The organism is Aeromonas sp. S13(2024), from assembly GCF_041402405.1.
GTDB lineage: Bacteria > Pseudomonadota > Gammaproteobacteria > Enterobacterales > Aeromonadaceae > Aeromonas > Aeromonas veronii.
Genome location: NZ_JBGLRA010000006.1, coordinates 1 through 178479, shown reverse-complemented (window position 1 = coordinate 178479; position 178479 = coordinate 1). Strand labels below are relative to the sequence as shown.

Below are 178479 nucleotides of genomic sequence, written 5' to 3'. Positions count from 1 at the left end.
GATTGCCACCCACCGCCTCGGTCCCCGCCGGCAGGTTGTCGAAGGTGTATACCAGGCTGGTCCAGGTCTCTGACCCGTCGCCATCGCTGATACTCACTGTGTTGGTCAGCAGCACCTGTACCGTGCCATCCGTTTCGGTCGCACCCGCATTCAGCGCCTCGACGTTGAAGTCGATGTCATTGCCGGCATTGATAGTTACGGTGAAGGGCTTGTTGTCTGCCCCGCCCTCGTCCGTGGTCCCCTCCACGTTGCCATTCACGACCCCGCTCCAGTCCGCCGGCAAGCTAAAGCCCGGCACTCCCGCTGTGCTCGCACCGCTCCAGCTGTAGCTGCCCGCCACCGCGCCAGCCACCCAGCCTGCCCCCATCAACGCACCTGCCGGCACACCGCTCAGGGTCACCGTCACGCCGGTCACCTGCTCCGAACCATCCGCGTCGGTCGCATTGACACCCAGCTGCGCCGCCAGCGATACCGCCACCGGTGCATCCGTTTCTGCCAGCACCAGGTTGGTGGCGCTGACACTGATATCCCCTTCCACTCCGATAGTGACCGTGCCACTGCTGTTGGCCGTGCCTTCGTTGGTGGTCGCCACAACTGTGTAGCTGATAGGCGCGCCACTATTGCTGGTACTGCCCGCCACGCCTGCGGTCGAATAGTCTGCAGGGAACACCAGCCCGAACGCCGGCAATACCCCGTTGACGGCCGTTACTGTCAGCACGTTACCCACCAGATTGCCACCCACCGCCTCGGTCCCCGCCGGCAGGTTGTCGAAGGTGTATACCAGGCTGGTCCAGGTCTCTGACCCGTCGCCATCGCTGATACTCACTGTGTTGGTCAGCAACACCTCCAACAGTGCATCGGTCTCGCTGGTCACCACGCTCAGTGCCTCAGCGTTGAAATCGATGTCACCTTGTGGAGTCACTATCAGCGTCAAGGTTGACGTGACGATATCAGTGCCATCGGTAACCACATAACTCACGGTAGGTACGGCTCCGGAATAATCAGGAGCCGGGGTAAAGGTGAAAGAACCATCACTATTGATGATCAGCGTGCCAATTCCTGTCAGAGTCGACGACACGCCGGCAGGTACGTCTATGTTGCTCCCCCAGCTGTAACTGATGATAGAGGCAGCCTGCGGACCATCGGGGTTGGAACTGTTTGCCAGTAGATTACCGCTTGTAGAGCTATCTTCATCAAGCGAAATGACCTCGCTTTCATCTAGCAGGATATTCTCCAGCGGCTCTGGCTCCAGCAGCGGTTCAGCTGCTTGTTCAGTGTTGATAAACGGCTCGGACTGATAGGTGGTATCAAACCCTGCAGCCGCTATCGTGGCATCACCAGTTCGATCAATTGTGACGAAACCACCATTACCACTGGTCCCCGCAACCCCACCAATACCGCCACCACCACCGGCCGCTGGAGCCCCACCAGCAGCAGAAGCCTCAAAGTTTTGAGTCGGGTCAACCCCCTGCAGAATCGATTCTTGCAATGCAGCAATATCTGAAGGTGCGCCTTCCTGGCTGGCCGCCACTTGCGGTTGAGCAGGTCCATCGGACTCGGAACCTGCCGGAACATCCGATGCTGGAGTATCGTCATAAGGGGAAAGAGCCAGCTTGGCGTCATCAGCTATGGCCAATTTTGCTCCGGGTTGGAGAATTTCCCCTTTTTGCAGAGGGCGGCTGCTTCCATCAGCCAGCACAATCTCCACATTGCCTTCTATAGCTGAGACAACCACGGACTTGTCGATGATTTGGGTACGCATATCCATTGCTCCAAGGTGACAGATCTTAATGGATAGAACATAGAGCTCATCGGAGAGAACAACTGTTGCAAAAATGTATCTGCTGGAAGGTGAATACCCGACACTATTGAATTAAATCGAAAGGAACTTCTTTAAAATTAAATATCAACAACTTAAAGGCACACCAATTGAGGCCATATAAGATATTCATTCAATAGATATGGTTTAAAAACAACGGAAGTTATAAAAAAGCAATCCACCGACATCACGACATCAATGTCGCTCAACTGAAACTCAAGCTATGACAACCAAATAGATGTTTCACTAAATAACTGATCCTAATAGTGCTACACCTTCGCTGTGCCATAGCTACTCCCCGGGAAAGGAGACACGGTATCCATGAAGTGTTTCACTCGGGCCAGCAGGCTGGCCATTCCTCTGCATTGATGATTGCGCGTGATGGTTTCATGTAACTTGTGCCACAGCCGTTCTATGTGATTAACCCAAGGGCTGTAAACTGGCTGGAATACCAGGCATAACTTGGGGTTCTTCTTCAACCATCGCTTGGTCTGCTTGCTTTTGTGAATGATGTAGTTATCGAGGATCAGCGTGATGGTTTTGGCTCGTCGGTAGTGGCGACGCAGCTTTTCCAGCATGGCGATAAACAGGGATGAGTTTTTCTTTATCCCACTGACGTAAAGCACTCTTCCGTTGCCTGCATGGAGAACGCCTGCCAGGTAATGTTTCGCGTTCTGTCCCGGTGTGACAACCCGCTTTTGCTGCGCTCTGAACATCCAGTCGGCCCCTAATTTGGGATTGAGGTCTATATCGACTTCATCCTCATAAAACACCGGATTAGCGGCATCACAGCGGGCCAGCGCAGCGTCGATATTCGCCATTTTCTCCTGATAAGCTGGGTCTTTTATCCGCAAGGTCGGCACGGGCCTGCGCCAGACAATGCCCATACGAGGTAGCCATCGACGAAGTGTGGAGGCTGCCACATTGAGCCCTGTTAACCGATTGATTTTGATAGCCAATAGCTCGGTACACCAACGACTGCGTTGATAACCAAAATCTTGCGGAGAAAACTGCATGAGCAGCACCAGTAAGGTGACAATCTTGGCGACAGGTAGGACCGGGGCACGGCCAGCCGGTAAGGCTTCTAGAGCATCTATGCCTTCATCTCGATACCACCGAAGCCAACGGCCGATGGTCGAGCGAGCCGCGCCGGTAATGTGATGAACATCCGTGATCGTGCATCCTTCATGTAACAGCAAGATGGCCATCAAGCGACGAGCATGCCCTTTATCACGGGTGGCATGGATGATTTTGTGAATACGGCGCCGTTGTGGTCGTGGCAGGGGTGGTAGGATAAGCATCAACTCAGTCCTTTGGGTGTGGCTTGTTTTGTTTGGCGACTAATGAGATCGCACAAACTGGACTGAGTTCCCTTCCTCCTGTGATCTACTATTCGGAACAGTTATTTAGGTACAGAAAATGGCTAAAAACAATACCAGTCAGATAGACCTGACTGGCATTGTTGCATCATGATATTAAAGCCGTAACTGCTGTTCTAATTAACGACTGTGCAAACTAGCGGCCGCGTTTCACTACTTTAATTTACCGTCATACTGCTCCGCCAGATAGAGCCAGGTATCGACCACGGTATCGGGGTTGAGAGACACCGAGTCGATCCCCTGCGCCACCAGCCAGGCGGCGAAGTCCGGATGATCAGATGGGCCCTGACCGCAGATCCCCACGTACTTGCCCGCCTTGCGCGCGGCCTGAATCGCCATCGCCAGCAGCGCCTTGACCGCCTCGTTACGCTCGTCGAACAGATGGGCGATTAGCCCCGAGTCCCGATCCAACCCAAGGGTGAGCTGGGTCATGTCATTGGAGCCGATGGAGAAGCCGTCCACGTGCTCGAGGAACTTGTCTGCCAAGAGGGCATTGCTCGGGATCTCGCACATCATGATCACCTTGAGCCCCCGCTCGCCGCGGCGCAGACCGTTCTCGGCCAGGATGTCGATCACCTGCTCCGCCTCGCCCACGGTGCGCACGAAGGGGATCATCACCTCGACGTTGGTCAACCCCATCACATCGCGCACCCGCTTGATCGCCTCGCACTCGAGGGCAAAGCAGGGGCGGAAGCTATCGGCGATGTAGCGGGATGCGCCACGAAAACCGATCATCGGGTTCTCCTCGTGGGGCTCGTAGCCACGACCGCCCACCAGATTGGCGTACTCGTTGGACTTGAAGTCCGACATCCGCACGATCACCCGCTCCGGCCAGAACGCAGCGCCCAGAGTGGCGATCCCCTCGGTCAACTTGGCCACGTAGAACTCACGCGGGCTGTCGTAACCGGCGATCATCTTGCCGATGGTGGCCTTGAGCTCTGGGGTTTGCTGGTCAAACTCCAGCAGTGCCTTGGGGTGCACCCCGATCATCCGGTTGATGATGAATTCAAGGCGTGCCAGCCCCACCCCGGCGTTGGGCAACTGGGCAAAGTCGAAAGCGCGGTCCGGGTTGCCGACGTTCATCATGATCTTGATGGGCAGGCGCGGCATATTGCCCACCTCGGTCACCGCCACATCGAAGTCCAGCTCGCCGTCATAGATAAAACCGGTATCCCCTTCCGCGCAGGAGACGGTGATAAGCTGGCCAGCCTCGATGCTATCGGTGGCATTGCCACAGCCCACTACCGCCGGAATGCCCAGCTCGCGGGCGATGATGGCGGCGTGACAGGTACGGCCGCCCCGGTTGGTGACGATGGCGGAGGCCCGCTTCATGATGGGCTCCCAGTCCGGGTCGGTCATGTCGGTGACCAGCACATCGCCGGGCTGTACTTCGTCCATCTGACTGATGGAGGAGATGACCCGCGCCGGGCCCGCGCCAATCTTGTGACCGATGGCCCGCCCCTCGATCAGCACCTTGCCCGCTTGCTTGAGGGCAAAACGCTCGAGGGTGTTGGCCTCCTGGCGGCTGCGCACGGTTTCCGGGCGTGCCTGCACGATGTAGAGCTGGCCATCCTGCCCATCCTTGGCCCACTCGATGTCCATTGGGCGGCCATAGTGCTGCTCAATGATGAGGGCCTGTTTCGCCAGCGCCATCACCTCCTCATCGGTGATGCAGAAGCGGCTACGCTCGGCTTCGTTGGTGTCGACAATCTTCACCTGACGGCCGTGACCAGCATCGCCCGAGTAGGTCATCTTGATAAGCTTGGAGCCGAGGGTCTTGCGCACCACCGCCGGGCGCCCCCCCTTGAGGGTAGGCTTGTGCACATAGAACTCGTCCGGGTTGACCGCGCCCTGCACCACCATCTCGCCAAGACCATGGGCGCCGGTGATAAAGACCACGTCGTTGAAACCGGACTCGGTATCCAGGGTAAACATGACGCCGGAGGCGGCGAGATCCGAGCGCACCATCCGCTGCACCCCGGCCGAGAGGGCAACCCCCTTGTGGTCGTAGCCCTGATGCACCCGATAGGAGATGGCGCGATCGTTGAACAGAGAAGCAAACACATGCTTAACCGCCGTCATGACGGCATCGATGCCACGTACGTTGAGGAAGGTCTCCTGCTGACCGGCAAAGGAGGCGTCCGGCATATCCTCGGCGGTGGCGGAGGAGCGCACCGCAAACGAGGCCTCGACACCGGCACTCAACTTTTCATAGGCAACCCGGATAGCCTGCTCCAGCTCGGGCTGGAACGGGGCTTCGATCACCCAGTCGCGGATCTGCTGACCGGCCCGGTTGAGGGCGGCGATATCGTCCACGTCCAGATTGTCGAGCAGATGGTGGATCTTGCCGTTGAGGCCGCTTGACTCCAGAAACTCGTTAAACGCAAAGGCGGTGGTGGCAAAGCCCCCCGGCACGGATACGCCGGCGCCAGAGAGGTTGCTGATCATCTCGCCAAGGGATGCGTTCTTGCCGCCAACTCGTTCTACGTCCTGCATTCCGAGTTGTTCGTACCAGAGCACGTACTGTTGCACTTGGATGTCTCCAGGTTGGTGGGCACCGATGCCATAGCACCTCGTGCGCCCGATTTAATCGATGAGGTTATGGGTAAGTCAGGTGCGTTATTGTCTGTTTCTTTTGTTGCCAACGACCATGAAAACGTTTTCCATTGGTTTTCAAAAAAATCCCCGAGCAAGCGTTGGGGATGGTCGAATGACCGGAACATTCTACAATGGCGACACAAAAAGATAACGATTCAGGTTTGCAAGCCACTTCACAACTTGGGCACAGCAGACCGGTTGACAAAACTGGTATGGTTTCGGGAGATACTTCTCACCCCTTACCCCATGCGACCCCACCCGCGGTATCACAGGAGCCCTACGTGCACACCGTATTTTATGTTTCAGACGGCACCGCCATCACCGCCGAAGTGTTCGGTCACGCGGTACTGAGCCAGTTTCCGCTGGCCTTCGAGCAGATCACTATCCCCTTTGTGGAGACACTGGAGAAAGCCCGTCAGGTACGGATGCGGATCGACGAGCAGTTTCGCCAGACCGGGGTACGCCCCATTCTGTTTCACACCATCGTCGACCCGCTGGTACGGGAAGAGGTACTGAAATCGGAGGCGTGCGGCCACGACTTTCTCAACACCTTCGTCAGCCCGCTGGAGCAGGAGCTGGGGGTAAAAGCCGAGCCCCGCCTCCACCGCACCCACGGTATGGAGAATCGCAAGCTCTATGACGATCGCATCGAGGCGGTCAACTTTGCGCTGGCCAACGACGATGGCATCACCACCAAGGAGTACGATGAGGCGGACATCATCCTGATCGGGGTCTCCCGCTGCGGCAAGACCCCCACCAGCCTCTATCTGGCGCTGCAGTTCGGCATTCGTGCCGCCAACTACCCCTTTATCGAGCAGGACATGGGCATGCTGGAGCTGCCCGCCCCCCTCAAGGCCAACCGTCACAAGCTGTTTGGCCTCACCATAGCGCCGCAGCGGCTGCACGAGATCCGCAACCAGCGCCGTGCCAACAGCCGCTACTCCTCCATCGAACAGTGCGAGCAGGAGCTGGCCTGCGTGGAGAGGCTGTTTCGCCAGGAGGCGATCCGCTTCCTGGATACCAGCTCCCACTCGGTGGAGGAGATCAGCGCCAAGGTCCTCGAGGCAACCGGTCTGCGCCGCCAGCTCTGTTAAGCCAGCTTGACAGCTATCGGCATCAACAAAAGATAAAAATTACAGTGTCGCGGCGAAAGTCAGCTGTGGCGAACTGCAATTCACATAGATGACAGTGAAAAGCGTGGATAAAAAAGGGATAAGCACCACAAATGCTTATCCCTCTTCTTGTCGACCTTGGCGTTGTGCCCTTGTCACCTGCTGCCAGTTAGCCGCTATTCGATTCCGTTCTGCTGCGCTCGGCAAACAGCCAGCGTTAACTAACGATTGAGCTCAGGGTTGTTCATCAACCGGGCATAGAAGGCCAGCAAACCGTGGCGCAGGCGAACCCGCTCCGCCAGCCAGCCGCCAACGAGCGCCCCCGTTACCCCACCAACCAGCAACAGCGGCTGCCAGTAGTGCAGCAACCCCTGATCACCGAGCGAGAGCCAGCCCAGCAACATGGTGGCCGCCACCAGCAACAACAGCGGACTGGTGGCAATCCCTAACCAGAGCGCTACCAACACTCCCCAGCCAACCCCTTGTTGCAACACGCCTTCGCGTTCCCTGTGCTCCCACTCCCTGCACTCTTCCCTGTACTCTTGCTTGTTTGGCATCATTTGCATCCATCTATGACTCAGCACCACAAAAGCCCACCGATAGCGTTAAATGTCAACAAAACAGAATTCGATTGCGCAAACATCAACCAAAAACTACCAATAAGCCTCTTCAGATCATGAAAAAGCTGCCATCGGTACAAAATACGGCCATTAGAGATGGAAAACAGGTGCATTCATGGCGGATTATCACTATTCTGCTTCGGTTGCCAGCCAACACTAAAAATTGAAAACGGCATGGCGTAACGAAATAAATACAGCTTTCGTCAGGTTTTGGCTACGCACTGCGGCCTGCTCAGGATGAGCCTAACACCGACCAGAGACAACAGAGACGTAAGGACAGACCCATGGATTTGAAACAAGACGGTGAGGAGCTGAAGCGCGGCCTTAAAAACCGCCACATTCAGTTGATTGCTTTGGGCGGCGCCATCGGCACCGGCCTCTTTCTGGGCATTGCCCAAACCATCAAGATGGCAGGCCCCTCAGTCCTGCTGGGTTATGCCATCGGCGGCTTTATCGCCTTCCTGATCATGCGCCAGCTCGGTGAAATGGTGGTGGAAGAGCCGGTAGCCGGCTCCTTCAGCCACTTTGCCTACAAATACTGGGGTGAGTTTGCCGGTTTTGCGTCCGGCTGGAACTACTGGGTGCTCTACGTGCTGGTGAGCATGGCCGAGCTGACCGCGGTGGGCATCTATGTCCAGTACTGGTGGCCCGAGATCCCGACCTGGATGTCGGCCGCCTTCTTCTTCGTGCTGATCAACGCCATCAACCTCTCCAACGTCAAAGCGTTTGGCGAAATGGAGTTCTGGTTCGCCATCATCAAGGTGGTCGCCATCATCGGCATGATTGGCTTTGGCGGCTATCTGCTCATCTCCGGTGCCGGCGGACCCGAGGCAAGCGTCACCAACCTGTGGGCCCAGGGCGGTTTCTTCCCCAACGGCATCAGCGGTCTGGTGATGGCAATGGCGGTGATCATGTTCTCCTTTGGCGGTCTGGAGCTGGTGGGCATTACCGCCGCGGAAGCGGACAACCCCGAGAAGAGCATTCCCAAGGCCACCAATCAGGTGATCTACCGCATCCTCATCTTCTACATCGGTGCTCTGGCTATCCTGATGTCCCTCTACCCCTGGGGTAAAGTGGTGGAAGGCGGCAGCCCGTTCGTGATGATCTTCCATGCACTGGACAGCAATCTGGTCGCCACCGTACTCAACATCGTGGTGCTGACGGCGGCACTGTCGGTCTACAACAGCTGCGTCTACTGCAACAGCCGGATGCTGTTCGGGCTGGCCAAGCAGGGCAACGGCCCGAAAGCCCTGCTCAAGACCAACAAGAGCGGCGTGCCGCTGGTTGCCCTCTCGGTCTCGGCCATCGCCACCCTGCTCTGCGTGCTGATCAACTACCTGATGCCGGGCAAGGCGTTCGGTCTGCTGATGGCGCTGGTGGTCTCCGCACTGGTGATCAACTGGGCGATGATCAGCCTCGCGCACCTCAAGTTCCGCAAGGCCAAGGTCGCAGAGGGTGTCCAGCCCAAGTTCAAGGCGTTCTGGTATCCCTTCGGCAACTATCTCTGCCTCGCCTTTATGGCTGGCATTCTGGTGATCATGTATATGACCCCGGATTTTCGCATCTCGGTCGAACTGATCCCCGCCTGGCTGGTGGTACTGGGTATTGGCTTTGTCATCAAGCGCAAAGGACAAGCCCAAAACAAGGTCGCTGCCAATCTGGGTTAATGCCCGCAGCTGAGAAAAACAATGCAAAACGCCGATCGGATGATCGGCGTTTTTTTATTGCGCGCAGCACTACTAGCAGCCGTAGCCCTCAGGAAGGCAGCTCTTGCCTTTGATCTTGCCGATGCTCCGGGCTGTTGACGCAACACTCATCGCGGAAAAAGGCGATGATCTCCTCCAACACCGCGTATTGAGAGACGCAAAGCAGGGTGCGACTCTCCCGGTTTTGCTTCACCAGCCCCACCGAGACCAGCGCCGCAATATGGTGGCTGAGGGTGGAAGCGGGGATCGCCAGCTGCTTTTGCAGCTCCCCTACCGGCAGCCCCTGCTCTCCCGCCTTGACCAGATGCTTGAAGATAAACAGCCGGGTCGGATGACCCAGCTCTTTCAATGCCTTGGCGACCTCTTCCAGTTGCATCTCTGCGCCCTCCACAAATTTGATATTTCGATAATACCAGAAATATCTTGACCGGCCATTCATTTCGATTATTTTGGAAATATAGAAACCAAGTGAGGGTACGACAATGAATGAGTGGTTAACCATGCTGACCGATGCAGCCCAGATGTTCCTGTTTCTGGCTGTCGAGCTGTCGGTGCTGTTTCTGGTCATTAGCGCCGGGGTCAGCCTGATCCGTCAGAAGATCCCCGACGAGAAGATCCAGCGGATGCTGGGGGCGCGCCATGGCAAGGGCTATCTGCTCTCGGCCCTGCTCGGTGCCGTCACCCCCTTTTGCAGCTGCTCCACCATCCCCATGCTGAGAGGGCTGCTCTCGGCCAAGGCTGGCTTTGGCCCCACCCTCACCTTCCTGTTTATTTCGCCACTGCTGAACCCCATCATCGTCGGCTTGATGTGGGCCACCTTTGGCTGGAAAGTGACCCTGCTCTACGCCGTGATCGCCGCCAGCGTCTCCGTCATGGCGAGCATGCTGCTCGACAGATTGGGGTTCGAGCGCCATGTCATCGACCCCAAAGAGGCCACCCCCTCTTGCGGTAGCGGCTGTGGCCCGTCGACCCGCGCCACCACTCAAGCACATTGCAGTGACAACCAACGCGGCGCCATTCGCGCAATCAAAACCCTCAACGGGTCAGCGTGTTGCCCGGCACCGCAACCAGAGATGGCAGAACAGGCCACCCTCTCCTGCTGCGGCGATGGCACGGCAACCCTGACCAGAGCACCACAGCTCCCCACCGCCTGGGTCAAAGCTCGCATCGATGCCTGGCAGCAGTTCAAAGCGGTATTGCCCTTCCTGCTGCTGGGGGTGCTCATCGGCTCGTTTATTTACGGTTTTATTCCGGCCGAGTGGATCGCCGCCCATGCTGGCGCCGACAACCCGCTGGCCATCCCCTTCAGCGCCATCGTCGGGATCCCGCTCTATATTCGTGCCGAGGCCGTGATCCCGCTGGCGTCGGTACTGCTGGGCAAAGGGATGGGAATGGGCGCCGTCATGGCGCTGATCATCGGCAGTGCCGGTGCCAGCCTGACCGAGGTGATCCTGCTCAAATCCATGTTCAGAACCCCGATGATTGCGGCCTTCCTTACCGTGATCCTCGGCATGGCGATCCTGATGGGCTACCTGACGCAACTGCTGTTTTAAGTCGCCCATCTTTAAACAGGCAAAATGCCAAAGCAGCCGAGTGTGAAACCATCAGGCTCCCATAGACAAAACGCCGATCAACTGATCGGCGTTTGTCTATTCCGTACGGCAATCAATTTGAGACAGCCAAAGGATGAGGGGTTTGCTGCTCTCCGGGCCATGTGACTTGGCCTGCCTCCCCTCACCGAACTGTGCTGTAAAAATGTGAGACCCATCCCGTCCCCACGCAGTAGCACAAGAGTTAATATGCAACAACACAATAAATGAACATCCTCTGCCATACTCAAACGAAGTATTCCGTTACGCCGAAACCGGAGCCTGATCATGGTAACCAGCTCGCTTCACACCACAGATACCGAGGTTGAATTTGCCGACGATATCCAGTTGGTATCGACGACCGACCTCAAAGGGGACATCACCTACGCCAATCCGGCGTTTTGTCAGGTGGCAGGCTATCGCTTGGAAGAGATGCTGGGGCAGCATCACAATCTGGTGCGCCACCCCGACATGCCCAAGGCAGCGTTTGCCGATCTCTGGGCCCACCTGCAGGCAGGCAAACCATGGCGAGGCATGGTAAAAAACCGCTGCAAGGATGGTCGCTATTATTGGGTTGATGCCTATGTCACCCCGATTTATGAAGATGGCAAGATGGTGGGTTACCAATCCGTCCGCTGCCGTCCCGCAGCAGAGCACAAAGCGCGTGCCAGCAAGATGTACAAAACCCTTAAAGCCCGTGAAACCGGCTCTGCCATTCACATGGGCCTGCGTCAACTCACACCGGCCATGATGACCATCCCCCTGCTGCTCGTCAGCGTGATCAGCGCGGTCTGGCTGCTCTCACCGCTGCAGGCGCTCTGGGTCATCATTCCCCTCTTGGCAGCCATCTGGTTCAATCGCCACCCTCTCTTCCTCACACCGCGATTCTTGCAGCAGCTCGAGCAGGATTACGACAGCATCAGCCGCCTTATCTTCTCGGGGGATGCCCCCCACAGCATCGCCGATTTCCATATCAAACTCGGGCAAGCGAAGATCCGTACCGTACTCGGCCGGGTGGATGACACCACCGCGTCGCTCAATGCCATGGCCAATGACCTGCGCGGCTCCGCCTCGCTGGCCAGCCAGGATATCTCTTCGCAAGACACGCAGATCCAGCAGATTGCCACCGCCGTCACCCAGATGGCTTCGGCCGCCGAGGAGATCAACCGCAATATTCAAGACAGCAACAGCCAGATTGAAGAGGCCCGCAGCCACTGCATCACCACCAGCACCCAGCTTTCGGAAGCGGGAGAAGAGATGTCGGCGCTGGCCACCCAAGCGGAGCAAGCCTTTCAGTCAGCCGTCGAACTGGCGAGCGAATCCGAGCGGATCGGCACCATCATGAGCGAAATTCGCGGCATTGCGGATCAAACCAACCTGCTTGCGCTCAATGCCTCCATCGAAGCCGCACGGGCAGGCGATCAGGGGCGAGGCTTTGCAGTGGTGGCGGACGAAGTTCGCAGCCTGTCGACCAGAACCCATAAGGCGACAGAGCAGATCCAGAACAGCATTGGCCATATCCAGCAAACCCTGGGGGGATGGAAAGAGATGATGCATCTCAATGTGACCAGAACCAACGCCTGCCTCGCCACCACCCGGGCAAGCACCGGCAACCTGAATCAGGTTGTGGTCGAGATAGACAAGGTCTCTGATTTTTCCAACCAGATCACCGCCGCAGCCACCGAGCAACAAGCGGTCATCGAGGAGATCAGTCGCAATATCAACCAGATATCCTCGCTCTCTCACGATAACAGTCTCAAAATCGATCAGGTGAGTGAAACCAGTGCCAACTTGCAGAGCAAAGCGAGCCAACTCAAGGACTTAAGCCGGACATTTGGATAGCAGCATGCAGATAAAGTCCATGTAAACGAAGGGCCACCCGTCTGGGTGGCCCTGTTGTTTATAAGGCTTAACTGTAGCTCCTAAACGCCACTTACTTGGCGTAATCCTCAGTCGGGATACAGGCACAGAACAGGTTGCGATCGCCGTAGACGTCGTCGATGCGGTTCACAGAGGGCCACAACTTGGCGGCGCGCACGGCGTCGGACGGGAAGACCGCCTCGGCGCGGCTGTAGCCACGGGACCACTCTGCATCCATCACATCGTCCTGCGTGTGCGGCGCATGGACCAGCGGGTTGTCGGTCAGGCTCCACTGCCCCTCCTGCACCTTGGCAATCTCGGCGCGGATGGACGTCATCGCCTCGACGAAGCGATCCAGTTCGCGCTTGGATTCCGACTCGGTCGGCTCGACCATCAGGGTACCCGCAACCGGGAAGCTCATGGTCGGCGCGTGGAAGCCGTAATCCATCAGCCGCTTGGCCACGTCCATCTCGCTGATGCCGGAAGCCTCCTTGAGCGGACGGATATCCAGGATGCACTCGTGGGCCACCCGACCGTTGCGGCCAGAGTAGAGCACCGGGAAGGAGTCACCCAGCTTCTTGGCCAGATAGTTGGCGTTGAGGATGGCGACCTGGGTGGATCTCTTCAGTCCCTCGTCACCCAGCATGGCGATATACATCCAGCTGATGGGCAGGATGCTGGCCGAGCCGAACGGTGCCGCCGACACGGCGCCATTGTCACGGCTCTCCTTGTCGGTCTTGACCACGGCGTGGCCAGCCACGAACGGTGCCAGATGCTTCTTCACGCCGATGGGGCCCATGCCCGGGCCGCCACCGCCGTGAGGAATGGCGAAGGTCTTGTGCAAGTTGAGGTGAGAGACGTCTGCCCCGATAAAGCCCGGTGCCGTCAATCCAACTTGCGCGTTCATATTGGCGCCGTCCAGATAGACCTGACCACCGTGCTGGTGAACGATGTCGCACACCTCCTTGATGGTCTCCTCATACACCCCGTGGGTGGAGGGGTAGGTCACCATCAGACAGGAGAGTTGATCCCCCGCCTCGGCCGCCTTGACGCGCAGGTCGTCGAGATCCACGTTGCCGGACTTGTCACAGGCGGTGACGATCACCTTGAGCCCCGCCATCTGGGCAGAGGCCGGGTTGGTGCCATGGGCAGAAGCCGGGATCAGGCAGATGTCGCGATGCCCCTCGCCGCGGGATTCGTGGTACTTCTTGATGGCGAGCAGACCTGCGTATTCGCCCTGGGCACCTGAGTTGGGCTGCATGCAGACCGCATCGTAACCGGTCACCTTCACCAGCCAGTTTTCGAGGTCGGCCAGCAGCAGCTGATAGCCCTTGGCCTGCGCCAGCGGCGCGAACGGGTGCAACTTGCCGAACTCGGGCCAGGTCACCGGGATCATCTCGGCGGTAGCGTTGAGCTTCATGGTGCAGGAGCCCAAGGAGATCATGGCGTAGTTGAGCGCCAGATCCTTGGCTTCGAGACGGTGGATATAACGCAGCATCTCGGTTTCGGAGTGGTACTTGTTGAACACCTCGTGGGTCAGCACCGCGTCGGTGCGCAGCAGATCCTGCGGGATGGCGTGATGGGCCTGAGCCGCCTTGTCGAGAGCCTCGATATCAAGCCCGTGACCTTGACCGAGGAAGAGATCGAACAGCTCGGCCACATCGCCGCGGGTGGTGGTTTCAGAGAGGGAGACCCCTACCGCACCGTCGAGATCGGCGCGCAGGTTGATGCCGAGCCCCTCGGCCTTGGCAATGAGTGCTGCTTTATCTACCGTCTGCACGGTCAGGGTATCGAACCAGCTGGCATGCTTGAGGGCTACCCCCTTGGCCTGGAGGCCAAGCGCCAGAATGGTAGTGAGACGGTGCACGCGGGAGGCGATGGTTTTCAGTCCCACCGGGCCGTGATAGACGGCGTAGAAGCTCGCCATGTTGGCCAGCAGCACCTGAGCGGTACAGATGTTGGAGTTGGCCTTCTCGCGGCGGATATGCTGCTCGCGGGTCTGCATCGCCATACGCAGGGCACTCTTGCCACGGGCATCCTTGGAGACACCAATGATACGGCCCGGCATGGAGCGCTTGTAGGCATCACGGGTGGCGAAGAAGGCGGCGTGGGGGCCACCGTAACCCATGGGCACACCAAAGCGCTGGGCGGAGCCCAACACCACATCGGCGCCCAGCTCGCCCGGGGATTTGAGCAGCAGCAGGGAGAGCAGGTCGGCGCTGACGCAGGTCAGCCCTTTCTGGGCCTGTACCCCGGCAATCAGGGCGCGCAGATCTTTCACCTCACCTGTGGTGGTGGGGTACTGGAACAGGGCACCGAACACCTCTTCGCTCACCGCGTCGCTCGCGGCGCCAACCGCCACGTCGAAACCAAAGTGAACCGCGCGCTCCTTGACCACGTCGATCACCTGCGGGTGCACGTCATCGGCCACGAAGAAGAGGTTGGATTTGGACTTGGCCATCCGTTTGGCCAGCGCCATCGCCTCGGCGGCGGCGGTCGCTTCATCCAGCAGGGAGGCGCTTGCCAGATCCATGCCTGTGAGATCCAGCGTCAGCTGCTGGAAGTTGAGCAGGGCTTCGAGACGGCCCTGCGCCAGCTCGGGCTGGTACGGGGTGTAAGCGGTATACCAGCCCGGGTTTTCCAGCACGTTGCGCAAAATGACGTGGGGCACATGGGTATCGTGATAACCCATGCCGATATAGCTCTTGGCAATCTTGTTCTGAGCGGCATAGCCCTTGAGCTTGGCCAGCGCCTCCACTTCGGTCATGCCGGCACCGATCCCCAGCGGACCCGGCAGGCGAATGGCGGCGGGCACGGTCTGTTCAATCAAATCGTCCAGGCTTTCGGCCCCAACGGTCGCCAGCAGCTGGCGCAGCTCTTCCTCGCCCGGGCCGATATGGCGGCGGACAAAATCGGTTTTTTGCTCAAGTTCAAACAGTGACTGGGTCATTTCCCTATTTCCTGATAAATAAGTCCTGGCATGACATCCTGATAACCAAGACCTGATGTTCCTGATCGTCGGCTGATACCGACTCCACTCATGTTCTGGGTCCCGCAGACAGGGTGCGGCACCGGATGCTGCGGCAGCATCAAGAGGGGATCGCCTTGTTGCGAATCGGCCTGTTTGCCCCCTAGGCACCTAGACTGGCAAACGGCAAGCGCGGACGACTTCACCCTTCCACCGGCCGGCGCTTGCCCGGCTGGCTGTCATACAAAGGGGCCCTGCTGTGTTGGCAGGGCCCGGGGGCATTACTCTTCGTCCACCACGTTCTGGTAGCCTTCGGCATCCAGCAGGTTGGCCAGCTCGCTCTCGTCATCGAGCTTGATGCGGAACAGCCAGCCAGCGCTGTAGGGGTCGGAGTTGACCAGCTCGGGGCTCCCTTCCAGCTCTTCGTTAACGGCAATGATCTCGCCGCCCACCGGGCTGTAGATGTCGGAGGCCGCCTTGACCGACTCGGCCACGGCGCAGTCGTCACCGGCACTGACCTGCTTGCCCACTTCCGGCAGCTCGACAAACACCATGTCACCCAGCAGCTCCTGGGCGTGCTCGGTGATACCGACCACGGCCTCGCCGTTGGCTTCAACACGGATCCACTCGTGGGAAGTGGCATATTTCAGTTCGCTCGGGATATGGCTCATTTGTGCTTCCTTTGATCTTTGAGTCGCGTTTAAAAACGAATATGAAAAGGGATGGGGGAGGCACTGCCCTCCCCCAAGACGGTATTAAACCAGCTTCTGGCCGTTACGGACGAAAGCGGGCTTGGTGACCTTCACGGTGACCAGCTTCTTGCGGATCTCCACCTCGGCCAGCTCACCGATATCGCGGGGCACCCGCGCCAGGGCAATACTGTAGCCCAGGGTGGGGGAGAAAGAGCCGGAGGTGATCACACCTTCCCGCTTCTCACCGTTTGCCGCGGTGAAGGTAACGGGCATACCGGCACGCAGCACCCCTTTCTCTTCCATCACCAGCCCCACCAGCTTGGGCTGGTTGCCCGCCGCTTTCTGCGCTTCCAGCACATCACGGCCGATGAAATTGCGATCGCTCGGCTCCCAGGCGATGGTCCAGGCCATGTTGGCGGCGAGTGGAGAGATTGACTCGTCCATATCCTGACCGTAGAGGTTCATCCCCGCCTCGAGGCGCAGGGTATCGCGAGCACCGAGACCACACGGGGCCACGCCGTTATCCAGCAGCGCTTGCCACAGCTCGCAGGCTTTCTCTTGCGGCACTACGATTTCATAACCATCTTCGCCGGTGTAGCCGGTAGTGGCGATAAAGAGATCGCCAGCCTGCACGCCGAAGAAGGGTTTCATCCCCACCACGGCGGTACGCTGGGCGGCACTCAGCACAGCAGCAGCCTTGACCTTGGCGTTGGGGCCCTGCACCGCAATCATCGCAAGCTCGGGACGCTCGGTCACTGTGATGTCGAAATCGATGGCGTGATGGCGGATCCAGGCCAGATCCTTCTCGCGGGTAGCGGAGTTGACCACCAGCCGGTAGAAGGTATCGGTCAGGAAATAGGTGATGAGGTCATCGATCACGCCGCCTTCCGGATTGAGCATGCCGCTGTAGAGGGCCTTACCGGGGACAGTGAGTTTGGCCACGTCGTTGGCCAGCAGGTGTTGCAGAAAGGCTTTGACCCGTTCGCCGGTCAAATCGACGATGGTCATGTGGGAGACATCGAACATACCGGCATCGCTGCGCACCGCGTGGTGCTCTTCCAGCTGGGAGCCGTAGTTGATGGGCATTTCCCAACCGTGGAAGTCCACCATCTTGGCGCCGGCTTCCAGGTGTTTGGGATGCAGTACAGTAGTCTGGATCATCGCATTCTTTCCTTAGCAAAAAGCCTTTTCGCTTTGGCGACCACCCTTGCGACCCGCGCCACCGCTCTGACTGCACTGCGTGCAACAAAAAGCGACCGGATCCAAAAGTGTGTGCTCGCTCCTGCCCTTGCCAGGCAAGAGGGATTCCTTGAACGGAGCGGATTATATGACAAGCAGGCGAGCGTGCCGCTCAAAAAAAACTAATCCCCTCCCGTAAAACTGACTCCAGACACTAAGATAAATGCAGTGATAAAAACAGCCATAAGCCGACTCAGGCGAGATTAAATTTTGATTTTTACCGTTTCGTCACAATTTGCAGAAAAACGTTTCGCTCCAGAGCAAAATTAAAGGCTGACACCCAAAACGGGTCGTCAGCCTTGTCGGATTACTTTTGTTGTCAAAAACGGCGAGTAATATTAGTTTTTTTCACCCTTGGCCTGCATGGCACTGCCCTTGGTCGCAGCAACGACCCAGTCAGGACGGGCCAATGCGGGCAACTCTCCCTCCAGCCCCATGGCGGCGCGGATCACCCCCTCCTTGAAGGGCGTCAGCAGATTGGCCGCGCGCAATCCCACGCCCCGCACCAGCTTCTTGAACGGGTTGGCCCCGCTGAACAGCCGCTTGAGCCCCTCCATCGCAGCCAGCATGCGAGCCGCTTCGCTCTTGCGCCAGCGCTCGTAGCTGCGCAGGTTGGCGAGCAGGCCGATATCCTCACCCGCGGCATGATTTTGCAAAATCTGCTCCGCCAGCGCGGCAGCATCCAGCAGGCCAAGGTTGACCCCCTGCCCCGCCAGCGGGTGGATGGTGTGGGCGGCATCTCCCACCAGCACCAGCCGCTCGCAGGCAAAGTCGCGGGCATAGCGGGCGGTAAGAGGAATCGCGCTGCGCGGCCCCTCCACCTTGCACAGACCGAGCCGTGCATCGAAGGCGGCGGTAAGCTGGCGATTGAACTGCTCATCATCGCAGGCGCAGAGCGCCTCGGCGCGGGCCGCAGGCAGCGACCAGACGATGGAGCAGAGGTTCTCTTGCCACAGCGGCAAAAAGGCGAGCGGGCCATCCGGGGTGAAGATCTGGCGAGCAACAGCTTCATGGGGTTCGGCGCAGCGCACCGTCGCCACCAGGGCGTGGTGACCGTAATCCCAGCTGGTAAGCGGGATATCGGCCTGACGGCGCACCCAGGAGTGGGCGCCATCGGCAGCCACCGCCAACTTGGCCGAAATGGCCTGACCATCTTCAAGGAGCAACAAGGCACCCGCCGGGCCACTCTGCAGGCTCTTGGCTCTGGCGGGGGTCAGCAACTGGATATTGCTGGCCCCCTCAATCGCCTCAAGCAGCGCCAGCTGGATCACCCGGTTCTCGACGATATGACCAAGAGATGGCTGGCGCAGGCTGGCGGCATCGAAGTCGATATGGCCGAAGCTGTCCTGCTCCCACACCGCCATCTTGTCGTAGGCCTGCAGGCGACGCGCTTCAATGCCGTCCCAGGCGCCAACATGGCGCAGGATCTGCTGGCTGGCCAGACTCAGGGCGCTGACCCGGTTATCGGCCACCTCCCCCAGCTGCGGGTCGGGCAGTTGTCCCTCCACCACCAGCACCTTGAGGGCGCTATGTTTCAGGGCCGCAGCGAGCCCCAACCCCACCATGCCGCCACCGACAATCACCACATCCACATTTTGCATCTGCATCATCTCATCCTTTCTGGGCTGACCGGCTGGCCAGCGAGGGGACGCCCGCAGGCATCACCTCTTTATTCAATAGGTTTTGATCAACGAATGGCGGTCACCATCTTCCGGTCAACAGGCTCCACTCAACAAGTGCTGGCTAGTTGCCGCACACATCAGCGACAAAGCCCAGGGTGCGCGAGGCAAGCGGCGCCTTGAGGCACGGGAATCGCCCCATCAGGGTGAGCGCCAGATTGCGCCCCGCCACCAGCGGATCGTGACCATTGGAGAAGAGCTGGGCCAGCGAAGAGGTGAGCCAGACGGTCTGTGCCTGATCGCGCTGACGCTGCTGCCAGTAGCCACTCAGTACCTTGAAGCTGCCGATATCCTCCCCCTCTGCCAACGCCTTGACCACCGCCCCGGTAAGCAGGTCGAGATCCCGCATCCCGAGGTTGAAGCCCTGTCCGGCTATCGGGTGCAGGGCGTGGGCGGCATTACCGACAAGCACGGTGCGCTGGGCCAGCGGGTAATCGCAGGCGGTCAGAATGAGCGGATAGACGTGACGCACGCCGCATCGCTCGAAGCGACCGAGCCGCCAGCCAAAGGCCTGCTGCAGACGGGCAAGAAACGCCGCCTCATCGAGGGCCGTCAGCTCATCCACCTCATGCTGCCCGACGCTCCACACCAGCGAGGAGAGCCCCTCCTGCATCGGCAGCAGGGCCAGCGGCCCCCCTTCGGTAAAACGCTCGAAGGCGCGTCCCTCAGGGGCTTGCGCCGTTTTGACCGTGGCGATGATGGCGTGCTGCTCAAAGTCGTGGCGGGTCACCGGCAACTTGAAGTGCTGACGCACAAAGGAGTTGCCGCCGTCTGCCGCCACCAGCAGGCGGGTCTCAATCTGTTCACCACTCTCGAGGGTGAGGGTCACCTTCTCCTCATCGGGCACAATCTCGCTCACCCGTGCCGGACAACAGACCCGGATATTGGGAGAAGCCGCCATCGCCCGTTGCATCTCATGACCGGCAGCTGCAAGCTCGATCACCTGGCCCAGCGCGGGCAGACCGTATTCAGCGGCCGACAGGCGAGCCTGCCCGAAGTGGCCCCGATCCGAAACATGAATCTGGGTGATGGGGGCGCAATGGGGGGCAAACAGCGGCCAGAGTCCGCGTCGCAACAGCGCATCACAGGTACCGGCCGAAAGCGCAATGGCGCGGGCGTCGAACCCTGAATGGGTGTGCTGTTCGGGGACGCTTGCCTCCAGCAGCAGGATCTCGAGGGGGGAGCCATCGGATCGAAGCAGGGCTGCCAGCGAGAGGGCCAGCACGGCGCCGCTCATTCCACCGCCGACCAGGGTGACATCGACCTGTCGCACATCAGATTGAGACATAAGCAGAGAGGAAGAAGTGAAAAAGGTGGCCTCATGCTATCACAAAGCCGCTGGCCGAATGCGAGGTCAGCGGCAAAAAACCGGTTGCGCCTCACAGGGTTAGCCACCACAAGGGAATAAAAAAGAGCGCCATCAGGCGCTCTTGCAGATTCAGTAAAGGTCTCGTTGACCCGCACCTCAATGAAGGGTCGGCGGTGCACTCGGGGTATCGGGGCGCTTGCCAAACTCTTCGAAGGCCATCATGACACCCAGTTTGACGTGTTCGTAAAGCACCAGGAAGGAGGCTTCGTTCTCGTCATCTTCCTGATCGAACTCGGCAGAGACCTGAGTGATGCTGGCGATATCCTGGATCATCTCCTGCAGCTCTTCCGACGCGCGGGAGAGCTCCTGCTGCACCACGCCGAAACCGGCCAGAAATGCCTGTGACCAGTCCACCAGCGAATCGATGCGCTCGTCGAGGGGAGCATCATCACTTGGCAGCAGCAGCTCGACGCCCTTCTGGGCCATCAGGCTCTCGACCACATTGTGATAAAGATCGGTCATCACCTGGCGCACCGGGGCCGGCAGGCCGAAACCGTCGTTCACCAGATCGTTGAAATGGGGCAGCCAACTCTTGTCGTCCAGTGCCACACCGCCGCACACCAGACCGCAGATCACACCATGGGCCTCTACTGCGCTGGCCATCAGCTCATGTTGTTCCATGATGTCGGCCACTGCCGCATATTTAAGGGGGTTCGTTTTGCTCATCGAGGATCCGCTCAAAGTTCAGTCAAATTTGCAGAATTAATGGTCAGGATCCTAGCATTCTCCCTCTTCCAGAGCCAGCAAGGCCTTGAAACTTATGCATCTGCGCTATATAGTCCCGCCCAGTTGTCCACGTGGATAAAGGCGGAAATCAGCTCCGCCGTATTGAGGAAGGCATGAGCACAGAGGCCGTAGAAATCGTCATTTTGGGACGTCCCTACAAGGTATCCTGTCCCTTGGGACAGCAGGATGCCCTGCGCCAGGCCGCCGAGCAGCTGACCGACAAGTTGATCGACCTGCGTCAACGCTCCAAAGTCTCCAGCAACGAGCAATTGGCTATCATGGCGGCGCTCAATTTCTGTCATGAGCTCTGCCTTGAAAAAGAGAAGAACCACCAATACTCTGAGACCATGGACAAGCGGATCAAGATGCTGCAGCGCACCATCGAAGCGGCCCTGATCGAGCATGGACAATATGGTGATTCCAGCGAAGAGGGGCAACAGCCCTAATCGCAAACCGTTTTAAAATTCCCTGGGATGTTTGTCAGCCGGTTCAAGTCCCCGAGCCGATATTCATACCAAACAGGGGATCTGCCTTCTGGCTATTGCGCATGCTCGGCACGACCGAGAAGCCTGCGGTCAGATCCGATCCCCGCCTTGAACCGACGGTTCAAGGGCCCAAACCGGCAACGGCATCTCGGGGTACCAACAGCAAAAGCCCGTCACCAGCGTGACGGGCTTTTTCTTTTCCGGAAGTTAATCTCACAACATCGATCACTACATCAAGCTAATGCGATCTCCTAGCCCGCTCTCCGGATAAAACAAAGCCCACCGCTGAGGGTGGGCTTGCTCCAGATGCAAAGAGTGCGGCAGATCAAATTGCCATCTGCTCGTGGGGGGAGCCGTGGTGGCGCAACCAGACAAAGCTCAGCACCACGATCAGCACCATCAGGGTCATGATGGCCCCCAGGGTCACCTGTCCAGTCATCGGGAAACCGGCGGCCAGCAGGGTCACCACGCCCGCCCCCAGATTCTGCATCCCGCCGAGAATGGCCCCCGCGGTGCCGGCCTGACCCGGGAAGGGCTCGATGGCACAGGAAGTGGCGGTCGGGTAGAGAATACCGCTACCGATGAAGTAGACAGCCGCACCACCAACCAGCGAGGCGGCACTCACCACCCCGAACAGCCCCGGCACCAGAATGATAAGCGACCCCAGAGCCAGAAAGGCGATGCCAAGACGCATCAGCTTGCCCTGAGTCAAACGGAAGCTCAGCTTGGCAGAGAGCCAGGCCCCGAACAAATAGCCGGGCAGCGGCAGCACGAACAGCACGCTCACGGTACGGGCGCTCAGTTTCAGCACATCGCCCAGCAGCACACCGGCCGCAGCCTCGAACACTGCCAAACCGGCAAAGGTCGCCATCAGGCAGAGCAGGTTGCCCTGAAACTTGGGGTTGCCCAGCACATGACGATAGGCAGCACCGACGCGCAGTGGCTGACGGGCAGCAGCAGGCAGGGTCTCGCCAAACCAGGCCATGATCGCCAGGGTTGCTACGGCACCAAAACCGAACAGGAACCAGTAACCGGCGCGCCAGTTGAACAGCTCGGTCAGCCATCCCCCCAGCACCGGTGCCAGCAGCGGGGAGAAGATCACCCCCATGCTCACCAGACTGTTGGCGCGGTTGAGCTCGGCGCCGTTGTAGCGATCGCGCATCACGGTACGGCTCATGGCACCACCGGCACCGGTACCGAGCCCCTGAATAAAGCTACCCACCAGCAGGGCGGCAAAATGGGGGATGACCTGAATGATCAGGGTGCCCACCAGAAACACCATCATGCCGACGATCAGCACCGGGCGACGGCCGATGCGATCCGAAAGCGGCCCGTAGACAAACTGGGAGAGGCCATAGGGGATCAGGTAACAGGCCATCACCGCCTGCAACTGGCCCGAGGCCACATTGAAGTCCCCCGCCATCATGGGAATGGAGGGAACATAAAGGGTCTGGGTCATCTGGCCCACAGCGACCATCAGAATGGTCAGTAAAAACAACGGATAAAAACTGTGCCGATCCATATCAGTCCCAAAAAATCGAAAAAATGCTGCCGCCCCTCTGGCACAAAATGCCCAGAGGAATCTGATCACAAAGGCTGTGATGCAATCAAAAACAGAGTTGGAAACAGTAGGCGGGGAGCCCGCCAAGCCACCGCACAGGACGCTTGGTGGTATGGGGGCATCATAGTGATTCAGCTCACAAAAAACGAACGAATCTTTATAATCGGCTTGCCTTAGTTTTTCTAATATTACGGGGCATTTCGCCCCGTCCGCAGTTAAAAATCAACGTGTTACCATCTGCTGCGCCTGCTTGATCAGCTCATCGGGCTGCTCCTTGCGCGGCGGTATGGTGATCCCCTTCTGGCAGGCAGGTTTCTCTGCCATGCGATCCATCCATGCTTGCAGATGAGGCAATCCCTCGATGGAGATGCCGCTCCAGTCATAAATACGCACCCAGGGCCAGGTGGCAATGTCGGCGATGCTGTACTCGTCCGCCAGATATTCATGATGGGCCAGATGGCTATCGAGCACCTCGAACAGGCGGCGCCCCTCCTTCTGGTAGCGTTCGATGGCGGCGGGGATCTTCTCGGGGAAGTAGCGGTAGAAGACATTGGCCTGCCCCATCATGGGTCCAACCCCGCCCATCTGGAACATCAACCACTGGATGGCCTGAGAGCGGCGTTTGGGATCAGCGGGCAGCAACTTGCCTGCTTTCTCCGCCAGATAAATGAGGATGGCCCCCGACTCGAATACGGCGAAATCGTCGTTATCCCGATCGACGATAGCCGGAATACGGCCATTTGGGTTGATGGCGAGAAACTCGGGCTTCTTCTGATCCAGTGCAGACAAATCGAGAGGAATGACCCGATAGGGCAAACCCAACTCTTCGAGAGCGATCGCCACTTTGAAACCATTGGGGGTCGCGGCGGTGTAAAAATCGATCATGATTCACTCCTTGTTGGTCATAGCCAGATTGCACGGTTGGAACAGGGTGCAACACCATAGCCGCCTCATCTTGCAACAAGTGAACGGCTCCAGACCATTAAAAAGCGGCGCACCGTAGGCCAAACAAGGCCACGGTGCGCCGCTGGTGCGCTCTGGCAATGGTAGATATTAGTTGATCACGGCGACCGGCTTGCGCTGGCGCAGCATGATCAGGCGGGAAAGCAGCGGGAAGTAGGACTCCAGCTTGCGCAACAGCACCCGGCTGCAGGCAGGCTCGGCCAGCTCCGACTCATCCAGCACGATGCCGTTTGAGACAAAATAGAAGCGGGGGTCACGCACATCCGGCCCGCAGACCGTCAGCTCCTTGTCCCCCTTGCGGATCAGCAGCGGCAAGACCGGCAAACCGATCGTCTCATCCTCTCCCCGGGCAAATCCGGCATCCTGCCAGGGCGCATCGCCGTCGATCAGCAGGATCGCCGCCTCCGTCTTGGCCGGTTGCCACTGGGCCAGGGGGGTCACGGTGATGTGGGCAAAATGATCACCATACTCGGGTGATGACCGCAAGATGGCCAACAGTCCCTCGCTGGCCGCTGACACGTTCTGACTCACTAATGACAAATTCATGGTTCACATCCCTATGCTCATGACAGCCTGTATCCGGCTGCTGGGATAAGACTAGCGCAGATCTGGTCTATATTGGAGCCGTCAAATCTGGCAGTGGTAATCAATTGGTCGTAGGGGGATAACAGTTGCCATCGCACAAAATACTGGTATCATACCGCGTCCTTTTATCCCCCGTTCTTTAACATCCAGTGGTGAACCTATGCATCCGATGCTGAATATCGCCGTGCGCGCTGCGCGCAACGCCGGTCAAGTTGTAGTAAAAGCCTTCTCCCAGCCCGAGAACATTGAGGCTATTCAAAAAGGCAGCAATGACTTCGTGACCAACGTTGACCGTGAAGCCGAAGCGGCCATCATTCACACCATCAAAAAATCTTACCCGGAGCACAGCATTGTTGCTGAAGAGTCTGGTGAGATTGCCGGTACCAATCCGGACTACCAATGGATCATTGACCCACTGGATGGCACGACCAACCTTGTCAAAGGTATTCCGCACTTTGCCGTCTCCATTGCCCTGCGCGTGAAAGGCAAAACCGAACAAGCCGTTGTTTACGATCCCATCCGTGACGAACTGTTTACTGCTACCCGTGGTAGCGGCGCCCAGCTAAACGGCTACCGTATCCGTGTCGGGAAAGCCAAAGAGCTGGCTGGCACCGTACTGGCCACAGGTTTCCCCTATAAGCAAAAGCACCACATCGAGTCCTACCTGAAGATGTTCCAGAGCATGTTCATCGAATGTGCCGACATCCGTCGCTCTGGCTCTGCCGCACTGGATCTGGCCTACGTGGCTGCCGGTCGCGTCGACGGTTTCTGGGAAATCGGCCTGAAACCCTGGGACACCGCTGCCGGTGAACTGCTGGCCAAAGAAGCTGGCGCCATCGTCACCGACTTCGTAGGTGGTCACAACTACGAAAACTCCGGCAACATCGTGGTTGCCAACCCGCGCGTCCTGAAAGAGATGCTGGGCAAGATCCGTGAAGAGCTGCCGGAGTCTCTGGCCAAATAAGCCAGCTCCCCAGCATTCACTAAGACAAAAAAACCGGCGCAAGCCGGTTTTTTTATTGCTGCGATATGCCCTGTTCGGGCATTCCAACCAACTGCTTATGCTCTTCTTCCCCGTAGCGCACACCCCAACCGCTCGCCCCGTTCCCCATCCCCAAAACCGTTCGTCGCCCTTCTCTCGTTAGCAAATACGCCTTAACCAACCTTCTTGAATATCACCGCGCACAGGCCGGGATAATCATCTGCCCCCTGTTTGTTGCCCTGACCTTCATCCCCTTGCGAAGAACCCCGACCATCTGGCCTCGTACCCATCGCCAGATAAAAAACACCCGGCACATGGCCGGGTGTCGTGGGGGCAGGCAAAGCCCCCGAGTTTTCTGAATGAAGAGGCCGGTGTACGCCACCAGCCCCCTTATCAGGCGAGACGGAAGCGCCCGATGGTCTGTTTCAGACCCACCGCCAGCTGGCTCAGCTCCAAACACGCGCGGGCAGTATGATCGGCGCCCAGAGCAACCTCATTGGCGGACTCGTTGATCCGCTCAACATTGCGACCCAGCTCATCAGACACCGCATCCTGCTCACCACAGGCGCTGGCAATCTGGATCGCCATATCGGCAATCTGGGCGACAGCCTCTTCGATCTGCTGGATACCGGTACCGGTCTGCTCGCTTTGGGCTACGCACTGGCGGATCATGTCGCAGCTCAGCCCTGTCACCTCTTTCGCCTGATTGGCGCGAGACTGCAGGGTTTCGATGATGGCGACGATCTCGCCGGTAGAGGCCTGGGTGCGGCCCGCCAGAGTACGCACCTCATCAGCAACCACCGCAAAGCCTCGGCCCTGTTCACCGGCACGGGCTGCCTCAATGGCGGCATTGAGAGCCAGCAGATTGGTCTGATCGGCAATGCTGCGAATAACATCGACCACGACGTTGATCTGGGCGGATTCACGCTCCAGTTCGGCCACCAGCGTGCCAGCCTGCTCAATCTCTTCAGCCACACGGGTGATGGCCACCAGCGAACGCTGCACATCCTGGTTGCCTTTGCGGGCCAAAGTATTAGCTGCACTGGCAGACTCAGAGGTGTGCTCTGTATTGCCCGCCACATCAGCAACGGTCGCCTTCATCTGGGTCATGGCCGTCGCCACCAGCGAAATCTCTTGCTGCTGGCTCTGAATACCCTTGGCAGACTGTTCGGAAACCGCACTCACTTCGTCAATCGCCGCCCCCAACTGGGTAACCGCAGCCACCACCTCTTCAATCAGACCACGCAGGTTGTCCTGCATCTTGAGGGAAGCTTTGGCCAGCATGCCCAGCTCGTCGCGGCCGATATGCTGACGCTCCAGCTGATGAGTCAGATCGCCGGCGGCAATGGCGTTGGCCTGAGCCACTACCGCTTGCAGCGGCAGGCAGATCTGGCGGGTCAGGAACCAGGTCATCACCACCATGAACACCAGCAGAGCACCAATGCTCACCATGGCGAAAGTGGTCACCATGCTGACGCTGCCAAGCAAGCTGCTGCGGTTTTCCTTCACAAAACCGAGGTTCACATCGATCAGAGCATTAACTGCCCGCTCCAGAGATCCAAAAGCCGCATTCGAGGCAAATAACTGTACCTTGGCCTGCTCTTGTTGCCCTTGTACCAGCAGTTGATCAAACTCGTTCACTGCACCTTGGTAATTGAGCCACTGTTGTTTAGCCTGATTAAACACCTGACGCTCATGATCAGCACCGACGGTCGCCTCATAGGCGTGAAATGCGTTGTCTACTTTCTGGATATTCTGCTGGATCCGGCTGCGGCGAGCTTGCAGATCAGCGGCATCGTTCACCATCAGCAAGGCGAACTGGGCACGACGGACATAGGAGACGTCATAGAGCAGGGTTTCAACCGACAGGACACTCGGCAGCGTAGAGTCGGTAAAGTTCAGCACCCGATCACGCACACCGCGCAATTCGCTGGAGAGAAAAACACCGAAGACAACGTTGACTGCGGCAATGACCGCAAAAACCACGGCAATCTTTTTGCCGATGGAGAGATTCTTGTAAAACATAGTGGCGGGTGATCCTCTACTGCTGACAGGCGAATGGAGTGTGGCGATCACGTCCCTATGAGCAAATCCCCGGACCTTCCTGACGGGAAAGAATGCAGAACACCGGGAAGACAGGGTTCCGCAAAGGCGCGCACTCTAGCACAAAGCGACCACACCCTCACTTTTCTTTAAAAATTAAAAGCAACTTAACAAAACCAACAATCGGAGCTGGATCACAAAAAACTTCATATTCACCTGACGCCATTTTCTCGATAGTGGCAATCGCCTTGCAGGCATGGACAAGGGGCTGCCAAGTGGATGTAATGCCACCATCCACTTTGCACACTCGAGGTCATGCCATGGACCATCTCTCAGCTCTTCCTCCGTTATCTTGGTCACAGCAACTGCGTAGCCAGATGCAAAGCCGCCCGCTCACTGCCCTCGGTCTCTTTATCGCGCTGGCTGCCGTCTTGTTGCTGCTGTTGCAGAGTCTCATCATGCTCGCTACCGGCGAGGTGACCAGCGGCGTGCGCTACGGCCTGATCGGTGGTGCCGCCGGGTTTGCCGCCACCGCCATCGGCGCCCTGCCCGCCCTGTTTCTGCGCTCGGTACCGCAAAAGGTTGAGGACACCATGCTGGGCTTTGCCGCCGGCATGATGCTGGCGGCCAGCGCCTTCTCCCTGCTGCTGCCTGGGCTGGAGGCCGCCGAGGGGATTACCGGCAACGGCTTTAGCGCCGCCGCCGTGGTGGTGGTCGGCATGACCCTCGGGGTGCTGTTGATGCTGGGGCTGGATCAGTTCACCCCGCACGAGCATGACAAAACCGGCCCCTGCGGCCCCGGCCATGAGAGCTGCTCCCGGGTCTGGCTGTTCGTCTTTGCCATCGCCCTGCACAACCTGCCGGAGGGGATGGCCATCGGGGTCAGCTTCTCGCAGGGGGATATGTCGGTGGGGCTGCCGCTCACCACCGCCATCGCGCTGCAGGATATTCCGGAGGGATTGGCGGTGGCGCTGGCCATGTGCGCCGCCGGTTTTCGCCCCTCTGTCGCCGTGCTGGTTGCCATCGCCAGCGGCCTGCTCGAACCGGTTGGCGCCCTGCTCGGGGTCGGGCTCTCCAGCGGCCTTGCCATCGCCTACCCCATCGGACTTGGGCTCGCCGCCGGCGCCATGCTGTTTGTGGTCTCGCACGAGGTGATCCCGGAGACTCACCGCAACGGTCACCAGACCTATGCCACCCTAGGCCTGATGGCAGGCTTTGCCCTAATGATGACCCTCGATACCGCGCTCGGCTAAAGGCCCTCGCCCCGCCTCATCAATGCTTTTTGTCACCTGCGGCGCTCCCATATGGAGCGCCGCGCTTCATCTCTCCTTTCGCTTGTGCCTCTCGGCGCCGACGCCATCTTTTGTTATGATCTACCGCAACTTAAATTCAGCCACACGGCTATCAAGACGAGGTCAGCAATGAAAGTAGGTATTATCGGCGCCATGGAGCAAGAAGTGGCCCTGCTGCGCAGCCAGATGAGCAACCCCACCACCCTGCAACTGGGCGGCTGCGAGTTCTATCAAGGGATGCTGGCAGGCAAAGAGGTGATCCTGACCCGCTCCGGTATCGGTAAGGTCGCCGCCAGCGTGGCCACCAGCCTGCTGCTGGAAAAATTCGCCCCCGACTGCGTCATCAATACCGGCTCTGCGGGCGGCTTTGCCCAGGATCTGCACATCGGTGATGTGGTGATCGCCAGCGAGATGCGTTTCCACGATGTGGATGTAACCGCCTTTGGTTACGAGATGGGCCAGATGGCGCAGCAACCTGCCGCCTTCCCCTGCGACGAGAAACTCATCGCGGTCGCTCAGGATTGCATCGCCGAGCAGGGCAAGCACCAGACCAAGGTCGGCCTTATCTGTACCGGCGATCAGTTCATGTGCAAACCGGACGCCATCGCCAAGGCTCGCGCCGACTTCCCGCAGATGCTGGCGGTCGAGATGGAAGGTGCCGCGATCGGTCAGGTGTGCCACATGTTCAAGGTGCCCTATCTGGTGGTGCGTGCCATGTCCGATATCGCCGGCAAGGAACAGGTTGAATCCTTCGATGCCTTCATCGAAGTGGCCGGCAAGCACTCCGCCGAAGTCATCATCAAGATGCTCGGCAAGCTGTGATCGAAACCGGTTCGCTTGATTTGATGGCCGACGCCCTCCTCTCGACGACGGCGGCCATTCTGGTGGGGGCGGCCCTGCTGGAGACGGTGATCCCGTGGCCATCCCATCTGCGTCTTTCGGCCGTCACGCCCTTGCTGACCCGGCTGGGGCACAAGGTGCACAGACCCGATGGTTCACCCGGCCAGCAAATGCAGGCCGGCCTGCTGGCAATGCTGGTAGTCTGGCTCCCCTGCGCCGCCGGGCTCTGGTCGCTGCGCAATCTGGCCCTGAGCGAGCCGCTGTTTGACCTGCTGTTTCTGCTGTTGATGATCGAATCTCGTCCACTACGGGAACTCGCCCATGCCACCCGCTCGCTCGCTACGCAGGAGACGCTGCCGCTGGCGAGATTGCAGTCCGCCCCCTGGCTCAAACGGGAAACCGGCAAACTCTCGGCCATGGGGCTCGCCAAAGCGGTGACGGAGAGCTGCGCCCTGCGTCTGATCGGGCAATGGGCTGGCCCGCTGCTGGGATTTGCCCTGGCTGGCGTACAGGGCGCCCTGCTCTGGCGACTGGTGCAGCTGATGAATCAGAGTTGGAGCCGCAAAGATCCCGCCTTCGACCACTTTGGTCGCGCCGCCAGCGCCCTCTATCAGGGGCTCAATGTCTCCGTCATTTTGCTGCTGGGGCTGCCACTGCTGGCAAGCCGTCTCAAACAGGCCGTACAGCTGCTGCGCAGTGGCGCGCTCTGGCCCTATCCCGCCATGGGGATGCTGCTCACTCTGCTGGTAGACAAGTGCCGGATCCGCCTTGGTGGCCCTCGCTACTATCAGGGCGCTCTCCAGCGCTGGCCCGTCATCGGCACGGGTGCTGAGCCAGATAGCGAGACACCGCGCAAGGTGCTCAACATTCTGCAAGGGTGCGGCTGGGGCTGGTTGATACTGGCGCTGGTTGTCACGGTAGCGGGGTTATTTCATGGGTAGAGTATTGTGCTTGCCGATCTGGCTGCCCTGCGCGCTGCTTGCCTGGTTGCCCGGTGCACTGCAGGCCGCCACGCCAACCCGGGTGGTGAGCGTGGTACCCCACCTGACCGAACTGCTTTATGACATCGGCGCCGGCGACAAACTGGTGGCCATTGACGATGCTTCCGACTACCCAGCCGAGGTCAAAACCAAGCCGAAGGTAGCGAATTATCGCAGCATCAACGTCGAGGCAGTGCTGGCGCAAAAGCCGGATCTCATTCTCGGCTGGCACTCGGCTCAATCACGGATGCTGGCCCCGCTGGCACAGCTCGGGATACCGGTTTTCTACTCTGAGCCCACCGATTTTGCCTCGCTGGCGACCGAGATGCGGGCGCTGGGCAAATTACTGGGGGTGGAAAAGAGCGCCAACGAAGCCGCCGATCGCTATCTGGCACGCCTGCATTCCCTGCAACAGCGCTATGGCCAACCAACCGGCGTCAAAGTGTTCTACCAGCTCTGGTACCCGCCGCTCACCAGCGTGAGCGGTAACGCCTGGCCTGCGCAGGCCATCGAACTCTGCGGCGGGATCAACATCATGGCGAATGCCAAGACCCCCTATCCTCAAGTTGACATAGAACAGGTGATCAGGGCCAACCCATCGCTGATCCTGGCCGGGAGTCAAGATCCTGACGCTCTGCGTCACTGGCAGAAGTGGCCCAATCTCAATGCGGTGCAGCATCAACGACTCGATTTAATCAACTCGGATGAACTGCACCGCTTCACCCCGAGAGCCCTCAAGGGGGTTGAAGAGGTTTGCCAAGCTATTCAGCTAAGCACGCAGAGCTCCAGCACATCTTGATAAAGCTCTACTGATGCGAGCCAATCCGAGGTGGTCTGGTGCGCCCAAATCTTTAAAACTGTTTTTGTGAATGGATCACACTCTTTGCCAAAAAAGCTGGTACTTTATTTGCTAGCATATGATTCATCTACTGTTTTTATGACGAGATGCCCACAATGTTCAATGATAAAACGCTACTGATCACCGGTGGCACCGGCTCGTTTGGCCAACGATTGGTCAAGACAGTACTGGAACGTTATAAGCCGAAACGGCTCATCATCTATTCTCGTGACGAACTGAAACAGTTCGAGATGCAGCAGGAGTTTAACGACCCCTGCATGCGCTATTTTATCGGTGATGTCCGAGACGCCAACCGGCTCACCATGGCAATGCGTGGCGTCGATTACGTGGTGCATGCAGCAGCACTGAAACAGGTTCCAGCCGCTGAATACAACCCCATGGAGTGTATTAAAACCAATATCCATGGTGCTGAGAACGTCATCCAGGCCGCTTTGCTCAATCAAGTCAAAAAAGTTATTGCCCTCTCCACTGACAAAGCTGCCAATCCAATCAATCTCTACGGTGCCACCAAACTGGCATCAGACAAGCTCTTCGTGGCAGCAAACAATATCGCGGGGCAGGATCCCACCCGTTTTGCAGTGGTTCGTTACGGTAACGTGGTGGGTTCTCGCGGCTCTGTCGTCCCCTTCTTCCAGAAGCTGATTGACCAGGGTGCAGATGCGTTACCCATCACCCATGAGGAGATGACGCGTTTCTGGATCACCTTGCAGCAAGGGGTGGATTTTGTCCTAGACAATTTTGGGCGGATGAAGGGAGGGGAAATATTCGTTCCCAAATTGCCATCTGTTCGCATCACAGATTTGGCCAGCGCCATGGCACCAAACCTGCCACACAAGATCATCGGCATTCGCCCGGGAGAGAAGCTCCATGAAGTGATGTGCCCTGCCGATGATTCTTATCACACCTTTGAGTTTGATGACTTCTTCGTGATTGGCCCAACCATCAACTTCAATAATCGCAACAACGATTTCTCCAAAACAGCGGCGGGCGAAAAAGGAAAAATGGTAGAACAGGGCTTCGAATATAACTCTCGCAGCAACCCTCATTTTTTCAGCATCGAACAGCTACAGAAGATGAACCAGAGTAAGGTAGCAGAATGATCCCCTACGGCCGCCAATCCATCAGCCAGGCAGATATCGATGCTGTTATAGAGGTTCTCAAGTCCGACTTCCTGACCCAGGGGCCCGTTGTCCCCCGCTTTGAGCAAGCAGTAGCCGATTACTGTGGAGCCAAATTTGGGGTGGCAGTCAATTCAGGCACAGCAGCACTCCATATCGCCTGTCTGGCACTGGGCGTTGGTCCCGGCGACTGGGTCTGGACATCCCCCATCAGCTTCGTGGCATCAGCCAACTGTGCTCTCTACTGCGGTGCACAAGTCGATTTTGTCGATATTGAGCCAGATACCGGCAACATGTGCGCCTTGGAGCTGGAAAAGAAACTAATTGTTGCTAAAGCGGCGGGCAAGTTGCCCAAAGTCGTTATCCCGGTGCACTTTGCCGGCCTCCCCTGCGACATGCAGGAGATCCGCCGCCTGGGACAAGAGTATGGCTTTCGGATCATCGAGGATGCCTGTCACGCCCTAGGTGCCCGTTATCATGGTGAGCCTACCGGCAATGGCCGCTATAGCGACATCACAGTATTCAGCTTCCACCCGGTGAAGATCATCACCACCGGTGAAGGGGGGATGGCCATGACCAACGACCCTGCGCTCGCCAAGACGATGCGCATGCTCCGCAGCCATGGCATCACCCGCGAACCGGAAGACTTCATCAATGAACCGGATGGCCCCTGGTACTACGAGCAGCAGATGCTCGGCTTCAACTACCGCATGACCGACATTCAGGCTGCACTGGGGGTGAGCCAGATGGTACGCTTGGAGGAATTTCTGACCAAGCGCCACACCATTGCCGCACGTTATCAGGCCAAACTGCCTAGCCTGGGGCTTGAGATCCTAGCCAACCGAGAGGGGCGTCTCTCGGCATGGCATCTGTTTGTAATAAAGATACCCGCAGATGATCGAAAGGTTTTTTTTGAACAACTTCGTTCTGCAGGACTCGGAGTTAATGTGCACTACATGCCAATCTATTCTCAACCATTTCACCATATGATAATCAAAAAACACCCAACATCCGAAATATTCTATCAACAAAGTATATCAATCCCTCTCTATCCAGATTTGACCAAGCAACAGGAGAAGGTCATATACCATTTGGAAAATATCATATCCAAATAAGTCGAATGCCATCCGAATATGAGAACTATATGTTGATTTCGAATTTTATAATCGGGTTAGTTATTTTAAATTCACGACGAAGCATATGATATATCTCATCGATTGACTTGGATGACAATGAAGCTATTAATATTTTTTGACTTGGATTGTGTTTTAGCACATCAATACTTTCAACTTTATGACCTCTAAAAAATATATTTTTTTCTACAGACTGCCCATGAATTACACCGTTCACATTAAACAATTTATTATTCAAGAATGAGCCAAATAAAGCATCGGCAGTTTCACCCGTCCCATACACACATATATCACCCCCCATCTGTTTCTCGTTGCTATCGTAATCAACAATGCTGAACAACTCGCCATACAGCCTGAGGAAATCAACAATGCCAATCGCATTATGGCCTATATAATCAATAGCAAGGGATGTACATTCATCACAAATGGTCATCTCTCTCTTTCGTTCTTGGATGTCGTTGAAATCCATCTTAAATAAATCACCAACGAGTCCCCTATCGCCACATGTTTTTTCCATCCCGCAACACATAAGTACATTGCAGCTTTCATCGATCGAAAGTCGTTCGAATTGTGGGCAAATATAATCGGTAGGTCTTTGTCGCTGCATCTTCCCCAGATGTTCTGTGAAAACTTCCGTCGAAATCACCTCAATTTGGTTAGGTTTCATAGCCTTTGTCAGAAAGTGGCGAAACATGTTGTAACCATTTAAATATGCAAGTGACGGAACGAAATTTATGCAAACTTCCTTTGCAAAATTTGCTGCCAAGCTTATTTCATGCAGATTAAACTTGTATATATGATAAGCAAGATTTATGGGGCCTGTATAGCAACTAGAACGAAGAGATAAAACCATATCAGAGATATTGTTTTTGATCCTGTCAAATTTGAAACCATGAATCCTATCGTATGAGTCCTGACTAAAGCCAGGCATTGAAAAGGTTATATTTTTTAGACGAGATATCAGTTCCTCATTAAATGATATACATATAGATGCATTAGTACTGAGGCTATAAAATAGCTCATTGCGATTTAATATATCTATTATCATTTTTAGATCTTTGTGTAAGAATGGCTCCCCCCAGCTATATAGAATAACCTCACAGTCAGGAGCAATTATTTTTTTGCTCAGCATATGAGTGATAGCCCCAGAAAAGGTCTCAATATCGATAAACTTTCCCTGTTTACGATGTTCAGAGCCAGATATTGAATCTTTACCACTTACACAGTATCGACAGTGTGCATTACAAACCCCAGAAATGTCGAAATAAATTCTTTTATACATATAGCTCCTGTATTTTATATCTGATGTTGTAGTGTCACTGATTATTTTAGTCGCTTCAAAAATCCACTTGGAGCTACAGTTATAAGCAGCTTATGGGCAATATTCTCGTCGATACAAAAATCAGAGCAGTTTTTCATAAACTCGAAAACAGCTGTTTTAGGATTATTACCTTTCCCCCACGGTCGGTCTGGAAACAGACTATCTGGCATATCTTCAATGATGGTATCAAATACAACACAGTAACTACCGACGCTGACCAATGATGCATACGCGTTTAACTCGGCAAGAACATGGTCATGCGTATGGTTGCTATCTAGACAAACGAGTACTCTGTTATATTTCCGAGCAAGCTCTCTGACTTCAGAAATCACCTTTTCATCCGTACTTGATCCTTGAATCATGTGAATCCTTGATGACATTGGATGTTTTTCAATCGCTTCTCGATTATGACTCCGAATATCAATATCAATTCCAATGACTTTCCGTTCTGATCGTTTAGCATCAAATTTTTCATCACGTTCAATGGCTTCGCACAAATCTAGTTGTGCCAGCATCGAAGCACTAAATATCAGTGATCCACCATGAGCAATGCCGGTCTCAATAATAAGATCTGGACGTATTTCCCAAATCAACTCCTGCATTGCCCATGCGTCATTCGGAAACTGTATAGCAGGCCTTCCCATCCATCGAAAGTTATATGACCATTTATGGGGGGCTATCTCCCTAATCCAGATCCTTGATAAAGCTTGTAGATCCATATCTGACGCGAGAGAGCGAATATTTGTCTCAACTTCTTCTTTGAATAAATCATTATGATTCATCAGCAAACTCCTGCCAAGGTATAGTTCCAGAATGGATAAATTTTTTCCCATGAGCCCCACAATTTGCAATCAGATCAAGAGCTGACACGTAAGGAGTAAAGTTTCCGAATAATTGAGGGTATGCTGCTTTCTGATAGTTCATATATTCAACAGAAATACCAGATGTTAAAAATTGCTCATGGTTTAAGTAATTTTTAGCACCGTGTCCAGTGACATATATATTCCCACCAAGTCTTTTAACAATTCCAAGTAATCTGTCAGTGCTATTGCCGGACACATTTAATTGGCTAGATTCATAAAAAATAGTGGATGGAACGAGTTCAAAGTACTCGGCCAATGCGACAGTCGAACGTCTTGATAGGTCATTTAATGTATTACAGGGTAAAGAGAAAACTCCATCTACAATATCCATAACATCTTGGCAATAGGGAGCAAATGAAAATGCCTCCTTGAGAAGGATTTTGTGTTGTCTTTGCCAATCTATTGAGTTGTCAATTTCTATTTCATTTATTTTGTCTTTCTGATGATGTTTTTTTAGAGGAACAGTCATCCAGACAATGCCTCTTGACGTTTTAATTTGTACACGGTTGAAAAAACCACGAGAAAACTGAACATCATCATAGTGTACAAAAATATCAGCTAGACGGATTTGCTCAAGCAATCCAATCCATGGGAAGTACATGGATTGTGATATGACAACTCGTTTGTTATCGACCATTACCGTATCCAATATATTTTCTCACTTTTCAAAAAGTCTTCGAAGGCATCTGCTAATTTTTTACTCCTGAGAGACTGGCTGTTCCATGAATGCGCGGGGTATGTGTTTAAGTTGTCTTTAGACTTGTATAAATAACTAACGCCATCCAGAAATACAGACTCACACAAAACAAGAAATATATATAGCTTTTGTGCAAAAGAGAGACGCTCTAATTGCTGTATATCATGCATATTGACTACAGAGCCAACCACTTGAGCCACGAGCTCGCCACCATCCGTGCTTCCATCAACAAAGTGAGCTGTTGCGCCAACAAATCGGACCTTTTTTTCAAAGGCCCGCTGCAGAGAGTTAAATCCAGGAAACGCAGGCAACAAAGAAGGATGTATATTTATGCACGGTTTAAATGAGTATATCGACGAACTGATCAGCCTAGTAAAAAAAAGACAAACCCAGTCGACATTTTTTTCAAAATATAACCACTGACTGGCTTTACAAGAAAAGCTAACATTATCATTATCAATTATTCTAGTGTAAGAAACACCTAACTCGTCACAGGCATTTTCTATCCCACATTCACGATCTGTAACCACATATGCAGATACTTCATAGCCACAGGACTTTAGCAAGTTAATGCCTGTGGCGAATACAGAACCACCGCTTGAAGCAATAATACCAAGCCGCATCATACTGAGCTTATCGCCAAATTATATTTCATATCACAATCCTTATCTTTATTATCCAGCTCCCGATATAAATAAATAGTGTATTCGAATAAAGGATAAGAATGGTCAACTCTAACTTTCGATGATAACTCACTCATACACCAGGCGAGCAATTCCGCCGGGTTTCGGTAATACAAATTATCAACTTGAAAGTTAACATGGGTTGTCATGACATTGAAGGCAATCCCAACACGACACAAGCTAAACATTTTTTTTATTAGTTCATGAGCATAACGATCCATTAGTTTATGACTGACATTCAGTTTTTGCGTCAAAATACCATTGCAAACGACATAATCATATTGCCCAGAACACGAATCATTCAATATATCAATACACCTCCATTCATCGTTAGGATGGAGGCTCTTTGCTGAATTAATCATGGGCAAACTGATATCGATTCCAGTGTATTTTACGGGCATTTTTTTTTGTCTGATCAACTCAAGCAAACTTCCATATCCGCAGCCGACATCCAAGATTGAGCTGGCGGTTGAAACACTAGTCACATCTATGACATTCAGCATTTTCTCAAGGCGCAATAAATGACCTGTTTTATTATCACCCCAATCAACCCCTTTGGAGTTTCGGCCATGCTTAATGAATGTATTTGAATAGTGTTCACATAACAACTGACTAATTTTTTGATTATTCATCTCTCTAATTACTCTTCAGCACGGAACGAATGATTTTGATGATTTTCTCTAGAGACTCATCGCTCATATCATGATAGCTTGGAAGATTTAGCGCACTTTTAGATATAAATTTCGCGAGAGCATTACAGTTATTTTGCATGAACATGGGCAGAGATGACAATGGATGAAAAAATACTCGCGCATCTATATTTTCAGTGCTGAATTTAAATTTCAGCTGTTCAACTGCCTCCGAACCTGATTTTTCAATCAGAATAGTTGGCATCCAGGCACCGTTAATCGTACCGCTCGGTTCTGGATTCATTTTGACTCCATCGACACACAATAATTCACGCCGATAGCAATCTAAAATATATCTCTTCCGCGAAACTAACTCTTCGATTCGTTCCATCTGGCCACAGCCAATCGCAGCCTGAATGTTCGACATCTTGTATTTATAACCCACAACGTCAGGCCAGAACTGACGAGTCTGTCCACGAGCCCGGCCGTGGTTGCTGAGCGTTAACACACGTTCATAGAGGTCAGCATCGTTGGTAACAAACATGCCGCCCTCCCCAGTAGTCAGGGTTTTGGTTCCATGGAATGAGAAAGCACCAAAACAGCCCATGGAGCCAGCTCGCCGTCCGTGATACACAGAGCCAATCGCCTCAGCGGCATCTTCAATCACCGGAATGCCATATCTCTCACCAATAGCCAACAACTGATCCATATGGCAGAGATTACCATACAGATGTACTGCTAGGATGGCCTTGGTACGTGGCGTAATTGCCGCCTCAACCAATTCAGGATCAAGGCACCAAGAGTCCGGCAAGATATCGACAAAAACAGGCGTCGCCCCCAGGTGGACGACGGGTGCAACACTGGCAATCCAGTTGCTATCAGCCAATATTACTTCATCGCCAGCACCTATTCCTAACGCAGCCATCCCCATATGCAAGGCGCCGGTACAACTTGACGTGGCAATCGCATATTTCACCCCCAAATAGTCACGAAAAAGCAGTTCAAAGCGGTCAATATATTCGTAACAGCGCTCACCCCATCCGTTAGTCGCCGCATCTGTGGCGTAGCCAATTTCTAGCTCGGTGATAGATGGTTTGGTATATAAGATACGCTCACTCATAGGAACTCCAGATGAGGAACCGCAACGACAAAACGAGTTCCTGCTGCCCTCAGGTGCGCCAATTGATGGCTGATTTCATCAGCCAAATTCCAAGGTAAAATCAGGACAAAATCTGGTGGATTAGCCATCAGTACTTCTGGCGACAAGATTGGAATATGGCTGCCAGGCATAAATCGCCCCTGTTTCGAGCCGGCTGCATCGCAAACATAGGGCAGCAGATCTGGACGAATACCGGCATAGTTCAACAATGTATTGCCTTTAGCAGCAGCACCATAGGCTGCCACCGTCTTCCCCGCTTGATACTGTGTTAATAAGAAAGAAAGTAGTGAATTTTTTACTCTGTCCACATGCGCTTGAAATTCCAGATAGAGGTTCAACTGATGTAATCCAGCTACAGCCTCCTGATACAAACAATCTGCGACAGCCAGAGTATCCGGTCGTTGTTCATCGGCATGACAGGCAAATACCCGTAAACTTCCACCATGGGTCGCTAATGACTCGACATGAAACACTCTCAGGCCAACCGAAGCCAACATCCGCTGCACCGTCTGCAGCGACAGATACGAAAAATGCTCGTGATAAACCGTATCAAACTGAACCTGCAGCAGTAATTGCAGCAGATGAGGAAACTCCAGCGTCAGCGTTCCACCAGGATTAAGCAGATACTTCAAGCCACGACAAAAATCATTGATATCCGGCACATGAGCTAGAACATTATTACCGATCAGTAGATCCGCACCTTGTCCTTTTCCTCTCATTTGTTGAGCTAACTCGGAACCAAAAAACTCCCGGATAATCGGAATATCCAGCGATTCAGCCGCAGCGGCAGTACCAGCGGTAGGTTCCACTCCTAGGCAAGGAATCTCTGCGGCGACAAAGTTCTTCAGCAAATACCCATCGTTGGCTGCAATCTCAACCACATGACTCTTGGACGTAAGAGACAATTCGTCAATCATACGCGCACAATAACGGGCTGCATGAGCTAACCAGCTGGTCGATGTACTTGAAAAATATGCATAATCTGCACAAAAAAGCTGATCTGCCGAAGCAAAATCCTCCGTTTGTACCAGCCAGCACCGGTCACACACGCACAAGCGTAATGGGTAGGTTACTTCTGGTCGGGAGAGATCGCTGGCAGACAGATAGGCATTCGATGGCGGAGCAAAGCCCAGATCGAGAAAACGATGGACCAGCAGGGTACCGCAGTGTCGGCATCTCATCGAACTATCACTCCCTGAAAACTGTCGTTTAATGCAGAATGCTGGCGATCTCGTGCGGAGATTTCTGTTATCGGCATCGGCCATGAAATCTGAAGATACGGATCCAACGGATCGAGTCCTCCTTCTGCTGCTGCAACATAGGCTGCCGAATGACAATAAAGCATTTCGACATCATCACTCAGAGCCTGAAAACCGTGCGCAAATCCTTCTGGAATCAGCAAAGAACGCTGGTTATCACCCGAAAGCTCCTCCGCATGCCACATCAGAAAAGTCGGTGAACCAGCCCGAATGTCGACAATTACGTCCCAAACCCGACCTCGAGTACAAGTCACCAACTTTTTCTCGGCATGCGGTGGATATTGGAAGTGAAGACCACGGACAGTGCCGCAACGGGACGTACATGTCAGATTGACCTGTGCCACGCATGCCCCCCACCCCAGCACAAACAACTCTTCGACACAGAAGAGTCTGCTCAAAGCACCGCGTGAGTCACCATGCACTTCACGCTGCAACAATCTGGCACCAAGCGGCTCTGACAATAGGGTAAAACGATTCATGGCTGAGCCTCGTAGGCTTTAATTTGTTGCTCACACAAGTCTCGGGCCCTCCCCCCCTGATACCAGTCGCGATACCAAGACATGGTCTTCTCAACGGCCTGTGGCAATGACCACCGAGGTGAAATGTTCAGAGTATGTCGCGCCTTGGCTGTCTCCAGCGCCAGCCAACTGGTCTCATGAGGGCCTGGTTCACCCACCAAACGCCAAGCCTTATGACTGAGCCCATAACTTAAAGCCGCCAAATCCACCACCTGCGCCACACTCGCAGCATCCCGGCTATCTGGACCAAAGTTATAAGCCCCCGCCAACCGAGGCTCTTGATACAGACGTTGTGCCAACACCATATAGGCAGCAACAGGCTCCAAGACATGCTGCCACGGCCGAACAGCCTCAGGGCGCCGAATGGATAAAGTCTGACCGCCTTGCCAGGCCCGTATTGCGTCAGGAATCAAACGATCGACGGACCAGTCCCCTCCACCGATAACATTGCCTGCTCGCGCGGTTGCAATCGCAACGCCTCGTGCTGCCAGAAAAGCATCACGATAACTGGTAATAACCAGTTCGCTGGCCGCCTTACTCGCACTATAGGGATCATGTCCTCCCAATAGGTCGGTTTCGCGATACGGCCAGATGGACTCCTGGTTGTAATAGACTTTATCCGTGGTCACCATGACAACGCTCTTAACCGAATCCAACGTACGGAGCGCTTCTAATAGATAAACAGACCCCATCAAATTGGTTTCAAATGTCCGCGCAGGCTCACGATACCCCTCGCGCACTAATGACTGCGCCGCCAGATGGAATACCACTTCAGGTTGCGATTCCTGAACCAGTGGCACGAAATGTTCCGGTGCACAGACATCACAAATATGGTGTCGACATATCTTCGCAACCTCTGCAGCCTCGAACAGATTTGGCGTTGAATGGGGCAGCAAGCTAATTCCCGTCACATCCGCCCCGAGGCGATGCAACCATATAGTCAGCCAACTCCCCTTAAACCCTGTATGCCCGGTAACGAGCACTCTCTTTCCTGACCAAAAGGATGCATCGAGACTTCGTCTCATTCCCAAACCCTCCAGGGAGCCTTGTGACTGGCCCATAGCTCCTCCAGTTGATTTTTCTCGCGCAACGTATCCATCGGCTGCCAAAAACCTTGATGCTCAAATGACATCAACTGCGACATATCGGCCAACTCAACCAAAGGTTCTCCTTCCCAGCTACAGTGGTCGCTATCCAACAACTTGAACACGTCAGGAGAAAGCACAAAAAAACCGCCATTAATCAGGCCCCCATCACCTCGCGGTTTTTCAGAAAAACCTGTCACCAAATTTCCGTCTCGAGTCAAAGCCCCATAACGACCTGGCGGTGAAACAGCGGTAACAGTCGCCAGCTTGCCGTGGCTATGGTGAAACTCTATCAGTTTTCCAATATCAACATTGCTGAGACCATCACCATAGGTAAAGCAAAAAGCCGATTCACCTTTCACATACTCTTCGACACGCCGCAATCGTCCACCTGTAAGCGTATCTTCACCGGTGTCGACTAATGTCACTCGCCAGGGTTCTACATGGTTATGATGGACCTCCATTCGATTATTCGGCATATCAAACGTGACATCAGACATATGTAAAAAATAATTTGCGAAGTATTCTTTTATCACATAGCCTTTATAACCAAGACATATTATAAAATCATTAACACCATAGTGAGAATATATTTTCATAATATGCCAAAGGATCGGTTTACCACCAATTTCAATCATGGGTTTAGGTCGAAGATGAGACTCTTCGCTGATCCGGGTGCCTAAACCACCCGCTAGAATAATTGCTTTCATTATTTTCACCGATCATCGTTAATCATCAGGCTATGTATACCTCGGTATTGCTGCAAGGCATGGATGATTTCATATTCTAGATATTGCTTTATTCGCGGGTCTCCATCATATAAATTAGCTAATGAATCTAACTGGTAAATGATGAAATCATAATTACTCAAATATATATCTTTTTGACCAGTAACTCGCTCATCCGAGGTTTCCGACGTTGCAGAAAAAAAGCGAGCATAATATTTATACCCTTCAACAAATTTAATATTTCCATACCAAAGCAAGTGACAAATCATTACGAAATCCGCACCAAGCTTCATTCTGAAATCAAAGTTTTGCAAAAGTTCTCGTCGAAATAAAGCCTGACACATAGCACACAGAGTTATGTTTTTTGTCGCTTGAAGAAAACGAGCAATTCGTCTTTTTGAAAACGTATGGATAGCCTTTTCCATTCGACCATAATCGATGCCATCCAGGATCTTATGTGGTATACCAAATGCCATTGACAGTGATTCATCATTATCGAGGGTTTCTTTCATCGCAGACAGGTAACCATCCGAAATATAGTCATGCCCCCCAAGCCACATAAAATATTGTGAGTCAGAAATATCATATAACTGTTTGAAGTTTTCAAATGCACCTACATTTTTCTCTTGCCTAGTCAGGATAAATCGTTTATCGCGAGCACAGATATCATTGATAATGTTCCATGTATTGTCGGTTGAACAATTATCAGACACGTGAAAGCAAACATTGTCTTCATCTTGCCTAATTAAAGAAAGTAGAGTCTGCTCTATATATTTTTCTTCGTTGAAAACAGGAACACCAACATAGCATTTGAATTTTGGCATCTTTCAACCACCCTCTAACTTTAATAAGATTTAAATCTGTGCAAATGGAAAACAAACTCATCTACGTTGGTAGATGTAAAAGTCCGAGAACGAACCAGTTAAATGGTCTCCTGTATATGGATATATATTATTTATTTTATTAGTCTGCAACCAATTCGGGAAATGCCTGGAAATATATTTTTCAATGTTTCGATGCTTAATATGCTTAGGAGATAACTCGTTATCATCCGTATTGCTAGAATATATAACAACATATTTATCCGCTACACTAAAAAGCTGTTTCATGTAATTAAAGAACACAGCATCCTCAACTAAATGAAATATTACATCAAGCGATATAGCCAAATCTGCCCGATGTTCTTTCAGCTCATCAGAGATTAAAAAAATTTTTCTTACATCATTTATGAATTTTTGTTTACAGATGTTTATAGCTGACGGACTGACGTCAACACCTATATAGAAATTATAATCTGCATACGACAATTGATTCCCATCGCCACACCCAAGTTCGATAACGCTATCAATATTATTAACCTTTACGAATTCGTTCAATACTGCAGATTTGAACTCGGCAAATTTTTCATATGAACCAGCGCCAGAATTCCCACCAGTTGCATATCTTTTTTCCCAATATAGTTTTGAATTAAACTCCTCCATATCACCCCCGATTAAACTCACTAACAACGTCATCATAAAATGACTCTAGAATTTCGGTCTGCCTGACGATGTCAAAGTTATTCTTTACAAAAGCATACCCTTTTTTCCCCATGGCATGGGCTAGCTCATCATCCATCAGAAGCCGATATAAATATTCTGCTAACGATTTATCATCTCTTTCATCAAACGCATATCCAGTCTCCCCATGAATCAGTCCCTCCCCCTTCCCCCCTCTGGATGATGTGATGACAGGCACCCCTAAACTCTGAGCCTCCAACAAAACCAACCCGAATGCCTCCGATTCCCCATTACCGATAGTGATACTGGGCAAGCATAAAACCTTTGACTCTGATATTTCTCTCATCACATTAGCACTAGGTAGCACGCCTAAAAACGAAACATTTAGATTGTATATTTTGGCAAATTCTTCCAATCCATTACGCAGAGGACCATCACCGATGATTCGCAGATGCACACCATCAATCCTTTTTTGCAAGATGCGCATGGCCCTTAACAAAAAAATACAGCCTTTATTTTCTGTCAGTCTACCAACAAATATAACTTCCTTGTTGTGCTGTTTGAACTTCAGATTAAATTTTTCAGCATACGAAACATCCACCCCTATCGGGATATGGGTCACTTTGGATGGAGATATACCAAACTCTATGGCTCGCTGATGGATAGCCTTTGAAACGGCAATAAACCTTACTTTAGGGTCTGTGGACATTTTCACCAGTTCTTCGGGATAAGTAATCATGCTCCGACCACCGAGCCCATTCTGCCACCAATCATGATTTCTATTAATATCATAACCATGTAGTGTTACAACCAATGGAACATCCATTTCCTTAGCTAATGGATAAACACGCAGTGCATCGACAGCAAAATGCGCATGAATTAGCTTATAACCGGCATTCTTAAATGAATTAGCCTTTGACAACAGGGACGAACGAACAAATTCATTTACAGCCCGCTTCATTGATAAATTTTTATAATGCTCCTCGTTTTTCAGCAACGTATCAACCTCCAGCCCCTGAAGCGACAAGCCGTTATCTAATCTGACCTCTCCCAAGATGGCTGCATGCCAACGTTTCAAATGACAAGCCTGAGCCAAGACAAATGTTTCAGAATATGGCAGAAGATGAGTTCTAAAAACCAGAAGCTTGTTCATTATCAATTAACCACCATAATTAAAATTCCGCCGCAATGGCTTAATCATGCAAGGGCATAAAAGTGACAATAAAATTCATCAAAAAGCAATAATAGGTATATTTTCTGCATATACCTTTATATCACCACTCATGCTTTCATGATGTTTATCAGTCATAGTTACCACGCAATCTAAACTTTCCCATAATACTGGAGCGAGATCTTTCACGGAAAATACACTCCAACCATAAAAAGACTCTCCATGCTTATTTTTATCAATCAGTCTTTGAATTGATAAATACGAAGCATAGTTTTTGATAAAAAAGCATGTGTAATCATTGCATCCCATTAACGCAATATTCTTTTTGTTGTGCCAGCGACACCACAAAACCAACCGTATACAGCGCCAATGTAGATGCAGCTGTTTTATTTTCCAGTTTCCGATCAAAATTGGGTAAAACAGCATAGCCAGCCATTCATAGCGATTAAATGCGTGAACATTAGCTGTCATTTTTTTAGGTAACAAGATATGGGCCGCATACCCGGCCTGAGCTTGCCATGAAAAATAGTGTTGGTTCTCACGTAGAAAGGCCAACGAGTATGCGTAATCAAGAGAACGGGATACCATACCAGTCGCTGCGTCAGCGACATGACGCAGCGTCAACACCTGATCGATAAACAAGAAGCGATCCGTTTCTGCGCCAAGCCGCAATGCAAAATCCCAGTCCTGATGCCCTCGCAACTTGTCATTGAAACGTACCCTCTGCGCGAGTTCACGCTTGACGATGAGACAGCTCGATTGAATACCCCCGACACGATTAGTACAGAACGAGTATTCAGCAACGCTCTCATCGGTGCGGCGGGCCTCCCGAGGAAAGGGTGCACTACGCTCACCATGGCTCACGTTCTGATACGGATGATGAATCACCTGCCAATGTGGCTCAATCGCTAATATCTGGTCGATGCGCTCCAGTTTCTCCGGTAACCACTCATCATCCGAATCCAAAAAACATAGATACTCGCCTCGAGCAACCTCGATGCCACGATTACGCGCATAAGCGCCATTTCGGTTAGGCTGGTAGCAGATCAGCGAAAAGCGAGAATCAGATAAAGTGGTCACTAAAGCTTGTATTCGCTCACCAAACTCGGGAGTTGAACCATCATCGATTATGATGACCTCAAAGTTTCCGAATGTTTGCCGAGAAAGCGAATCCAGCGCCCGCTGTAACGGCTCATCCCGGTTATAGACCGGAATAATAATACTAAACCGCACAAATGCTGCGCTCATCCCGACCTCACACCTTTTCCGCGATAACGATCATGAAACAGCCATCGCTGCCAGGAACAATCTCTGGATTCTGGAGGTTTTGCTGCTTGCTGACTTGCTGGAGGCGGAAACCACAGCGCGTCAGCATCGACTCCAATTCGGCATAGGTATAGTGCTTCACGTGATAGGGAAATTGTGCGGCACTAAAAGGCATGACACTCTCGTTCGGCGTCGACATCACTAGCTTGCCCCCAGCACGTAGCCATTCATGAAACTGACCCAGTAGGGCTTCATCAAACGTCACATGCTCAATGGTTTCAAAACAGACAACCGCGTCAAAGGAAGCTGAATCCAGCTGCAGAGTTCTAGCATCGGCACACAGATGAGTAATCTTCGGCGAACTATAGTGTTTTCGCGCATAAGCAAGCGCTTCGGGTTCAATATCGACGGAGGTGACCTGACAATTAAGCTGGTTAGCCAGCAGTTGGCTGCCGTAGCCGATCCCGCATGCCAAATCGAGCACTCGTTGCGGCATAGCTGCGCGTAGGCACTCTGCCGCGAACCGATAACGATTCAGGTGGTCCTGGCGGATATTACGCAAATCCGGTGCCACTTGTCGCTCACCACGCACCATCGACTGCCGAGCCGAAGCCTGTAATAGGTGGGTATCATCAGTCACGATGTTGATGTCAACCAACCCCTGGCGGGCAAGCAAAAAAGCCAGTCGTTTACTGTTATAACCAGACTTGTTGCAGCCCGAATAATGCGTCGAATAGCCCGGTAGCATGGGATTACCATCGTGCTGGGGGCCAAAGAGCCCGGCGAAGCTCTGACGAGCGACTGAGGTCACATCGCGTAAAGTCCCTTCATCCCACTCAGCCTGTAGCCATTGGCCCACGACATAATCCAGATCGGGGACCGTAACCTGTAAGTGACCATTAACTGCAAGTTTATCGACTAGACGTGTTAACAGTGTATCTGCTTCCATACTGGTCAAAAATTGCAAATCCAGTACTTGGATCAACTCAAACTCGCTATCCAACTGATGTGCAATTTCAGGGATCGGACAACTCACCTCGGACTGTCCCTCGACCCGCAGAGTGACCTGCCCACAGGTTGCACGGGTTACCACCAGCGTTCTCATTTTATACATCCTTTAACTGTCCGATATTGAATAAACATCGTTATATTTCAATTCCAAACTGCTGCATGTAAGGCCCTATTTTTCGTACTAAATCGCTCCCATCAACCCGGAACTGGTTTTGAACCATTTGCAGCATCACCTCTTGCTCATCGGGACACTCGCTTAACAATGAACGACCGTAAAAGTGCACAGGAATTCCAACCAGACGAGCCTCAAACAGAGTGCTAGAGTTGATACCGCAAATAAACTTGCTCGATAGCGCCAGCGTCATGAAATCGCCACTAACAATTTCACGGCCATGAAAATCATATGTGTCTCCCAGAGGATCCAACGGGTGGGGCTTAAAGAGCAGTCGTTCGTTTCCGTAATCGCGGATCACATCGTCAATAAACTGCTGCATTTTGTCTCCATAGTTGGAATAGAGACGCACATTGGTGTCGGTAGCAATCTGTAAAGGCACAAGAACGGCATCCCCAGGAACCCATAGGCGCCCGCCCAGAAGCCGTTCCCTCACTCTCACCAACTCCTGCTCAGCGTCATCTTTCTGGCATGGCATTAGCCCCATGCATCGCCCCAGGTTGACGCCTTGTCTATCGAGATAAACATGCTCCCTTTGCGGGAAAAAACCCAGTTCGGCATAGAGATATTGCTTCCCCATATCCTGAAGATACTGTTTTACGCTGTCATAGTAGGCCGGTGTACCATTCCAGATGATGGCGCCAAGTAGGCGTGAAGGGGGAATAGCCATAATCGCATGCGCATCATAAGAGCGGACTACTCTGCACAAAATCTGCCGCTGATGTAGCCAAATCATAAGACTAGCCAACTGCTGAACATGGTGATCCAACATGCAGACAAGTAACAACACCGGCCAACTCTCTGTATCGGCCAACGAATCGGCCAAAGGATCAAGTAAGGGTGGCAGGATCTCTTCTGGCTCAAGAGCCACCAGCCTATGGCAGCCATGTTGCCGCAATTTGGCCATCACCTCCTGCTCATAGTCATAGGGAGAAGAACCAATGATGATGCTCAGATCATGCTGGCTCGCCTGCGTCATATCGATCACCGGAAGACCGAACTTTTCCGAACAATCGCTCGTCATGGTATCGATCAGGGCAACAGGCAATGGACGCTGCATCTCTTGTAACCGTTGCAGGATCAGTTGACTGTAATTTCCCATACCAGCCAACAGGTACCCTGATGAAGGCAGCTCAGCAATAGATAATGAGCAGACCCCTTGCCGACCGACGATCTCAAATCTCACGGCAACCCCCAACCATAGCTATCTCTGATCCTGGGGGGATGTTTTTAACGACCATGTCCATCTTCCCTTCATTACGCAGACATCGGTGGAAGCCAGCAAATATCGAACTCTGCGTGATAGCGCTTATAAATATCTAGGCGGGCTCGGTTCTTTTGACATAGTTGATGCCAGCGCTCGGCCAATACACCATACTCATCTGGCAGCGCACTATGCTTGAGTACCGCAATATGGTTCAGCCAATTGGCCAAGCGATATAGCTGCGAATCCGACAAGTTAGTCGGTTGATCCACCAGCCATTCATGAGCCTCCATATCTTGCTCAGTAGCTGAAACACCTAGCGAATCCAGATACTTGCTGACAATACGCCGGTAAAGCTCTCGTTGTCTGACTTTGCGCAATATGGACGATTGGGCGCCATGAATACGATACAGCACCAACACCTCACGCAAGTTGGCGAAACGAACTTCGGGCTTGCTGATAGCCATTCTGGTCCACAACTCGGTATCTTCAACATCCGTATATTCGGGGTCATATCGAAAACGCTTGTAAACATCAGCACGCACCAGAATCGCGTTGTGTCCAACTCCATTACTAAATAGCAGAATCGCATTTTTGATAAAGTTATCATAAGGTCGGTAATGCCATACCTCATCACGGGCACCGAACAGTTTGAGCCAACACCCCACCAGATCTATATGCGGATGTTCGTGTAAAAATGCCATCTGTTTCTCTATCCGCTCTGGTAACGAAATATCATCCCCATCCATCCTGGCTATAAATTCTCCCCGAGCTAGCAATAGCGCTTCGTTCAGACAATTGGCTATTCCCTGCTGCCGCCGGTGATAATGAAGGATGCGACTGTCCTTTGCTGCCATCCTACCAATGACGGTTCCAGTTTCATCAGTTGATCCGTCATCAAATATTATTATTTCCAGATTCTTATAGGTCTGCCTCAATATGCTATCTAGCGCATCTTCGATATAGTTAGCACAGTTATGAACAGACATAATGACCGAAACCAAGGGTTTACTTGGTATTTTCTCAATATTTTTACCAAAAATATTTAATGCATTACTCACCGCATCATCCATATCGAAATAGCGATACTCGGCAAGGCGGCCCAAAGCAAGCAGTTGTGGGAACCGTGCCAATTCATCGCGGCAAGCCTGATAGTTCTGTTTGGCTGCGTCGGTAAACAACGGGTAGTAAGGCTCCAGCCCCTGCCCGGCCACATAGGTGCAGGGGTATTCATAAACGATGCTGGTGCCCGGATGTTGCTGCCCCGTCAGATGCTTGAATTCGGTGATGCGGGTATAGGCCTCTTCATTCGGATAATTGACCGTGGTCACCGGCTGAAATTGAGCTTGCGGCAGATGACAGTGCTCAAAGCGCAGTGAACGGTACGGCAAGCCGTCGTGCCCCGCCGGCATCAGCTGATCCAGCATCCCCGTATAGACCAAGGGCCCGGCAAAGGGCACGCCATCCAGCAGTATCCGTTTCTGTTGCCAATCCAGACTGACGCGGGACCCCATGGGAATGGATAGCCTCACCTCAATCAAGGGGTTCGCCAAGATGCGCTCGAACATGGCGGTATAACCCTGCGCGGGCACCGCCTGCCAAGGATCAATAAAGTAACGGTCATCACGATTGACGACAACCGGCACGCGCGCAGTGACCTCGGGCGAGACCTGCTCTGGCGATACACCCCACTGCTTGCTGGTGTAGTTGACGAAGGCTCGCTCATAGATGAACTGGGCCAGCTCAGCCAGCAGAGGCTCAGCTTCCTGCCGCAGTGCCATGATGGGCACTCTGGCCCCCTCACCAAATCTGGCCTGAAGGGCCTCAATCATGGCCGCTGCCTTCTCCGCCGGAAAGCAGCGTTCAATGCTGGTCAGGTTGAACGGGATCGGCACCAGCTGCCCGTCGATGCGTGACAACACACGATGCTCATAAGGCAGCCACTCGGTAAACTGCGACAAGTAATCCCAGACTTCCTTGTTATCGGTATGGAAGAGGTGTGGACCATAGCGATGGACCAACACACCATGCTCGTCATACTCGTCAAAGCAGTTGCCACCGATATGGTCGCGCTGTTCCAGCACCAGCACCTTCCAACCAAGCTGGCTGGCCATTCGCTCAGCCATGACGGCACCGGAAAGCCCGGCGCCAATGACGATCGCCTGATAACTCATGCCGCCTCTCCAAACAATTGTTGCATAACCCGTGCTGGATGAGCTCGCTGCGCCCACGCCAGTTGATGTCTCTCATCGAAGAACCAGCCTGGCGCCAGCTTCGCTACCTCGGTAACTGACTGTTCGATAAGTTGCGTGAAGCGGGCAACGTCATCCTGCCGCAGAAAGTAGAGCGCGGCAGAGTAATAGTGATGGGAACGTCCTTGCGCAATTATCACCGGATCCTCGCCGAACGCAGCGGCATTGTCACAGGCTCGCAGCAGATCTCGCAGCGACTGTTCACGACGATCTGCCGATTTGCGGGTCTGTCCGCCAAAGCTCTGGGTATGGAAGCGATAACGCCCCAGCAGCTCGGGGATAAAATCCAGCGTCCCCGGATTACGTGAGAGGTTCAAAATGTGCCAGGGATAATCGAGGATGATCTTGCACCCCTCATCGATGGCATTTTCCATCCCTTCATAACGGCGAAACATTATGGAACTTGCATTGACGAACACCCCGAAGCGGATCAATGCCTCCCGTGTCATCATGGGTTCGAGATGGCGAGCATTGTAATAATCGCGGGTGAATAGCTTGATCCGTGCGCCAGTTTCATCATCAAACATCTCCGCTTCGTGGTAGCAAAGCGTGCAACCAGTGTGCGTATCAAGATAATCGGCCTGGCTCTGCAGCTTGCCCGGCAGAGCAAGATCATCCCCGTCGACATAGGCGATGTATTCACCGATAGCCTCTCTCAGCAAGCGTTTCTGGGTCTTGGCCAACCCCATATTCTGCGCATTCTGTAGTGCCTTGAGTTGAGGCCACTGCTGCGCCAGCCGCTGCATAATGGCCCAGGAGTCATCGCTCGAGCCGTCATCAATGGCAATGACCTCAAAATAGAAATTGGTTTGCTGTTCCAGCAGACTTAGCAGACAGGGCTCGATAAAGCGCCCGAGGTTATACACCGGCACCAGTACGCTGACTTTCATAGAGGATCCAGAAGTAGAGTAAAAAAGAAGCGAATTGGAGAAAATGGACAAGGCTACCGCACGGTCTCTGTCAACCCTTCCTGCCCTTCATGGCAATATTTACTGCAAGAGCCGTGCCTAACCAAGCTAATTCATTGATATGACTTGATTTATGTGACCTAGCATCCACTATTCAATACGGGCAAGCTGACGGCTGCAGGCCACCAGCATGTCGATGCCGTCCCAGAGCCATTCGAACACCAGCGCTTGTCCCGGACTTGCCACCCTATCGATACGGCAGCAGGGCGACAGCTGTAGAGCACACTCAAGCCGCATTTTATCTGGCCCAACCCAGACACAGGTCTGCATATCCCAAGGTTGTAACAGCAACTCATCCAGGGTATCGGCAACAAATTCGGCAACTGTACCTCCTCCGATGTGTGCAAGCCGCAAAGAGGCGGTGGGAGTCAATAAGGTGACGCCAGCAAAGGTCTCCTGCTGCACTAGGCCATCATGGGCGGCATTTCGTTGACTGTTGATGAAACGCTCCATCATCAGTGCGTGATCAGCTGCGAAGGGAGCGAAGATCCCTTCGAGCAGACGGCGTCGCAACGTACTATCGGGAGTCCCCAACCAGCAAATGGTGGTGGGCGAGGCGCAGGCTTGCTGATTGAAGCGAGTAAAGTCTTGTTGCAAAGCCGCAACCAATTGCCGCCACGCGGCAGCATCCAGGCTGGCGAGCCATTGGCTATCAAATACCGCCATGGAACGGCGATCCGGAAACACAATTTCCTGAGCGCGGGGTGAAAGCGGAATTGCACGTACCCGGCCGATGGTTTCATCACCGCCCCAAATGATGCGAAGGCGGCACCGGGCCGATAACCAGGCGGTGACGCGCTCATCATGGTCATAGCGGATGAAACGGGTACGGGAGGCAATCTCTTGCCACTCGGGCAGAGAGAATAGTTCGTTCAGGATGGTCAACATGGCCTCTTGTACCGGGTCGATACGCGATGAGAGACGAACCACGGACCCATTGCCCATCAGCAGCGCCATGATCCAGGAGTAGAACGCGACGGTCGGCACGTTGGAGGGAACCAGATGAAAAACCATCCCCAAGGGTGCACGCCCTGCCATACGTTTGCGCTGCACCTCAATCTGGCGCGGCCGCAACCAAAAACCAAAGGCGGCCAGATCCGGGTTCTCTCGCCCCTCCTGCTGCAGACGTGCAGAGAGCGCAGCCACAAAGTCACCTATGACGGGCGCAAAGCTTGGCTGCGGGCGAGTAACAAAACCTTGCCAGCCAATGACGGGAGCCACGAAAGCGACCTCGGGCCCAGCTTGCCACATGGCATCTTCTGCATCTGACCGGATCACTGGAAAGTGTCGCTGCATCCCCTCACCTCGGCGCCTTGCTGACGCCCTGATACATGAAAATAACGGCCGAGACGTCCGCAGGGGCAATCATCCTCACCCAGCAGCACACCGAGATCCTCGCTGAGCAAACTGTGGCCTGGATAACTTTGGGGAATTGCAGAGATCACCTGCAACAAGCCTGGCTTGCCGATCCCGAGCGGTCGATGGGTCAGCGGATCCCGCACCAGCAGATCGGCAAAGAGGGGAGCATGCAGATGGCCCTGCTCGCACTCAACAAATACCGACCCCACCTGCTCCACCATGCCATAGAAGTTGTACACCCGACTCAGCCCCAGCTGTTCATGGCAGCGCTGCTTGAAGGCAGGATTGTCCACCGCTAGGTGTTGCAGCTTCTTCCAGCCACCGCTGTGAAAAAGCGTGCCCTGCGTCAGCGGCAGTGGCAGACCTCGCTCACGCAGCGGTTCCAGCAGACATTGCCAGACCATGAAGGTGAAACCGAACAACAGGACCGGCTGGCCCGCATATTTGTCACAAAAGGCCTCGATGACAGGCCAGTTGGGCCGCATCTGCTCATCGAGGGCATAAGTATGGTCACGGCCAAGGAAGGAGAGCCCCAGCGCACCGGCTCCTCGGGCTGAAAAGCCGCTGCGGTTTTGAATAAGGGCAGGTTGCTCCACCAGCAGCATGGGCAACCGTTGTTTGCCGACAAACTCTTGCAGGATCTTCACCAGCACCTTGCTCTGCAGGGCGGCGGTCTCCCTGTCCAGCACAATTCGTGACGGCGTTCCGGTAGTGCCAGAGGAGGTCAGCACCTTGAACACCTCGTCTTGCGGCACGCTCTGCCATTGGTCCAATTTGAACAGGCGGGCGGCCAGATAGGGAAGCTCTTGATAGGTCGAAGCCTGACCCCAGCCAAACGCCGACAGAATATTGGCAAAAGCTGGACACCCCTGCCCGTGCCGCTGCGTCAATTCATTCAGGCGAGCAAGGAGCAGCCCACTTTTTTCCTGTTGGGGCAGCCCGAAAACCGGCGCATCAAACAGCCTGTTCATAGCTGCTCCAGCGCTGTTAATAGGGCCGGATAATCAATCTTCATATTGCTGCGTCGTGGCAAATGGTGTTGGTAGATACGCACGCTTGATGGTGGCACCATCAGCCAGCGGGCCAGCTCCAGCTGTAGTGCATCACTGGGGCACGCGTCTGCCTCGATGGCTACCAACAGGCGATCATCGCGGCCGGTAGCGGCGCTGGAATAGCCCCTCCCCTGCAACCAGGCTTCCACTTCAGCCAAGCTTACCCGTTTGCCAAACAGCTTCAGGAAACGGTTGAGTCGCCCGGTCAGATAGAAGCGGCCCGCCTCATCACAACGAGCCAGATCGCCGGTAAAGAGCGCATCCATATCACGTCCCCGAACCAGATCTTCAGGGCGCTCGGCATAGCCAAGCATCACATTTGGCCCTTGGTAGACTAACTCCCCTTCCCCGTCGGGAAAGCCGGGCTCATGACGCAGAGAGAGACTCCCGCCCGGTACGGCACGGCCGATGGCATCCGGGGCAATCATCACTTCATCGTGCGCCAGCCAGGCAATGCGCGGCGCCGCTTCGGTCTGGCCATACATCACGAAAAAACGGCGTCCCAGCGCAGCTGCCTGCTCGGCAAATTGCTTTGCCAGTGCCGGCTCAAGTCGTCCTCCGGCCTGGGTCAGGGTCATCAGGCTGGGATAGCGGGCCCACTCAAAACGCAAGCGGTTTAGCATCTGAAAGGTAAACGGGACCCCCGCCACGCTGGTGACCTGATGGCGATTGACCTCATCCCAGAAGTGGCGCTCAAGGGGACTGGCAGTACATAAAACCAGCGAGGCGCCAACCAAAAGATGGCTGTTAAGTACCGACATCCCGAAGGAGTAAAAAAGTGGCAACGAGGTGATGGCTCGCTCACCCCCGTTCAGCGCCAGATATTCGGCGATGGCCGCGGCATTGGCATCAAGATTGGTTCGCGACAATCGCACCCATTTGCAGGAGCCGGTACTGCCCGATGTCGGCAGCAGCATGGCCAGCTCAGGGTGAAGCGAGGGCGCATCGCCAAGATGCGCAACTGCCCCATCCTCCAATACCCGCAGACTGACACCAAAGCGCTGGCACTGCTCATGGTGCAACCGGGCATCCTGTGCAGGATCGGCCAGCATGATGGCGTGGCCATCACGCAGGGCCAGCAAGTAGTGAAGCAGATGCAGGGTGGACGTCACAAATGGCAGGTAGACCAAATGACGACCAACGGGATAGGTGGTGGCCAACTGCGCCACACGCCGAGCCAGCTCCCCATAACTGAGCCACCCCTCTTGCGGGTCTCGCCAGGCTGGCTCGTCATTACTTTCAACCAGATGTGTCAACAAATCAGGCTGGCTCAAATCACCATCCCCCCATCGACCCCAATCACCTGCCCGGTCACATAACTCGACAAGTCGGACGCGAGAAACAGGGCCACTTTGGCCACTTCATCTGGCGTGCCAATCCGCCCCATGGCGATGCCGGCCACCCGCTCGGCAAACTTCTCTTGCGGGATGGCGTGGGCCATATCGGTATCAATAAAACCGGGAGCAATCGCATTGACACGGATCTGGCTGGCAGCCAGCTCCTTGGCCAGTGACTGGGTAATGCCGATCACCGCCGCCTTGCTGCCGGCATAGCAGCTGAGCCCGGCAGCCCCCACCTGCCCCATCAGGGAAGCGAGATTGATGATGCTACCGCCACCACTGCGCTGCATCATGCGGGCGGCATACTGGCTGCAGTAGATCACGCTAAAGGTATTGTTGCTGAATGTCTTTTGCAGATGGGTCTGGTTCGCCATCCCCAATAACGCCTCTTCCAGCATGCCGGCATTGTTGACCAACACGTCCAGCTGACGAGTCTGAGCAAACAGCTGCTGAAAAGCCTGCTTGACCGCCGACGGATCAGCCACATCAAAACAGAGAGGCTGGCAAGGCACGCCAAACTCGGTACCAATCGCGGTCACCAGCTGGCTCATGGTCACCTCATCACGGCCTCCCAGCCACAGTTCAGCCCCCTGAGAGGCAAACTGGCGGGCGATGGCAAGACCGATGCCACGCCCGGCACCGGTGATCAACACCCGCTTGCCCTGCAACAGCCCCAGCATCAGAAAGCGACCCCGTACTTGGCCAGGATCTCCCTCGCCTTGCCGACCGAACTCATGTCGATAATGTCATCGGTGTCGAGCAGCACGCCGTAGTTATCCTCCAACTGGGCAATCAGCCCCATGTGGGCGACAGAATCCCACTGCGGGATGCTGTTGTAGGCCAGCCCATCGCTGACGCTGCCGATATCGAGACCCAGCGCCTCGGCAAAAACCTGTTCCAATGCGATTGTCATCTGAAAAATCTCCGTAGCCGCTCACGGGCGGCATAATAATTCGCCGGCAGCAGTTCCAATGCAAAAAATCCATTCTCTTGCCCAACTTGGCGGTAACCCAGTTGTTCATTCAAGCGCAGGGCAGAGCGATTGTTCTCCCGAACCAGGGTGCGGATACAACCGATGTGCAACTCATCAAAACCCTGATCAAGCTGAGATAAGGCAGCAGCGACAGCCAGCATGGGATGCCGCACGGTTGAGTTGCCCAGATAGAGCCCCGCATCGGCGATCGCCTGACCCAGCAGCTCGCCCTGAGACTCACCTTTAAGATTGACGTAGCCCGCTCGCACGTCTTTGCACCAGAGCACCCAGTGCTGCTGATCCCGCCGCTCACGTGTAGCGGTGAACCATTGGCGCTGTTGCTGCGGCGAAATATACGTCTGAGATACCATCTGCATTCGCACCTCATCCTGATTGCGCCAACGTCGCAAGGCAGGAAGATCCCACGGCTCTATCGGGCGTAACTCAACGCCATAGCTCATCTTAAACGCCATACAGTTCCCATGACTTCCATGACCTGTCTCTCTTATCGACCACACTGCTGCCATTCCGTAGCAAAAATCGATAATACAAGCAGAAAAACCAGTATAATATCAAAAATAATCAAAGAGTTGTCATCGATTATCCTGGCTTTGGCCAGTCATTAATCCAGCAGAGAGAACCCATCATGGCCATCGCCATTATCCCGGCCCGGGGTGGCAGCAAACGCATTCCACGCAAGAATATCCGCCCCTTTTGTGGCCAGCCCATGCTCGCCTATGCCATCCAGGCGGCGCAACAATCTGGCTGTTTCAGCAAGGTGGTGGTCTCTACCGATGATAAGGAGATTGCTGAAGTTGCTCGTCAACTGGGCGCGGAAGTACCATTTCTGCGGCCAGCCAACCTCGCCGATGATCACACAGGTACCACCCCTGTGGTGATCGACACCATCCAGCGGCTCGACCAGCTCGGCATCCAGGCAGAGCACTACTGCTGCATCTATGCCACCGTGCCGCTGATCCAGGCGGCAGACCTGCGCGCCGCCCACGATCGCCTGCTCGCCAGCAAGGCCCCCTTCGTCTACACGGTGGCTGAATTCGGCTTCCCTATCCAGCGCGCCGTGCGCATGGATGAGCAGGGCCGGGTCACCCCCTTCTGGCCGGAGCAGATGGCGACACGCTCTCAGGATCTGGAGCCTGCCTATCAGGATACAGGCCAGTTCTATTGGGGGACGCGGGCTGCCTGGTTGGGCGGGATCAGCCCCGTCGGCGGAGAGGGGATCGGCCATATTCTGCCAAGACACAGGGTGGTCGATATCGATACGCCGGAAGATTGGCATCTGGCCGAACTGCTCTATCAAGTGCTGGCCCAAGATGGCGTTTAAGGTTGCCTTCCGGCTCGATGCCGGAGCCGAAATCGGCCTCGGTCATCTGATGCGCTGTCTGGCCATTGCCGATCGGCTGAAAACGGCTGGTGCCGAGAGCCACTTTCTCTGCCATCAGCTACCGGCCCACCTGTTGCCACTGCTGCAATCACACCAGCATCATCCCCTTTGCGGTCTGGACGATGAAGGCCCCTTGCCCACCTTGCGTCCGGAGTGGCTGGTGTGTGATCACTACCAGATTGATCGACAGATCGAGCAGACACTGGCGATGCACTGTGGTCAGTTGCTGGTGATCGACGATCTGGCCGATCGCCCTCATCATGGTCAGTTGCTGCTGGATCAGGGGCCACTGCGCAGCGCAGCCGATTACAGGTCACTCGTCCCTGCCGACTGTCGGCTGCTGCTGGGCACCGACTATGCCCTGTTGCGCCCTGCCTATCGCCAGCTTGCACGCCAAAAGGTCAGCCGGTGGCAACGTGGCCTCATCTGCTTTGGCGGTGCCGATCCGGCTGGAGCCTGCCTCGTCACCCTCAACAGCCTGGCCAGGCTGCCTTGGGCCCGCACTATCCGCTGGACCCTGGTGGCAGGCGGGGTCAATCCCTTCTGGCACGAGCTGGAACAGAGAGTGGCCGAGCTGGCCGACCTCGACCTGGCGCTGCTGCGCCAGAACGACCAGATGGCCTACCTAATGAGCCAGCACGACTTCGCCATCGGCGCTGCGGGGGGCATGACCTGGGAGCGGGCCTGTCTCGGCCTGCCGACCCTGGCAGTCCCCATCGTCGACAACCAGCAGTTCAACGACCAGGTGATCGCCCGCTTCCAGTTGGCAGAACGACTGACGCTGAGCGAGCTGGCTGAGCCTGAGCAGCTGATGCAGGCCCTGCAACGCCTTGAATGGCAGGCCGATAACTATCGCAGGCGTGGTCAAGGGCTGGTGGATGGAGTGGGGCTGGATCGCCTCACCGCCTGGCTCCTGCCACAACCGGATTATCAACTGATACCAGACGGCCAGCAGTGGCAGTTACGCCATGATGACAAGCCACTGCTCACCTTGACCCTCAGCGGCCAACAATTGATATGGCAAGCCCGGCAATTCGTTGCCCCCGAGGCTTGGCAAGCGCTGGCACATAGTTTGCTTGACGTATTCTCCCAATTTCCCCTCTATCTTGCCGAGCCACCGCAGATAGCGCCCCCTGCCCCCTGGCAGCCGGCGCCGCAAGGCTGGCAACTTGGCACAGGAATCTGAACACAGATGCAGATCTATCATCGCCCCATCAACCAGGAACAGGCCCCCTATGTGATTGCCGAACTGTCGGCCAACCACAATGGCAATCTGGACCGCGCCCTGGCCATTATGACCGCCGCCAAAGCAGCGGGTGCCAGCGCCGTCAAACTGCAAACCTACCGCCCGGATACCATCACCCTCAAAAGTGATCGACCGGAATTTCAGATCCACGGCGGTTTGTGGGATGGCCACAGCCTCTACGATCTTTATGAGTGGGCGCACACCCCCTGGGAGTGGCACCAGGCGCTGTTTGCAAAGGGGCGCGAGCTGGGGCTGACGGTCTTTAGCAGTCCGTTCGACTTCAGCGCGGTGGACTTGCTTGAATCACTCGACTGCCCGGCCTACAAGATCGCCTCCTTCGAGCTGGTGGACTTGCCCCTCATCCGCTACGCCGCCCAGACCGGTAAGCCGCTTATCATGTCCACCGGCATGGCGAACGAGGCCGAGATCGCCGCCGCGGTCGAGATGGCACTCAAGCACGGCAACGGCCAGCTGGCGCTGCTGCACTGCGTCAGCGGCTATCCGGCGCCGGCGGCCGAGTACAACCTGCGTACCATCCCCATGTTGCGCCAGCGCTTCGGGGTCGAGGTGGGGCTCTCCGATCACACCCTGGGGTCGGCCACAGCCATCGCCGCTACCGCGCTCGGGGCCACCCTTATCGAGAAACACTTCACCCTGGCCCGCGCCGACGGCGGGCCGGATTGCGCCTTCTCCATGGAGCCGGCGGAACTTACCGAACTGGTAACCTCGGTCAATACCGCCCATGCCGCCCTCGGAGTGGCCGATTACACGCTCACAGCCAGTGAACAGGGTAACCGCGCTTTTCGCCGCTCCCTCTATCTGGTCAAGGAGATGGCAGCTGGCGAGGTGCTCACCGCAGAGCATATCAAGTCGGTGCGCCCCGCCCTCGGCCTGCCCCCGGCCGATTACGATCGGCTTATCGGCAAGCGGGTCAACCGCAGCCTCAGCGCCAACCAACCGCTGAGCGGGGAGTGGATAGATAACGATGAGTGATGATCTCTTCAACCAGCACGGCAGACTCATCAGCCAGCGCTGGCCCGCCCTCTGGCCCCGCCTGTTGGCACAGGATGTAGAAAGCCTGCCTGCCGAGCTGACCGAGGGGCTCGGCTCCACCCTCAGCCTCCACGGCATCCAGCTCACCAGCCGGCACGATCGGGTGAAGGAGGCCGAGCTGCAGGCCGCCAGCCTGCCCGAGCAACCGGTGCTGCACCTCTACGGCACAGGGCTCGGCGATCTGCCGCGCGCCCTGCTGGGGCGCAGTAGCCTCAAGCGGCTGGAAGTGAAGATCATGAATGGCGCCCTGTTTGCCCTAGTGCTGCGGCTGCTGGATCAGCAAGACTGGCTGACGGACCCCAGGGTCGAGCTGATGATGGCCGGCGACGAGGGAGAGGTGCGCCTGCCCTTCTTCGCCCTGCCGCCCGAGCTGCTGCTGGTGGAAGATGCCGCCGCCCGCATACGCGACCGGCTGGTGAGTGAAATAGACTTGCCGTTCGCCCGGGCCAGGTTCGACGCCGAACACCCCGACGTCACCCGGCGGCTGGCGGAAAACCGCGATCTGCTGGCCGGCGACGGCGATGTGGCATCCCTGTTCGGTCTAGCTCAGGGCAAGCAGGCGCTGATCGTGGCAAGTGGCCCGACCCTGCAGCACAACCTGGCCACCCTGCAGGCCCAGTTGCAGCGCCGTCGCCAGGACTACCTACTGCTCAGCGTCGATACCGCACTGGCGTTTTTGCTCAGCCACGGCATCCGGCCCGACATCGTCGTCACCATAGATGACGCCATCCACGGCAACCGGCTGCCCGCCGCCCAGTCGGCCCAGACTACCCTGGTCTATTACCCCACGGTTCCCACGGCAGCCCTGCTGGCCTGGCAGGGGCCGCGCAAGACCGCCTACTCACGCAGCCCCATGTATCAGCAGCTGCGGCAGACGCACCCCAAGGGCGTGCTGCACTCAGGCGGCAGCGTCATTCATCCCGCGGTGGATCTCGCCGTACAGATGGGTTGCCACCAGGTCATCCTGCTGGGCACCGACTTCGCCTTTCCCGGCGAACTCACCCACTCGGGCTGGGCTGACGGTGCCCTCGGCCCCAGCGCCGCGCAGGCACTCAGCTGGGCCCTCAACGGTCATGGCCGGCGGGTCAAGACCAATCCGAACTTTTCTGCCTACCGCACCGAACTCGAGCGCTACATAGCGCGCCACCCCGAGGTGCAATTCTGGAACTGCAGCCGGGAAGGGGCGGAGATCGCCGGCTGCCGCTATCACCCGGAGTACGTGCAATGAAAAACGGTCAGCTCACCCGTCTCACCGCCCTGGCGAACCAATTTCGGCTGGGGCAGTCGGTCGCTGCGAGTCAGGCATTGCCGGAACTGCTGCAAGAGGTGCTCACCGAACAGGGCAACCTGCCACCCGGACTGGTAGCCGCTCTGCTGCAGTGCCAGGAGCGCCAGGACTGGCTGGGGCTGGCCGACTACCTCGAATATGAAGTGGTGCACTGCCTGTCGACCCCGGCCGGCGACACCAACACAGGAGACTATTGATGATCAAGGCCATTTCCAACGCCTCCGAGCAGGAGCTGTCACGTCGCCAGACCTTCAGCGAGTTGCTGCACGCCAGCCCGCTTCCCGCGGCCGAGCTGCAGAACAACCTGGGCCTCTACCTCAAGCGTCAGTCGCTCTCCCGCATCCTGTTCATGCACGAGCTGTATCAGAAGATCATGCCGGTCCACGGCGTCATCATGGATTTCGGTACCCGCTGGGGTCAGAACTTGGCGCTTTTCTCCTCGTTTCGCGGCATGTATGAGCCCTACAACTACAACCGCAAGTTGGTGGGATTCGATACCTTCAGTGGCTTCCCTTCCCACGCTCCGCAGGATGGTAGCGACGCCGCCATCCAGCCCGGTGCCTACGGGGTGACGCCGGGCTATGAGCAGCATCTGGCCCAACTGCTCGCCGCCCATGAGGTGGAAAGCCCGCTGGATCATATCGTCAAGCATGAGCTGGTGAAGGGGGATGTGACCGAGACGCTGCCGGCCTATCTGGCTCGTCAGCCGGAGACCATGGTTGCGCTGGCCTATTTTGACTTTGATCTCTACGAGCCGACCCGCCGCTGCCTCGAGCTCATCAAGCCACACCTGACCAAAGGATCAGTGCTGGCATTCGATGAGCTCAACTGGCCCGCCTTTCCGGGGGAGACCCTGGCCCTAAAGGAGGTGCTGGGGCTGGATCGCTACGCCATCCGTCGCACCCCGCACAACCCGGGACCAGCCTATCTGGTGATCGAGTAGTCTGGTTGCGGGCTGAGGCGACGCAGCAGCCCGGCATCCAGCAACATCCGCGCCAGCGGCTCCACCCGCCAGAACGGCGCCCCTATGGTCTCGGCAATCTCGAACAGGGTCAGCTTGCCGTCGCTGTAGGCCAGCAGATTCATCATCTCTCTCACCTGCCAGCCCGAATAGCGGGTCGACAAGTCCGGATAGAGCCCCCGTTTGCCGAGCTGGGGCTCGCCCAGCACGGTGACCTCGCAGCGCTCGTCCAGCTCCAGGCACTCGATGGCGCGGCGCAGCGCCATGAAGCCGCCAGCCAGACCGGCCGGCGTCACCAGTGAGAGGTCATCGAGCGAGGTGTGGTACTCGGCATAACAGCCGTATCGGCTGCGCATCACCGAGGTGACCGGCAGATCGATGCCGGGCGCGCACAGCTGCCGCTCGTTAGAGCCCCGCTCCAGGAAGCTGTAAGCCTTGTAGCCCGGCGCCAGATGACCCAGCACATGGCGACCAATGCGATCCGCCAGCGTGTTGTCTTGGCGTGAGGGCAGGAAGGAGTAACTGCGATCATCGCCAAGACAGGTCAGGTTGAAGCCGGCCAGGGTGCGCTGCTTGAGCAGGTCCAGATGGCGGGAGAGATAGACGATGGCCCCCAGGGTTTCCGGCACCAGCATCAGCCGGTAGCTGTAACGGCGTGTGGGCAGTGACGCCAGCCAGGCCATCAGGAAGACGCCGACACAGGGGCCGGAGAGCTCGTTGTTGGCCATGGAGGGGTGACAGGTGTAGCTCGACAGCAAGATCTCCTGCTCGCTCTCCCCCGGCAGCACCCAGTCACCGTAGGTGAGCGACCCCGGGGCCAGGGTGGCATCGATTACTACCTGATACTCTCCCTCCGGCAGCGCCTCTCGCAGCCGATGGGGCAGACAGAAGCCCCAGCGGCGCTTGTAGTAGGAGGTCACATAGGGAATGGCGTCCGGCTGCTCGGGTAGAGAGTGAAGATGGGGCTGCAGCTCGGCCAGCGAGAGGGTGCAGCGCACCGGCTCCGAGTAACCGACCAGATGCAGGTTGTGATCCTGGAAGTCCACCACCCTGCGTCCATCCGGCCCCACTATGTAAGCCTCCCGCACGTTCCACTCGTCAGGCACGGTCCAGTCGAAACACTCGGTGCCGCTGGCCACTTCATGGATCTGCAGCTCGGGCAGGCAGTGCTCGCGCCACAGGGCCAACGACTGTCGAACCCCGTCCCCGGTCAGGCTGCGGTTGAGCGGAAACAGCAGGGTAAGCAGCCGATGCAGCTGTTCACCGATCTGTGCCTGGTCATCCCAGTCGGTGGGCAGATAACCGCTCTTGGGTGAAAAACTCATGGGGTAGGTGCCTCGATCAATTCGACAATGTGGCCAAGGGGGCTCAGGAAAAACTGGACATGGGCGCCGCCAAAGGCGATGGCTGGCTGGTAGGGCCCGAGGGGAAGATGACGCTGGGCCCGCAGTTTTTCGGCAGCCATTGCCAGGTCTGCCACCTCATAAGCCAGATGATTGAGCAGGTTATGACGGGTACGTAGCGCCTGACTGACGGGGCTATCATCACTGGCCGGTGCTATCAGTTCATAGCAAATCCCCGCATCATCATAAGCAAAACAGATATGCACCCGCTGCAACGGATCGAGCACCGGCTCGCTAAAGCGGGAAAGCCCGAGGGTCTCGCAGCAATAACGTACGCCAAGATCCAGTTCGGCCACCACCAGTCCAATATGGTGCAGTTTCATCTCCCCTCCCTGATAAGCGCATGGGGATGGACAGCGATCAGCTCTTTTGCCACCGCGGCAAAGTCGGCGCAGCGAACTGCCCAGACAGGTAACCGGCCAAATAACCCCTGGTGCCATTTGTCCTGATTTTTAAGGGCTTCAACCAGACGGGAAAGATCTATCTCGCTGGCCAGATCGAGTCTTCGCACAAAGTAGTCACAATACCAGGGGCGCACCATTCCCTGCTCGCGGACATCCCCCTCAAAACGTTTCATAAAGCGATAATCGACACCTAGTTGCTGCTCGACATAGTGGGTGAAGGTAATGCGATCGGGATGACAGGCAAAACCGGCAATCCAGCCATCGTGAGCCGCCAACCAGGCGAAGGGGCTCTCTTCACCAAAGCAGTCATGACCCCCTGCTGCAACCACCTGGTCACGCCCCGCTCCCCATACCGCAACGCTGAAGATAGGATCGCGGGTCCGCGCAACCCCTGGCAGAGTGCGAAACTGCTCCGTCATCAACCCGACTTCACTGGGGGATGTCGCCCTGTCAAAACAGCTCTGGCGAGTCAGGCTATACGTGAATGTTGGCACCAGCAGAGTGCCCTCGTTTCCAAGCCACTCCTGCATCCCCAACCAAAAAGCATGCATGCCGGCTTCATTGCCCCGTCCAGGAAACTGGGCCACAGCCATGGCGTCAGTGTGAACCATGATAGCGCTCCCTCGTGCGATCCCAAGGGAGCCAAGAACATGAGAGAGAGCTTCAATCACAGCACAAGACCACGCCGCAACAGCGCATCACGAATGTCCTGAAGTTGCTTCATCGTCGCCAGCTCTTCAGGCTCGAAGCGTACCGAGAACGTCTGCTCAACCAGCAGCAGAAAATTGAAATGACCGAGCGAATCCCATTCCGGAAAGGCCCCAAGTCCCAACTGATAGTCGCCTCGCGTGACGGTTGCAGAAGGAAACTGCTGTTCCAACAAAGTGAAGAGATCAGTCATGGTGATAAAACTCCAAAAAAGGCAAATTCAGCTGTTCGAGCGCCAGACTATGGTAATGCTCATGGGAAAAACGGGCGGGATCCGGATTATCACAGGGGGTCAACGGCAGGGATGCCAACCATGTCAGCGCAGGTTCATTACGTGCACAACGATTCGAGCCAATAACCAGACGCTCGATCCCCGCCTCGCGCAATGCAGCCGAGACTCTATCCAGTAACCAATATTCGAGTCCTCTGGACAACACTCTGCAACTCAGAGCCAGCGTATCGAGCAATGCCAGTTTGGGCGTGAGGTTTATGATCAGCACCAAGCCAACCAAGCCATGATCGGCAAAGCGATCCTGCAACGACACTAGCCAGCACCAGCCAGACTGCGCCAGCCGTTTGAGCTCGCTCGCCTCATATCGCTGACAGGAGAGATTAAACTGGTTGGTTTTATGGATGATCTGCTCGGCACGAGCAAGGTTATCCACCGCCAACGGCTGTATCGCCGCAAGCAACGACAAGGAGGCGAGAAAATGTTGTTCACTGCCAACCTCGCTACGTAACCGGGCGGCGTCTGCCAATGCCAGATAGGAGGCCTGACGAAGAGCGTCATCACCACTGAAGATGCGCGAGAACCCCCCATAAGTGAGCAAGGTTGTAGGCCATGCCCAAATATCTGCTGGTGGTTCAATGACATCGACTTGTGGCAGGGCATGGCGAACTTCGGCCCTTTCCAGGGGGGAATCATCCCAGAAGACCAAAGCCTCAAGCCCCAGATTGAGGCTGGCAGCAATGTGTCGCAAACCTTGAGATTTAGAGCTCCAACTAATGGCAGACGCTGCAATATTTCGCCTTTTGAGTCTCATGGCTCCATGCTGCTCAAACACCAGCCAAACATCTGCAGGCTCGTTTTTAGAGCACAATGCCAATAACACGCCGCGCTGATACCAGTAGAGCACCGCATCCTGAAACGACTGATAGAGTTTGCCGAGACCGTCCTGACCAAGGTAAAGGCCAGTCAACCCCTCTTCACCCACTACCCCCCCCCACAGGGTATTGTCACAATCGAGCACCAGCACCTTGCGTATTGGCGCCTGATCAAGCATCCAACGCGCGGCAATCCAGTCGGCAAGGCTGGTCAAGCCGTGCATCGAGAGAGGGCAAGAAAGAAGGTAACGATTACGCTCGTCCACACAATGTGCTCGCCCCTGCTCAAAGAGCCAGCGACCCAGCCCCAAATCCCTAATATGGTGACGTGCAAGTGCTCGGGTAAAACAGATATCCAGCTGCATCATCCAGGGATGAAGAGCTCCACTCACACCACCCCCTTGCAGTGAACAGGCACCGAGATAAAGATAAGGGAGCCCCTGCAGTGGCGAGAGCAATGCTTCCAACCAGGTGTCGATGGCCTCGGACAAGGCAGGTTCATCCAAGGTGTGCCAATAGTGGCATTCGCTGTCGGTCAGCAGTTGCTCCCAAAACCAGAACACCAGATGTCCGTCACAATCGGCCATCGGCTGCCATTGACCTTGAGGACAAAATTGCAACTGTGCATGTCGGGCCAAAGGAGCCCATGCAACATTACCGGGCATGAGAAATGCGGTGGATGCCAGGGAAAGGGTGGCCATATATGCACCTGAAAGGATTAAATACTTCTATATCATACTGTTAGGGAATGGAGATGAACAGTGTCATCCCCATACGATTCAAGTACTAGCGCTTGAACACATCCAGGCCGGTAAAGTAGGTGGTATCATGGCCATCGAACGCATCGGCATACATCACTTTGCTATCCTCGAAGAATAACTCCAGAATTGCCTGCGCCTCTTTTATCTTGCCCGCCAGCACCTCGGGTTTTGCTGTCACCTGTGCCATCATCAGGCTGATGATATTGGCGTAGAAATAGTTAATTGAACCAATCAACACACGATAGAGATGTGATTCGCGGCTCATCAGCAGATAGAGCAGATAGTCGTGATGGCGTTGCATCATGGCCAATACCGCATTGTGTTCACAAGCTACCTGGCGCCAGTCATCGCACAACTTGTCTACCAGCTCAACGAACATCTGCACCTGCAATGCAGCAGCGAAATCAACGCTGCTCATGTCAAAGGACTGGAAACAAGTGGCCATCACTTCATCCATGAGCGGGATTTTGTCGAGTACCGGCCATTCAGGTTGCAACGATTCAACACGACGAGGGATTGCCCCTTCTATATAAGCGCCGTCACTACTGTTGACGCACTGCATCTCGGGATAATCACGCAATACACTGGCCATATTGTGAATGGCTAGCCCAAACAGATGATTGATACGCACTTCGTCGCCAAAGTTACCCGGTGCCGGGAAAGTATCCTTTAAATTTTCCTGGTATTTCGCCTCTTGCTTGTCGTTGTAATAGAGACTCAGGCTGGAGTGATGCTGTCCGGCTGTTTTATAGCCATTGTCGATACCAAACAAATACACCTGCTTGAAACCAAGCAAGGCCGCATAATTGAGGCCGGTATTGCCGACGAACGGGTTGGAAAATTCTATAGTATCGTACTCGAATGCCTGACCAAACGCGCTAATCAGCATGGAGAACATCGGCTCGTTGGGCTTGAACGCCAACCCTGTTTTACGAAAGAAGCGCTTGCATTCAGGGTGAATGACATCAACGCTCAGAAACACGGTGTCCTTGATAAAGTCATCGGCATTGAGAATGCTCAGAAAATCGGCTGAGCTCTTGGTGCGCTCCACTGCAACGTAGATATCCGGTTTTACGCCAGCTTTGTAGAGTGCACTGACCGCAGTACCGCAGGCGATAATGATTGCCTGCTGCTGATGCTGCCGGATGAACTCGATGCTCTGATCCAGCGAGGGGCCATTGCCAACCACAAAGACAGGGATCTGCTCGAAAGCACGGCTATCGCGCCACCGTTTCAGAAAGGGGGTGCCGTCTTGCAGATGGGTGTGGCTATGGGCAAGTGCATAGATGTTGTCATCAAAGAACCCCCACCCCGTTTTGAGCAGATAGAACTCCCTTTCCACCTGTGTTATCAAGGCGTGCAGCTTGGGGGAATGGTAATGACAGAACGAGAAATAGCTTGCCGACCAGAATGCACCCTTGCGATGCAGCGCCTCCATCATGTCAGCGACCAGCAATCGCTCGTCAACACCGATAAAGAGGTGCAGACTGATCGACTCCTCCTCCATGTAGGCGAGCAGCTGATGCCAATCAAAACAGAAGAGCGAGGCGTAAAACATGTCAAGATCAGGCTCGAAAGCAAACAGATTCTTGATCTTGCACTGTTCATACAAGCAACCGAGCTGGTAGCCCAAACCAATGCCATACATCAGTGCCAGAGGAATATCGGTATGTAATGCTGCCTTTAGACGCAACTCTTCCAGAGCTGACTTCTCTTTTAATTTGGAGATTTCATTGTTGTATTTGATATGGATTTGGCCATCGATATACCACTGGGGCACAAAATCGATGCACTGCAAGACACTGTGTTCAATGACCTCGGCAATCTGCGACTGAACCTCGCTAAATGGATCATCCCCATAAAGCGAGATACCCTCGTCGAGCCACAGAATATTGGGAACGCCGTTTTCATTACAGAAGAAGCGAAAAGGCTTGGCAGGCTGGTACTCCTTGAAAAAGTCATGAATGGCGGGCACGTATTTGGCAAACGCAGCCATATTGAGTTCATAACGAACGGGGAGTACTTCTAGCATGGCGGCCTCCTGCTGCTTTTGCAGAGCCAAGCGTGCCAGTTCACTTTCTACATCATGAATTTTATGATGGATATCCATTTCAGACTAACCTGCATTCAGCTTGTACAGGCCGGAAGCACGTCCGGCCTGGGAGAATTGTCGTAACTGTGCTTCAGCCTGCTGCTTTTCCTGACCCACCCAATCATGAATAAGCTGGAACTGCAGCAGTGCCTGCCGCTTTTCCACATTGATTGCCTCTCCCCGAGGCTGTGACCCGAATACCTCCTCCAAAGCATGCAGATAGCGCTCAGCCACCTGCTCAGCAGCGACCAGCTCACCATGTACAAGTAAAGACTGCAACTGCTCGCCCTGTCTCATCAAGGCAGACACAGAAGTGCTGTTGACCTCATTCATACCGATCTGCCTAGCTTTTGCTGTGCCAACGCCTTTTCGCGTTCATCGACAGGGATGGCATCCCAACCACTCTTGACCGTCAGCATCAGGTTCATAACTTCATCAATGGCGCCCACGTCCATGTCACGACTGGCATCCATCATGCGCACTTTCATATAGTCATAAAGTGCGAACAGATCTTCAGGTACCTTGCCATAGGACAGATCAAGTGAATCTTGCAGACCATTGATAATGGCCAGCGTCTTGGAGATAGATTGGGACTTACCCTCGAAATCGCGACGCTCAACTGCACCGCGGGCCTGAGCGAGACGCTCGAGACACCCTTGCATCAACAACTGGATCACGCGATAGGGATCCGCCACAGCCAGCTCAGACTGCAAACTCTGGGTTGTATAGGCTTTGATCGTTTTTCGATACATACGAGACTCAGCTCCTGACTACAAATTAACTGGTTTTGTTATTGGTATTGAGCAGGTTGAGATAGGAGGCAGATTTGTTCATCTTGGCCAGCAAGGTATCCAGACTGCCGTAGCGGGCTCTCAACGTCTCTTCATACTTGGTGAGCTGCGCCGCAACATCAGCTTGTTTGCGGTTGACATCACGCAGATCCGAATTGAGTGTATCTTCCCGCTTGGCCAGCAATCCTCCCGTCTTGGAGTAGGTCTCAAGCTGGTTGGCCAGCTTGCCAGCCACTCCGTCCTTGCCGCCAAATACCGCTACTACCTGGTCGAAGTTCTTCTCGACCGCTTCGTCAAACTTCGTCGAATCAAGGGAGAGCACACCCTTGTTATCCATCTTGACCCCCAACTGAAAGATGGTAGAGAAGGTCGAAGAGTTGTTAGAAGGCTCGGTGACGGTGCCACTCATCAGGTTGGTCACAGCCTTGGTCGTCGCATCCCCCGCCAGGGCTCCACCATCATTCTGGCTGACACCAGCCACGATAGAGCTGCGTTTGCCCAGATCGGTGCTCTTCTTCACCAGAGCGTTATAGCCATCGATGAAGCTCTGCACCATGGTCTTGATGCCAGCCTTGTCTGTCGTCACATCCACTCTGTTTGGCTTGTAAGTGGTCGTCACGGTACCATCACTCGGGTTCGTGGTAGTGGTGCTCTCCGACTCTTTCAACACCGTAATCTTGAGACCCACAATAGTGCCATCAAAGGTGTTGGTCGCACTGGTCAATTTATTGCCATCCACGCTTATCTCGGCATCACGGGCTTGTTGCTTCTGGGTCAGCTTGGAGATGAAATTGTCAGCCAGTTCAGGTGTAGTGCCGGTTATCTGCAGATCCTTACCTGTTCCACTGACACCGGAGTCAATCACAAGGGCCGCCTTACCATCGGAGGTATTCATGATATTGACGCTAAGACCAAAGTTGTCACTATCATTGTTGATCCGCTTGCGAATGGACTGGAGTGAATCCCCAGCTTTAACATCCACATCAAAGGTCTTGTCACCTGCTTTGAATGTCAGGGTGCCATCTTGAGTGATCATGGGCGTGGTCGAAGAGGCGAAACTACCTTCAAATTTGCTGGTCTTCGCCAATTTTTCGACGCTGATGTCGTACTGGCCATTGGAAGCACCCGCCTTGCTCTCTACCTTGAACACGGGATTATCCTTGTCCTGCGTAATCGAAATGGCACGTTTGTTGAATGCATCATCCTTGGACATCGCCTTGAGGGTCGTCACAAAGGAAGCGATAGCTGACTTGAGCTGACCTACACCAGAGAGAGTGATCTGGGCATTGGTCTTTTTGGTGGTGATGGGCTGCATAAGTTGCGCCTTCTTGGCATTCACGCTTGCAGCAATGACAGACTCCAAATCCAGTCCTGATCCCGCACCAGCAGACGTAATAGTGGCCATTCTCACTCTCCTCGTAAAACTTGCGTATTAAATCTCTTTATCAAGCAATAATCCGACTCTTGAGCCACCACCTGTCACATCACCTTCACGCAGATCCTTGAGACGCTTGCTGATAGCCAGCAACTCTTCACTTGGGATCTGACGGATCATTGACTTGGTATTGGCGTCCATCACCTTGATAACAACTTGCTCGAGATCCTTTTCGACGCTGAAGTTGACGGTCCATCCCTGTAACTTGCTGAACTCCTGCAAGTTTTGTACCTCTTTTTCGATGTCCTTATCAGATACATCAGACTTGCGAACCTTCTCTTTGGTTCGCTCCTCTTGCTGTTTTTCCACATCCTGTGCCATCACCCGCTGCTCTTCCGCCATGCCAGATAGCACTTGAGCGGCCGACTGGCCGCTCTTGCTACTTGACTGAAGAGAAGAAGGAGTGACCGATGAGGAAATTCCAATGTCATTGGCCATATCGTCGCTCCTTTTCTATCTCATCACTACCCATTAACCCAACAGGGACAGCGCAGATTGCGGTCTTTGGTTGGCTTGCGCTAGGATACTTGAAGCAGCCTGCTGCAAGATGTTCTGCTTGGTCAGGTTGGCGGTTTCTGTCGCAAAGTCCGCATCACGGATGCGCGAACGTGCTGCACTCAAGTTCTCGGACACGTTGGACTGGTTGCGAATGGTCGAGTCGAAACGGTTTTGAACCGCACCAAGCTCTGCACGTTTGCTGTCCACAGCCTTGATCATGAAGTCAAGGTTAGCCATGGCCAATTGTGCTGCACTGGCAGTGCTAATGCTGCTCACACTGGTAGAGGTCACAGCTGTGGTGCTCTTGGCCACAGTATATGGTTCACCCGTGGCGTTGGTTGTCACTGTCGCACTACCCTTGGTAGATGCCGCAATACCACTGATGGTGAAAGCAGAGGTCATCTTAAAGGTGATAGTCTGACCAGCATCGGCACCGACCTGGAACGACCCCTTGTAAGAGCCATCCAGCAGCTTCTGGCCACCGAAGGTGGTATCAGAGGAGATACGGTTGATTTCAGTGGTCAGCTGATCAAACTCTTGCTGCAGTGCAGTTCGGTCGTCGGTGTTGTTGGAACCGTTAGCCGATTGCTGGGCCAGGGTACGCATGCGCTGCAACATGGAGGTGACTTCATCCATGGCGCCTTCAGCAGTTTGAGCAACCGAGATGCCGTCATTGGCGTTGCGGTTACCCTGATCCAACCCATTGACTTGCGAAGTCAAACGGTTGGAGATCTGCAGACCCGCAGCATCATCCTTGGCAGTGTTGATACGAAGACCGGATGCCAACCTAGTATAGGATGTATCCAGAGACTTGTTGGTATTCATCAAGTTACGCTGGGCGTTCAGTGATGAAATATTGGTGTTGATATACATAGCCATAAAATATTCTCCCGAAGAACATGCGACTGCAGGTTGCGTCGTCAAAACAGCACGACGTCCCACCGTTTGAAGAGCAGGTTGAACATGCCTGTCTCTTCAGGCGGGTGTCTGTTTGAACGAACAGGTCACCCGCAGTAGTGCAAACGTTGGATTCCGAACACCCCTCGATTGCTTCACTTTGGTTAACGGCGGCGCAGTGACAAGCTTTAGGAAAATTGTTGCCTAATGCGGCAAGTTTTCTCCGGCAAGCGGCAACAGAACATGAATTGAGCACCATCGCGATACAACTCGCAACTGATGATGACTCATTTCGCGGGATGAGATGGATTGGCACGGTTCATGCTTTAAACTGATAGAGTGACGTCAATTTGGCGGCACAATAAAAAGAGGCCGGTAAACCGGCCTAAAGATGAGCATATGCTCAGGAGAATATGACCAAGCGTGACAGAACTGAACAGCTGGGCAACACTTGGCATTACTAGTAGAGATTATATCTCTCCCGATAGAACAGAGTGCGACCCGAACACCCCTTTGTTCCATCTCTTGATCAGGGCGGCCTGAACAACCGCCCTGTTTTCTTTTGTTAGCCTTGCAACAGTGACAGTGCAGACTGCGGACGCTGGTTAGCTTGTGACAGAATGGTCGATGCCGCCTGTTGCAGAATATTCTGCTTGGTCAGATTGGCTGTCTCAGTTGCAAAGTCAGCGTCACGGATCCGTGAGCGGGCTGCACTGACATTTTCGGAAACGTTTGCCTGGTTACGAATGGTCGAGTCAAACCGGTTCTGCACCGCACCCAGCTCAGCACGCTTGCTATCGACGACTTTGATCATAAAGTCCAGGTTCGCCATGGCTGACTGAGCCGAGCTTGCCATCTCTATGGAGGACATAGCGCTAGAAGTCACCGGAGTACCTGTCGTCTTGGTGATAGTGTAAGGCTCACCCGACGTTGTTGTTGTCACGGTAGCACTACCGCTGGTCGCAGAGGCCATACCAGAGATGGTAAAGGCGGTAGTCATCCGGAATGTAATGGTCTGACCAGCGTCGGCCCCCACCTGGAAAGAACCTACGTAGCCACCATTAAGCAAGGTTTGCCCACCGAACGTGGTATCTTTAGCCACACGGTCAATTTCAGTCATCAGTTGAGTGTACTCTTGCTGCAACGCGACGCGGTCATCCGTATTGTTGGAACCGTTGGCTGATTGCTGAGCCAGGGTACGCATGCGCTGCAGCATCGAGGTGACTTCCTCCATCGCACCTTCTGCTGTTTGCGCTACCGAAATACCGTCGTTGGCGTTGCGGTTACCCTGATCCAAACCGTTAATTTGAGAGGTCAAACGGTTGGCGATTTGCAGACCAGCGGCATCATCTTTGGCGCTGTTGATACGCAAGCCGGATGCCAGTCGAGTGTAGGAAGTATCCAGTGATTTGGTCGTATTCATCAGATTACGCTGGGCGTTGAGTGATGAAACGTTAGTGTTGATATAAAGGCCCATGACTATTCTCCTAAGCTATTAAATTTACTCTTCTATTTGCTCAGGCTTTATTATTTTTTGTGCCCGATGCGTCTTATTTAACGGCTCGTTTTTGGATGTCTTTAGCATTTTTTTCAACGCTTCATCGCATTAACGCCGCTTACCTTATATATCGGCGAGTCGAGGGGAAACTTAAGGAAAAAATCGGGTCTAAACCAATGACTGACTCAACCTTCTAAAGCCCGCCAACGGCAGGAGACAAACGAGACACGCCCGGTTCATGCCGCGAGAAAAAATCCGTCCCGACTCTCAATTTTGTCGAGCACTGTTGGCGATTGGGCTCACCAGCCCCTAAAATCGCGGCCCCATCAACAATTTGGCGTGAGTTGTTCTCCATGCAGACACTGGTTGAGCAGATTGTTTACATCAGCGACATGTTTGGTACTGCGGTATTCGCGTTTTCAGGGGTATTGGTGGCTGGCCGACTCAGAATGGACGGGTTTGGCGTCATGGTTTTGGCGGCGGTCACTGCCATCGGCGGCGGCACCATCCGTGACATGATCCTGGGAGCCACCCCCGTATTCTGGGTGCGCGATCCCCTCTATATCTGGGTCGTCATTGCCACGGCGCTGATCGGTATGTGGATGGTCAAGCTGCCCCGCAGAATGCCCTGGTATGTGCTGCCGGTGGCGGATGCCTTCGGACTGGCCCTCTTTACCGTGATCGGTGCCCAGAAGGCCCTCAACTTCGGCACCCCGGGGCTGATTGCCGTGATCATGGGTACCATGACCGGGGTAGCCGGTGGCATGATCCGCGATGTACTGGCGCGGGAGGTGCCCATGGTGCTGCAAAAAGAGATCTATGCCACCGCCTGTATCCTCGGCGGCATTCTCTATACCCTGGCGCTGGAGGCGAACATGGACAGGGTAACGGCCATGCTCATCTGCATGACGGCCGTGTTTGGCCTGCGAGTAGCTGCTATCTACTGGCATCTGTCGCTGCCCACCTTCTCGCTGCAACGCAATTGAGAGCAGGCCCACAGCGTCATCATGTCGCTGTGGGCCGCGCGTTGAACCAAATAGGCTTTTCTGTTGTCATAGAAGCAGTCGTTGTTAGCCGGAACTTCTCATGCGCAAAATCGGTATGCTTACCACCCTCCTCCTGGCGAACGTGACGGCAGCCCACGCCGAAGCACAAGTGGTATTTGGACGACTGGCCTCGGCACCGGTGCAGCAGTTCAACCAGCAGATACGCCAGGCAAGCCATCAACAGCAAAACTGGGTTAATGACTACCGTGAGGTAGCTCTGCGATTCGTCGGTCATGGTGACACACCCAGCCGCATCCATGCCCAGCAGCTGGACAATGATCTGGTGCTCTCGGTCGCCCTCGACGGCAGCAAGAGCGACATGATCTACATCCTGACCCTCTATCGCAGCAACAACCTGTGGCAGATGCGGGAGGCAGAAATGGGCTGGCGTTGTCAGGGGCAAGACTCTTTTACTCCGGTTCCCTGTCCCTGATAGTCATTACTCACTCTGTGAAATAAAAAAATCCGGCACATTGGCCTAATGCCAGTCAGTTCAACATGACTTAAACTGTCTTGATTGGCTTTTTTTCACACTATATTTTTGTGACCTTACGTTCACGCAGCGTTAACTCCGCCCCCTTCGTTTCGGCAGCACAAACTGCCCCACCAGCTTATCCAGCTCAGTTACCGGCTTCGGGATAGTCCCCGGTGACATGTGCGACATGCAGCTCAGTTCATGGATGAGAGACACAACGCGATGTAAAAACGCAGTTGGCTCTCAGCCATCTTCACCATCAGGAGTAGTTAACCAACTTTCTGGTATTCGGGGTCTAGTATGAGGTGTAATGATGTGGTTTTTCAGCTGGCAAACTATGGGGACAGACCCACTATTTGCCCTGCGCCAGAACGTGTTATTTACAGGATTGTTCGGCCTGTTCATGGCATCTTGGCTGCGGCGCAAGCAGCTTAAACTTACCCCGTGGGAACAACTTGCTTAGCCCAGCAGCAATGAGTTTGCAGTCTGGTCAGAACCTTCCCACACCTGATGATACAGGGCGGTACGTCCGCCCTTTTTCTCTTTGATTTCATGCCACCATGGCACTTGCGCCATGTATTTCTGGCTACAGGATTGCTGCTCTCCCCTCAATACTGTTTTGCGACCAGCGCCCTGTTTCCTGCAAGTCACGGCAGGCATACTGACCCTTCGTTTTTGCCAAGGAGGTTCAGATGTCATCACCCGTGATTGTGATTGCCCAGCTTGAAGCCAAACCCGAATTCGCCGCCCAGTTTCGCGCCGCCCTTGAACCACTGATTGCGGCCACCTTGCAAGAGGCGGGCTGCCAGCGCTATCAGCTGCATCAGGACTTGGACAATCCACACAGCTGGATGCTCTACGAGGTATGGGAGAGCGAAGCGGCCCTCACCGCTCATCAGGGTCAGCCCCACTTTACCGAATTTGTCGCCAAGGCCGAGCCCTGGTTTGCCAGCTGCACCATTCGCCGCTATCAGCCGCTGGGCGCCTGACTGGCCCCTGTGCCGCTTACCATTCAGCCCATCGAGGGCCAACCACCACCCCATTGAGGAACGAGATGATCAATATGCCACCCATGGGTCTGGGCACCTTCCGCCTGAAGGGCGAGCCGCTGCTTGCCACCCTGACCAACGGTCTGGAGCTGGGCTATCGCCATATCGATACCGCCCAGATCTATGACAATGAAGCCGAGGTCGGCGCCGTGCTGACCCGCAGCACTGTTGCCCGTCACGAGATCTACCTGACCACCAAGGTGTGGACCAGCGAGTTTGGCCCAGGCAAGCTGATCCCGAGCCTGGAGGTAAGCCTGGAAAAACTGGGCACTGACTATCTGGATCTGGCGCTGATCCACTGGCCCTCCCCCAAGGATGAGGTGCCGATGGCGGTCTATCTGGAGCAGTTGGCCGAGGCCAAAACACAAGGCCTGACCCGGGAGATCGGGGTCTCCAACTTCACCGTGGCCCAGCTCAAACAGGCTATCGAGATTTTGGGGCCTGGGGCCATCGCTCACCAGCAGATCGAAGTTCATCCCCTGCTGCAAAACCGCAAGGTGGTCGAGTTCTGCAAAGCCCAGGGTATCGCCGTCACCGCTTATATGCCGCTCGCCTATGGCAAGGTGCTGAGCGAGCCGCTGCTGATGGAGATTGGCCAGCGCCACGGGGTATCGGCGGCGCAGGTGTCGCTAGCCTGGCTGCTGGCGCAGGACATGACAGTGATCCCGAGCTCCACCAAACGGGAGAATCAGGCTGCCAATCTGGCCGCTCTCGATATCACCTTGAGCAGCGAGGAGATGGCCGCCATCGCCACGCTGGATCGGGGCGAGCGCTGCGCCAATCCCGATTTTGCCCCCGCATGGGACTGACGCGAAAGGCGTGAGGCTAACGCGAAAAAAAGGCTGGCTCTGCCAGCAGGCCAGATAAAACAGGGAGTGCATCATGCTCTCCCTGTCTCTTTTCTTGCCTCACGCTTTGCAGCGCTTGCTGAACGTCCAGTCGCCATATTGATGCCAGATGCAGCGCCGCAATCAGGGCGCGTTCTGGCAAAGGGCGGGATCGAACACTTGCTTCCAGTCTGATTTCATATCGACCACCACCCAGCCCCGCGCTTTTGCCTGTGCCAGCCCATCGATCAGCTTGCCGCTGGCAGGCGGATGGCTGTCGTAGGCGTATTCGCGCGTGGCATCGGTGTGGTGCACCAACAGACCAAAAGTGTGGTAATCCGGGTTGGTCGAGGTGTATTGCAGCATGGGCACGTCGCCATCGCTGTTACCAAAAGCGCCGACCGGACGCTGCCCCATAAAGAGGTGAATGGCGGCCGGTTTCGCCTTGCTGTCATCGAAATAAGCGCCGTTCATGGTCTTGCGGATCTCGCTGCCCTCCCCGGTCAGGGCAAACTCGCCGAGGGTAAAGGAGCCAATCACCTGCTGGGGCGGGATACCATACATCTGCTCGGAAATCACCCGCATAAAATCGACGCCGCCGCCGGAGACAATCCAGGTCTGGAAGCCATTATCCCGCAGGTACCCCAGCAGCTGCTTCATCGGCAGATACCCGAGCTGATCGTAGTGGCAGCCAAAACGGGGATCCTTGCTGCTGTTGACCCAACGGCTAACCCGCTCGGTAAACTCGGTGGTGGTCATGCCGCTGTGGGTCAGTCCCACCAACTTGGCGAGCCCCTTCTCCCCCGATTTGGCCACGGCTTTGAGGTCGTTGTTCAGCACTGCCGCGACGATGGGGTCAGCCTTCCACTCCGGGTGTTCCGGCGCCAGGCGCTTGATCTCGTCCATCGCAAACTGCAGCTGATAGGTCATGGGCGCTTCAGGCCAGAGGGTGCCGTCATTGTCAAACACCACATGGCGCTTCTCTGGCGGAATAAAAGTGGCCTGCTGCTGATCGGTGGCATTGGTCACCCAGCGGGTGATCGCCTGCTTGGCCGCCGTGTCATTCCAGGCAGAGAGGGGATCGCTCTGGCCAGCCTGTACCGCAAAGGCGCCGCACAGCAGCAAAAGAGAGGAGAGTCGATTCAATGTCATCATGTTACCTGTCAGCTGGGTATTGCCTGTAGATGAAAGCGCACGGCCATCACAATACCGGCGCGCATGGGTTCAACACACACGGGTTTCACAGGGAAAATCCTATGGCGGCCAGCTTGTACTGGAGCTTAAGCAAGCTCAGAAAAGGAGCAGCGTTCATCCCGTTCTGCGAGGCAGATCACTGCGTTGCGCTCACGCCGCGGGCAGCACAATCCCCTCCCACTCAGCTTTATTGCTGCTTATTTGGCAAAAGTAATTTGCTGTCACCGTCATTTTTGCCAACAAAACCCATCGGCATACTGGCGCCATTCTCCCGTCGGGAGTCCCTAACCAAGGAGTTGTTATGCCACTGGCGTTATTTGCCCTTACCCTGAGTGCCTTTGCGATCGGCACCACCGAATTTGTGATCGTGGGGCTTATCCCCACCATAGCCCAGCAGCTCAATGTCTCGCTCCCCTCGGCGGGCCTTCTGGTCAGCCTCTATGCCCTTGGGGTTGCCATCGGCGCCCCTGTGCTCACGGCGCTCACCGGCAAGGTGCCGCGCAAGTGGCTGCTGGTAGGGCTGATGGCGCTCTTTACCGCCGGCAACCTGCTGGCCTGGCAGGCCCCCGGTTACGAGAGCCTGATTGTGGCCCGCATCCTCACCGGATTGGCGCACGGGGTCTTCTTTTCGGTAGGCAGCACCATCGCCACAAGTCTTGTGGCCAAAGAGAAGGCAGCGAGCGCCATCGCCATCATGTTCAGCGGCCTTACCGTGGCGCTGGTAACCGGCGTACCGCTCGGCACCTGGATTGGTCAGGTCTTTGGCTGGCGTGAAACCTTTCTGGTGGTAAGCCTGCTGGGTTTGGTCGCCATGGTGGGTAGCCTGCTGCTGATCCCGGGCAACCTGCCCAAGGGGGCGGCCTCGACCATCCGCGAGCAACTCTCGGTACTGACCAAAAAGCCGCTGCTGCTGGTCTACGCCAAGACCGCCCTCGGTTATGGCGGCGCCTTCACGGCGTTTACCTTCCTCGCCCCCATCCTGCAGCAGGTGAGTGGCTTTAGCGCCGGTGCGGTGAGCCTGATCCTGCTGGTGTACGGGGTATCGGTCGCCGTCGGCAATATCTGGGGTGGCAAGCTGGCCGACAAGATGGGCCCATTGCCGGCGCTGAAGTTGCTGTTTGCCGGTCTGGCGCTGGTGCTGCTGGCCCTCACCTTCACCGCACCCCATCCGGTGCTGGCGGTGCTCACCGTGCTGGTGTGGGGCGCCTTTGCCTTCGGCAACGTGCCGGGTCTGCAGGTACTGGTGGTGAAGCAGGCCGAACTGCACACCCCCAAGGCGGTGGATGTGGCATCGGGCCTCAATATTGCCGCCTTCAACGTCGGCATTGCGCTGGGATCTGTGGTCGGTGGTTTTGTGGTGGAACACCTCGGCCTGATGCACACCCCATGGATCGGTGCCCTTATCGTGCTGCTGGCCTACGGGTTGACCCATGTCAGCGAGCGCCGCGAAGCCCTCCGGCTCGCCGCCTGTCAGGCATAAGTTGCGCCAGCAGGCGTCACGCAAGGGCGTGGCGCCTGCTGCAATCGCCGCGACAGGCTTCTATGCTGTGACACAGCCTCAACCCGGCAACTGTTTCAGTAACTTTTTCAGCAACCAAGCCTGTCACCCTCGCATCATTTGCCACGGAGTCTGTTATGAAGGTGCTTATCGTCTATGCCCATCCCGAACCTAAAAGCTTCAACGGAGCCCTCTTCTGTCACGCCATCAGGGCGCTGGAGCAGGCGGGCCACACGGTGATGACCAGCGATCTCTATGCCATGGGCTTTGATCCCGTCTCGGATCGGCGCAACTTCACCGCCCCCAGCGATCCCGATTTTCTCAAGCTGCAACTCGAAGAGCTGGCTGCCACCGAGCAGGGCAGCTTTGCCCCGCAGCTGGAGCAGGAGATGCAAAAGCTGGAGGCGGCCGATCTGCTGATCTTCCAGTTTCCGCTCTGGTGGTTTGGCCTGCCCGCCATCCTCAAGGGGTGGGTGGATCGGGTCTTTGCCATGGGGCGGGTCTATGGTCAGGGCCATATCTACGAGAGCGGCAAGTTTCGCGGCAAGCGGGCGTTGCTGAGCCTCACCACCGGCGGCCCTGCCGAGACCTATCTGCCCGACGGCTTCAACGGCGATATCGACGGGGTGCTGCGCCCCATCCAGCGCGGGATCCTGCAATTTGTCGGCTTCGATGTGCTGCGCCCCCATATCTGTTATGCCCCGGTGCGGGTCTCGCAAGAAGAGCGGGAAGCCTGGCTCGCCCAGTGGGCCGAGCGCCTTGACCAGATTGAGCAGGAGTCCCCCATCGCGGTCGGCCGCTACCAGTAACAGCTGACGCAGCTGACACTCCCCCCCACACAGCACAAAAACAGCGAGCGGCCCCCGGCCGTTCGCTGTTTTTCACGCTCTGTCGTTATGGTTTTTGTTATCCGTTGGCGGGTCTTATGCCGCCTGTTGCACGCCTGCTTTGCCGGTCACCGCCCGCTTGAGCCAGTAGTCGAGGCTGACGTAGCGGCCCCCACCGTAAACCAGCAGCACCAGCAGCATCACGAAGTAGGTGGCGGCAAACTCCATCCCGTTGTTGAGCATCACGGGATCCCCCAGCTCAGTGATGTAGTTGTAGCGACCGGGGAAGTTGGCGGCCAGCCACTCGATAAAACCGTTGAGGCGCACAGTGGCCTCCATACTGCCGGTGGCGATGGCATCCCAGCCGTGCTTCCAGTGCACCATGGCGCTCGCCACGCTCATCAGGAAGATGGTGGGAATGGCCATGATACGGGTAAAGAGGCCAAGGGCGATGCAGATGCAGCCCAGTACCTCGGTGCCCGCCGCCAGAAAGGCGAGCAGGGTCGGGAATGGCAGGTTGAGCCCTCCTTCCGAGACCGGCGCACCAAACCAGGCGACCGTGCCGGCAAAGCCCATCACCTTGGAGTGGGCCCCCACATAGATGACCGGAATGAGATAGAGGCGAATGGCCAGCAGGGCCAGAAAATCGAGCCGCTTGCACTGGGCCACCGCCCGCTCATACCACTGGATCAGGGTGTTGTTCATGGGAATTCTCCTTGGTGTTTGCTAAATGGGGGCAAGGGGGTGCCGGGCTGGCGCTCGCCAACGGGCAGGGTAAGCAGACCCAACCGGTGAAAATGGCGCGCCCACTCGATCAGATCAAAATCACTGCGAACCTGTTGAACCTGTTGCTGGAATGCGGCTTGGGTGATCCCAGGCTGCTGTTGCAGCAGCTGGATCAGCGCCACATCCCATTCCCGCAAACGCTGGGTCACCACCTGATGCTCCGGGCTGCGAAACAGGCCATAGAAGTGGCTGCCCTGCCGGGTCGGCAGCACGCCGCTGCGACGAATGGCAAAGGGGAGCTCCAGCAGTTGCAGGGTAGGATTGAGCAAAAGCGAACTCTCCGCCGTCACCTCAACCCCCGATATAACTTGCGGCACTACCCCTTCATCAATCTCGACACAGAGGCAGGCCCACTCGTACTCCAGCAGCGCCAGCCGCTGCCTGGGCCAGTTGAGAGAGCCTTCACTGTGGCGATGCTGCACATAGCGGACAAACTCGGTGGCGATATGGTGAAACTCGGGGGCCTCGGCGCCGTGCTGGATAACAAAGCCCTCCACCAGCTGCCACCTGTCCACCGGTGCCCAGTGAGCGTGGGTGAGCGGAAAAGCGCTCTCCAGCACCGACTCCACATTGGCTCGCACGCTGCGGGCATAGTGGCTGGCAATGCCATCCTGCGGCAGCCGCACCCGGCTCGCCAGCCAAGCGGTCTGCTGCTGCATCCGCTGCGGCGCCGTTTTGGACGCAGTGATCAGAGATAACCGTCTATCCATAACGCACCTCCTGCACCTGACGGTCGAGCGCCTCACAACAGGCGCCGTGCACCCGCGCCAGCTCGGCCTCCAGCTCTGCCAGCGGTGGCAGATGGTGATCCCGCTCCAGCAGCAGGGGGCGCAGGCCGTGGGTCTGCACCGTATAACGGGCCAGCGCCACCACCTCCTCGCACACCGGTTTGCCATGGGTATCCAATAAAGTGCCGTCCGCCTCTTCCAGATGACCGGCGATATGGAAATAGCGAATCGCAGTGCTCGGCAGCCCGGCGATCATCCGTTTGGGGCAGTAACCGTGGTTGCGGCTGTTCACAAAGACGTTGTTGATATCGAGCAGCAGCTCGCAGCCGCTGCGCGCCACCAGCTCGGCGAGAAAATCCTCCTCCGGCATCTCGTGGTCATAGCCGTGGTAGTAGGAGATATTTTCCAGCACCAGCGGGCGGGCCAGCGCCTCCTGCACCTGCGCGATGCGCTCTGCCAGATAGGGGATGTTCTCCCACTGGCGCGGCACCGGTAGCAGTTCGTAGAGATAACCCTGTTGGTCGCGGGAAAAGCTCAAATGCTCGCTGTAGATCCCGATACCGAACTCATCCAGAAAGGTGCGGATCTTGCTGATCAGGGTGCGATTGAGGGGCTGGCAATCGCCGAGAGAGAGGCTGAGGCCGTGGGCCACCAGCGGGTAACGCTCGGCCAGCTGATGCAGCTGCGCCCGCTTGGCTCCGCCTATAACCATCCAGTTCTCCGGCGCCAGCTCGAGAAAGTCGATGCCGGGGCGGATGGGGCCGGAGCAGAGCGCATCCAGATGCTCCTGACGCAGCCCAATCCCCCGACTGCGGGAGCTTATTGGCCGCATACCCCCTCCGTCATCTTGCTGCCCTTGCTGGATCTGTCGCCATCAATCCCCTCGCCCGCCACGCCACACTTGCCATCGCGGGCGCGCACCAGCCGCCCCTGCGGATCACTGTCGAGGGCTTGCTTCTCGAAGCGCTTCTCGGTGCCGCACTTGCCCGCCGCACACTTGCCGCCGTGCTGTTCGCTGGGGGCGGCCTTGACCGGCGCATCGCTCGGGGTGGCCGCCAGCGCCAGCCCCGGAGTCAGGGCAATCAGGCTGGTCATGGCGATGGAGAGGGTCAGTTTGCCGGTGGTTTTGTTGCTGCTTGAGTTACTCATGGGTGGACTCCTTGACGGATGAAACGGGGTAGCTGGAGAGATCGCGGGCGGCCACGATCTGGCCGTGGAATTGCTGTTTGACGATGGCCATCGCCTCTTTCTTGTGATTGAGGCCAACCCCCATCCAGTGGTTGAGCACCAGCAGCTTGGGGTTCACCTCGGCGGCAATCTTGGCCACCACAGATGGCTTGGCATGGAGTGAGGCGGAGATCGGGTCGGCCCCTTCGTGGATGGCGAGCGGCATCACCAGAATGTCGGCCCCCTTGGCAAACGGCACAAAGGCCGAGTTGCTGCCGTTCTGATCCGCCGAGATGACGATGCTCCCCTCGGCGCTCTCGATGCGATAGGCCAGACAGGGCACGTCACCGTGAGGGATGCCGAGGGCGGTGATGGTCAGCCCATCCTGCTGATAGACGGTGTGGGGCTGCGGGCTCTGGTAGGGCACATCGTGCAAAGTGATGGGGAAGAGGCCATCGGTGCCATCCTTGAAGCCGCTCAGGTAGGCATAAGCGCCCTTGTCCTTGTTGAAGAGGGCATCGAAGTAGCCGCTCATGCTGGGAAAGGCCGAACCCGCCTCGGGCCCCGCCAGATCCAGCGGATCGCTGCGCTCGAAGAAATAGGCCCCCTTGAGCAGGGCGGGCAGGTCGGTCACATGGTCGGTGTGGAAGTGGGTGATGCCGATAAAATCGACCTCTTCGAGCTTGGCCCCCGCCTGACCGAAGCGCAGGTAGACGCCGCCACCGGCATCGATCAGGATGCGGGATTTCCCCTTCCACCAGATCACCTCGCTGGAGGAGGCGCGCTGATCGTCGGAGATGGGGCCGCCGCTACCGAGCACCTGCAGGGTGAAGTTCTTGTCCAGTGGCGTCAGTTGTACGCCCTGGCTGGCGGCACCCGCCGGCGCGGCGGCAAGGGCACAGCTGATGGCCAGCGCCACCGCTTTCAATGTCTGTTTCATATTGATTACCTGTCGGTTGAGTGACAGTTCGCGACTGTCAGTGAAGTGGCAGGGTGGGTGATCGGGCTGCGCCACTGGCAGCCCGACCGGGCATGCGGGCCAACCCCGCAGCTCAAATCTGGTCGCGGTCAGCCGCTTCCCAGCGCGCTTCCAGCCAGAGCAGGTTGCACAGGCCCAGCAGCAGGGCGAATCCGAGGCCCAAAATCCAGGTGAAGTACCACATAGCAGATCCCTTGAGGTCAGTAGAGTTGATGGCTGTCGCGCTTGATGCGGGCACGGTCGAGCTTGCCGCGCACCACCCGATAGACCCAGCCGGTGTAGCCCAGGTTGACCGGCATCAGCACCAGCACGAGGCCGAACATGATGGCCAGGGTTTTGTAGCTGGAGGTGCTGTCCCACAGGGTCAGGCTGCTGACCGCATCGAGGGATGAGGGCAGCACGAAGGGGAACAGGGCGATGGCCACCGAGCAGAGCATGGCGGCGCAGGCGATGGCGCTGGCCAGCAGCGCAATCCGGCCCCGCTCCAGCCAGGAGGCAATCCCGCTCACCAGCGGCGCCAGCGCCCCGATGATCGGCACCAGCCACAACAGCGGATAGTCAAAATAGTTGCGCAGCCAGCCACCGGCGTGGGGGATCACCCCCTTCATCAGCGGGCTGATGGCGGCATTCGGGTCAAAGGGTTGTGTGCCGACACCGGTCAGCTGAAACCCTTGCAGATCCACCAGATGCCAACCAGCCAGCAGATAGCAGAGGGTCACCAACGGGGCCAGCAGGATGGCGATGCCCCGTGCGCGCAGCGCAGGGGTGCCGGTCACCTTGGCTTGCAGAAAACCGGCGCCGTGCAGTAGCAACAGGCTGATGGCGGTGGCCAGCACCGAGAGCAGCCAGCCCCAGTGGAAGTCGAACGCGCCGTAGTGCAGGCGCAGCGCCGTGTCGAAGCGAAACGGCAGCCCCTCCATCACCAGACCGATAGCAGCACCGAGGATGAGCGCCGGTATCAGGCCACCGGCCACCAGCGCCCGATCCCACCAGCGGCGCCACACCGGATCGGCCAGCTTGCTGCGATAGTCAAAACCTACCGGCCGCAGAAAGAGCCCGAGCAGCAGCACCACCATGGGGATGTAAAGCCCCGAGAAGGCGGCGGCATAGACCAGCGGCCAGGCGGCGAACAGGGCACCGGCACCGGCAATCAGCCACACCTGATTGCCCTCCCACACCGGCCCCACGCTGTTGATCACCAGACGGCGGTCGTCGTCATCTTTCGACACCACCGGCAGCAGCATGGCGATGCCGAGATCGAAGCCATCCATAACGATAAAACCGACCATCATAAAGAGCACCAGCGCCCACCAGATGAGTTTCAGGGTTGCGTAATCCATCAGGCGATCCTCGCAAGTTCGGGTTGTTCACCGCTGTAGCGGCCGGTATGGAGAATGGCTGGCCCCTTGCGGATCACATGGCGCAACAGGAACAGCTCCACCACCAGCAACAGGGTATAGATGGAACAGATAGCAATCAGGCTGAACCAGAGTTGGCCCGGCTGAAGCAAAGAGACCGAGGCCGAGACCGGCAGCACGTCGCTGATGGTCCAGGGTTGACGGCCGAGTTCGGCCACCAGCCAGCCCGCCTCGATGGCAATCCAGGGCAGCGGAATGCTCCAGAGCAGGGTCTTGAGCAGCCGTGGCGAGTCTTGCAGCCGGTTGCGGCAGAGCTGAACAAAGCTCATCACCATCAGCCCCAGCATGGTGACACCAAGCCCCACCATCACCCGAAAGCCCCAGAACAGCGGCGCCACCGGCGGGATGGAGTCATCGACCGCTTTGGCGATCTCCGCCTCACCGGCCTTGGCGATATTGCTGGCATAGGGGGTCAGCAGCATGCCGTAGCCGAGATCCTTGCCGTGCTGCTCGAAGCGGGCGCGGTTGGCCGGGGTGTCATCGCCCTGCCGGATCTGGTCGAGGGCCTCGGCCGCCACCATGCCGCTACGAATGCGCGCCTCGTTCTGCACCTTGATATCCTTGAGGCCGGTCACCGCCTCGTCGATGGAGCGGGTAGCGATGATCCCCATCAGATACGGGATCTTGATGGCTGCGTGGGTGGTCTCGGCAGTCTGATCCGGGAAGCCGAACAGGGTAAAGGAAGCTGGCGCTGGCTCGGTCTCCCACTCCGCCTCGATGGCGGCGAGCTTGACCTTCTGCACCTCGCCGGTGCGATAGCCAGACTCATCCCCGAGCACAATGACCGAGAGAATGGCTGCCAGCCCAAAGCCGGAGGCAATAGCGAATGAGCGCAGGGCAAACTGCACCTCGGTCTTGCGCAGCAGATACCAGCTGCTCACCCCCATCACGAACATGGAGGCCGCCACATAGCCCGCCGCAACGGTGTGAACGAACTTCACCTGCGCCACCGGGTTAAAGAGCACGGCGGCGATATCCACCAGCTCCATGCGCTGGGTCAGCAGGTTGAACTCGGCCCCCACCGGGTTTTGCATCCAGCCGTTGCCGATCAGGATCCAGAGTGCCGAGAGATTGGAGCCGAGCGCCACCAGCATAGTCACCAGCAGGTGCTTGCCACGGGAGAGCTTGTCCCAGCCGAAGAAGAAGAGCCCCACCAGGGTCGATTCGAGGAAGAAGGCCATCAGCCCCTCGATGGCCAGCGGAGTACCGAAGATGTCCCCCACATAGTGGGAGTAGTAAGCCCAGTTGGTGCCGAACTGAAACTCCATGGTGATCCCCGTGGTGACCCCCATGACGAAGTTGATGCCAAACAGTTTGCCCCAGAAGCGGGTGATGTCCTGATAGATCACCTTGCCGGTCATCACATAAGCCGACTCGGCAATCACCAGGATCCAGGACAGCCCCAGCGTGAGGGGCACAAACAGGAAGTGGAACAGGGCCGTAGCGCCAAATTGCAGGCGAGACAGGCTGACCACGTCATCCGGATTGATCATGCGTCACTCTCTTTTGTTGTATTTGCCTTGCACGTTTCGTGCGTGACAAGTACATCACGGAGCATGACACCTATAACAGATGCAGTTATATTGAATTACACCTATAACAGTTGATCCAGATCATGTCCCTTTACCAGCAGTTGGCCGACCGCCTGCAAAGCCAGATCGACGATGGCATCTGGCAACCGGGGGAGCGCATCCCCTCCATTCGCCAGAGCTGCAAGACCCACGGGCTCAGCCCCATGACGGTGTTGCAGGCCTATCAACTGCTCGAAAGTCAGGGGCGGATCCTCGCCCGCCCCCAGTCCGGCTACTACGTCAAAGCCGCCTCACCACAGGTCGTGCAGCACACGCCGAGCCAGACCCACTACAGCGGCTCGGTGGATATCAACGATCTGGTGTTTGAGGTGTTGCAGGCGAGCAAATCGCGGGATCTGGTGCCCCTTGGCATGTCGGTAGCCGACCCGACCCTGTTCCCACATCCCCAGCTCGGGCGGGCGCTGGCCAGCTGCATGCGCAAGCTCGATCCCTTCAGCACGGTGGCCGACCTGCCCCCCGGCAACGAAGCGCTGCGCCGCGCCATCGCCCAGCGTTACGCCAGCGACGGGGTGGCGGTCAATCCGCAGGAGATCATCATCACCACAGGCGCCATGGAGGCGCTCTCCCTCAGCCTGCAGGTGCTGACCGAGCCCGGTGACTGGGTGGTGGTGGAGTCCCCCACCTTCTATGGCGCCCTGCAGGCCATCGAGCGGCTGAAACTCAAGGCGGTGGAGATCCCGGTCATTCCGGGGGTGGGCATCGATCTCGACCTGCTGGCCGACGCCCTCACCCGCATCCCGGTCAAGGCGTGCTGGCTGATGGGCAATGTGCAGCACCCGCTGGGCCACACCATGCCGGATAGTCACAAAGCGCAACTGATGGCACTGCTCAACAGCCATGGGGTGCCGCTGGTGGAGGATGACGTCTATGCGGAGGTCTACTTCGGCCGCGAGCGCCCCAAGCCGATCCGCCACTGGGATCAGCGTGGCGACAGCCTGCTCTGCAGCTCATTTTCCAAGTGTCTGGCGCCGGGCTTTCGGGTCGGCTGGGTGGTGGCGGGACCCCATGCAGAGCGGGTGCAGCGGCTGCAACTGATGTCCACACTCTCTACCAATGTACCGAGCCAGCTGGCGCTGGCCGAGATGCTGCGCCAGGGCGGGGTCGATGCCCACTTTCGCCGCCTGCGCCACACCCTGGCCCAGCGCCAGCAGCAGATGCGGGCGGCCCTGCAGCGCTTGCTTCCGGACGAGGTGCGGATCTCCTCCCCCGATGGCGGCTACTTTCTCTGGCTGGCGCTGCCTGCCCATTTCGACAGCCGCGCCCTGCACGCCAAGGCTCTGGGCAGCGGTTTTTCAGTGGCCCCCGGCGCCCTCTTTTCCAGTCAGGGGCAACACAACCACTGCCTGCGCCTCAACAGCTCCCATCCCTGGAGTGAACAGCTGGAGCAGGCCCTCACCCGACTGGCCGCGCTGATTGCCGCACAGCTCAGTGAAAAGTAACAAGGCAAAGAGCCGCTGACGAAACGAACAAAGGCCCGTAACGGGCCTTTGTGGTTGGGGAGTGACGCGGCGTTACTCGCCATAACAAACAGCTCATCTGGCCATGATCTGCGACTGCACCTTGAACCCCAGCGCCTCGTAGAGCGCTTTGGCGCGCTCGTTGAAGGCCATCACCTCCAGCCGGATTTGCTGAGCATCATGGGCCTTGGCCCACTCATCGCAATGGGCGATCAGCGCCTTGCCAATCCCGCGGGAGCGGTGCTGCTCATCCACCACCACCGAGCCGATGCGGCAAATCGGCGCACGGGTGAGAAATGGCACGCTCTCATTGATGTCGATCCGCGCCGTCAAAAAGCCCACCACCCTGCCATCCTGCTCGGCAACGCAGAACAGACGCCCTTCTGCACCGATGGCGCTCAGCAAAAATGCCCGCTCCTCTGGCGAAGGGGGGCAGAACACCTCGGGATAGTGCTGATGGTGGATCTCTCCAATCTGCCGGTTCAGCTCGACAATCGCGTCTATATCCAGTTCGGTTGCCTTGCGTATCTCCAACGGTTGCTCCTTGCGAAAAGGTGATGGTCCTGCGCCATCTTAGGGGCTGTGCTCAGCAATCCAAATAGGCTCATCCGCATCTTTTGACGGGCAGCAGAAACAACAACGCCCCTTGAGCGGGGCGTTATCGGCAATCCATGGCGATGAGGGGTATCAGGCAGGGGCGTTAAGTTGGGCTACCTGACGCTCGATGCTCCCTTTGAGGTTGTCATCGAGTTTGAGGGCGCGCGCCAGTTCGTCGAGATAGCCTCGCTCCATAAAGTGATCCACCTCGATGGCGAGCAGGGAGGCGAGATAGACCTCGGTGGCCAGCTCCATGTCGGTCACTTCCCGCGCCAGCGCGTGGGGATCGAGGGGGCGGGCCAGCTCGGCGTCAATCCAGCGGGCCACATCGCTCTGGCCCTGTTCGGTCAGGTACTCCTGAATTTTCTGACGCTCGGCGCCGTCGATATGGCCATCGGCCCGGGCTGCTGCCACCATGGCGCGCACCAAGAGGGCCGCGCGGGCATCCAGCGCATTGCCTTCCAGCCCGCTGATGGGATGAGTGGGCTGGGCGGGCGCCGCCTGCTGGGCCTGCCAATCCTGATAGAGCTTGTAGGCCAGCCCGCCAAGGGCTGCGGCGCCGCCCACGGCAGCGGCCTTGCCGCCATATTTGCGCACTTTTTTATTGCCCAGCAGCAGACCGAGCGCACCGCCGGCCAGCGCCCCCTGCATCTGCCCCTTGCGCTTGTCTCCGCCTTCGTTGAGCCAGCCTTTGCCAGCCCCCAGCAACTGTTCCAGCATCTGTTTCATGATGTCACTCCTGCGGCTATGTTCCCGTCGATAGAGCAAGATAGTGGCCCCGCCCCCCTGAATCGGGGATGAACCCTTGACCGGGCAGGCCGATGGGGCAAAGCTCAGGGAAACCCTTCAGGCAATAAGGATGTAACTGTGCCAAATCGCGAACTGACCCTGCAATTTCTGGCCGAACCCTCTGACGTCAATTTCGGCGGCAAGGTGCATGGCGGCATGGTGATGAAGTGGATCGATCAGGCGGGCTATGCCTGCGCCGCGGGCTGGTGCGGCGGCTATGCGGTGACCGTCTATGTGGGGGGGATCCGCTTTTTGCGCCCCATCCAGATTGGCCAGCTGGTGGAGGTGCACGCTCAGGTGATCCACACCGGCACCACCAGCATGCATCTGGCGGTGGATGTCTACAGCCGCCACCCCACCGAGACCGAGCGCCACAAGACCACCCACTGCATCATCATCTTTGTGGCGATGGATGAGCAGGGCAAACCGACCCCGGTGCCCCAGTGGCAACCACTGAGCGAAAGCGATCTGCAGTTGCAGCAGTACGCCAAAAAGCTGATTGCCCTGCGCGAGGAGATCGACAAGGAGATGCGCCAGCACCTCTGACCTTGGTGATTCCCCTGCCCGATATAGCGGGCGCTTTCGGCCAACGGCGGCTCCCCTGTATAATCCCCCCTCTTCCCGCAACCGGAACCCTGCCCATGTCACTGGAAACTGCCCCGCCCGAGGTGAAACTCGCGGTGGATCTGATTGAACTGCTGGAGACCAACCAGCTGGCCCCCGAGCTGGTACTGGCGGCACTGGCCATCGTCAAACAGGATTACGAGCGCAAGCTGGCTGAGGGGAAGGATCACTGATCCCCCCGTTTTATCTTTCCGATTTCAGTTTTTCACCACATAGCCACTCATTGCGGCCCCATCACCTCGTCACAGAGGGCGATCAGGGCCGCGCTCAAACGGGTGAGCGGCTCGCTCCCGCTTCCTCCGGCATGCAGCGCCAGCTCCACCGGCGCCACCTTGGGCCACTGGGTCAGGGCCAGCTGATCGGCGGGCATCAGCCGTTTGGGTAGCAAGCTCACCCCGATCCCCGCGCTCACCGCCCCCTGCAAACTGGCGAGGCTGGCGCTGACATAGGCGATACGCCAACGACGACCGAGGCCATCGAGCGCCTCGGTCATCTGCCGCCGATAGAGCCCTTCGCTCGGGAATACCACCAGCGGCAGCGGATCCCGTTCCCGTGCGGGCCAGTCGCGACTGTCGACCCACACCAGCGGCTCACGCCAGCTGGCAAGGGGCGAACCCTGCCCCCGCGTCTGCTTGACCAGCGCCAGATCCAATTCCCCCGCCGCAAAACGCTGCCAGATGTGGTGGCTCAGGCCACTTTGCACCTCCAGCCGCACCTCGGGGTAGTCACGGGCAAAGGCGGCCAGCACCGGGGTAATGGCGCCTGCGGCGAAATCCTCCGGCACCCCGAGGCTGAGCGATATGCTCCCCTCGCTCACCTGCTCCTCGGCCTGCGCCAGCAGCGCCAGAATGCGGCGGGCCAGCCCCAGCAATTTTTCCCCCTCCGCCGTTGCGACCACCTGACGGCCAGCACGATCGAGCAGCGGGCAGCCAAGCTGCTGCTCAAGGCGGCGGATCTGCTGGCTAATGGTGGATTGGGTCAGATGGACCCGCTCACCGGCGCGGGTAAAGCTGCCGGTGTCGATAATGGCGACAAAACTGCGCAGTAACAGGGGATCCAGCATGGGGCACTCCATTTACAAAACCACTGAACCCCATTCTATCATTTAATTTCCAAATGACTTTCGCCCCCGCTAGGCTGGCGTTTTTGCCTCCTTTGACGGTGATCTGCCATGTTCAGCCCCGATGACTCCGCGTCCCGAATACCCCCTGTTTCTCCCAGAACCGGAAACTGCACCCGATGAATCAACGAAATACGGATAAACCCGCAGGCCAGACTGCCCTGCTGGTGCTGGTGATCCTGATTGGCCTGAATCTGCGCCCCTTTCTTACCGCCATCGGCCCGCTGAGCGGCGAGATTGGCCGCACCCTGTCGCTCGGGATGGATACCCTCGCCTGGCTTACCCTGTTGCCGCTGTGGCTCATCGGGATTGGCGTGCTGCTCACCCCCAGCCTGCGTCGGCGCGCCAGTGCGTGCCAACTATTGGGGGCGGCCCTGCTGCTGCTCGCGGCGGGCAGTGCCCTGCGTTTTGATGCCCAGAGCGGCGCCCTGCTGATCACCACAGCCGCGCTCTGCGGCCTGGGTTCGGCGCTGGTGCAGGGGGTGCTGCCCGCCCTTATCAAACAGCACTTTGCCCGCAAGGTGCCGCAAGTGATGGGGATCTTCTCTGCCTGCATGATGGGGGGCGGGGCATTGGGGGCCAGTCTCACGCCACGGCTGGCAGTCAGCCTCGACTGGTCGCGGGCGCTGGCGCTCTGGAGCCTGCCGGTGCTGCTGGCCCTCGTCTGGCTTGGGTGGAAAGTGCGTCTGCCTCGGGCCGCGGCAATCGCCATTCCCCACGGCGAACAGCGACTGATCACCCTGCCCCGCAGCTGGTTGCTGATCGTCTGCTTTGGCATCATCAACAGTGGCTACGGCATCGTCGTGGCCTGGCTGGCCCCCGCCTATATGGCGCAAGGGTGGAGCGCCGCGCAGGCGGGCGAGCTGGTCGCCTGGCTGGCACTGGCGCAGACCGCCAGCGGCCTCGGCCTGCCGCTGCTGGCGGCACGCAGTCTGGATCGGCGGCCGTGGATGGGCCTTGCCATCGCCATGCAGCTGGCGGGATTCGGCGGCCTCTGGCTGGCGCCAGCCAGTGCCCCCATTCTCTGGTGCATGCTGTGCGGCGCCGGTCTTGGCGGCAGTTTTTCGCTGATCATGGTGATTGCGCTCGATCACCTGCCCGACCCGCGCCGCGCGGGCACCCTGAGCGCCCTGATGCAGGGCTTCGGCTTTATGCTGGCGGCCACCGGCCCTTGGGTGGCGGCACGGCTCTATCACTATGTGGGCGACTTTGCGGCCGCCTGGCAGTGGCAACTGGGAGGATTGCTGCTGATGAGCCTGCTGGTAGTGCGCCTCGACCCGCGCCACTACCCCCGCGTCATGGGGTTACCGACAGCCAGCGAGCCGACCCTTTCGGCACCTCTCCCGGCCAGCGCTGCGGCCCAAAGCAACACACCGGCCTGAGGCCGGTGTGTTGGGGATAATAGTGTTGGGGATAACCGTATTGGAGATGACTGGCGGCTGATGCCACTCAGAGGGGCAACTCAGCGCCCCTTCTTCTGCCTTCCGGTGTTAGCGGTGCGCGGCTTGCCGGGAGCCCCTTTGCCTGCACTACCCTTGCCAGCGCCGCCCTTGTTGGCAGCACCTTTTCCCGCGCCCCCCTTGCCCACCGGCAGCTTCTTCTCGAAGGCTTCCGGGCCCGGCACATTGGGGCGACCACCAATCTCGTGATCGTCATCGCGGCGCGGCTTCTTGCCCTGCCCCGGCTTGGCGCCTTGCGCCGCAGGAGCCTTGGCCGCCTTCGGTTTGTCGCCTTTGGCCGGTTTCACCTCGGAGGAGGAGTCCTCAATCAGCTTGAACAGATCGATCAGCTCGTCGTCGGTCAGATCACGCCACTCACCCACCGGCAGCCCCTTGAGGCTGACGTTCATGATGCGGATGCGCTCCAGCTTGGTCACTTCAAAACCGAAGTGCTCGCACATGCGGCGGATCTGGCGGTTAAGCCCCTGCACTAGCGTGATGCGAAAGACGAACGGCGCCTCTTTCTTCACCTTGCACTTCTTGGTCACAGTACCGAGGATCGGCACCCCGGCCGCCATGCCGCGCACAAACTCGTCGGTGACCGGCTTGTCGACGGTCACCAGATACTCTTTCTCGTGATCGTTGCCCGCCCGCAGGATCTTGTTGACCAGATCGCCGTGGTTGGTCAGGAAAATCAGCCCCTGCGAATCCTTGTCGAGACGCCCGATGGGGAAGACCCGGGTGCTGTGGTTGACGAAATCGACGATGTTGTCTTTCTCGCCCGCCTCTGTGGTACTGACGATGCCCACCGGCTTGTTGAGGGCGATCAGCACCAGACTGTCCGCCTCGCGCGGCTCGATTACCTGACCGTTCACCTTGACCAGATCGCCAACCTGCACCTGATCGCCAATCCCGGCCCGCTTGCCGTTGATAAAGACGTGGCCCTGCTCGATAAAGCGGTCGGCCTCGCGGCGCGAGCAGATGCCGCTCTCGCTGATGTATTTGTTCAGGCGCATGGATTCGTTAGCCAGCATGGGTCACCTGCCACAGGGTCTGGGCCGCGCCCGGTTGTGCCATCGCCTGTTCCGGCTGCGCCGGGGAGGCTGTCTGCTGCATCAGCCAATTCACTACGTCAAAGTTCTGCATACCATTCCATCTTCAAAAAAGGCCAATGCCAGCTTATCCATCAAAAAACGCCGCTACAGTAGCATAATTGCCCCCTCTCAGGGGCAGATAGTTGCAAGATAGCAGCGCCCACACGGGCATCCGCGGATAAGGTCACGCCGCCAGATGGCCCGCGATGCAGCCTTCGAACGGCCAGCCTGATGCCAACAGCGGGGATCAGGCGCCCACAGCCAGCGCGGACGAATGCCATCAACTATACATATCACCTTGTTTCCATTAGGCTTTAAGCCGGTTGGCTGCGCCCAATGTGCTGCGCCAAACTCGCCCGCCCAAAGGCGGCTCCACCTCTATCGCCAAGGATTGCACCATGCTGGCTCACACTCGCCGCCTTGTTCGCCGTGCTCTGCTGACCCTGTTGCTGCTGTTGCTGACCGCATGGGCGGTGATCGCCTACTTCGCCTGGCAGGCAGCGCCGCTGCAGCTGTGGCACACAGTGGTGCCCCCCGAACTCAGTGCCGATGAGCTCGATCGCAGCGACTGGCAAGCCTATCTGGCCCGCGAAGCAGAGCTGTTCGAGCTGGTGGCCACCGAGGTAGTCGCCAAAACGCCGCCGGAGCAGCAACTGGCCAGCAATCGCTACTATCAGGACGCCCCCATCAATCCCGCCCGCTTTCAGCAGAACTGGAACCGCTCCTACCTGCTGCGCCCCGAGGGGGACGTCAAAGGGGTGGCAGTGCTGCTGCACGGCCTGACCGACTCGCCCTACAGCCTGCGCCATCTGGCCAGACGCTATCAGCAACAGGGCTTTATCGCGCTGGGGCTGCGGATCCCCGGCCACGGCACTGTGCCCGCTGGCCTCGTGGATGTGGATTGGGAGACCTGGCTGGCCGCCACCCGACTGGCGGTGCGGGAGGCCAGATTGCTGGCACCGGGCAAGCGGCCGCTGCATCTGGTGGGCTTTTCCAACGGCGGCGCGCTGGCGGTGAAATATGCGCTCGATGCGCTGGCTGACCCGAGCGGCACGCTGGCAAAACCGGATCGGCTGGTGCTGATCTCCCCGATGATCGGGGTGACCCGCTTTGCCCGCTTCGCCGGGCTCAAGGCCGTGCCTGCCCTGCTGCCCGCCTTTGCCAACGCCGCCTGGCTCGACACCATGCCGGAGTTCAACCCGTTCAAGTACAACTCGTTTCCGGTCAACGGCGCGCGCCAGTCCTATCGCCTGACCCACGCCATCCAGCAGCAGGTGCGCCAGCTGGCCGCCAGTGGCGAGCTGGCGGCGTTTCCCCCCGCCCTCACCTTCCAGTCGGTGATGGACTACACCGTCAGCACCCGCTCCATCATTGCCGATCTCTACCACTACCTGCCAGCCAACGGCAGCGAACTGGTGCTGTTTGATATCAACCGCAGCACCCTGTTTGGCCCGCTGATGAGCTCGGCCTCCGAGCTGGCGCTGCACCGCTTGCTGCCAAACGCCCCCGGGCACTATCGCCTCACCGTGGTGGGCAATGTGGAACCCTCCTCCCCCGCAACCCAGGCCAGAACGCTGGCCACCGCCGATCAGCCTGAGCAGGTCCGCCCGCTGGATGTCGATTATCCCAAGGAGATCTACTCCCTCTCCCACGTGGCGCTCCCCTTCCCGATGGACGACCCCCTCTATGGCATGGCAGCGCGCCCGCAGCAGCGGGAGCAATATGGCATCAATCTCGGCGGTCTGGCCCTGCGTGGCGAGCGCGGCGTGCTGATCGTCAACCCCGGCGCCCTCACCCGCACCTCCTCCAACCCCTTCTACCCCTATCTGCAGCAGCGGGTAATGGAGACCCTCACCGCCCCTCCCGTCGCCCCGTCTGCTGCCGTAACCCCTGCCAGCAGCGGTCAACCTGATGCGGCCTATCAGGCAGAAGTGGAGCAGTTTTTACAGGAGAGCGACGAGAGCAGCGCGCCTTTCTAGGCTATATACTTACTGTGATGAAGATATAATCTCAAATTTTCTCAACAGTTTAAGACCAGTGCAGTGTCCCGTCGTTACCAGTTGACCGATGCACAATGGGGGCTTATCGAGCCCCTTTTTCTATCCCACCGCATAAGAGGACGCCCTACTCGTGAGCCACGCCAAGTGCTTGATGGCATTCTCTGGATACTTCACACCGACGCACCTTGGCGAGATCTGTCATACAACACCTTTCGACGTTGGCTGAGTACAGGTCGTATCGATACCATCCTTGCTGCGCTGCAACTGCATCTCAATGAAGAAGAGCTTATCGACTTCGACCTGTGGTGCATTGACGGCTCCAATGTCAGAGCATCCAAAGATGCTGCCGGAGCGCGTAAAAAAACACTCCGGTGAATCAAGCTCTTGGTAGCTCTCGTGGTGGTTTTGGCAGCAAAGTTCACTTGGTCACTGATAGTAATGATTTGCCGTTTGGGTTCTGCTTTTCAGCGGCAATCAGATATGCGACAAGTGCGTTGGCTATGACAAGGATTCCGACCTCATCAGGCCGTTATCGCACGCGGCCAGCAGCGATACCATAAGGAACTTCCGCTGGTATTAGACAAAGCTCGTTATCGTAGGCGAAATGTGGTCGAGCGGTGCTTCTGATGGCTGAAGAAGTTTCGTGGATCCTCAATGAGATATGAAAAGCTGGCTTTCTGCCTTTGTAACTCACGGGAACTATTGGTGGACAGACAACCAGCATTTGGAGAACACCGCCTAGCAAGGAGGTGATGAGCGCAGCAAGAAGAAGTTGGAGAGTTGAACAAACTGGGTGGCACTTCTGGCGTGGAAAAAATCGAGAGCCTGCACGATACACATTAAAAATCCGAAACCAATTAACAGGTTTCGGATTTTTTATTGAAGGTAAAAAACACGCTTACGGGCGGTACACCTTGACGTTGTCAAAGCCCTTCTCTTTCAGATACAGCGCCTGCAGCTTGCTCATCACGCCGCGATCGCAGTAGAGCAGGTAGGTCTTCTCTTTGGGCAGATCGCCAAAGGCGGTGGCCAGCTTGAAGAAGGGGATATGCAGTACTTCACGACCTTCCACCACCAGCGGCTTCTCGTCGTGTTCATCGGCAGAGCGGATATCCAGGATCACCTCGTCAGCGCCCAGCACCTGGGTGGTTTCCACCTCTTGCACTTCAGCGGCAGTCTCTTCACCGATACGGCGGATATCGAGGTAACGGGCCTCGGAGACCACCTTGTCCAGAATGGAGAAGTCAAAATTGGCCTCTTCCTCTTCAATGCGGGAGAGCTCGGCCTTCACGGTCGGCTTTTTGGAGATGACGCCACAATACTCCGGCATGGTCTCGGCAAATTCCAGGGTGCCGATACGGCGGGCTTCGTTGATGATATCCGGCTTGTCCCAGGTGATAAGCGGGCGCAGGATCACCTTGTCGGTGACCCGGTCGATCACGTTCAGGTTGGTGAGAGTCTGGCTGGAGACCTGACCCACACACTCACCGGTCACCAGCGCCGGGATCTGGAACTCGTCGGCCACCTTGGCGGCAGCACGCATCATCATCCGCTTGAGCACCACGCCCATCTGACCGTTGTCGATCTTCTCGAGGATCTCGGCAACCACCGGCTCGAAGTCCACAGCGGTGAAACGTACCCGGTGGGATGAACCGAAGCGGTTCCACAGGTGATAGGCCACCTGCTTGACGCCGATCTCGTGGGCAGCACCGCCCAGATTGAAGAAGCAGTAGTGCACACGGCAGCCGCGCTTGATGAACTGGAACGACGCCACACCGGAGTCAAAACCGCCGGAGAGCAGACTCAGCACATCTTCCTGGGTCGCGATGGGCATGCCGCTCAGGCCCTGATGGATGGCGCTGACGATGAAGAGCTCCTCGCCGTCGATCTCGAGGTTGATCTTCACGTCCGGGTTCTTGAGGCGCACACCATTGCTTTCGCAGTGCTGGTTCAGACCGCCCCCCACATAGCGCTCAACCTCGAGGGAGGAGAACTCATGCTTGCCGTGGCGCTTGGCGCGCACGCAGAAGGTTTTGCCCTTGAGCTGGTCGCCCCAAACGGCTTTCACCTGCTCGAAGATGTCGTGCAGATCGGTAAACTTGCTGGCTTGTACCTCGAGGAAAGCCTGAATGCCGGGAATACAGGCCAGGGCTTCGATAGCCTGCTCGCGGAACTGGTCATTGCGGGAGCTCACAATCAGCTTGTCCCAATCCATCCGTACGCGGGCATCGTCGTCGAAGCGGCGCAGGACATTGCGGATATTGCCCTGCAGGATCTTGATAAAGCGCTGGCGAACCGACTTGCTCTTGATGGTGATTTCCGGGAACAGCTTGATAATGAACTTCATGGTAATGACTCGGGTGACCTTGATTTAAGGGCGCGAATTATATCAGAACTTTGTGGCCAGCGCCTACTGGATGAGCGTTTGCTCACATTACCCCACGCAGTGTTTGCCGCGCGACCGCAATCTTGCGTATATTCCCGACCCTGCGCCTCGCCAGATTTTTGACAACAGACTGATCCGATGAAGACCTACATCTACTACCCCGGCATGGAGGTACGCGACGAGCTCTGGCTCAAATTTGCCTTGCTCTATCTGGAGCGGCTTGCCTTTGTCTTCACCGTCAGCGAAAAGAGCGGCCTCACCGCCCTGCTCGATACCCTTCAACAGCAGACCGATCTGCTGGCCAAGCGGCCCGATGCCGCCTTCTTTGCCGCCATTACCCCGCAACTGGAGAGCCAGATAAGCGGCCTGGTGGCCCCCGATTTCGTCCGCCACAAGGTGTTTGGCAACAAGGAGCTGATTGGTCGCTGGCGTCAGGAGGCCAACCACGACTGCTTCTGCCCGGATCAGGTGGGGCTGGAGCGGCTGCACGGCTTTTGCCTTACTCACGGCTTTGCGACCCGGGATGAGGGGGGGCTCAGAATGGCGCGACGCTTTGCCAACCTGATCTCCATGCGCCTTGCCCGTGAGTGGGCACTCGCCAATGACGGGGCGCTTATTACCGATCACGACTATCTCGACCGCCTGCTCCATCTGCTCGAATCCCGCTACCACAATCGCGGCGGTCAGGATTGCTTCCACCTCGAGCTCCCGTTGCAAGTGCCCACTCACCTGGCCGACATTCCGTTTGCAGAGCTGATTGCCCTGCGCGGGCGCAGCGGCTTTCGCCAACAGCTGGCCGAATTTCATCTGGCCATCGACAACCTGCTCGCCATGCTGGGTAGCGGCTATGCCGACCCGGCGGCCCTGACCCGCTTTGACCAGGCTCAGCAAGGGCTCAATCAACTACTGGGGCCCGAGACCCTCAGCATGCCACTCACCACCCTGGTCAGCACCAGCCTGCCCGCCGTAGCCATGCTCCACCAGTTAAAAGCGAGCCATCCCGAAAGCAACCTCATCTTCCATCCCATCAAGAAGAGCCACTTTCACCAACGCAAGAGCCAGCACTTCTTCACCCGGCTCGGTCATCTGCGCCAACCGGGCTGAATTGGCGGAATGAAAAAGGGGTTGGCATCTGCCAACCCCTCTCGTTATCTGCGGCCTACCAATCATCACCCCGGTGATTGGCCCGCTCTTGCGCCTGCCTGCGCGCCTCCATCGCCCTGTCACGGCGGATATTGGCAGGGGTACAGGCAAACTGTTTCTGATAGCAACGCGCAAAACTCTCGGAAGCAGGTTCGAAAGGTGAATAGAACCCGGTACGTTCAGGAGAAACATGGTGATCACCATGATTGGTTGTGGCACAACCCGAACTCATCAGCACCAGCAAGGGACACAGAACACGCAGCAAAAGAGAACTCCCGATTGGATTTGAATGAATTCGTAATTATTCACAAATTAATTCATCCAATCAAATATTGATGCATTTCAAATAGTTAATTACATTCACCTCAATGGCTGTCGGCAAAACGATCAACGGGTGATGGTGCTGGCATCACTGTCAGGATGCACCACACGAAACTCGATACGATCGCTGTTGCCCGCTTCATCGACCACCACCAGCTGATAACGACCCGCCATACTCAGCACCTGATCCCCGTCCCAGCGCAGTCGCTGGCCGTTGAGAAACCAGGCCGACTTGCCGACACCGCCCAGCACCTTGGGCTGCAACCGATAGCGCTGGCTGCGGATAAGGTTGCCCTCCCCCAGCGCCACGATGCGAATGGGAGCCTGCAGCTCGGCACTCTGCCCCTCCCCTGCACAACCGCTGGCCAGCAGCGCCTGCCGTCGCTCGCCGGGGGACCGCCACGGCTCCAGCGACAATGGCCAGAGGGCCCGAAAACCGGATTGCGCCGCATCGGGGCAACGGGTCAGCGTCGGCTTGCCCCCGGCGGTCAGTGCGACCTGGCGCAGCGGCGAGGGCCAGTCCATGGGATCCGGCAAGGTGGGAGGATCACGCCCTTCCAGCAACCAGGCGCTCTGATGCTGCAAACAGGCTTCAGGCAGGGTCGCGCTGGCCTTGCGCCCCAGCGGCCAGCAGATCTCTGCTTCGCTCACCGTGTTGGGTTGTGCCGGCAAGGGGCTGTTGTCCGAGAGCCGCGAATAGACAGAGAGCAGCAGCGGCACCGCCGCGCTCTGCCCGTAAAAACCGGGCATGGGGGTACCGTCGGGGCGACCAAGCCATACGCCTATGGTCCAGCGACCGGAAACCCCCATCGCCCAGCTGTCGCGATAGCCATAGCTGGTGCCGGTCTTCCAGGCCAGTCGATTGACCCGGCCGGTCGCCTCACTGGCAAAGGGCTGATCAGCCCGCCCCTGCGCGCTCAGGATCTGCCAGATGATCCAGGCCGCTCCCGGGCTCAACAAGGGGCGCGACACCGCCTGCTGCCCCGCCAGCCAGACCGGCATGGCCACCTGCCCCTGTCGAGTGAGCGAGCTGTAGAGCGCGACAAGCTGCTCGAGCCGAATACCCGCCGCCCCCAGCGCGATGGCCGGATTGGGTTTGTCGGAGAGCGCCAGCCGCACCCCGGCATTGTCGAGGCGGCTGACCAGCTTGTCGGGCCCGAGCGCCTCCAGCACCTGCACCGCCGGCACGTTGAGGGATTGCTGCAGCGCCTGAGCGAGGGTCACCGGCCCCTGAAAGGCGCCGGAAAAGTTGGCGGGGCGATAATCCGAGCCCAGCCTTGGCGCATCGGAGAGCAGGGAGGCCGAGTGCACCAGCCCCTCATCCATCGCCAGACCGTAGATAAAGGGCTTGAGGGTGGAGCCGGGAGAGCGGATTGCCTGCACCATGTCGAGGTAACCGTGGCGACGCAAATTGCCATACTCGGCGCTGCCCACATAGGCGCGTACCGCCATGGTTTTGTTATCTACCAGCAGCAAGGCGGCAGAAGTCTGCTCGGGGAAGCGGCGAATGTAGCTCGCCACCCGTCCCTCCAGCCAGCGCTGTAGATCCCCGTCGATGGTGGTGTGCACCAGCGCCCCGGTCTGATTATCAGCGGCGAGGCGGGCAAAGAGCGGCGCCTCCATCGGCGTGAAGTGACCGCGGGCCAGCACCGGCTCGATACGTCCCTCCAACCACACCGGCTCGGGCCAGACACCCTGAGCCACCAGTCGCTGCATCACCTTGTCGCGGGCGGCGCGGGCCCGCTCGGGATGGCGATCTGGTCGGTTGCGGCTGGGGGCCTGTGGCAGCACCGCCAACAGCGCCGCCTCGGCATAGGTCAGCTTGGCCGCACTCTTGCCGAGATAGGCAAAACTTGCCGCCTGCACCCCCTCCAGGTTACCGCCAAACGGCGCCCGGTTGAGGTAGACGGTGAGCAGGGTGCGCTTGTCGTAGTGCCACTCAAGCTGCAGTGCGCGCGCCATCTGGCGCAACTTGCCGGGCACGCTCCGGTGGTAGGGTTCGATAAGACGCGCCACCTGCATGGTGAGGGTCGAGCCGCCCGACACAGCCCGCCCATAGCGCAGCCACTGCCAGACCCCGCGCACCATGGCCACCGGATTAACCCCGGGATGGCGCCAGAAATGGCGATCCTCGTAACCCAGCAACGCCTCGATATAGCGGGGGGAGACCTGCTCCAGGGTCACGGGGTAGCGCCACACGCCGCTGGTATCGGCAAAGGCGCGCAGCGGTCGCCCTTTCATGTCAAGCACCACCCGTGCGTAGGCGGGGTCTAGTGGCGGCGGCGGGAAAATGCGATCCAGCGCCAGCAATGACAGCAGCAGTGCTACAACTCCCAGCACCGAAAAGTGCAGCAAGCGCGGCAGACCGCCAAGCCAGCGCCAGCCTGCGCGGCCACTGCGACCCAGGCTCAGCCAACCACGCTGCCAAAAAGTGAGCGGGCGAACCCGCTCAAGGGAGGGTTTGTTACTCAGAGATACGCACCTCGTGGATATCCTCACCCACAGCCCGCAGTTCAGGCCGGTACATATCCTCCACCTGGGTCGGTGGCACCTGATAGCGGCCCGGCGTCACCGCCCGCATCAGGTAGACCAGTTGCTGGTTGCTCCCCTCGCTCAGCTCCAGCGCTGCCGTGTAGCGGTCATCGCGAAACTCCTGATGCTTGAGATAGTCGTTCCACTCACTCTGCCACGCCGGTTTCCCCTCGATGGAGAGCTCTTCGAGCTTGATGCTGTTGCCAAGGGCCGGGTTCTCCAGCTCGAAGCCTGCGGGCACCATCTCCACCAGCAGGGCATCGGGCACCGCCGATTCGCTGCTGACATTGAGCCGTACCACCACCAGATCGCCCACCTTCACCTTGGCGGGATCAAACGGCTGACCATCGCTGTTGAACCAGCTGCGGGTCACGCTTATCCCCTGACTCAAACGGGCAGGAGCCTGTTCGGGGTAACCGATCAGGGTGCGCTGCACATAGAGGGATCCCTTGCCCTCGTTGGTGACGGTGCTCGCCGCCAGTGCCTCGGGGGCACCCTGCTGCAGCGGAGCCGAACCGCTCAGGGATCCACTGCCAAGAGAGGAAGTTACCTTGGCCTGCCAGTCGACGGCAGGATCGAAACGGGCCAGTCGCAACAGAGCGAGCCGCTCCTGAGTGCTGAGCCACTGACGATGGGCCAGGGTATCGGCCACCTTGGCGCTGAGATCAGGCCAGCGCTCCGCAGCCAACTTGTGCTGGCGCAGCAAGGAGAGCTCAAGGGCTCCATCGCGTAACTGCGAACCGTAATCCCCGAGATAGTCGTCACCGCGCTCGGTCGCCAATGCCCGGCTGAGGGCCTTGGCGGCGTTCTGCTCATCCCCCATGGCCGAGAGCGCCAGCGAGAGGTGGAGCAGCGGCAAACCGGAGCGAGCGTGATCAGCCTGCTGCTCCCAGATAAGTCGCAGGGTAGCGAGCGGTGCCTTGCCCACCCTGGCCAGCACATAGGCGCTGTAGGCCTGATAGGCCAACTGACTGTGCTCGGGGGCACTGCTCCAGCGCTCACCATACTGACTGTCGGTGAGATAGCTTTGCAGCCGGTTCAGCGCCTGATTGAGCATTGCCTCCGGCACTGCGTCGCCCGCCTCCTTGCGCGCTAGCAGGTAGTCGGCGGCATAGGCGGTGAGCCACTGCTCCTCGTCGGAGCGACCATCCCACAGACCAAAACCGCCGCTGGGCAGTTGCAACCGCTGCAGCCGTTGCTGCAGGGCACGTTGCACGTCCGCCTCGCTCGCCGCTTTCTTGCCCTCTGCGGGTTTGCTCCAGGCGGCCCGCTCATCGGCCGTGGTCAGCAAGTAAGGCCAGGCCCGCGACAAGGTCTGCTCCAGACAGGCGTAGGGGTAGTCAGCCAGCGCCTGCCACTGGGCTGCCGGATCCCAGGGGGGAGTGCCGGAGAGGCTGAGCAGCCCCTGGAGGTTGGCGCGATCCAGCCCGACCAGCTCAGCTGGCGCAAAGCTCATCTGCTGGCCGGGGGCCAGCATCTGGTAGCGCTGGCGAGTCTCGGCCGGCCAGGGGGAGCGCAGCGGCAAAGTCCAGTCGCGGCTGATGGCAAAATCCTTGCCGCTGGCCGCCAACTGCAGGCTCGCCACGCCGCTCGCCCCGGTCACGGTGAGCGGCAGGGTCAACCACTGCTCCTCGCCGTTTTTAAGGATAAGAGTGCCGGGCAGCTCGTCATTTGCCTTGAGTCCGCCATTGAGGGTCCAGGCAAGGGAGAGGGTCTGATCCTCGCCGCTCATGTTGCGCAGCTGCACCAGCGCCCGGGTCTCATCCCCTCTCGCGCCAAAGCGCGGCCAGCCAATCTCGGCCACCAAGGGCGCCACCACCTTGACGGCGCGCTCGGCCTCCCCGACTTGCTGTTCGTTCCAGGCCAGCGCCATCAGCGCCAGTTCGCCGTTGAAGTTGGGCAAATCGAGCGGGATCACCGCCTTGCCCTGTTGGTCAAAACTCACCTCACCGCTCCACAGTGCGGCGATCTCGACCCGACTCTCCAGCGCGCCACCCTTTTTCAGCGGCGCCCGGTCACCCCCATAATTGAGGCGGGCCAGCTTGCCATCCTGCGGCGGGATCACCTGGCCGTAGTTGTCGAACAAATCTTGGGCGAAGCGCTTGCGACCAAAGAAGATCTCGAACGGGTCGAGAGGTTGGTAGTCGCTGATATTGAGCACGCCTCGATCCACCGCAGCCAGCACCACCCGTCCCTGACTGTTGGGGGTGGAGGTGGCGGTCACTTCCAGCCGGGTAAGCGGCACCGCTTTATCAGGCGCGCTCAGGGTGAACGGCAGACGGCGCGCTTCCCGGTCCAGGGTGAGCGGCACCAGCCCGACCGAGCGCAGGCTCTGCCCCTGCTGGCCGCTGACCGGTTTGGAGGCGCTGTCTGGCGCGGCGATCTGGGCCGAGATATGCAAGTCATGACGCTGCCACTCGGGGCTGACCGGGATCTCGAACTCGCCGCGGGCATCCTTGGCATCGCCACCGGCCCCCTTGAGCTCGATGCTCTGCCACCAGCGCAGGCCGTCGCCATCTTCCACCAGCAGCAAGCCCTTACCGGGGCGCGGGGCCACCAGCGTCACTTTTGCCTTGTCACCCGCCTGATAGGCGCGTTTGTCGAGGGTGATGGCAATCTTGTCAGGCCGCGCCTGCTCGCCACCGCCACCCCAGGCGTAACTGCCTATTTCCACCCGCAGGCTGGATTGATGGCCCTGACTGTTCTCCACCTCCAATCGATACCAGCCCGCCGCCAGTTGCAGCGTGAGCGGGGTCGGCCCCTTGCCATCCAGCTGCAGGGTCTGCTCCTGTTCCAGATAGGGCTGGCTGTTGAACTCGTACTTCCACCCCTCCCCATCGGCGTAATGCCAGTAGTAGTCGCGGTACTCGTTGATAAGGCGCACCTTCACCGCCCCCGCCACCGGCTGGCCTTGCTCATCAAGGTTGAGGATCTGGAAGGGGAGCGGCTTACCCCCCTCTACCCGATCCGCCACGAAGTCGGCCTTGAGCGCCGGCCACTGGCTGCCCGCGGGCCAGCCATACTGGGTGCGGCTGCGATTGACGGCGCGGCCACCGGGCTCGGCGAGCGACACCCGATAGGCCACCTCCAGCGGCCCGAGGGCGCGCACCCCATCGAGTTCATCAGCAAGCGAAAAAGTCCCCTGCCCCTGCGCATCGAGGGTGAGACTCCGCGGCTCGAGATCCTTGGCCTGCTCGGCAAGCAGCACGTCACCCAGAGTGAACTCCTGCCACTGGGTAAAAGGCATGGTGGCGCGGCTGATCTTTACCTCCGCCTTGGCCTTGGTGGCACTGGCCGGCGCGCCGTAGAGATAGTCCCCCTGCAGTGGCAGGCTGAGGGCGGCGTCCAGACTCGTGACTTCCCCATCCGGCCCCTTGCCAAGCTGCAGTTTCAACCGTTCAGGCAGAAATTCCTCCACCAAAAAGGGCCACTCGAAGCGACTGCCGGCGGCGGTCTTGAGGCTGATGGTCCAGCGCCCGAGCGGCGCATCATCCGGCAGACGCAGGCCGTAATGGGCGGCGCCCAAATTGTCCGGCAGCAGCCGCTTTTGTTCGAGCAGCTGGCCGTCCGGCTGCTTCACCTCCAGCTCCACCGCCATGCCCGGCAGCAGCTGGCCATCCTGCCCCTTGAGCAAAATCTCGCTGTCGAGCCGCTCGCCGGGGCGATAGAGATCGCGCCCACTGAACAGATACAACTGCTGGGCCTGCCAGGGCTGGGTGCCGAGATCGAAGGTGGAGAGATCGAGCGCCGCCCCATCGAGGCGCAGCACCGCCAGATGGTTGCCCTGTTCGGCCAGCAGCAAGCGGGCCCCCTGCACCTGATCGAAGCGACGATGGCCCTGCGGATCGGTGGTTTGCACCTGCAGCCGGTTACCCTTCTCGTCGAGCAGGGAGAGCTGCACATCCTTGAGCGGGTCGGCACTGGCCAGGGAGCTGACGAACACCTCCAGCTGATCGCGGTAACGGCGGGCACTGAGCCCCATGTCGCTCACCGCAAAATAGGTGGTCTCCTTGCGCCAGTCGTAGTTGCCAAGGGGCGACATCACCGCAAAGTAGACGCCAGCCTCAGCCAGCTGCGGCTCCTTCACATTGATGAGGCGGGTCTCGCGCCGGTTGGCATCGAGCTCCAGCGCATAGCGGCCGCTGAATACCCGCTTGGCCCGCTGGGTGATCTGCTCAAGCTCCCAGTTCCCCATGCCGGCACCGGGGCGATATTCCGCCAGAAAACGGGGCAGATATTCCGCATCGACCCGAAAGAAGTCGATATTGACCTCATCCACGTTGACAGCGCTGATGGGCAAGCGAAGTTCCTGACGCAGCGGCAATACCATGCCACTGGCGGTAAACGAAGCCCCCGCCTCCAGCGGCCGGGTTTTGAGGGTCCAGCTTCGGGGGGATGGGCCCAGCCCTGCCTTGAGGCTCACCTCATAGCTTTTATCGGGCTGCACGTTCGGGAAATAGAGGGTGCGACCATCGTCGGCGAGGATCCACTCCCCCTGCACCTGCTTGCCCCCCTCACTGACCCCGAGCCAGCTCTGCCAGTTTGCCTTCGGCGCCAGGGGGCCGGAGAAGACCAGCGCCAGTGCCGGCGCATCGCGATATTGGCGGGCATTGGCCTGTACTACAGAAGTTGGCGCCCCGGCCTCCTGCTGCGCAGTGGATTCTGTGGTCGGTACTTGGCTGGTGGGCTTGTCAGGGCCGCAGCCAGACAGCAAACCGACCACCCCGCAAAGCAGCAGGGTTGACCAGCGGCGGCGCAGAGCGCCGGTTTCAGCGGTAGAGCGGTGAGAAGCAGAGGGAGAGTCGAAGAGGCGCATAGGTTCCATCCCGAGTTGGAGCGCTGCAAACGCAGCGTGGCTGGAAACAGGATAAGGCATCCTGCTCACCCGACACAAAGCTCATTACCCGAATGGGCACAATTCCGCGCCCCTGCAGCACGAGAATCCCCTTGCCCACTGATCCAGTGCGGCAAGGGTTGTCATCTAGTCGTGGCTGGTCTCGTTTTTTGCTCCGCCTTTGAACCAGCGAAACAGGATGGCCATGACGGCCGCCAGAAACAGCACCAGTGAGGTAATCAGCAGGGCCCGGGTCAACAGTTCGCTGTGGTGGAGGAAGAAGGGGGTATTCATCGCCAGCTTGCCCACCAAACTGAGGCAGAGCGCCCACATAAAGGCACTGGCAAAGCTGGCCACGCACATGCGCAGCACGCTCAGGCGGCCAATCCCCATCAGCATGGGGGTCAGCACCCGCACGAACGGGATAAAACGGGAGGAGAACATCGCCAGAAAACCGTACTTTTTCAACAGCCGGGTCGCCTTGGGCAGGCTGTCGGGAGGCAACATCCGTTCGATATGATCCATAAAGCGGGTGCGCTGCAGTGCCCGTCCCTGCCAGTAGGCGAGCACGGAACCTATGCCAGCAGCCAACGGCAGATAGACAAGAGTCACTTCGGGGCCAAACACCCCCATGCCAACCAACCCACCGGCCAGCAGTACCAAGCTGTCCCCCGGCAGGGGCAGGAAGACGAATGCGGACTCCAGCAGCAGTACCAGCATCAGGCAACTGATCAGCAGGGGTACCGCCTGCATCTGAACCAGGGCGTCAAAATCCTGATGCCAAATGGCCATCAGCATATCCAGCATGTCACTCTCCCTACTACACGGTTCATCATGAACGAGGCAGGGGTTATAGCACCCATCCCCTGAACAAAACGTTAATTTTGTCCGGCACAGGAAATAAAGTGTGTCGAAATATTGCTGCAATTAGGGAATGCAAGGAGAGCGAAAAGCAGAAACAAAAAGCCCCTCATCTTGCACGCACAAGGGAGAGGGGCAAACAGGCACAGAAATAAAACGGTTACTCGGCGGTGGCCATCTGCCAGGTTTTGAAGCCGCCGGAGATATTCTTCACTTTAAAGCCGTGCTGGCTCAGCAAGCGGCAGGCGACATGGCCGCGCAGCCCGACCTGACAGCTGATAAGCAGCTCTTTCTCTTTGGGCAGCTCATGGAGGCGACCACGCAACTCGTCGAGGGGGATATGCAGCGCCCCCGGAATGCGGCCCAGCTTGTCGAGCTCCGGGCCATTACGCACATCCACCACCAACTGATGGGGGTTACGAGCCTGCACCTCGGCCACGTGGCAGAGCAGGGTGTCCCCCTTCAGGTGGTTGCTTGCCACAAAGCCCGCCATGTTGATCACATCCTTGGCCGACCCAAACGGCGGCGCATAGGTGAGCTCCAGATCCTGCAGGTCAAACACGGTGAGGCCGGCGCGCTGGGCCACCGCCAGCACATCGATGCGCTTGTCGATGCCATCCTTGCCCACCGCCTGGGCGCCGTAAATCTTGCCATCGGGGGCAAACAGCAGCTTGAGGCTGACCGGATGGGCACCTGGGTAGTAACCGGCGTGGCTGCCCGGATGGACATAAACCTTCTCGAACGGCAATCCCAGTTGCACCAATCGCTTCTCGTTGAGGCCGGTGCTGGCCACCGCCAGATCGAACAGCTTGCAGATGGCGGTCCCTTGGGTCTTCTTGTAGGTTTCGCTTCGGCCCAGCATATTGTCGGCGGCGATGCGCCCCTGCCGGTTGGCCGGGCCCGCCAGCGGGATCAGCACAGATTCACCGGTGACGAAATCTATCTCTTCCACCGCATCCCCCACCGCGTAGATGAAGGGATCCGAGGTACGCATCCCGGCATCAACCTTGATGCCGCCCCGTGGGCCCAGCTCCAGCCCTGCTTTGGCGGCGAGCAGGGTTTCCGGCTTGACGCCGATGGCGAGGATCAAGAGACCGGTATCAAGATGGGAACCGTCATTGAGGGTCAGGCGCAGGCCACCGCTTTTGGCTGTCGGCACGACGGAGGTCTTCTCGGCAGGCAGATCCAGACTCTCGATGGCGGTGAGGCCGGTGCGCAGGCGCAGATCGATCCCCTCTTCCCGGATGCGGGCATGGAGCATGTTGGCCATCTCCTTGTCCACCGGCGCCATCACCTGATCGGCCAGCTCCAGCAGGGTGACATCCAGCTTGCGCTGATGCAGCGCCTCCATCATCTCCAGCCCGATAAAACCGCCACCCACCACGGTAACGTGGCGCGGCTGATCGTGGTGCAGGGCCGCCAGAATGCGATCCATGTCCGGGATGTTGCGCAGGGTATAGACATGGGGGCTGTCGATACCGGGGAAGGGAGGACGGATCGGCGCCGCCCCCGGGCTCAGCAGCAGCACATCGTAATGCTCGCGCTGCTCTTCACCGGTTTGCAGGTTGCGCACCAGCAAGGTCTTGCCCGCCTTGTCGATCTCAATCACATCGTGGAAGACCCGCACATCGACGTTGAAACGGCGCTTGAAACTCTGGGGAGTCTGCAGCAGCAAGGCATCCCGGTCGGGGATATCGCCCCCGATGTGATAGGGCAGACCGCAGTTGGCGAAGCTGACAAACTCGCCCCGCTCGAACATCACGATCTCTGCCTCTTCACTCAAACGACGAGCACGAGCCGCCGCCGATGCGCCCCCCGCGACACCACCGATAATCAGGATCCGTTTCATCTGCAAGACTCCTCATACATGATAATGGGCAATAAATTAGACTTTTCTAATTTAGAATTCAATGAAATTTTGTTTCACACCATTTTGCAGTATTCTTGCAACCCCGACGGTTGCTTAACAGGATGTTGTTTGTTCATGTCGTCTACCGCACTCAGTCATCTTCCTCCTGCCCTCCAGACGCCACTCTTTTTCCGTCTGGACCTGCGCAGTCAACGGCTGGTCGCCCTGACCGACGTGATGCAAACCCCGCTCTACTGGCTCGACGAACCGCGCGCCCCCTGGCCTGCCCAGCTGCCCGATGCCCTGCGCCTGCCCATCGAACAACTGCTGGCCAACGGCCATGGCGGCAAGATCACCGTGCGCTTTGCCAGCCAGCTCTGGCATATCGCCCTCGCTCACGAGCAGGATGGCTTCTGGCTCATCTGTCTGCAGAACCTTCGTCAGGAGCCCATCGCCGATCTGGCATTGCAACTGCCGCGCCTCAGCCAGATGGCGAGCCAGCAACAGTATGCCCCCCTGCTCGAGGCCCTTAAAGAGAGTTTGGGGGCCGATCGGCTCATCCTCTGGCACTATCAGGCCAACGGCGATCTCGGCAGCGAGCAACTCACCCCGGTGTTCACCCTGGGGGTCGAGGCGCTCTACCCCATTCGTGGTGACAGCCGCTATATCCGCGCCCTGCGTACCCGCAAAGCGTTGAGTTTCTCGGAGGCCGCCCACCAGCCGATGCTGAGCAATCACCTCTATCTGACCAGTGCCGGTGTGCGCTCACGCCTCGATGGTGCCCTGCTGGAGCAGGACAAGCTGTTCGGGGTGCTGAGTCTGGAGTATCTCGATCCCACCCCGCTTAGCGAGGAGATGTTGCAACTAGTGCGCAGCAGCGCCCAGCTGCTCGGCCACTGGCAACCGCAACCGGAAGAGCACCGCGCCGAGCTGGCCCTCCCGCCCGAGCTGCACCAGCAGACCGGCATCGACTACTGCAAGACGTTGGTAAGCTGGGCCATGAGCGCCAGCGGTGCCCGGGTGGGCTGGATCGGCGAGTTCCAGCCCCGCGGTCAGGATCTCTGGATCATCCCCCGCTGCGTCATCAACGAGGAGATCTGCTCCACCCTCAAGCCCATCCAGCTCGACCCCGGCCCCGCTCAGGAGCTGTTCCAGCATGGTCAGGCCATCTATGTGGAAGATCTGCCAGTGCGCTATCCCAAGGCGACCCGGCTGCTGGCCCTCAATGCCAGCGCCTACATCGGCATTCCGCTCCATGGCCAGAGCGGCGCCCCCATTGGCCAGATCACCCTGCTGCTCGATACCCCCCTTGAGGAGCCCGAACAGCTGCTGGATCTATTGAGCAGCCAGCACGAGCGGGCCGCCATCGAACTCAAGCGCCTCGCCACCGACGATGCCCTGCGGCTGGCCGAGGTAGCCTTTAATACCCACGATGGGCTGATTGTGATGGATCACAACGGCATCATCCTCAAGGTCAACCACTCCTTCAGCCGGATCACCGGATTTGGCGAGGTAGAGGTGATCGGTCACTCCATTCGCAAGCTGCGCCCCACCTACTACGGGGATCATCTCAAGGAAGATGTCAGCCGCACCGTCAACGAGCAGGAGTTCTGGCTCGGGGAAGAGCGCTGCCTGCACAAGGATGGTCACCTCTTTCCGGTGCGCTTGATGGTGAACGGTGTCAAGGATGAGCAGGGGGAGCTCAGCCACTTTATCTGCAGCTTCTACGACATCACCCAGGAAAAAGAGGCGGCCAGACACATCGAGCAGCTCGCCTATTACGACGATCTCTGCGGTCTGCACAACCGCCGCAGCCTCAACCATATTTTGCAGCAGACCCTGAGCGCCACCAACGGCCAGTGGGGCGCCCTGCTGCTGGTGGATCTCGACAATTTCAAGTCGATCAACGACTCCCTCGGTCACGCCTGCGGCGATCTGTTGCTGCAGTCCGTGGTGCAGCGTTTCAGGGAGCTGCCCCAGGACAATCTAGTGCAGGCGCGTATCTCGGGGGATGAGTTTGCCCTGCTCTTTACCCAGCTGGGACAAGGGGAAGTCACCGCCAAAATTCTGGCAGAGCACTTCGCCCGCGAGCTGATGGGACTGTTTCGCACCCCGTTCGACATCGGCGATCACAAACTGCACTGCAGCGCCTCGGTGGGGATCAGCCTCTTCTCCGGCAACGAGACGGATCATCTGGTCCTGATGCAACAGGCCGACACCGCAACCCACATGGCCAAGCGCGCCGGTCAGGGCCACTACGTCTTCTTTACCGAGGCGATGGCCCAGCATGAGAAGAACCGGCTGACCCTTACCAATGAGCTGCGCGATGCCCTGCGTCATCACGAGCTGCAACTCCACTATCAACCGCAATACCGGGTCGACAATGGCTCACTGTCGGGTATCGAGGCGCTGCTGCGCTGGCAGCGCAGCGACGGCACCATGGTGCCACCCGGGGAGTTTATCCCCATCGCCGAAGAGACCAGCCTGATCCTCGAAATCGGCTACTGGGTGATGAAGACCGCCTGTGCCCAATACAGCTTCTGGCTCAACCGTGGCCTGCAGATCCCCCATCTGTCGGTCAACGTCAGCGCTCGCCAGTTCCACACCCAAGGCTTCGTACAACAGGTGGAGTACATCTTGCGCGACACCGGTGTGCCCCCCTCCCGCCTGCTGCTGGAGGTGACCGAATCGGTAGTATTGGAGAATCGGCAGGAGAGTATTGCCAGAATGCGCCAGCTCAAGGAGCTCGGCATCCTCATCTCCATCGACGACTTCGGCACCGGCTACTCGTCGCTGGCCTATCTGCGGGATCTGCCCGCCGACGAGGTGAAGCTGGACAGAAGCTTCATTCAGACCCTGGTACACAGCGAACAGGACAGAGCCATCGTCAAAGCGATACTCGATCTGGCCCAGGTCTTCCGTTTTACCGTCACCGCCGAAGGGGTCGAAGAGGAGGCGCAGCTGGCCATCCTCAAAGCGCTGGGATGCCAGCATTATCAAGGGTTTCTCACCAGTCGACCGCTCACCGTCAAGGGGCTGGAACAGCTGCTTGGCAGCCGGGCGCCGGACTAAAGGTGTAGGATCAATAGGGGTTTATGTAATAAAATAACGGCCTGCTCGAATCGTTGGAGTTGTTTATGTCTGTCATTAATCGGATCCCTGCCGTTGAAATCAGCCAGCCAGCCGGAGCTCACGGCACCGTTGGCCGGATCCATTCCGTCGAAACCTGCGGCACTGTCGATGGCCCGGGAATACGCTTTATCGTATTCATGCAAGGCTGCCTGATGCGCTGCAAGTACTGCCACAACCGCGATACCTGGGATACCGAAGGTGGCCGCGAAGTGACCGTACCGGAGTTGATGAGTGACATCACCAGCTATCGCCACTTCATGAATGCCTCAGGCGGTGGCGTGACAGCGTCCGGCGGTGAAGCCATGCTGCAACCCGCTTTCATTACCGAACTCTTTACCGCCTGCAAAGAGAAAGGGATCCACACCTGTCTCGACACCAACGGCTTCGTCCGCCATCTCGACGAACAGGTGGATAAGCTGCTCGACCAGACCGATCTGGTGCTGCTCGACATCAAACAGATCAATGACCAGAAACACATTCCGCTGACCCACGTCAGCAACAGATACACCCTGGAGTTTGCCCGCTATCTGGCAGCCAAAGGCAAGACCATGTGGATCCGCTACGTGGTGGTGCCGACCTGGAGCGACGACGACGAGAGCGCCGAAGGGCTGGGCCAGTTTATCGCCGAGCTGGGCGATAGCGTGGAGAAGGTGGAGCTGCTCCCCTACCATGAGCTCGGCAAACACAAGTGGGACGTACTGGGCGACCCGTACGAGCTGAGCGGGATCAAGCCCCCCAGCAAGGAGACCATGGAACGGGTCAAGGGCATCCTCGGCAAGTACCACAACAACGTCAAATATTGATGGTAAAAGCAGGCTGATTCGTCAGCCTGCTCTGCTATGGGGCGGTCGGGAAGGCCGCCCGGACTCTACTGCATGAATGGACGACAAGATGAGTGAAGGACAACTCGCCGCCCTCCTGATCTGGCTGGTACTGCTGGCCTTCAGCCTGCGCCGCTCTCTGTGGCAAACCCTCCATGACAACCCCCTCTATCAGCACCTGTTGCTGGGTAGTGCCATCGCGCTGGTGCCGCTCTGGTATATAAGGGCCGGTCTGCATGAGGGGCTGGAGGTCCATTTTCTCGGGCTCACCTCCCTCACCCTGCTGCTCGGCTGGCGGCTGGCGTTGCTCGCCCCCTGCCTGACCCTGCTGGTGCTCGGTTACTTCGGCGTCACCAATCTGGCCGATTTTGGCTGGCAAGCGCTGGTTGGCATCGCCCTGCCGGTGGCCACCAGCTGGCTGCTGTTTCTGGCCAGCTGGGCCTGGCTGCCGCGCCATCTCTTTGTCTATATCTTCGTTGCCGCCTTTCTCGGCGGCGCCATCACCATCTCGGTCAAGGTGGCCGCCAGTGCGTTGCTGATGGGGCTAAGTCACAGCTACCCCTGGCACACCATCACGGCGGATTACCTCTCCATCTGGCCACTGCTGCTGTTCCCCGAAGCCCTGCTCAACGGCATGGCGATGACGGTGCTGGCCATCTACCGCCCTCACTGGGTCAATACCTTCTTCGACCGCACCTATCTGGGCAAGTAGCTCTCTCTTTCCTGATCTGCGCCCATAAAAAAAAGGAGAGGCCATCGCCTCTCCTTTTGGTATTCCCAATTCTGTCAAACCTTGGCTTAGTGCAGCTTCAGGGTCGGGCGCAGTACCCGGTTGATGCGACCCACCAGCATGATGAGGCCGGTCTTGACATAGCCGTGCAGGGCGATCTGGTGCATCCGGTAGAGGGAGATGTAGACCAGACGGGCAATGTAACCCTCCACCATCATGGAACCGCGCATCAGGTTGCCCATCAGGCTGCCCACGGTGGAGAAGCGGCTGAGGGAGACCAGCGAACCGTGGTCGTGGTAGAGGTAGGGCTTCATCTCGCCGCCGTTCATCTTGGCCAGAATGTTCTTGAATGCCTGGCTGGCCATCTGGTGGGCAGACTGGGCGCGCGGCGGCACGAACTTGCCATCCGGCTGCGGGCAGGCGGCGCAGTCACCGATAACGAAGATGTTCTCATCACGGGTAGTCTGCAGGGTCTCTTTCACCACCAGCTGGTTGATGCGGTTGGTCTCAAGGCCCGCGATATCCTTCATGAAGTCAGGTGCCTTGATACCGGCCGCCCACACCATCAGGTCAGCTTCAATCAGCTCGCCATCCTTGGTGTGCAGACCGTCGCTGGTCGCTTCGGTGATCATGGTGGCGGTACGCACGTCCACACCCAGCTTGACCAGCTCCTGATGGGCGGCGCCGCTGATGCGCTCCGGCAGAGCCGGCAGAATGCGCGGGCCCGCTTCCACCAGGGTCACCTTCAGGCTGTCGGTGGTGAGGTTCTTGAAGCCGTAGGCGTAGAGCTGCTCGACCGCGTTGTAGAGCTCGGCAGAGAGCTCGACGCCGGTGGCGCCGCCGCCAACGATGGCAATCTTCACCTTGTCGCCCGGCTGGTATTCGGTGGCGAACTGCAGGAAGCGGTTCATCATGCTGTTGTGGAAACGGTGCGCCTGGGAGGGGCTATCGAGGAAAATACAGTTATCCTTGATGCCCTTGGTGTTGAAGTCGTTGGAGACAGAACCGATGGCCATCACCAGATAGTCGTAGGGCAGCTCGCGCTCGTTGACCACGATGTCGCCATTGTCGTCGTGGATCGGGGCCAGCACGATGCGTTTATCGTCACGCTTGATGTCGGTCAGGGTGCCGAGCTGGAAGTCGAAACCGTGGTTCTTGGCGTGAGACTGGTAGCTCAGAGCATCGATGCCCGCGTCCATGGAACCGGTGGCCACTTCGTGCAGCAGGGGTTTCCACAGGTGGGTGCGGTTGCGATCGACCAGAGTGATCTTGGCCTTGTTCTTCTTGCCAAGCTTGCGACCCAGACTGGTGGCCAGCTCCAGGCCACCGGCGCCGCCGCCTACAACGACAATATTCATCATGATGATTTTCCTCGGTTCCTCAAAACGAAAGGGAGCCATTGGCTCCCTAAAACGAAATCGGTCGACGTGATGGATCAGGCTTCTTTGAAGGCCTTCATCCGCTGCAGATGATGCGAGATATTTTTGAACTTATGAGTCTCGCGCTCATCCCACACGATGTCGTAATAGTTCTTCAATTCACGTTCAGTGTCCCGATTATCGCGCACTTCATCCTGAACGGAAAGGATACACAGGCAGTTTCCTGAATTTTTCTTACGAAATTCAGTTACACACTTGGTACCGATATCGTCATATTCTTCCGGCCGGTCGATCTTGCCCTGCATGTTCTCTTCCGGATGGAGGTTGGGGTTGAAGATCACTTGGCGAATGCCGCACAGAAAGCCGATCCGCTCGCTCCAGTAGCCACCAAGACCCACGCCGCAGATCAGCGGTTTGGGATCGGTACTCATATCGAGCTGTTTTTTCACTTCCTTGAGCAGATGGCTCATATCATGACGGGGGTGAACCGTGCTGTAGTGCACGAAACGCACATCATCATCAATAAACTGCAACTGCAGCACTTTCTCGTGATTGCCGGGGCTGGTGGCATCGAAGCCATGCAGATAGATGATCATGGATAAGACCTCAGGATCTGTGTCGGTTTTATCGAAACTACCCCAGCGGCGGCCCCGTGCGCCACCAAAACATCCAACTTTCTTGCTTTGGATCACGCCCCCGCCCCCGATTGCGCCCTGCGGCCCGCGAGCGCCGTCACATGCAGAGGGGCGCATTGCGAGCAACGTTATGGTGCCCGGCTATCAAAGTGAGATCGCCAGACCAATAATGATAAACCCCTTACCAATCTGAGATGCCCTCACCTCCTTCCCCTGCCAGCAGCCGGACACTTATCTGGCCGGTATGTGACTCATCCCGCAAAAACAAGGCGTTATCGCCAAACGTTTTCTCTCGTGAGCAGCGTTGTGCATGTTTTGTGCACTGACCCGTGCTGCCCCGGATCCCTCTCACTACTGCCGAGGGATCTGGCTCCTCTGTCAATACACGAGATCAATGACCGGGAAAGCTGCGGCTTTCACTATCTTGCCTGTAGCAGTTGCGCGGGCTTCAAGGAGTGATCTGTTCATGAACGAGACCAATCCCCCCTCCCCCCAACCAGGTGCGCGCAAGCGCCCGGTGGATGAAGTGGAGCGCATGCTCCCCATGGGCCAACTCTTTACCCTGGGCCTGCAACATGTGCTGGTGATGTACGCCGGCGCCGTGGCGGTGCCATTGGTGATTGGCGGCAGTCTGGGGCTGCCCAAGGAGCAGATCTCCTACCTTATCAGTTCGGATCTCTTCTGCTGCGGCATCGTCACCCTGCTGCAATGTGTCGGGATTGGCCGCTTTGCCGGGATCCGGCTGCCGGTCATCATGTCGGTCACCTTTGCCGCCGTGATGCCGATGCTGGCCATCGGAGCCAACCCGGATCTGGGGCTGACGGGCATCTTCGGCGCCACCATTGCCGCCGGTATCATCTCGACCCTGCTGGTGCCGCTGATAGGTCGGCTGATGCCGCTCTTCCCCACCGTAGTGACCGGGGTGGTTATCACCTCCATCGGGATCAGCATTATGCAGGTGGGGATCGACTGGATGGCGGGGGGCAAGGGTAATCCGGAATATGGCAGCCTGCGCTATATCGGCACCAGCTTTCTGGTGCTCGTCTTTATCCTGCTGGTGACCCGCTTCACCAAGGGCTTTTTCAGCAATATCTCAGTGCTGCTCGGAATCATCTTCGGTTTCGTGGTGGCCATCGCCATGGGCGAAGTGAGTCTCGATGGCCTCGGCGAGGCAGCCTGGTTTGCCCCCATAGTGCCCTTCGCCTTCGGCTGGCCCACCTTCGATCCCATCTCCATCGCCACTCTGACGGTGATCATGCTCATCACCTTTATCGAGTCGATGGGGATGTTTCTGGCCCTTGGCGACATCGTCGGCCATCCGGCCAGGCGCGGTGATATCGTGCGCGGGCTGCGGGTGGATGGCATCGGCACCATTATTGGTGGGATATTCAACAGCTTCCCCCACACATCGTTCTCCCAGAATATCGGTCTGGTGAGCGTGACCGGGGTATCGAGTCGCTGGGTCTGCGTGATGTCGGGGGGGATCCTGCTCGCCTTTGGCCTCATCCCCAAGATGTCGGTGCTGGTCGCCTCCATCCCGCCCTTCGTGCTGGGGGGCGCCGGTATCGTGATGTTCGGTATGGTACTGGCCACCGGCATTCGCATCCTGGCGCGCACCGATTACAACAGCAACCGCCACAACCTCTATATCGTCGCCATCAGTCTCGGAATTGGCATGATCCCGACGGTCTCCGGGAATTTTTTCCAACAGCTTCCGGCGCAGCTACAACCGCTTTTTCATAGCGGTATCCTGCTGGCCACCATCAGTTCGGTGCTGCTCAACCTCTTCTTCAACGGCTATCAGCCGGACCTGACTCACCAGACCCGTCCTCTGTTCGTTGGTCCCATCAAACCGCAGCAAGAACAGGCATAACAAACAGGCCCCCGGACAGAGAGACTGTCCGGGGGCCTGTTGTTCATATCACCGCTGACCCAATCAGGCAGGCAACTGCGTGAAGCGCTCTACCGCCTGCTCTACTTGTGCCAGACTCCCCTGCCAGAAGGCGGCCTCACGGATATCCTGCCCCAGATGCTTGGCTACCAGATCTTCGGCGCTCATCCGGCCGGTATCGCGCAACAAGGCGCGATACGCCTCGGCCACGCCCTCTTCCCCCGCCGCCTTGCGGCTCATCAACTGCTGATAGACCCCGAGGCTGAACAGATAACCGAACAGATAGGGGTAGTTGTAAAAGCCAAACCCGGCGATGGAGAAGTGCGCCTTGGCCGCCCAGAACATCGGGTGATAGCGGGTCAGGCTCCCCTCATACCAGCGTCCCCACGCATCGTCGGTCAACGCCTTGAGCCGCTCTGCCGACACATAACCCTGCGCCCGCTCGGCCACCAAGGCCTGCTCGAAATCGAAGCGGGCCGGGATATTGACCAGGAAGGTGGCAGCGCCATCGGCTTCGGCCCAAGCGATGACCAGCTGCTCTTCCGTGCTTTGCGCCTGCTCGAACAGTGCGCTGCGCACCAGGGTTTCGGCGAAGATGGAGGCGGTCTCCGCCAGCGTCATGGGGTAGCTGCGCTGACTCATCGGCAGATCGCGGATCACCCAGTTGTGCCATGCATGACCCAGCTCATGGGCCAGCGTAATGACGTTGTCCATGGTACCGGCATAGGTAACGAAGACCCGCGGTTCGACCGGTTCGGCAAACTTGGTGCAGTAGGCGCCGGTGCGGCGATTTGGCGTGGGCGCCGCATCAATCCACCCCTTCTCGGCCATCATGCGGGCAAACGCCCCCATCTCGGGATCGAAACGGCTAAAGGCATCGGCAATCAACTCGATCGCCTCATCAAAAGGAATGTCACGGCTGCTGGAAGCTGGCGGCGGCGCAAAGAGATCCTCCGGCCCCAGATCGTCGAGACCAAGGCGCTCAGCCATCAGCCCCAGGGCGCGCTGACCCAACCCACGGGCTCGCCAGGTTTCGCTCATCAGGGCATCGAGGGTGGCACGCTCGATATGGCTCTGGTGGCAGGAGAGATCCAGCGCATCGAGCAACCGGGTGTTGCCACGCTGACGGGCCAGCTCCAGCCGCCAGCCGTTGAGGGCATTGAGGATAGCGGCAACCGTCTCCTGCTCCCCTTCCCAACCGGCGCTGATGGCATCAAAGGCTTCTAAACGCAGCGCACGTATCGGGCTGGAGAGCAGATTGCTCGCCTCGGCCAGCCCCATCTCGCGGCCATCAATGGTTAACCGGATCTTGCCCACCAGATCGTTGTAGAGGTTGCCCCAGGCGTGCAGACCATCGGTGCCCAGACCAATCACCAGCTGCTCCGCCGCCACCGGCAGGCGCTGATCCTGCAAACGACGCTCATGGCGCAGGCGGTACGCCTCCTCGCCGAGCAGCGGATCACTCATCAGCGCGGCGAATTCCTCCTCCGGCAACGCCAGCATCAGATCTTCCACCGGCGCCAGGGTCTTGAACAGATCGGCATTAAGGGCGCGGGCACGGGACGCCAGCTGTTTGGCCTGCGGATCCCGCGCATCCTGACTGCCGCGGCACGCGGCCAGAATGGCGACGTTCCAGCCGATATGGCGAATATCACGGGCGCGCAGCCGCACTTCCCGCAAGAAATCCAGCAGCGCTGCGTCATCGCCGCGCACCCCGTCCAGACCTGCCATATAACTGGCCAGATCTTCCAGCGCGTGGCGGGCGGCGCGCATGTCCGCTTCCAGCTCGGAGCTGTCGAGGCCCGGGTAGATATGGTCGTTATTCCACTGTTGTTGATACATAACTTCTCGCAAAGGCCTTTATCGGGAGGCGCAACAGACCTGCGGGCAGCAAGTCCGAAACCGGGCAACCCGAGGGCCAAAAAATGAAGAGAGGAAAAAGAGAAAATGGCCCGCAAGCTCGCTTATCCCTTGGCCGGGGCAAGACGGCTCACCAGCGTCATCACGGCAACCAGCAGCAGACCCGCCACCACACCGGCCACGGCGTTAAGCAAAGTGGGGGTCACCACTGCCAGTACGGCCCCCACAGTGGGCAGAGTGGCGACAACAGCGGCGGCGCCTTCAATCAGGTGATGGGCAAAAGGCCAGCCATGCACCAGAATGCCACCGCCCACCATAAACATGGCGATGGTTCCGACCAGTGCCAGCAGGTGCATCAGGCGGGGCGCTGTCACCAGCAGTCCCTGCCCCACCGCGCGGCGCAGGGCGCTGCCATCGGGCTTTTGCAGCAGATGCAGACCGATGTCATCGAGCTTGACGATCAGCCCCACCAACCCGTAGACCCCAATGGTCATCAGCAGGGCGATGCCTGCCACTACCGAGAGCTGCAGCGCGAGGCTTGCTCCCTGTACCGTGCCAAGGGCGATGACGATGATCTCGGCAGAGAGAATAAAATCGGTGCGAATCGCCCCTTTTACCTTCTGCTGCTCGAAGGCTACCAGATCATCGGGAATGGGGGCTGTATGTGCCTCCCCCTCGCTCACTTCATGAGGCAGGAACTTGTGGGCCAGCTTCTCGGCCCCCTCAAAGCAGAGGTAGGCACCTCCCAGCATCAAGAGCGGCGTGATAAGCCAGGGCACCAGGGCACTGATGGCGATGGCGGCGGGCACCAGAATCAGCTTGTTGCGAAATGACCCCTTGGCCACCGCCCACACCACCGGCAACTCCCACTCGGCGCGCACCCCGGAGACCTGCTCCGCGTTGAGGGCCAGATCATCACCCAACACCCCGGCGGTCTTCTTGGCCGCCATCTTGGTCATCAGCGCCACGTCATCAAGCACGCTGGCGATATCGTCGAGCAGGGCCAACAAACTGGTTCCGGCCATATCAAAGCTTCCTTATATCAGTGAGAACAACACCGCGAGAGAGGTGTACGTCCCGATAACCACCAGGGTCAACAAGACCACCTCATGGCGATCGCAGGCCATCATCGGCCGAGCCAAAAATCCGGCGCTCGCCATCGGGGGGTTACGTCTTTCGGGCAAAAGATGGCACAGTGTAACGAGAAGCCGCCGTTTCGGCAGCACCCCTGAGCCATTTGTTCCTGGTTCCCTCTGAATCACCTCAAGGAGTTCCCATGCAACCCTGGCAACCTCTGCTCGCTCTCTGGTTTGGCGACGAAGCCGATGATGTCCTGCGGGCCACACGGCAAGCCCCCCTCTGGTGGGGGAAAAGCAGCGAAACGGATACCCTGCTGGCCAGCCGCTTTGGCGAGCTGGCAGAGGCGGCAGCCAAGGGCAGTCTCGCCCACTGGGCCGATCTCCCCAGCGGTCGGCTGGCGCTGATCCTGCTGCTCGACCAGCTGCCCCGCAATATCCATCGCGGCACGCCTGCGGCCTTTGCACAAGATCCGCTGGCACGGGATCTCTGCCTGAAAGGGCTATCCATCGGGGCGGACAAATCCCTCTCGCCACTGGAGCGGGTCTTCTTCTATCTGCCGCTGGAGCATGCCGAATCCCGCGAACAACAGGCCAGAAGTGTGGCGCTGTTCGAGGCACTCGCTGCCGAGCAGGCTGGCACACCGGCGCAGGCGACCTTCGCAGGATTTGCCGACTTTGCCCGTCGTCATCAGGTGATCATCGAACGCTTTGGCCGCTTCCCCCACCGCAACGACATTCTGGGTCGCCCCAGCACACCGGAAGAGGCGGCATTTTTGCAACAACCGGGCTCAGGCTTCTAAGCAGGCCATATAAAAAATCCCCGCCAGCTGGCGGGGATAGCAGGTGGATAACAACCGTCAGCATTACTGAATGCGGTAACGGGATATCTGCTGGTGGATGCTCTCGGTGGTGACATTGAGCTCCTCGGCGGCGGCAGAGGTCTCTTCTGCTGTGCTGCTGGTTTGCTGCACGACCTGAGCAATCTGCTCAACCTGATGGGCAATCGACTCGGCGGCCGAGCTCTGCTCGCGGATGGCATTGGTGATCTCGCCCACCTGCTCCATCACCCGGTGCGACGCACTGCGGATCTCGGCAATAATGGCGCCACTCTCGGTCGCCATGGTGACCCCCTGGCTCACCTTCTCCTCCACCAGATGCATGCGGGAGACTGTATTGTTCGACTCCTGCTGGATCGCCTCTACGGTGGCGGAGATCTCCTGGGTGGATTGCGCCGTCCGCTCAGCCAGTTTGCGCACCTCATCCGCCACCACCGCAAAGCCACGGCCGGACTCCCCGGCCCTCGCCGCTTCAATGGCCGCGTTCAAGGCCAGCAAGTTGGTCTGCCCCGCCACATCACGGATCACGTTGACCACACCGCCAATGCGCGAAATGCCCTCACCCAGCGCAATGACCTCGGCCGAGGCCTGCCGAATGGAGTCGGCTATCTCGTTGATGGCATGGACGGTGCGCTCGATGGTCCGGCCCCCCTCGGTCGCCAGCTGCCCCGACTCATTGGTGATGCGGCTAGTCTCCTGAGTACGCTGGGAGATATCGGTGATGCTGACCGTCATCTCTTCCACACCGGCGGCTATCAGGCTGGTGGCATCATTGGCCTGATTAGCCGAGCTGGCCAGGTGCTGCGCTGCCTGAGAGAGGGATTCGGCGGTGCTCTTGATCTGCAAGCTGCCGACGGAAAATTCGGTAAATGTCTGTTGCAGCGTATCGAGCAGCCGGTTGACCGCATTGAGGGTCAGGCCAATCTCATCCTGCTGTTTCACGTCTGCTCTCAGGGTAAAGTTGAGGTCACGCTGGATCCGGGTCAGGGTATCCATGGAGGTGCGAAGGGGATTGGCCACCTGATTGAACAACCAGACAAACAGCCCCATCGTCAGTACGGTGGCACCACCGGCGATAAACAACAGGGTTTGCAGGCTGCTGTCATAATTCTCCTGGCCCTGCTTCTTGAGCGCCAGTCCCAAATCCATATTGAAGTTGACATGAAGCTCGATTGCCTTGGCAAACTGCTGGAACACTCTGGTGGCCTCTCCTGCCAACATGTCTCGCGCTTCATCGTTCTTGTTTTGTCTGGAGAGCTGTAGAACCTTGTCTATCTCCTGATAATATTGCGCGATAATGCGCTGATCATCGTCGGTCAGGCGTCGGTCTTCGTCATTGGAGAGCATCTCTGCTTTATATTTCTCCAGTTGCGAATTGATCTGTTTGCGATGCTCGGCAATATCCGCTTCTATCTGCTGCATCTTGCCATCATCGGTATTGAGAATGTGACTTTGCACTCGGGAGTGCAGCTCATAGAACGCAGCCTGCACCTCCTTGATCAGCGCAATACTGGGCACCGTATTGTCCGTCACATAGCTCAAGTCTCGATTGCCAGCCCCAAGGCGGTTGATACTGAACCAGCTGAGGAAAACAAGCGCCAGCATAACCAGCAGCGCTATCAGTTGAAGCCGACGAGCAATGTTCATAACCGTACACTCCAGATGAAAACTATCTAGCAGTGTAGACGAGCCATAAACAACAACGGCCCGCATTGGCGGGCCGTTGTTGTTTATTTTTCATGGCGTTGTGATCAGGCTTTGGCTGGCTCACTCTCGCCCAGCGCGACGGTTTCACCCAGACTGTCTTCGGTCTTGGCCACCACACTGGCGGCGATGGCGTTGCCCAGCACGTTGGTGGCTGAGCGGCCCATGTCGAGGAAGTGATCGATCCCCAGCAGCAGCAGAATGCCAGCTTCCGGAATATGGAACTGGTTCAGGGTGGCGGCAATCACCACCAGAGAGGCGCGCGGTACCCCGGCCATCCCCTTGGAGGTGACCATCAGCAGCAGCAGCATGGTGATCTGCTGGGCCATGGAGAGCTCGATGCCATACGCCTGGGCAATGAACATCACCGCGAAGGTGCAGTACATCATGGAGCCGTCGAGGTTGAAGGAGTAACCCATCGGCAGCACGAAGCTGGCGATGCGCTTGTCACAGCCGAACTTCTCCAGACGATCCAGGGTCTTCGGATAGGCCGCTTCGGAGCTGGCGGTCGAGAAGGCCAGCAGGATGGGTTCGCGGATCATCGCCAGCAGCTTGATGACACGGCCACGCAGGAAGACGCTGCCCATGGCGATCAGCAGCAGCCAGAGGCAGGCCAGCGCGATATAGAACTGGGCCATAAAGCTGCCGTAAGTGACCAGAATACCCAGCCCCTCTTTGGCCACCATGGCGGCGATGGCGCCAAACACCGCGAACGGCGCAAAGTTCATCACGTAGCCGGTCACTTTCAGCATGATCTCGGCGGCACTGGCCATCAGCACCACCACCGGCTTGGCCAGATCGCCGAGCGCAGCGGCAGCCAGACCGAAGAAGAGGGAGAAAACCACGATCTGCAGGATCTCGTTGGTGGCCATCGCCTCTACCACGCTTTTGGGAATGGCGTGGGTCACGAAATCTTTCAGGGTAATGGCACCGGCAGCAATGCCCGAGCTGGCGGTGTCATTGGGCAGGGAGAGCGAGAGACCCACACCCGGCTGCATCAGGGTCACCATCACCAGACCCAGGCTCAGGGACATCAGGGAGGCAAGCATGAACCAGCCGAGGGTCTTGGCACCGATACGCCCCACGGTGCGGGTGTCGCCCATCTTGGCGATACCGACCACCAGGGTGGTGAAGACCAGGGGAGCGATGATCATCTTGATCAGGCGCAGGAAGATATCGGTCAGGATAGTGATGTTATTGGCGAAATCCGCAGCCTGATCTGCGGCAAACATCCGATAGCCCTGGCCGGTGAGGATGCCAAACATCATGGAGATGAGGATGGCGACCGTCAGTTTATTCATTTTCATGGGGGAGTCCCGGTTTTGATTGGTGCAAGCCGTAAACAGTGGCGTGGGAGCCACTACAGTCCGTTTTTGTGATCCGAGCCGTTGATTCCTGGCGGCTGGTATGCTGGGAGAATGCCTAAAAGCAGGGGGTAAATCTAGAGGCTTTCTCCAGAATTTTATCCTGCCATTAGGTGTATGTGATATAGATCTTGCAAACCACCAATATTAATCACTGTTTATTTTGATTTTGGCGAGATATTTCGCATCCAGAGTTCGCTCATCGAGTGCCCGTGGCAACAGGCGAAAAGTGAGCAGCGCCGAGATGGAATGCTGCACCTGCATCTGGGCCATAAAGAGATCCGGCTCATCCTCGTCAAAGCCGAAGATCGGCCGTGATGGGGTCACCCTGACGGCATCGCGGTTAATAGTCAGCTCATCGACCTTGAGCCAGGAGTAACCCTCTGCCAGTGCCAGCTCCCCTGCCCGCTTGAGCACATATTTGCGGGCGGTCTCCCTGTCCACCAGATCGTTGCCGACAAACTCCAGTTGCCACTTGTCCGGGCCAAGCCGGGTCTGGGAAAAACCGGTCTGGCCGTTCCAGAATGACTTTTCACTCTCGTAAGGGGTGGCGCAGCCCACCAGCAGCAGGGTGAGCATCAGCAGACAACAGGGTTTAGATACGGATGCAGACACGAGAGGCCTCGCCAGGCAAATGAGCAACAGAGTTGTTACTACACCATAAAGCGCGGTGGCTGCACAATCGACTCACGCCAACAGCGACCGGCACGCATCACCACAGGCTTCGCGCCTGTGCGGCAAATCGCAGGCAAAAGAAAAGGCCTTGTCGTTTGACAAGGCCTTTACCGGGGAATTTGGTCGGTGTGAGAGGATTCGAACCTCCGACCCTCTACACCCCATGCAGATGCGCTACCTGGCTGCGCTACACACCGACGGAGTCAGCTCGGCTGACGGGGGCAGAGTTTATGGAGATGACCCTGCCCTGTCAACAGGGAAACGCCGCCGATTCCTCGACCACGGTGCGTTCGCCTGCTTTGCGAACAATCAGCGGTTAAAGGTCAGCCGCTTGCCCAGGATCTGGTCAGTCACCTGCCCGTTTTGCCAGGCGATCTGGCCGTTCACCAGCGTCATTTCCACCGTGCTGTGGAAGCGGTAGCCGTTGAAGGGCGACCAGCCACAGTGGTAGAGGATGTTGTCATCGTTGACCACATAGGGCTTGCCCAGATCCAGCAGCACCAAATCGGCGAAATACCCCTCGCGGATATAACCGCGCTCCTGCACCTGGAAGCGCTCGGCCACCGCATGGGAGGTCTTCTTGACGATAGTCTCCAGGGTAAACACGCCGTTGTGGTAGAGCTCCAGCAGCGCCTGCAAAGAGTGCTGCACCAGCGGTACGCCGGACGGCGCCTTGAAGTAGCTGTTCTGCTTCTCTTCCCAGGTGTGGGGCGCGTGGTCGGTGGCGATGATATCGAGCACGTCGTTGCGTACCGCATCCAGCAGTGCCTGCTGGTCGGCGGCACTCTTCACCGCAGGGTTGCACTTGATCAGGCTGCCCTGGGTCTCGTAATCGGCTTCATTGAAGAAGAGGTGGTGAACACACACCTCGGCGGTGATGTTCTTGTCCTTCAGCTCGCTCAGGTCGTGGCTGGCGGTAAACAGCGACAGCTCCTTGGCCGAGGTCAGATGCAGCACATGCAGCTTGGCACCGTATTTTTTCGCCAGCGCCACCGCCATGCTGGAGGATTTGTAGCACGCCTCGTCACTGCGAATGCGGCCGTGCTCGCCCATCGGCACATTCTCGCCCCACTTGGCCCGCGCCGCCTCTTCCGCCTTGGCGATGGTCGGGGTGTCTTCGCAGTGGGTGACGATCATCACCGGACTTTCGCGGAAGATGGCCGCCAGGGTCTCCTGATTGTCCACCAGCATGTTGCCGGTCGAGGAGCCCATAAACACCTTGACCCCGCAGGACTGCTTGGGGTCGAGACGCTTGATCTCTTCAAGGTTGTCGTTGGTGGCGCCGAGATAGAAGCTGTAGTTGGCAACGGAGGAGTTGGCGGCGATCTGGTATTTGGCTTCGAGGGCGTCGAGAGTGGTGGTCTGGGGATTGACGTTGGGCATTTCCATGAAACTGGTGGTGCCACCGGCGACGGCGGCGCGGGATTCGCTGGCGATAGTCCCCTTGTGGGTCAATCCCGGCTCCCGGAAGTGGACCTGATCATCGATCATTCCGGGGATGAGATGGCGACCTGCGGCATCGATCACCAGCGCATCGGGCGCCTCGATATCCGGGGCGATGCGGGCAATCCGTTCCCCCTCGATCAACACATCGGAGGCATAGATGCGGCCTTCGTTGACCAGGGTGGCATTCTTGATAAGCAGTTTGTTCATGGGGGGTTCCAGTTCCTTTGCCGATAATCGCGGGTCATAATAGCGCAAAACTGCCCTTTCTCTGTAGCAAGGCCTGACTGATGAAGTTATTTGTAAGAGATTTGACCGTGATCGACTCCAGCTACCTGTGCGAACGCCGCGGCATGGTGGGCGAGAGCTGGCTGGTAGATATCGAAATGAGCGGTGAGCTCAACGAAATGAGCATGCTGCTGGACTTTGGCCGGATAAAGAAGCTGATCAAGTCGATCATCGATGAAGAGGTGGACCACAAGCTGCTGGTGCCGACCGAGTGCCCGCTGATCCACGTTGAGGCTCTGGATGGTGACGAAAGCACAGTGGATCTGCTGCGCCCGGGGCGCTCCATCCATCTGCGCTGCCCATCCCAGGGCTTTGCCTTTATCCCGGCCCCGCAAGTTGATAAAGAGTCGGTGACCCGCTACCTGCTGGCGGTTCTGGCCAAACGGCTGCCGGGCAATATCAAGGATCTCTCCCTGACCCTGCGTCAGGAGGCGATCACCGGCGCCTTCTACCACTACAGCCACGGCCTGAAAAAGCACGATGGCAACTGCCAGCGCATCGCCCACGGCCACCGCTCTCCCATCGAGATCCACGTCGATGGCGAGCGCGACCAGGAGCTTGAGCTCAACTGGGCCGAACGCTGGGGCGATATCTATCTCGGCACCGAGGAGGACAAGGTGGCGCTGACCGAACTCGCTTTGAGCCCCCGTGCCAATGCCCAGCTTGGTGCGCATCACTGCGGCTTCAAATATGTGGCGCCGCAAGGGCTGTTCCAGCTGGCCATCCCCAGCGCCGAGGTGGAGATGATCGACACTGACACCACGGTTGAGCTGCTGGCCTGCTACATCGCCCGCGAAGTGAAGAAGATGGTGGGCGACAAGTTCGTCAAGATTGTCGCCTATGAAGGGGTCGGCAAGGGCGCGATTGCCTACGCCTGATCCCCTTGACGCAGCCGCAATAAAGAGAAGGCCCCGCATCTGCGGGGCCTTGTTGTTTCAACTCTCGAGCATCAGGCACTGAGGCGGAAACGCTTGACCAGGCTCTCTTGCTGCTCGGCAAGGGAGTCCAGCTGCTGGCTGGTCTCGGCTACCCGCTCAATCCCCTGATAGTTGAGATCCGAGATATCGGAGATGCGGTTGAGGTTGGTGGCGATATCGGCGCTGGTGGCCTGCTGCTGCTCGGCGGCAGAGGCGATCTGGCTCGACATGTCGCTGATCAGCACCACAATCCCCTGCACCTCCTCCATGGCGTTGTTGGCGTGAGAGCTCTGATCCACGCAGCTGTCCATCTCGCGGGAGCACTCCTGCATCACGGTCACCGCCTTGGCAACTCCCTGCTGCAGGTTTTCGATCATGGTCTGGATTTCGCTGGTGGACTGGGCGGTGCGGCCCGCCAGACTGCGCACCTCATCCGCCACAACCGCAAATCCGCGCCCCTGCTCGCCGGCCCGCGCCGCTTCGATGGCGGCGTTGAGGGCCAGCAGGTTGGTCTGCTCGGCAATGCCGCGAATGACATCGAGGATATTGCCGATCTGGCTGCTCATGGCGCTCACATCACCAATCACCTTGCCGGTCTGTTGCAGCTTGCCCGCCAGTTGATGAGTGGTGGTGATATTGCCTGCCATCACCTTGCGCCCCATCTCGGAGGCCTTCTCCACATCCTGCACCCGCTCCAGAGTCTGGTTGGCAGCCTGCGCCACCTCGCGCACCGAGGCCTCCATCTGGGTCATGGCGGCGGCGACCGAGGCGGTCTCCTGCCGCTGTTTCTCCAGATCCGCCCGCACCGATTCGGTGGTGTGGCGGTTGCCGTGGGCGGCATCGTTAAGCTGGGCCGACGCTTGTGAAAGCTGCGCCAGCACCTCCCCCATCTGGGCAATCAGCAGGTTGATCTGGCTGCCCAGCTGACCAAATTCGTTCTTGCTCTGAAAACCGATGCGCTGGGTCATATCGCCCTGGGTTACTTCGGTCAGCACCCGCAGCAACTCCCTGAGCGGACGGCGAATGGCCTTGCCCAGGGTATAAGCCACCAGCATGGCGATCAGGATGGCGACGACGATGCTGGTTCCCTGTGTCAGGGTGCTCTGGCTCTGTGTGGCTTTGGCGTGCTGAATGCTTTGACTCATCAGCTGCTGACTCTGGCCGGTGATCCGCTCAAGCCGGTTCTGGATCTCGACGATGAGCGCGCTCGCCTGCTTGCTCTTCTCCCGCATCTGTTCCTGCTGCTTCATCAGCGCCAGATACTGGGAGAGCACGCCTTCGCTTGCGGTGGTATCGCGCACAAAGCCGTGAACATAGTGGCCCATGTCGTTCTCGAAGTTTTTCAGCTCCCCCTGCAGATCCTTGATGGTGCTGTTGAACCCCTCGATCTGCATCTTGTTGCGCTTGAGCGCCCCTTCGATGGGAGCTGGAATGGTCTGGTTGAGGGCGTCCATGGTGGAGAGTTCGATGGCGGAGAGCTTGGTGGTCAGGGTCTCGGAGAGCATCTTGATAAAGCTGTCGTCGATGGTGACCATCATGTCACCCAGACTCTTCTTGAACTGGGGCAGACTGACCTGAAACTGCCCCTTGGCCAGATTGACCTTGTGCAGTCGGGTGAGCAGCGCCTCGTGTTCGCCGGGCAGGGTATCGGTCAGTTGCAGGTAGCTGTCGACCTGCTGGCTGAGGCTGCTCATCTCCCCTTGCAGTTCGGGATGGTGGGCCACCTGCTGGCGCAAGACATCAAGGCTCTTGCCCACCGCAGCCTTGGCCTGTTTCAGTTCGGCCACTTCGGCTGGCAGCTGTTTGGGGTCCTGCTCGGTGAGCACATCCCCCAGCCACTTGTTGGCGCTGAGCAGGGTGATCTGGGTCTGGCTGCTGGCAATCACCAGCGGCATAGACTGCTGGGTCACCTGCTCCAGTGCGTTCCCCAGGGTCTCCTGACTACGAAATGTGAGCAGTGAACTGGCCACCATCACGGCCACCAAGATCGCGAAGCCAAGGTAGACTCGCTGCAAGATGGAGAGATCCGACATTGTTTGTTTCATTATTGTCCCGCTGTATATGCAAAAGTCCCTTGCCTGAGTACCCCGTCCTTTTGATACCCTGCAGACCACCCTGAACAGGCGCTGCAGATGACGTCCCTCTGGCTATCGGTATTTTTAACAATAACTGAAGGGAATGGGACATCAGCTGTGTCAAATGTCGGCTTGTGTCACACTTGGCGTGCTGCTCGCCCCCCTTTCGGGAGCCGCTTGGGGTTCTAGTTCAATTTTCTGTTTCATATAAGGGAGTTAGCCATGGCGCAAGAAACCATTTTCAGCAAAATCATCCGTAAAGAGATCCCCGCCGACATCCTTTATCAAGACGATCTGGTCACCGCATTCCGGGATATCCAGCCCAAGGCCAAGACCCATATTCTGATCATCCCCAATGTACTGATCCCCACCGTCAATGACGTGGAAGCCGAACATGAACTGGCCCTTGGCCGGATGTTCACCGTGGCCCGCAAACTGGCCGCCGAGGCTGGCATCGCCGAAGATGGCTACCGCCTCATCATGAACTGCAACCGCCACGGCGGGCAGGAGGTTTACCACATCCACATGCATCTGGTCGGTGGCCAGCCGCTGGGACCGCTGCTCAGCCTGTAATGACTCGCTACATCGCTACCTGCCGCAGCGCCCTGCTGCTCTGCGGCGCCCTGCTGTTGCTGGGGGGCTGCGCCTCCCGCTGGCAAGACATGTTCGTCTCCTACTCCGATCAGATGGTGCCGCTGCGCAACCAGCTGCTGCTGGGCCATGCCGCCGAGGCGCTGCCCGAGGTGCGCGACTCCACCCTCGGCGATGACACCTTTGTCCTCGATCGCCTTGAAGAGGGGCGCATCGCCTGGCTCGCCGGTCAGGATGCGGGCAGCAAGCAGGCGTTTTCTGCCGCCGACAGCCGCCTTCAGTGGGAAGACAATCAGGCCGAATACCGGCTGAGCCACGGTCTGGATCAGGTGGGCAGCCTGCTCACCAACGACCAGTCGATGGCCTACCTCACCCCCGATTACGAACGCACCATGCTGCACCACTATCTGGCCCTCAACTACCTGCAACGGGGTGATGCCGATGGCGCCCTGGTGGAGGTGCGCCGGGCCAATCAGGTTCAGGAGCAGGCCCAGAAACGGCGAGCTGACGAGGTGCGCAAAGCGAAGGATGAGAGCGAAGAGGCCGAGACCGAGGGGGAGATGCGCCAGCTGATGTCGCGCGGCGCACCCGAGCTCGACCGGTTGATCGGCAAGGTCAAAAACGGTTTTCAGAACGCCTACACCTTCTATTTTTCCGCCGTGCTCTATGAGGCAGCCGGGGATCTCAACGATGCCTGGGTCGACTATCAGCGCGGCTACCAGATAGCGCCGGACAACCGCAGCCTGCAAGATGCCTTGCTGCGTCTGGCGCGGCTGCGTGGCTCACCGGACGAGATCCGCGAGACAGAGAAAAAGATAGGCCGCAAAGCACCGCCGCTTGCAAAAGATCAAGGCCAATTGGTGGTGCTGTTTGAAGATGGTTTGATCCCGGCACGGCGCGAACTGTTCCTGCCGCTCCCCATCTCCACCTCCCGCGGCGATTTTCGCACCTTTACCGTCGCCATCCCCTATTACGATAATCGGGCCAGCGACACCGGCCCGCTGACGGTGGAAGTCGGCAAACGGGCCTGGCAGACCAGCGAGCTGGTCAGGCTGGAAGCGCTGGCCGCCAAAGATCTGCAGGAGCGGCTGCCCGGCATGCTGACCCGCCAGGCGCTGCGGCTGGTGGCCAAGGAGCAGATGCGCCGCACCGCCGCCAAAGAGGGAGGCGATGTGGGCAATATTCTGGTGGGGATCTTCAACACCCTCTCGGAGCGGGCTGATACCCGCAGCTGGCTGACGCTGCCAGCTCAGGCATCGAGCTGGCAGGGGATGGTGCCGGCAGGTGACATCAATCTCACCCTGGGCGCAGGGACGGCGCAGCGGCAATTGCCGCTCACCATCCACAAGGGACGCACCACCCTGGTCTGGGTACAGCGCCTCGGCGCCGGTCTGACCACTCGGGTGATGCCGCTCTGAGCAGATGGCGAAGAGAGATGAGCAAGACAATTAACCGGGCAGGCTCACACGCGGCCCCACTCACCCCGATTAAGGAGAGCAAGATGAAAGCATACGGGTTGGCCCTCGGGCTCGCGCTGCTGCTGACCGGCTGCGCCACCAACACCTCCGGCGTGGCGCTCTATGGCCCGGCGGGCGGTGCTCCCACGCTGGAGCAGCATCAAAACGTCAACGTCACCCTGACCGAGCTGAGCCGCCGCCAGCAAAATGGCCTGCTGCAGGTCAATGTGGCCGCCGCCAGCACCCAGCGCGGCGATAACAAGCTGCAATATATCTTCTATTGGTATGATGAGGCCGGTCAGGAGGTCGCCAGCGATGGCCGCGGCTGGACCCCCATCAAGCTGCATGGCTATCAGACCCGCACCCTCTCGGCCCTGGCGCCCAGCCCGGCGGCGCAGGGTTACCGGATTTACGTACGCGAAGTGATTGAGGAATCCTACTGATGAAAATGAATCATGCCCTGCTGATATTGACCTCTGCATTGCTCTTGGGCGGCTGCTCCAGCACCACCGTCAGCTATGGCGATCCCACTGAAACCGAAACCGTCACCGTCGATTACGGCTCAAGCGACCTGCAGGCCATCGCCGACAAGATGGCGGACTCCATGCTCGCCTCCCCCGCCACCAGCGAGATCACCGCTGGCGGTCGTCCGGTGATGTTTATGGACTCTATCCGCAACAAGACCTCCGAGCACATCGATACCGAAGCCATCACCGACACCATCCGCACCAAGTTGCTGCGGGCCGGCAAATTCCGCTTCGTTGACATGAGCAAGGTGGCCGCCGTCAAGCAGCAGCTCGAATACCAGCAGAGCAGCGGCATGGTAGACCCGGCCTCCATGGTACGTCTGGGCAAGCAGACCGGTGCCCGCTACATGGTCTATGGCAACCTCAGCAGCATCGTCAAGGACAATGGCAAGGTGAAGGATGTCTACTACCAGATGACCATGAACCTGATGGATCTGCAAAACGGCGAACTGCTGTGGGCCGATCAGAAAGAGATCCGCAAACAGGCGAAGAAATCCACCTTTGGCTGGTAACAGGCTCCTGGTGACAGGCAACTGTGATCCGCTGCTGGCCAGCCTGCCAGCCCCCTGGCGGGAGGGGCAGCTGGAACCACTCGGGTTAGGCCTGACCAACTGCAACTATCGACTGCGCCTCCCCTCGGGGCGCAGTTACTTTTTGCGTCAGGGCCACTCCGACCCGATGCGCCTTGGCATCGACCGTCCCACCGAGTGGCAGCTTTATCAGGGGGCGATGGCAGAAGGGTTGGCGCTGCCCTGCCACTATGGCGATCCCGCCAGCGGCCTGATGTTGCTGGAGTGGTGCGATGAGCCAAACTGGGTGCACGCGGCGCCACCGGCAGCCGATCAGCCCCGTCTGCTGGCTGAGGTGCTGCGCAAGCTCCATCGCCTGCCGCTGCCTGCGGTGATGATGGCGGTGCGAGCTCACGCCGCAGGCTATCGCGCCCGGCTGGCACGCATTCCCTCCTGGCTGCCCGCACTGGAGCGGGGCTTGCTCGCCAGCAGTGAGCCAAATGATTGCTGGCGCCCTTGCCACCATGATCTCAATCCGGCTAACTTGTTGGGAAGCAAACCCTGGGTCATCGACTGGGAGTATGGCGCGGCAGGTCACCCCGGCTTTGAGCTCGCCAGCATCCAGCGTACCCATGAGTGGCCCGCCGAGCGACGCGACGAGCTGGAAGCGCACTATCTGCAGGCCCTGCCGCGCCACCAGTGGCCCGATTTTCAGAGCGAGGCATTTTTACCCTGGGTCGACTATATCGGCCTGCTCTGGGCCCTGCTGATGGCAGAGCAACAGCCCTCACTCGACTATGACACCCTGATCGCCATCAACCGGCAACGACTGGAGTAACAGATGATAAACAAGGTGCGCTGGCACAAGCCGAAAACCTGGGGTCTGCTGCTGATCGGCCTGCTGCTGACCGGCTGCTCCACCCGGGTGATCTACTACTGGCTCGATACCGCCATCATCTGGCAGCTGGATGACTACTTTGCCCTCTCCTATTCGCAGAAGGATCTGCTCAGCCGCGAAGTGAAGGGGCTGATGGCCTGGCATCGCCAGCACGAGCTGCCGCGCTACGCCAAGGATCTCGACGCGCTGGCCAAGGCAGTGGCCAGCCCCATGACGCCGGAGCAGATCTCGACCAATCTCGATGCGGTGCAGCAGAGCCTGACCCGCACACTGGAAAACACCATCCCCCGTGCGGTCAGGCTGGCGCGCACCCTGACCGATGAACAGGTGGCCCGCTTTATGACCGATCGGGTCAAGCGGCAACAGGAGCGGCAAAAGGACTTTGCCACTGAGCCCAAAGAGCAGATGCTGGCAGAGTTTCGCGACAAGATGAACAAGCGGCTCGAGTTCTGGATTGGCGAGGTGAAACCGGCACAGGCGCCACTGGTAGCCCAGTGGGCCGAATGGCAATACGAGCTGATGCCTCCCTGGCTCGAGTTTCAGGAGTCCTGGACCCAGGAGCTGGACAGGCTGATGAAGCAGCGCCAGAGTCCCGACTTTACCCGCGAGCTGACTGACCTGCTGGCCGAGGGGGATGGGCTGATGGATGGCCGCTTTACCGGCTATACCGAGCAGTCACGCCAGCGTACCGTCAACTGGCTGAGCGCCATGAGCCAGTCGCTGGATATCTCCCAGCGGGCCCATCTCTACTCCCTGCTCAAGGGTTATGCCCGTGACTTCAAACAGATGAGCGGCAGCTGACGAGCGGCATCGAATGGTGCCATGCGCCCGGGGCAACCTTGTTCAAACCGGGCGCGTGTGGTAGTTTGCCCTTTCTATTTATCGGGAATTAACTTTTTGCGCCTTATCGACAAAGTAAAACTGGTGCTGGTAACTCTGGTTATCGCCCTCACCCTGCTTTGTTCCATCGCCCGAATGGAAGGCCCGCTGCTACCCGCATCTCCCCAGAGTGAACAGCAGACTCAGGTGTTCAATCAGCTTAGCGACAGCGATGATGGCATCATCAAGTTTGTCGGCAGCCATCAGAATCACCTGCTGCGTCTCGAACAATCCCTGCGTAGTGACAACCAGCCCAAGAGTGTGGTCTATGAGCTGATCCAGAGCTGGTCTGCCCAAGCAATCCTGCTGCTGCTGCTCGGCTGGCTGATGCTGGCACCCGAGCTCTATCACAAACAGAGTTTTCGCGATCGCTTCGGCGCGATCCACCGGCGCCATCTACAGCGCCAACATCTGCAATATCGCTTCACCCAGAGCTATCTGAGCGCCTGACCCCGGAGGGGCTGGCACATCCACTGTTTGCTCATCTCCTCTTCCTGACGGATCCGGCAACTGCCTGATCCGCATCTGATGCATCCCATTTTTTGCGCCTTGCCGAGCCTTGTTGCTATCGGCCCGGGCACCATTCTCCTGACAGAGGCTTGTTTGCCATGAGAAAGAGCAATCGAACAGTTCTCAACCGCATGAGCAAGTGGCAGTACGCACTGCTGCTGTTGATGCTGTTGACCTTTACCTTTTACTCCCTGCCCACCTTTTTCGGTGAGCAGCCCTCCCTCGGCCTGCACGGACAGCAGCGCCTGACCACCCAGCAGCAGATGCTGCTGAGCGACAAACACCTGACCCCGCTCAAGGTCATTGAGCAACCTGAGCGAGTCGAGCTGGTCTTTGCCAGCCAGGGTGAACAGCAGCGCGCCAAGCAGTTGCTGGAGCAGCAAGGGGTCGACAGTGCCGCCCTGACCCTGGAGTTTCACTCCAACGCACCGGCCTGGATCACCCGCCTTGGCGCCGACCCCATCAAGCTGGGGCTCGATCTGCGTGGCGGCTCCCAGCTGCTGATCGGGGTGGACGTGGACTTTGTCATCGACAATCAGACCAAGAATCTGGTGGATACCCTGCGCACCCGTTTCCGTGAAGCCAACCTGCGCGGCGCCAGCGTCACGCGCAGCGCACAGGGCGCCGTAGCCGTCACCCTGCCGGAGGTGGCCGAACAGGAGAGCTGGCTCGCCATCATCAAGGAGAGTGCCGGTACCCGTCAGGATCAGTGGAAGCTGACCCGCTCCGGCAATGATCTGAAACTGGTGCTGAGCGAGGCGGAGCGTACCCTGCTGGTCAACAACGCCGTGACCCAGAACCTGTCGATCCTGAAAAAACGGATCAACGAGCTCGGCATCGTCGAGGCATCGGTGGTGCGTCAGGGGCAGGATGGCATCCGTATCGAACTGCCCGGGGTACACAACCCCAAGCAGGCGAAAGAGGTGATCGGCGCCACCGCCTCGCTGGCCTTCTACGAGGCCAAAGCCGACAGCCACTTCTATATCGCCGATCGCAACGGCCAGGCCGTCGGCATGGCGCGCAAGCCGGTACTCACCGGCGAGCACATCGTCGATGCCCGCGCCAACATGGGCGAGATGGGTCAACCCCAGGTCAATATCGTGCTCGACACCCTGGGCGGCAGCAAGATGAACCAGTTCAGCCGCCAGCATGTGGGCAAGCCGATGGCGACCGTCTTCACCGAGTACAAAACCAACGCCCAAGGCAAACTGCGCGCCCAAAGCGAAGTGATCAACGTCGCCACCATCCAGACCGCCCTTGGCAACCAGTTCCGCATCACCGGTATTGGCAGTCTGCCGGAGGCGCAAGAGCTGGCCATGCTGCTGCGTGCCGGCGCCCTCACCGCCCCTCTCAAGATCCTGGAAGAACGCAGTATTGGCCCGACGCTGGGGATGCAGAATATCGAGGCGGGCTTCACCGCACTGGCCTTCGGTATGGCGGGCATGATGCTGTTTATGATGGCCTGGTATCGCAAGTTCGGCTGGGTTGCCATCACCGCGCTGGTCGCCAACCTGTTGATGCAGGTCGGCATGCTGGCGGTGCTACCGGGCGCCGTGCTGACCCTGCCGGGGATCGCCGGTCTGGTGCTGACGGTGGGCATGGCGGTGGATACCCATGTGCTGATCTTCGAGCGGATCAGGGACCGTCTGCGAGAGGGTGGCTCACTGGCCAACGCCATCGATTTTGGCTATCGCTCAGCCTTCCACACCATTTTCGATGCCAACATCACTACGCTCATCTGTGCTGTGGTGCTCTACTCCATCGGCTCCGGGCCGCTGCAGGGCTTCTCCATCACCCTTATTCTGGGTCTGCTCTCCAGCATGATCACCGGGATCTGGGGGACGCGCGCCATCATCAATCCCCTGTGGGGACGCAGCAGCGAGCGCACGCTGAAGGTGTAACGGGACAGCAGTCCCTCTGATGAGCGGCTTTGGCTGCGCCATCGGCCATGGATATGGCCGGAGCGGCCAAAGCAGAACACTATTTTCCCGGCGTGTCGCGACACGTCGTGATGGGCCAACAGCCTGATGCTGGCTGGCCAAGGAGAGAATTATGTTGAGAATGATCGTTGCCATGGGGCTGACCCGTTGGCGCTATATCGGCCTGTGGGCTTCCATCCTGCTGACCGTGACCAGCGTCGCCATCTTGCTGGTGAACGGCCTCACTCTGGGGCTCGATTTTACCGGCGGGATCCTGCTGGAGTTTCATATCCAGACCCTGAAAGAGGCCCATGAGCTCAATGCCATGCTGTCCTCCCCGCTGGCGGGAGCCGTTGAGCTGAGTTCGGCCGGTATTCCCGGCGAGTGGCTGATCAAGCTGCCCCCCCACGAACTGCCCTGGCCCGCGGCAGATCTCGCCACCATGCTGACCCAACAGCTGGGGATGCCGGTCGAGTTGCTGCGCACCACCATCGTCGGCCCTCAGGTGGGTGCCGAACTGTTCCAGCAGGGGATGCTGGCGGTGCTGGTCGCTTCGCTGGCAATGTCGGCCTATCTGGCGTTTCGCTTCGAGTGGCGTCAGGCCATCGGCATTCTGCTCTCGGTGGTCCATGACGCCATCGTAGCGCTTGGGTTGCTGTCACTCTTTCAGATCGAATTCGATCTGAACATCATCGCCGGTTTGATGGCGGTGATCGGCTACTCCCTCAACGACAGCATCGTCATCTCGGACAGGCTGCGGGATCTGCTGAGCTCGCGTACCCAGATGGGCATCCACGAGTGCTCCGATGTGGCCATCAAGGCGACCTTCAGTCGCACCATGATCACCTCGGGCACCACCCTGTTTACCGTGGGCGCTCTGTTGCTGTTTGGCGGTGACGCCCTCTACGGCTTCTCCTTCACCCTGTTTGCCGGGATCCTGGTGGGCACCGTCTCCTCCATTACCGTCGCCTCGACCGTGCAGGAGCTGCTGGGCCTCACCCCGCAGGCCTACCAGAAGAAGAGCGAGGAGCCACTGGCCAACGCAGCCTGAACCTTGTTAATCAGACCCGGCTCACCGGGTCTCAACAAACCAGGCCCCTGCCAGCCATTGGCAGGGGCTTTTTCATCCCTCCTCTCTCGCCGCCCCTTTTGGTACTCGGCTCGCTTCAATTGACAACTGACCATATTGAAAGCAATGACGGATCAACTCGTCATTTTTAATAACAAAAAGGTCATTTTATTACGTCAGAAACCATAAAATGTGACTGAAAGCACTTTCTTGAGGGCTCAAAGGAGGCAACATTGTAGTGATTTATCTACAAAGGGATATGAGATGTTGTTACAACCTGCCAATACAGCAAAATCCAGACAGTTGCTGAACGAGACCATGGCTTTGGTACTCGCAGGAGGGCGGGGTAGTCGCCTCAAACAGTTAACCGACAACCGTGCAAAACCTGCCGTTCATTTCGGCGGCAAATTCCGCATCATCGATTTCGTGCTCTCCAACTGCATCAACTCCGGCATCCGTCGGGTCGGTGTCGTGACCCAGTACAAATCCCATAGCCTGTTGCGCCACCTCCAATCGGGCTGGTCTTTCCTGCGCTACCAGATGAACGAGTTTATCGATCTGCTCCCTGCCCAGCAGCGGGTGGATGAGGTGAACTGGTATCGGGGTACCGCCGATGCGGTCTACCAGAATCTGGATATCATCCGCGATCACGCCCCCAAATATGTGGTGGTGCTGGCAGGCGATCACATCTACAAGATGGATTACGCCGCCATGCTGCTCGACCACGTCAATATGGGCGCCAAGGTGACCGTTGCCTGCATCGAGGTGCCACGCAGTGAAGCAAGCGCCTTCGGGGTAATGGCGGTGGATGATGATCGCAAGATCAACGCCTTCGTCGAAAAGCCTGCCAACCCGCCCGCCATGCCGGGCAAGGCCGATACCGCGCTGGCCTCCATGGGCGTCTATATCTTCGATGCGGAGTATCTCTATCAGCTGCTGGAAGAGGACATTGCCAACGAGCAGTCCCATCACGATTTCGGCATGGACGTGATCCCCCGCGTGGTGAAAGAGGGCACCGCATTCGCTCACCCGTTTGGCATGTCCTGTGTCGGCTGCTGTCCGGATCGCCGCCCCTACTGGCGCGATGTGGGCACTGTGGACTCCTTCTGGGAGGCCAATATGGATCTCGCTTCCGTCACGCCTGAGCTCGATATCTACGATCAGGACTGGCCCATCTGGACTAGTCAGAACATGACTCCTCCCGCCAAGTTCGTGCAGGACCGAAACGGCCAGCACGGCATGACCATCAACTCCATGTTTGCCGGGGGCACCATCGTCAGTGGCTCTTTCATCCTGAGTTCGGTGCTCTTTACCAATGTGCGGGTCGACTCCTTCTGCACTCTGGATCAGGCCGTTATCTTCCCGGGAGTGGAGATTGGTGCCGGTTGCCGACTGCGCCGGGTGGTGATCGACAAGGGGTGCAAACTGCCGGAAGGCACGGTGATCGGTGAAAACGCCGATGAAGATGCACGTCGCTTCCACCGCTCCGAGCAGGGCATCGTGCTGGTCACCCAGGGGATGCTCACTCGCCTGAACAAAGAGCTGCAGGGAAAACAGAAGCGCTGATCCGCAGCCAGACGGGATACCCCTTCCTACCGCAAAGGGAGCCAATATGGCTCCCTCTTTTTATGGCTTATCAGATAGCCGCCTCACACCATCATTGCCATCGCGTAGCTGTGCTGCAGAGATGACATTCAATGTGGTCGAACAGCTGGACAATGCAGCCTTTACGCCTCAAATCGTAAACATTAAATTACAAAACAACCATTACCCCTCCGAAAAATCCTCTGTATTATTCCTGTTCGCGCTATATAGCAGCTCCTTTATCTGACTTCTTAGCGGTAAACCCGCTAGTTTCACTTGATTGTTTGTTTTTCCTTGGTAAGGTGATGGCGGTTGCGTAACAAAGCAGGTACCGATGTAAACATATAGGTACAGCCGCTTTTGGCTTAATACAGTAGAGAGAATGAAATCATGCAAAGAGACCCCCTGAACAACATCCATATCCAGTCCGAACAAGTGATGATCACGCCTGCCCAGCTCAAGGAGAAGTTACCCATCTCCGACAAGGCGCTGGCATTCGTGCAAGGGGCCCGCAATACCATCGCCGACATCATTCACCGCCGCGATCACCGCCTGTTGGTGATCTGTGGTCCCTGCTCCATCCACGATATGGACGCCGCCAAAGAGTACGCAACCAGACTCAAAGCGCTGCATGATGCCTATCAGGACTCTCTCTACATTGTCATGCGGGTCTACTTTGAGAAGCCGCGCACCACGGTCGGCTGGAAAGGCTTTATCAACGACCCCAATCTGGATGGCACCTTCGATATGGAGCTGGGGCTGCATCGTGCCCGCGAGCTGCTCTGCTGGCTGGCGGAGCTGGAATTGCCGCTGGCCACCGAAGCGCTCGACCCCATCAGCCCGCAATACCTGGCCGAGCTCTTCTCCTGGTCAGCCATCGGCGCCCGCACCACCGAATCCCAGACCCACAGGGAGATGGCCTCCGGTCTCTCGATGCCGGTCGGCTTCAAGAACGGCACCGACGGCAACCTGGGGACTGCCATTAATGCGTTGCAGGCGGCCTCCTCCCCTCACGCCTTTATGGGGATCAACCAGCAGGGCCAGGTTGCGCTGCTGCAGACCCAGGGCAACCCGGATGGCCACGTGATCCTGCGCGGCGGCAAACATCCCAACTATGACTCGGTCAACGTGTCGCTGGCGGAAGAGGCGCTGGAGAAAGCGGGCCTGCTGCCAAGCCTTGTGGTGGATTGCAGCCACGGCAACTCCAGCAAGGATCACCGTTTGCAGCCCAAGGTGGCCGACAACGTCATCCACCAGATCCAGGAGGGCAACCGCTCCATCATCGGGGTGATGCTCGAATCCAACCTGTTCGAGGGAAACCAGTCCAGCGAGCAGCCCAAGGAGCAGATGCGCTACGGGGTCTCCATCACTGATGCCTGCATCGACTGGGACACCACCGCTACCCTGCTGGCCCGCTGCCACAGCCAGCTGGCTGACCCTCTCAAGGGCAGAACTGCGCGGTAAGCCGTGGTATCTTGTCGTAACCTATTGAACAATCGAGGTATCACCGCTGGTGGCATCAAGCCGCTCACGCCGTGATACCTTACTTGCATCTTTGAATTTCAGGGCGCCGCCGCTCGCGGCGCCAGCAGGGACTGGATATGGCTGAAGAGTTGAATGTACTCAGGGACAAGATAGATGCGGTGGACAAGCAGCTAATCGATCTGCTTGCCGCCCGTCTGGCCCTGGTGGGAGAAGTGGGTGAGGTAAAGAGCCGCCACGGCCTGCCCATCTATGCACCGGATCGGGAAGCGAGCATGCTGGCCCGCCGTCGTGCCGAGGCCGAGCAGTTGGGAGTGCCCGGCGATCTCATCGAAGACGTGCTGCGCCGGGTGATGCGTGAATCTTATGCCAGCGAGAAAGATACCGGCTTCAAATGCATAAAGCCGGATCTTGGCAAGGTGGTCATCATAGGCGGTCAGGGCCAGCTTGGTCGGCTGTTCGGTCATATGTTCAGCCTCTCAGGCTATCGGGTCGAGACGCTGGAACAAGCCGACTGGCCGTGCGCTGACGAGATCCTCGCCGGAGCCGGTCTGGTGATGGTGGCGGTGCCCATCGATATCACCTGCCAGCTCATCGACCGCCTCGGCAACCTGCCCGCCCACTGCCTGCTGGTGGATGTCACCAGCGTGAAAGCGGCACCGCTCGAACATATGCTGGCGGTGCACCAAGGGCCGGTACTGGGACTGCACCCCATGTTCGGGCCGGATGTGGCGAGTCTCGCCAAGCAGGTGATCGTCTGCTGCCAGGGTCGTGACCCCGCCGCCAGCCAATGGCTGCTGGATCAGATGACCATCTGGGGCGCCCGCTTGCAACAGGTGGAAGCCAAGGCCCACGATGAGGCGATGACCCTCATTCAGGCACTGCGTCACTTCGCCACCTTTGCCTATGGCTGGCACCTCTCCCGGGAGCAGGCCAATCTGGATCGCCTGCTGAGTTTGAGCTCTCCCATCTACCGGCTGGAGCTCGCCATGGTGGGGCGGCTGTTCGCTCAGGATCCCCACCTCTATGCCGACATCATTTTGTCGTCACCGCAGAATCTGGCGATGATCCGTCGCTACTACCAAAACTTCGGCGAAGCGCTGGGGCTGCTGGAGCGGGGGGACAGGGACGGCTTCATCGAGGCCTTCTCGCAAGTCTCCGGTTTCTTCGGCGAGCATGCCGACCAGTTCCTGCGTGAAAGCCGCATGCTACTGGCCCAGGCCAACGACCGCCGCCAACACGGCTGATCCTGCAAAAGTAGTAACAACTCATGCCACTCGGAAGGAGCCGCCACCGTTCATAACTGGATGCGAGCCAAAGATCTCCATTGGAAGGGGCGATTAAGCGTGCGGGTTGTCATTAACAATGGCAACCCGCTTTGCAACTAGTCTCGAAGCAAACCCAGTCCTACCTAATCGTCGCCATCTGCCGCACACATCGCTGCTCTCTGTCATCCACCCGCTTGGCAAACCAGGCGGTGGTGAGGTTGCGGGTGATTTTTGGGCTCTTTAGCTGTATGCCGGGCAGGATGGCGCGGGGCAGTCGCTTGCCCGCTTGCTTGTCGGCCAGGGTAAAGATGCGATGGTAGAGATCGGTCTCGGCAAATTCGGCGGTATCCCCTTTGCGCAGGCTCTGGTGGATCGCCTGTTTGCTCATATTGACCCGGTTGGCGAGGGTGTAGACGGCAAGCTCGGTATTGCCCGGCAGATCCGAGTCATAGCGGATCAGATCCCCGTCCAGGGCCAGAGTTTTGCCACTCAAACGGCTGACGGCAGCTTGAAAAGCGGCATTGCGACTGGCGTACCAGCCGGCGTTGAAATCGGCAAAGCGGTAGAGGGTATCCGGGTAGTCGGCGGGATAACCGAAGATATGCTTGGTGCCAAACCAGATGCCGCCGCGACGGGTAAAGACTTCGTGGCGGATGGAATCCTTGATTGGATAGGGGTAGCCACGGGCGTTGGCCTCGGCAAAGGCGATGCTCACCTGCATCGGGCCGCCGGTATGCACCGGGTTGAGGTTGCCAAACAGCGTCTTGCCCATCGGCAGCATGCTGATCATGTCTTCGAAGATTTCACTCATCTCCCGCTCGGTACGCAACTTGTCGATCCGCTCGGCGTAGCTCTTGCCGGTGGGCGAGTTGATGGAGAGCGCGGCCCGCACCATAAATTCGGGGATCAGCAGCTTGGCTGCCCGTGAGTTGATCTCTTTCCAGGCGATCTTGCCAAGGCCCGGCACCACGGGGTCGGCCTGATAAGTGGCTTCCTGCTCCGCCACCGCCAGCACGCTACAGACATTGTGATCATTGACCGTCACCCCCTGGGTGGTGAGCGCCGTCACCACGTCGTTAGCCCACCCCTGTTTGTCAGGCACCTGACGGGGCAAGAAGCGCACGATGCGGCTCTTCATATCCGCCGGTTTGCGCGGCTGCATGGCAGGCGGCGTTTTGGGGTTGCTTACGCTCGCCTCTTTGGTGGGCGCGGAGGCGGGATCACTGGCACAACCGGCCAGCAACAAGGCAGAGCAGAAGGCAAGAAGACGACAGGAAGGCAAAGCGGTCATAAGCATGTCCATTTTTTGTTGGCCCTACAGGCAGCGCCGCTGGCACTGCACTGACAAGCAAAGTGGGGCCATTGTAGAGGATTGCCTGCCGCAGTTGAAACCCGCGCTCGCAGCATCCCCTCCCCTTGCCAGCTTTTGCCACCCCACGCGCCATCCGTTGTCTGCGATGCGGAACTCATGACCTTCTTCAAGGATTCACCCGCCCCGAACCGAACGCTTAGCGACAGATAAAAAGAAACCCCCGCCATCGCTGGCGGGGGTTGGTCGTCTGGCAAGTCGGGCTGATGCCCGCTGCAAACGCTTAGCGGTTTTTCACCTTCTGGTGCAGCTCCTGCACCGAGTTGACGTTGGCGGTGGCATCCACGCTGATGGCCATGCAGGTGGCAAACGCCTCATTCATGGTGGTGGTATACGCCACCTTGTTCTGCAAAGCGGCGCGACGCAGCTGCTTGGAGTCCTGGATCGCTACCCGCCCTTCGGCGGTGTTGACGATGTAGGTGTACTCGCCATTCTTGATGCGGTCGAGAATGTGCGGGCGACCTTCGTGCACCTTGTTGACCAGGCGCGGGTTGATGCTCGCTTCACCCAGTGCGACTGCAGTGCCGTGAGTGGCATCCAGCTCGTAACCCAGCTCCAGCAGCTTGGCAGCCAGATCGACCACCTGCGCCTTGTCGCTGTGACGCACTGACAAGAGGGCACGACCCTCTTTCGGTACGGCGTGGTTGGCGCCCAGCTGCGCCTTGGCATAGGCCTCGGCAAAGCTGCTGCCCACCCCCATCACCTCACCGGTAGAGCGCATCTCCGGCCCCAGCAGCGGGTCAACTCCCGGGAACTTGGCGAACGGCAGTACCACCTCTTTCACCGAGTAGTAGGGCGGGATGATCTCTTTGGTGAAGCCCTGCTCTTGCAGCGACTGACCGGCCATCACGCGGGCGGCAATCTTGGCCAGCGGAGCACCGGTCGCCTTGGAGACAAACGGCACGGTACGGGCGGCACGCGGGTTCACCTCGATGAGGTAGATGTCATCGCCCTTGACCGCGAACTGCACGTTCATCAGGCCGATAACACCGAGCTCCAGCGCCAGCTTGCGCACCTGCTCGCGGATCTCGTCCTGAATTTTCTTGGACAAGGTATAGGGAGGCAGGGAGCAACCGGAGTCACCGGAGTGGATACCGGCCTGCTCGATGTGCTCCATGATGCCGCCGATGACCACGTCGGTGCCGTCGCAGATGGCATCCACGTCCAGCTCGGTCGCATCGTCCAGGAAGCGATCCAGCAGTACCGGCGATTCGTTGGAGACGCTCACCGCCTCGGCGAAGTAGCGACGCAAATCCTGCTCGTCGTAGACGATTTCCATGGCGCGGCCACCCAGCACGTAGGAGGGGCGAACCACCAGCGGGTAGGTAATGCGCTCGGCCAGCAGCACGGCCTGCTCCAGCGCGGTGACGGTGCCGTTTTCCGGCTGCTTGAGGCCGAGGCGCTCGACAGCAGACTGGAAGCGCTCGCGGTCTTCGGCGCGGTCGATGGCATCCGGGCTGGTACCGATAATCGGTACGCCGTTGGCTTCCAGTGCACGGGCCAGTTTCAGCGGGGTCTGGCCACCGTACTGAACGATGACACCCTTGGGTTTTTCGATGCGCACGATTTCCAGCACATCTTCCAGGGTCACCGGCTCGAAGTAGAGACGATCCGAGGTGTCATAATCGGTCGAGACGGTCTCCGGGTTGCAGTTGACCATGATGGTCTCGTAACCGTCTTCGCGCAGGGCCAGCGCTGCGTGCACGCAGCAGTAGTCGAACTCGATACCCTGACCGATACGGTTCGGGCCGCCACCGATGATCATGATCTTGTCACGGCTGCTCGGGGCCGCTTCGCACTCCTCGTCATAGCTGGAGTACATGTAGGCGGTGTTGGTGGCGAACTCGGCGGCGCAGGTATCGACCCGCTTGTAGACCGGGAAGATGTTGTGGCGGGCACGCAGCTTGCGCACTTCCCCTTCGGCCACACCGAGGATCTTGGCCAGACGGGCATCGGCAAAGCCTTTGCGCTTGAGGGCGCGCAGGAAGTCGGCATCCAGACCCGCCATGCCGCGCTCTTTCACCTCTTCTTCCAGTTTCACCAAGTCTTCAATCTGTACCAGGAACCAGGGGTCAATCTTGGTCAGCTTGAAGATGCCATCCATGGAGAGACCGGCGCGGAATGCATCGGCGATGTAGAAGATACGGTCGCTACCGGCGTCCTGCAGCTCGTGACGGATGCGGGTCAGGGAGTCCGGGGCATTGAGGTCAACCATGGGGTCGAAGCCGGTTTTGCCGGTTTCGAGGCTGCGCAGCGCCTTGTGCAGGGACTCCTGGAAGTTGCGGCCGATGGCCATCACTTCACCGACCGACTTCATCTGGGTCGTCAGACGGTCGTTGGCACCGGCGAATTTTTCGAAGTTGAAGCGCGGCACCTTGGTGACCACGTAGTCGATGGCCGGCTCGAAGGAGGCCGGAGTACGGCCGCCGGTGATGTCGTTCATCAGCTCGTCGAGGGTGTAACCGATGGCGAGCTTGGCGGCGATCTTGGCGATGGGGAAACCGGTCGCCTTGGAGGCCAGCGCGGAGGAGCGCGACACCCGCGGGTTCATCTCGATGATGACCATGCGACCATCTTTCGGGTTGATACCGAACTGGACGTTGGAGCCGCCGGTCTCGACGCCGATCTCGCGCAGCACCGCCATGGAGGCGTTGCGCATCAGCTGGTACTCCTTGTCGGTCAGCGTCTGGGCTGGCGCGACCGTGATGGAGTCACCGGTGTGGATACCCATGGGGTCGAAGTTTTCGATGGCGCAGACGATGATGCAGTTGTCGTTGCGATCCCGCACCACTTCCATCTCGTACTCTTTCCAGCCGATCAGCGACTCGTCGATGAGCAGCTCTTTGGTCGGCGACAAGTCCAGACCGCGCTCGCAGATCTCGACGAACTCTTCGGTGTTGTAGGCGATGCCGCCACCGGAGCCGCCCATGGTAAAGGAGGGACGGATGATGCAGGGGAAGCCGACCATCTGCTGCACGCCCCACGCCTCTTCCATATTGTGGGCGATGCCGGCACGCGGGCACTCGAGGCCAATGCTGCGCATCGCCTTGTCAAAACGGGAGCGGTCTTCGGCCTTGTCGATGGCATCGGCGGTGGCACCGATCATCTCGACACCGAACTCGGCCAGCACGCCATGCTTCTCCAGTGCCAGTGCGCAGTTGAGCGCAGTCTGGCCACCCATGGTGGGCAGGATGGCGTCCGGGCGCTCTTTCTTGATGATTTCGCGCACCACTTCCCAGGTGATGGGCTCGATGTAGGTGGCGTCAGCCATCTCCGGGTCGGTCATGATGGTGGCCGGATTGGAGTTGACCAGAATGACGCGGTAGCCCTCCTCGCGCAGGGCTTTGCACGCCTGGGCGCCGGAGTAGTCAAATTCGCAGGCTTGGCCGATGACGATGGGGCCAGCGCCGAGGATCAGGATGCTCTGAAGGTCGTTACGTTTTGGCATGAAACTCTTTCCTCTATTTCTTAGGCGCGATACTGCTTAATCAATTCAATAAAGTGGTCAAAAAGACCGGCACAGTCGTGCGGGCCCGGGCTCGCTTCGGGGTGCCCCTGGAAGCTGAAGGCCGGACGGTCGGTGCGATGGATACCTTGCAGGGAACCATCGAACAGGGAGACGTGGGTGGCGCGCAGGCAATCCGGCAGGCTGTTCTCGTCTACCGCAAAGCCGTGGTTCTGAGCGGTGATCATGACGGTGTTGTCATCGAGGCTCTTCACCGGATGGTTGGCGCCGTGGTGGCCAAACTTCATCTTGACGGTCTTGGCACCGGAGGCCAGACCCAGCAGCTGGTGACCCAGACAGATGCCGAATACCGGCGTGTTGGTATTAAGGAAAGCCTTGATGGCCTCGATGGCGTAGTCGCACGGCTCGGGGTCGCCGGGGCCGTTGGAGAGGAAGATGCCATCCGGGTTCATAGCCAGTACCTCGGCGGCCGGGGTCTTGGCAGGCACCACGGTCAGGCGGCAGCCACGGTCAACCAGCATCCGCAGGATGTTGCGCTTGACGCCAAAGTCATAGGCTACCACGTGGTATTTCAGCTGGTCGGCATCCGGGGTGACGTGCCCCTTGCCAAGCTGCCAGCTCCCGGTCGTCCAGTTGTACGCCTCACCAACCGTCACCTCTTTGGCCAGATCCATCCCCTTCAGACCGGGGAAGGCGCGGGCCTGCTCGAGGGCATAGGCTTCATCGACCTGTTTCCCGGCCAGAATGCAGCCAGCCTGAGCGCCTTTCTCGCGCAGGATGCGGGTCAGTTTGCGGGTGTCGATGTCGGCGATGCCAACGATGTTGTGAGACTTGAGGTATTCGGAGAGGGATTGCTGATTGCGGAAATTGGAGGCAAGTATCGGAAGGTCCCGGATGATCAATCCCTGAGCATGGATCTGACTGGACTCTTCATCTTCGCTGTTGGTGCCGGTGTTGCCTATATGGGGGTAAGTGAGGGTGACGATCTGACGGGAATAAGAGGGATCGGTGAGGATTTCCTGATAGCCCGTCATCGACGTATTGAAAACCACTTCACCAACGGAACATCCCTCGGCGCCTATCGACACGCCTTTGAACACAGTTCCATCTTCCAGCACTAGCAATGCAGTGTGATTCAAGACAACCTCCAGTTATTTAGCTTTAAATTCAGCAATTTACCTGGGTGTTGCGGGCTCGGTTCCGGTCTTGGACAGGACTCGAACCCGGCAGATTTCTGGCAAATTGGGCGCATTCTACTTAAAAAAAGTGGCATTTCAACGTCTTTTCTCAGATGAAATGCATCTAAATTCAATAAAAAAGCAACATTACCCATTATCTATGCACTAAACCACTTTGCAACCCCCTCCTATGAAAGAAAAGGAAAAACCACCACCAAAAGATGACACCAAGCCAGCAATAGCGACAAAAACAAACAAAAAAACCAATTAAAACAATGGCATTTATTTTTACACAGAAAACATTAATGACAAATTTAACGCTTTTAAGATGACAAGAGTGAACATGAAAAATGGAAAACGTTTTTCTGCGTTTGAATTTTTAGTCTTTTCCGATCGGTGTAAAAAAATGGCTTTATCAGCCATAAAGATGCTCAAATCTGTTACCTGGTGATGACATTCAGGAAGGGAAAATCTGGTGGATAACGCAATAGTGTGATTTATAAGGCATTCAGATAAAAATTGCCGATAGCGTGTCTTTTTACACAAACTCTGGCTGACTGACAGCAAAAACCCCGGCAAGCCGGGGTTTTTCACTGGGTAGCTGTAGTACGAAAGTGCCGCACAGAGGCATCACTTGAGATTGAGCACATCCTGCATGTCATAAAGACCGGCACCCTGCTGACCAAGCCACTTGCCCGCCCGCACAGCACCGTTGGCGAAGGTCAGGCGACTTGAAGCTTTGTGGCTGATCTCCACCCTCTCGCCTATATCGGCAAACATGACGGTATGCTCCCCCACCAGATCGCCGGCGCGAATGGTGGCAAAGCCGATAGTGTTGCGATCCCGCTCGCCAGTGATCCCCTCGCGACCATAGACGGCGCACTCCTTGAGATCCCGACCCAGCGTTTTGGCGACCACTTCCCCCATGGAGAGGGCAGTACCGGATGGCGCATCCACCTTGTGGCGATGGTGGCCCTCGATGATCTCGATGTCGGTGTAATCCCCCATCACCTTGGCGGCCTGCTCCAGCAGCTTGAACACCAGGTTGACCCCGACCGAGTAGTTGGAGGCGAACACGATACCGATCTGCTTGCCCGCCTCTTTCAGGGCGGCCTTGCCTGCATCGTCAAAACCGGTGGTGCCGATCACCATCTGCTTGTGGTGGGCCAGCGCAAAAGCCAGATTGGCAAGGGTCACCTCGGGGCGGGTGAAGTCGATGATGAGATCAAACTCATCGCGCACCTTGTCCAGACTGTCGCTGATGGCCACACCCAGATGGCCCAGCCCATTGAGCTCACCGGCATCAAGACCGATCACCGCCGAACCCGGCCGCTCCAGCGCGGCGCCGACCACTACGCCATCGGTGTTGGTGATGGCCTCCAGCAGCACCTTGCCCATACGACCATTACAGCCCATCACGGCCACACGGATCGGATTGTCCATCTCCACCCTCTCATCTCTTTTAATTATGGAAAGAGACCGTTTTACCAGCCCGCGCCGGGTTTGAAAAGCCATGATGCCACCACTCCTTGCTGCGCTCGCCAACGGCAGCGCACACTGGCTGGCCAAGAACTTCCTTTTGGTCACAGGCCGTTTTTCATCGTCTCACTCCATCATTTGGCAGACCGGGTGCCATCTGATAGGTTCGAACGAGTAAAATGCCAGCATAAGCAAAATCAGGGCAACGCCCGTGTCGATATCAAACGAGGTGCAAGGATGAGCGCAGGATTGCTGTTTGCAGTGGGGTTGGGATCACTGACCCTGGTCATGCTGGCCGCGGCTCTGCTGTTTGGCGGGCCGAGCTCGGCACCGGCGATGGCCAGCATCAACGACCCTTTCAAGGGGAGTGACTGGAGCAATATGCCACCCCTCTCAAGATACCCGGCGCGTGACGGCACGCAGCTGGCCTATCGGCACTATGGCGCAGAGGGCAATACGAAGAACAACAAGGTCAAGGGCAGCGTGGTACTGGTTCACGGCTCTTCTGCCAGCAGTCAAAGCATGCACAAGATGGCGAACGCCTTTTCGCAAGCGGGATACGACGCCTACGCCCTCGATATTCGCGGCCATGGCGCATCGGGCAACAAAGGCACCATTGCCTACATCGGCCAGCTTGAAGACGATCTGGAAGATTTCATCAAGTCGGTAGCCCCCGACAAGCCTGCAACACTCGTCGGCTTCTCGTCAGGGGGTGGCTTTGTCCTGCGCGTTGCTGGCAGCACGCGACAAACCCTGTTCGAGAGCTATCTGCTGCTCTCCCCCTATCTTGGCCCCACCGCCGCCAACTACCGGCCCAACAGCGGTGGCTGGGTGCGTGTCGGCTTGCCTCGCCTCATCGCCCTGAGCATCCTCAACGGTTTCCATATTTCCGCACTCAACCATCTGACCGTGCTGAACTTTGCCCTTAATGATGAGGCGAAATCCCTGCTGACTCCCTCCTACTCCTTCAACCTTGCCTCTAACTTTCAGCCAGAGCGCGACTATCAGCAGAATTTACGCAATGTGCAACGCCCCTGCGCCGTGATCGCGGGTGCAAATGACGAAGCCTTCCAAACAGATCAACTTGAACCTGAGTTAAGACGTCTCGGCATCTCCTGGCCTGTCACCCTGCTGCCCGGAATTGGCCACATTCCGCTGACGCTGGAACAGGACGCCATCACAACAGCCGTTCAGGCGGTGGAGAAATTGACACAGTAACCACACAGCCCAGGTCTTGTGTCCACGCGTTCTGGAAATATCCGTACCATGCTCACGTAGAGATAGAGAGAGGTGCGGCTGACGTGCGGCAGCGGGAGAAATCTCCAAGATGGCATGCAGAGATCTTATCGTTTACCTCTTTCCTTATTAAAGGCACGCGATACCCCCAGATACCCGCGGACTGCGTCAGAACAGCAATGAACAATAATCAGCACTAACTTCTTTTTCCGAATATTCTTTGGATATCTCAATAACACCAGAATCATCAAACAAAAACACCTATCCATCTGGACGTCTATCTTGACCAAGCGATGTTGACTCACTACTGTGGGCCCCCCAATGCGGCAGGATGCCCGCCCTGTTTTCCCCCTATCCCTATCAGATACAGGTACAAAGCAGTTTATGACAGGAGGTCATTGTTCAATTTCAGAGGAACACATGATCCAGACTCAACCCAGTGCCAGGGCCTTGCTGCCACTTCTGGTTTTTCTCGCACTCTTTATCGGTACCGGTACCTGGCTGACCCTGCAGGGGGTCGAGTTCGCCTTCTATCAGCTGCCAGCTCCGGTTGCTGCCTTGCCTGCGGTAATGCTGGCCCTGCTGCTTGGCAAAGAGAGCTTCAACAGCAATCTGGAGACCTTCTTCAAGGGGGTTGGCCACAGCAATATCATGGCGATGTGCCTTATCTATCTGCTGGCGGGCGCCTTTGCCAGCGTTGCCAAGGCCACCGGCGGGGTTGATGCCACCGTGGCGCTGGGCCTGTCGCTCATCCCTGGCTGGGCGCTGTTGCCCGGACTGTTCCTCATCTCTGCCTTTATTGCTACTGCCATGGGCACCTCCATGGGCACCATAGGTGCCGTGGCGCCGGTCGCGCTGGGCGTGGCGCAGGCGGCCGGTATCGATCCGGTGCTGATGGCAGGCACCATTCTCTCCGGCGCCATGTTTGGCGATAACCTCTCCATCATCTCCGACACCACCATAGCAGCCACCCGCAGTCAGGGGTGCGAGATGAAGGACAAGTTCCGCGAGAACTTCAAGATTGCGGCCCCTGCTGCCATCGCGGTGATCCTGCTCTATCTGACCCTGGGCTCAGTGGGTGAATCCCCTGCCAACGGCAGTGCCATCGAGCTGTTCAAGGTGATGCCTTATCTGCTGATCCTGGGGCTGGCGCTCGCCGGAGTGAATGTGTTTGTGGTGCTGGGGATCGGTATTCTGACCGCCGGTGCGGTGGGCATGATCAACGGCTACGCCATCGGTCAGTTCAGCAAGGATATCTATCAGGGCTTTACCGGCATGCAGGAGATCTTCCTGCTCTCCATGCTGATCGGCGGTCTCGGCGCCCTGATGGAGCGTCAGGGTGGACTGGCCTGGATCAGCGAGCGCATCAGCGCCCTGATTGCCCGTTTCACTCGCGAGCACAATGGTGAACAGAACGAGAAAGCGGCCGAGCTCGGCATCGCCGGGGTGGTGAGCCTCACCAACCTGTGCACCGCCAACAACACGGTGGCTATTATCGTCGCCAGCAAGGTAGCCCGGGATCTGGCCGAACACCACGGTGTCACCCCGCGCCGCGCCGCCTCCATGCTCGATATTTTCTCCTGCGTGGTACAGGGTCTGATCCCCTGGGGGGCCCAGGCGCTGCTGCTGGGATCCATCTTCGCCCTGTCGCCGTTGGCGGTGGTGAGCATGAGTTTCTACCCGATGGCGCTCGCGGTAGCGGCACTCATTGCAGTGTTTGTGAAGCACCAGATGCGCGGCAAAGCTGACAAGTAACAGGCCAGAGGCTGGCGCGCCGACATGCCATCAACAGGGGCCACACCCTGGCCCTTGTTGACTCACTATCGGATCCGCCAGCATTTATCCCACCGTTCCGGGCATCAGCCGTCCGGGGCGGGGTTTCCCTGTCCCCCTTAACGTCAAGAGTGAATGTGCTAAGGTAGAGCGCGTTCAAGCAATCGATGCGCAGCTATGCCAGAGGTTCCCCATGCATGAGTCCCAACCCGAACGTCAATCCCTGCGCCAACTGGTTCGTCAACGCCGCAAAAATCTGAGTCCGGCCGAGCAGCAAGCGGCGGCCCAACAGCTGCTGGCCCAGTTCAAGCAACACCCCGAGATCCTCGCCGCCAAACGCATTGCCCTCTATCTGGCCAATGACGGGGAGATCAATCCATTGCCCACCATCCATTGGCTGTGGGCCCAGCACAAAGAGGTCTACCTGCCGGTGCTCCACCCCTTTACCCCGGGTCACCTGCTCTTTTTGCGCTATACCGCCACCAGCCCCATGGTACGCAACCGCTACGGCATCGAAGAGCCGGAGCTGGATATCCTGCAGGTGGTGCCCCACAGCACGCTCGATCTTATCTGCACCCCGCTGGTCGCCTTCGATGCCCAGGGCAATCGTCTTGGCATGGGGGGCGGCTACTACGATCGCACTCTCGCCATCTGGCATGAGCACAAGCTGGGCCCCAAGCCGCTCGGCATTGCCCACGACTGCCAGCAGGTGGATGCGGTCCCGCAAGAGGAGTGGGATGTGCCGCTGCCCCAGATCATCACCCCGAGCCACTGCTGGCGCTTTGAATAAGCTGTTTTTGGCCAGCAGCCCCGGCTTTGTGCGCGCAAACGCAGAATAAACAGGCAAACGATTTACAAAGTCCCTCTTTTTGCCCCGGAACGTGAGCAACAAGGTCGCGACGGGGTACCGGGTTGGATATAATGCGCCCGCTTTTTTCTTAAGGAACGATCATGACTCAAGATGAAATGAAGAAGGCGGCCGGTTGGGCTGCGCTCAAGTATGTGGTTCCCGGCACCATCGTCGGGGTGGGCACCGGCTCTACCGTCAACCACTTTATCGACGCGCTGGCGACCATGAAGGACGAGATCAAGGGGGCGGTATCCAGCTCCGTGGCCTCTACCGAGCGCCTCAAGGGCTTCGGCATCACCGTATATGATCTCAACGAGATCGACGCCCTCTCCGTCTATGTGGATGGCGCCGACGAGATCAACGCAACCCGCGACATGATCAAGGGCGGTGGCGCAGCCCTGACCCGCGAGAAGATTGTTGCCGCCGTCGCTGACAAGTTCATCTGCATCATCGACAACACCAAGACCGTCGACGTGCTGGGCAAGTTCCCACTGCCGGTTGAAGTGATCCCCATGGCCCGCGAATACGTGGCCCGCGAAATTCGCAAACTGGGTGGCAACCCGGTGTGGCGTGAAGGCGTGGTCACCGACAACGGCAACCATATTCTGGATGTGAAAGGCATGGCCATTACCGACGCCAAGGCGCTGGAAGTACGACTGAACGCCATCGTTGGTGTGGTCACCAACGGCCTGTTCGCCGCGCGCGGCGCTGATGTTGTCCTGATCGGTACGCCGGACGGCGTGATTACCCAGTAATCCCGACACCGGTAGCACAGTGCAGCGGCATCCTCCCTCGCTCGCCAGCGCCACTCTGCCACCTCTGACGCAGCAGCGGCGTTGATTGAGCCCCGGGATGGGATATGACCCAAACATTGCACTGTGAATAAATGACGGCGCCTGATGGCGCCGTTTTTATTTATCCCTCAACAAGTTGCATACGGATGTTTACAACATTCGTTGATAACTTCAAAGAATTTGACTTTCGTCACAAATATTCCCTCTCCCAAACGTTTTTGCTACTTTACGGTTTTCTTCGCACACCAAATCTGCACTTACGTTTGCACATACAGAGGGATCGTCATGACTGCCAAGTTTTCGTTGGACAAGGATAAAATCAAGGTTCTGCTGCTGGAGGGGGTTCATCCCAACACCGTAGAGACCTTTCGTGCCGCAGGTTACACCAGTGTGGAATATCTCAAGACCTCGCTTTCCGAAGAGGAGCTGATTGAGCAGATCCGCGACGTCCATTTCATCGGGCTGCGCTCCCGCACCCAGATCACCGAGAAAGTCCTCGACGCAGCCAACAAGCTGGTCGCCATCGGCTGCTTCTGCATCGGTACCAACCAGGTCGAGCTGGAAGCGGCCCAGATCCGCGGTATTCCGGTCTTCAACGCCCCCTTCTCCAACACCCGTTCGGTCGCCGAGCTGGTACTGGGCGAGATCCTGCTGCTGCTGCGCGGCATCCCCGAGAAAAACGCCAAGTGCCATCGCGGCGTGTGGGAAAAACTGGCCAACCGCTCGGTGGAAGCGCGCGGCAAGAAACTTGGCATCATCGGCTACGGCCACATCGGTACCCAGCTTGGCATCATCGCCGAAAGCATCGGCATGAAGGTTTATTACTACGATATCGAGAACAAGCTCTCGCTGGGCAACGCCATTCAGGTGCCAAGCATGGTCGAGCTGCTCAATATGTCTGACGTCATCAGCCTGCACGTGCCGGAGACCGCCTCCACCAAGAACATGATCGGTGCCGAGCAGCTGCGGATGATGAAACCGGGCGCCATCTTCATCAACGCCGCCCGCGGTACCGTGGTGGATATCGATGCGCTGGCTGACGTCATCAAGAGCGGCCATATTGCCGGCGCCGCCATCGACGTCTTCCCGGTCGAGCCCAAGTCCAATGACGAGGAGTTCCAAAGCCCGCTGCGTGGGCTGGAGAACGTCATCCTGACCCCGCACATCGGTGGCACCACCCATGAGGCGCAGGAGAACATCGGGCTGGAAGTGGCCAACAAGCTGGTCAAATACTCCGACAACGGCTCTACCCTCTCCGCCGTCAACTTCCCGGAAGTGTCGCTACCGGGCCACAAGGGCTCCAGTCGCCTGCTGCACATTCACCGCAACCAGCCGGGTGTGATGAACCAGATCAACCAGATCTTCGCCGAAGAGGGGATCAACATCGCCGGTCAATACCTGCAAACCAGCAGCCATATCGGTTACGTGGTGATAGACGTGGAGACCGAACACAGCGAGAAGGCGCTCGCCAAGCTCAAGGAGATCAACGGCACCATCCGTGCCCGCATCCTCCACTGAGAGACCCTTATCTGCGCAGCAAAAAGCCCGTCGTGATGACGGGCTTTTGTATGAAGCAGAACCTCAAAGCAGCGTGATGGCTTACCACCACCCCAACAGGTTGCGGCCTACCAGCGCCCCCCATACCAGGGCATTAAGGGCCAACGCGATAAAGACGGCGGCAGAGCCCAAATCCTTGGCGCGACCGGAGAGCTCATGATGCTCGGAGCCAACCCTGTCTACCACAGCTTCAATGGCGGAGTTGAGGATCTCGACGATCACCACCAGCCAGCTGATGACGATAAGCAGCAGGATCTGGTTGAGAGAATCCCCCAGCCAGAAGGCAAGTGGCATCAGCAACAGGATCAGCATCAGCTCCTGCCGAAAAGCCGCCTCGTTAATCCAGGCTGACTTGAGCCCCTTCATGCTGTAACCGGTTGCGTTGATGATGCGGGTGACCCCGGTTGCCCCTGGCTTTGCCACGCTATCTACCTCATTTGGAATCGATTTTGGCCTCACATCCTATCAGAGCCCCCCAAGGTTTCAATCAGGGGACTTTTGCTTTATTTTATCTCTTTGCTTTTTCGCCCCTTGCGGCTGACACCACCCACTCGAGACTTGAGTTGTATGTCCATTCACACAGATGAATTGCGCACCCGTCGCCTGGAGTCACTGATCACTCCGAGCGAGCTTGCCCACGCGTTTCCGATCACCGATACCATTGCCCAGAATCTGCTGGATGCCCGTCGCGAAGTGGAAGCCATTCTGGCCGGAGACGATCAGCGCCTGCTGGTCATTGTCGGCCCCTGCTCTATTCATGATCCCGCTGCTGCTCGCGAGTATGCCCAGCGCCTCAACGCCCTGCGCGAGCAGTATAAAGAGAGCCTCTGCATCGTGATGCGCACCTATTTCGAGAAGCCGCGCACCATCGTCGGCTGGAAAGGGCTGATCAATGACCCGCGCCTCGATGGCAGTTTCGATGTCAACGAAGGGCTGAAACTGGCGCGCAAACTGCTGGTCGATATCAACGAACTGGGCATGCCAACCGCCACCGAATTCCTCGATATGGTGACCGGCCAGTATATTGCCGACCTCATCACCTGGGGCGCCATCGGCGCACGTACCACCGAATCCCAGGTACACCGCGAGATGGCTTCGGCTCTCTCCTGCCCGGTTGGCTTCAAGAACGGCACCGACGGCAATACCCGCATCGCCATCGATGCGGTGCGCGCCGCCCGTCACAGCCACATCTTCTATTCGCCGGATAAAGACGGCAAGATGACCATCTACCGCACCGCCGGTAACCCCTTTGGTCATGTGATCCTGCGTGGCGGCCACCGCCCCAACTACGACACCGCCAGTGTCGATGAAGCCTGTGAAGCGCTGGCCGATGTGGGCCTGCCGGAGCGTCTGGTGGTCGATTTCAGCCACGGCAACAGCATGAAGGATCACCGCCGTCAGCTGCTGGTGGCGCAAGATATCTGCGATCAGCTGCGCCGCGGCCGTACCGGCATCGCCGGCATAATGGCCGAAAGTTTCCTGGTGGAAGGGCGTCAGGATGTAGAGAACGGCTGCGCCGCCACCTTCGGCCAGAGCATCACTGATGCCTGCCTGTCATGGAGCGACACCGAAACCCTGCTGGCGATGCTGGCCGAAGCCGCACAGGTGCGCCTGAGCAAACAGGCTTGAACTGCGAATAAAACCAAAGGGGCCGGTATTTTTGATACCGGCCCCTTCTTCTTGCTGTCGGCCGATTACGCTTCGCTAATCGGCCCTACATGCGCCCTCTTTCCTGTACACCCTACTTACAAACTGGGCATAAACCACACACGCCCTGCCGCTTCGATGCGGTCGGTGCGGATCTGGAATACCTGCGCCAGCAGCGCCTCATCCACCAGCTCGACACCCCCTTCGCGCACCACCGTGCCCCCTTGCAGGCAGAGAATGCGGTCGGCCCAGTCGATGGCCAGATTGATATCGTGGATGGCGAGCACCACCAGTAATCCCTGCCCGGCCAGGGTTTTCAGCAACCGCAATAGCGCCAGCTGATGATGCAGATCGAGCCCCGCCAGCGGTTCATCCAGCAGCAGCACCTTGCCGGTCGGATTGAGGCTCGGCCACACCTGCAGCAGGGTGCGGGCAATCAGCACTCGCTGCTGTTCACCGCCCGACAACCGGCTGAAGTCACGAGCCAGCAAGGCTTCCAGCTCCAGTGCCTCGCACAATGCATTTATCGCCTCGTGCTGTCTGGCAGGTGCAACCATCTCATCGAGCCCCAGGCTCAACACCTGAAACACCGGAATATGAAACAGCTGGGGCTGACGCTGGGGCAGCATGGCGCGCCGTTTGGCAAGCTCGGGCCAACTCATGTCAGTAAGCACTTCCCCCCCCAGCAGCACTGTGCCATCGGCGGGTAAAATCCCCGCCAGCGCCCCGAGCAGGGTCGACTTGCCACTGCCATTGGGGCCAAGCAGCGCCACCAACTGGCCGCCATGCCAGCGGATATCTAGGGGAGAGAGGCGTCCGGCAATGGCGAGTGCGCGCGCCTCCAGCATCGGCGCAGCAGCACGAGAAGAAACCGGCATGGGATCAGCGGGTGACATCGGCATCTTGCCTCAACAACGGGTAAATAAGGAGACTGCGCGCCCCGACCAAATCATGCAGATATTCATGCAGCACCATCGGCAGTTTGCCTCAATAGCAGGTAGATAAAGAGCGGCGCCCCCACCGAGGCGGTGATGACGCCGATAGGCAACTCCCCCGCGCTCAGGGTGGATCGAGCAACCAGATCGGCCGCCAGCAGCAGGGCCCCGCCGCCAAGCGCCGAAGCAGGCAGCAGAAAGCGCTGATCGCTGCCACCGCAGAGCCGCAGCAGATGGGGCACCACCAACCCGACAAAACCGATGACACCACACAACGACACCGCCACACCGGTCAGCAGACAGACCGCCAGCACCAGCCACACCCGCATCTTGTCGACATCCATCCCCATCAGGCGAGCCTGGGTCTCCCCCAACAACAACTGTTGCAGTGCCTTGCCCTGCCAGCAGAGCCAGCCCAGGGTGAGCGGCAGCACCAGCCACCACCAGCCGAACTGCTGGCTGCCGTAAGAGAGGCTGCCCATCATCCAGAACATGAATTCACGCAAAGAGCCATCGTCGGCAAAGTACATCAGCCAGGTCATGGCCGCATTGGTGAGGATGCCGATGGCCACCCCAAACAACAGCAAGCGGGCATGACCGAGACGCGCCCGGCGAGCCAGCCGAATGAGCAGCATGGTCACCAGCAAGGCGCCACCAAAGGCCGCCAGCGACAGCCCCCAGCCGGGCAGATAGAGGCCGAGGGACTTGGCCACCGCCATCGCCACCATGGCAGCCAGTCCTGCTCCGCTTGAAACGCCAAGCAGCCCGGGTTCGGCCACCGGGTTGTGCAGCATCACCTGCAATACGGCGCCGCCACAAGCGAGCGCGGCGCCAGCCAAGAGGGCCAGCAGGGTGCGCGGCAGGCGCAGCTCCAGCAGGATGCGCTGTTCGAGATCGCCAAGGGGCTGCCAGGGCAGCAGCACAAACTCGCCCCAGACGAGGGAGAAGAGAAACAGCAGCAGGGTCAGCAGCGTCAAGCCACAGAGCCAGCGCCGCTGCCAGCGCTGCTGGCGGGCGATAAGGGAGAGGTACAAGGAGGATCCCCGACAATAACAAGGCTTCCCCCCGGCCCTGTCGCAGCGCCGGGGGAGAAGCAGGAAAAAGGCATGATAACAGTGGCTTGCCACCCAAGGTCAAGGCTGGTAACGCTTGGCCATCACCCTTATCTCGCCGCTGGCCACCAGATTTTGCAGCGCCACCAGCAAGGGCTGGCGCAGCGACTGGTGAGGTGAGTGCTTGCTCATCCCCAGATAGAGGGTTACCGGCGTGGCGGGGCGGTAGTCCGCCTTGCCTATCCGGCTGGCATTTCCCTGACTCAGGGCATAGTCCACCTGACAGTCGGTGCCAATCATCAGCGGCAGGTGACCCCGCTGGACCATGCGCAGCAGCTGATCTTCGGTGGGTACTCCGTGCTTGTCGAGGCGGCTGTCACTGTTGAAGGGCTCAAAGTAGGCGGAGTTGAGCACATAGCCCACCTTCACCCCCTGCAGATCGCGGTATTGGTGGATCCGGGCCACATTGACCGGCTGACCATAAAACGCGGGCCAGCACTGGTAGTAGGCAGGCTGCAGATAGTCGATAAACTGCGCCCGCTCGGCGGTATAGGCGAGGCCAATCATCAGATCGACCTGACCGGTCTGCATCTGCTTGAGCGCCCTGCCCCACGGCATCCGCCGTATCTGCAACTCAATGCCGCTCGCCTGTTGCAACCGGCGCAGGATGTCCATGTCAAGCCCCTGCAACCGGCCATCCGCTTGCAGGATGCGAAATGGCGGCCACAGATCGGTGGCCACCGTCAGCGTCGGGGCCGCACGCACCGGCATGGCAAATAACAGTAACAACACTATCCCGCATAACTTGCCCATCCCGTCGCATACCTCGCACGGCTTATCCTGTTGGTTAAAAATACCCTCCCGCACCACGTATGAAAACCCGTGGTTCAGGGATAAAATGCGCCGGATTTTCAAGGAGAACCCTATGAACCCGATTTTCGCCAGTATCGGTCTGCTGCTCTGCAGCAACGTCTTTATGACCTTCGCCTGGTACGCTCACCTCAAGAGCATGAACCATAAACCCTGGATCATTGCCGCCCTGGTGAGCTGGGGTATCGCCCTGTTCGAATACCTGCTGCAAGTGCCCGCCAACCGCATCGGCCATACGGTGATGAGCGTGGGCCAACTTAAAATCCTGCAAGAAGTGATCACACTCACCGTATTCGTCCCCTTCTCTATCTTCTATCTCAAGGAAGATCTGAAATGGGACTATCTCTGGGCAGGGCTCTGCATTCTCGGTGCGGTCTTTTTTGTCTTTCGCGAGAAACTGACCGGCGCCTGAGGCTGTACACTCAATATCATCCCGCTCATGGCATCTCATTGATCGAAGAGGCAAAAAAATGGAATTGCGAGACATGTTACAGATCCTGGCCAAGCAGGATGGCTCAGACCTCTATCTGTCGACCGGCGCGCCCCCCTGCGCCAAATTTAACGGCGGCCTGCGCCCCCTCAACGAAACGCCGCTGGAGCCGGGTGAAGTGGCGCGGATCGCCGCCGAGATCATGGATGGCGAGCAGAAGCAGCAGTTCGAGAAGGATCTGGAGATGAACCTCGCCATCTCCCTGCCCCAGATCGGCCGCTTTCGGGTCAACATCTTCAAGCAGCGCAACGAAGTCTCTCTGGTGGCCCGCAACATCAAGACCGAAATCCCCCGCTTTGAAGATCTCAAACTCCCGCCTGTGTTGCTCGACACCATCATGGAGAAACGCGGTCTGGTGCTGTTTGTCGGCGGTACCGGCTCGGGTAAATCCACTTCGCTGGCGGCGCTTATCGACCACCGCAACCGCAACAGCGGCGGCCACATCATTACCATCGAGGATCCGGTGGAGTTCGTTCATCGCCACCGCAAGAGCATCATCAACCAGCGGGAGGTTGGCGTGGATACCCGCAGCTTCCACGCCGCCCTGAAAAACACCCTGCGTCAGGCGCCGGACGTCATTCTTATCGGCGAGATCCGCGATCGCGAGACCATGGAGCATGCGCTGGCCTTCTCCGAAACCGGCCACCTTGCCATCTCCACCCTGCACGCCAACAACGCCAACCAGGCGCTGGATCGCATCATCAACTTCTTCCCCGAGGAGCGCCGCCCCCAGCTGCTCAACGATCTGGGCAACAACCTCAAGGCTTTTGTCTCCCAGCGGCTGGTGAAAACCACCGATGGCGGCCGCCGGGCCGCAGTGGAGATCATGCTTGGCACCCACACCATCCGCGACATGATCAAGCGCGGCGAATTTGGCGGCCTCAAAGAGGTGATGGAGAAATCCAAAGCCCTCGGCATGGTCACCTTCGACAGTGCCCTGTTTGACCTGGTAGTGGAAGGGGTAATTGAGGAAGAAGAGGCGGTGAAAAACGCCGACTCGGCCAACAACCTGCGCCTCAAGATCAAGCTGTGGAAGGAGAAGGGACAGATTGCCAGCAGCAGCGATGCCACCGGCTGGAGCCTCGAACCCACCAAGGACGAGAAGGGCGATTTTTTCTAACCTGCCTCTCGAGAACCCCGGGCCCGCCCAGGGTTCTCTTTATCCAGCACGGCTGACCCGAATTATCCGCTCAGCTCACACAGGTCACTGCCAGTCAGCACCAACGGCGAACGCGCTGGCAATACGCCACATACTCGTCGCCGAAACGGGCGCGCAGCAGCCGCTCCTCCGGCATGATCTGAAAGCGAGTCAGCCAGGCCACCAGCACGATTGGCCCAACCCAGACCCAACTTCCACCGAGATAACAGCCCCAGGCGGCCAGCCAGCAGAGCAGCCCCAGATACATGGGATTGCGGCTGACACGATAGACGCCACAGGTCACCAGACGACTGGTGTGCTGAGGTTTGGTGGGGCTGACCGTGGTCTGGTGGTGACGAAATCGTTGCAGGGCACCAAAGCCCATGATGGCCCCCGCCACGACCAGCACAGCCATCAGCGCCATTGCCCAGATGCCGGGCTGACTCTCCCCTCTTAGCCACCACATGGCCCCGGCACAGAGCAGAAAGATCAGCGGTGGTGGCAAACGTAACTCAAGATTGACCATTTTCTTCCCCTGACGAGTGTCGGCCGAACCCGTGTTGCGGTAGACTCCCAACCAGTCAGCGCCTGTTGAGAGTGACAAAGATCATAATAATAACAACAAGTTGTGGTTAAACCACCACCAATGTGGCCGACCCCGTCCAAACTATCCAACGCGAACAACAAAAAGGAATCACCATGCACAAGAAAACTCTGCTGGCTACCCTGATCTTCGGCCTGCTCGCGGGCCAAGCCGTTGCGGCTCCCTATCTGCCCCTTGCGACGGATCATCGCAACGGCCAGGAGCAAACCGCCAGCAACGCCTGGTTGGAAGTGGATCTGGGCGCCTTTGAACACAATATCCAGACCCTCAAGGATCGCCTCGGCGACAAGGGCCCGCAGATCTGCGCCATCATGAAGGCCGATGCTTATGGTCATGGCATCGACCTGCTGGTCCCCTCCGTGGTCAAGGCCAATATCCCCTGCATCGGCATCGCCAGCAACGAAGAGGCGCGCGTCGCCCGCGAGAAGGGCTTTACCGGCCGTCTGATGCGGGTACGTGCCGCCACTCCGGATGAAGTAGAGCAGGCCCTGCCCTACAAGATGGAGGAGCTGATCGGCAGTCTGGTGAGTGCCCAGGGCATCGCCGATATCGCCCAGCGCCACCACACCACCATTCCGGTGCATATTGCACTCAACTCCGCCGGCATGAGCCGCAACGGCATCGACCTGCGTCTGGCCGATGCCAAGCAGGATGCGCTGGCCATGCTCAAGCTAAAGGGGATCACCCCGGTCGGCATCATGACCCACTTCCCGGTGGAGGAAAAAGAGGACGTCAAGATGGGGCTGGCCCAGTTCAAACTGGACTCCCAGTGGCTGCTGGAAGCGGGCAAGCTGGATCGCAGCAAGATCACCATCCACGCCGCCAACTCCTTCGCCACCCTGGCTGTGCCGGACGCCTACTTCGACATGGTGCGCCCGGGCGGCCTGCTCTACGGCGACTCCATCCCCTCCCACACCGAGTACAAGCGGGTGATGGCATTCAAGACCCAGGTCGCCTCGGTCAACCACTATGCCGCGGGCAACACCGTCGGTTATGACCGCACCTTTACCCTCAAGCGTGACTCCTGGCTCGCCAACCTGCCGCTGGGCTACTCCGATGGCTATCGCCGCGCCCTCAGCAACAAAGCCTATGTGCTGATCCAGGGTCAGAAGGTGCCGGTGGTCGGCAAGACTTCCATGAACACCATCATGGTGGATGTGACTGATCTGAAAGGGGTGAAACCCGGCGACGAAGTGGTGCTGTTTGGCCGTCAGGGTGACGCCGAAGTGAAACAGGCGGATCTGGAGGAGTACAACGGCGCCCTGCTGGCGGATATGTACACCATCTGGGGCTACACCAACCCCAAGAAGATCAAACGCTGATAACACGATATGAAAAAGGGCTCCCGCGGGAGCCCTTGTTGTTATTGCTTAATTGTCTGCCGCGCTCAAGCGGCCTTTTTACGGGTCACAAACAGACTCAGCCCCATGGATGCCAGCAGGATCAATGCAACTACGCCCAGTGCAATGCCGGTCGGGATCTTGAAGATATCCAGCAGCAGCATCTTGACCCCGATAAACATCAGGATCAGCGCCAGACCGTATTTGAGCAGGGCGAAGCGATCAGCCACACCTGCCAGCAGGAAGTACATGGCACGCAGACCCATGATGGCGAAGATGTTGGAGGTGAGCACGATGAAGGGATCCGTGGTCACCGCGAAGATGGCCGGGATACTGTCCACCGCGAAGATGAGATCGCTCACCTCCACCAGCACCAGGATCAACAGCAGCGGGGTGGCATAGCGCACACCGTCACGCCAGACGAAAAACTTCTCCCCTTCCAGGGTCTCGGTCACCTTGAAGCGACGGCGCATCCAGCCCAGCAGCGGATTGTTGGCCAAGTCAGGCTCCTTGTCGGCCGCCCACAACATCTTGGCACCGGTCAGCAGCAGGAAAGCGCCGAACAGGTAGAGGATCCAGTGGAACTGCTCGATGAGCCAGCTACCGGCGAACACCATACCGGCACGCATCACGATGGCACCCAGCACCCCGTAGAGCAGCACCCGGCGCTGCAACTCGGCCGGAATGGCAAAGTAGCCGAACAGCATCAGCCAGACGAAGACGTTGTCTACTGCCAGCGCTTTCTCGATGAGGTAGCCAGTGAGGAACTCCAGCCCCTTCTGGTTGGCAATCTCACGGCCCGCGCTGTGATCCAGCCAAAGCCAGATAGCCAGGTTGAAGAGCAGGGCAACACTGATCCAGATGAGGGACCAGATGCCTGCCTCTTTGAGGGACACCTTGTGAGACTTGCCGCCACCGACAAAGCGTATGTCTATCCATAACAGGACCAGCACTATGCTGAAGAAACCGGTCCACATCCACCATTCACCCATTTTCACTTCTCCCAAAAAAGACAAAACCCACGACCGAGAGGCGTGGGTTTGCGTTTGGAGCAGATACACCTTGCCTCTCGGCAAGGTCTCACTTACAGCTGATTTGCATCGACTGCCCGGCTGCCGGGTGCACTGCAGGATATGGGTGCACCGTAATGACGACAAACCGGCGAGAAGTTACTCCCCTTGTTGCGCGGATAGTAGCAGCGGTAAAAGATAACGCCAAGAGGCATCTTCACTGCCGTCAAAAATAAATCGGGGCCCCATCAAGGAGCCCCGCAAACAGGTTCAACACATCCCCATCAGAGCGGGTCGACCTTGAGGCAGGAGACTGCGTGATCGAAGTTCCCCTCCAGCACAGGGCGGGTCTTGGCGCACTCGGGGCCAGCCACCGGGCAGCGGGTGCGGAACACGCAACCGGACGGCGGGTTCATCGGTGAGGGCAAATCCCCCTCCAGGATCTGGATCACCTTGTTGCGCTCCAGCTCAGGGTCCGGGATCGGCACCGCTGACATCAGCGCCTTGGTGTAGGGGTGCAGCGGATTGGCGAAGATCTCCTTGCGGGTCCCCAGCTCAACGGCGTTGCCCAGATACATCACCAGCACCCGGTCGGAGATATGTTTGACCACCGACAGGTCGTGGGCGATGAAGATAAGCGACAGCCCCATCTCCTTTTGCAGGGATTTGAGCAGGTTGACCACCTGCGCCTGAATGGATACGTCCAGCGCCGACACCGGCTCGTCACAGATGATCATCTTGGGCTCGAGGATCAGTGCCCGGGCGATACCGATCCGCTGGCACTGGCCGCCGGAAAACTCGTGCGGATAGCGGTTGACCAGGTTGGGCAAGAGCCCCACCTTGCTCATCATGGCGCGTACCTTCTCCTTCACCTCTTCCCGCGGCAGGTTGGGGTAGAAGGTGATGAGCGGCTCGGCGATGATGTCGCCGATGGTCATGCGCGGGTTCAGAGAAGCCAGCGGGTCCTGGAAGATCATCTGGATCTCTTTGCGCTTCTCGCGCAGGGCATTCTGATCGAGCTTGGTAAGGTCGTCACCCAGCCACACCACCTTGCCATCGGTGGCCGGTACCAGACCGATGATGGCGCGGGCAAAGGTCGATTTGCCGCAGCCGGACTCCCCCACCACACCGAGGGTTTCACCCTCATAGAGACGCAAGGTCACCCCATCGACCGCCTTGAGATCGGACGGTTTGGCCCAAGGCCACGCCTTGCCACTCTTGATACTGAAGTGGACCTTGAGGTCAGACACTTCCAACAGCAATTTTTTGTCGGCACCCATTTAGTTGGCCCCCTTGTTCATGGCATCCGAAACCCAGTGCCAGTGGCAAAACCGCTCCCGACCGTCGTTGAACGGTTTCAGAGGCATGGATGATTGCTGGCCGCAGTTAACAGCATTCATACGCTTACCTCCTTGGCGTTGATGGCATCAGATATCCAGTGGCAAGCACGCTCCCGACCGTCGTTGAACGGGGTCAGGATCGGTGACTGCTGGCCGCAAATCTCGCTGACCCGGTGGCAACGCTCCTGGAAGGGGCAGCCGGTCGGCAAACGCAGCAGGTTGGGCGGATTGCCCGGGATGGTGGGCAGCACTTCCCCTTCGGTATCGAGGCGGGGAATGGCGCGCAGCAAACCTTCGGTATAGGGGTGGCTCGGGCGATAGAAGATATCGTCTACCTTGCCGTACTCCATGGTACGACCGGCATACATCACCAGCACCTTGTTGCAGATACCGGCGACCACGCCAAGGTCATGGGTGATCATGATGATGGCAGTGTTGAACTCGCGTTTGAGCTCGTTCATCAGGGTCATGATCTGGGCCTGCACGGTCACGTCGAGCGCGGTGGTCGGCTCGTCGGCGATCAGCAGTTGCGGCCGGCAGAGCAGCGCCATGGCGATCATCACCCGCTGGCGCATGCCGCCGGAGAACTCGTGGGGATACATCCCCATCCGCTTGCGTGCTTCAGGAATTTTGACCGCATCGAGCATCCGTACCGACTCTTCGAACGCTTCCGCCTTGCTGACGCCCTTATGCAACATCAGCACTTCCATCAGCTGATCCTGCACCTTCATGTAGGGGTTGAGCGAGGTCATGGGGTCCTGGAAGATCATGGCGATCTTCTCGGAACGGATCTTGTTGAGCTTGGACTCCGGCAGGTTGAGGATCTCCTCACCCTGAAACTTGGCGGAACCGGTAATAATGCCGTTTTTGGCCAGCAGCCCCATGATGGCAAAGGCCGTCTGGGATTTGCCGGAGCCGGACTCGCCGACGATCCCCAGGGTTTCGCCCGCAGAGAGAGAAAAGTTGAGGTCGTTGACCGCCACCACATTGCCGTCCGGGGTCTTGAACTCGACCCGCAGATCTTTCACATCCAGTAACTTCATATAAAAACTCCTTATCGATCTTTCGTGATGCTTTCCTGTCGATCCGATGCTCGATTAACGATCTTTCGGATCGAGGGCGTCACGCAGACCATCCCCGAGGAAGTTGAAGCAAAACAGGGTCACCACCATAAAGCAGGCGGGGAACAGCAGTTGCCAGATGGCCACTTCCATCGACTTGGAGCCTTCATCCAGCAGGGCACCCCAGCTGGTCATCGGTTCCTGAACCCCAAGGCCCAGGAAACTCAGGAAGGATTCAAACATGATCATGCCCGGCACCAGCAAGGTGGCGTAAACAGCCACGATACCGAGTACGTTCGGTACGATGTGACGGGTGATGATCTTCCACTTGGAGACGCCACAGACGTGAGCCGCCTCGATAAACTCCTTGCTCTTGAGGCTGAGAGTCTGGCCCCGCACGATACGCGCCATGTCGAGCCAGCTCACCGCCCCGATGGCGATAAAGATGAGTGCCAGATTGCGGCCAAAGAAGGTGACCAGCATGATGACAAAGAACATGAACGGGAAAGCGTTGAGGATCTCCAGTACCCGCATCATCAGGCTGTCGACCCGACCACCGATAAAGCCGGAGGCCGCGCCATAAAGGGTGCCGATGATGACCGCCACCATGGCGCCCATGATGCCGACCATCAGGGAGATACGGCCACCCAGCAGGGTGCGCACGAACAGATCGCGTCCCAGGCTGTCGGTACCAAAGTAGTGACCCGCTTCCATATCGGGCGGCGACTGCATGGCGCCCCAGTCCGGATCGTCAAAGGTGTATTGGGACAAATGGGGGCCAAAGATGACCGCCAGACCGATGATGGTCAGAATGATCAGGCTGGTCAGGGCCGCCTTGTTACGCAGGAAACGGCGACGGGCATCCTTCCACAGGGAGCGCCCCTCCACCACCTCGACCTTTTGCGCGAACGCCTCGACGGCATCGCGTTTTTCAGTTGAAACAACCATGATGAACTCCTGAATTAGTAACGGATCTTGGGATCGATAAAGGCGTAGAGAATATCGACCACAGCGTTAAAGGTGATGGTGAGGGCGCCGACCAGAATGGTCAGACCGAGCACCATGGAGTAATCACGGTTAAGGGCACCGTTGACGAACAGCTGACCGATCCCCGGCAGGCCGAAGATGGTCTCGATCACCACAGAACCTGTGATGATGCCGACAAAGGCCGGGCCCAGATAGGAGACCACCGGCAGCATAGCCGGACGCAGCGCGTGTTTCAGGATGATGTGGCGCAGCGGCAAGCCCTTGGCACGGGCGGTACGGATGAAGTTGGAGTTCATGGTCTCGATCATGCTGCCCCGCATGATCCGCGAGATGGCAGAGATGTAGTACATCATCATGCCGAACACCGGCAGCACCATAAACTGGATGCCACCACCCTGCCATCCACCGGCAGGGAACCAGCCAAGATGAATACTGAAGAACAGCACCAGCAAGGGCGCCAGCACAAAGCCCGGGATCACCACCCCGGCCATGGCCGACGACATCAGCAGATAGTCGATGATGGTGTTCTGTTTCAGGGCCGCTATGGTGCCGAAAGTGACCCCCAGCAACACGGCGAAGAAGAAGGCCGTGGTCCCGATCTTGGCGGATACAGGCAACGCCTGGCTCACCAGGTCATTGACGGTGAAATCCTTGTATTTGAAAGAGGGGCCCAAATCACCCTGCACCAGGTTGCCCAGGTAGGTGAGATATTGCATGCCAATGGGTTTGTCGAGCCCGTATTTGGCCTCAATGTTGGCGATGACTTCGGGGGGCAGTGAACGCTCGCTGGTAAAGGGGTTACCGGGGGCGAAACGCATCATGAAGAAAGAGACGGTGATCAAGACCAGCAGAGTCGGGATCGCTTCCAATAGCCGTTTAAAAATGAATTTCAACATAGACATTTCCTGTCCTGTACTGCTTCCAAATGGTCGCGGTTGTAATAAAGGCCCGCCGTCCGGCGGGCCCTGCTTGTTATGCGACTTGTTGCTTTAAATCAGTGAGCAATGATGTACATATCTTTGCTGTAGAGGTTATCCAGCGGGTTAGCCGGGTAGCCACCCACATAGGATTTCACCATGCGCGGAGTAACGTATTGATAGATAGGGGCGATCGGCATGTCCTTGGCAAGGATGGCCTCAGCCTGGGCATAGATCTTGTTGCGGGCCACATCGTCAACCTGATCGCGAGACTCATCCATCAGCTTGTCATACTCCGGATTAGAGTACTTGCCGTCGTTGGTGCCGTGGGTGGTCTGCATCAGATCCAGCATGGAGGAGGCTTCGTTGTAGTCAGCGTTCCAGCCGGCACGAGCTACTTCAAACTGCCCCTGTTTCTTGGTTTCCAGGTAAGTTTTCCACTCCTGGTTGACCAGGCTCACCTGCACACCCAGCTTCTTCCACATGGAGGCCACGGCCACGGCCACTTTCTTGTGGTTGTCGTCGGTGTTGTAGAGCAGTTCGAGCTTGAGCGGCTTGCTGGCATCGAAACCGGCTTCTTTCAACATGGCTTTCGCTTTGGTATCACGCTCGGCCTGGGTCATCTTCGACCAATCGGCGACCACTGGCTTGAAACCATCCACATAGTCTGGGGTCAGACCGTAAGCCGGAGTCTGGCCCTGACCCATTACCTTGTCGGCGATCACATCACGATCGATGGCGTAGGAGAGCGCAGTACGGACACGCACATCGTCAAACGGTTTGTGCTTGAAGTTGAATTGGTAATAGTAAGTGGACACCAAGCCGGTCACCTTCAGCTCATTCGGGTAATCCTTCTTGAGCTGCTTGAAACGTTCGATAGGAGTGGTGTAAGTCAGATCCACCTCACCCGCCAGATAGCGGCTCAGATCGGCGTTGGTAGACTGGATCGGCAAATAGACCACTGTATTGATCACTGTCTTGCCGTCGTCCCAGTAATTCTTGTTGCGCTCAAGCTCTATCCGCTCGTTGACCACCCATTTCTTCAGCACATAGGCACCATTGGATACCATATTCTCCGGCTGGGTCCACTTGTCACCAAACTGCTCGACTACCTTTTTCGGTACCGGATAGGTGGTGGTGTGGGAGAGCATGCTGACGAAGTAAGGGATCGCTTTCTCAAGCTGCACTTCGAAGGTGTAGTCGTCGGTCGCCTTCACACCCAGCGTATCAGCGGGTTTCTTGCCAGCGATAATATCGGTGGCGTTGGCGATAGTCGGCATCTCCAGATACCAGGAGTAAGGAGAGGCTGTCTTCGGATCAACGGCACGCTGGAAAGCAAAAACAAAATCGTGGGCAGTGACCGGGTCACCGTTGGACCACTTGGCATCTTTGCGCAGGTGGAAGACGTAGTGCTTGTTATCCTTGGTTTCCCAGGATTCTGCTACGCCAGGCAGTACTTCACCCTTGGGACCAGAAAGTACCAGCCCCTCGAACAGGTCACGAAGAATATTGGATTCGACCGTTCCTTCGGTCTTGTGCGGGTCAAGGGTCGCAGGCTCGGAGCCGTTGCCTTTTACCAGTTGCTGGACTTCAGCCAGCTTGGTTCCCGCCGGGACATCGGCAGCCTGAGCCACATTGACGCCACCAAACAGTGCAGCCACCAGCAATGTGTTAATCATTGTTTTTTTATGAGTCATTTCCCTACTCCAACAAGAACATTCCATGCATTTTTTAAAGTGACGGGGTTAAAACCCGCTCCCAGCATAATTCCCTGCCAATTCCGATAATGCAACAGATATTGTCAGGGTAATCGTCATTTTCTGGTCAAAAAATCAGCTGGCACGCGCTTTTTCAGTATTAAAACACCAACAAAACGCTCGTTTTTCACACAAACGACCGATTCTAGAAAAGACCGGGCAAAAAGCAACCAATAAAAAGCCGGTCACGAGGACCGGCTTTCATAAAGCGGAGCTGGCTCACATCAGGCTGGGGAAAACCCCCTTGATGCCGGCCACCATGATCTCGATACCCAGCGACATCATGATAAGACCCATGATACGGGTCACCACGTTGATGCCTGTGTTGCCCATGATCTTGAACAGCAGCGGCGCGGCGCGGAAGATGAGCCAGGAGCAGAAAGAGAAGACCACGACAACCACTGACATGCCGAGCAGCTGCTGCCAGTGGCTCTGGCTGGCATAGACAATCACCGAGGAGATAGCACCGGGGCCCGCCATCAGCGGCAGCGCCAACGGCACCACGGCGATAGACTCGCGCACCGCCAGTTCACCCTTCTCCTGTTTGTTGTGCTTCACCTCGCCCAGCTTGCCCTGCAGCATCGACCAAGCAATCAGGGTAATCAGCGACCCACCGGCGATCCGGAACGACGCCAGCGAGATGCCAAACCCATCGAGGATCAGCTGCCCCATATACATGGAGACCAGCAGGATCACCATCACCGCGATATTGGCGGTGGTATTGGTTTTCATCCGCTCGGCCTGGGTATGGTGGCTGGTCAGACTGACAAACACCGGCAACAAACCAAGCGGGTTGATAATTGCGAACAAACCGACAAAAAACTTCAGATACAACGAGACGTCAATTGCTGCCATAGGCGCCTTCCAATAGAGTTTCGGGCCCAGCGGGCCAGTCCATTAATTTCGTGCGTAAATTTACATCATAGCCAGAGCGGGCACCAATCAAATAATCTCACCATTTTGAGGGTTTTTTAGTTAGTTCATCTAATGCATCCGCGCTAACTGGCATAAACCGATGCCAAAAGCCCTTTCTACCGCCCGACACGCGCCAGAAAAGTGAGCGCAAGCCTGCTTAATCATGACCAGAGAGTCCGACGATGACTGACCGAATGACCAAGCGACTCGAGAGAATCCAAGCTTTGCCTTCCCACTATTTCAGGCCAGACATCACTTCATTGACTTGGTAATAGAGCCACAATGCAAAAACCGGGAAAGCGGGCAGAAATGGCGTCCTCGGGGAATAAAGCGGATTAGTCATGGATTAAAACAACAATCATTTTTGCAACAAACGCTGGAATAAAGTGCGTTTGTCGGTGATTTTGAAACCAATTCACTCATATTTGCTAACCTACACAGCCAGAACGGCCCTACTATCTGATGCCGAAGTGCAATTAACCACTTGATAAATGTGGTTTATTACCTTGTATTAACAAGTCTCTCGCCTTTCCCTTTGATGCACATTCCGATAACATCAGTCAAACAAGGATTGTGAAATAAAATTTCTTTTGTTCTTTTGTTACACATGATCCAGATCAAGTTTTTCTGAGTCAGCCCCGCTCTATAATCGACTCAGAAAGCGATTTAGTAAGGCATGTGAAAAAGCTGTTGCAACGATACCGTCTTGACAGGGCGACTATAATTGCCGGGCATTGCCAACGTCTTACTAAACAGTTTTCAAATAATCAGGAGATAAACATGGCAGTAACCAATTTGGCTGAACTGGATGCACTGGTCGCCCGCGTTAAGGAAGCCCAGCGTGAATTCGCCAGCTTCTCTCAAGAGCAGGTAGACAAGATCTTCCGTGCCGCCGCCCTGGCCGCCAACAACGCCCGTATCCCCCTGGCCCAGATGGCCGTGGAAGAATCCGGTATGGGTATCATCGAAGACAAGGTTATCAAGAACCACTTCGCCTCCGAATACATCTACAACAAGTACAAAGACGAGAAGACCTGCGGCATTCTGAGCGAAGATGATCAGATGGGTACCATCACCATCGCCGAGCCGGTAGGTATCATCTGTGGTATCGTTCCGACCACCAACCCGACCTCCACTGCGATCTTCAAATCCATGATCGCGCTCAAGACCCGCAACGCCATCATCTTCTCCCCGCACCCCCGCGCCAAGAACTCCACCAATACCGCTGCCAAGCTGGTACTGGATGCCGCTGTTGCCGCCGGTGCACCGAAAGACATCATCGGCTGGATCGACCAACCGTCTGTTGAGCTCTCCAACGCCCTGATGAAGCACGAAGACATCAACCTGATCCTGGCCACCGGTGGCCCGGGCATGGTGAAAGCAGCCTACTCCTCCGGTAAGCCTGCTATCGGTGTAGGTGCTGGTAACGTACCTATCGTTATCGACGAAACCGCCGACGTGAAGCGTGCCGTTGCCTCCATTCTGATGTCCAAGACTTTCGATAACGGCGTGGTCTGTGCTTCCGAGCAGGCAGTCATCGTTGTTGATGCCATCTACGACCAGGTTAAAGAGCGCTTTGCATCCCACAAGGGCCACGTGCTCTCCAAAGAAGATGCTGACAAGGTACGTAAAGTCATCCTGATCAACGGTGCCCTGAACGCCAACATCGTTGGCCAGCCAGCCACCAAGATTGCCGAGATGGCAGGCGTAACTGTACCGGCTGATACCAAGATCCTGATCGGTGAAGGCGTCAAGCTGTGTGCAGAAGATGAGTTTGCTCACGAGAAATTGTCCCCGCTGCTCGGTATGTTCCGTGCAAGCAGCTTCGAAAACGCCGTTGATATGGCCTGTGACATGGTCAACATCGGTGGTATCGGCCACACCTCAGGTCTGTACACCGACCAGGACCGCAACGCTGACCGCATCAAGTACTTCGGCGACAAGATGAAGACCGCGCGTATCCTGATCAACACTCCGTCTACCCAAGGCGGTATCGGTGACCTGTACAACTTCGCAATGGCACCGTCCCTGACCCTGGGTTGCGGCTCCTGGAGCGGTAACTCCATCTCCGAAAACGTGGGTCCGAAGCACCTGATCAACAAGAAGACAGTCGCAAAACGGGCAGAAAACATGCTGTGGCACAAACTTCCGAAATCCATCTACTTCCGTCGTGGTTCCCTGCCGATCGCTCTGAGCGACCTGGAAGGTAAAAAGCGTGCCATGGTCGTGACCGACCGCTTCCTGTTCAACAACGGCTACGCCGATGAACTGGTCAGCCTGCTGAAAGCACAGAATATGGAAGTGGAAGTGTTCTACGAAGTAGAAGCTGACCCGACCCTGGCTGTGGTTCGCAAGGGTGCCGAGATGGCCAACTCCTTCAAACCGGACGTTATCCTGGCGCTGGGCGGTGGTTCACCAATGGATGCGGCCAAGATCATGTGGGTAATGTACGAGCACCCGAACACCGCGTTCGAAGATCTGGCCATGCGCTTTATGGATATCCGCAAGCGTATCTACAAGTTCCCGAAAATGGGCGTGAAGGCCGAACTGGTCTGTATCACCACCACTTCCGGTACCGGCTCTGAAGTCACTCCGTTTGCGGTAGTAACCGATGAAGTGTCTGGTCAGAAGTATCCGCTGGCTGACTACGAGCTGACCCCGAACATGGCCATCGTTGATGCCAACCTGGTCATGGGCATGCCGAAGTCCCTGTGTGCCTTCGGTGGTATCGATGCCGTGACTCACGCCATGGAAGCCTATGTTTCCGTACTGGCTAACGAGTACTCCGACGGCCAGGCGCTGCAAGCCCTGAAAATGCTGAAAGAGTACCTGCCGTCCAGCTACCAGAACGGTGCCAACGACCCGATCGCTCGTGAGAAGGTGCACAATGCTGCCACCATCGCCGGTATCGCGTTCGCCAACGCCTTCCTGGGTGTGTGCCACTCCATGGCTCACAAACTGGGTGCCGAGTTCCACATTCCGCACGGTCTGGCTAACGCCCTGCTGATCAGCAACGTCATCCGCTACAACGCGAACGACAACCCGACCAAGCAGACTGCGTTCTCCCAGTACGACCGTCCGCAGGCTCGTCGTCGTTACGCCGAAGTCGCTGACCACCTGGGTCTGACTGCTGCCGGTGACCGCACCGCAGCCAAGATCGAGAAGCTGCTGACCTGGCTGGACGAGCTGAAGGCGACCCTGGGTATCCCGGCCTCTATCCGCGAAGCTGGCGTGACTGAAGCTGACTTCCTGGCCAAGGTTGACCAGCTGGCTATCGAAGCTTTCGATGACCAGTGCACCGGCGCCAACCCGCGCTACCCGCTGATCAGCGAGCTGAAGCAGGTTCTGCTGGACTCCTACTACGGTCGTCCGTTCACCGAAGCCGCTCCGGTAACTGCTGCCCCGGTTGAAGCCAAGGTTGAAGGCAAGAAGAAATCCAAGGCCTGATAACCAGTCCTGAGATAACAAGCCCGCGCACTGCGCGGGCTTTTTTTATCTGCCATGTCCCGTCCTGAATATGGTTTACACCTTTCCCCCCAATAAATGGAGAACCCGATGGGACAAGGTGTGAAACGGACACAGCGCGATTACTCGCTGACTTTTAAACTGGCGC

At 57.7% G+C, this 178479-nt stretch carries 155 protein-coding genes, 1 tRNA gene, 1 other RNA gene and 4 pseudogenes; 62 read left to right on the top strand and 99 right to left on the bottom strand.

The window, feature by feature from the left end:
• The 3 genes from ACB042_RS11195 to ppsA all read right to left on the bottom strand — a co-directional run.
• Positions 1 to 1762, bottom strand: a 1762-nt coding sequence (locus ACB042_RS11195) for a retention module-containing protein (RefSeq protein WP_371178421.1), incomplete at its 3' end; no start/stop codon positions are given.
• Between the two features lie 326 nt (positions 1763 to 2088).
• Positions 2089 to 3120, bottom strand: coding sequence for an IS630 family transposase (locus tag ACB042_RS11190; protein ID WP_144715607.1), 1032 nt, complete (start codon positions 3118 to 3120; stop codon positions 2089 to 2091).
• Positions 3121 to 3351: 231 nt separating this feature from the next.
• The gene (gene ppsA, locus ACB042_RS11185; protein ID WP_371178420.1) at positions 3352 to 5730 is read right to left on the bottom strand and encodes a phosphoenolpyruvate synthase; all 2379 of its coding nucleotides are present in this window, start codon (positions 5728 to 5730) and stop codon (positions 3352 to 3354) included.
• Positions 5731 to 6077: 347 nt separating this feature from the next.
• On the opposite strand from ppsA, the gene ACB042_RS11180 reads away from it, so the two are divergent.
• Complete coding sequence (locus tag ACB042_RS11180; protein ID WP_005344832.1) at positions 6078 to 6890, top strand: pyruvate, water dikinase regulatory protein; 813 nt, start codon at positions 6078 to 6080, stop codon at positions 6888 to 6890.
• Between the two features lie 239 nt (positions 6891 to 7129).
• Here the strand turns inward: ACB042_RS11180 and ACB042_RS11175 are convergent, their stop codons facing one another.
• Positions 7130 to 7465 (bottom strand): hypothetical protein, encoded by a 336-nt coding sequence (locus ACB042_RS11175; RefSeq protein ID WP_371178419.1) that lies wholly within the window; start codon positions 7463 to 7465, stop codon positions 7130 to 7132.
• A 347-nt stretch (positions 7466 to 7812) separates the two neighbouring features.
• Here ACB042_RS11175 and ACB042_RS11170 point away from each other — a divergent pair, with 347 nt between their 5' ends.
• Complete coding sequence (locus ACB042_RS11170) at positions 7813 to 9195, top strand: amino acid permease (protein WP_350236590.1); 1383 nt, start codon at positions 7813 to 7815, stop codon at positions 9193 to 9195.
• Between the two features lie 88 nt (positions 9196 to 9283).
• Here the strand turns inward: ACB042_RS11170 and ACB042_RS11165 are convergent, their stop codons facing one another.
• The gene (locus ACB042_RS11165; protein WP_005344826.1) at positions 9284 to 9610 is read right to left on the bottom strand and encodes a helix-turn-helix transcriptional regulator; all 327 of its coding nucleotides are present in this window, start codon (positions 9608 to 9610) and stop codon (positions 9284 to 9286) included.
• A 106-nt stretch (positions 9611 to 9716) separates the two neighbouring features.
• Between ACB042_RS11165 and ACB042_RS11160 the strand changes: the two genes are divergently transcribed.
• Complete coding sequence (locus tag ACB042_RS11160) at positions 9717 to 10787, top strand: permease (protein WP_335837835.1); 1071 nt, start codon at positions 9717 to 9719, stop codon at positions 10785 to 10787.
• A 324-nt stretch (positions 10788 to 11111) separates the two neighbouring features.
• Positions 11112 to 12665 carry a PAS domain-containing methyl-accepting chemotaxis protein gene (locus ACB042_RS11155; protein ID WP_115520979.1) on the top strand — a complete coding sequence of 518 codons (1554 nt, stop codon included), beginning with the start codon at positions 11112 to 11114 and terminating at the stop codon, positions 12663 to 12665.
• Positions 12666 to 12756: 91 nt separating this feature from the next.
• Here ACB042_RS11155 and gcvP read toward each other — a convergent pair whose 3' ends face one another.
• From gcvP to gcvT, 3 genes are all read right to left on the bottom strand, one after another.
• The gene (gcvP, locus tag ACB042_RS11150; RefSeq protein WP_371178418.1) at positions 12757 to 15633 is read right to left on the bottom strand and encodes an aminomethyl-transferring glycine dehydrogenase; all 2877 of its coding nucleotides are present in this window, start codon (positions 15631 to 15633) and stop codon (positions 12757 to 12759) included.
• A gap of 299 nt (positions 15634 to 15932) precedes the next feature.
• A complete protein-coding gene (gene gcvH, locus ACB042_RS11145; RefSeq protein WP_371178417.1) occupies positions 15933 to 16322 on the bottom strand; it encodes a glycine cleavage system protein GcvH in 390 nt (129 codons plus the stop codon).
• Positions 16323 to 16406: 84 nt separating this feature from the next.
• On the bottom strand, positions 16407 to 17504 hold the full coding sequence (gcvT, locus tag ACB042_RS11140; RefSeq protein WP_139432142.1) for a glycine cleavage system aminomethyltransferase GcvT: 1098 nt from the start codon (positions 17502 to 17504) through the stop codon (positions 16407 to 16409).
• Here gcvT and ACB042_RS11135 point away from each other — a divergent pair.
• Positions 17481 to 17708: a hypothetical protein gene (locus ACB042_RS11135; RefSeq protein ID WP_041915404.1), complete on the top strand. Its 228-nt coding sequence runs from the start codon at positions 17481 to 17483 to the stop codon at positions 17706 to 17708. The genes gcvT and ACB042_RS11135 overlap by 24 nt on opposite strands.
• Positions 17709 to 17920: 212 nt before the next feature.
• On the opposite strand, the gene ACB042_RS11130 is transcribed toward ACB042_RS11135, so the two are convergent.
• The 3 genes from ACB042_RS11130 to ACB042_RS11120 all read right to left on the bottom strand — a co-directional run bounded on the left by ACB042_RS11130 (position 17921) and on the right by ACB042_RS11120 (position 21296).
• Entirely contained in the window at positions 17921 to 19189 is a 1269-nt protein-coding gene (locus tag ACB042_RS11130; RefSeq protein WP_139432232.1) for an FAD-dependent 2-octaprenylphenol hydroxylase, read from the bottom strand.
• A 136-nt stretch (positions 19190 to 19325) separates the two neighbouring features.
• Positions 19326 to 20549, bottom strand: coding sequence for a 2-octaprenyl-6-methoxyphenyl hydroxylase (gene ubiH / locus ACB042_RS11125; protein ID WP_371178416.1), 1224 nt, complete (start codon positions 20547 to 20549; stop codon positions 19326 to 19328).
• A gap of 177 nt (positions 20550 to 20726) precedes the next feature.
• Positions 20727 to 21296 (bottom strand): UPF0149 family protein, encoded by a 570-nt coding sequence (locus tag ACB042_RS11120; protein ID WP_005333908.1) that lies wholly within the window; start codon positions 21294 to 21296, stop codon positions 20727 to 20729.
• A gap of 173 nt (positions 21297 to 21469) precedes the next feature.
• Here ACB042_RS11120 and zapA point away from each other — a divergent pair, with 173 nt between their 5' ends.
• Both zapA and ssrS read left to right on the top strand, forming a co-directional pair.
• Positions 21470 to 21802, top strand: a complete 333-nt coding sequence (gene zapA, locus ACB042_RS11115; RefSeq protein ID WP_005333910.1) for a cell division protein ZapA — start codon at positions 21470 to 21472, stop codon at positions 21800 to 21802.
• Between the two features lie 16 nt (positions 21803 to 21818).
• Positions 21819 to 22000, top strand: a non-coding RNA gene (gene ssrS, locus ACB042_RS11110) — 6S RNA.
• Between the two features lie 166 nt (positions 22001 to 22166).
• Here the strand turns inward: ssrS and emrD are convergent.
• From emrD to ACB042_RS11095, 3 genes are all read right to left on the bottom strand, one after another.
• Positions 22167 to 23363, bottom strand: coding sequence for a multidrug efflux MFS transporter EmrD (gene emrD / locus ACB042_RS11105; protein ID WP_371178415.1), 1197 nt, complete (start codon positions 23361 to 23363; stop codon positions 22167 to 22169).
• A 261-nt stretch (positions 23364 to 23624) separates the two neighbouring features.
• Positions 23625 to 24287, bottom strand: coding sequence for a glutathione S-transferase family protein (locus ACB042_RS11100; protein ID WP_005333923.1), 663 nt, complete (start codon positions 24285 to 24287; stop codon positions 23625 to 23627).
• Positions 24288 to 24455: 168 nt separating this feature from the next.
• Positions 24456 to 24911, bottom strand: a complete 456-nt coding sequence (locus ACB042_RS11095) for a hypothetical protein (protein ID WP_005352991.1) — start codon at positions 24909 to 24911, stop codon at positions 24456 to 24458.
• A gap of 199 nt (positions 24912 to 25110) precedes the next feature.
• Here ACB042_RS11095 and suhB point away from each other — a divergent pair, with 199 nt between their 5' ends.
• On the top strand, positions 25111 to 25914 hold the full coding sequence (suhB, locus tag ACB042_RS11090) for an inositol-1-monophosphatase (protein ID WP_005352992.1): 804 nt from the start codon (positions 25111 to 25113) through the stop codon (positions 25912 to 25914).
• Positions 25915 to 26325: 411 nt separating this feature from the next.
• Here suhB and ACB042_RS11085 read toward each other — a convergent pair whose 3' ends face one another.
• Positions 26326 to 27957 carry a methyl-accepting chemotaxis protein gene (locus ACB042_RS11085; protein ID WP_371178414.1) on the bottom strand — a complete coding sequence of 544 codons (1632 nt, stop codon included), beginning with the start codon at positions 27955 to 27957 and terminating at the stop codon, positions 26326 to 26328.
• Positions 27958 to 28295: 338 nt separating this feature from the next.
• Here ACB042_RS11085 and ACB042_RS11080 point away from each other — a divergent pair, with 338 nt between their 5' ends.
• From ACB042_RS11080 to pseC, 6 genes are all read left to right on the top strand, one after another.
• Positions 28296 to 29228 (top strand): ZIP family metal transporter, encoded by a 933-nt coding sequence (locus ACB042_RS11080; RefSeq protein WP_005361496.1) that lies wholly within the window; start codon positions 28296 to 28298, stop codon positions 29226 to 29228.
• Between the two features lie 168 nt (positions 29229 to 29396).
• Positions 29397 to 30089 (top strand): 5'-methylthioadenosine/S-adenosylhomocysteine nucleosidase, encoded by a 693-nt coding sequence (mtnN, locus tag ACB042_RS11075; RefSeq protein ID WP_040067225.1) that lies wholly within the window; start codon positions 29397 to 29399, stop codon positions 30087 to 30089.
• A complete protein-coding gene (locus ACB042_RS11070; protein ID WP_144715592.1) occupies positions 30086 to 31048 on the top strand; it encodes a cobalamin biosynthesis protein in 963 nt (320 codons plus the stop codon). The genes mtnN and ACB042_RS11070 overlap by 4 nt, the downstream gene beginning before the upstream one ends.
• Positions 31041 to 31886: a cobalamin-binding protein gene (locus ACB042_RS11065; RefSeq protein ID WP_186301916.1), complete on the top strand. Its 846-nt coding sequence runs from the start codon at positions 31041 to 31043 to the stop codon at positions 31884 to 31886. Before ACB042_RS11070 ends, ACB042_RS11065 begins: the two co-directional genes overlap by 8 nt.
• 155 nt (positions 31887 to 32041) lie before the next feature.
• Positions 32042 to 33046, top strand: a complete 1005-nt coding sequence (pseB, locus tag ACB042_RS11060; RefSeq protein WP_371178413.1) for a UDP-N-acetylglucosamine 4,6-dehydratase (inverting) — start codon at positions 32042 to 32044, stop codon at positions 33044 to 33046.
• A complete protein-coding gene (gene pseC / locus ACB042_RS11055; RefSeq protein ID WP_144715588.1) occupies positions 33043 to 34179 on the top strand; it encodes a UDP-4-amino-4,6-dideoxy-N-acetyl-beta-L-altrosamine transaminase in 1137 nt (378 codons plus the stop codon). The genes pseB and pseC overlap by 4 nt, the downstream gene beginning before the upstream one ends.
• 25 nt (positions 34180 to 34204) lie before the next feature.
• Here pseC and ACB042_RS11050 read toward each other — a convergent pair whose 3' ends face one another.
• From ACB042_RS11050 to ACB042_RS10930, 25 genes and pseudogenes are all read right to left on the bottom strand, one after another.
• Positions 34205 to 35479, bottom strand: a complete 1275-nt coding sequence (locus ACB042_RS11050; RefSeq protein WP_371178412.1) for a radical SAM protein — start codon at positions 35477 to 35479, stop codon at positions 34205 to 34207.
• A 41-nt stretch (positions 35480 to 35520) separates the two neighbouring features.
• Positions 35521 to 36300, bottom strand: coding sequence for a cephalosporin hydroxylase family protein (locus tag ACB042_RS11045; RefSeq protein WP_144715584.1), 780 nt, complete (start codon positions 36298 to 36300; stop codon positions 35521 to 35523).
• Positions 36290 to 37018 (bottom strand): WbqC family protein, encoded by a 729-nt coding sequence (locus ACB042_RS11040; protein WP_144715582.1) that lies wholly within the window; start codon positions 37016 to 37018, stop codon positions 36290 to 36292. Before ACB042_RS11040 ends, ACB042_RS11045 begins: the two co-directional genes overlap by 11 nt.
• Positions 37018 to 37704 (bottom strand): formyltransferase family protein, encoded by a 687-nt coding sequence (locus tag ACB042_RS11035; RefSeq protein ID WP_371178411.1) that lies wholly within the window; start codon positions 37702 to 37704, stop codon positions 37018 to 37020. Before ACB042_RS11035 ends, ACB042_RS11040 begins: the two co-directional genes overlap by 1 nt.
• Positions 37701 to 38393 carry a trans-aconitate 2-methyltransferase gene (locus ACB042_RS11030; RefSeq protein WP_144715578.1) on the bottom strand — a complete coding sequence of 231 codons (693 nt, stop codon included), beginning with the start codon at positions 38391 to 38393 and terminating at the stop codon, positions 37701 to 37703. Before ACB042_RS11030 ends, ACB042_RS11035 begins: the two co-directional genes overlap by 4 nt.
• Positions 38394 to 38397: 4 nt before the next feature.
• Complete coding sequence (locus ACB042_RS11025) at positions 38398 to 39510, bottom strand: DegT/DnrJ/EryC1/StrS aminotransferase family protein (protein WP_144715576.1); 1113 nt, start codon at positions 39508 to 39510, stop codon at positions 38398 to 38400.
• Positions 39507 to 40730 carry a class I SAM-dependent methyltransferase gene (locus ACB042_RS11020; RefSeq protein WP_144715574.1) on the bottom strand — a complete coding sequence of 408 codons (1224 nt, stop codon included), beginning with the start codon at positions 40728 to 40730 and terminating at the stop codon, positions 39507 to 39509. Before ACB042_RS11020 ends, ACB042_RS11025 begins: the two co-directional genes overlap by 4 nt.
• Complete coding sequence (locus tag ACB042_RS11015; RefSeq protein WP_144715572.1) at positions 40727 to 41287, bottom strand: dTDP-4-dehydrorhamnose 3,5-epimerase family protein; 561 nt, start codon at positions 41285 to 41287, stop codon at positions 40727 to 40729. The genes ACB042_RS11020 and ACB042_RS11015 overlap by 4 nt, the downstream gene beginning before the upstream one ends.
• Positions 41284 to 42387, bottom strand: a complete 1104-nt coding sequence (rfbG, locus tag ACB042_RS11010; protein WP_186301915.1) for a CDP-glucose 4,6-dehydratase — start codon at positions 42385 to 42387, stop codon at positions 41284 to 41286. The genes ACB042_RS11015 and rfbG overlap by 4 nt, the downstream gene beginning before the upstream one ends.
• Complete coding sequence (gene rfbF, locus ACB042_RS11005) at positions 42348 to 43121, bottom strand: glucose-1-phosphate cytidylyltransferase (protein ID WP_005346621.1); 774 nt, start codon at positions 43119 to 43121, stop codon at positions 42348 to 42350. The genes rfbG and rfbF overlap by 40 nt, the downstream gene beginning before the upstream one ends.
• Positions 43122 to 43126: 5 nt before the next feature.
• Entirely contained in the window at positions 43127 to 43963 is an 837-nt protein-coding gene (locus ACB042_RS11000) for a glycosyltransferase family 2 protein (RefSeq protein WP_144715568.1), read from the bottom strand.
• Positions 43964 to 44020: 57 nt separating this feature from the next.
• Positions 44021 to 44656 carry a bifunctional 2-polyprenyl-6-hydroxyphenol methylase/3-demethylubiquinol 3-O-methyltransferase UbiG gene (locus tag ACB042_RS10995; RefSeq protein ID WP_144715567.1) on the bottom strand — a complete coding sequence of 212 codons (636 nt, stop codon included), beginning with the start codon at positions 44654 to 44656 and terminating at the stop codon, positions 44021 to 44023.
• On the bottom strand, positions 44622 to 45791 hold the full coding sequence (locus ACB042_RS10990; protein WP_371178410.1) for a glycosyltransferase: 1170 nt from the start codon (positions 45789 to 45791) through the stop codon (positions 44622 to 44624). The genes ACB042_RS10995 and ACB042_RS10990 overlap by 35 nt, the downstream gene beginning before the upstream one ends.
• 78 nt (positions 45792 to 45869) lie before the next feature.
• Positions 45870 to 47057, bottom strand: a complete 1188-nt coding sequence (locus tag ACB042_RS10985; RefSeq protein ID WP_371178409.1) for a glycosyltransferase family 2 protein — start codon at positions 47055 to 47057, stop codon at positions 45870 to 45872.
• A gap of 7 nt (positions 47058 to 47064) precedes the next feature.
• Positions 47065 to 48180 (bottom strand): bifunctional 2-polyprenyl-6-hydroxyphenol methylase/3-demethylubiquinol 3-O-methyltransferase UbiG, encoded by a 1116-nt coding sequence (locus ACB042_RS10980; protein WP_005346638.1) that lies wholly within the window; start codon positions 48178 to 48180, stop codon positions 47065 to 47067.
• A gap of 40 nt (positions 48181 to 48220) precedes the next feature.
• On the bottom strand, positions 48221 to 49444 hold the full coding sequence (locus ACB042_RS10975; RefSeq protein WP_144715561.1) for a hypothetical protein: 1224 nt from the start codon (positions 49442 to 49444) through the stop codon (positions 48221 to 48223).
• Between the two features lie 71 nt (positions 49445 to 49515).
• Entirely contained in the window at positions 49516 to 50451 is a 936-nt protein-coding gene (locus tag ACB042_RS10970; RefSeq protein WP_265343358.1) for a glycosyltransferase, read from the bottom strand.
• Positions 50452 to 50490: 39 nt separating this feature from the next.
• Positions 50491 to 51636: pseudogene (glf, locus tag ACB042_RS10965) on the bottom strand (UDP-galactopyranose mutase); the annotation flags it as partial.
• Positions 51633 to 52604, bottom strand: a complete 972-nt coding sequence (locus ACB042_RS10960; protein WP_368208664.1) for a glycosyltransferase family 2 protein — start codon at positions 52602 to 52604, stop codon at positions 51633 to 51635. The gene ACB042_RS10960 and the pseudogene glf, both read right to left, overlap by 4 nt.
• Positions 52605 to 52772: 168 nt before the next feature.
• The gene (locus ACB042_RS10955; RefSeq protein ID WP_323930658.1) at positions 52773 to 53978 is read right to left on the bottom strand and encodes an acyl-CoA reductase; all 1206 of its coding nucleotides are present in this window, start codon (positions 53976 to 53978) and stop codon (positions 52773 to 52775) included.
• Positions 53957 to 55012, bottom strand: a complete 1056-nt coding sequence (locus tag ACB042_RS10950; RefSeq protein ID WP_371178408.1) for an acyl-protein synthetase — start codon at positions 55010 to 55012, stop codon at positions 53957 to 53959. The genes ACB042_RS10955 and ACB042_RS10950 overlap by 22 nt, the downstream gene beginning before the upstream one ends.
• Complete coding sequence (locus tag ACB042_RS10945) at positions 55009 to 56367, bottom strand: AMP-binding protein (protein WP_371178406.1); 1359 nt, start codon at positions 56365 to 56367, stop codon at positions 55009 to 55011. Before ACB042_RS10945 ends, ACB042_RS10950 begins: the two co-directional genes overlap by 4 nt.
• Positions 56364 to 57113: an SDR family NAD(P)-dependent oxidoreductase gene (locus tag ACB042_RS10940; RefSeq protein WP_371178405.1), complete on the bottom strand. Its 750-nt coding sequence runs from the start codon at positions 57111 to 57113 to the stop codon at positions 56364 to 56366. Before ACB042_RS10940 ends, ACB042_RS10945 begins: the two co-directional genes overlap by 4 nt.
• Positions 57113 to 57346, bottom strand: coding sequence for an acyl carrier protein (locus ACB042_RS10935; RefSeq protein ID WP_021230851.1), 234 nt, complete (start codon positions 57344 to 57346; stop codon positions 57113 to 57115). The genes ACB042_RS10940 and ACB042_RS10935 overlap by 1 nt, the downstream gene beginning before the upstream one ends.
• A complete protein-coding gene (locus ACB042_RS10930; RefSeq protein ID WP_371178404.1) occupies positions 57343 to 57879 on the bottom strand; it encodes a GNAT family N-acetyltransferase in 537 nt (178 codons plus the stop codon). Before ACB042_RS10930 ends, ACB042_RS10935 begins: the two co-directional genes overlap by 4 nt.
• A 173-nt stretch (positions 57880 to 58052) precedes the next feature.
• Here ACB042_RS10930 and pseF point away from each other — a divergent pair, with 173 nt between their 5' ends.
• Genes pseF through ACB042_RS10900 form a run of 6 tightly spaced genes read left to right on the top strand, consistent with a single transcriptional unit; the run spans position 58053 to position 63338 of the window.
• Positions 58053 to 58748: a pseudaminic acid cytidylyltransferase gene (gene pseF, locus ACB042_RS10925; RefSeq protein ID WP_371178403.1), complete on the top strand. Its 696-nt coding sequence runs from the start codon at positions 58053 to 58055 to the stop codon at positions 58746 to 58748.
• Entirely contained in the window at positions 58738 to 59994 is a 1257-nt protein-coding gene (gene pseG, locus ACB042_RS10920) for a UDP-2,4-diacetamido-2,4,6-trideoxy-beta-L-altropyranose hydrolase (RefSeq protein WP_371178402.1), read from the top strand. Before pseF ends, pseG begins: the two co-directional genes overlap by 11 nt.
• Before the next feature lie 6 nt (positions 59995 to 60000).
• Positions 60001 to 61047 (top strand): pseudaminic acid synthase, encoded by a 1047-nt coding sequence (gene pseI, locus ACB042_RS10915; RefSeq protein WP_144715539.1) that lies wholly within the window; start codon positions 60001 to 60003, stop codon positions 61045 to 61047.
• Positions 61040 to 62335 (top strand): 6-hydroxymethylpterin diphosphokinase MptE-like protein, encoded by a 1296-nt coding sequence (locus ACB042_RS10910; protein WP_323930661.1) that lies wholly within the window; start codon positions 61040 to 61042, stop codon positions 62333 to 62335. The genes pseI and ACB042_RS10910 overlap by 8 nt, the downstream gene beginning before the upstream one ends.
• Positions 62332 to 62592 (top strand): hypothetical protein, encoded by a 261-nt coding sequence (locus tag ACB042_RS10905; protein WP_371178401.1) that lies wholly within the window; start codon positions 62332 to 62334, stop codon positions 62590 to 62592. Before ACB042_RS10910 ends, ACB042_RS10905 begins: the two co-directional genes overlap by 4 nt.
• Positions 62592 to 63338 (top strand): class I SAM-dependent methyltransferase, encoded by a 747-nt coding sequence (locus ACB042_RS10900; protein ID WP_144715533.1) that lies wholly within the window; start codon positions 62592 to 62594, stop codon positions 63336 to 63338. Before ACB042_RS10905 ends, ACB042_RS10900 begins: the two co-directional genes overlap by 1 nt.
• Here ACB042_RS10900 and ACB042_RS10895 read toward each other — a convergent pair.
• From ACB042_RS10895 to flaA, 12 genes are all read right to left on the bottom strand, one after another.
• On the bottom strand, positions 63320 to 64681 hold the full coding sequence (locus tag ACB042_RS10895) for a DUF4910 domain-containing protein (RefSeq protein ID WP_371178400.1): 1362 nt from the start codon (positions 64679 to 64681) through the stop codon (positions 63320 to 63322). The genes ACB042_RS10900 and ACB042_RS10895 overlap by 19 nt on opposite strands.
• Positions 64678 to 65082 (bottom strand): VOC family protein, encoded by a 405-nt coding sequence (locus ACB042_RS10890; protein WP_371178399.1) that lies wholly within the window; start codon positions 65080 to 65082, stop codon positions 64678 to 64680. The genes ACB042_RS10895 and ACB042_RS10890 overlap by 4 nt, the downstream gene beginning before the upstream one ends.
• The gene (locus ACB042_RS10885) at positions 65079 to 65834 is read right to left on the bottom strand and encodes an AAC(3) family N-acetyltransferase (RefSeq protein ID WP_371178398.1); all 756 of its coding nucleotides are present in this window, start codon (positions 65832 to 65834) and stop codon (positions 65079 to 65081) included. Before ACB042_RS10885 ends, ACB042_RS10890 begins: the two co-directional genes overlap by 4 nt.
• Positions 65831 to 66064 (bottom strand): acyl carrier protein, encoded by a 234-nt coding sequence (locus ACB042_RS10880; protein WP_005346684.1) that lies wholly within the window; start codon positions 66062 to 66064, stop codon positions 65831 to 65833. The genes ACB042_RS10885 and ACB042_RS10880 overlap by 4 nt, the downstream gene beginning before the upstream one ends.
• Positions 66057 to 67676, bottom strand: a complete 1620-nt coding sequence (locus ACB042_RS10875; RefSeq protein WP_371178397.1) for an HAD-IIIC family phosphatase — start codon at positions 67674 to 67676, stop codon at positions 66057 to 66059. Before ACB042_RS10875 ends, ACB042_RS10880 begins: the two co-directional genes overlap by 8 nt.
• Positions 67677 to 67761: 85 nt before the next feature.
• Positions 67762 to 69846, bottom strand: coding sequence for a 6-hydroxymethylpterin diphosphokinase MptE-like protein (locus ACB042_RS10870; protein ID WP_371178396.1), 2085 nt, complete (start codon positions 69844 to 69846; stop codon positions 67762 to 67764).
• Between the two features lie 6 nt (positions 69847 to 69852).
• The gene (locus tag ACB042_RS10865) at positions 69853 to 70161 is read right to left on the bottom strand and encodes a hypothetical protein (RefSeq protein ID WP_144715525.1); all 309 of its coding nucleotides are present in this window, start codon (positions 70159 to 70161) and stop codon (positions 69853 to 69855) included.
• A complete protein-coding gene (fliS, locus tag ACB042_RS10860; protein WP_144715523.1) occupies positions 70158 to 70580 on the bottom strand; it encodes a flagellar export chaperone FliS in 423 nt (140 codons plus the stop codon). Before fliS ends, ACB042_RS10865 begins: the two co-directional genes overlap by 4 nt.
• A 25-nt stretch (positions 70581 to 70605) precedes the next feature.
• A complete protein-coding gene (fliD, locus tag ACB042_RS10855) occupies positions 70606 to 72024 on the bottom strand; it encodes a flagellar filament capping protein FliD (protein WP_144715521.1) in 1419 nt (472 codons plus the stop codon).
• A 27-nt stretch (positions 72025 to 72051) separates the two neighbouring features.
• Positions 72052 to 72492, bottom strand: a complete 441-nt coding sequence (locus tag ACB042_RS10850) for a flagellar protein FlaG (protein WP_144715519.1) — start codon at positions 72490 to 72492, stop codon at positions 72052 to 72054.
• A 33-nt stretch (positions 72493 to 72525) separates the two neighbouring features.
• Positions 72526 to 73431: a flagellin B gene (gene flaB, locus ACB042_RS10845; protein ID WP_144715517.1), complete on the bottom strand. Its 906-nt coding sequence runs from the start codon at positions 73429 to 73431 to the stop codon at positions 72526 to 72528.
• A 583-nt stretch (positions 73432 to 74014) separates the two neighbouring features.
• A complete protein-coding gene (flaA, locus tag ACB042_RS10840) occupies positions 74015 to 74926 on the bottom strand; it encodes a flagellin A (RefSeq protein ID WP_144715515.1) in 912 nt (303 codons plus the stop codon).
• A 374-nt stretch (positions 74927 to 75300) separates the two neighbouring features.
• On the opposite strand from flaA, the gene ACB042_RS10835 reads away from it, so the two are divergent.
• Together ACB042_RS10835 and ACB042_RS10830 are read left to right on the top strand one after the other, a co-directional pair.
• Positions 75301 to 75933, top strand: a complete 633-nt coding sequence (locus tag ACB042_RS10835; RefSeq protein WP_005333975.1) for a trimeric intracellular cation channel family protein — start codon at positions 75301 to 75303, stop codon at positions 75931 to 75933.
• A gap of 100 nt (positions 75934 to 76033) precedes the next feature.
• Positions 76034 to 76426 carry a hypothetical protein gene (locus ACB042_RS10830; RefSeq protein ID WP_005333978.1) on the top strand — a complete coding sequence of 131 codons (393 nt, stop codon included), beginning with the start codon at positions 76034 to 76036 and terminating at the stop codon, positions 76424 to 76426.
• A 135-nt stretch (positions 76427 to 76561) separates the two neighbouring features.
• Here ACB042_RS10830 and ACB042_RS10825 read toward each other — a convergent pair.
• A pseudogene (locus tag ACB042_RS10825) lies at positions 76562 to 76728 on the bottom strand (IS4 family transposase); the annotation flags it as partial.
• 44 nt (positions 76729 to 76772) lie between these two features.
• Between ACB042_RS10825 and ACB042_RS10820 the strand changes: the two are divergent.
• The 3 genes and pseudogenes from ACB042_RS10820 to dkgB form a co-directional block, all read left to right on the top strand.
• Positions 76773 to 76931 (top strand): annotated as a pseudogene (locus ACB042_RS10820) (DUF6404 family protein); the annotation flags it as partial.
• Positions 76932 to 77160: 229 nt separating this feature from the next.
• Complete coding sequence (locus ACB042_RS10815) at positions 77161 to 77457, top strand: putative quinol monooxygenase (protein WP_371178395.1); 297 nt, start codon at positions 77161 to 77163, stop codon at positions 77455 to 77457.
• A gap of 65 nt (positions 77458 to 77522) precedes the next feature.
• Positions 77523 to 78326: a 2,5-didehydrogluconate reductase DkgB gene (dkgB, locus tag ACB042_RS10810; RefSeq protein ID WP_064338238.1), complete on the top strand. Its 804-nt coding sequence runs from the start codon at positions 77523 to 77525 to the stop codon at positions 78324 to 78326.
• A gap of 162 nt (positions 78327 to 78488) precedes the next feature.
• Here dkgB and ACB042_RS10805 read toward each other — a convergent pair whose 3' ends face one another.
• Positions 78489 to 79496 carry an HAD family hydrolase gene (locus ACB042_RS10805; protein WP_371178394.1) on the bottom strand — a complete coding sequence of 336 codons (1008 nt, stop codon included), beginning with the start codon at positions 79494 to 79496 and terminating at the stop codon, positions 78489 to 78491.
• A gap of 343 nt (positions 79497 to 79839) precedes the next feature.
• Here ACB042_RS10805 and ACB042_RS10800 point away from each other — a divergent pair, with 343 nt between their 5' ends.
• Together ACB042_RS10800 and ACB042_RS10795 are read left to right on the top strand one after the other, a co-directional pair.
• Positions 79840 to 81018, top strand: coding sequence for an MFS transporter (locus ACB042_RS10800; RefSeq protein WP_371178393.1), 1179 nt, complete (start codon positions 79840 to 79842; stop codon positions 81016 to 81018).
• A 155-nt stretch (positions 81019 to 81173) separates the two neighbouring features.
• Positions 81174 to 81845, top strand: coding sequence for an NAD(P)H-dependent oxidoreductase (locus tag ACB042_RS10795; RefSeq protein ID WP_371178392.1), 672 nt, complete (start codon positions 81174 to 81176; stop codon positions 81843 to 81845).
• A gap of 114 nt (positions 81846 to 81959) precedes the next feature.
• On the opposite strand, the gene ACB042_RS10790 is transcribed toward ACB042_RS10795, so the two are convergent.
• From ACB042_RS10790 to ACB042_RS10755, 8 genes are all read right to left on the bottom strand, one after another.
• On the bottom strand, positions 81960 to 82568 hold the full coding sequence (locus ACB042_RS10790) for a DoxX family protein (protein ID WP_005337566.1): 609 nt from the start codon (positions 82566 to 82568) through the stop codon (positions 81960 to 81962).
• Positions 82565 to 83359, bottom strand: coding sequence for a putative DNA-binding domain-containing protein (locus ACB042_RS10785; protein WP_371178391.1), 795 nt, complete (start codon positions 83357 to 83359; stop codon positions 82565 to 82567). Before ACB042_RS10785 ends, ACB042_RS10790 begins: the two co-directional genes overlap by 4 nt.
• The gene (locus ACB042_RS10780; RefSeq protein ID WP_371178390.1) at positions 83352 to 84209 is read right to left on the bottom strand and encodes a DUF692 domain-containing protein; all 858 of its coding nucleotides are present in this window, start codon (positions 84207 to 84209) and stop codon (positions 83352 to 83354) included. The genes ACB042_RS10785 and ACB042_RS10780 overlap by 8 nt, the downstream gene beginning before the upstream one ends.
• Positions 84197 to 84526, bottom strand: a complete 330-nt coding sequence (locus ACB042_RS10775; RefSeq protein ID WP_103251008.1) for a hypothetical protein — start codon at positions 84524 to 84526, stop codon at positions 84197 to 84199. Before ACB042_RS10775 ends, ACB042_RS10780 begins: the two co-directional genes overlap by 13 nt.
• The gene (locus ACB042_RS10770; protein WP_371178389.1) at positions 84519 to 85484 is read right to left on the bottom strand and encodes an MBL fold metallo-hydrolase; all 966 of its coding nucleotides are present in this window, start codon (positions 85482 to 85484) and stop codon (positions 84519 to 84521) included. The genes ACB042_RS10775 and ACB042_RS10770 overlap by 8 nt, the downstream gene beginning before the upstream one ends.
• A gap of 112 nt (positions 85485 to 85596) precedes the next feature.
• Complete coding sequence (gene cydX, locus ACB042_RS10765) at positions 85597 to 85707, bottom strand: cytochrome bd-I oxidase subunit CydX (protein ID WP_041208534.1); 111 nt, start codon at positions 85705 to 85707, stop codon at positions 85597 to 85599.
• A 16-nt stretch (positions 85708 to 85723) separates the two neighbouring features.
• The gene (cydB, locus tag ACB042_RS10760; RefSeq protein ID WP_047438987.1) at positions 85724 to 86863 is read right to left on the bottom strand and encodes a cytochrome d ubiquinol oxidase subunit II; all 1140 of its coding nucleotides are present in this window, start codon (positions 86861 to 86863) and stop codon (positions 85724 to 85726) included.
• A complete protein-coding gene (locus ACB042_RS10755; protein ID WP_371178388.1) occupies positions 86863 to 88434 on the bottom strand; it encodes a cytochrome ubiquinol oxidase subunit I in 1572 nt (523 codons plus the stop codon). The genes cydB and ACB042_RS10755 overlap by 1 nt, the downstream gene beginning before the upstream one ends.
• 122 nt (positions 88435 to 88556) lie before the next feature.
• Here ACB042_RS10755 and ACB042_RS10750 point away from each other — a divergent pair, with 122 nt between their 5' ends.
• On the top strand, positions 88557 to 89972 hold the full coding sequence (locus tag ACB042_RS10750; RefSeq protein WP_088869357.1) for a PLP-dependent aminotransferase family protein: 1416 nt from the start codon (positions 88557 to 88559) through the stop codon (positions 89970 to 89972).
• Between the two features lie 93 nt (positions 89973 to 90065).
• Here the strand turns inward: ACB042_RS10750 and ACB042_RS10745 are convergent, their stop codons facing one another.
• Both ACB042_RS10745 and ACB042_RS10740 read right to left on the bottom strand, forming a co-directional pair.
• Complete coding sequence (locus ACB042_RS10745; RefSeq protein WP_371178387.1) at positions 90066 to 90524, bottom strand: N-acetyltransferase family protein; 459 nt, start codon at positions 90522 to 90524, stop codon at positions 90066 to 90068.
• 153 nt (positions 90525 to 90677) lie between these two features.
• Positions 90678 to 91316: a tellurite resistance TerB family protein gene (locus ACB042_RS10740; RefSeq protein ID WP_042656069.1), complete on the bottom strand. Its 639-nt coding sequence runs from the start codon at positions 91314 to 91316 to the stop codon at positions 90678 to 90680.
• A gap of 138 nt (positions 91317 to 91454) precedes the next feature.
• Here ACB042_RS10740 and ACB042_RS10735 point away from each other — a divergent pair, with 138 nt between their 5' ends.
• Complete coding sequence (locus ACB042_RS10735) at positions 91455 to 91922, top strand: acyl-CoA thioesterase (protein WP_041208541.1); 468 nt, start codon at positions 91455 to 91457, stop codon at positions 91920 to 91922.
• Between the two features lie 95 nt (positions 91923 to 92017).
• Entirely contained in the window at positions 92018 to 92173 is a 156-nt protein-coding gene (rsmS, locus tag ACB042_RS10730) for a pleiotropic regulatory protein RsmS (protein ID WP_074042636.1), read from the top strand.
• A gap of 47 nt (positions 92174 to 92220) precedes the next feature.
• On the opposite strand, the gene ACB042_RS10725 is transcribed toward rsmS, so the two are convergent.
• On the bottom strand, positions 92221 to 93063 hold the full coding sequence (locus tag ACB042_RS10725) for a LysR family transcriptional regulator (RefSeq protein WP_371178386.1): 843 nt from the start codon (positions 93061 to 93063) through the stop codon (positions 92221 to 92223).
• Between the two features lie 176 nt (positions 93064 to 93239).
• Here ACB042_RS10725 and ACB042_RS10720 point away from each other — a divergent pair, with 176 nt between their 5' ends.
• Positions 93240 to 94502 carry an MFS transporter gene (locus ACB042_RS10720; protein ID WP_371178385.1) on the top strand — a complete coding sequence of 421 codons (1263 nt, stop codon included), beginning with the start codon at positions 93240 to 93242 and terminating at the stop codon, positions 94500 to 94502.
• Between the two features lie 80 nt (positions 94503 to 94582).
• On the opposite strand, the gene rluF is transcribed toward ACB042_RS10720, so the two are convergent.
• Both rluF and ACB042_RS10710 read right to left on the bottom strand, forming a co-directional pair.
• Positions 94583 to 95593 (bottom strand): 23S rRNA pseudouridine(2604) synthase RluF, encoded by a 1011-nt coding sequence (gene rluF, locus ACB042_RS10715; RefSeq protein WP_371178384.1) that lies wholly within the window; start codon positions 95591 to 95593, stop codon positions 94583 to 94585.
• A complete protein-coding gene (locus tag ACB042_RS10710; RefSeq protein WP_005350832.1) occupies positions 95583 to 95705 on the bottom strand; it encodes a hypothetical protein in 123 nt (40 codons plus the stop codon). Before ACB042_RS10710 ends, rluF begins: the two co-directional genes overlap by 11 nt.
• A gap of 346 nt (positions 95706 to 96051) precedes the next feature.
• Between ACB042_RS10710 and ACB042_RS10705 the strand changes: the two genes are divergently transcribed.
• Together ACB042_RS10705 and ACB042_RS10700 are read left to right on the top strand one after the other, a co-directional pair.
• Positions 96052 to 97632, top strand: coding sequence for an alpha/beta hydrolase (locus ACB042_RS10705; protein WP_371178383.1), 1581 nt, complete (start codon positions 96052 to 96054; stop codon positions 97630 to 97632).
• Between the two features lie 63 nt (positions 97633 to 97695).
• A pseudogene (locus ACB042_RS10700) lies at positions 97696 to 98406 on the top strand (transposase).
• A gap of 145 nt (positions 98407 to 98551) precedes the next feature.
• Here the strand turns inward: ACB042_RS10700 and thiI are convergent.
• A complete protein-coding gene (gene thiI, locus ACB042_RS10695) occupies positions 98552 to 100000 on the bottom strand; it encodes a tRNA uracil 4-sulfurtransferase ThiI (protein ID WP_069556066.1) in 1449 nt (482 codons plus the stop codon).
• A gap of 177 nt (positions 100001 to 100177) precedes the next feature.
• On the opposite strand from thiI, the gene ACB042_RS10690 reads away from it, so the two are divergent.
• A complete protein-coding gene (locus tag ACB042_RS10690) occupies positions 100178 to 101143 on the top strand; it encodes a hypothetical protein (protein ID WP_371178382.1) in 966 nt (321 codons plus the stop codon).
• Between the two features lie 426 nt (positions 101144 to 101569).
• Here ACB042_RS10690 and pbpC read toward each other — a convergent pair whose 3' ends face one another.
• The 4 genes from pbpC to ACB042_RS10670 all read right to left on the bottom strand — a co-directional run bounded on the left by pbpC (position 101570) and on the right by ACB042_RS10670 (position 111579).
• Positions 101570 to 104002 carry a penicillin-binding protein 1C gene (gene pbpC, locus ACB042_RS10685; protein WP_335812406.1) on the bottom strand — a complete coding sequence of 811 codons (2433 nt, stop codon included), beginning with the start codon at positions 104000 to 104002 and terminating at the stop codon, positions 101570 to 101572.
• A complete protein-coding gene (locus tag ACB042_RS10680; protein ID WP_371178381.1) occupies positions 103968 to 108851 on the bottom strand; it encodes an alpha-2-macroglobulin in 4884 nt (1627 codons plus the stop codon). The genes pbpC and ACB042_RS10680 overlap by 35 nt, the downstream gene beginning before the upstream one ends.
• A 165-nt stretch (positions 108852 to 109016) precedes the next feature.
• Positions 109017 to 109676, bottom strand: a complete 660-nt coding sequence (locus ACB042_RS10675) for a DedA family protein (protein WP_005353037.1) — start codon at positions 109674 to 109676, stop codon at positions 109017 to 109019.
• Between the two features lie 214 nt (positions 109677 to 109890).
• The gene (locus tag ACB042_RS10670) at positions 109891 to 111579 is read right to left on the bottom strand and encodes an FAD-dependent oxidoreductase (RefSeq protein ID WP_371178380.1); all 1689 of its coding nucleotides are present in this window, start codon (positions 111577 to 111579) and stop codon (positions 109891 to 109893) included.
• 135 nt (positions 111580 to 111714) lie between these two features.
• On the opposite strand from ACB042_RS10670, the gene ACB042_RS10665 reads away from it, so the two are divergent.
• The 3 genes from ACB042_RS10665 (at position 111715) to ACB042_RS10655 (ending at position 116244) form a co-directional block, all read left to right on the top strand.
• On the top strand, positions 111715 to 114651 hold the full coding sequence (locus ACB042_RS10665) for an EAL domain-containing protein (RefSeq protein ID WP_371178379.1): 2937 nt from the start codon (positions 111715 to 111717) through the stop codon (positions 114649 to 114651).
• A 65-nt stretch (positions 114652 to 114716) separates the two neighbouring features.
• Positions 114717 to 115514 (top strand): pyruvate formate lyase 1-activating protein, encoded by a 798-nt coding sequence (pflA, locus tag ACB042_RS10660; RefSeq protein WP_371178378.1) that lies wholly within the window; start codon positions 114717 to 114719, stop codon positions 115512 to 115514.
• A gap of 88 nt (positions 115515 to 115602) precedes the next feature.
• On the top strand, positions 115603 to 116244 hold the full coding sequence (locus tag ACB042_RS10655; protein WP_219263691.1) for an energy-coupling factor ABC transporter permease: 642 nt from the start codon (positions 115603 to 115605) through the stop codon (positions 116242 to 116244).
• 86 nt (positions 116245 to 116330) lie between these two features.
• On the opposite strand, the gene ACB042_RS10650 is transcribed toward ACB042_RS10655, so the two are convergent.
• Positions 116331 to 117623 (bottom strand): NAD(P)/FAD-dependent oxidoreductase, encoded by a 1293-nt coding sequence (locus ACB042_RS10650; RefSeq protein ID WP_005353047.1) that lies wholly within the window; start codon positions 117621 to 117623, stop codon positions 116331 to 116333.
• Positions 117624 to 117697: 74 nt separating this feature from the next.
• On the bottom strand, positions 117698 to 118237 hold the full coding sequence (gene ycfP, locus ACB042_RS10645) for an alpha/beta hydrolase YcfP (protein WP_005334000.1): 540 nt from the start codon (positions 118235 to 118237) through the stop codon (positions 117698 to 117700).
• A 505-nt stretch (positions 118238 to 118742) separates the two neighbouring features.
• Between ycfP and ACB042_RS10640 the strand changes: the two genes are divergently transcribed.
• Entirely contained in the window at positions 118743 to 120149 is a 1407-nt protein-coding gene (locus ACB042_RS10640) for a nucleobase:cation symporter-2 family protein (protein WP_181224332.1), read from the top strand.
• Positions 120150 to 120212: 63 nt separating this feature from the next.
• On the opposite strand, the gene ACB042_RS10635 is transcribed toward ACB042_RS10640, so the two are convergent.
• On the bottom strand, positions 120213 to 122009 hold the full coding sequence (locus tag ACB042_RS10635; RefSeq protein ID WP_371178377.1) for a M3 family oligoendopeptidase: 1797 nt from the start codon (positions 122007 to 122009) through the stop codon (positions 120213 to 120215).
• A gap of 122 nt (positions 122010 to 122131) precedes the next feature.
• Positions 122132 to 123052 carry a DUF808 domain-containing protein gene (locus tag ACB042_RS10630; protein ID WP_371178376.1) on the bottom strand — a complete coding sequence of 307 codons (921 nt, stop codon included), beginning with the start codon at positions 123050 to 123052 and terminating at the stop codon, positions 122132 to 122134.
• Between the two features lie 251 nt (positions 123053 to 123303).
• On the opposite strand from ACB042_RS10630, the gene ACB042_RS10625 reads away from it, so the two are divergent.
• Positions 123304 to 123906 carry a DUF924 family protein gene (locus ACB042_RS10625; protein ID WP_144715463.1) on the top strand — a complete coding sequence of 201 codons (603 nt, stop codon included), beginning with the start codon at positions 123304 to 123306 and terminating at the stop codon, positions 123904 to 123906.
• Positions 123907 to 123969: 63 nt separating this feature from the next.
• Here the strand turns inward: ACB042_RS10625 and ACB042_RS10620 are convergent, their stop codons facing one another.
• The 5 genes from ACB042_RS10620 to ACB042_RS10600 form a co-directional block, all read right to left on the bottom strand.
• Positions 123970 to 125589: a methyl-accepting chemotaxis protein gene (locus ACB042_RS10620; RefSeq protein WP_144715461.1), complete on the bottom strand. Its 1620-nt coding sequence runs from the start codon at positions 125587 to 125589 to the stop codon at positions 123970 to 123972.
• A gap of 104 nt (positions 125590 to 125693) precedes the next feature.
• The gene (locus ACB042_RS10615; RefSeq protein WP_005334018.1) at positions 125694 to 126953 is read right to left on the bottom strand and encodes a dicarboxylate/amino acid:cation symporter; all 1260 of its coding nucleotides are present in this window, start codon (positions 126951 to 126953) and stop codon (positions 125694 to 125696) included.
• Positions 126954 to 127157: 204 nt separating this feature from the next.
• Positions 127158 to 127589: a hypothetical protein gene (locus ACB042_RS10610; RefSeq protein ID WP_371178423.1), complete on the bottom strand. Its 432-nt coding sequence runs from the start codon at positions 127587 to 127589 to the stop codon at positions 127158 to 127160.
• A 216-nt stretch (positions 127590 to 127805) separates the two neighbouring features.
• Positions 127806 to 127882 (bottom strand) — tRNA-Pro (locus ACB042_RS10605).
• 112 nt (positions 127883 to 127994) lie between these two features.
• On the bottom strand, positions 127995 to 129338 hold the full coding sequence (locus ACB042_RS10600) for a dihydroorotase (protein WP_371178375.1): 1344 nt from the start codon (positions 129336 to 129338) through the stop codon (positions 127995 to 127997).
• An 80-nt stretch (positions 129339 to 129418) separates the two neighbouring features.
• Between ACB042_RS10600 and ACB042_RS10595 the strand changes: the two genes are divergently transcribed.
• Positions 129419 to 130294, top strand: coding sequence for a 6-pyruvoyl tetrahydropterin synthase family protein (locus tag ACB042_RS10595; RefSeq protein WP_371178374.1), 876 nt, complete (start codon positions 129419 to 129421; stop codon positions 130292 to 130294).
• Between the two features lie 71 nt (positions 130295 to 130365).
• Here the strand turns inward: ACB042_RS10595 and ACB042_RS10590 are convergent, their stop codons facing one another.
• Entirely contained in the window at positions 130366 to 132378 is a 2013-nt protein-coding gene (locus tag ACB042_RS10590) for a methyl-accepting chemotaxis protein (RefSeq protein WP_100646263.1), read from the bottom strand.
• A 252-nt stretch (positions 132379 to 132630) separates the two neighbouring features.
• Here ACB042_RS10590 and hinT point away from each other — a divergent pair, with 252 nt between their 5' ends.
• From hinT to tyrA, 12 genes are all read left to right on the top strand, one after another.
• Positions 132631 to 132981: a purine nucleoside phosphoramidase gene (hinT, locus tag ACB042_RS10585; protein ID WP_005334033.1), complete on the top strand. Its 351-nt coding sequence runs from the start codon at positions 132631 to 132633 to the stop codon at positions 132979 to 132981.
• Positions 132981 to 134417 carry a COG3014 family protein gene (locus ACB042_RS10580; RefSeq protein WP_371178373.1) on the top strand — a complete coding sequence of 479 codons (1437 nt, stop codon included), beginning with the start codon at positions 132981 to 132983 and terminating at the stop codon, positions 134415 to 134417. Before hinT ends, ACB042_RS10580 begins: the two co-directional genes overlap by 1 nt.
• A gap of 83 nt (positions 134418 to 134500) precedes the next feature.
• Positions 134501 to 134899 carry a YcfL family protein gene (locus tag ACB042_RS10575; RefSeq protein ID WP_005334038.1) on the top strand — a complete coding sequence of 133 codons (399 nt, stop codon included), beginning with the start codon at positions 134501 to 134503 and terminating at the stop codon, positions 134897 to 134899.
• Positions 134899 to 135495 (top strand): penicillin-binding protein activator LpoB, encoded by a 597-nt coding sequence (gene lpoB, locus ACB042_RS10570; RefSeq protein ID WP_005344633.1) that lies wholly within the window; start codon positions 134899 to 134901, stop codon positions 135493 to 135495. The genes ACB042_RS10575 and lpoB overlap by 1 nt, the downstream gene beginning before the upstream one ends.
• Positions 135496 to 135505: 10 nt before the next feature.
• Positions 135506 to 136330 carry a phosphotransferase gene (locus tag ACB042_RS10565; RefSeq protein ID WP_371178372.1) on the top strand — a complete coding sequence of 275 codons (825 nt, stop codon included), beginning with the start codon at positions 135506 to 135508 and terminating at the stop codon, positions 136328 to 136330.
• 3 nt (positions 136331 to 136333) lie between these two features.
• On the top strand, positions 136334 to 137191 hold the full coding sequence (locus ACB042_RS10560; protein ID WP_005353080.1) for a DUF6279 family lipoprotein: 858 nt from the start codon (positions 136334 to 136336) through the stop codon (positions 137189 to 137191).
• Positions 137192 to 137287: 96 nt separating this feature from the next.
• Complete coding sequence (locus ACB042_RS10555) at positions 137288 to 137719, top strand: hypothetical protein (RefSeq protein WP_100653421.1); 432 nt, start codon at positions 137288 to 137290, stop codon at positions 137717 to 137719.
• A gap of 158 nt (positions 137720 to 137877) precedes the next feature.
• Positions 137878 to 139680, top strand: a complete 1803-nt coding sequence (secD, locus tag ACB042_RS10550) for a protein translocase subunit SecD (protein ID WP_019445282.1) — start codon at positions 137878 to 137880, stop codon at positions 139678 to 139680.
• 151 nt (positions 139681 to 139831) lie between these two features.
• Positions 139832 to 140749: a protein translocase subunit SecF gene (gene secF, locus ACB042_RS10545; protein ID WP_371178371.1), complete on the top strand. Its 918-nt coding sequence runs from the start codon at positions 139832 to 139834 to the stop codon at positions 140747 to 140749.
• A 282-nt stretch (positions 140750 to 141031) separates the two neighbouring features.
• Positions 141032 to 142333 (top strand): glucose-1-phosphate adenylyltransferase, encoded by a 1302-nt coding sequence (gene glgC / locus ACB042_RS10540; protein WP_005334047.1) that lies wholly within the window; start codon positions 141032 to 141034, stop codon positions 142331 to 142333.
• Between the two features lie 408 nt (positions 142334 to 142741).
• Positions 142742 to 143815 carry a 3-deoxy-7-phosphoheptulonate synthase gene (locus ACB042_RS10535; RefSeq protein WP_371178370.1) on the top strand — a complete coding sequence of 358 codons (1074 nt, stop codon included), beginning with the start codon at positions 142742 to 142744 and terminating at the stop codon, positions 143813 to 143815.
• 137 nt (positions 143816 to 143952) lie between these two features.
• Positions 143953 to 145080: a bifunctional chorismate mutase/prephenate dehydrogenase gene (tyrA, locus tag ACB042_RS10530; protein WP_371178369.1), complete on the top strand. Its 1128-nt coding sequence runs from the start codon at positions 143953 to 143955 to the stop codon at positions 145078 to 145080.
• A gap of 160 nt (positions 145081 to 145240) precedes the next feature.
• Here tyrA and ACB042_RS10525 read toward each other — a convergent pair whose 3' ends face one another.
• From ACB042_RS10525 to dapB, 4 genes are all read right to left on the bottom strand, one after another.
• Positions 145241 to 146392 (bottom strand): DUF1615 domain-containing protein, encoded by a 1152-nt coding sequence (locus ACB042_RS10525; RefSeq protein WP_113739216.1) that lies wholly within the window; start codon positions 146390 to 146392, stop codon positions 145241 to 145243.
• 301 nt (positions 146393 to 146693) lie between these two features.
• A complete protein-coding gene (carB, locus tag ACB042_RS10520; RefSeq protein WP_043825646.1) occupies positions 146694 to 149918 on the bottom strand; it encodes a carbamoyl-phosphate synthase large subunit in 3225 nt (1074 codons plus the stop codon).
• A gap of 20 nt (positions 149919 to 149938) precedes the next feature.
• Positions 149939 to 151075, bottom strand: coding sequence for a glutamine-hydrolyzing carbamoyl-phosphate synthase small subunit (gene carA / locus ACB042_RS10515; protein WP_005361585.1), 1137 nt, complete (start codon positions 151073 to 151075; stop codon positions 149939 to 149941).
• 669 nt (positions 151076 to 151744) lie between these two features.
• The gene (gene dapB / locus ACB042_RS10510) at positions 151745 to 152557 is read right to left on the bottom strand and encodes a 4-hydroxy-tetrahydrodipicolinate reductase (RefSeq protein ID WP_005347132.1); all 813 of its coding nucleotides are present in this window, start codon (positions 152555 to 152557) and stop codon (positions 151745 to 151747) included.
• A gap of 273 nt (positions 152558 to 152830) precedes the next feature.
• On the opposite strand from dapB, the gene ACB042_RS10505 reads away from it, so the two are divergent.
• From ACB042_RS10505 to serA, 5 genes are all read left to right on the top strand, one after another.
• Positions 152831 to 153811 carry an alpha/beta hydrolase gene (locus ACB042_RS10505; protein WP_371178368.1) on the top strand — a complete coding sequence of 327 codons (981 nt, stop codon included), beginning with the start codon at positions 152831 to 152833 and terminating at the stop codon, positions 153809 to 153811.
• Between the two features lie 438 nt (positions 153812 to 154249).
• Complete coding sequence (locus tag ACB042_RS10500; RefSeq protein WP_371178367.1) at positions 154250 to 155584, top strand: Na+/H+ antiporter NhaC family protein; 1335 nt, start codon at positions 154250 to 154252, stop codon at positions 155582 to 155584.
• A gap of 211 nt (positions 155585 to 155795) precedes the next feature.
• Positions 155796 to 156392: a 5-formyltetrahydrofolate cyclo-ligase gene (locus ACB042_RS10495; RefSeq protein ID WP_005337635.1), complete on the top strand. Its 597-nt coding sequence runs from the start codon at positions 155796 to 155798 to the stop codon at positions 156390 to 156392.
• Between the two features lie 161 nt (positions 156393 to 156553).
• Positions 156554 to 157207: a ribose-5-phosphate isomerase RpiA gene (gene rpiA / locus ACB042_RS10490; RefSeq protein WP_042083875.1), complete on the top strand. Its 654-nt coding sequence runs from the start codon at positions 156554 to 156556 to the stop codon at positions 157205 to 157207.
• Between the two features lie 324 nt (positions 157208 to 157531).
• Positions 157532 to 158764, top strand: coding sequence for a phosphoglycerate dehydrogenase (gene serA / locus ACB042_RS10485; protein ID WP_005337639.1), 1233 nt, complete (start codon positions 157532 to 157534; stop codon positions 158762 to 158764).
• Between the two features lie 81 nt (positions 158765 to 158845).
• On the opposite strand, the gene ACB042_RS10480 is transcribed toward serA, so the two are convergent.
• Positions 158846 to 159226 (bottom strand): diacylglycerol kinase, encoded by a 381-nt coding sequence (locus ACB042_RS10480; protein WP_005337641.1) that lies wholly within the window; start codon positions 159224 to 159226, stop codon positions 158846 to 158848.
• A 144-nt stretch (positions 159227 to 159370) separates the two neighbouring features.
• Here ACB042_RS10480 and ACB042_RS10475 point away from each other — a divergent pair, with 144 nt between their 5' ends.
• Positions 159371 to 160432: a 3-deoxy-7-phosphoheptulonate synthase gene (locus tag ACB042_RS10475; protein WP_150997425.1), complete on the top strand. Its 1062-nt coding sequence runs from the start codon at positions 159371 to 159373 to the stop codon at positions 160430 to 160432.
• A 116-nt stretch (positions 160433 to 160548) separates the two neighbouring features.
• On the opposite strand, the gene ACB042_RS10470 is transcribed toward ACB042_RS10475, so the two are convergent.
• The 3 genes from ACB042_RS10470 to ACB042_RS10460 form a co-directional block, all read right to left on the bottom strand.
• On the bottom strand, positions 160549 to 161346 hold the full coding sequence (locus tag ACB042_RS10470) for an ATP-binding cassette domain-containing protein (protein WP_371178422.1): 798 nt from the start codon (positions 161344 to 161346) through the stop codon (positions 160549 to 160551).
• A gap of 65 nt (positions 161347 to 161411) precedes the next feature.
• Complete coding sequence (btuC, locus tag ACB042_RS10465) at positions 161412 to 162419, bottom strand: vitamin B12 ABC transporter permease BtuC (protein WP_371178366.1); 1008 nt, start codon at positions 162417 to 162419, stop codon at positions 161412 to 161414.
• 99 nt (positions 162420 to 162518) lie between these two features.
• Positions 162519 to 163250, bottom strand: coding sequence for a substrate-binding periplasmic protein (locus ACB042_RS10460; protein ID WP_368177087.1), 732 nt, complete (start codon positions 163248 to 163250; stop codon positions 162519 to 162521).
• A gap of 112 nt (positions 163251 to 163362) precedes the next feature.
• Between ACB042_RS10460 and ACB042_RS10455 the strand changes: the two genes are divergently transcribed.
• Entirely contained in the window at positions 163363 to 163719 is a 357-nt protein-coding gene (locus ACB042_RS10455; protein WP_005353120.1) for a DMT family protein, read from the top strand.
• A gap of 58 nt (positions 163720 to 163777) precedes the next feature.
• Positions 163778 to 164917, top strand: coding sequence for a type IVa pilus ATPase TapW (gene tapW / locus ACB042_RS10450; protein WP_005353124.1), 1140 nt, complete (start codon positions 163778 to 163780; stop codon positions 164915 to 164917).
• Between the two features lie 94 nt (positions 164918 to 165011).
• Here tapW and ACB042_RS10445 read toward each other — a convergent pair whose 3' ends face one another.
• Complete coding sequence (locus ACB042_RS10445; protein WP_005361602.1) at positions 165012 to 165461, bottom strand: isoprenylcysteine carboxylmethyltransferase family protein; 450 nt, start codon at positions 165459 to 165461, stop codon at positions 165012 to 165014.
• Between the two features lie 173 nt (positions 165462 to 165634).
• Between ACB042_RS10445 and alr the strand changes: the two genes are divergently transcribed.
• Positions 165635 to 166861: an alanine racemase gene (gene alr, locus ACB042_RS10440; protein ID WP_103422279.1), complete on the top strand. Its 1227-nt coding sequence runs from the start codon at positions 165635 to 165637 to the stop codon at positions 166859 to 166861.
• Positions 166862 to 166926: 65 nt separating this feature from the next.
• Here alr and ACB042_RS10435 read toward each other — a convergent pair whose 3' ends face one another.
• The 8 genes from ACB042_RS10435 to ACB042_RS10400 form a co-directional block, all read right to left on the bottom strand.
• Positions 166927 to 167871, bottom strand: a complete 945-nt coding sequence (locus ACB042_RS10435) for a TerC family protein (protein WP_123172777.1) — start codon at positions 167869 to 167871, stop codon at positions 166927 to 166929.
• 302 nt (positions 167872 to 168173) lie between these two features.
• The gene (gene oppF / locus ACB042_RS10430; RefSeq protein WP_005337666.1) at positions 168174 to 169169 is read right to left on the bottom strand and encodes a murein tripeptide/oligopeptide ABC transporter ATP binding protein OppF; all 996 of its coding nucleotides are present in this window, start codon (positions 169167 to 169169) and stop codon (positions 168174 to 168176) included.
• Positions 169170 to 169289, bottom strand: coding sequence for an oligopeptide transporter ATP-binding component (locus ACB042_RS10425; RefSeq protein WP_108541290.1), 120 nt, complete (start codon positions 169287 to 169289; stop codon positions 169170 to 169172).
• The gene (locus tag ACB042_RS10420; protein WP_042056506.1) at positions 169286 to 170272 is read right to left on the bottom strand and encodes an ABC transporter ATP-binding protein; all 987 of its coding nucleotides are present in this window, start codon (positions 170270 to 170272) and stop codon (positions 169286 to 169288) included. The genes ACB042_RS10425 and ACB042_RS10420 overlap by 4 nt, the downstream gene beginning before the upstream one ends.
• A gap of 54 nt (positions 170273 to 170326) precedes the next feature.
• Complete coding sequence (oppC, locus tag ACB042_RS10415; RefSeq protein ID WP_005337670.1) at positions 170327 to 171238, bottom strand: oligopeptide ABC transporter permease OppC; 912 nt, start codon at positions 171236 to 171238, stop codon at positions 170327 to 170329.
• A 14-nt stretch (positions 171239 to 171252) separates the two neighbouring features.
• The gene (gene oppB / locus ACB042_RS10410; RefSeq protein WP_005337672.1) at positions 171253 to 172173 is read right to left on the bottom strand and encodes an oligopeptide ABC transporter permease OppB; all 921 of its coding nucleotides are present in this window, start codon (positions 172171 to 172173) and stop codon (positions 171253 to 171255) included.
• A 98-nt stretch (positions 172174 to 172271) separates the two neighbouring features.
• Positions 172272 to 173891, bottom strand: coding sequence for an ABC transporter substrate-binding protein (locus tag ACB042_RS10405; RefSeq protein ID WP_120413955.1), 1620 nt, complete (start codon positions 173889 to 173891; stop codon positions 172272 to 172274).
• Positions 173892 to 174170: 279 nt separating this feature from the next.
• Complete coding sequence (locus tag ACB042_RS10400; RefSeq protein WP_005337678.1) at positions 174171 to 174806, bottom strand: YchE family NAAT transporter; 636 nt, start codon at positions 174804 to 174806, stop codon at positions 174171 to 174173.
• An 840-nt stretch (positions 174807 to 175646) separates the two neighbouring features.
• On the opposite strand from ACB042_RS10400, the gene adhE reads away from it, so the two are divergent.
• Entirely contained in the window at positions 175647 to 178313 is a 2667-nt protein-coding gene (gene adhE / locus ACB042_RS10395) for a bifunctional acetaldehyde-CoA/alcohol dehydrogenase (RefSeq protein ID WP_019446648.1), read from the top strand.
• The last annotated feature ends 166 nt before the right edge of the window (positions 178314 to 178479 follow it).

What these genes read in the sequence shown, in the direction of transcription:
- ACB042_RS11015 (WP_144715572.1), bottom strand. Translation starts at nt 41,287, where the DNA reads ATGAATCGTTTTACCCTATTGTCAGAGCCGCTTGGTGCCAGATTGTTG.
- pseG (WP_371178402.1), top strand. Translation starts at nt 58,738, where the DNA reads ATGGCGTTTAAGGTTGCCTTCCGGCTCGATGCCGGAGCCGAAATCGGC.
- ACB042_RS10770 (WP_371178389.1), bottom strand. Translation starts at nt 85,484, where the DNA reads ATGAAACAGACATTGAAAGCGGTGGCGCTGGCCATCAGCTGTGCCCTT.
- suhB (WP_005352992.1), top strand. Translation starts at nt 25,111, where the DNA reads ATGCATCCGATGCTGAATATCGCCGTGCGCGCTGCGCGCAACGCCGGT.
- ACB042_RS11080 (WP_005361496.1), top strand. Translation starts at nt 28,296, where the DNA reads ATGGACCATCTCTCAGCTCTTCCTCCGTTATCTTGGTCACAGCAACTG.
- ACB042_RS10460 (WP_368177087.1), bottom strand. Translation starts at nt 163,250, where the DNA reads ATGGGCAAGTTATGCGGGATAGTGTTGTTACTGTTATTTGCCATGCCG.
- ACB042_RS11040 (WP_144715582.1), bottom strand. Translation starts at nt 37,018, where the DNA reads ATGGTCGATAACAAACGAGTTGTCATATCACAATCCATGTACTTCCCA.
- ACB042_RS10495 (WP_005337635.1), top strand. Translation starts at nt 155,796, where the DNA reads ATGCATGAGTCCCAACCCGAACGTCAATCCCTGCGCCAACTGGTTCGT.
- tapW (WP_005353124.1), top strand. Translation starts at nt 163,778, where the DNA reads ATGGAATTGCGAGACATGTTACAGATCCTGGCCAAGCAGGATGGCTCA.
- ACB042_RS11065 (WP_186301916.1), top strand. Translation starts at nt 31,041, where the DNA reads ATGGGTAGAGTATTGTGCTTGCCGATCTGGCTGCCCTGCGCGCTGCTT.
- ACB042_RS10610 (WP_371178423.1), bottom strand. Translation starts at nt 127,589, where the DNA reads ATGCTCACCCTGCTGCTGGTGGGCTGCGCCACCCCTTACGAGAGTGAA.
- fliS (WP_144715523.1), bottom strand. Translation starts at nt 70,580, where the DNA reads ATGTATCGAAAAACGATCAAAGCCTATACAACCCAGAGTTTGCAGTCT.
- ACB042_RS10960 (WP_368208664.1), bottom strand. Translation starts at nt 52,604, where the DNA reads ATGAAAGTCAGCGTACTGGTGCCGGTGTATAACCTCGGGCGCTTTATC.
- carB (WP_043825646.1), bottom strand. Translation starts at nt 149,918, where the DNA reads ATGCCAAAACGTAACGACCTTCAGAGCATCCTGATCCTCGGCGCTGGC.
- ubiH (WP_371178416.1), bottom strand. Translation starts at nt 20,549, where the DNA reads ATGTCTCAATCTGATGTGCGACAGGTCGATGTCACCCTGGTCGGCGGT.
- ACB042_RS10400 (WP_005337678.1), bottom strand. Translation starts at nt 174,806, where the DNA reads ATGGCAGCAATTGACGTCTCGTTGTATCTGAAGTTTTTTGTCGGTTTG.
- ACB042_RS10475 (WP_150997425.1), top strand. Translation starts at nt 159,371, where the DNA reads ATGTCCATTCACACAGATGAATTGCGCACCCGTCGCCTGGAGTCACTG.
- ACB042_RS10675 (WP_005353037.1), bottom strand. Translation starts at nt 109,676, where the DNA reads ATGCTGGATATGCTGATGGCCATTTGGCATCAGGATTTTGACGCCCTG.
- ACB042_RS10560 (WP_005353080.1), top strand. Translation starts at nt 136,334, where the DNA reads ATGATAAACAAGGTGCGCTGGCACAAGCCGAAAACCTGGGGTCTGCTG.
- ACB042_RS10970 (WP_265343358.1), bottom strand. Translation starts at nt 50,451, where the DNA reads ATGTCTGTTCATAACTGTGCTAACTATATCGAAGATGCGCTAGATAGC.
- ACB042_RS10580 (WP_371178373.1), top strand. Translation starts at nt 132,981, where the DNA reads ATGACTCGCTACATCGCTACCTGCCGCAGCGCCCTGCTGCTCTGCGGC.
- ACB042_RS10800 (WP_371178393.1), top strand. Translation starts at nt 79,840, where the DNA reads ATGCCACTGGCGTTATTTGCCCTTACCCTGAGTGCCTTTGCGATCGGC.
- ACB042_RS10640 (WP_181224332.1), top strand. Translation starts at nt 118,743, where the DNA reads ATGAACGAGACCAATCCCCCCTCCCCCCAACCAGGTGCGCGCAAGCGC.
- ACB042_RS11135 (WP_041915404.1), top strand. Translation starts at nt 17,481, where the DNA reads ATGCAGTACAGTAGTCTGGATCATCGCATTCTTTCCTTAGCAAAAAGC.
- gcvH (WP_371178417.1), bottom strand. Translation starts at nt 16,322, where the DNA reads ATGAGCCATATCCCGAGCGAACTGAAATATGCCACTTCCCACGAGTGG.
- ACB042_RS10955 (WP_323930658.1), bottom strand. Translation starts at nt 53,978, where the DNA reads ATGCAGCGACACTTTCCAGTGATCCGGTCAGATGCAGAAGATGCCATG.
- glgC (WP_005334047.1), top strand. Translation starts at nt 141,032, where the DNA reads ATGTTGTTACAACCTGCCAATACAGCAAAATCCAGACAGTTGCTGAAC.
- ACB042_RS10875 (WP_371178397.1), bottom strand. Translation starts at nt 67,676, where the DNA reads ATGGCCACCCTTTCCCTGGCATCCACCGCATTTCTCATGCCCGGTAAT.
- cydB (WP_047438987.1), bottom strand. Translation starts at nt 86,863, where the DNA reads ATGGATTACGCAACCCTGAAACTCATCTGGTGGGCGCTGGTGCTCTTT.
- ACB042_RS11030 (WP_144715578.1), bottom strand. Translation starts at nt 38,393, where the DNA reads ATGAATAATCAAAAAATTAGTCAGTTGTTATGTGAACACTATTCAAAT.
- ACB042_RS10725 (WP_371178386.1), bottom strand. Translation starts at nt 93,063, where the DNA reads ATGCTGGATCCCCTGTTACTGCGCAGTTTTGTCGCCATTATCGACACC.
- ACB042_RS11085 (WP_371178414.1), bottom strand. Translation starts at nt 27,957, where the DNA reads ATGTTTTACAAGAATCTCTCCATCGGCAAAAAGATTGCCGTGGTTTTT.
- dapB (WP_005347132.1), bottom strand. Translation starts at nt 152,557, where the DNA reads ATGGACAATCCGATCCGTGTGGCCGTGATGGGCTGTAATGGTCGTATG.
- ACB042_RS10815 (WP_371178395.1), top strand. Translation starts at nt 77,161, where the DNA reads ATGTCATCACCCGTGATTGTGATTGCCCAGCTTGAAGCCAAACCCGAA.
- ACB042_RS10720 (WP_371178385.1), top strand. Translation starts at nt 93,240, where the DNA reads ATGAATCAACGAAATACGGATAAACCCGCAGGCCAGACTGCCCTGCTG.
- ACB042_RS10630 (WP_371178376.1), bottom strand. Translation starts at nt 123,052, where the DNA reads ATGGCCGGAACCAGTTTGTTGGCCCTGCTCGACGATATCGCCAGCGTG.
- ACB042_RS10705 (WP_371178383.1), top strand. Translation starts at nt 96,052, where the DNA reads ATGCTGGCTCACACTCGCCGCCTTGTTCGCCGTGCTCTGCTGACCCTG.
- ACB042_RS10940 (WP_371178405.1), bottom strand. Translation starts at nt 57,113, where the DNA reads ATGCTGGGGCTGTTGCAGGGCAAGCGGGTGTTGATCACCGGTGCCGGG.
- ACB042_RS10505 (WP_371178368.1), top strand. Translation starts at nt 152,831, where the DNA reads ATGAGCGCAGGATTGCTGTTTGCAGTGGGGTTGGGATCACTGACCCTG.
- ACB042_RS10900 (WP_144715533.1), top strand. Translation starts at nt 62,592, where the DNA reads ATGATCAAGGCCATTTCCAACGCCTCCGAGCAGGAGCTGTCACGTCGC.
- ACB042_RS10790 (WP_005337566.1), bottom strand. Translation starts at nt 82,568, where the DNA reads ATGAACAACACCCTGATCCAGTGGTATGAGCGGGCGGTGGCCCAGTGC.
- rluF (WP_371178384.1), bottom strand. Translation starts at nt 95,593, where the DNA reads ATGCTGGCTAACGAATCCATGCGCCTGAACAAATACATCAGCGAGAGC.
- ACB042_RS10710 (WP_005350832.1), bottom strand. Translation starts at nt 95,705, where the DNA reads ATGCAGAACTTTGACGTAGTGAATTGGCTGATGCAGCAGACAGCCTCC.
- ACB042_RS11095 (WP_005352991.1), bottom strand. Translation starts at nt 24,911, where the DNA reads ATGAATTTGTCATTAGTGAGTCAGAACGTGTCAGCGGCCAGCGAGGGA.
- ACB042_RS10470 (WP_371178422.1), bottom strand. Translation starts at nt 161,346, where the DNA reads ATGTCACCCGCTGATCCCATGCCGGTTTCTTCTCGTGCTGCTGCGCCG.
- ACB042_RS10680 (WP_371178381.1), bottom strand. Translation starts at nt 108,851, where the DNA reads ATGCGCCTCTTCGACTCTCCCTCTGCTTCTCACCGCTCTACCGCTGAA.
- ACB042_RS10950 (WP_371178408.1), bottom strand. Translation starts at nt 55,012, where the DNA reads ATGAACAGGCTGTTTGATGCGCCGGTTTTCGGGCTGCCCCAACAGGAA.
- cydX (WP_041208534.1), bottom strand. Translation starts at nt 85,707, where the DNA reads ATGTGGTACTTCACCTGGATTTTGGGCCTCGGATTCGCCCTGCTGCTG.
- ACB042_RS10880 (WP_005346684.1), bottom strand. Translation starts at nt 66,064, where the DNA reads ATGACTGATCTCTTCACTTTGTTGGAACAGCAGTTTCCTTCTGCAACC.
- hinT (WP_005334033.1), top strand. Translation starts at nt 132,631, where the DNA reads ATGGCGCAAGAAACCATTTTCAGCAAAATCATCCGTAAAGAGATCCCC.
- ACB042_RS10850 (WP_144715519.1), bottom strand. Translation starts at nt 72,492, where the DNA reads ATGGCCAATGACATTGGAATTTCCTCATCGGTCACTCCTTCTTCTCTT.
- ACB042_RS10795 (WP_371178392.1), top strand. Translation starts at nt 81,174, where the DNA reads ATGAAGGTGCTTATCGTCTATGCCCATCCCGAACCTAAAAGCTTCAAC.
- ACB042_RS11120 (WP_005333908.1), bottom strand. Translation starts at nt 21,296, where the DNA reads ATGAGCAAAACGAACCCCCTTAAATATGCGGCAGTGGCCGACATCATG.
- ACB042_RS10990 (WP_371178410.1), bottom strand. Translation starts at nt 45,791, where the DNA reads ATGAACAAGCTTCTGGTTTTTAGAACTCATCTTCTGCCATATTCTGAA.
- ACB042_RS10865 (WP_144715525.1), bottom strand. Translation starts at nt 70,161, where the DNA reads ATGAATGAGGTCAACAGCACTTCTGTGTCTGCCTTGATGAGACAGGGC.
- ACB042_RS11175 (WP_371178419.1), bottom strand. Translation starts at nt 7,465, where the DNA reads ATGCCAAACAAGCAAGAGTACAGGGAAGAGTGCAGGGAGTGGGAGCAC.
- zapA (WP_005333910.1), top strand. Translation starts at nt 21,470, where the DNA reads ATGAGCACAGAGGCCGTAGAAATCGTCATTTTGGGACGTCCCTACAAG.
- ACB042_RS10600 (WP_371178375.1), bottom strand. Translation starts at nt 129,338, where the DNA reads ATGAACAAACTGCTTATCAAGAATGCCACCCTGGTCAACGAAGGCCGC.
- ACB042_RS10575 (WP_005334038.1), top strand. Translation starts at nt 134,501, where the DNA reads ATGAAAGCATACGGGTTGGCCCTCGGGCTCGCGCTGCTGCTGACCGGC.
- ACB042_RS10830 (WP_005333978.1), top strand. Translation starts at nt 76,034, where the DNA reads ATGCGCAAAATCGGTATGCTTACCACCCTCCTCCTGGCGAACGTGACG.
- ACB042_RS11170 (WP_350236590.1), top strand. Translation starts at nt 7,813, where the DNA reads ATGGATTTGAAACAAGACGGTGAGGAGCTGAAGCGCGGCCTTAAAAAC.
- alr (WP_103422279.1), top strand. Translation starts at nt 165,635, where the DNA reads ATGCACAAGAAAACTCTGCTGGCTACCCTGATCTTCGGCCTGCTCGCG.
- ACB042_RS11045 (WP_144715584.1), bottom strand. Translation starts at nt 36,300, where the DNA reads ATGAATCATAATGATTTATTCAAAGAAGAAGTTGAGACAAATATTCGC.
- rpiA (WP_042083875.1), top strand. Translation starts at nt 156,554, where the DNA reads ATGACTCAAGATGAAATGAAGAAGGCGGCCGGTTGGGCTGCGCTCAAG.
- gcvT (WP_139432142.1), bottom strand. Translation starts at nt 17,504, where the DNA reads ATGATCCAGACTACTGTACTGCATCCCAAACACCTGGAAGCCGGCGCC.
- ACB042_RS10620 (WP_144715461.1), bottom strand. Translation starts at nt 125,589, where the DNA reads ATGAACATTGCTCGTCGGCTTCAACTGATAGCGCTGCTGGTTATGCTG.
- tyrA (WP_371178369.1), top strand. Translation starts at nt 143,953, where the DNA reads ATGGCTGAAGAGTTGAATGTACTCAGGGACAAGATAGATGCGGTGGAC.
- oppB (WP_005337672.1), bottom strand. Translation starts at nt 172,173, where the DNA reads ATGTTGAAATTCATTTTTAAACGGCTATTGGAAGCGATCCCGACTCTG.
- ACB042_RS10780 (WP_371178390.1), bottom strand. Translation starts at nt 84,209, where the DNA reads ATGCGGCCAATAAGCTCCCGCAGTCGGGGGATTGGGCTGCGTCAGGAG.
- ACB042_RS10910 (WP_323930661.1), top strand. Translation starts at nt 61,040, where the DNA reads ATGAGTGATGATCTCTTCAACCAGCACGGCAGACTCATCAGCCAGCGC.
- ACB042_RS10455 (WP_005353120.1), top strand. Translation starts at nt 163,363, where the DNA reads ATGAACCCGATTTTCGCCAGTATCGGTCTGCTGCTCTGCAGCAACGTC.
- ACB042_RS10755 (WP_371178388.1), bottom strand. Translation starts at nt 88,434, where the DNA reads ATGATCAATCCGGATGACGTGGTCAGCCTGTCTCGCCTGCAATTTGGC.
- ACB042_RS10835 (WP_005333975.1), top strand. Translation starts at nt 75,301, where the DNA reads ATGCAGACACTGGTTGAGCAGATTGTTTACATCAGCGACATGTTTGGT.
- ACB042_RS10930 (WP_371178404.1), bottom strand. Translation starts at nt 57,879, where the DNA reads ATGGCGTTTAAGATGAGCTATGGCGTTGAGTTACGCCCGATAGAGCCG.
- flaA (WP_144715515.1), bottom strand. Translation starts at nt 74,926, where the DNA reads ATGGGCCTTTATATCAACACTAACGTTTCATCACTCAACGCCCAGCGT.
- ycfP (WP_005334000.1), bottom strand. Translation starts at nt 118,237, where the DNA reads ATGATCATCTATCTGCATGGCTTCGATGCCACCAGCCCCGGCAATCAC.
- pseI (WP_144715539.1), top strand. Translation starts at nt 60,001, where the DNA reads ATGCAGATCTATCATCGCCCCATCAACCAGGAACAGGCCCCCTATGTG.
- ACB042_RS11165 (WP_005344826.1), bottom strand. Translation starts at nt 9,610, where the DNA reads ATGCAACTGGAAGAGGTCGCCAAGGCATTGAAAGAGCTGGGTCATCCG.
- ACB042_RS10525 (WP_113739216.1), bottom strand. Translation starts at nt 146,392, where the DNA reads ATGACCGCTTTGCCTTCCTGTCGTCTTCTTGCCTTCTGCTCTGCCTTG.
- lpoB (WP_005344633.1), top strand. Translation starts at nt 134,899, where the DNA reads ATGAAAATGAATCATGCCCTGCTGATATTGACCTCTGCATTGCTCTTG.
- thiI (WP_069556066.1), bottom strand. Translation starts at nt 100,000, where the DNA reads ATGAAGTTCATTATCAAGCTGTTCCCGGAAATCACCATCAAGAGCAAG.
- ACB042_RS10670 (WP_371178380.1), bottom strand. Translation starts at nt 111,579, where the DNA reads ATGAAACGGATCCTGATTATCGGTGGTGTCGCGGGGGGCGCATCGGCG.
- serA (WP_005337639.1), top strand. Translation starts at nt 157,532, where the DNA reads ATGACTGCCAAGTTTTCGTTGGACAAGGATAAAATCAAGGTTCTGCTG.
- ACB042_RS11160 (WP_335837835.1), top strand. Translation starts at nt 9,717, where the DNA reads ATGAATGAGTGGTTAACCATGCTGACCGATGCAGCCCAGATGTTCCTG.
- pseC (WP_144715588.1), top strand. Translation starts at nt 33,043, where the DNA reads ATGATCCCCTACGGCCGCCAATCCATCAGCCAGGCAGATATCGATGCT.
- ACB042_RS10590 (WP_100646263.1), bottom strand. Translation starts at nt 132,378, where the DNA reads ATGAAACAAACAATGTCGGATCTCTCCATCTTGCAGCGAGTCTACCTT.
- fliD (WP_144715521.1), bottom strand. Translation starts at nt 72,024, where the DNA reads ATGGCCACTATTACGTCTGCTGGTGCGGGATCAGGACTGGATTTGGAG.
- ACB042_RS10535 (WP_371178370.1), top strand. Translation starts at nt 142,742, where the DNA reads ATGCAAAGAGACCCCCTGAACAACATCCATATCCAGTCCGAACAAGTG.
- ACB042_RS10500 (WP_371178367.1), top strand. Translation starts at nt 154,250, where the DNA reads ATGATCCAGACTCAACCCAGTGCCAGGGCCTTGCTGCCACTTCTGGTT.
- adhE (WP_019446648.1), top strand. Translation starts at nt 175,647, where the DNA reads ATGGCAGTAACCAATTTGGCTGAACTGGATGCACTGGTCGCCCGCGTT.
- ACB042_RS11035 (WP_371178411.1), bottom strand. Translation starts at nt 37,704, where the DNA reads ATGATGCGGCTTGGTATTATTGCTTCAAGCGGTGGTTCTGTATTCGCC.
- ACB042_RS10805 (WP_371178394.1), bottom strand. Translation starts at nt 79,496, where the DNA reads ATGACATTGAATCGACTCTCCTCTCTTTTGCTGCTGTGCGGCGCCTTT.
- ACB042_RS10435 (WP_123172777.1), bottom strand. Translation starts at nt 167,871, where the DNA reads ATGGGTGAATGGTGGATGTGGACCGGTTTCTTCAGCATAGTGCTGGTC.
- ACB042_RS10595 (WP_371178374.1), top strand. Translation starts at nt 129,419, where the DNA reads ATGAAGTTATTTGTAAGAGATTTGACCGTGATCGACTCCAGCTACCTG.
- ACB042_RS10785 (WP_371178391.1), bottom strand. Translation starts at nt 83,359, where the DNA reads ATGGATAGACGGTTATCTCTGATCACTGCGTCCAAAACGGCGCCGCAG.
- ACB042_RS11100 (WP_005333923.1), bottom strand. Translation starts at nt 24,287, where the DNA reads ATGATCGATTTTTACACCGCCGCGACCCCCAATGGTTTCAAAGTGGCG.
- ACB042_RS11020 (WP_144715574.1), bottom strand. Translation starts at nt 40,730, where the DNA reads ATGAGATGCCGACACTGCGGTACCCTGCTGGTCCATCGTTTTCTCGAT.
- ACB042_RS10625 (WP_144715463.1), top strand. Translation starts at nt 123,304, where the DNA reads ATGCAACCCTGGCAACCTCTGCTCGCTCTCTGGTTTGGCGACGAAGCC.
- pseF (WP_371178403.1), top strand. Translation starts at nt 58,053, where the DNA reads ATGGCCATCGCCATTATCCCGGCCCGGGGTGGCAGCAAACGCATTCCA.
- ACB042_RS11130 (WP_139432232.1), bottom strand. Translation starts at nt 19,189, where the DNA reads ATGCAGATGCAAAATGTGGATGTGGTGATTGTCGGTGGCGGCATGGTG.
- ACB042_RS10870 (WP_371178396.1), bottom strand. Translation starts at nt 69,846, where the DNA reads ATGGATATCCATCATAAAATTCATGATGTAGAAAGTGAACTGGCACGC.
- ACB042_RS10655 (WP_219263691.1), top strand. Translation starts at nt 115,603, where the DNA reads ATGAGTGAAGGACAACTCGCCGCCCTCCTGATCTGGCTGGTACTGCTG.
- ACB042_RS11190 (WP_144715607.1), bottom strand. Translation starts at nt 3,120, where the DNA reads ATGCTTATCCTACCACCCCTGCCACGACCACAACGGCGCCGTATTCAC.
- ACB042_RS10650 (WP_005353047.1), bottom strand. Translation starts at nt 117,623, where the DNA reads ATGATGAATATTGTCGTTGTAGGCGGCGGCGCCGGTGGCCTGGAGCTG.
- ACB042_RS10425 (WP_108541290.1), bottom strand. Translation starts at nt 169,289, where the DNA reads ATGAATGCTGTTAACTGCGGCCAGCAATCATCCATGCCTCTGAAACCG.
- pseB (WP_371178413.1), top strand. Translation starts at nt 32,042, where the DNA reads ATGTTCAATGATAAAACGCTACTGATCACCGGTGGCACCGGCTCGTTT.
- emrD (WP_371178415.1), bottom strand. Translation starts at nt 23,363, where the DNA reads ATGGATCGGCACAGTTTTTATCCGTTGTTTTTACTGACCATTCTGATG.
- ACB042_RS10890 (WP_371178399.1), bottom strand. Translation starts at nt 65,082, where the DNA reads ATGAAACTGCACCATATTGGACTGGTGGTGGCCGAACTGGATCTTGGC.
- ACB042_RS11025 (WP_144715576.1), bottom strand. Translation starts at nt 39,510, where the DNA reads ATGAGTGAGCGTATCTTATATACCAAACCATCTATCACCGAGCTAGAA.
- ACB042_RS10615 (WP_005334018.1), bottom strand. Translation starts at nt 126,953, where the DNA reads ATGAAAATGAATAAACTGACGGTCGCCATCCTCATCTCCATGATGTTT.
- rsmS (WP_074042636.1), top strand. Translation starts at nt 92,018, where the DNA reads ATGTCACTGGAAACTGCCCCGCCCGAGGTGAAACTCGCGGTGGATCTG.
- ACB042_RS10935 (WP_021230851.1), bottom strand. Translation starts at nt 57,346, where the DNA reads ATGACAATCGCATTGGAACAGGTTTTTGCCGAGGCGCTGGGTCTCGAT.
- gcvP (WP_371178418.1), bottom strand. Translation starts at nt 15,633, where the DNA reads ATGACCCAGTCACTGTTTGAACTTGAGCAAAAAACCGATTTTGTCCGC.
- ACB042_RS10405 (WP_120413955.1), bottom strand. Translation starts at nt 173,891, where the DNA reads ATGACTCATAAAAAAACAATGATTAACACATTGCTGGTGGCTGCACTG.
- ACB042_RS10445 (WP_005361602.1), bottom strand. Translation starts at nt 165,461, where the DNA reads ATGGTCAATCTTGAGTTACGTTTGCCACCACCGCTGATCTTTCTGCTC.
- oppC (WP_005337670.1), bottom strand. Translation starts at nt 171,238, where the DNA reads ATGGTTGTTTCAACTGAAAAACGCGATGCCGTCGAGGCGTTCGCGCAA.
- pflA (WP_371178378.1), top strand. Translation starts at nt 114,717, where the DNA reads ATGTCTGTCATTAATCGGATCCCTGCCGTTGAAATCAGCCAGCCAGCC.
- ACB042_RS10750 (WP_088869357.1), top strand. Translation starts at nt 88,557, where the DNA reads ATGTCCCTTTACCAGCAGTTGGCCGACCGCCTGCAAAGCCAGATCGAC.
- dkgB (WP_064338238.1), top strand. Translation starts at nt 77,523, where the DNA reads ATGATCAATATGCCACCCATGGGTCTGGGCACCTTCCGCCTGAAGGGC.
- ACB042_RS10905 (WP_371178401.1), top strand. Translation starts at nt 62,332, where the DNA reads ATGAAAAACGGTCAGCTCACCCGTCTCACCGCCCTGGCGAACCAATTT.
- ACB042_RS10775 (WP_103251008.1), bottom strand. Translation starts at nt 84,526, where the DNA reads ATGAGTAACTCAAGCAGCAACAAAACCACCGGCAAACTGACCCTCTCC.
- ACB042_RS10420 (WP_042056506.1), bottom strand. Translation starts at nt 170,272, where the DNA reads ATGAAGTTACTGGATGTGAAAGATCTGCGGGTCGAGTTCAAGACCCCG.
- oppF (WP_005337666.1), bottom strand. Translation starts at nt 169,169, where the DNA reads ATGGGTGCCGACAAAAAATTGCTGTTGGAAGTGTCTGACCTCAAGGTC.
- flaB (WP_144715517.1), bottom strand. Translation starts at nt 73,431, where the DNA reads ATGGCTATGTATATCAACACCAATATTTCATCACTGAACGCCCAGCGT.
- ACB042_RS10740 (WP_042656069.1), bottom strand. Translation starts at nt 91,316, where the DNA reads ATGAAACAGATGCTGGAACAGTTGCTGGGGGCTGGCAAAGGCTGGCTC.
- ACB042_RS11050 (WP_371178412.1), bottom strand. Translation starts at nt 35,479, where the DNA reads ATGTATAAAAGAATTTATTTCGACATTTCTGGGGTTTGTAATGCACAC.
- secF (WP_371178371.1), top strand. Translation starts at nt 139,832, where the DNA reads ATGTTGAGAATGATCGTTGCCATGGGGCTGACCCGTTGGCGCTATATC.
- secD (WP_019445282.1), top strand. Translation starts at nt 137,878, where the DNA reads ATGAGAAAGAGCAATCGAACAGTTCTCAACCGCATGAGCAAGTGGCAG.
- ACB042_RS10980 (WP_005346638.1), bottom strand. Translation starts at nt 48,180, where the DNA reads ATGAGAACGCTGGTGGTAACCCGTGCAACCTGTGGGCAGGTCACTCTG.
- ACB042_RS11000 (WP_144715568.1), bottom strand. Translation starts at nt 43,963, where the DNA reads ATGCCAAAATTCAAATGCTATGTTGGTGTTCCTGTTTTCAACGAAGAA.
- ACB042_RS10985 (WP_371178409.1), bottom strand. Translation starts at nt 47,057, where the DNA reads ATGAGCGCAGCATTTGTGCGGTTTAGTATTATTATTCCGGTCTATAAC.
- ACB042_RS10665 (WP_371178379.1), top strand. Translation starts at nt 111,715, where the DNA reads ATGTCGTCTACCGCACTCAGTCATCTTCCTCCTGCCCTCCAGACGCCA.
- ACB042_RS10690 (WP_371178382.1), top strand. Translation starts at nt 100,178, where the DNA reads ATGAAGACCTACATCTACTACCCCGGCATGGAGGTACGCGACGAGCTC.
- mtnN (WP_040067225.1), top strand. Translation starts at nt 29,397, where the DNA reads ATGAAAGTAGGTATTATCGGCGCCATGGAGCAAGAAGTGGCCCTGCTG.
- ACB042_RS10995 (WP_144715567.1), bottom strand. Translation starts at nt 44,656, where the DNA reads ATGATGACGTTGTTAGTGAGTTTAATCGGGGGTGATATGGAGGAGTTT.
- ACB042_RS11155 (WP_115520979.1), top strand. Translation starts at nt 11,112, where the DNA reads ATGGTAACCAGCTCGCTTCACACCACAGATACCGAGGTTGAATTTGCC.
- rfbF (WP_005346621.1), bottom strand. Translation starts at nt 43,121, where the DNA reads ATGAAAGCAATTATTCTAGCGGGTGGTTTAGGCACCCGGATCAGCGAA.
- ACB042_RS10635 (WP_371178377.1), bottom strand. Translation starts at nt 122,009, where the DNA reads ATGTATCAACAACAGTGGAATAACGACCATATCTACCCGGGCCTCGAC.
- ACB042_RS10895 (WP_371178400.1), bottom strand. Translation starts at nt 64,681, where the DNA reads ATGAGTTTTTCACCCAAGAGCGGTTATCTGCCCACCGACTGGGATGAC.
- rfbG (WP_186301915.1), bottom strand. Translation starts at nt 42,387, where the DNA reads ATGGGCCAGTCACAAGGCTCCCTGGAGGGTTTGGGAATGAGACGAAGT.